The sequence below is a fragment of the Pseudomonas sp. H1h genome, assembly GCF_000633255.1.
Lineage (GTDB): Bacteria > Pseudomonadota > Gammaproteobacteria > Pseudomonadales > Pseudomonadaceae > Aquipseudomonas.
Genome location: NZ_AYMJ01000008.1, coordinates 57,005 through 287,690 on the forward strand (window position 1 = coordinate 57,005; position 230,686 = coordinate 287,690).

The 230,686-nt window shown below is 57.9% G+C and carries 181 protein-coding genes, 1 tRNA gene and 8 pseudogenes (2 of these 190 cut by a window edge); 92 read left to right on the forward strand and 98 right to left on the reverse strand.

The window, feature by feature from the left end; genetic code table 11:
- From U862_RS0106310 to U862_RS0106320, 4 genes are all read right to left on the reverse strand, one after another.
- Positions 1-453: the start of a glycosyltransferase gene (locus tag U862_RS0106310; protein ID WP_025109594.1), read on the reverse strand. It extends 840 nt beyond the left edge of the window; the window shows 453 of its 1,293 coding nt (coding positions 1-453); it begins with the start codon at positions 451-453; its stop codon lies beyond the left edge, outside the window.
- A 100-nt stretch (positions 454-553) separates the two neighbouring features.
- A complete protein-coding gene (locus tag U862_RS0106315; protein ID WP_157836054.1) occupies positions 554-3,994 on the reverse strand; it encodes a hypothetical protein in 3,441 nt (1,146 codons plus the stop codon).
- Positions 3,966-4,313: a hypothetical protein gene (locus tag U862_RS30755; protein ID WP_157836055.1), complete on the reverse strand. Its 348-nt coding sequence runs from the start codon at positions 4,311-4,313 to the stop codon at positions 3,966-3,968. The genes U862_RS0106315 and U862_RS30755 overlap by 29 nt, the downstream gene beginning before the upstream one ends.
- 165 nt (positions 4,314-4,478) lie before the next feature.
- Positions 4,479-4,841 (reverse strand): response regulator, encoded by a 363-nt coding sequence (locus U862_RS0106320; RefSeq protein ID WP_025109596.1) that lies wholly within the window; start codon positions 4,839-4,841, stop codon positions 4,479-4,481.
- Between the two features lie 262 nt (positions 4,842-5,103).
- Here U862_RS0106320 and U862_RS0106325 point away from each other — a divergent pair, with 262 nt between their 5' ends.
- From U862_RS0106325 to U862_RS0106345, 5 genes are read left to right on the forward strand one after another with little or no spacing between them, the layout of a single operon-like run.
- Complete coding sequence (locus U862_RS0106325; RefSeq protein ID WP_025109597.1) at positions 5,104-8,601, forward strand: response regulator; 3,498 nt, start codon at positions 5,104-5,106, stop codon at positions 8,599-8,601.
- Positions 8,602-8,618: 17 nt separating this feature from the next.
- Positions 8,619-9,434, forward strand: coding sequence for a protein-glutamate O-methyltransferase CheR (locus tag U862_RS0106330; protein ID WP_371262559.1), 816 nt, complete (start codon positions 8,619-8,621; stop codon positions 9,432-9,434).
- Positions 9,431-10,024 (forward strand): chemotaxis protein CheB, encoded by a 594-nt coding sequence (locus tag U862_RS0106335; protein WP_025109599.1) that lies wholly within the window; start codon positions 9,431-9,433, stop codon positions 10,022-10,024. Before U862_RS0106330 ends, U862_RS0106335 begins: the two co-directional genes overlap by 4 nt.
- Positions 10,018-11,232, forward strand: coding sequence for a hybrid sensor histidine kinase/response regulator (locus U862_RS0106340; protein WP_025109600.1), 1,215 nt, complete (start codon positions 10,018-10,020; stop codon positions 11,230-11,232). The genes U862_RS0106335 and U862_RS0106340 overlap by 7 nt, the downstream gene beginning before the upstream one ends.
- A gap of 44 nt (positions 11,233-11,276) precedes the next feature.
- A complete protein-coding gene (locus U862_RS0106345; protein WP_003225116.1) occupies positions 11,277-11,654 on the forward strand; it encodes a response regulator in 378 nt (125 codons plus the stop codon).
- Between the two features lie 25 nt (positions 11,655-11,679).
- On the opposite strand, the gene U862_RS0106350 is transcribed toward U862_RS0106345, so the two are convergent.
- From U862_RS0106350 to U862_RS0106395, 10 genes are all read right to left on the reverse strand, one after another.
- Positions 11,680-12,603 carry a hypothetical protein gene (locus tag U862_RS0106350; protein WP_025109601.1) on the reverse strand — a complete coding sequence of 308 codons (924 nt, stop codon included), beginning with the start codon at positions 12,601-12,603 and terminating at the stop codon, positions 11,680-11,682.
- A 166-nt stretch (positions 12,604-12,769) separates the two neighbouring features.
- Positions 12,770-14,440, reverse strand: a complete 1,671-nt coding sequence (locus tag U862_RS0106355; RefSeq protein WP_025109602.1) for an ATP-binding protein — start codon at positions 14,438-14,440, stop codon at positions 12,770-12,772.
- Entirely contained in the window at positions 14,437-15,939 is a 1,503-nt protein-coding gene (locus tag U862_RS0106360) for an ATPase domain-containing protein (protein WP_025109603.1), read from the reverse strand. The genes U862_RS0106355 and U862_RS0106360 overlap by 4 nt, the downstream gene beginning before the upstream one ends.
- A gap of 132 nt (positions 15,940-16,071) precedes the next feature.
- Complete coding sequence (locus U862_RS0106365; protein WP_025109604.1) at positions 16,072-17,127, reverse strand: tetratricopeptide repeat protein; 1,056 nt, start codon at positions 17,125-17,127, stop codon at positions 16,072-16,074.
- A 269-nt stretch (positions 17,128-17,396) separates the two neighbouring features.
- Positions 17,397-18,818 carry an efflux transporter outer membrane subunit gene (locus U862_RS0106370; RefSeq protein WP_025109605.1) on the reverse strand — a complete coding sequence of 474 codons (1,422 nt, stop codon included), beginning with the start codon at positions 18,816-18,818 and terminating at the stop codon, positions 17,397-17,399.
- Positions 18,815-22,006 (reverse strand): efflux RND transporter permease subunit, encoded by a 3,192-nt coding sequence (locus U862_RS0106375; RefSeq protein ID WP_025109606.1) that lies wholly within the window; start codon positions 22,004-22,006, stop codon positions 18,815-18,817. Before U862_RS0106375 ends, U862_RS0106370 begins: the two co-directional genes overlap by 4 nt.
- 15 nt (positions 22,007-22,021) lie before the next feature.
- Positions 22,022-23,275 (reverse strand): multidrug efflux RND transporter periplasmic adaptor subunit MexE, encoded by a 1,254-nt coding sequence (mexE, locus tag U862_RS0106380; protein ID WP_025109607.1) that lies wholly within the window; start codon positions 23,273-23,275, stop codon positions 22,022-22,024.
- 272 nt (positions 23,276-23,547) lie between these two features.
- A complete protein-coding gene (locus U862_RS0106385) occupies positions 23,548-24,000 on the reverse strand; it encodes a DUF805 domain-containing protein (protein ID WP_049827986.1) in 453 nt (150 codons plus the stop codon).
- A 19-nt stretch (positions 24,001-24,019) separates the two neighbouring features.
- Positions 24,020-24,364: a hypothetical protein gene (locus U862_RS0106390; RefSeq protein ID WP_025109609.1), complete on the reverse strand. Its 345-nt coding sequence runs from the start codon at positions 24,362-24,364 to the stop codon at positions 24,020-24,022.
- Between the two features lie 178 nt (positions 24,365-24,542).
- Positions 24,543-25,469, reverse strand: coding sequence for an HTH-type transcriptional regulator ArgP (locus U862_RS0106395; RefSeq protein ID WP_025109610.1), 927 nt, complete (start codon positions 25,467-25,469; stop codon positions 24,543-24,545).
- Between the two features lie 170 nt (positions 25,470-25,639).
- Between U862_RS0106395 and U862_RS0106400 the strand changes: the two genes are divergently transcribed.
- The 3 genes from U862_RS0106400 (at position 25,640) to U862_RS0106410 (ending at position 27,651) form a co-directional block, all read left to right on the forward strand.
- Entirely contained in the window at positions 25,640-25,978 is a 339-nt protein-coding gene (locus U862_RS0106400; RefSeq protein WP_025109611.1) for a hypothetical protein, read from the forward strand.
- Between the two features lie 66 nt (positions 25,979-26,044).
- The gene (locus U862_RS0106405; RefSeq protein ID WP_025109612.1) at positions 26,045-26,329 is read left to right on the forward strand and encodes a hypothetical protein; all 285 of its coding nucleotides are present in this window, start codon (positions 26,045-26,047) and stop codon (positions 26,327-26,329) included.
- 143 nt (positions 26,330-26,472) lie between these two features.
- Positions 26,473-27,651: a sugar transporter gene (locus U862_RS0106410; protein WP_025109613.1), complete on the forward strand. Its 1,179-nt coding sequence runs from the start codon at positions 26,473-26,475 to the stop codon at positions 27,649-27,651.
- 73 nt (positions 27,652-27,724) lie between these two features.
- Here U862_RS0106410 and U862_RS0106415 read toward each other — a convergent pair whose 3' ends face one another.
- Positions 27,725-28,654 carry a LysR family transcriptional regulator gene (locus U862_RS0106415; RefSeq protein WP_025109614.1) on the reverse strand — a complete coding sequence of 310 codons (930 nt, stop codon included), beginning with the start codon at positions 28,652-28,654 and terminating at the stop codon, positions 27,725-27,727.
- Between the two features lie 270 nt (positions 28,655-28,924).
- Here U862_RS0106415 and U862_RS0106425 point away from each other — a divergent pair, with 270 nt between their 5' ends.
- The 4 genes from U862_RS0106425 (at position 28,925) to pgm (ending at position 35,161) form a co-directional block, all read left to right on the forward strand.
- Positions 28,925-29,947 (forward strand): zinc-dependent alcohol dehydrogenase family protein, encoded by a 1,023-nt coding sequence (locus U862_RS0106425; protein ID WP_025109615.1) that lies wholly within the window; start codon positions 28,925-28,927, stop codon positions 29,945-29,947.
- Between the two features lie 546 nt (positions 29,948-30,493).
- Positions 30,494-31,969, forward strand: a complete 1,476-nt coding sequence (locus U862_RS0106430; RefSeq protein ID WP_025109616.1) for a hypothetical protein — start codon at positions 30,494-30,496, stop codon at positions 31,967-31,969.
- Positions 31,970-32,017: 48 nt separating this feature from the next.
- A complete protein-coding gene (locus U862_RS0106435; RefSeq protein WP_025109617.1) occupies positions 32,018-33,418 on the forward strand; it encodes a PLP-dependent aminotransferase family protein in 1,401 nt (466 codons plus the stop codon).
- A 96-nt stretch (positions 33,419-33,514) separates the two neighbouring features.
- Positions 33,515-35,161 carry a phosphoglucomutase (alpha-D-glucose-1,6-bisphosphate-dependent) gene (gene pgm / locus U862_RS0106440; RefSeq protein WP_025109618.1) on the forward strand — a complete coding sequence of 549 codons (1,647 nt, stop codon included), beginning with the start codon at positions 33,515-33,517 and terminating at the stop codon, positions 35,159-35,161.
- An 85-nt stretch (positions 35,162-35,246) separates the two neighbouring features.
- Here pgm and U862_RS0106445 read toward each other — a convergent pair whose 3' ends face one another.
- On the reverse strand, positions 35,247-35,942 hold the full coding sequence (locus U862_RS0106445; RefSeq protein WP_025109619.1) for a pirin family protein: 696 nt from the start codon (positions 35,940-35,942) through the stop codon (positions 35,247-35,249).
- Between the two features lie 278 nt (positions 35,943-36,220).
- Here U862_RS0106445 and U862_RS0106450 point away from each other — a divergent pair, with 278 nt between their 5' ends.
- Entirely contained in the window at positions 36,221-38,695 is a 2,475-nt protein-coding gene (locus U862_RS0106450) for a UvrD-helicase domain-containing protein (protein ID WP_025109620.1), read from the forward strand.
- 58 nt (positions 38,696-38,753) lie between these two features.
- Here the strand turns inward: U862_RS0106450 and U862_RS0106455 are convergent, their stop codons facing one another.
- Entirely contained in the window at positions 38,754-39,026 is a 273-nt protein-coding gene (locus U862_RS0106455; protein ID WP_025109621.1) for a DUF1652 domain-containing protein, read from the reverse strand.
- Positions 39,027-39,289: 263 nt separating this feature from the next.
- On the opposite strand from U862_RS0106455, the gene U862_RS0106460 reads away from it, so the two are divergent.
- From U862_RS0106460 to U862_RS0106525, 14 genes are all read left to right on the forward strand, one after another.
- Positions 39,290-40,105 carry an AraC family transcriptional regulator gene (locus U862_RS0106460; RefSeq protein ID WP_025109622.1) on the forward strand — a complete coding sequence of 272 codons (816 nt, stop codon included), beginning with the start codon at positions 39,290-39,292 and terminating at the stop codon, positions 40,103-40,105.
- Positions 40,106-40,156: 51 nt separating this feature from the next.
- On the forward strand, positions 40,157-41,563 hold the full coding sequence (locus U862_RS0106465; RefSeq protein ID WP_025109623.1) for an FAD-binding oxidoreductase: 1,407 nt from the start codon (positions 40,157-40,159) through the stop codon (positions 41,561-41,563).
- 31 nt (positions 41,564-41,594) lie between these two features.
- Complete coding sequence (locus U862_RS0106470) at positions 41,595-41,939, forward strand: cupin domain-containing protein (RefSeq protein WP_025109624.1); 345 nt, start codon at positions 41,595-41,597, stop codon at positions 41,937-41,939.
- A gap of 66 nt (positions 41,940-42,005) precedes the next feature.
- A complete protein-coding gene (locus tag U862_RS0106475; RefSeq protein WP_025109625.1) occupies positions 42,006-43,091 on the forward strand; it encodes a polyamine ABC transporter substrate-binding protein in 1,086 nt (361 codons plus the stop codon).
- A 477-nt stretch (positions 43,092-43,568) separates the two neighbouring features.
- The gene (locus U862_RS0106480; RefSeq protein WP_025109626.1) at positions 43,569-45,032 is read left to right on the forward strand and encodes a serralysin family metalloprotease; all 1,464 of its coding nucleotides are present in this window, start codon (positions 43,569-43,571) and stop codon (positions 45,030-45,032) included.
- Between the two features lie 92 nt (positions 45,033-45,124).
- Positions 45,125-45,553: an AprI/Inh family metalloprotease inhibitor gene (locus U862_RS0106485; RefSeq protein ID WP_157836061.1), complete on the forward strand. Its 429-nt coding sequence runs from the start codon at positions 45,125-45,127 to the stop codon at positions 45,551-45,553.
- A 205-nt stretch (positions 45,554-45,758) separates the two neighbouring features.
- A complete protein-coding gene (locus U862_RS0106490; RefSeq protein WP_025109628.1) occupies positions 45,759-47,534 on the forward strand; it encodes a type I secretion system permease/ATPase in 1,776 nt (591 codons plus the stop codon).
- The gene (locus U862_RS0106495; protein WP_025109629.1) at positions 47,531-48,880 is read left to right on the forward strand and encodes an HlyD family type I secretion periplasmic adaptor subunit; all 1,350 of its coding nucleotides are present in this window, start codon (positions 47,531-47,533) and stop codon (positions 48,878-48,880) included. Before U862_RS0106490 ends, U862_RS0106495 begins: the two co-directional genes overlap by 4 nt.
- A gap of 2 nt (positions 48,881-48,882) precedes the next feature.
- Positions 48,883-50,253 carry a TolC family outer membrane protein gene (locus U862_RS0106500; protein WP_025109630.1) on the forward strand — a complete coding sequence of 457 codons (1,371 nt, stop codon included), beginning with the start codon at positions 48,883-48,885 and terminating at the stop codon, positions 50,251-50,253.
- A gap of 78 nt (positions 50,254-50,331) precedes the next feature.
- Complete coding sequence (locus U862_RS0106505; protein ID WP_029977492.1) at positions 50,332-53,283, forward strand: autotransporter serine protease; 2,952 nt, start codon at positions 50,332-50,334, stop codon at positions 53,281-53,283.
- A 142-nt stretch (positions 53,284-53,425) separates the two neighbouring features.
- Positions 53,426-56,512, forward strand: coding sequence for an autotransporter serine protease (locus U862_RS0106510; protein ID WP_025109632.1), 3,087 nt, complete (start codon positions 53,426-53,428; stop codon positions 56,510-56,512).
- Between the two features lie 57 nt (positions 56,513-56,569).
- Positions 56,570-58,258 (forward strand): polyurethanase, encoded by a 1,689-nt coding sequence (locus U862_RS0106515; RefSeq protein WP_025109633.1) that lies wholly within the window; start codon positions 56,570-56,572, stop codon positions 58,256-58,258.
- 200 nt (positions 58,259-58,458) lie between these two features.
- Positions 58,459-60,312: a polyurethanase gene (locus U862_RS0106520; protein WP_025109634.1), complete on the forward strand. Its 1,854-nt coding sequence runs from the start codon at positions 58,459-58,461 to the stop codon at positions 60,310-60,312.
- Positions 60,313-60,551: 239 nt separating this feature from the next.
- Positions 60,552-60,926, forward strand: a complete 375-nt coding sequence (locus U862_RS0106525; protein WP_025109635.1) for a hypothetical protein — start codon at positions 60,552-60,554, stop codon at positions 60,924-60,926.
- A gap of 71 nt (positions 60,927-60,997) precedes the next feature.
- Here U862_RS0106525 and U862_RS0106530 read toward each other — a convergent pair whose 3' ends face one another.
- Positions 60,998-61,222: a YgdI/YgdR family lipoprotein gene (locus tag U862_RS0106530; RefSeq protein ID WP_025109636.1), complete on the reverse strand. Its 225-nt coding sequence runs from the start codon at positions 61,220-61,222 to the stop codon at positions 60,998-61,000.
- Positions 61,223-61,427: 205 nt separating this feature from the next.
- On the opposite strand from U862_RS0106530, the gene U862_RS0106535 reads away from it, so the two are divergent.
- The 4 genes from U862_RS0106535 to U862_RS0106550 all read left to right on the forward strand — a co-directional run bounded on the left by U862_RS0106535 (position 61,428) and on the right by U862_RS0106550 (position 67,971).
- Positions 61,428-63,080 carry a VRR-NUC domain-containing protein gene (locus tag U862_RS0106535; protein WP_025109637.1) on the forward strand — a complete coding sequence of 551 codons (1,653 nt, stop codon included), beginning with the start codon at positions 61,428-61,430 and terminating at the stop codon, positions 63,078-63,080.
- Entirely contained in the window at positions 63,077-65,362 is a 2,286-nt protein-coding gene (locus U862_RS0106540; protein WP_025109638.1) for an ATP-dependent DNA helicase, read from the forward strand. Before U862_RS0106535 ends, U862_RS0106540 begins: the two co-directional genes overlap by 4 nt.
- 72 nt (positions 65,363-65,434) lie before the next feature.
- A complete protein-coding gene (locus U862_RS0106545; protein WP_025109639.1) occupies positions 65,435-67,357 on the forward strand; it encodes a PAS domain-containing sensor histidine kinase in 1,923 nt (640 codons plus the stop codon).
- Between the two features lie 77 nt (positions 67,358-67,434).
- Entirely contained in the window at positions 67,435-67,971 is a 537-nt protein-coding gene (locus U862_RS0106550) for a hypothetical protein (protein ID WP_025109640.1), read from the forward strand.
- A 54-nt stretch (positions 67,972-68,025) separates the two neighbouring features.
- Here the strand turns inward: U862_RS0106550 and U862_RS0106555 are convergent, their stop codons facing one another.
- From U862_RS0106555 to U862_RS0106575, 4 genes are all read right to left on the reverse strand, one after another.
- The gene (locus tag U862_RS0106555) at positions 68,026-68,322 is read right to left on the reverse strand and encodes a hypothetical protein (protein ID WP_025109641.1); all 297 of its coding nucleotides are present in this window, start codon (positions 68,320-68,322) and stop codon (positions 68,026-68,028) included.
- Between the two features lie 189 nt (positions 68,323-68,511).
- The gene (locus tag U862_RS0106565) at positions 68,512-69,855 is read right to left on the reverse strand and encodes a sodium:proton antiporter (protein WP_025109642.1); all 1,344 of its coding nucleotides are present in this window, start codon (positions 69,853-69,855) and stop codon (positions 68,512-68,514) included.
- A gap of 6 nt (positions 69,856-69,861) precedes the next feature.
- Positions 69,862-70,719: a glucose 1-dehydrogenase gene (locus tag U862_RS0106570; protein WP_025109643.1), complete on the reverse strand. Its 858-nt coding sequence runs from the start codon at positions 70,717-70,719 to the stop codon at positions 69,862-69,864.
- Positions 70,720-70,918: 199 nt separating this feature from the next.
- Complete coding sequence (locus tag U862_RS0106575) at positions 70,919-72,073, reverse strand: MalY/PatB family protein (RefSeq protein WP_025109644.1); 1,155 nt, start codon at positions 72,071-72,073, stop codon at positions 70,919-70,921.
- 310 nt (positions 72,074-72,383) lie between these two features.
- On the opposite strand from U862_RS0106575, the gene fdnG reads away from it, so the two are divergent.
- The 7 genes from fdnG to U862_RS0106615 all read left to right on the forward strand — a co-directional run bounded on the left by fdnG (position 72,384) and on the right by U862_RS0106615 (position 81,610).
- Entirely contained in the window at positions 72,384-75,449 is a 3,066-nt protein-coding gene (gene fdnG, locus U862_RS0106585; RefSeq protein ID WP_157836056.1) for a formate dehydrogenase-N subunit alpha, read from the forward strand.
- Positions 75,450-75,463: 14 nt separating this feature from the next.
- Complete coding sequence (fdxH, locus tag U862_RS0106590) at positions 75,464-76,399, forward strand: formate dehydrogenase subunit beta (protein WP_025109647.1); 936 nt, start codon at positions 75,464-75,466, stop codon at positions 76,397-76,399.
- Positions 76,396-77,061, forward strand: coding sequence for a formate dehydrogenase subunit gamma (locus tag U862_RS0106595; RefSeq protein WP_025109648.1), 666 nt, complete (start codon positions 76,396-76,398; stop codon positions 77,059-77,061). The genes fdxH and U862_RS0106595 overlap by 4 nt, the downstream gene beginning before the upstream one ends.
- A gap of 3 nt (positions 77,062-77,064) precedes the next feature.
- Entirely contained in the window at positions 77,065-77,991 is a 927-nt protein-coding gene (gene fdhE / locus U862_RS0106600) for a formate dehydrogenase accessory protein FdhE (RefSeq protein ID WP_025109649.1), read from the forward strand.
- Positions 77,992-78,181: 190 nt separating this feature from the next.
- Positions 78,182-79,594, forward strand: coding sequence for an L-seryl-tRNA(Sec) selenium transferase (gene selA, locus U862_RS0106605; protein WP_025109650.1), 1,413 nt, complete (start codon positions 78,182-78,184; stop codon positions 79,592-79,594).
- Positions 79,591-81,507 carry a selenocysteine-specific translation elongation factor gene (gene selB, locus U862_RS0106610; protein WP_025109651.1) on the forward strand — a complete coding sequence of 639 codons (1,917 nt, stop codon included), beginning with the start codon at positions 79,591-79,593 and terminating at the stop codon, positions 81,505-81,507. The genes selA and selB overlap by 4 nt, the downstream gene beginning before the upstream one ends.
- A gap of 7 nt (positions 81,508-81,514) precedes the next feature.
- A tRNA-Sec gene (locus U862_RS0106615) sits at positions 81,515-81,610 on the forward strand.
- A gap of 126 nt (positions 81,611-81,736) precedes the next feature.
- Here the strand turns inward: U862_RS0106615 and U862_RS0106620 are convergent.
- A complete protein-coding gene (locus U862_RS0106620) occupies positions 81,737-83,119 on the reverse strand; it encodes an aspartate aminotransferase family protein (protein ID WP_025109652.1) in 1,383 nt (460 codons plus the stop codon).
- A 156-nt stretch (positions 83,120-83,275) separates the two neighbouring features.
- On the opposite strand from U862_RS0106620, the gene U862_RS0106625 reads away from it, so the two are divergent.
- Complete coding sequence (locus tag U862_RS0106625) at positions 83,276-83,881, forward strand: TetR/AcrR family transcriptional regulator (RefSeq protein WP_025109653.1); 606 nt, start codon at positions 83,276-83,278, stop codon at positions 83,879-83,881.
- A 138-nt stretch (positions 83,882-84,019) separates the two neighbouring features.
- Positions 84,020-84,856 (forward strand): hypothetical protein, encoded by an 837-nt coding sequence (locus U862_RS0106630; RefSeq protein ID WP_025109654.1) that lies wholly within the window; start codon positions 84,020-84,022, stop codon positions 84,854-84,856.
- 57 nt (positions 84,857-84,913) lie between these two features.
- Here U862_RS0106630 and U862_RS0106635 read toward each other — a convergent pair whose 3' ends face one another.
- The gene (locus tag U862_RS0106635) at positions 84,914-85,567 is read right to left on the reverse strand and encodes an NADPH-dependent F420 reductase (RefSeq protein WP_025109655.1); all 654 of its coding nucleotides are present in this window, start codon (positions 85,565-85,567) and stop codon (positions 84,914-84,916) included.
- Positions 85,568-85,666: 99 nt separating this feature from the next.
- Between U862_RS0106635 and U862_RS0106640 the strand changes: the two genes are divergently transcribed.
- On the forward strand, positions 85,667-86,557 hold the full coding sequence (locus tag U862_RS0106640) for a LysR family transcriptional regulator (RefSeq protein WP_025109656.1): 891 nt from the start codon (positions 85,667-85,669) through the stop codon (positions 86,555-86,557).
- A 14-nt stretch (positions 86,558-86,571) separates the two neighbouring features.
- Here U862_RS0106640 and U862_RS0106645 read toward each other — a convergent pair whose 3' ends face one another.
- Positions 86,572-87,240 (reverse strand): DUF3313 domain-containing protein, encoded by a 669-nt coding sequence (locus U862_RS0106645; RefSeq protein ID WP_025109657.1) that lies wholly within the window; start codon positions 87,238-87,240, stop codon positions 86,572-86,574.
- A gap of 38 nt (positions 87,241-87,278) precedes the next feature.
- Positions 87,279-87,602, reverse strand: a complete 324-nt coding sequence (locus tag U862_RS0106650; RefSeq protein WP_025109658.1) for a hypothetical protein — start codon at positions 87,600-87,602, stop codon at positions 87,279-87,281.
- Positions 87,603-87,767: 165 nt separating this feature from the next.
- On the opposite strand from U862_RS0106650, the gene U862_RS0106655 reads away from it, so the two are divergent.
- From U862_RS0106655 to U862_RS0106680, 6 genes are all read left to right on the forward strand, one after another.
- Complete coding sequence (locus U862_RS0106655) at positions 87,768-88,478, forward strand: response regulator (protein WP_025109659.1); 711 nt, start codon at positions 87,768-87,770, stop codon at positions 88,476-88,478.
- Positions 88,475-89,803 carry an ATP-binding protein gene (locus U862_RS0106660; protein WP_025109660.1) on the forward strand — a complete coding sequence of 443 codons (1,329 nt, stop codon included), beginning with the start codon at positions 88,475-88,477 and terminating at the stop codon, positions 89,801-89,803. The genes U862_RS0106655 and U862_RS0106660 overlap by 4 nt, the downstream gene beginning before the upstream one ends.
- 62 nt (positions 89,804-89,865) lie before the next feature.
- Positions 89,866-91,050, forward strand: coding sequence for a DUF2252 family protein (locus U862_RS0106665; protein ID WP_025109661.1), 1,185 nt, complete (start codon positions 89,866-89,868; stop codon positions 91,048-91,050).
- A gap of 93 nt (positions 91,051-91,143) precedes the next feature.
- The gene (locus tag U862_RS0106670; protein WP_025109662.1) at positions 91,144-92,433 is read left to right on the forward strand and encodes an FAD-binding oxidoreductase; all 1,290 of its coding nucleotides are present in this window, start codon (positions 91,144-91,146) and stop codon (positions 92,431-92,433) included.
- 25 nt (positions 92,434-92,458) lie between these two features.
- Positions 92,459-93,016 carry a helix-turn-helix domain-containing protein gene (locus U862_RS0106675; RefSeq protein ID WP_025109663.1) on the forward strand — a complete coding sequence of 186 codons (558 nt, stop codon included), beginning with the start codon at positions 92,459-92,461 and terminating at the stop codon, positions 93,014-93,016.
- A 23-nt stretch (positions 93,017-93,039) separates the two neighbouring features.
- Positions 93,040-94,386 carry a glutamine synthetase family protein gene (locus U862_RS0106680; RefSeq protein WP_025109664.1) on the forward strand — a complete coding sequence of 449 codons (1,347 nt, stop codon included), beginning with the start codon at positions 93,040-93,042 and terminating at the stop codon, positions 94,384-94,386.
- Between the two features lie 2 nt (positions 94,387-94,388).
- Here the strand turns inward: U862_RS0106680 and U862_RS0106685 are convergent, their stop codons facing one another.
- From U862_RS0106685 to U862_RS0106695, 3 genes are all read right to left on the reverse strand, one after another.
- Positions 94,389-97,010: an EAL domain-containing protein gene (locus U862_RS0106685; RefSeq protein WP_025109665.1), complete on the reverse strand. Its 2,622-nt coding sequence runs from the start codon at positions 97,008-97,010 to the stop codon at positions 94,389-94,391.
- 136 nt (positions 97,011-97,146) lie between these two features.
- Positions 97,147-97,887, reverse strand: coding sequence for an anti-sigma factor (locus tag U862_RS0106690; RefSeq protein ID WP_025109666.1), 741 nt, complete (start codon positions 97,885-97,887; stop codon positions 97,147-97,149).
- Positions 97,880-98,392 carry a sigma-70 family RNA polymerase sigma factor gene (locus U862_RS0106695; RefSeq protein ID WP_025109667.1) on the reverse strand — a complete coding sequence of 171 codons (513 nt, stop codon included), beginning with the start codon at positions 98,390-98,392 and terminating at the stop codon, positions 97,880-97,882. Before U862_RS0106695 ends, U862_RS0106690 begins: the two co-directional genes overlap by 8 nt.
- A gap of 153 nt (positions 98,393-98,545) precedes the next feature.
- Between U862_RS0106695 and U862_RS0106700 the strand changes: the two genes are divergently transcribed.
- The 4 genes from U862_RS0106700 to U862_RS29125 all read left to right on the forward strand — a co-directional run bounded on the left by U862_RS0106700 (position 98,546) and on the right by U862_RS29125 (position 103,141).
- The gene (locus tag U862_RS0106700; protein ID WP_025109668.1) at positions 98,546-99,514 is read left to right on the forward strand and encodes a metallophosphoesterase; all 969 of its coding nucleotides are present in this window, start codon (positions 98,546-98,548) and stop codon (positions 99,512-99,514) included.
- Between the two features lie 14 nt (positions 99,515-99,528).
- Positions 99,529-99,837 carry a plastocyanin/azurin family copper-binding protein gene (locus tag U862_RS0106705; protein WP_025109669.1) on the forward strand — a complete coding sequence of 103 codons (309 nt, stop codon included), beginning with the start codon at positions 99,529-99,531 and terminating at the stop codon, positions 99,835-99,837.
- A 140-nt stretch (positions 99,838-99,977) separates the two neighbouring features.
- On the forward strand, positions 99,978-102,179 hold the full coding sequence (locus U862_RS0106710; RefSeq protein ID WP_256214639.1) for an AAA family ATPase: 2,202 nt from the start codon (positions 99,978-99,980) through the stop codon (positions 102,177-102,179).
- Positions 102,176-103,141 carry an HNH endonuclease gene (locus U862_RS29125; RefSeq protein WP_025109671.1) on the forward strand — a complete coding sequence of 322 codons (966 nt, stop codon included), beginning with the start codon at positions 102,176-102,178 and terminating at the stop codon, positions 103,139-103,141. The genes U862_RS0106710 and U862_RS29125 overlap by 4 nt, the downstream gene beginning before the upstream one ends.
- A gap of 69 nt (positions 103,142-103,210) precedes the next feature.
- Here the strand turns inward: U862_RS29125 and U862_RS0106720 are convergent, their stop codons facing one another.
- From U862_RS0106720 to U862_RS0106775, 12 genes are all read right to left on the reverse strand, one after another.
- Entirely contained in the window at positions 103,211-103,966 is a 756-nt protein-coding gene (locus U862_RS0106720; RefSeq protein ID WP_025109672.1) for an ABC transporter ATP-binding protein, read from the reverse strand.
- A complete protein-coding gene (locus U862_RS0106725; RefSeq protein WP_025109673.1) occupies positions 103,960-105,021 on the reverse strand; it encodes an iron ABC transporter permease in 1,062 nt (353 codons plus the stop codon). Before U862_RS0106725 ends, U862_RS0106720 begins: the two co-directional genes overlap by 7 nt.
- The gene (locus tag U862_RS0106730) at positions 105,018-106,199 is read right to left on the reverse strand and encodes an ABC transporter substrate-binding protein (RefSeq protein ID WP_025109674.1); all 1,182 of its coding nucleotides are present in this window, start codon (positions 106,197-106,199) and stop codon (positions 105,018-105,020) included. Before U862_RS0106730 ends, U862_RS0106725 begins: the two co-directional genes overlap by 4 nt.
- 61 nt (positions 106,200-106,260) lie before the next feature.
- Positions 106,261-108,675, reverse strand: a complete 2,415-nt coding sequence (locus U862_RS0106735) for a TonB-dependent receptor (RefSeq protein ID WP_025109675.1) — start codon at positions 108,673-108,675, stop codon at positions 106,261-106,263.
- A 98-nt stretch (positions 108,676-108,773) separates the two neighbouring features.
- Positions 108,774-109,751: a FecR domain-containing protein gene (locus U862_RS0106740; RefSeq protein ID WP_025109676.1), complete on the reverse strand. Its 978-nt coding sequence runs from the start codon at positions 109,749-109,751 to the stop codon at positions 108,774-108,776.
- Complete coding sequence (locus U862_RS0106745) at positions 109,752-110,267, reverse strand: sigma-70 family RNA polymerase sigma factor (RefSeq protein ID WP_025109677.1); 516 nt, start codon at positions 110,265-110,267, stop codon at positions 109,752-109,754. It lies immediately after the preceding gene.
- Between the two features lie 85 nt (positions 110,268-110,352).
- Positions 110,353-111,537 (reverse strand): aminotransferase class V-fold PLP-dependent enzyme, encoded by a 1,185-nt coding sequence (locus tag U862_RS0106750; protein ID WP_025109678.1) that lies wholly within the window; start codon positions 111,535-111,537, stop codon positions 110,353-110,355.
- A gap of 15 nt (positions 111,538-111,552) precedes the next feature.
- Entirely contained in the window at positions 111,553-112,797 is a 1,245-nt protein-coding gene (locus U862_RS0106755; RefSeq protein WP_025109679.1) for an MFS transporter, read from the reverse strand.
- Positions 112,798-112,810: 13 nt separating this feature from the next.
- The gene (locus tag U862_RS0106760; RefSeq protein ID WP_025109680.1) at positions 112,811-114,661 is read right to left on the reverse strand and encodes an IucA/IucC family siderophore biosynthesis protein; all 1,851 of its coding nucleotides are present in this window, start codon (positions 114,659-114,661) and stop codon (positions 112,811-112,813) included.
- Positions 114,662-114,697: 36 nt separating this feature from the next.
- Positions 114,698-115,858: an NAD/NADP octopine/nopaline dehydrogenase family protein gene (locus U862_RS0106765; RefSeq protein ID WP_025109681.1), complete on the reverse strand. Its 1,161-nt coding sequence runs from the start codon at positions 115,856-115,858 to the stop codon at positions 114,698-114,700.
- A gap of 28 nt (positions 115,859-115,886) precedes the next feature.
- Positions 115,887-116,930: a PLP-dependent cysteine synthase family protein gene (locus tag U862_RS0106770; protein ID WP_025109682.1), complete on the reverse strand. Its 1,044-nt coding sequence runs from the start codon at positions 116,928-116,930 to the stop codon at positions 115,887-115,889.
- A 14-nt stretch (positions 116,931-116,944) separates the two neighbouring features.
- On the reverse strand, positions 116,945-118,339 hold the full coding sequence (locus U862_RS0106775; protein ID WP_025109683.1) for a Y4yA family PLP-dependent enzyme: 1,395 nt from the start codon (positions 118,337-118,339) through the stop codon (positions 116,945-116,947).
- Between the two features lie 613 nt (positions 118,340-118,952).
- Between U862_RS0106775 and U862_RS0106780 the strand changes: the two genes are divergently transcribed.
- The 4 genes from U862_RS0106780 (at position 118,953) to U862_RS0106795 (ending at position 123,062) form a co-directional block, all read left to right on the forward strand.
- On the forward strand, positions 118,953-119,843 hold the full coding sequence (locus U862_RS0106780) for a CoA ester lyase (RefSeq protein WP_025109684.1): 891 nt from the start codon (positions 118,953-118,955) through the stop codon (positions 119,841-119,843).
- Positions 119,844-119,868: 25 nt separating this feature from the next.
- Positions 119,869-120,270, forward strand: coding sequence for a ParB N-terminal domain-containing protein (locus tag U862_RS0106785; protein WP_025109685.1), 402 nt, complete (start codon positions 119,869-119,871; stop codon positions 120,268-120,270).
- Between the two features lie 111 nt (positions 120,271-120,381).
- On the forward strand, positions 120,382-122,619 hold the full coding sequence (locus U862_RS0106790) for a TonB-dependent siderophore receptor (RefSeq protein WP_025109686.1): 2,238 nt from the start codon (positions 120,382-120,384) through the stop codon (positions 122,617-122,619).
- Positions 122,620-122,687: 68 nt separating this feature from the next.
- The gene (locus tag U862_RS0106795; protein ID WP_025109687.1) at positions 122,688-123,062 is read left to right on the forward strand and encodes a hypothetical protein; all 375 of its coding nucleotides are present in this window, start codon (positions 122,688-122,690) and stop codon (positions 123,060-123,062) included.
- A gap of 46 nt (positions 123,063-123,108) precedes the next feature.
- Here U862_RS0106795 and U862_RS0106800 read toward each other — a convergent pair whose 3' ends face one another.
- The 3 genes from U862_RS0106800 to U862_RS0106810 all read right to left on the reverse strand — a co-directional run bounded on the left by U862_RS0106800 (position 123,109) and on the right by U862_RS0106810 (position 126,296).
- The gene (locus U862_RS0106800) at positions 123,109-124,173 is read right to left on the reverse strand and encodes a YncE family protein (protein WP_115675155.1); all 1,065 of its coding nucleotides are present in this window, start codon (positions 124,171-124,173) and stop codon (positions 123,109-123,111) included.
- Between the two features lie 76 nt (positions 124,174-124,249).
- A complete protein-coding gene (locus tag U862_RS0106805; RefSeq protein ID WP_025109689.1) occupies positions 124,250-125,626 on the reverse strand; it encodes an ATP-binding protein in 1,377 nt (458 codons plus the stop codon).
- Entirely contained in the window at positions 125,604-126,296 is a 693-nt protein-coding gene (locus tag U862_RS0106810) for a response regulator transcription factor (protein ID WP_025109690.1), read from the reverse strand. Before U862_RS0106810 ends, U862_RS0106805 begins: the two co-directional genes overlap by 23 nt.
- Before the next feature lie 117 nt (positions 126,297-126,413).
- Here U862_RS0106810 and U862_RS0106815 point away from each other — a divergent pair, with 117 nt between their 5' ends.
- The 5 genes from U862_RS0106815 to U862_RS0106835 all read left to right on the forward strand — a co-directional run bounded on the left by U862_RS0106815 (position 126,414) and on the right by U862_RS0106835 (position 134,885).
- A complete protein-coding gene (locus U862_RS0106815) occupies positions 126,414-127,103 on the forward strand; it encodes a response regulator transcription factor (protein WP_025109691.1) in 690 nt (229 codons plus the stop codon).
- A gap of 125 nt (positions 127,104-127,228) precedes the next feature.
- Entirely contained in the window at positions 127,229-128,647 is a 1,419-nt protein-coding gene (locus tag U862_RS0106820) for an efflux transporter outer membrane subunit (protein ID WP_029977496.1), read from the forward strand.
- Positions 128,644-129,810 carry an efflux RND transporter periplasmic adaptor subunit gene (locus U862_RS0106825; RefSeq protein ID WP_025109693.1) on the forward strand — a complete coding sequence of 389 codons (1,167 nt, stop codon included), beginning with the start codon at positions 128,644-128,646 and terminating at the stop codon, positions 129,808-129,810. Before U862_RS0106820 ends, U862_RS0106825 begins: the two co-directional genes overlap by 4 nt.
- Positions 129,807-132,884 (forward strand): efflux RND transporter permease subunit, encoded by a 3,078-nt coding sequence (locus tag U862_RS0106830; RefSeq protein ID WP_025109694.1) that lies wholly within the window; start codon positions 129,807-129,809, stop codon positions 132,882-132,884. The genes U862_RS0106825 and U862_RS0106830 overlap by 4 nt, the downstream gene beginning before the upstream one ends.
- A gap of 141 nt (positions 132,885-133,025) precedes the next feature.
- Positions 133,026-134,885 (forward strand): ABC transporter ATP-binding protein, encoded by a 1,860-nt coding sequence (locus U862_RS0106835; RefSeq protein ID WP_025109695.1) that lies wholly within the window; start codon positions 133,026-133,028, stop codon positions 134,883-134,885.
- A gap of 232 nt (positions 134,886-135,117) precedes the next feature.
- Here the strand turns inward: U862_RS0106835 and U862_RS0106840 are convergent, their stop codons facing one another.
- The 8 genes from U862_RS0106840 to U862_RS0106885 form a co-directional block, all read right to left on the reverse strand.
- Positions 135,118-136,407, reverse strand: a complete 1,290-nt coding sequence (locus U862_RS0106840) for a carbohydrate porin (protein WP_025109696.1) — start codon at positions 136,405-136,407, stop codon at positions 135,118-135,120.
- A gap of 103 nt (positions 136,408-136,510) precedes the next feature.
- Positions 136,511-138,916 carry a glucose/quinate/shikimate family membrane-bound PQQ-dependent dehydrogenase gene (locus tag U862_RS0106845; RefSeq protein WP_025109697.1) on the reverse strand — a complete coding sequence of 802 codons (2,406 nt, stop codon included), beginning with the start codon at positions 138,914-138,916 and terminating at the stop codon, positions 136,511-136,513.
- Between the two features lie 189 nt (positions 138,917-139,105).
- Positions 139,106-139,567, reverse strand: coding sequence for a TspO/MBR family protein (locus U862_RS0106850; RefSeq protein ID WP_025109698.1), 462 nt, complete (start codon positions 139,565-139,567; stop codon positions 139,106-139,108).
- 58 nt (positions 139,568-139,625) lie between these two features.
- Positions 139,626-141,815, reverse strand: coding sequence for an ATP-binding protein (locus U862_RS0106855; protein ID WP_025109699.1), 2,190 nt, complete (start codon positions 141,813-141,815; stop codon positions 139,626-139,628).
- 141 nt (positions 141,816-141,956) lie between these two features.
- Positions 141,957-143,495, reverse strand: coding sequence for a cryptochrome/photolyase family protein (locus U862_RS0106860; protein ID WP_025109700.1), 1,539 nt, complete (start codon positions 143,493-143,495; stop codon positions 141,957-141,959).
- A 135-nt stretch (positions 143,496-143,630) separates the two neighbouring features.
- Complete coding sequence (locus tag U862_RS0106870; protein WP_025109701.1) at positions 143,631-144,173, reverse strand: DUF3833 domain-containing protein; 543 nt, start codon at positions 144,171-144,173, stop codon at positions 143,631-143,633.
- A gap of 525 nt (positions 144,174-144,698) precedes the next feature.
- Positions 144,699-145,823 (reverse strand): alkene reductase, encoded by a 1,125-nt coding sequence (locus U862_RS0106880; protein WP_025109702.1) that lies wholly within the window; start codon positions 145,821-145,823, stop codon positions 144,699-144,701.
- 102 nt (positions 145,824-145,925) lie between these two features.
- Positions 145,926-146,603: a type 1 glutamine amidotransferase domain-containing protein gene (locus tag U862_RS0106885; RefSeq protein WP_025109703.1), complete on the reverse strand. Its 678-nt coding sequence runs from the start codon at positions 146,601-146,603 to the stop codon at positions 145,926-145,928.
- Positions 146,604-146,802: 199 nt separating this feature from the next.
- On the opposite strand from U862_RS0106885, the gene U862_RS0106890 reads away from it, so the two are divergent.
- Positions 146,803-147,387: a TetR/AcrR family transcriptional regulator gene (locus U862_RS0106890; protein ID WP_025109704.1), complete on the forward strand. Its 585-nt coding sequence runs from the start codon at positions 146,803-146,805 to the stop codon at positions 147,385-147,387.
- A 77-nt stretch (positions 147,388-147,464) separates the two neighbouring features.
- On the opposite strand, the gene U862_RS0106895 is transcribed toward U862_RS0106890, so the two are convergent.
- A complete protein-coding gene (locus U862_RS0106895; protein WP_025109705.1) occupies positions 147,465-148,241 on the reverse strand; it encodes a molybdopterin-dependent oxidoreductase in 777 nt (258 codons plus the stop codon).
- Positions 148,238-148,867 carry a cytochrome b/b6 domain-containing protein gene (locus U862_RS0106900; protein WP_025109706.1) on the reverse strand — a complete coding sequence of 210 codons (630 nt, stop codon included), beginning with the start codon at positions 148,865-148,867 and terminating at the stop codon, positions 148,238-148,240. The genes U862_RS0106895 and U862_RS0106900 overlap by 4 nt, the downstream gene beginning before the upstream one ends.
- Before the next feature lie 133 nt (positions 148,868-149,000).
- Between U862_RS0106900 and U862_RS0106905 the strand changes: the two genes are divergently transcribed.
- Positions 149,001-149,873, forward strand: coding sequence for a patatin-like phospholipase family protein (locus tag U862_RS0106905; protein WP_025109707.1), 873 nt, complete (start codon positions 149,001-149,003; stop codon positions 149,871-149,873).
- Between the two features lie 118 nt (positions 149,874-149,991).
- Here U862_RS0106905 and U862_RS0106910 read toward each other — a convergent pair whose 3' ends face one another.
- Positions 149,992-151,125, reverse strand: a complete 1,134-nt coding sequence (locus U862_RS0106910) for an aminotransferase class V-fold PLP-dependent enzyme (protein WP_025109708.1) — start codon at positions 151,123-151,125, stop codon at positions 149,992-149,994.
- Positions 151,126-151,343: 218 nt separating this feature from the next.
- Here U862_RS0106910 and U862_RS0106915 point away from each other — a divergent pair, with 218 nt between their 5' ends.
- From U862_RS0106915 to U862_RS31060, 9 genes are all read left to right on the forward strand, one after another.
- On the forward strand, positions 151,344-151,955 hold the full coding sequence (locus tag U862_RS0106915) for a dTMP kinase (RefSeq protein WP_025109709.1): 612 nt from the start codon (positions 151,344-151,346) through the stop codon (positions 151,953-151,955).
- A 318-nt stretch (positions 151,956-152,273) separates the two neighbouring features.
- Positions 152,274-153,941: a hypothetical protein gene (locus U862_RS0106920; protein WP_025109710.1), complete on the forward strand. Its 1,668-nt coding sequence runs from the start codon at positions 152,274-152,276 to the stop codon at positions 153,939-153,941.
- A 126-nt stretch (positions 153,942-154,067) separates the two neighbouring features.
- Positions 154,068-156,176, forward strand: coding sequence for a hypothetical protein (locus U862_RS0106925; protein ID WP_025109711.1), 2,109 nt, complete (start codon positions 154,068-154,070; stop codon positions 156,174-156,176).
- A 975-nt stretch (positions 156,177-157,151) separates the two neighbouring features.
- Positions 157,152-159,176 (forward strand): phosphotransferase, encoded by a 2,025-nt coding sequence (locus U862_RS0106930; protein ID WP_025109712.1) that lies wholly within the window; start codon positions 157,152-157,154, stop codon positions 159,174-159,176.
- A complete protein-coding gene (locus U862_RS0106935) occupies positions 159,157-159,447 on the forward strand; it encodes a hypothetical protein (protein WP_025109713.1) in 291 nt (96 codons plus the stop codon). Before U862_RS0106930 ends, U862_RS0106935 begins: the two co-directional genes overlap by 20 nt.
- Before the next feature lie 740 nt (positions 159,448-160,187).
- A complete protein-coding gene (locus U862_RS29420; RefSeq protein WP_081794851.1) occupies positions 160,188-160,850 on the forward strand; it encodes a TauD/TfdA family dioxygenase in 663 nt (220 codons plus the stop codon).
- Positions 160,847-161,824, forward strand: a complete 978-nt coding sequence (locus U862_RS0106940; protein ID WP_025109714.1) for a hypothetical protein — start codon at positions 160,847-160,849, stop codon at positions 161,822-161,824. The genes U862_RS29420 and U862_RS0106940 overlap by 4 nt, the downstream gene beginning before the upstream one ends.
- 270 nt (positions 161,825-162,094) lie before the next feature.
- Positions 162,095-162,538 carry a hypothetical protein gene (locus U862_RS31395; RefSeq protein WP_371262560.1) on the forward strand — a complete coding sequence of 148 codons (444 nt, stop codon included), beginning with the start codon at positions 162,095-162,097 and terminating at the stop codon, positions 162,536-162,538.
- A 352-nt stretch (positions 162,539-162,890) separates the two neighbouring features.
- Positions 162,891-163,109, forward strand: a complete 219-nt coding sequence (locus U862_RS31060) for a hypothetical protein (protein ID WP_025109715.1) — start codon at positions 162,891-162,893, stop codon at positions 163,107-163,109.
- Between the two features lie 421 nt (positions 163,110-163,530).
- On the opposite strand, the gene U862_RS0106955 is transcribed toward U862_RS31060, so the two are convergent.
- From U862_RS0106955 to U862_RS0106980, 7 genes are all read right to left on the reverse strand, one after another.
- Positions 163,531-164,949 (reverse strand): hypothetical protein, encoded by a 1,419-nt coding sequence (locus tag U862_RS0106955; protein ID WP_025109717.1) that lies wholly within the window; start codon positions 164,947-164,949, stop codon positions 163,531-163,533.
- Between the two features lie 6 nt (positions 164,950-164,955).
- Positions 164,956-166,143 carry a caspase family protein gene (locus tag U862_RS0106960; protein WP_025109718.1) on the reverse strand — a complete coding sequence of 396 codons (1,188 nt, stop codon included), beginning with the start codon at positions 166,141-166,143 and terminating at the stop codon, positions 164,956-164,958.
- 1 nt (position 166,144) lies between these two features.
- On the reverse strand, positions 166,145-167,350 hold the full coding sequence (locus tag U862_RS0106965) for a hypothetical protein (protein ID WP_025109719.1): 1,206 nt from the start codon (positions 167,348-167,350) through the stop codon (positions 166,145-166,147).
- A 611-nt stretch (positions 167,351-167,961) separates the two neighbouring features.
- Positions 167,962-169,257: a hypothetical protein gene (locus U862_RS30760; protein ID WP_157836058.1), complete on the reverse strand. Its 1,296-nt coding sequence runs from the start codon at positions 169,255-169,257 to the stop codon at positions 167,962-167,964.
- A 34-nt stretch (positions 169,258-169,291) separates the two neighbouring features.
- Positions 169,292-170,263: a TniB family NTP-binding protein gene (locus U862_RS0106970; RefSeq protein ID WP_025109720.1), complete on the reverse strand. Its 972-nt coding sequence runs from the start codon at positions 170,261-170,263 to the stop codon at positions 169,292-169,294.
- Entirely contained in the window at positions 170,260-172,140 is a 1,881-nt protein-coding gene (locus tag U862_RS0106975; RefSeq protein ID WP_025109721.1) for a DDE-type integrase/transposase/recombinase, read from the reverse strand. Before U862_RS0106975 ends, U862_RS0106970 begins: the two co-directional genes overlap by 4 nt.
- Positions 172,133-172,801 carry a hypothetical protein gene (locus tag U862_RS0106980; protein ID WP_152974163.1) on the reverse strand — a complete coding sequence of 223 codons (669 nt, stop codon included), beginning with the start codon at positions 172,799-172,801 and terminating at the stop codon, positions 172,133-172,135. Before U862_RS0106980 ends, U862_RS0106975 begins: the two co-directional genes overlap by 8 nt.
- A gap of 252 nt (positions 172,802-173,053) precedes the next feature.
- Between U862_RS0106980 and U862_RS30765 the strand changes: the two genes are divergently transcribed.
- Together U862_RS30765 and U862_RS0106995 are read left to right on the forward strand one after the other, a co-directional pair.
- Positions 173,054-174,034 carry a hypothetical protein gene (locus U862_RS30765; protein WP_157836059.1) on the forward strand — a complete coding sequence of 327 codons (981 nt, stop codon included), beginning with the start codon at positions 173,054-173,056 and terminating at the stop codon, positions 174,032-174,034.
- Positions 174,018-174,983, forward strand: a complete 966-nt coding sequence (locus U862_RS0106995) for a DNA-binding protein (RefSeq protein ID WP_025109724.1) — start codon at positions 174,018-174,020, stop codon at positions 174,981-174,983. Before U862_RS30765 ends, U862_RS0106995 begins: the two co-directional genes overlap by 17 nt.
- Positions 174,984-175,125: 142 nt before the next feature.
- Here U862_RS0106995 and U862_RS0107000 read toward each other — a convergent pair whose 3' ends face one another.
- A complete protein-coding gene (locus U862_RS0107000; RefSeq protein WP_025109725.1) occupies positions 175,126-176,238 on the reverse strand; it encodes a site-specific integrase in 1,113 nt (370 codons plus the stop codon).
- Positions 176,239-176,307: 69 nt separating this feature from the next.
- Between U862_RS0107000 and U862_RS0107005 the strand changes: the two genes are divergently transcribed.
- On the forward strand, positions 176,308-177,186 hold the full coding sequence (locus U862_RS0107005) for a DNA-binding protein (protein WP_025109726.1): 879 nt from the start codon (positions 176,308-176,310) through the stop codon (positions 177,184-177,186).
- Between the two features lie 82 nt (positions 177,187-177,268).
- Here U862_RS0107005 and U862_RS0107010 read toward each other — a convergent pair whose 3' ends face one another.
- Entirely contained in the window at positions 177,269-177,568 is a 300-nt protein-coding gene (locus tag U862_RS0107010) for a hypothetical protein (RefSeq protein WP_025109727.1), read from the reverse strand.
- A gap of 906 nt (positions 177,569-178,474) precedes the next feature.
- On the opposite strand from U862_RS0107010, the pseudogene U862_RS30120 reads away from it, so the two are divergent.
- Positions 178,475-178,642 (forward strand): annotated as a pseudogene (locus U862_RS30120) (phage holin family protein); the annotation flags it as partial.
- A gap of 135 nt (positions 178,643-178,777) precedes the next feature.
- On the opposite strand, the gene U862_RS0107025 reads toward U862_RS30120, so the two are convergent.
- Positions 178,778-178,978 carry a KTSC domain-containing protein gene (locus U862_RS0107025; RefSeq protein ID WP_025109728.1) on the reverse strand — a complete coding sequence of 67 codons (201 nt, stop codon included), beginning with the start codon at positions 178,976-178,978 and terminating at the stop codon, positions 178,778-178,780.
- A 296-nt stretch (positions 178,979-179,274) separates the two neighbouring features.
- On the opposite strand from U862_RS0107025, the pseudogene U862_RS0107030 reads away from it, so the two are divergent.
- Positions 179,275-179,798 (forward strand): annotated as a pseudogene (locus tag U862_RS0107030) (terminase small subunit).
- A gap of 264 nt (positions 179,799-180,062) precedes the next feature.
- On the opposite strand, the gene U862_RS0107035 reads toward U862_RS0107030, so the two are convergent.
- The 11 genes and pseudogenes from U862_RS0107035 to U862_RS0107085 form a co-directional block, all read right to left on the reverse strand.
- The gene (locus U862_RS0107035) at positions 180,063-182,513 is read right to left on the reverse strand and encodes a fimbria/pilus outer membrane usher protein (protein WP_049827988.1); all 2,451 of its coding nucleotides are present in this window, start codon (positions 182,511-182,513) and stop codon (positions 180,063-180,065) included.
- A 190-nt stretch (positions 182,514-182,703) separates the two neighbouring features.
- A complete protein-coding gene (locus U862_RS0107040; RefSeq protein ID WP_029977501.1) occupies positions 182,704-183,444 on the reverse strand; it encodes a molecular chaperone in 741 nt (246 codons plus the stop codon).
- Positions 183,445-183,513: 69 nt separating this feature from the next.
- Positions 183,514-184,107, reverse strand: a complete 594-nt coding sequence (locus U862_RS0107045; protein WP_025109730.1) for a fimbrial protein — start codon at positions 184,105-184,107, stop codon at positions 183,514-183,516.
- Between the two features lie 136 nt (positions 184,108-184,243).
- Positions 184,244-184,891: a response regulator gene (locus tag U862_RS0107050; RefSeq protein ID WP_025109731.1), complete on the reverse strand. Its 648-nt coding sequence runs from the start codon at positions 184,889-184,891 to the stop codon at positions 184,244-184,246.
- 38 nt (positions 184,892-184,929) lie between these two features.
- Entirely contained in the window at positions 184,930-188,148 is a 3,219-nt protein-coding gene (locus tag U862_RS0107055) for a hybrid sensor histidine kinase/response regulator (protein ID WP_025109732.1), read from the reverse strand.
- A 68-nt stretch (positions 188,149-188,216) separates the two neighbouring features.
- Positions 188,217-189,410, reverse strand: a complete 1,194-nt coding sequence (locus U862_RS0107060) for an EAL domain-containing protein (RefSeq protein WP_025109733.1) — start codon at positions 189,408-189,410, stop codon at positions 188,217-188,219.
- Positions 189,397-192,219 (reverse strand): ATP-binding protein, encoded by a 2,823-nt coding sequence (locus tag U862_RS0107065; RefSeq protein ID WP_025109734.1) that lies wholly within the window; start codon positions 192,217-192,219, stop codon positions 189,397-189,399. Before U862_RS0107065 ends, U862_RS0107060 begins: the two co-directional genes overlap by 14 nt.
- A 57-nt stretch (positions 192,220-192,276) precedes the next feature.
- Positions 192,277-193,308, reverse strand: a complete 1,032-nt coding sequence (locus tag U862_RS0107070) for a fimbrial protein (protein ID WP_157836060.1) — start codon at positions 193,306-193,308, stop codon at positions 192,277-192,279.
- A 513-nt stretch (positions 193,309-193,821) separates the two neighbouring features.
- Positions 193,822-194,054 (reverse strand): annotated as a pseudogene (locus U862_RS29425) (IS3 family transposase); the annotation flags it as partial.
- A gap of 60 nt (positions 194,055-194,114) precedes the next feature.
- On the reverse strand, positions 194,115-194,456 hold the full coding sequence (locus U862_RS29430; protein ID WP_081794852.1) for a hypothetical protein: 342 nt from the start codon (positions 194,454-194,456) through the stop codon (positions 194,115-194,117).
- Between the two features lie 141 nt (positions 194,457-194,597).
- Positions 194,598-194,981 (reverse strand): annotated as a pseudogene (locus U862_RS0107085) (DUF4198 domain-containing protein); the annotation flags it as partial.
- Between U862_RS0107085 and U862_RS0107090 the strand changes: the two are divergent.
- Together U862_RS0107090 and U862_RS0107095 are read left to right on the forward strand one after the other, a co-directional pair.
- Positions 194,978-195,667 (forward strand): annotated as a pseudogene (locus tag U862_RS0107090) (thiamine pyrophosphate-dependent enzyme); the annotation flags it as partial. The pseudogenes U862_RS0107085 and U862_RS0107090 overlap by 4 nt on opposite strands.
- A 144-nt stretch (positions 195,668-195,811) precedes the next feature.
- Positions 195,812-196,668: pseudogene (locus U862_RS0107095) on the forward strand (SDR family oxidoreductase).
- A gap of 246 nt (positions 196,669-196,914) precedes the next feature.
- Here U862_RS0107095 and U862_RS0107100 read toward each other — a convergent pair.
- Positions 196,915-197,538 carry a TonB-dependent receptor domain-containing protein gene (locus tag U862_RS0107100; protein ID WP_256214633.1) on the reverse strand — a complete coding sequence of 208 codons (624 nt, stop codon included), beginning with the start codon at positions 197,536-197,538 and terminating at the stop codon, positions 196,915-196,917.
- 432 nt (positions 197,539-197,970) lie between these two features.
- On the opposite strand from U862_RS0107100, the gene U862_RS0107105 reads away from it, so the two are divergent.
- A complete protein-coding gene (locus U862_RS0107105; RefSeq protein WP_025109741.1) occupies positions 197,971-198,327 on the forward strand; it encodes a hypothetical protein in 357 nt (118 codons plus the stop codon).
- Between the two features lie 51 nt (positions 198,328-198,378).
- A complete protein-coding gene (locus U862_RS0107110; protein ID WP_025109742.1) occupies positions 198,379-198,744 on the forward strand; it encodes a histone-like nucleoid-structuring protein, MvaT/MvaU family in 366 nt (121 codons plus the stop codon).
- Between the two features lie 120 nt (positions 198,745-198,864).
- Here U862_RS0107110 and U862_RS31065 read toward each other — a convergent pair whose 3' ends face one another.
- The gene (locus U862_RS31065) at positions 198,865-199,194 is read right to left on the reverse strand and encodes a hypothetical protein (protein ID WP_081794853.1); all 330 of its coding nucleotides are present in this window, start codon (positions 199,192-199,194) and stop codon (positions 198,865-198,867) included.
- A 174-nt stretch (positions 199,195-199,368) separates the two neighbouring features.
- Between U862_RS31065 and U862_RS0107115 the strand changes: the two genes are divergently transcribed.
- Positions 199,369-199,608 carry a hypothetical protein gene (locus tag U862_RS0107115; protein WP_025109743.1) on the forward strand — a complete coding sequence of 80 codons (240 nt, stop codon included), beginning with the start codon at positions 199,369-199,371 and terminating at the stop codon, positions 199,606-199,608.
- 198 nt (positions 199,609-199,806) lie between these two features.
- Here the strand turns inward: U862_RS0107115 and U862_RS0107120 are convergent, their stop codons facing one another.
- From U862_RS0107120 to U862_RS0107130, 3 genes and pseudogenes are all read right to left on the reverse strand, one after another.
- On the reverse strand, positions 199,807-200,079 hold the full coding sequence (locus tag U862_RS0107120; protein WP_025109744.1) for a hypothetical protein: 273 nt from the start codon (positions 200,077-200,079) through the stop codon (positions 199,807-199,809).
- 154 nt (positions 200,080-200,233) lie between these two features.
- Positions 200,234-201,585, reverse strand: a pseudogene (locus tag U862_RS0107125) (diguanylate cyclase).
- 662 nt (positions 201,586-202,247) lie between these two features.
- Positions 202,248-202,511: a hypothetical protein gene (locus U862_RS0107130; RefSeq protein WP_025109745.1), complete on the reverse strand. Its 264-nt coding sequence runs from the start codon at positions 202,509-202,511 to the stop codon at positions 202,248-202,250.
- Between the two features lie 254 nt (positions 202,512-202,765).
- On the opposite strand from U862_RS0107130, the pseudogene U862_RS0107135 reads away from it, so the two are divergent.
- A pseudogene (locus U862_RS0107135) lies at positions 202,766-203,432 on the forward strand (isochorismatase family protein).
- 274 nt (positions 203,433-203,706) lie between these two features.
- On the opposite strand, the gene U862_RS0107140 reads toward U862_RS0107135, so the two are convergent.
- Positions 203,707-204,156 (reverse strand): low affinity iron permease family protein, encoded by a 450-nt coding sequence (locus U862_RS0107140; protein ID WP_025109746.1) that lies wholly within the window; start codon positions 204,154-204,156, stop codon positions 203,707-203,709.
- A 323-nt stretch (positions 204,157-204,479) separates the two neighbouring features.
- Between U862_RS0107140 and U862_RS0107145 the strand changes: the two genes are divergently transcribed.
- The 4 genes from U862_RS0107145 (at position 204,480) to U862_RS0107160 (ending at position 207,206) form a co-directional block, all read left to right on the forward strand.
- Positions 204,480-205,127: a hypothetical protein gene (locus tag U862_RS0107145; RefSeq protein WP_025109747.1), complete on the forward strand. Its 648-nt coding sequence runs from the start codon at positions 204,480-204,482 to the stop codon at positions 205,125-205,127.
- Positions 205,127-205,555: a phage holin family protein gene (locus U862_RS0107150; protein WP_025109748.1), complete on the forward strand. Its 429-nt coding sequence runs from the start codon at positions 205,127-205,129 to the stop codon at positions 205,553-205,555. The genes U862_RS0107145 and U862_RS0107150 overlap by 1 nt, the downstream gene beginning before the upstream one ends.
- On the forward strand, positions 205,552-206,373 hold the full coding sequence (locus U862_RS0107155; RefSeq protein WP_025109749.1) for a DUF3618 domain-containing protein: 822 nt from the start codon (positions 205,552-205,554) through the stop codon (positions 206,371-206,373). Before U862_RS0107150 ends, U862_RS0107155 begins: the two co-directional genes overlap by 4 nt.
- 296 nt (positions 206,374-206,669) lie before the next feature.
- A complete protein-coding gene (locus U862_RS0107160) occupies positions 206,670-207,206 on the forward strand; it encodes a hypothetical protein (RefSeq protein WP_025109750.1) in 537 nt (178 codons plus the stop codon).
- Positions 207,207-207,222: 16 nt separating this feature from the next.
- On the opposite strand, the gene U862_RS29440 is transcribed toward U862_RS0107160, so the two are convergent.
- Entirely contained in the window at positions 207,223-207,615 is a 393-nt protein-coding gene (locus U862_RS29440; protein ID WP_081794854.1) for a GFA family protein, read from the reverse strand.
- Between the two features lie 58 nt (positions 207,616-207,673).
- Entirely contained in the window at positions 207,674-207,922 is a 249-nt protein-coding gene (locus U862_RS0107165; RefSeq protein WP_025109751.1) for a DUF6555 family protein, read from the reverse strand.
- Between the two features lie 328 nt (positions 207,923-208,250).
- Between U862_RS0107165 and U862_RS0107170 the strand changes: the two genes are divergently transcribed.
- Positions 208,251-208,517 carry a DUF1652 domain-containing protein gene (locus tag U862_RS0107170; RefSeq protein ID WP_025109752.1) on the forward strand — a complete coding sequence of 89 codons (267 nt, stop codon included), beginning with the start codon at positions 208,251-208,253 and terminating at the stop codon, positions 208,515-208,517.
- Positions 208,518-208,562: 45 nt separating this feature from the next.
- Here U862_RS0107170 and U862_RS0107175 read toward each other — a convergent pair whose 3' ends face one another.
- Positions 208,563-208,973: a response regulator gene (locus tag U862_RS0107175; protein WP_025109753.1), complete on the reverse strand. Its 411-nt coding sequence runs from the start codon at positions 208,971-208,973 to the stop codon at positions 208,563-208,565.
- A gap of 256 nt (positions 208,974-209,229) precedes the next feature.
- Complete coding sequence (locus U862_RS0107180; protein ID WP_025109754.1) at positions 209,230-210,453, reverse strand: zinc-dependent alcohol dehydrogenase; 1,224 nt, start codon at positions 210,451-210,453, stop codon at positions 209,230-209,232.
- A 184-nt stretch (positions 210,454-210,637) separates the two neighbouring features.
- On the opposite strand from U862_RS0107180, the gene U862_RS0107185 reads away from it, so the two are divergent.
- Positions 210,638-211,339 carry a glycosyltransferase family 2 protein gene (locus U862_RS0107185; protein ID WP_025109755.1) on the forward strand — a complete coding sequence of 234 codons (702 nt, stop codon included), beginning with the start codon at positions 210,638-210,640 and terminating at the stop codon, positions 211,337-211,339.
- 25 nt (positions 211,340-211,364) lie between these two features.
- Positions 211,365-211,610, forward strand: coding sequence for a hypothetical protein (locus U862_RS0107190; protein WP_025109756.1), 246 nt, complete (start codon positions 211,365-211,367; stop codon positions 211,608-211,610).
- On the opposite strand, the gene U862_RS0107195 is transcribed toward U862_RS0107190, so the two are convergent.
- Together U862_RS0107195 and U862_RS0107200 are read right to left on the reverse strand one after the other, a co-directional pair.
- On the reverse strand, positions 211,601-211,858 hold the full coding sequence (locus U862_RS0107195; protein WP_025109757.1) for a YgjV family protein: 258 nt from the start codon (positions 211,856-211,858) through the stop codon (positions 211,601-211,603). The genes U862_RS0107190 and U862_RS0107195 overlap by 10 nt on opposite strands.
- Positions 211,859-211,986: 128 nt before the next feature.
- Positions 211,987-212,544, reverse strand: coding sequence for an ATP-dependent Clp protease proteolytic subunit (locus U862_RS0107200; protein WP_025109758.1), 558 nt, complete (start codon positions 212,542-212,544; stop codon positions 211,987-211,989).
- Between the two features lie 254 nt (positions 212,545-212,798).
- Here U862_RS0107200 and U862_RS0107205 point away from each other — a divergent pair, with 254 nt between their 5' ends.
- Positions 212,799-213,035 (forward strand): general stress protein, encoded by a 237-nt coding sequence (locus U862_RS0107205; RefSeq protein ID WP_081794855.1) that lies wholly within the window; start codon positions 212,799-212,801, stop codon positions 213,033-213,035.
- A 684-nt stretch (positions 213,036-213,719) separates the two neighbouring features.
- Here the strand turns inward: U862_RS0107205 and U862_RS0107210 are convergent.
- On the reverse strand, positions 213,720-215,525 hold the full coding sequence (locus U862_RS0107210) for a GGDEF and EAL domain-containing protein (protein ID WP_025109760.1): 1,806 nt from the start codon (positions 215,523-215,525) through the stop codon (positions 213,720-213,722).
- A gap of 410 nt (positions 215,526-215,935) precedes the next feature.
- Between U862_RS0107210 and U862_RS29445 the strand changes: the two genes are divergently transcribed.
- The gene (locus U862_RS29445) at positions 215,936-216,085 is read left to right on the forward strand and encodes a hypothetical protein (RefSeq protein ID WP_256214634.1); all 150 of its coding nucleotides are present in this window, start codon (positions 215,936-215,938) and stop codon (positions 216,083-216,085) included.
- A 625-nt stretch (positions 216,086-216,710) separates the two neighbouring features.
- Here the strand turns inward: U862_RS29445 and U862_RS0107215 are convergent.
- Positions 216,711-217,181: a glycine zipper 2TM domain-containing protein gene (locus U862_RS0107215; RefSeq protein ID WP_025109761.1), complete on the reverse strand. Its 471-nt coding sequence runs from the start codon at positions 217,179-217,181 to the stop codon at positions 216,711-216,713.
- Between the two features lie 131 nt (positions 217,182-217,312).
- Positions 217,313-217,522, reverse strand: coding sequence for a hypothetical protein (locus U862_RS31070; RefSeq protein ID WP_025109762.1), 210 nt, complete (start codon positions 217,520-217,522; stop codon positions 217,313-217,315).
- Positions 217,523-218,718: 1,196 nt separating this feature from the next.
- Here U862_RS31070 and U862_RS0107230 point away from each other — a divergent pair.
- Positions 218,719-218,955: a hypothetical protein gene (locus U862_RS0107230; protein WP_256214635.1), complete on the forward strand. Its 237-nt coding sequence runs from the start codon at positions 218,719-218,721 to the stop codon at positions 218,953-218,955.
- Between the two features lie 222 nt (positions 218,956-219,177).
- On the opposite strand, the gene U862_RS29455 is transcribed toward U862_RS0107230, so the two are convergent.
- From U862_RS29455 to U862_RS0107265, 7 genes are all read right to left on the reverse strand, one after another.
- Positions 219,178-222,837 carry an autotransporter domain-containing protein gene (locus tag U862_RS29455; protein ID WP_177327319.1) on the reverse strand — a complete coding sequence of 1,220 codons (3,660 nt, stop codon included), beginning with the start codon at positions 222,835-222,837 and terminating at the stop codon, positions 219,178-219,180.
- Positions 222,838-223,573: 736 nt separating this feature from the next.
- The gene (locus U862_RS0107245; RefSeq protein WP_025109767.1) at positions 223,574-224,872 is read right to left on the reverse strand and encodes an MFS transporter; all 1,299 of its coding nucleotides are present in this window, start codon (positions 224,870-224,872) and stop codon (positions 223,574-223,576) included.
- Between the two features lie 45 nt (positions 224,873-224,917).
- A complete protein-coding gene (gene tcuB / locus U862_RS0107250) occupies positions 224,918-226,075 on the reverse strand; it encodes a tricarballylate utilization 4Fe-4S protein TcuB (protein WP_025109768.1) in 1,158 nt (385 codons plus the stop codon).
- Positions 226,062-227,513 carry an FAD-dependent tricarballylate dehydrogenase TcuA gene (gene tcuA / locus U862_RS0107255; RefSeq protein ID WP_025109769.1) on the reverse strand — a complete coding sequence of 484 codons (1,452 nt, stop codon included), beginning with the start codon at positions 227,511-227,513 and terminating at the stop codon, positions 226,062-226,064. Before tcuA ends, tcuB begins: the two co-directional genes overlap by 14 nt.
- 174 nt (positions 227,514-227,687) lie before the next feature.
- Positions 227,688-228,623, reverse strand: a complete 936-nt coding sequence (locus U862_RS0107260; protein ID WP_025109770.1) for a LysR substrate-binding domain-containing protein — start codon at positions 228,621-228,623, stop codon at positions 227,688-227,690.
- A gap of 201 nt (positions 228,624-228,824) precedes the next feature.
- A complete protein-coding gene (locus U862_RS31075; protein ID WP_256214641.1) occupies positions 228,825-228,983 on the reverse strand; it encodes a histidine phosphatase family protein in 159 nt (52 codons plus the stop codon).
- Positions 228,984-229,248: 265 nt separating this feature from the next.
- Positions 229,249-230,686, reverse strand: partial view of an RND family transporter gene (locus U862_RS0107265; protein ID WP_025109771.1) — the 3' portion only. 947 nt of this gene lie beyond the right edge of the window; the window shows 1,438 of its 2,385 coding nt (coding positions 948-2,385); its start codon lies off the right edge, out of view — the gene reads right to left on this strand; its stop codon occupies positions 229,249-229,251.

Sequence of the window (230,686 nt, forward strand, 5' to 3'; positions counted from 1 at the left end):
TTCACCTAGCGCCGGGGCGAACAGCGCCGTGAAGTCCTGATTGTCCGGATCGTCCTTCAACCGCTCCTTGAGCCGCTGGTGACGGGCGTGTCGCAGGCTTTGCAGGTCGGATGTCTCCAATACCCGCAAAGCGTTCGGGCAATGTTTCTCAACGCGCCAGCCGAACTGTTCTTCCATCATGAACTGATCGAACAAGACGATATCCGGGGCCAGTTCACTGACGAAAGCGTCGAAGCTGCTGCTGTTGAGTTCTATCGGCACTTCGCGGATGCCCAACTCGGCCAGGTCGGCCTTGTGTTCGCCGGGGCCGGCCGGGCTGCTGAAGGTGATGTCCCAGCCTTGCTGCAGGAAGGTTTCGAGGATCTGCATCACATGCCCGCTGGCGGCCGAGGACTTGGGTTCCGGCCACACGTAGCCGATGACCAGAACTTTGGTGGCAGGGAGCTGACTCATGATGTGGATCCTTGATGCGCGGGCGCGGGGCCTGGAAAAAAGCGCAATTAAACCACACCGCTTGCCGGTGCCGCGCAAGGATCGCGGCACCGACAATGGGTCAAACAGGGTTGAGGTGCACCAGCACCTCCCAGCCGATGCGCTGGCTGGTTTTTTGTTCGATTGCCTTTTTCATCGCTGTGATGTTCTGTAAATACATGTCCTTGTCATGGGTCAGTTGGTTGAGCAATGAGGTGGTCAGCATGAATGACTCGGCATTGTCGAAAGGGCTCGCCGGTTGGAGCGTGTCGAGGTCTTTGATATGTCCCGCTGCCAAGTCGAGCAACTCTCTGACATCCAGCCGTTGATAGTTGCCCTGGCGACCGGATGCCGGGGTACGGGCGTAGGCATGGTCAATGGTGTCGGGCGCTCCGTGAAAAAGCTCATGTATCAGATCGTCCGCCAGCACATCGTGACTGTAACCCTCTTCTCGGAACTGGCTGTGGAACTCGTCCGTATAGATATTCATGAATTTTTTCTTGCTCGCTTCACCCGGCGGTAAAGCCACCCACTCTTTGTAGTAAATCTGATTCAGTGAGGCGAGGGACGATCCTTTGGCCTTGGCGATGGAAAAATTATCGGGCGTGACCTTCGAAAAATCACTTTTGACGTTTTGAAGATGACCGAGAAGTCTGGCTCTGGCGTTTGCCGAATTATCGCCCATGAGCAGTTTCACCGCGTGGCCCGAATCTGTTGTAAAGCTCGGATCCGTCAGCGCTCGGATTGCAGTGTCAATTTTGTTTCGGGAAACCGGCAGAGCGTCCTTGAGCAGCTTCCGGGTGTAGCTGGCCGGCATCAACTTATCCAGGTTGAACAGGTGCCATAGCTTGTGCGGCTTGAAGTGGTGGAGCCTCGGCCCCCAAGGTTTACCCTGGCGACTGAGTGCATACCATTGTCCGTTGTGGCGAATGCCCCAGATGCTGAAAAGGTCTGCCGAGGCAGGCGTCTGACGCCATTTGCCAAGCCGAACCAGTTCAGGATCGACCACCGTGCGCAGGCCACCATACGGTGCGCTCCCGGTCAGTTTGCGCAAATCAGAAACAGCGGTTAACAGTGTGGTGTTGTGGTGAAAACGGTGGACGCCCCGATAAAGCAGCTTGGCACCCCCCCGCAGTAAATCAGGCACGCCGTCAGCGGGATTGAACAAGCCGTTGAGCAACAATATGCCCGCTTTCGCCATACGGGCGGCCTTTGCAGCAGTCGTTCCAGCCTTTGCGGCAATCAGCGCGATTCTGGCCACCACCCCGACTACCAGCAGGACGGTCATGGCGGCCTCGATCACACACATTCCCAGGCCTTCGCGTCGACGATCCGGATCGTCCGAGCTGAGGTCTTCAATGCAGGATTTGAAAGGCACGATGATGTTGAGAAACGTGTCGAATTGCTCTTCGCGGTCCTGGCGGCGTTTCTCGAGGCGGGTTTGTCCCCAGCACTCCTTGACCAGTTCATCGTAGGTGGCGATGGGCCGATGTTTCAGCACAAGGTTGGCCAGCCGATCAAACTCACCGGCGTAGAAGCACTCGTAGTAGCCTGTGTTTTTGAGGCCTGCCGAGCCAGTAACGGCGGGAAGCACCGCGAGTTTTTCAATGACCCCCCAACTGGACGAGATCAGGCCTGGGGTTACACCGTGGGTATAGCATTCCAGATTGGTGGGCAGTTGATAAACGGGCTGCGGCGTAAAATTGCGCGTCATGCTGTCGAAAAAATGCTCACGCGCTGGCAGTTTTAAAAGACCTTTGTCCTTGATCAGCTCAGCCAGTTGCGGGTTTTCCCGGCATTCCCCGTGCAACGTGAACAACTCGTAGCAATAAAGCCGGTTTTCGTACTCGCTGCACATCACCACGCCGTAGCGCCCTGTTGCGGTGTCCTTTGCTTTCTGGTTTTCAAGGAAAATCAGGTCACGCAGATCGCCGGGCGGGGCGATGATCGTCCCTATGAGGTCCGGCAGCCCGGGGGAGGCGACTGATGGACGTAAGGTAAAACAACTCACTTTGCCCCGCAGCAGGCGTGTGCGATCAACCAGCGGCAATGACGACAGCGTCAGTTTCAACTGCGTAGCCATTGAGTCGGTGTAAGTGACATAAGCTCGGTTGAACTGCAGATGAAAGACCTCATCCGGTGGTGCGAGGCGTGATTGCAGGTGCGTAAATTGTGCGTAGACACTGTCTGCGCGTTTCAAGTCCCAGTCGCCAGCCGCCAGGTCGTTGGACATATGCAGGTCAACCAGAGACATCGCCAATGGTTCGGCATTGACGTCCTGATAGGCAAAGTTTCTTTTTTGATAGAGCACGTCCTCGTCCAGATAATCACAATCCGGCGCGGCAAACGCCAGGATGCTCCGCGCAACGGCTTTGCGCGTTGGCAGTGGCACGGACAAGGCTTGCGCCGTTTCAGCCGCCTGTTGCGAGTGGCGTTTGTAGGCGGCCAACGCGGTTTCCAGGGCCTGATTGATGGACGCGTTGACTTCCTCCATCGTGACAATGCTGTTGAGTAACGCCCAGTCGATAATCGGGTCCACTGCGGCCAGTGCATTGAGGGTCTGTTGCGGTTCGCTGACCGCATCGTACTTCATCAATTGCTGGAGCCGGGCATACGTCAGGGTGCGCGAAGAGCCTGGGGCGTTGATCTCGACGACGGACACGGCGCGGCAGAAATCCACCCACTGCGGTGTACCCAGTAACAGGTCGGCAGGCAGATCCCGCACCAGAAACTCCGGTGTCGAGCCTGCGAGCAGCAAGTGCCCGGCCAGCGCCACGTTCTGCTCAGAGACGCGATGGTGTCTGACCAGATGCTTTTCCAACCTGGTCTGGACGGAGGCAAAGGATTGTTCGATATGGTCGGCCGAGTAGAGATTGAAGCCCAGAACATGGTTGCGCGGTTCCGGCGCTTCGATGCTCGGGTGCAGATCCAGCAGCACTGCCGTCAACAGCACCTGATGCAGTTGCTCATCGGCTATCGGCTCATTCTCATGGGCGCCGTACCAGTCCAGATCCTTGATGTACCCCCTGGCCCAGATAACGCCGATCGGACTCGAGACGATCTGGTGCAGAACATCATTCGCTTCTGTGCGCTGAAAGGGGAAGTGGCGCCCGCCGACCACGGCGCCCGACAGCATCTCCAACAAGGACTCACCACCCGTGTAGCGTTTGGTCAATGCCCGGATCTGCGAACACTGTTCCGGGTTCAACAGGGCCGTACTGTCGGCGGTTGCCAAGAGCATTTCCCGGTAATTACCGCTCGGCGGACTTGCCGGATATTCAAGTTGCAGGAAGCCAAGAAGCGTTTGGGCATCTGCAGCGGTCTGCGGAATGCTGTAACGATGAAACTTCAACCATTGCACCAGTTCGATGCGATCACTCGAAGTAATCGTACCGCCGGTCAAAGTTGCCATCTCGATCAATACGACAGCGTCCTCAATCAAATCGGCGTTGGGCAGGGCCGTATGGCTGAAACTTTGACGACGCCCTGCAGTTTCAATAATGATTTCGCCTTGCCCGGTCATGTGTAGTACCGAGTGGCCGGTCAGCCTGAGTTTGGCCAGAAATGCCTGGAAGTCGGGGTTTTTTTTCAAACTTTTTCAGGCTGGCGATACCCGGCTGGAGCGCTTGCTCAAGTGACGAGCCGGATTCAAGCGTGAGGCTCGTGCCCTCAAGGTTTAACGAGTCTTGAGGCGCTATGTGGGCCGTGCGTTGCTGTAATTTGTAAATGACTTCCAGGCGTTCGCGATGGTCGCCGGTATGGCTTTTATCTTCGTAAGGAATGGCCGTAAACGGCCGGGACAGCAACCTGTGAAAGTTGTTTTTTAAGTTCGCATCACTCATATCAAATCCATTTGAGGCTAGGTTTAAAGTGATGCGAATCTAGGTGAGGTGTTTTTAAACGACAACGTATAGAGTGTGTGGGGCTGTTGCTCTTGTGGCCAAGTTGTCACTGCGCAGTGAAGCTTGAAGTTGTGGTGGATGGGCGCTGTTGCGTTACAGCGATTATTAGTTGCCCAGAACCTGTTTTACTTTGTCACGTAGTTGATCAATGGAAAACGGCTTGCCAATGACGTGCATGTCGGCAGGCACATCAATATTTTCGGCATAACCGCTGGCAAACAGAATGGGCAGGGTGGGTCGCAGTGCCCGCGCCTGATTCGCCAGTTCACGACCATCAATGTCCGGCAGGCCGAAATCGGTCATCATCAAATCGATCGTGTGGCTTTCGTCTCTGAGCGTCTCAAGCGCCTGCTCGCCGTCGGCCGCCTCCAGCACAGTGAATTCCAGCTCCTCCAGCACATCGACGATGAGCATGCGCACGATGTCGTCGTCTTCTACTACAAGGATGGTGGGGGCTGGGGTGGACATAGTGAAAGCTCTCAAGAAGTGAATTCGGGGACGGCGACCGCTCGAAAATGCCGGGCTCTTGCATGAGTAAGTGGCGCATAGCCACAAGTTCCCGATTCGATAGAAAAAAGATTAGCTGCAATCCGGGCAGCAAGGATAACTGTTGGCTGATCGGGAAGCGCAGCAAAAGTAGGAAATTGCCGGAAAAGCTGTGAGAAAAATGGATCCATGCCGTCGTTTTGGGGCAAACTCCCGGGTTTCGACCGTTCGACAAGGCCGCCCCATGTCCACTCCGTCTACAGTAGATGAAACACGGTTTCGCAAACTCCTGACCCGCAACATCGCGCTGCCATTGGGCGTTGGTGCGATCAGTGCCGTGTTTTTCGTGGCGCTGATCACTTATCTGCTGTCCGTGATTCAGTGGGTGGAGCACACCGACCGGGTGATCAATAACGCCAATGAGGCGGTGAAACTCACCGTGGATCTGGAAACCGGCATGCGCGGCTTTCTGCTCAGCGGTGACGAGCACTTCCTCGACCCGTATGAAACTGCCAAACCTCGGATCAACGTAGCACTCAATACCTTGCTCGAGCTGACCGCCGACAACCCGGTGCAGATCGACCGTTTGCGGCGTTTGCAGGCGTTGCAGACCGAGTGGAGCAACTATGCGCAATCGATGATCGATCTGCAGCGCTCCAGCGGTGACTATAAAGCCGCAGTCAAGGCCGGACGCGGCAAGCGCCTGACTGATGAAATCCGCAAACAGTTCGAAGATGTGATCGACATGGAACAGCAGTTGCGCACCACGCGTAACGAAGATGTGCGCCGCACCACGATCTGGAGCATTTCTCTTTATCTGCTGTTTATTGCCGGCATCAGCGGTTTGCTGGCGTATATAGGCCGACGTGATCTGGTCAGTCTGTCTGACAGCTACAGCGCCAACCTGGCCGCGCAGCAAGCCAGCGCCGAGCGTCTGGAGCGTCAGGCTTGGATGCGCAGCGGTCAGACCGAATTGGCGGAACAGGTGTTGGGGCAACTGACGCTCAATCTGCTGGGGCGCAACATCTTGCAGTTCTGCGCGCAGTACCTGGGCACCGCAGTGGCGGCGCTGTATGTGCGCGAAGAGCACGGTGGCCTGAAGCGGGTGGCGTCTTACGGATTTTCCCGCGAGCAGGAAGAACAGGATCAGTCGATCTACAGCGGCGAAGGCATTGTCGGTCAGGTGGTTCAGCAGGGCCGTCTGATTCGTCTGGATTCGGTGCCGTCGGACTACTTCAAGGTCAGCTCCGGTCTGGGCGAAGGCCTGCCGCACAGTGTGCTGGTGGTGCCGACCAGTGATGACGAGCGGGTCAACGGCGTGATCGAACTGGGCTTCCTGCGCCCGCTGACTCAGCGCGACGTTGAATTGCTTGAGCTGATTGCCGGCAACATTGGCACCTCGATCGAGGCGGCGCGCTATCGCCAGCGTCTGCAGGAAGTGCTGGCCGAAACCCAGCAGCTCAACGAAGAGTTGCAGGTGCAGCAGGAAGAACTCAAGACCGCCAACGAAGAGCTGGAAGAGCAGTCGCGGATTCTCAAGGAGTCCCAGGCACACCTGGAAACCCAGCAGGTCGAGCTGGAACAGACCAACGAGCAACTGGCGGAACAGGCGCAGACCCTGGCCGAGCAACGCGACGCCATGGACCTGAAGAACACCGAGCTCAATCAGGTGCAGGTGCAGCTCGAGGAGCGCGCCGAAGAGCTGCAGCGTTCGAGCAAGTACAAGTCCGAGTTCCTCGCCAACATGTCCCACGAACTGCGCACGCCGTTGAACAGTTCGCTGATCCTGGCCAAGTTGCTGGCGGAGAACCCGCAGGACAATTTGAGTGCCGAGCAGGTCAAGTTCGCTGAATCGATCTATTCCGCCGGCAACGACCTGCTGAACCTGATCAACGACATTCTCGACATTTCCAAGGTCGAGGCCGGCAAGCTCGAAGTGATCCCGGAAAACACCAGCGTCGCGCGCCTGGCGGACGGCCTGCGCAGCGTGTTCGAACCGCTGGCGGCGGACAAACAACTGACGTTCAGCGTCGATCTGCAACCGGGTGCGCCGGCCATGCTGTTCACCGATCGCCAACGTCTGGAACAGGTGATCAAGAACCTGCTGTCCAATGCCGTGAAGTTCACCGAGAAAGGTACGGTCAGCCTGACCATCAGCGGTCAGCCGAACGAGCAGATCGCCTTCATTGTGCGCGACTCGGGCATCGGCATCGCGGCGGACCAGCAGGAAAGCATCTTCGAAGCATTCCGTCAGGCCGATGGCACCACCAACCGCAAATACGGCGGCACCGGGTTGGGCCTGTCGATCTCGCGGGATCTGGCAGCCTTGCTCGGCGGCTCGATCAGTGTCAGCAGCACGCCGGGGCAGGGCAGCGTGTTCACTCTGGTGTTGCCGCAGCAATACAGCGAACAGGGTGATGCGCCGCGCGCACCGCTGACCTTTACGCCGCCGGCATCGTCCCCGGCACCGCTTGCGACGCTTTCGATCGCCGTGTCGCCAATGGCGCCGGTGCATATCCCGCGCTTCGCCGATGACCGTGGCAAGGCACCGTTCGCCACCCGCTGCATTCTGGTGGTGGAAGACGAGCCGAACTTCGCGCACATTCTTTATGACCTGGCCCACGAGTTGGGCTATCAGTGCCTGGTCGCCCATGGCGCGGATGAAGGCTATGACCTGGCCCGTGAGTTCGTTCCGGACGCGATCCTGCTCGACATGCGCCTGCCGGACCATTCCGGTTTGACCGTGTTGCAGCGTCTGAAGGAACACGCCGAAACCCGGCACATTCCGGTGCACGTGATTTCCGTTGAAGATCGCGTCGAAGCGGCCATGCACATGGGCGCCATCGGCTATGCGGTCAAACCGACCACGCGCGAAGAACTGAAGGATGTATTCGCCCGTCTGGAGGCCAAGCTGACCCAGAAGGTCAAGCGCGTGCTGCTGGTCGAGGATGACGATCTGCAGCGCGAAAGCATTGCCCGCCTGATCGGTGACGACGACATCGAGATCACCGCCGTGGGCCTGGCGCAGGAGGCGCTGGAGAAGCTGCGCACGACGATTTATGACTGCATGGTGATCGACCTGAAATTGCCGGACATGCTCGGCAACGATCTGCTCAAGCGCATGTCTACCGAGGATATCTGCTCGTTCCCGCCGGTCATCGTCTACACCGGACGCAACCTGACCCGCGATGAAGAAGCCGAGTTGCGCAAGTATTCGCGCTCGATCATCATCAAGGGCGCGCGCTCACCGGAACGCTTGCTCGATGAGGTGACACTCTTTCTGCACAAAGTCGAATCGCAGTTGTCCCATGAACGGCAGAAGATGCTCAAGACCGCCCGCAGCCGTGACAAAGTCTTCGAAGGCCGCAAGGTGCTGCTGGTGGACGACGATGTGCGCAACATCTTTGCCCTGACCAGTGCGCTGGAGACAAAAGGCGCAGTCGTGGTGATCGGTCGAAATGGCCGTGAGGCGATTGAGAAGTTGAATGAAGTCGAGGACATTGATCTGGTGCTGATGGACGTGATGATGCCGGAGATGGATGGTTTTGAAGCCACCATCGAAATCCGCAAGGATCCGCGCTGGCGCAAACTGCCGATCATTGCGGTGACGGCCAAGGCCATGAAGGACGATCAGGAGCGCTGCCTGCAGGCGGGTGCCAACGATTACCTGGCTAAGCCCATTGACCTGGATCGCCTGTTCTCGTTGATTCGCGTGTGGTTACCGAAGATGGAACGCATTTAGTGGAAAGCAGTCACTCCCTGGAGCGCAACAGCGAAATCGAATTGCGGTTGCTGATCGAGGCTATCTACCTCAAGTACAGCTACGATTTTCGCGATTACTCGGGCGCTTCGATCAAGCGCCGGGTGCAGCACGCCTTGAGCCAGTTCGAATGCGCGACGATTTCGGCGTTGCAGGAGAAAGTCCTGCACGACCCGACCGCGTTCATGCAGTTGCTGCAGTTGCTGACGATTCCGGTCAGCGAGATGTTTCGCGATCCGTCGCACTTCTTGGCGATCCGCAAGGAAGTGGTGCCGCTGCTGCGTACCTATCCGTCGCTGAAGATCTGGATCGCCGGCTGCAGCACCGGTGAGGAGGTCTATTCGATGGCGATTCTGCTACGCGAAGAAGGCCTGCTCGACCGCACGATCATCTACGCCACCGACATCAATCCGCGCTCGCTGGACAAGGCCAAGCAGGGGATCTTCTCGATGGAAAATGTTCGTGCCTACACCGCCAATTACCAGCAGGCCGGCGGCCAGCGCTCGTTTGCCGACTACTACACAGCAGCCTACGGTTATGCGATTTTCGACAAGACCCTGTGCGAGAACGTGACCTTCGCCGACCACAGTCTGGCGACTGACAGTGTGTTCTCCGAAACGCAGCTGATTTCCTGCCGCAACGTACTGATCTACTTCAACAAGAAACTTCAGGACCGTGCCTTCGGTCTGTTTCACGAATCGCTGTGCCATCGTGGTTTTCTGGTGCTGGGCAGCAAGGAGACGCTGGATTTTTCCGGCTACTCGAATCAGTTCGAACCGTTGGTCAAACAAGAACGGATCTACCGCAAATTATGAACCATGCCGTGGATTTGCCTCGCGTCGAGGCCATCGTGGTCGGTGCGTCGGCCGGTGGGGTCGAGGCCCTGCTGACGCTGCTCGCGCCGCTGCGCCAGGGTTACGTGCTGCCGATCATTGTCGTGTTGCACCTGCCGGAGGAGCGCCGCAGCCAGTTGGCCGAGGTGTTTGCCCGGCGCCTGATGCTGCCGGTGGAGGAGGCGACGGACAAACAGGACATCGCCCCCGGCACGGTTTATTTCGCCACACCCGGTTATCACCTGTCGGTGGAGCAGGATCGCAGTCTGTCGCTGAGTCTTGAAGACCGCGTGCACCACTCTCGTCCGTCCATCGACTACCTGTTCGAATCCGCCGCTGACGCCTATGGCGAGTCTCTGGCCGCGGTGTTGCTGACCGGGGCCAATCACGATGGCGCTCGGGGCCTGGCGCAAGTCAAGCGGCGCGGCGGACTGACCATCGTTCAGGACCCACAAGATGCACAGGTCGCTACCATGCCTCAGGCTGCGCTGAAAATTCAGCAGCCCGACCATGTCCTACCCATTCACGGCATCGGCCGTCTGCTTGTCGAGCTGGAACGAATCGCATGCTGAGTAATATCCAGGCCAAATTGCTGATCGTCGACGATCTGCCGGAGAACCTGCTGGCTCTCGAAGCACTGATCAAGCGCGAAGACCGCACCGTCTACAAGGCGCTGTCGGCGGACGAAGCACTGTCGCTGTTGTTGCAACACGAGTTCGCCATGGCCATCCTCGACGTACAGATGCCGGGGATGAACGGCTTCGAACTCGCCGAGTTGATGCGTGGCACCGAAAAAACCAAGAACATCCCGATCATTTTCGTCAGCGCCGCCGGCCGTGAACTGAACTACGCGTTCAAGGGCTACGAGAGCGGGGCGGTGGACTTCCTGCACAAACCGCTGGATATCCACGCGGTGAAGAGCAAGGTCAATGTGTTCGTCGACCTGTACCGCCAGAGCAAGGCCATGAAGCAACAGGTCGAAGCACTGGAGCAGGCCCGCCGCGAGCAGGAAGCGCTGCTGCAACAATTGCAGAGCACGCAGTTGGAGCTGGAGCAGGCCGTGCGGATGCGCGATGACTTCATGTCAATCGTCGCCCACGAAGTGCGCACGCCGCTCAATGGCCTGATACTTGAAACCCAGTTGCGCAAGATGCACCTGGCGCGGGACAACGCCGCCGCGTTCACCCTCGACAAGATGCACGCGATGGTCGATCGTGATGAGCGCCAGATCAAAAGCCTGATCCGTCTGATCGAAGACATGCTCGACGTCTCGCGGATTCGCACCGGCAAGCTGTCGATCCGGCCGAATCGTTTCGATCTGTCGCAACTGGTGGGCAATCTGCTGCAAAACTTTGCCCAGCAAATCGAAGCGGCCGAGACCGAGGTCAGCTTCACCGCGCCGGAGCCGGTGGAGGGGCATTGGGACGAGTTCCGCATCGAGCAGGTGGTGTCCAATCTGCTGACCAACGCCTTGCGTTACGGTGGTCGCAGCCCGATCCAGGTGCGTGTGTACCGTGAGGGCGACGAGGCGCGGGTCGAGGTTCAGGACCGTGGCATAGGCATCAGTGAAGAGAATCAGAAGCGTATTTTTCAGCAGTTCGAACGGGTTTCCGCCAAGACGGTAGTGGCTGGTCTCGGACTGGGTCTGTTCATTTCCGAGCAGATCGTCGCCGCCCATGGCGGTTCCATCGTCGTCGAGAGTCAAATCAACGAAGGCGCCCTGTTTCGCGTTTGTCTGCCAATCCAGGAAAACGGCACATCCGACGCAACCTCTGAGTGACCGCACGGTCGTATCAGCAGCTATTGACCGAACAAAGGCTTCCCATGAGCGTAGATGCACAAGATGTAGTACTCGTCGTCGAGGACGAACCGGTTATCTTGATGGTCCTGACCGATTATTTGTCAGGGCAGGGGTATCGCGTGTTGCAGGCCGAAAACGGCGAGCAGGCGTTCGAGATTCTCGCGAGCAAGCCGCATCTGGACATGTTGATCACCGATTTTCGTCTGCCGGGCGGAATCTCCGGCGTGCAGATCGCCGAACCGGCGGTCAAGCTGCGCCCCGACCTCAAGGTGATTTTCATCAGCGGCTATCCGCAGGAAATCCGCGAGACCGGCAGCCCGATCACGCGCAAGGCGCCGATCCTGGAAAAACCTTTCGATCTGGACGTTTTGCAGGAAAAGATTCAGGAGTTGCTAGCCTGATAACGTTGTCAGGGGATCAACTGATTCAGTGATAAAGCTGATCTGCCGGGTAGAAGGCGAACAGCGCATCCTGAGTGGGTGTGGCCGGCAGCACCATTTGTATGATGGGCACGATCTGGCCACCGCTTTTCTGGTAGAAATCTCTCTGATCATGCTGGGCAGCCGCAACGCCTCCCGGGCTGTAGAGGTAGAAAAATGCCTCGATCGGCAACTCCTTCGGAATACTCTGCGGCCATGTGGCCAGAATCAATTCGTTGTATTGAACAAACCAGGCGTTACCGAGCATGGCCCTCGCGCGGATGGATTGATAGAACGAGTCGGCGGCCAGGTGATTCATGTTGTCCCGCACATCGAAACTGCACTGGCGGGCGGGGGCTGCTCCACCGGCGTACCAGTGCTGCATCCATTGCTCGGCGGTTGTGATGCCGATGGTCTGACAGCGCAGGCTTTGTGTGGGGTAATAGGGATGGGCGCCGCATCCCGGCTTGTCGCGTAATTGGGTCCAGCCATCGATGGGAAAGGCGCACAGAATTTCAATCCTGCGTTTGCCCGGTGGCGTGGCAAGCACCGGGTAGAAGATAAACCCGCTGATCTGGCCGAAGGCCAGTCCCTGGAACTTGGCATCCTTGCGTAAGTAGGAGAATGACACCCCACCACTTTGCTGGGAGTGAGGGCTGGGGTTCCAGGTCGAGTAATCATTCGACGGCACGGTTGCACGCATGACCAGTCCGGAGCACAGGAATGCGGGCATCGAGGCGCTGCCACAATTCAGGCGAACATCGTTGTAGCGCGCCTTTATCGCCGCTAACGTGTTGAGCCCACGTTGATCGGCAGTACTGACGCCTCTGATCACGCTGAGCGGTGCGGACATCGGTGCCGGCGACTGTTCTTGCCTGACCTGGCAACTGGTGAGCAGTACCGTAAGACCTAGCAGGATCACGCATTTCATTGCCTGGTATCCCCGAGTGAGACGCGCCCCGGCTAACGGGACGATGTACCTTCAGGGGGATTTAAGCGCTTACCTGCATGGCTGAATAGCTGTCAGAGTTGACAGGTGACGGGCACTGAATAGCGGCACAAACTGCGCACTTTGCGCCAGGTTTGGCCAATCATTGTCATGCTCGGATCATTTCGCGCACTTTCGCCGTCAGTAGATCGAACGTGAATGGCTTGGTGATCATCTGCATCCCCGGATCGAGAAACCCACCGCGTACCGCTGCGTGCTCGGCATAACCGGTGATGAACAGTACTTTCAGCCCCGGTCGGTATTGCCGGCCGATTTCTGCCAGTTGGCGGCCGTTCATGCCGGGCAGGCCGACGTCACTGATCAGCAGATCAATGCGCTGCGCCGAGTTGAGGATCGGCACCGCGCCGTCGGCATCGCCGGCCTCGACAAACGCATAACCCAACTCGCTGAGCACCGCGCTGACCAGTACGCGCACGGCGGGATCGTCTTCGACAATCAGCACGGTTTCGCCATCCAGCGCGTCCGGGGCCTGCTGGATATCGGATACCGGCTGGTCCAGTTCTTCGCCACGAAAACGTGGCAGGTACAGTTTGACCGTGGTGCCCTGATCAATTTCGCTGTCGATCGAGACATGGCCACGGGACTGTTTGCTGAAGCCATAAATCATCGACAAGCCCAGCCCGGTGCCCTGGCCGATCGGCTTGGTGGTGAAAAACGGATCGAACGCGCGGTTGATCACGCTCTGCGGCATGCCACTGCCGTTATCAGTGACGCTGAGCATCACATAATCGCCGGGTTCGAGGTTGCTGTAGGCATCGGTGAACTCCGGTGCAAGCACATGGTTACTGGTCTCGACCACCAGTTTGCCGCCATCTGGCATCGCGTCGCGGGCGTTGAGCACCAGGTTGAGCAGGGCGCTTTCCAGTTGATTGGGGTCGGCTTCGGCTACCCACAGTTTGTCGTTCAGGCGCATGTCCAACTGGATGCTTTCGTTGAGGCTGCGTTGCAGCAACTCGCCCATCGACAGCACTAGCGTGTTCATCTGCACGGCTTTGGAATCCAGCGATTGCCGGCGGGAAAAGGCCAGCAAACGGTGAGTCAGACCGGCAGCGCGGTTGGCTGAGGTCACGCCCAGATCAATCAGGCTGTCGAGGTCTTCGGTGCGTCCGCGAGCCAGCCGGCGGCGCAGCAGTTCGAGGCTGCCGATGATCCCGGTCAGCATGTTGTTGAAGTCGTGGGCGATGCCGCCGGTGAGCTGGCCGACCGCTTCCATTTTCTGCGACTGGCGCAACGCTTCTTCATTGTGCCGAAGCTGCGCGGTGCGTTCCTCGACCTGTTGTTCAAGGGTTTCCAGGGTCGATTGCAGGCGACGTTCGCTTTCACTCAGATCGATCAGGCGGTCACGCGCCTCGTACTGTCGTCGTCGCCCGCGCAGTGCGGTGGAGACCAGGCTGATCAGGGTCGCGGGGTGAAACGGCCGCTCAAGGAAAGTGACATTGCCCAGCAATTTGCTCAGGCGCGAGGAGGGGCCTTGTTCCGGCCCTCCGTGGTGGGTCAGCAGGACGATCGGCAGATCCGACCAGGCCGGCTGCTGTTCCAGATACAACAACAGCGTTTCCAGCTCCGGTCCGCGCAGGGCTTCCGCAGCAATCAGCAGGAGGCCGGCACCGGGCTCCAGTTCGGTGCACAAGGCACCGAGATCAGCGGCGATCACCCCACCAAAACCCGCTTCATTGAGAATCATCAGGGCCACCTGGCTGTCACGACCCATGGGCGCCAGAATCAGCGCCCGTTCCGACAGCGGTACGGTGACCGTCACAAGGTTTCTTCCCGCAACAGTGGATTGCTCGCACCGAGATAGGTCGGTACGCCACGCAATACGCCCTGGAAGGCTTCTAGCGGTTCCCCGATGGTCATGCCCTGGCTCGAAATGCGGTATTCACGGATCGTCGATTCGTGGCTGCCGGTGCGTTTCTTTATGATGGAAATGGCCCGGCGCACCTTGCCGATGGCTTCGAAATAGCGCAGCAGGATCACCGTGTCGGCCAGGTAAGTGATATCGACCGGCGCTTGCATGTCGCCCACCAGCCCGTGTTGGGCGACGGTCATGAAGGTCGCCGCACCTTTACGGTTGAGGTACAGCAGCAGCTCGTGCATGTGCAGCACCAGCGCGTTCTCTTCCGGCATCGCGGCCTGATAGCCGTTGATACTGTCGATCACTACGGTCTTGATGTTGCCTTCGTCGACGCATCGGCGCACCCGGTGGGAGAACTCGCCCGGGGACAGCTCGGCGGCGTCCACTTGTTCGATCAGCAGGTTGCCGGTGGCTTGCAGGGCCTTGAGGTCAATGCCGATGTTTTTCATGCGTTCGAACAGCAAACCCAGTTCTTCATCGAAGATAAACAGCGCGGCTTTTTCACCTCGAGCCACGGCGGCAGCGGCGAAGATCATCGAGATCAGCGATTTGCCGGTCCCCGCCGGGCCGAGAATCAGCGTGCTGGAGCCGGTCTCGATGCCGCCGCCGAGCAGGGCATCCATTTCAGGAATGCCGCTGGTCAATTGCAGACGTGGATAATCGCCACGGTGTTCAGCCGCGACCAGCCGCGGGAACACATGCACACCGTCACCCATGATGGTGAAGTCGTGGAAGCCACCGCGATACTTCTGGCCGCGATACTTTATCACCCGGATGCGTCTGCGCTCGGCGCCATAGTTAGGCGTCAGTTCTTCGAGACGGATCACCCCGTGGGCCACGCTGTGCACGGTTTTGTCGAGGGACTCGGTGGTCAGGTCGTCGAGCAGCACGACGGTGGCGTCATAACGCACGAAGTAATGTTTGATCGCCAGAATCTGCCGACGATAACGCAGCGAGCTCTGCGCCAGCAGGCGAATCTCCGACAGGCTGTCGAGCACCACACGGGTCGGCTTGAAGCGCTCGACCACTTCGAAAATCTGCTTGGTGGCTTCGCCCAGCTCCAGATCGGAGGAATACAGCAGGCTTTGCTGATGCTCGGCGTTGAGCAGACTTTCCGGCGGGGTCAGCTCGAAGATTTCGATGTTTTCGTTCAGTTCCCAACCGTGGGACCGTGCGCCCTGGCGCAGCTCACGCTCGGTTTCCGACAGCGTGATGTACAGACAGCGTTCACCGGCACGGGCGCCGGCCAACAGAAAATGCAACGCGACGGTGGTCTTGCCTGTGCCGGGTTCACCCTCGAGCAAAAACACATGGCCCCGGGACAGTCCGCCGGCGAGGATGTCATCCAGGCCGGTGATGCCGGTGGCGGCTTTTGCACTGATCAACTCGTTGGACGTAGACAAAGAATGCCCTCTCATGACTAGGGGAATCGAGGCCGCTGACTGAATTGAACGACCTGAATTACTTGACCCCATGCCTTGATGGCGGTTCCGCTTTTTCTTGCTGGCGAGAGGAAAATCCTCTCGCCAGGGGTTTTAGAGTCCTTGTTGCAAAGCCGGGTCATCGGGGTTCATCTGTTCCAGTTGCGCCAGCAAAACCTGCACGTTCTGCAACTGGCCGCTTTCTTTCCAGTAATTGATCAGCAGCACCCGGGCCTTGCGGTCGGCGGGGTGGCGCTGCACGACTTCCTGCAATTGCTTTTGCGCCGCTTCCAGTTCTTCGGCGGCGTGCAGGGTGGTCGCCAGGTCGTAGCGGTAGTCCTTGTTGTCAGGCTCAAGCTCGACCGCTTTGGACAAACCGAGCAGGGCGAACTCGCGCTGGCCGTGGTGCAGCAGCCACAGACCCAGTGCGTGCTGCAGGTAGGCGGAATCCGGCTGGGCCTGCAACTGTTTCGCGAGCAGCTGGCGGGCAGCGTCGCTCTGGCCCTGGCGATCGAGGACATCGATCTGCATCACCAGCGCCGGCAGGTTACCCGGCTCCAGACGCAAGGTGTTGTCGAGCGCTTGCTGGGCCTGTTTGAGTTCAGCGTTGTGCAGATACAGACGCGCCAGTTGCGCGTAGGTGGCGGCGCTTTCCGGTTGGCCAGTGAGCACCTGCTCCCAGCCATCGATCGCCTGCTGCAGGGGGGCGAAATACAGGCCGAGCTCGTCCGGCGTCAGACCCAGCAGGGCGTTGATCGCGGCAAAACGCACGGTTTGATCTTCATCCTCCAGCATCGGCCCGAGCAACAGACTGCGTTGTCCGCCGGGCACCAGTCCCACCACACTCTGAATCGCTGCCAGGCGCACCTCGGGTGCCTCGTTTTGCAGGTGCGCGTCGGCCAGTTTCAGCGCCTGCGGGCTCGGGTAGTTGGGCAACTCGGCCAGCAGCCAGACGCTGCGCTTGACCGACAAGTCCGGGCGCGCCAATTGTTGATAGAGCTGACGCGCCGCCCCCGGTTGACCGGAGCGGGCCGCCGTGAGGGCTTCGCTGTAGCCGCGCTTGATCGCCTCGGGCACCACCGGGGTGGTGGAGCGCAGGGACAACCAGGCCACGACGATGAGCAGTACAAGGCCAAGGCTGATAAGCAGGTAGCGGCGGGACTGAGGCATGCGATTTCCGTGAACGGGTGTTCTTTAGCAGAGGGGCAAGCTTCGGTCAGCTTGGCCGTTGAGTCAAATTCGCCAGTCGATCAATTGTGGGGACGCGTCTGCTCGCGAATACGGTATGCCCGTGCGTCTGGATATCGACTGATCCGGCGCTATCGCGTGCAGGCTCGCTTCTACAAGGGAAGCAGGCACAAAAAAGCCCCGCGACCGAATGATACGCGGGGCAAAAAATTGGTTGGTTGCGGCCAACCAAAGGAGCGCTTGAAAAATGTTTACTTGCTGGCGACCGTCTCTGGCTGCCAGCCACCCCCCAGGGCCTTGTAGATCGCGACGATGCCGCGATACAGATCGACTTCGGCCTGGGCCTGGCTGTCTTCGGCGTTCAGGCGTTCGCGCTGAGCGTCGAGCAGTACCAGGAAGTCAGTAGTGCCTTCGCGGTAGCGGATTTCCGCGAGATCGGCAGCCTTGCGGCTCGATTCACTTTGACGGATCAGCGAAATCAGGCGTTGCTGACGTTTGCCGTAATCGCTGAAGGCGTTTTCCGATTCTTCCAGGGCCAGCAGCACTTGTTGCTCGTAGGTCGCCAGTGCGCCTTCGGCATCGGCATCGGCGCCGCGCAGGCGGGCACGCACGCTGCCAAGGTCGAACGCCGCCCAAGTGATACTCGGGCCGAGCGCCCAGGCGTTGGCCGCCGAGGAGCCGATCTGCGAACCGCGCCCGGCCGTCCAGCCGAGGAACCCGCTGAGGCTGACCCGCGGGAACAGGTCGGCCTTGGCCACACCGATCCGCGCAGTGGCCGAAGCCAGCTTGCGCTCGGCGCTGAGAATATCCGGACGACGTTGCAGCAGTTCGCCCGGGTCGCCGATCGGCAAGGCTTTGGCAATGGCCGGCAAGTCTTTGGGGCTCAGGTCCACGGTCAGTTTGTCCGGACGCTCACCCAGCAGGGTGGCGATACGGTTCTTCTGTCGAACCTGTTCGGCCTGGAGTTGCGGCACGCTGGCTTCGACCGAGGCCAGACGCGCATCGGCGCGTTCGACGTCGAGCTGATCGCCCACCCCGGCATCACGCAGGCTGATGGTGATCTTGCGCGACTCCTGCTGGTTTTCCAGGTTGGCCACCGCGATCTTCTCGCGCAGTTGCGCACCGCGCAGTTGGCCGTAGGCGTCGACCAGTTCGGCAATCATGGTGACTTGCAGTTGGTACAGGTCGGCCTCGACGGCTTGCTGCTCGGCATCGGCCGATTCCAGATTGCGCTGGATGCGCCCGAACAGGTCGATTTCCCACGCCATGTCCAGTCCCAGGTCATAGCGCTCACTGTTGACCCGTTTGGTGGTCTGGCCGGGGATTTGTCCCTTGGCCAGATCGCTGCTGGCGCGGCTGGTGATGGTCGGCATTGCATCGTTGCTGACGTCATCACGGATCGCCCGGGCGGCTTTCCAGCGAGCGAAGGCCACGCGCAGTTGGCGGTTGCCTTGCAGCGATTGGGTCACCAACTGGTTGAGGGTCGGATCGTCGAATTGCTGCCACCAGATGCCTTCGAATTTCGATCGGTCGAAGTTCTTTTGCCCGGCTGCGCCGTCGGTGGCGGTCGTGATATTGGCCGCCTCCGTGGCTGGGGTCTTGTAGTCAGGGCCGACGGCGCAGGCGCTCAGCGCCAGCACCAGCAGACTCGGCAGGAAGACTTTCAGACTCATTGTTGCGCCTCCAGTGGCTTTTGAAGATTGTGCGCCTTGGCCGCTTTGCGGGCTTCGCCGCGCTCGACGAAATTACGAATCAGCACATAGAACACTGGCGTCAGCAGCAGACCGAAGAAGGTCACCCCGAGCATCCCGGAGAACACCGCCACACCCATCGCATGACGCATCTCGGCACCGGCACCGCTGGAGAACACCAGTGGCACCACACCCATGATGAACGCGAAGGAGGTCATCAGGATCGGCCGCAGACGCAGACGGCAGGCTTCCAGTACCGCCGCCAGCGGATCGAGGCCTTCCAGCTGTTTATCCTTGGCGAACTCGACGATCAGAATCGCGTTCTTACAGGCCAGGCCCACCAGTACAATCAGACCGATCTGGGTGAAGATGTTGTTGTCGCCGCCAGAGATGATCACCCCGGTAATGGCCGACAGCAGAGTCATCGGTACGATCAGGATCACCGCCAGTGGCAGGCTCCAGCTTTCGTACTGAGCGGCGAGCACCAGGAACGCCAGCAATACGCAGAGCGGGAACACGAACAGCGCGGTGTTGCCGGACAGAATCTGCTGGTAGGTCAGGTCGGTCCACTCGTAGGTCATGCCGTTCGGCAGTTCATCCTTGAGCAGTTTCTCGATGGCTTTTTCGGCCTGGCCGGAGCTGTAGCCGGGCGCAGCGGCACCGTTGATTTCAGCAGTGATGAAGCCGTTGTAGTGCATCACGCGATCCGGACCCGAGGTGTCGCTGACCTTGATGAAGGTCGCCAGCGGGATCATTTCGCCCTTGTTGTTACGCACTTTCAGCTGACCGATCTGGTCGGATTCGAGGCGGAACTGTTGCTCAGCCTGAACGTTGACCTGATAGGTGCGCCCGAAGCGGTTGAAGTCGTTGGCATACAGCGAACCCAGGTAAATCTGCAGGGTGTCGAAGATGTCGCTGACGGCTACGCCGTGGGTCTTGGCTTTTTCGCGGTCGATGGCGGCATCGACCTGTGGCACGTTCACGGTGTAGCTGGTGAACAGTCCGGCCAATTCCGGCACGCTGCGGCTCTTGGTGATGATGTTCATGGTTTCTTTGTACAGCTCGTCGTAACCCAGGTTGCCCCGGTCTTCGATTTGCAGGCGGAAACCACCAATGGTGCCCAGACCTTGTACCGGTGGTGGCGGGAAGATCGCCATGTACGCTTCCTGAATGTTCGCGTACTGGCCGTTCAGGGCCCCGGCGATTGCACCGGCAGACATGCTCGGATCTTTACGCTCGTCAAACGGTTTCAGGGTCACGAACACGATGCCGGCGTTCGGGCTGTTGGTGAAGCCGTTGATCGACAGGCCCGGGAACGCTACGGCGCTTTCCACGCCTGGCTGTTTCAGCGCCAGGTCGGACATACGCTTGATCACGTCTTCGGTGCGATCCAGGCTTGCGGCGTCCGGCAATTGCGCGAAAGCCACCAGGTATTGCTTGTCCTGGCCCGGTACGAAACCGGTCGGGGTGCTGGAGAAACCGAAGAACGTCAGTACCATCAGGCCTGCGTACAACAGCAGGGCGATACCGCTGCCACGGATGACCCGACGCACAGTACCGACGTAGCCATGGCTGGCCTTGTCAAAGAAGCGGTTGAACGGACGGAACAACCAGCCACCGAAGATCTTGTCGAGGATTTTCGAGAAGCGGTCTTTCGGCGCGTCATGCCCTTTGAGCAACACGGCGGCCAGTGCTGGCGACAGGGTCAGCGAGTTGAACGCGGAGATCACGGTCGAGATCGCAATGGTCAGCGCGAACTGCTTGTAGAACTGCCCGGTAAGGCCGGAGATGAACGCCGCCGGTACAAACACCGCACACAACACCAGCGCTGTCGCAATGATCGGGCCGGTCACTTCACGCATGGCGCGCTTGGTCGCTTCGACCGGCGTCAGTCCCAGCTCGATGTTCCGTTCGACGTTCTCCACCACCACGATGGCATCGTCCACCACGATACCGATCGCCAGTACCAGGCCGAACAGGGACAGGGCGTTGAGCGAGAAGCCGAACAGGTGCATCACCGCAAACGTACCGATCAAAGATACCGGCACCGCCACCAACGGAATGATCGAGGCGCGCCACGTCTGCAGGAACAGAATCACCACCAGCACCACAAGGATCAGTGCTTCGAAGAGGGTGTGAACCACTGCCTCGATCGAACCGCGCACGAAGATCGTCGGGTCATAGACGATGCTGTAGTCCATGCCTTGCGGGAAGCTTTTCTTCAGCTCTTCCATCTTGCCGCGAACTTCGTTCGAGATCTGGATGGCGTTGGAGCCTGGACGCTGGAAGATCGGGATCGCTACCGCCGGCTGATTGTTCAGCAACGAACGCAGGGCGTATTGGCTGGAACCCAGTTCGACGCGAGCGATGTCCTTGAGGCGCGTGATCTCACCGTTATCGCCTGCGCGAATGATGATGTTCTCGAACTCTTCCTCGGAGACCAGACGACCCTGCGTGTTGACCGACAGCTGGAAGCTCTGGGCATTCGGGGCAGGGGGCGCACCCAACTGACCGGCAGCGACCTGACGGTTCTGTTCACGAATCGCCGTCACCACATCGGTGGCGGTCAGGTTGCGCGAAGCGGTCTTGTTCGGATCGAGCCAGACCCGCAGCGAGTAGTCGCCCATACCGAACAGTTGCACGTCACCGACACCGCCCAGACGCGCCAGCTCATCCTTGATATTGAGGATTGCGTAGTTGGACAGGTAGAGCATGTCGTAGCGTTTGTCCGGCGAGGTCAAGTGCACAACCATGGTCAGATCGGGCGACGCCTTGTCGACGGTGATACCGATGCGCGTCACTTCTTCGGGAAGTTTCGGCTCGGTACGGGTCACCCGGTTCTGCACCTGCACCTGCGCGTTGTCCAGGTCGGTGCCCAGAGCGAAGGTGATGGTCAGGGTTATCTTGCCGTCAGCGGTGGACTGCGAGGACATGTACAGCATGTTCTCGACGCCGGTGATGGCTTGCTCCAGCGGAGCGGCCACGGTTTCACCGATGACTTTTGGGTTGGCGCCCGGGAAGTTGGCACGCACCACCACAGTGGGTGGCACGACTTCCGGGTATTCGCTGATCGGCAGCTGGAACAGCGAGATCGCACCGGCGATCAGGATCAACAGCGAAAGCACCGCTGCGAAGATCGGCCGTGAAATGAAGAATTGGGAAAAATTCATCGGAGTTATCGTCCCTTAACCGCGTGGGGTCGCAGCGGCAAGCTTCACAACCGATCCCGGCGCGCCTTTGGCAGGTGCGACTTTGGGCAGGTTGCTGGCTTCCAGCGCTTGTCGTTGTTGGGCCAGGGCGGCAATGGTCTGCTCGCTGGCCATCGGGATCACTTCAGGGGTCACCGGCGAACCCGGACGTACCCGCTGCAGGCCCTTGACGATGATCGTGTCGTCCTTGTTCAGCCCGGTGCGCACGATGCGCAGGCCTTCGATCTTCGGACCGAGTTCAACGGCGCGGTACGCGGTCTTGTTGTCCGCATCCATTACCAGCACGAACTTCTTGCCCAGGTCGGTACCGACCGCTTCGTCGTTGATCAGCATGGCGTTGTAGGTGCCGCTGCCGACCAGTTTCAGTCGTGCATACAGACCCGGGGTGTAGGTGCCGTCGCTGTTGTCGAACACGGCGCGACCACGGATGGTGCCGGTCTTCGGGTTGACCTGGTTGTCGACGAAGTTCATCTGCCCCAGGTGCGGGTTGCCGTCTTCGTTGGACAGCCCCATGTACACCGGAGTGGTGGCGCCGCGTTGGCCGTTGCGGGCGAGTTGAGTGTATTTGAGGAACACCCGCTCATCCGCGTCGAAGTAGGCATAGACCTTGTCGGTGGAAACCACGCTGGTCAGTGGTGTGGTGTCGGCGGTCACCAGGTTGCCGGCGGTGATCTCGGCACGGCTGACGCGGCCGCTGATTGGCGCGGTGACACGGGTGAAACTCAGGTTCAGCTTGGCCAGATCCAGTTGCGCTTGCAGGGCACCGACGGCGGCGCGCGCCTCTTGTGCAGCGCTGGTGCGCGAGTCGGCCAGTTCGGCGGAGATGGCGTTGCTGGCACGCAGGCGTTCACCGCGGCCGGCTTCGTTTTCACTGCGGGTGGCGTTGGCGCGCGATTGTGCGACCAAGGCTTCGAGGCGGCGCACCTCAGCCTGGAATGGACGCGGGTCGATCTGGAACAGCAGGTCGCCTTTCTTCACCAGTGCACCTTCGGTGAAAGCTACCTCGTCGATCTGGCCGGAGACCCGTGGACGAATTTCAACGGTTTCCGGCGCTTCGAGGCGCCCGGTGAATTCGTCCCACTCGTTGACCGGTTGTTCCAGCACCTTGGCCACGCTGACTTTGGCAGCGGGCATAGTGGCGGCAGTCTCCGGAGTCTTGCCGCAAGCGCTCATCACCAGCACGGCCAACAGGGCCAACGGGAAGCGCAAATGTTTGAGTGACTGTTCCATGGAATCATCCGCCAATGTATTGAAGATGGGCGGATGATGCTCGGCGGGCTGTGATGGCACGAATCGAATGAAGCAAAGGTAACTATCATTCGGAATGATATAAGACCGATTCGAGCCCTCTAGCATGCACCTTTCGTTAGGGTGCTATCAATCTGTTTGATGACAAATGTGTGTTGCGTGACGGGTAAAAGTGCAGCGGCCTTTTCAGCGGCGGGTAGCACAAACAAAGAGACGGCCATGAAGGCCGTCTCGATCAACAGTTACAGGCTGACTCAGTTGATACCTTTACGGTTCGGCCCGAAACGGTTTGGACCTGGCTGGCTGTCTTGCACCAGAAATACCAGGTTGACGATTGGCAACAGCAACCACCAGCCACTGCGGTCGGTGTCATGCATGCGGCGAGCGCCGACGGCAATGCTCGGCAGCAACATCGCCAGACTGTAGAGGTTGTAAAGGACGCCCTTGGTATTGAGCATGGCATCGAGTACGCCCATGACAATGCAGATACCCAGGTTGATCAGCACGAACATCCAGTACTCGCGGCGAGTCGCGCGGCCTTTGAATTCTGCGTAGTTCTTCAACGCTTCCATGTATGGGTTACCCGTCGTGATGGCGGGGCCGCTTGCATAAGTCTGTTGAGTCGCCTGAGGCGCGCCGCACTGTGGGCATGCAACGGCCAGACTACTAATTTCCTTGGCGCAACCGCGGCAGAAAACCATGCTCATATTCTTTCCCTAAAATTATTCAAATCGATAGACAGGACAAAACGAACGCGGCAAGGCCTGACAAAATGATGCCGGCGATCGCGAGGTTTCTTCCTGGGTGGTGTTGGTTGATACAGACGATGCCGCAAGTAAGGCCCGCAAGGCTGAGGATGCCCACACCGACAATCGAATCCCTGTCCCATTCGGAATCATCAAACAGGGTGAGTGCGCTGATAATTCCGAGGATCAACGAAACGATGGCCAGCCAGGGTATTTCGGCTTGCGTTTGCGGCACGGTGGCCTGTTGGGCAGCCCCGCATTGGGGGCAGGTGAGCGCCGTTTCATGGAGCTCCTTGGCGCAAGCACGACAATAGACCATTGCCATCGTTTTCCTTAACTGAGTGCGATTGCCCGACCCTCCATCGGTCGGGGCGGCGGTAAGTTAAACTTTATTGCCGGATTTGTCATTATCACTTTGCCATCATGATGGCTGTAGATTTGCCGACACAGTTTTGCGCAGGGCTGTGCGGAATCGCCAGAAACCACTTGAATCCGCCACGCAACTACTTCCTCGGCATGGTCGAGCGTTTTACCGGACCCTTGCTGCTCAAAATACGCCGCGCGGCATGTACCGCGCGCTCGGAGAGCATCTCCATGCGCGGTGATTGCAGTTCCCAGGCGTGCCAATAAAGCTCTACATCCGTGAAATGCCCCGGCGCGACATCCACCAGTTCGCGGCTTTTCAGCAAATCACTGACCTGCATCTGCGGCACCATCCCGTAGCCGAGGCCACGGCGTATGGCTTTCAGGCGTGCCTCTGGAAGTGACAGGTAGTGCGTGGGATAAGCGTCGGCGGTCAGACCGAAGCGCGATTGCATGAAATCCGACTGCAAGGTGTCCTTGCGCGAATAGGCAAATACTGGCGCCTTGCGCGCAGACGTGCGGGTCAGGCCCTTGGCAAACCAGCGCTGCTGAAACGAGGGCGATGCCACCCATTGGTAACGCATCGAGCCCAGCAACTCAGCAAAACAGCCGCGCATGGGCTGGGAACGCGTGCCGATGCAACCGATGACCTGGCCACTTTCCAGCAGGGCATAGGTGTGGTCCTGATCGTCGACCACGACGTCGAGCAGAATATTCTCGCTGACGAATATCTCGGCCAGTGCCGGGAAGAACCAGGTCGCCAGCGTGTCGCCATTGACCGCAATCACCACGCGCAGGTGATCGTGTTCATCGCCGGTCAGATCGTTCAGCAGTTCCTCTTCGAGCACGGTTGCACGGCGCAGATAGAGCATCAGTTTCCTTCCCGCCTGAGTCGGCTCGCACGGGCGCCCGCGCACCACCACCGAGTTGCCCAGACGCACTTCAAGCGCGTGTATGCGTTGCGACACCGCCGACGGCGTTACGTTGAGACGTTCCGCAGCCTTCTCGAAACTGCCGCTGTCGACCACGGCGAGGAACGCCTGCATCTGTTTTGCGTCGAGTTGCATGGTCGCCACTCTCGTTAAGTATTTCTAATGGAGACTGAAAGATACTTCGTTTTTCTTCACCTCGATATGCAACTGCCCAATCATTACCCCAAGGCGACGTGCAGTGGCGTTGATCGGCACGGCACGCCGCCCCAGGCGTCATCGAATCTTCGGATGACAGGATTGAAGCGTTGTTGACCCCGCAGGGTGAGCGTGATGAAGAATGGAATGTCCAGCGTCCGATACTTGCCATGAAGCTCAATATGATTATCGCGCTGAGCGCCATTGCATTGGTCGGCAACTATGTCTGGCAATCCCACGACCTGAAACTCGGCCCTTACGAGTACCAGGTCGCGGCCAAAACACTGCAGTCCCGACACACTCACTCCGAGGCCCGTCGGCTGGCTCTGAACGGCGCCGAGAAAAAGTGCGCATCGCTCGGCAAGCAGGTCGATGTGTTCGATGTGCAATCGCGCGTGCCGCTCGATCCAGTGAATGAAGTGACCCATGTGACGTTCGTCTGCAAGTGATTTCCATCCCGGCAATGCCAGTCATCCAGGCGCATTGCGACTTTTAATTTATCGGCGGTACACACCATGAAGTTATTGGCTATTGCGTTGCTTGCTACGTTGTTGAGTGCCTGTGTGACCTCAGTTCATGACTGGTCCAGGCCGGGCGCAGGCGCGGCTGAAATCCAGCACGATAAAGCGGAGTGCCAGTACCAGGCCAAAGCGGCAACTGCCAGCTATCACTCAACCCCTGCTGCAAACGACAAAACCCACGGCATGGGCAGTGCCGTGGGGGACGGGATCGTTATTGCGGAAAAACAGATCGACCTGACGAATGATTGCATGCGCGTCAAAGGCTATGCAGGCCAATGAAAAAGGCTGTCGAATCTTTCGTCGCTGGTTGTGAAGCACCCCTGCAACCGCTTAACGTTGCGCCAGCGCAGAACGTTACAAGACACCCACTGATGGACACAGATCGAGTGCGCGCGATCATCGAAGAGTAAAACGACGTTTAAATGAGTGATTCTACGGCGACAAACAACGGCAACTGGTACGCGGTGATTGCACTGGCACTGGCTGCATTTGTGTTCAACACCACCGAATTTGTACCTGTGGGTCTGCTGAGTTCGATCGGCAGCAGCTTCGACATGTCGACGGCGCAGGTCGGCCTGATGCTGACCATCTATGCGTGGGTGGTGTCGCTGACGTCATTGCCGATCATGCTGCTGACGCGCAACGTCGAACGACGACGACTGTTGATTGTGCTGTTCGGAATGTTTATCGCCAGCCACATCCTGTCGAGTCTGGCGACCAGCTTCGGTGTGTTGCTGGTGAGCCGGATCGGCGTGGCGTTGTCGCATGCGCTGTTCTGGTCAATCACCGCGTCTCTGGCCGTGCGCCTGGCGCCCCCGGGCAAGCAGGTTCAAGCCCTGGGCTTGCTGGCAACCGGTACTTCGCTGGCGATGGTGCTGGGGATTCCCCTCGGCCGCTTGTTGGGCGAGGCCATGGGCTGGCGCACCACGTTCATCGTGATTGCAGGCTTTGCGGCGGCGCTGGTGTTCTGCCTGGCGAAGGTTCTGCCGTTGCTGCCCAGCCAGAATTCGGGTTCGCTTAAAAGTCTGCCGGTGTTGTTGAAACGACCTGCGCTGGTGGCGATTTATGTTCTCACGGCATTGGTCGTGACTTCACAGTTCACCGCCTACAGCTACATCGAACCGTTCGTACTGACGGTGGCCAACATGAGCGGCGATGTGGTGACGCTACTCCTGCTGTTATTCGGTGGCGCCGGTATTTTCGGCTCGCTGCTGTTCAGCTACCTGCACAGCTATAACCCGCAGCGCTTTCTGATCACCTGCGTATCGGTGCTCGCCCTGTGCCTGGCTTTGCTGTTGCCTTTGAGTGGCAACGTCTCGTACCTCGGCGTGCTGAGTGTGTTCTGGGGCATGGCGATCATGGGCTTCGGGCTGGCATTGCAGTCGAAAGTCCTGGTGCTGGCGCCGGATGCCACCGATGTGGCGATGGTACTGTTTTCAGGCATCTACAACATCGGCATCGGCGGTGGGGCACTGGTGGGAAGCTGGGTGGGCAGCCAGTTGGGCTTTGCTTACATCGGGGTGGTTGGCGGCACGTTGGCGGCAGCGGCGCTGTCGTTTTACTGCCTGTCGATGTATCGCAACAGCCGGCCCGTGGCTTGAGTTTGAGCGGGAAGATTCGCCGCTGGGGGGATTTTTAGTTCGAATGCTTGGCCTGTCTCTCTTTGCAGCCTGCTTAATGCGCAGGCAGCTCAAGACTGTCTGGATCGCCGAAGAACATCTGAATCCGCGACCGCAACCAACGCTCGCCCGGATCGTTATCCTGCGACCCGCGCCACGCCATGTGCAGCTCAAACGTGCGCGTCGGCAACGGCGGATCTTCCGCGCGTACGCCACCCGCAGCCGTCAATGCGTCGGCGGTGTAATCCGGCACGGTCGCGACGATGTCAGTGCCCGCGAGCAAGGTGCTCAAGCCATTGAACTGCGGCACGGCCAGCACTACGTGCCGCTTGCGGCCGAGTTTCTCCAGTTCTTCATCAATAAAGCCACTCAGGTCGCCAGCGAACGACACCAGTGCATGCGGACGCGCGCAATAGTCGTCAAGGCTCAGCGGGCCCGGTACGGTGTCGGCGCGCAACAGTTTCGGCTGGCTGCGGCGCAAGACCTTTCGCTTGGCGTTGGCCGGCAGGTCGGTGGTATAGCTGACGCCGATGGAGATTTCGCCCGAAGCCAGCAGGCCCGGCATCAATATGTAGTTGACGCGGCGCACCACCAGCACGATCCCCGGTGATTCGGCGCGAAGGCGTTTGAGCAGCATCGGCAGCAGGGCGAATTCGACGTCATCGGACAGGCCGATGCGGAACACCGAGGTGCTGGTGGCCGGGTCGAACTCTGCCGCACGGCTGACTGCTGTGGAAATGGAGTCGAGGGCGGGCGAGAGCAGGGCGAAGATTTCCACCGCGCGGGCGGACGGTTCCATGCTGCGTCCGGTGCGCACGAACAGGGGGTCATCGAACAGGCTGCGCAGGCGCGAGAGCGCCGCACTGATCGCTGGCTGACCGAGAAAAAGCTTTTCGGCGGCGCGGGTCACACTGCGTTCGTGCATCAATGTTTCGAACACGATCAGCAGGTTCAGGTCGACACGACGCAGGTCATTACGATTCATCTGGAGTCCTGGCAGAGTCATCAAGCTTGACGAGAGCGGCCATATGAGAACAATGGCCGGCATGAATATTACGGGGAAAGGCTGGTACTCTGCACCGCTAAATTCAGGTTTGCCGGGTCGGTGGCAGCATATTTTTCATCGATTTTGCCCATGCGGTCCATACTGCGGAATCAATGACAGGCATGTCGACTATTAATAGCCACTGATAGTCTTGGGTCAAAAGCCCAGATAGAGTTCAGGGCATTAGAGGTTACTTTGACGAGGTTTGCGATGTCCCGCACGATCCGTTTTCACAAGTTTGGTCCGGCCGAGGTGCTCAAATGCGAAGAGCATGCGGCCGCTCAGCCAGGTCCTGGCGAAGTGCAGGTGCGTGTCGAAGCGATCGGCATCAGCTGGTACGACATTCTCTGGCGTCAGAACCTGGCGTCGTCCCAGGCACGTCTGCCTTCTGGCCTCGGCCATGAAATGGCCGGTGTGGTGACTGCCGTCGGCGAAGGCATCGACGATCTGTCGGTCGGCGACAAAGTCGCCAGTTTTCCGGCCCAGAGCCCGAACGATTATCCGGTGTACGGTGAGCAGATTGTTCTGCCACGTACAGCGGTGACCCGTTATCCGGATGTGCTCAGCCCGATCGAAGCCAGCGTGCATTACACACCGCTGTTGATCGCCTATTTTGCCTACGCCGATCTGGCGCGGGTCAAGCCGGGGCAGTTTGCCCTGGTCACTGATGCCAGCCACTGCGCCGGTCCGTCCTTCGTGCAGTTAGGCAAGGCGCTGGGTGTACGGGTGATTGCGGCGACCAAGACTGCCGACGAGCGTGAGTACCTTTTGTCCCTGGGCGCCGAGAAAGTCATCGTCACCGAGGAAGAAGACCTGTTGATGCGAATCAACAAGATCACTGACAACCGCGGCGTCGACGTGGTGTTCGACGGTCTTGGCGGCCCGCAGATGTCGTTGCTCGGCGATGTGCTCGCACCGCGTGGCAGTCTGGTCCTGTATGGCCTGCAGGGCGGCAACCAGACACCGTTCCCGGCCTGCGCGGCGTTCCAGAAGAACATTCAGTTCTTCGTGCACTGCATCGGCAATTTCACCGGCAAGCCCGAGCTGGGCATTACTCAGGACCATGTCGCGGTGCAACGCGCATTACGAGACATCAACCAGCTGACCGCTGACCGCGTGTTACTGCCACTCAAAACGCGGGTCTTCCCGTTCAGTGAGTTCGTTGAAGCACACCGCTACATGGACGAATGCCCGTGCCGCGAACGGGTCGCCCTCCAGGTCGAACCCGCGTAACTCCTTCCGATCAGAGTCCGTGGCCCCACGGACTCTTGCGTTGTACTCCCTGCAAATGACGATACATGCCAGGCCCGGCGCCTGGCCTTTGTGTATCTGAACCGGTTTTTGCCCGCTATCTGTATCTTCTAATCGTCTCGTAAGCACTGATAATTGAATGATTACTTTCATCTCAAGGAATGAGCCATGTCTGTGCATTCTGTTTTTCTAGCGCTGTTTAAAGAAAGCTTCAATGAGCGGAACACCTATTTCTGTTTAAGGGTTGTAGGGGGTTTCCTATTTACGTTCTGCTTTTCTTGTACTCAATATTCGTGGGACGTTGTAAGAAGTTTCCTCAGATATTTTTATGAAAGAAAAACATCAATAAAAACAGATGGATGCGGAGATAATGGGGGCGGAGCTGTCAGCTTCTTCGTGTCATGTGTTTCAAATAACTTCAAAAACATAAGTGTTAGTATTTGATCGTCTATTACTTATTGATGAATTTATTGCGCCTGCCTCACCGCTGGAGCGCGATATGAATTTTTTACGCCGGGTAAAGTACTGATGAGCACGATCCATGATCAGGCAATGAATTATGTCTACCAGCAAGTACTGCAACGATTGCTGAGTTTTTTTTCCAGAGCCGAGCGCACAGCGCTGCAGTTGCTGATTCAGCGGCTGGTGGTCGCCGCCGGCGGAATGGAACGCATCGGTGACTACAAGGTAATGGTGACACCGTCCGGCACTCGTGACAGTTGCTATACGCTGGCGTTGTTGCGAGCCGCGCAGCTGAGTATTGCCGGCCGGGCTCCCGCGACTTTCCATTTACGTGTCGCCACGCTGCGCTGGAGTGGAATGGGACCGGCGACGCTGGACAATCTGCACCGCAGCTTCGGTGCGCTGTTCCTTTACGACGATCCCAGGGTCGAGTTGCTGATGGTGGATCATCGTCAGGTACTGCCGTTCAATCACCTGGCTCCTCTCGACAAGGAGAACACCGATGCCAACCGCACCGACGTTCTGATGATGGGGCACCGCCGGGCGAGGGACGAGGCCTTTGTGTTGTGGGATGACGCCTGCCTGGCATGGGCCGGTTTTTACGGCCAGATTGCCCGCTGGGGCAATGGTGTCGATGCATGGGTTGCCAGCGAGTCGCTGCATCGCCAAAAGCAATTCATCGACAATCTGGACCGTGCCGTACAGAAAGCCGGAATCGGTGCGCTGGCGGTCAATGCCGGAACTTTCGATGAATTGTTCGCCTTGCTTGACGGACTGGGAGGTGACTTGTATCGCGGTTTCTACAGCGAATCCGAGCGGCTGTGCTGGCGCCCCGAAGACGGATTCGAGTCCTGCCGCCGGACAACATTCGTCGACATCCATGACATGGTGGTGGGCAAACTGGAAGAACGCTGGCCGTTGCTCAGCGAGTTCCTTGGGTTTCAGTCAGAGGAGTGGGCGTTCAGTCAAGGAATGGGGGAGTACGCAGACCCTCTGATCGAGGCTCATTTGTGTGGCCTGACGGCAGAATTCATTGACGGCCGCCTCTATGAAAGCGGCTTTTCGGAACATGTCCAGCGCACACTGGCGCAGATGCAGCACAAACAGTTGCCGGAGCCGGCCTGCGAACAAATGATCACAAGGTTCGGCCATCTGCAGGCGCTTGATGACCTGCGCGAGCAAGCGGCGAGCAGTCTGTACAGAACTTACGGCTTGAATGAAGCGCAATCGGTCTGCCTGTTGTTCACGCCATTCATTGAGCGGGGAGCCGGTCTCGAACGATTCCTGCGCAGCTGTCATCCAGGCATGCTGGTGGCAATGCCCGATTTGCATCGAGCCATGCAAGGGCTGCACGGTCCGGAACAAGTGCTGCAATGGATGGTGGATGTCAGTGGGTTGCCGGTCAGACTGATAAGCCGACTCTATTCCATGGAACCCTTGCCAATGTGTGGGACTGCCGCGCGCGCATTGGAGCCTGCACTCGACACGGCGGGTCTCGATGGCCTGGGTGCCGGCCTGGGTGATCGGTCAGCGGAACGTTGAGGTGAGTGATCGATCCTTCGGTTTATCTCTATCCACGGTAGCCGGTTCATGAAGGCTGCAGGGGAACCGGGTTTTGCTTACCAGGCTGTCTATCGCTACCTGATGCGATTGATGGCGGAGCCGGCCGGCGACGGCAATCTCAGACTGCCTTCGTTGCGTCAGTTGGCAGATCGTCTGAACGTATCGATCTCGACCATTCAATACGCTTATTCGTTGCTGGAGAAGGAAGGGCGGATCTACTCGGTTGCCAAGTCCGGGTACTACGTCCGGGCCGTTGTAGGGTTGACGCCCCCAGCCGTTGGCAATGATCTGCTCGAAACGGTCTACGTCAATGCGCGGCGCCCGGGGATGCGCTTACTGAGCGCCGAAGATCCGGTGTCGGTGCAATCGCTGGACAGCCCCTTGCTGCTGTTGGAGCGCGAATTGTTGCGTCAGTACCCGCGCCAGCCATCGTTGCTCGACCAGCCCTGCGGTGAACTGGAATTGCGCACCGTACTGGCGGCCCGTTACACCACCTCGCCGAGCCAATGCTGGCACGCCGAAGATGTCTACATCGGTGCGGACTTGCGTGGGGTACTGGAAATCCTGGTTGCCGTTCTACAACTCAAGCACGCAACCGTTCTGGTCGAGTCGCCCTGCGACTGGGTGATACTGCGATTGCTGCAGGCTGCAGAGGTGCGCGTGATCGAGCTGCCGTTGCAGGCCTGCGGTGGCCTGGAGCCGCAATGGCTGGAAACACAGCTCAACACCGGGAATGTGCGGCTGGTGTTGCTGTCTTCGGGCTTGTGCATGCCGCGCGGTACGCAGGTTCCGGCGGATAACCGCATCACCATCGCCAGACTGCTGCGCGAGCATGGCACCTGGGTTCTGGAAAACGATTGTTACGGCGAACTTGGCGAAACAATGGATGGCGAGCGCTTGCGTGATCGGCTCGATCCCGACCGGCTGTTGGTCTTCTCCACATTCGAGAAAATCATTGGTATCGAAGCGCCTTACGGCTTCGTCTTGTCGCGACAATGGAAGAGCGAGATGCTGCGGCATTTTCTGATGCGATCATTCCGACTGTCGCCCATCCGCCAGAAGGCTATTGCCCGACTGTACCGAAATGGTCGGATCGACCAGCACCTGCAGGTACTTCGTCGGCTTCTGAAGGAGCGTCGAACGCCAATGATCCACTTGCTGCGCGAACGCTTGGGCGATGCGTTGCAGGTTGTCGAACCGCAAGGCGGGGCGACCGTCTGGGTGCGTTCAGTGCGTCCGGTGGACATGCGCGATGTGTTTCAGCGCATGCTCAGGCAGCAGGTCCTGATTGCGCCGGGTGAACTGTTCAGCCTGCAGGGATTACACGGCCATCATCTGCGTTTGAGCCTGCTGGAGCAGGGTGAACACGGCCTGGTCGGGATCATCGGAATGCTGGGGGATGCGTTGCGCTTGGCGCCTCTGGAATGAACGTTGAAATCTGTCGGATAGATCCCGTCGCGCTGCGGTCAAACTGCCAGTAAACTGCGCTGTATTTCCTGGACCACTCTATCTCAGAGGTTTTGCATGACTATCAGTCCTTTTGCGGGCAAACCGGCACCGGCAGAATTGTTGGTCGATATCCCGCGACTGGTAACGGCTTATTACACCGGCCAACCGGATGCTTCGATTTCCACCCAGCGCGTGGCGTTTGGTACGTCCGGGCACCGCGGCAGCTCCTTCGACTTGAGTTTCAATGAGTGGCACGTTCTGGCGATCAGCCAGGCGATCTGCCTGTACCGCGAAGCACAGGGCATCACTGGCCCGCTGTTCGTCGGCATCGATACCCATGCGCTGTCGACCCCGGCCGGGGCGAGCGCACTGGAAGTGCTGGCAGCCAATGGCGTGACCGTGATGATCGCCGAAGGTGACGAGTACACACCGACGCCGGCGATCTCGCACGCGATCCTCTGCTACAACCGTGGCCGCACCTCGGGGCTGGCCGATGGCATCGTCATCACGCCGTCGCACAACCCGCCGCAAAGCGGTGGCTACAAATACAACCCTACCAATGGCGGCCCGGCCGACACCCACATCACCAAGTGGATCGAAGCCAAGGCCAATGAACTGCTCACCAACAAACTGGCCGGCGTCAAGCGCATCAGCTACGAGCAGGCGCTCAAGGCCAGCACCACCCACCGTCACGACTACCTCAACACTTACGTCGCTGACTTGATCAACGTGATCGACTTCGATGCCATCCGTGATGCCAAACTGCGTCTGGGTGTCGATCCACTGGGTGGAGCAGGGGTGCGCTACTGGTCGGCCATTGCCGAGCACTACCGTCTCGATCTGGAAGTGGTGAATCAACAGGTCGATTCGACCTTCCGCTTCATGACGGTCGATTGGGACGGTCAGATTCGTATGGACCCATCGTCAAGCCATGCCATGCAAGGTTTGATCGGCCTCAAGGAACGTTTCGATGTGGCATTCGCCTGCGATCCGGACCACGACCGCCACGGCATCGTTACCCCTTCGGGCGGTCTGCTGGCACCGAACAACTACCTTGCGGTGTCCATCGACTATCTGTTCCAGAACCGCCCACAGTGGCGCGTCGATGCTGCCGTGGGTAAAACCGTGGTCAGCAGCGGCCTGATCGATCGCGTGGCCAAACGTCTGGGACGTCGCCTGTACGAAGTGCCGGTCGGCTTCAAATGGTTTGCCGATGGCCTGTTCGACGGTTCGCTGGGTTTCGGCGGTGAGGAGAGTGCGGGTGCGTCGTTCCTGCGCAAGGACGGCGGCGTGTGGAGCACCGACAAGGACGGTTTGATTCCAGCTCTGCTGGCGGCCGAAATGACCGCCCGCACCGGCCGTGATCCAAGCCAGGCTTATCGCGCACTGACCGATGAACTGGGCGAACCGTTCTCGGTACGCGTCGATGCCAAGGCCAACCCGGAGCAGAAGGCCCTGCTGAGCAAGCTGTCGCCGGCACAAGTGACATCGACCGAACTGGCAGGCGAGAAGATTCAGAGCATTCTCAGCCATGCCCCGGGCAACGATCAGGCCATTGGCGGCTTGAAAGTGATGACCGAAAACGGCTGGTTCGCTGCGCGTCCTTCGGGCACCGAAGACATCTACAAAATTTACGCCGAAAGCTTCATTGGCGACGACCACCTCAAGCAACTGGTGGCCGAAGCGCAGACCCTGGTGGATGGCGCTATTTCCACGAAATAGTGGCAATTACCTCGCCACAAGGTCGGCAAGGTCAATGTTAAAAAAGGGGTGATCCAATGGATCACCCCTTTTTCATGCCCGCAACTTAAGCCAGATCCACCAATACGATCTCGCTGTCCTCAATCGCGGTCACTGTCAGCACTCGCTCATGCGCCACCGCTACACCGTCTCGAGCTTGCGCGCGCAAGCCGTTGACTTCAATCACTCCGGTGGCCGGTACCAGATACGCCCGTCGCCCCGCATCCAGACGATACTCCGCCGTTTCGCCAGCCTTGATATTCGCCGCCACCAATCGTGCATCGGCGCGAATTCGCAGGCTCTGGTCGTCGCCGTCCTTGCCGCTGGCAAGCGTTACAAAACCTTCGCGCTGACCTTTTGGAAATGGTTTTGCACCCCAGGATGGCGGCGCGCCAGTTTCAGTCGGCAGAATCCAGATCTGAAAAATCCGCGTTTCCTGTGCTTCCAGGTTGTACTCGCTGTGCGCGATACCCGAACCAGCGCTCATGACCTGCACATCACCAGCCTCGGTGCGGCCCTTGTTGCCAAGATTGTCCTGGTGAGTAATTGCACCTTCACGCACGTAAGTGATGATTTCCATGTCACGGTGCGGGTGCTGCGGGAAGCCAGTGCCAGCGGCAATCACGTCATCGTTCCACACCCGCAGATTGCCCCAGTTCATGCGCTGCGGATCGTAGTACTCGGCGAACGAAAAGTGGTGATGGGCGTCCAGCCAGCCGTGATGAGCGCCGCCCAGCGTGTTGAAAGGTCTGAGTTCAAGCATGATCGTCTCCTCAAAAGGCTCGTCATGGGGCGCAGCGCCTGAGCCACGAAGCGAGACCGTCGGTTAATGACGGGCATCATCCATCAGTCAACAATCGAGAAAAAGCGTAAAAAATGCGGCATTCCCATCGAATCCGCTGATGAAAAACCGGTTCGAAACGATCTCATCCGACTTTCAGTTCATCGCCTAAACCAATGACCTGTAAGCATTTCGCTAGAACTCGTTGGCAAATACCGCCACCATAGCCCCAACAGCCTCACACACTGGAGTCCCTCAGCGTGGCGCAACACACTCCCGATCTTCCTCCCGAACTCCGTCCCCTGGCCGACATGCCTTGGTTCAAGCGTCTGGCCGCGCGCTTCTTCGGCCATGGCCTGACTCGTTTACGCGCGCAGCACCGCGCTTCATGGCTGCATGGCCAGGCCGACGGTTTTCGCAGTGGCCATACCGCTGGTGTCGAGTACGGTTTCAAAGAAGGCAAACTCGAAGGTCTGGAGGAAGGCCGGCAGGTCCTGTTGATCCGTGACAGTCGCAGCACCGAGCATCGTCCGCCGAGCGTCGACAACTATCTGTTCGACGACTGGCGTCTGCCACTCAGTGCCGAGTTGAAGAAGCGCATGAAGGCCGATGTTGCACGCCTTTTGCCCGAGCATGCTCAGCCAAGTGCTGCGCAATGGAAAATGATCTTCAGTGATACACCTTCAACGTCGGTGATCGCCGGTGCCGGTGCTGGCAAGTCGACGACGCTGGTGCTGCGCATTCTGTTGCTCACGCACTACCTGGGGTTTGAGCTGGATTCGATGACGGTGGTGACCTTCACTCGCGAGTCGCGCAAGGACTTCATCAACAAGCTGATCGAGTTGTTCGCGCTCTGGGGTCAGACGTTGAGCCTCAAGCAGGCGCGGGAACTGGTGCGCACCTTCCACTCGCGAATTTTGCCGATGGTTCGCAGCCTGCCGGGATTCGAGCGCTTGCAAGCATTCGAGAACCTCAATGATCGGCCACAAGGCGCTGACGAAGAGGTCGACAGCAGCCCGTTCGATCTGCGGATCAACGACGCTCAGCGTCGGCAACTCAATGCCTGCTATCACCGCTTGTTTAATGAAGACGAGCGTTTCCGCCAGTTGATTCAACCGTTGGCCAAGGCTGGTTTGCAGCTCAGGGAACTGGAGCGCGATCACCCGGATGTGCAAAAGCGCATGGCGGTGACCGAATTGGCAGCCAAACGCGATGAAGAACTGTGCGACGCCATCGAAGACTTGTGGTTTCGCGCCGCAGCGTGGCCGATCAAAGGCATTGAGCCGAACCGGCAGACCTTCGAGATCAACGGTTCGACCTTTCATTGCCATGGCTACATTCCCAGCCTTGATGCCTGGGTGGTACTCGGCTTCGATCCCCGGGAAAACCCGCAGATTTGCCGGCCCAATGCCAAGCTCAGCGTGCGCGCCGAGTGGGCGGTAAAGCGCACACTGTTTCAAGCTTTCTGTCGTAAACCATTGATCTGGCTGGATAGTTACGAATCCTCAAAGCGGGTTCTGGCGACGCTGGCGGCTGACGCCAGCGCCGGTCCAGGCTTCGATTACAAGGTCAAGGGCGAGCTGGCGTCGGCGCCATTGCTGGATTGTTTTGTCGCGGCGGCAGGCTTCATCGAAAACCTCGGGCTGGATGTGCCGGAGGCGGTCGGGCGCATGAGTTTTGCCAAGGACGACCCGGACCGGTTCTTCTTTGAGGCGCTGAGTCTGTTCTGGCGTGCGCTGGAGGATCATCTGCTCGATCAGAAACCGCCGGTGATGACTTACAACCGGATGTTTGCCCTGTTCAGCGAGCATTCGCCGGAGAACCTCAAGCTGTTGGGCGACGAATTGCTGCGGCCCATGGCGCATTTGATGATCGACGAGTTTCAAGACGTCTCGCCACAGATCGTCTCGTGGATCCGGGCCAGTCTCGGGGAAATCCGCAGTCGCGGACCGGCCATGCACGTCGGGCGGGGTGCCCAGCGCTCGTCGTTGCTGTGTGTGGGTGACGACTGGCAGTCGATCTACGGCTGGCGTGGCAGTTCGCCGAGTTACTTCATGGAGTTCAACAAGGAATTCCCGTCACCGAGCACCACGCGGGTGATGCTCAGCGATAACTACCGCAGCCATCAGTACATCATCGATGCGGCCGAACACATTGTGCGCGCCGCGCCGGCGATCCCCGGCAAGAAAGCCAAGGCCAGCGGTGCAGCCAGGCCGGTGCAACCAGTAAACGTGCTGGAACGCGATGATCAGGCCATGGGGCAACGCCTCGCCGAGCACTACAATCGCGGCGATTCAATCTTGATGCTTTATCGAAAAAGTAGCGATAAGTCATTGATAGAACAATATATTCAGCCTGTTATTAATGTTGATTCAAGCTTGCCGTACGAAGCGCGACGCCTGAAACAGCTGACTTACCACAGCGCCAAAGGCCTGCAGGCGGATGCCGTGTTCCTGCTCGGCGACTGCCAGCACTTGACCAGTTCGCCTTACAAGAATCAGGTGTACCGCATGGCCGGCCTGGGCAAGGCTGGCGACAACGAGCCGTACGACACCGCGCAAAAGGACGAGATTCTGCGCCTGGCGTACGTTGGGATTACCCGGGCGGTCAGCCATTGTTATTGGTACGTCGAGCCGCAGGACGCCCAGGCGGTGAACATGCCGAGGGCGTCTGACAGGGTTGTCCAAGGCAAGGCGTTCTTTGCCGATCACCGCGTCAAAGTGCCAGTCGAGTAACGGTCACGCACAAAAAAGCCCGCCATCATTGGCGGGCTTTTTCATATAAAACAACAGCTTATGCGTAACTCTTGAGAGACTCTGGAGGAATGAAAGCCTCCAGCTCGTCTTCCACGGCTTCGATAATTCGTTCGACATCGGCCGCGTTCATCACCGTGGCACAAGGAATGCCGGCAATGGCGATCATGGTTTCACCGCTGGCACGATCGAACAGACGGGCAATCATGCTGCCCGGCGCATCCATCGTCGCTTCGAAACCCATGGGGTGAAAGTGCCAGCGCATCAACTGGCACGCGTTGGGGAACGTGACTTTACTGGAACCTTTATTCATGTGTAGCCCGCCTTCATCATCGAGCGCTTCCTTTTGCTCATGCTAGGTGGGAAGAGCCTTCATTGGCTCAACCGGTCAGTGACGTTAAAAGTAGCATCCGGATGTGAATTTTCCGTGAGATTTTTCAGTTCATTTTGCGATTGCTGCGCATTTTTTGATGTAAGTCACGCCCGTGCCCGTCATCGCCAAAAGGCCAGCATGGTTTAGCCGTTGATCGAGATGCCGAACTTGGGCAAGCTCGGTTCTTTTGCGCCGAGCCCTTTATGCACGCCGACGATGACGGCCCCGAACAGACCCCGGCCACGGCGGCCACGGTCATGCGCTATCACCTGAGCTGGAAACACCGCGATCTGGACAGCGTCATGGCGTTGTATCACCCGCACGTCCAGTACAACGACTTCTTTCAGAACCGCGTGCTCGGCCTCGACGAGTTGCGCGAGTACGTGCGCGTCAGCATGCCGCGAGAATCCGACGAAGCGCTGGAGCATTGCGACCGGATCCGTGTAGACGGCAACACGGCGTTCATTCAGTACGAAGTGACCCTGCGCGGTGGCGACGGGCTGGTGTCTTTCCGTTCCAGTGAGGCCATAACGGTCAAGGACGGTTTGATCTGGCGGGTCAACGAGTACGCCTCACTGGTGCGCGCGCAAACCCAGGGTGCCGCCGCTCCCAGTCAGCGCCCGGCAGTCAGTCGCCTGGGGTTATCACCCCGCCAGTTGAGCTTCATGGCTGAAGACCTGCAGCAATACTTCGAGCGGCAACAGCCGTACCTCGATCCGGAGCTGGACCTGCAACGGGTGGCGAAGGAGTGCGGGTACAGCCGCAATCAGATTTCCTACTTGCTCAATCAGGTGTTGGGCCAGAGCTTCTACCGCTACGTCAACCAGGCCCGCCTGCAACATTTGCTCAAGTCGCTGGACCTGGCCACGCCGCCGCTACGCATCGACGAGCTGGCATTCGCGGCGGGATTCAACTCGCTGTCGGCGTTCTACAGCTGTTTCCGTCAGCACACCGGCCAGTCACCCAAGGCCTACGCCAAACAAATTTCTTTGCGGGCACGCGCGCAAGACATCCGCTGAAGCCACGCACTAGGATCGACGCCATCGAAGTTTTCAGTGGCGGAGTCTTGCATGCCGGCGTGGCGCACTATCAGTTTGTGGATGGATCAACTCGACGAGCCGCTCACCGCGCGGCCGGCGCTGGAACAGGATCTGGATGTCGACGTGGCGATCATCGGCGCCGGTTACACGGGGCTGTGGACCGCGTACTACCTGAAAAAACTCGCGCCGGGGCTGGATATCGCCATCGTCGAGGCGCAGACCGCCGGTTTTGGTGCCTCCGGGCGCAATGGCGGCTGGCTGATGGGCAATTTGCTGGGCGAGGATCGCCTGCTCGCCGGGCTCTCGCCGCAGCAGCGTCGCGCTTCGTTTGATCTGCTGCACAGCATTCCCGATGAGGTGGAAGTCGTTCTCGAACGTGAGGGTATCGACTGCGATTACCGCAAAGGTGGGGTGCTGTACTGCGCCGCCCGCTACCCGGAGCAGGAAGCCAGCCTGCGCGAATACCTCGACAAATTGCACGCCCAAGGCCTGACCGAGGACGATTACCGCTGGCTGAGCCCCGAGCAACTGGCGCAGCAGATTCGCGTCGCCAAGCCCTATGGCGGGATCTACGCGCCGCACGTGGCGACCATTCATCCGGCGAAGCTGGTGCGCAGTCTGGCGCGTACCGTGCAGAACATGGGCGTGAAAATCTACGAAAACAGCCCGGTCACGCACTGGCAGTCCGGCAGTTTGCGCACGGCCAAGGCCAGCGTGCGCAGTCGCTGGATCGTGCCCGCTGTCGAAGGCTATTCAGTCACGCTGCCGCCGTTGGGTCGCTATCAGTTACCGGTGCAAAGCCTGATTGTTGCCACCGAGCCATTGTCGGCCGCCACCTGGGATGAAATCGGCCTCAACCATGGCCAGGCTTTCAGCGAGTTCAGCCGTCAGGTCACCTATGGCCAGCGCAGTGCCGACAATCGCCTGATCTTCGGTGCCCGCGGTGGTTATCAGTTTGCCGGCAAGCTGCGCCACAACTTCGATCTGACCCGCGATGAAGTAGAACTGCGTCGCTATCTGTTCGGCGAACTGTTCCCACAACTGAAAAACGTGCAGATCACGCACGCCTGGGGCGGCAACCTCGGCATGTCCCGGCACTTCAAGCCGCACATGCTCTGCGATCGCGCCAACGGTATTGCGTTGTCCGGTGGTTATGGCGGGGAGGGTGTCGGTGCCAGCAACCTGGGCGGTCGCACACTGGCCGATCTGATTCTGGAGCGCGATACCGAGCTGGTTCAGCAGCCGTGGGTGCTGCCGGACGGCGGTATTCATGCGCTGCGCGCCTGGGAGCCGGAGCCGTGTCGCTGGCTTGGCTACAACGCGATCATCAAAAGCTTCGTCCATGAAGACCAGACCCTGGCCAACCCGGCCACCGCACCGTGGCGGCGCAAGCTTGCCAGTCAGGTGGCGGGCTTCATGGAAGGTTTCATGCACTAACCGCCGTTTTCTTCAAAAGACAGGTCCCACCATGAGCATTACGCAGTTCAAGAACACCGCCACCCTGCAACTGGACGAATCCAGCCCGGTGGCCGTGCCACTCGGCGAGCCGGTCGCCATTGCCTCGACCACCAGTGTCGAGCGCGACGACGGCGTCGAAACCGGCGTCTGGGAATGCACCCCGGGGCGCTGGCGCCGGCAGATCACCGCGCAGGAGTTCTGTCACTTCATCTCTGGCTGTTGCACGTTCACCCCGGACAACGGCGGCGAAACCCTGCACATACAAGGTGGCGACGCATTGATGTTGCCGGCCAACACGCTCGGCATCTGGGACATCCAGGAGACCGTGCGCAAGACCTACGTCCTGATTTTCTGACGCTTTGATCCTTTGATCCTTTGATTGCCTGCCAACAAAAAAAACAGCCCACACAGGAATCGACCCATGATCCGAAAGACCCTCGCACTGGCACCCTTGATGTTCGCCGTCTCCCTTGCTCAGGCCGCGGATACGGTGAAGATTTACAACTGGTCCGACTACATCGCGCCGGACACCACGAAAAACTTCGAGAAAGACACCGGCATCGGCGTCACCTATGACGTCTACGACAGCAACGAAACCCTCGACGGCAAGTTGATGACCGGCAAATCCGGTTACGACGTGGTGTTCCCGTCCAACCACTTCATGGCCCGACAGATCCAGGGCGGGGCGTTGAAGAAGCTCGACAAGAGCCAGTTGCCGAACTGGAAGAACCTCAACCCGGTGTTGCTCAAGGCCTTGCAGGTCAACGACCCGAACAACGAGCACGGCTTCCCGTACCTGTGGGGCAGCACCGGGATCGGCTACAACATCGCCAAAGTCAAAGCGGTGCTGGGTGACAACGCCCCGGTGGACTCGTGGGACCTGATCTTCAAGCCCGAATACATGGAGAAACTGCAGAAGTGCGGCGTAGCCATCCTCGACAATGGCCCGGAATTGCTGCCGGCGGCGCTCAATTATCTGGGCTTGCCGCCGCACAGCAAGAACCCCGAGGACTACAAGAAGGCTGAGGCGCTGCTGATGAAAGTGCGGCCGTATGTCAGCTACTTCCACTCCTCGAAGTACACCAGCGATCTGGCCAACGGTGATATCTGCGTCGCTGTCGGTTTTTCCGGCGACATCCTGCAGGCGGAAAACCGCGCCAAGGAAGCGAAGAACGGCATCGACATCGGTTACGCGATTCCCAAGGAGGGCGCGGCGATCTGGTTCGACATGGTCGCCATGCCGGCCGATGCGCCGGACGAGAAGGCCGGTTACGCGTTCATGAACTATCTGTTGCGCCCGGACGTGATGGCCGGCATCAGCAATTACGTGCACTACGCCAACGGCAATCAGCAGGCTGACGGCCTGATCGACCCGGCGATCAAGGGCGACACCAAGGTCTACCCGAGCCCGGAGATGATGGGCAAGCTGTTTGCGCTGGAAGCGATGCCGCTAAACATCGACCGGATTCGTACGCGGGTGTGGAATAAGATCCGGACCGGTAGCTGAAATTTTCAACACACACAAAACCCGTGGGAGCGAGCCTGCTCGCGAAGCGTTCAGTCATTCAACAGGTTGTTGTCTGGGCGGACGACTTCGCGAACAGGCTCGCTCCCACATGAGTCATGCAGTCGTCCGAAATTACTTTAATTGATTGATATCAATACACTGGCATTGCACTAATAGAGTGCAGGAAAGTGAGACGCGTCTAACAAAAAACAACTTACCGATATTTAATATTTAAATAGAAAATCGTCAGACAATTGGACCCGACGTAACCCGCTTAAACATTCTTTCGCCCCCGCAGGCTTTGTTTACGGCAGTTTGCCGGAGCAGTTCAATTTGACCTCAAAAAAACGCTAGACGACAGATTTCAAATTGTGTCAGGTTTCTGATGCCTTCATTGGGCGAGTGATAGGACGATCTCGCCAGGGATTGTCGCTATCTGACAAAAACTGTTCCATTGCTAAACAAGGAAGTGTGTTTATGTCGAAAGTAAAAGCTAACGCTATTGATATCACCGCAGACACATTCGTGCCTGTCGGCGCAGTGCAATCTCTGGCTGCAACCAGCTCCGCCTGGAACCAGATCAATAGCTTCAGCCATCAGTACGACCGTGGCGGCAACCTCACGGTCAATGGCAAACCCTCCTTCTCGGTGGATCAAGCCGCCACACAACTGTTGCGAGACGGTGCTTCCTGGCACGATCTCGACAACAGCGGCAAGATCGAACTGACTTACACCTTTCTGACCGCCAAAACCGCTAACTTCAGCGGCCTGGGTGTCACCGGTTTCAGTCAGTTCAGTGCCCTGCAAAAAGCCCAGTCTGTGCTTGCCATGCAATCCTGGGCTGATGTTGCCAACGTTACGTTCACCGAAGCTGCCCGCGGCGGCGATGGTCACATGACGTTCGGTAACTACAGCGGCGGCCAGGAAGGCGCAGCGGCGTTTGCTTTCCTGCCAGGCACCGAGCCAGGCTATGACGGTCAGTCCTGGTACCTGACCGGCAGTGGATACGACGTCAACAAAACCCCGGGGCTGAACAACTACGGGCGTCAAACCCTGACGCACGAAATCGGTCACACCCTGGGCCTGTCACACCCTGGTGACTACAACGCCGGCGAAGGCAACCCGACCTACAAGGATGCTTCCTACGGGCAAGACACCCGCGGTTACAGCCTTATGAGTTACTGGAGCGAAAGCAATACCAGCCAGAACTTCAGCAAGGGCGGCGTGGAAGCCTATTCCTCTGGCCCGCTGATGGATGACATCGCTGCCATCCAGAAGCTCTACGGCGCCAACATGAACACCCGTACCGGTGACACCACCTACGGCTTCAACTCCAACGCCGGTCGCGATTTCCTCAGCGCCTCGTCGTCGAGCGACAAGCTGGTGTTCTCGGTGTGGGATGCGGGCGGCAAGGACACCTTCGACTTCTCGGGTTTCACCCAGAACCAGAAGATCAACCTCAATGAAGCCTCGTTCTCTGACGTTGGCGGCATGATCGGCAACGTGTCCATCGCCAAGGGCGTCACCATCGAAAACGCCATCGGCGGCTCGGGCAATGACCTGCTGATTGGCAACAGTGCGTCCAACGAGCTGAAAGGCGGTGCCGGCAACGACATCATCTACGGCGCCGGTGGTGCGGACAAACTGTGGGGCGGCTCGGGTTCGGACACGTTTGTGTTCGCGGCCAGTTCCGACTCCAAGCCGGGTGCGATCGATCAGATCCTCGATTTCGTCAGCGGTCTGGACAAAATCGACCTGAGCGCCATCACCAACGGTGCAGGCCTGCACTTCGTCAACAGCTTCACCGGTGCAGCCGGTGACGCGATCCTGACGTCGTCGGGCGGCAACAGCCTGTTGTCGGTGGACTTCTCCGGGCATGGCGTGGCGGACTTCCAGGTCAGCACCGTTGGCCAGGCAGTCACCAGCGACATCGTGGCGTGATGTGAACAGGAAAGCGGCGCTTGATGCGCCGCTTTCTTTACTTGCATCCATTTGGCCGCTGGGCAAGGCTACGTGCCGGAGCGAATTTTCTCATGATCTGCAAAGCTTTTACCTACAAGGCAATGGCGTGGCTTTCGGCGGCGTTCATCACGATTTCTGGAGAAACAACCATGGCAAGCAGCCTCAGACTCGAAGATCCATCGGTTTTTGCCGGGCAGTGGCAGGCCGTTCTGACCGCACCTGACGACGTCCCGCAAGCGCAGTCCTTGCAGGACAAGCCATCGAATACGTGTCTGATCGATCTCGAACCCAACCAGACGCTGGGCAAAGGCGCTGAATGCCTGGGGGCGTGGCTGGAGCAAACGCCGGTCGGCTGGTTTCCAGACCCGGACGGCCTGTCGATTACTGGCAAGGAAGGTTCAAGAATCCAGTTTTTCAGCCGACAACGTGACGGGCTTTATCTGAGTACTTTGAAGTCGGGCCTGGTGATTACGCTCGAGCGCAACGCGCACAAGCCGTGAGTATCAGCAACGACTGACAGTTGAATATAAGGTGCCACGTTGCAGTTATAAGCGTCACGCCAATACAACGAATAACCGGTTGTATAACGGAAGTTGTGATTGAAGTGCCAATGCAAAGTTGCAAGCGATATTCCGGCATGCGCACGGATAATTAATAGAAGCGCCTCGCCAAAGAATGGCGGGGAAATTATTTCAGGAATAATCAATGAAGATGGCGAAGGCCCCAGCCACCGCTCCCTTATTCAAGGCTTTGGGTGACTATAAAAGCATTCTGATCAGCGTCGGGTGCTTTACCGCACTGATTAACGTGCTGATGCTGGTGCCCTCCATTTATATGCTGCAGGTCTACGACCGCGTGCTGTCTTCGCAGAACGAAACCACCTTGGCGATGCTGTCCTTGATGGTGGTCGGGTTCTTTGCGTTCATCGGCATGCTGGAAGTGATCCGCAGCTTCATCGTGATCCGCATCGGCAGCCAGTTGGAGCGCCGCTTCAACCTGCGGGTCTATCAGGCGGCGTTCGAGCGCAACCTGTTCAAGGGTGAGGGCAACGCCGGGCAGTCGCTGGGCGACCTGACCCACATCCGCCAGTTTGTCACCGGGCCAGCGCTGTTCGCGTTTTTCGATGCGCCGTGGTTCCCGGTCTATCTGTTCGTCATCTACCTGTTCAACGTCTGGCTGGGTGTGCTGGCCACGGCCGGTGCGCTGTTGCTGATTGCGCTGGCGTGCCTCAACGAATACATGACCAAGAAGCCGCTGGGCGAAGCCGCCGGTTTCTCGCAGAAATCCAGTCAACTGGCGACCAGCCACCTGCACAACGCCGAAACCATTCAGGCCATGGGCATGCTGGGTGCGCTGCGCAAGCGCTGGTTTGGTGTGCACTCGCGGTTTCTCGGCCTGCAGAACCAGGCCAGCGACACCGGTGCGGTGATCAGTTCGATCAGTAAAACCCTGCGTCTGTGCCTGCAATCTCTGGTGCTGGGCCTGGGTGCCTTGTTGGTGATCAAGGGCGACATGACCGCCGGCATGATGATCGCCGGCTCGATCCTGATGGGCCGCGTGCTGAGCCCGATCGACCAGTTGATCGCAGTGTGGAAACAGTGGAGCGGGGCGAAGCTGGCCTACCGTCGTCTGGACTCCTTGCTGCAGGCGTTCCCGCCGAGTGACGACGCCATGGCGTTGCCGGCGCCGAAAGGCCAGATCACCTTTGAACAGGTCAGTGCCGGCCCTCCGGGTCAGCGCGCGGCAACCTTGCAGATGATCAATTTCAATCTGGGCGCCGGCGAAGTGCTCGGCGTGCTCGGTGCCTCCGGTTCCGGCAAGTCGACCCTGGCCCGCGTGCTGGTCGGCGTGTGGCCGACCTTCGGTGGCACGGTGCGCCTGGACGGCGCCGACATCCATCGCTGGAACCGCGACGAGCTCGGCCCGTATGTTGGCTACCTGCCACAAGACATCGAACTGTTCAGCGGCAGCATCGCTGAGAACATTGCCCGCTTCAGCGAGGCCAATCCGGAAAAAGTCGTGGCCGCCGCGCAACAGGCCGGCGTACACGAAATGATTCTGCGCTTGCCGCAGGGCTACGACACGCAACTGGGCGAGGACGGCAGCGGCCTGTCTGGCGGTCAGAAACAGCGTGTGGCCCTGGCCCGCGCGATGTATGGCGATCCAAGCCTGGTGGTGCTCGATGAGCCGAACTCCAACCTCGACACCGTTGGTGAAGCGGCATTGGCCAGCGCCATCGCCCAACTCAAGGCCAAAGGCACCACGGTGGTGCTGGTGACACATCGCTCTTCGGTATTGGCCCAGGCTGACAAGCTGCTGGTGCTCAACGACGGGCGTTTGCAGGCGTTCGGCGCCAGTCAGGAAGTCCTCAAGGCGCTGTCTGGCGCCCAGGAACAGCAACGGGAAAAATCTGCGCAGGCACCGGGCGGGCTCAGCATGAGCCGGCAGTACCAGCCCACGACAAGGAATTCGGGTGTATGAGCAGCGCCAGCATGAATACTGAAAACGAAGCGAGCATGGAACACGCGTATGTCACCGAGCGCCCGGAGCGCGATGCGAAATTTTTCGCACGCATGGGCTGGATTCTGGCCATCGTCGGCGCCGGCAGCTTTTTCACCTGGGCCGCACTGGCGCCGCTGGATCAGGGCATTCCGGTGCAGGGCACTGTGGTGGTGTCGGGCAAACGCAAAGCCGTGCAATCGATGAGCAGTGGTGTGGTCAGCCGGATCCTGGTGCGCGAAGGCGAGATCGTCAAACAGGGCCAACCGCTGTTCCGTCTCGACCAGACGCAAGTGGCTGCCGATGTGCAATCGCTGCAGGCGCAATACCGCATGGCCTGGGCCAGCCTCGCGCGCTGGCAGGCCGAGCGCGACAACCTCAAAGAGATCACCTTTCCTGCCGAGCTGAGCAACGATCCGGATCCGCGTCTGGCCCTGGTGCTTGAAGGCCAGCGCCAATTGTTCAGCAGCCGCCGCGAAGCGTTCTACCGCGAACAGGCCGGCCTGCGTGCAAGCATCGAAGGCGCCACGTCGCAACTGGCCGGCATGCGTCGCGCGCGCACCGACCTCAATGCCCAGGCCGATTCCCTGCAGCAGCAACTGAGCAACCTGCAGCCGCTGGCGGACAATGGCTACATCCCGCGCAACCGCTTGATGGAGTACCAGCGTCAGCTCTCGCAAGTGCAGCAGCAACTGGCGGAAAACACCGGTGAAAGCGGCCGTGTGGAGCAGGGCATTCTCGAATCGCGCCTGAAGCTGCAACAGCATGGCGAGGAGTACCAGAAGGAAGTGCGCACGCAACTAGCCGACGCGCAGCTCAAAAGCGTGACCCTGTCCGAGCAACTGACCTCGGCCGGTTTCGACCTGCAGCACAGCGAGATCGTCGCTACCGCCGACGGCGTGGCGGTCAACCTCGGCGTGCACACCGAAGGCGCTGTGGTGCGGCAGGGCGAAACCCTGCTGGAGATTGTCCCGCAAGGCACCACGCTGGAAGTGGAAGGGCATTTGCCGATCAACCTGATCGACAAGGTCGGCACGCATTTGCCGGTGGACATCCTCTTTACCGCGTTCAACCAGAGCAAAACCCCGCGCGTGCCGGGTGAGGTCAGCCTGATTTCCGCCGACCAGATGGTCGACGAGAAAACCGGCGTGCCGTACTACGTGCTGCGCAGCAACGTCAGTGATCAGGCGATGGAGAAACTCCACGGTCTGGTGATCAAGCCCGGTATGCCGGCGGAGATGTTCGTGCGCACTGGCGAACGTTCGCTGCTCAACTACCTGTTCAAACCGTTGCTCGATCGGGCCGGCTCCGCGTTGACCGAAGAATAAGGATGTTCGGCTGTATGAATAAGCTTTCGATGTTGGGAGCAGCGTTCGCGCTGCTCGCAGGAAACAGCGCGCTGGCGGCCATGGGGCCATTCGAGATCTACGAGCAGGCATTGCGCAACGACCCGGTGTTCCTTGGCGCAATCAAGGAGCGCGACGCGGGTCTGGAAAACCGCATCATCGGCCGCGCCGGGTTGTTGCCGAAGCTGGGTTACAACTACAACCGCGGTCACAACACCTCGAAGGCCACGCAACTGACCAAACGCGGCAACCTGACCGAAGACCGTAACTACAACAGCTACGGTTCGTCCCTGACCCTGCAGCAACCGCTGCTCGACTACGAAGCCTACGCGGCGTATCGAAAAGGCGTGGCGCAGTCGTTGTTTGCCGACGAGGCGTTTCGCGGCAAGAGTCAGGAGCTGCTGGTGCGGGTGTTGGATAACTACACCAAGGCCTTGTTCGCGCAGGATCAGATCGACATCGCTCAGGCCAAGAAGAAAGCCTACGAGCAGCAGTTCCAGCAGAACGAGCACATGTTCAAGCAGGGTGAGGGCACGCGCACCGACATTCTCGAAGCCGAGTCGCGCTATGAACTGGCGACGGCCGAGGAAATCGAGGCGCGCAACGAACAGGACGCCGCGCTGCGTGAGCTGGGTGCGCTGGTGGGCGTGCCGACGGTGGACATCAGTGAGCTGGCGCCGCTGGATCAGAACTTCCAGACCTTCGCGCTGATGCCGGCCAACTACGATACCTGGCACGAACTGGCGATCAGCAACAACCCGAACCTGGCTTCGCAACGTCAGGCGGTGGAAGTGGCGCGCTACGAAGTGGAGCGCAACCGCGCCGGGCACCTGCCGAAAGTCAGTGCCTACGCCTCGATTCGCCAGACTGAATCGGACAGCGGCAACACCTATAACCAGCGGTACGACACCAACACCATTGGCTTTGAAGTCAACGTGCCGCTGTATGCCGGTGGCGGGGTCTCGGCCTCGACCCGTCAGGCCAGCCGCACCATGGAGCAGGCCGAATACGAACTCGACGGCAAGACCCGCGAGACCTTGATCGAGCTGCGCCGCCAGTTCAGCGCCTGCCTGTCGGGCGTCAACAAACTGCGCGCTTATCAGAAGGCACTGACCTCGGCTGAAGCGCTGGTGGTGTCGACCAAGCAAAGCATTCTTGGCGGTGAGCGGACCAATCTGGATGCACTGAACGCCGAACAACAACTGTTCACCACCCGCCGCGATCTGGCACAGGCACGCTACGACTACTTGATGGCCTGGACCAAGCTGCATTACTACGCGGGGACGTTGAACGAACAGGACCTGGCGCGGGTGGATGAGGCCTTCGGACAAGGCCCGAAAAGCAACACGAACTAAGGTCTTGCACTGACCTGTGTTGATTCCTGGGTGATCGGCTTAACAACTCTAAAAAAACAAAGAAAGTGAGTGGTGAACATGGACGTACGCATCAAGCCGGCAGCGGTCGGCACCCTGTTGCTCGCAGTTTCTATCGCGCAAGCCAATGCGCAGTACCTTGAAACCGGCAAACCCGGCGATCCCGCCAGTTGGCGCAGCGCCGAATTCCAGCGTGACTGGGGCCTTGCGCGGATGCAGGCCGATCAGGCCTACGCCGTCGGGATCACCGGCAAAGGCGTGAAGATCGGCGCCCTCGACTCCGGCTTCGATGCCGCCCACCCTGAGTTCGCCACCGACCGCTATCACCCGGTGCTGGCGTCAGGCAGTTACGTCGACGGTTCGCTGTTCAGCGTCAACGGCACCCTCAACCCCAACAACGACTCCCACGGCACTCACGTGGTCGGCACCATGGGCGCGAGCCGTGACGGCAACGGCATGCACGGTGTGGCGTACAACGCGCAGATCTTCGTCGGCAACACCAACAATAACGACAGCTTCCTGTTCGGCCCCAAACCCGATCCGCGTTATTTCAAAGCGGCGTACGACGCCCTGGCCGATGCCGGCGTGCGCGCAATCAACAACAGTTGGGGCAGTCAGCCGCCGGATGTCAGCTATCGCACCCTGGCCGATCTGCACGCAGCCTACGCTCAGCACTGGAACCAGGGCACCTGGCTCGACGCGGCGGCGGATGTCTCGCGACGCGGCGTGATCAACGTGTTCAGCGCCGGCAACAGCGGTTACCCGAACGCCAGCGTGCGCTCGGCGTTGCCGTACTTTCAGCCGGATCTCGAGGGCCATTGGCTGGCGGTCTCGGGGCTGGATCAAAGCAATCAGCAGAAGTACAACCAGTGCGGCATCGCCAAATACTGGTGCATCACCACGCCGGGCGCGAAGATCGACAGCACCATCCCCGGTGGCGATTACGCGATCAAGTCCGGCACCTCGATGGCCGCGCCGCACGCCACCGGGGCACTGGCGCTGGTGATGGAGCGCTACCCGTACATGAACAATCAGCAGGCCCTCGAAGTGCTGCTGACCACCGCCACGCAACTCGACGGCTCGGTCACCGCAGCGCCAACCGACCGGGTCGGCTGGGGCGTGGCCAACCTGAACCGGGCGATGCACGGGCCGGGACAATTGTTGGGGGCATTCAATGCCAATCTGGCCGCCGGGCAAAGCGATGTGTGGAGCAATGACATCTCCGACAAGGCCTTGCTCCAGCGTCAGGGCGAAGACCTCGCCGAACACCGTGCCTGGCAGCAAACCCTGCAGGACAAAGGCTGGCAGAACGGCGTTGCGGCCGGCGCCAGTCAGCAGGATCAGACTGACTACGCGGTGGGCATGGCCCGTGATGCCGCAGCGACGACGCGGGTCTATCAGGGCAGCCTGATCAAGTCCGGAGCAGGGCGCCTGCTGCTGACCGGCGACAACACCTTCCGTGGGCCGACCACGGTCAATGGCGGCTTGCTCAGCGTCAACGGTTCGCTGGCCTCGGCGGTGACAGTCAATGACAGCGGCACAGTGGGCGGGTCCGGGCGGATCGGCTCGCTGACTGCCAACAGCGGTGGCCGCGTGGCTCCGGGCAATTCGATCGGCACCTTGAACGTGGCCGGTGACGTGACCTTTGCCCCGGGCTCTACGTACGCGGTCGAGTTGTCGCCGACCAGCAGCGACCGCATCGTCGCCGGCGGTGCCGCGAGCATCAGCGGCGCCACCGTCAGCCTGTCGCTGGAAAACAGTCCGACCTTGCTCAGCACCACTGAAACCCGCAGCCTGCTCGGTCACTCGTACGACATTCTGCAAGCGGCCGGCGGCATTCAAGGTCAGTTCGGTGCGGTACTGCCCGACTACCTGTTCATCGGTGGCAACCTCGACTACACGGCCAACGCGATTGAGCTCGACATCCAGCGCAACGCCACCTCGTTCGCCAGCGTCGGACAAACCCCGAATCAGCGCGCGGTGGCGGTGGCCGTCGAGGGGCTGGGCGCCGGCAATTCGGTGTACGAAAGCCTGCTGCTGTCGGCAGATGCCGCCTCCGCGCAACAGGCATTCCAGCAACTGAGCGGGGAAATCTACCCGGCGCTCGGCTCGATGCTGATCAATGACAGCCGCCAGTTGCGCGATACCGTCGGCGAACGTCTGCGCGATGCAAGCACCACGCAAGGCAACGGCTGGGTCAAGGCACTCGGCGCCTGGGGCTCGACGGACTCCGGTTCTGATACCTCGCGCTACAGCACCTCGATCGGCGGCTTGCTGGCCGGCGTCGATGGCGCGCTGGACGAGCAGACCCGCATCGGTCTGGTTACCGGTTACAGCGACAGTTCGCTGAACATGGGCTCGGGCACGCATTCGTCGGCTTCGGTCGACAGCTATCACCTGGGCGCTTACGCCGGTCACGACATTGGCGCTTGGCGCCTGAGCACCGGCGCGGCCTACAGCTGGCATCGCGCCGACGTCAAACGCGATCTGCAATACGGCGACGTCAGTGCGAAACAGAAAGCCAAGGTCGATGCAGCCACCACTCAGGTCTTCGGTGAAGCGGCTTATCGCCTGAATCTGCAACCGGTCGCACTGGAGCCGTTCGCCAACCTCGCTTATGTGCATGTGGATACTGACGGCTTCACCGAAAAGGGCGACGCAGCGGCGCTGAAAAGCTCTGGCGAGCAGCGGGATGCGGTGCTCAGCACCCTCGGCGTGCGCGCGGTGAAGACGTTCAATCTGTCGACGCAACAATCACTGGACGTCAGCGGCCACCTGGGCTGGCAGCACAGCTTGAGCGACATCGACGCCGAACAGCATCTGCGTTTTGCCAGCGGCAGCACACCGTACGCGGTAGAGAGTTCGGCGCTGGTACGCGACGCCGCACTGGTCGGCGTGCAGGCCAGCCTGGCGTTGAGCAAGGACGTGCGGGTCAACCTCGATTACAACGGCCAACTGGCCAATCGCGAGAAGAGCCATGGCGTGGGTCTGAGCCTGAACTGGCAGTTCTGAACAATCCCGGCAGGCCCCGTGAACGCATACACACACATTTGTGGTGAGGGGGTTTATCCCCTCGCCACAAGAGTTGATTCCCAGGCCCAGGTGAGGGGCTGGTAGACGGATTTTTCGCAACAACACTAAGGAAGGTCGCTGGATGAATAAGAATAATACCCCCGCGCAAACGGGTGGTCGCTTCGCCATGAAAACCCTCAACGGCGCCATGCTCTGCGCGCTGGCTACCTGGGGCACTGCATACGCTGCGCCTTACGTGGAGAACGGCCGCACGGGCGATCCCGCCAGTTGGCGCAGCGCCGAGTTCAAGGCGGAATGGGGCCTGGGCGCGATTGGTGCCGATTACGCCTACGCCGCCGGCTACACCGGTAAAGGCGTGAAGCTCGGGATCTTTGACCAGCCGGTGTACGCCGCGCATCCGGAGTTCTCCGGTAGCAACAAGGTCATCACCTTGGTCACCAGCGGGATCCGCGAGTACACCGACCCGTACATTCCGGTCAAAGCCGGCGATGCGTTTCGTTATGACGGTTCACCCTCGGTCGGCTCCGACGGCAAGCTCGGTGCCCACGGCACCCACGTCGGTGGTATCGCTGCCGGCAGCCGTGACGGCGGGCCGATGCACGGTGTGGCGTTCGGTGCGCAGATCATCAGTGCCGACAACGGTGACCCAGGCCCGGAAGACGGCATCGTCCGTGGCAACGACGGCGCGGTGTACAAGGCCGGTTGGGATGCGCTGATTGCCAGCGGTGCGCGGATCATCAACAACAGCTGGGGCATCGGCATCACTGACCGCTTCGACCTCGGTGGCCGCGACCCGGCGCATCCGCACTTCACCGTCAACGACGCGCAATTGCAGTTCAACGAAATCCGCACCTTGCTCGGCACCAAGCCCGGCGGTGCCTACGACGGCGCCATCGCCGCCGCCCGCAGCGGCATCGTGACGATTTTCGCCGCCGGCAACGATTACAACCTGAACAACCCGGACGCCATCGCCGGCCTCGGTTACTTCGTCCCGGACATCGCGCCGAACTGGATCACTGTCGCCGCGTTGCAGAAGAACCCGGACCAGGCCAGCGCCAACCCGTACATCATGAGTACGTTCTCGTCACGTTGCGGCTATACCGCGAGTTTCTGCGTCTCGGCGCCGGGCACGCAGATTTACAGCTCGATCATCAGCGGCACCAACGCCGACAACCTGACCACCGGCTACAAAAACTACAATGGCACCTCGATGGCCGCGCCGCATGTGGCCGGCTCGATGGCGGTGCTGATGGAGCGCTTCCCGTACATGACCGGCGATCAGGTCGCCACGGTACTGCGCACCACGGCCACCGACCTCGGCGCACCGGGCATCGACGCCTTGTACGGCTGGGGCATGATCAACCTGCGCAAGGGCATTGATGGCCCGGCGATGTTCGTCACCGAGAAAGACATCCCGCAAGAGTTCCGCATCCAGGGCGCCTACGGCTCCGGGCAATTTGTCGCCGACTTGCCGGGTATCGGCGCGATCATCGACAAGGGCAAGCCCACCGAACGCGTGTGCAACGACATCACCTGCGGTCTCGACACCTGGCGCAACGACATTTCCGGTCACGGCGGCCTGACCAAACAGGGCATCGGCACACTAGTGATGACCGGCAACAACACCTACAGCGGCCCGACCCTGGTCAATCAGGGACGTCTGGCGATCAACGGTTCGCTGGCCTCGGCGGTCACCGTGAATGAGAGCGGCATCCTCGGCGGTAACGGCCATATTGGCGCACTGACCGCGAAAAGCGGCGGTACTGTCGCGCCGGGCAACTCCATCGGTACGTTGAACGTGGCCGGGGATGTGACCTTCGAGCAGGGTTCGACCTACGCGGTGGAAGTGTCGCCGACCAGCAGCGACAAAATCGTGGCCGGTGGCAAAGCGGTGATTGATGGCGCGACCGTCAGCCTGTCGCTGGAAAACAGCCCGACGTTGCTGACCACCACCGAAGTGAAAAGCCTGCAGGGCGCTCAGTTCAACATTCTGCAAGCGGCCGGTGGCATTCAAGGCCAGTTCGGGCAAGTGTTGCCGAACTATGCGTTCCTCGGTGGCACCCTGGCGTATTCGGCGAACGGTGTGCAACTGGACGTCGGGCGCAACGGTGCGTCGTTCGCCAGTGTCGGCCTGACGCCGAACCAGCGTGCGGTCGGCGCGGCTGCCGAGCGTCTGGGCGCGGGCAATGCGTTGTTCGAAACCCTGCTGCTGTCGCCGAATGCGGCCTCGGCGCAACAAGCCTTCCAGCAACTGTCCGGTGAAATCCACCCGGCCATTGGCACCCTGCTGATCAACGACAGCCGCTACCTGCGTGAAGCGGTGGGCGAGCGTTTGCGCGAGCGTGATCTGTTCAATGCCAACGCGCCGACCGACGATCGCAGCAACGCCTGGGTCAAGGTCCTCGGTTCGTGGGGCAAGAGCGATGGCGGGCATGAAAATGCCGACTCCAACAGCTCTATTGGCGGCTTGCTGGCCGGTGTCGACGGCTTGATTGCTGAAGATACTCGTCTGGGTTTCGTTACTGGTTATAGCGACAGCTCGTTGAACATGGGGGGCGGCACGCATTCGTCGGCCTCGGTCGACAGTTACCACCTGGGTGCATACCTGGGGCATCAGATCGATGCATTGCGCTTGACTGCCGGTGCGGCTTACAGCTGGCATCGCGTGGACGTGAAACGTGATCTGCAGTTCGGTGGCGTCAGTGGCAAGGAGAAAACCAAGCACGATGCCGCAACCACCCAGCTGTTCACTGAAGCGGCTTACGATCTGCGCCTGCAACCGATGAATCTGGAGCCGTTCGCCAATCTGTCGTACGTGCACCTGAACACCGAAAGCTTCACCGAGAAGGGTGATGCGGCGGCGCTCAAGGGCGGTGAAGACAACCGCGATGTGGTGCTGTCGACCCTTGGCGTACGCGCCAAACGCACCTTTGCGCTGTCGGAAAAACATCAGCTGGAACTGGGGGCCACCCTCGGCTGGCAGCACAACCTGAGCAGCGTCGATGCTGACAGCCACCTGGCTTTCGCCAATGGCAACAGCGCGTTCAATGTGCAGAGTGTGTCGATGGATCGTGATGCCGCAGTGGTCGGTGCGCGCGCCGGGCTGGCGCTCAATCGCGATGTCCGGGTAAACCTGGATTACAACGGACTGATCGGTAACAACGAGAAAGACCACGGTGTGGGTCTGACCCTCGACTGGCAGTTCTAAGGGAGTACTGGCAGCCCCGCAGGGGGCTGCCGTTTTTGAAGGAAGAGAGAGCACAACATGGGATTGTTCGATTACAAAAAAGCCGATGGCAAAGCGTTGTACAGCGACGCCATTGCGCTGACGCTGTATGCCTACACCCCGACGGGCCAGCCCTTGCCGGCGACCGCCTGGAAGCCGGTTGCCGCGACGGCGCTGGGCTACCAGGGCAAGGTCGGGGCGCAAGGCACGTTCTTCGGCGAGAAGGACGGTTTCACCAGCGCCGAGGCTGAAGTGCTCGGCAAGTACGACGCGGCCGGCAAGCTGGTCGGTATCGGTGTGGCTTTTCGTGGCACCGGCGGGCTGGGCTACAGCGACACTTTCGGCGACATGAAGAACAACCTGCTGGCCGCCATCGGACCGTCGGATTACGCGAGTCAGTACGCGAAAAACGCCTTCGACAACCTGCTCAAGGCTGTCGCTGCGTTCGCCATTGCCAATGGCATCGCGGCCAAGGACGTGCTGTTCAGCGGTCATAGCCTCGGTGGTCTCGGGGTCAACAGCGTGGCCGAGTTGAGCAGCAGCAATTGGGGAGGCTTCTTCAAGGACGCCAATTACATTGCGTTCGCCTCACCGACCCAGAGCAGCACCGGCAACAACGTGCTGAACATCGGTTACGAAAACGATCCGGTGTTCCGTGCGCTGGACGGCACCACCTTCAGCAGCGGTTCGCTGGGCAAGCACGACGGACCGCACGAGTCGACCACCGACAACATCGTCAACTTCAACGACAACTACGCGTCCACCGCGCAGAATCTGGTGCCGTTCAGTATCGTCAATCCGCTGAACTGGTCGGCCCATGGCTCATTGGGCTATGCCGATGGCCTGAACCGGGTGATCGATTCGACGTTCTACAACCTGACGCACAAGGACTCGACCATCATCGTCTCCAACCTGGAGCAAGCGTCCCGGGGCAAGACCTGGGTCGAGGATCTGGGGCGCAGCGGCGAGCCGCACACCGGCAGCACCTTCATCATTGGCACCAACAGCAACGACTGGCTCAAGGGCGGGGCGGGTAACGACTTCCTCGAAGGGCTGGGCGGCGATGACCGCTTCCGCGATGACGGCGGTTTCAACATCCTGCTCGGTGGCCAGGGCCACAACACGTTCGAACTGCAGAAACCGCTGCAGAACTTCAGTTTTGCCAACGACGGTGACGGCACCCTGTACGTGCGCGACGCCTACGGCGGCATCAGCATGACCCGCGACATCGGCGCGCTGGTGAGCAAGGAGTCGGGTTCGTGGTGGGGCAGCAAGGAAATCACCTGGGGCGTCACTGCCAAGGGCCTGACCAATGGCAGCGAACTGACTCAGTACACCCATTCGCTCAACGGCGATGCGTACGGCAACGCGCTGCACGCCAGCGCTGACGGTGACTGGCTGTTCGGTCTGGGCGGTGATGACAAACTGATCAGCGACAAGGGCCACGTGACCTTCGTCGGTGGCGCCGGCAACGACGTGATGACCGCCGTGGGTGGCAACAACACCTTCCTGTTCAGCGGCGCGTTCGGCTTCGACGCGATCAATGGCTACCAGGGCAGCGACAAACTGGTGTTCATGGGGGTCGAAGGTGCGGGGCAGGGCTATGACTACAAGCAGCATGCTGCGCAGTCCGGCGCTGATACCGTGCTGAAGATTGGCGAGTATGCCGTGACCCTGGTCGGGGTTGGAGTGGCTAACCTGTCGGACGCGTCTTTCGTCTTCGCCTAAGCAACAAATGTGGGAGCGAGTCTGCTCGCAAGTGCGGTGTGTCAGTTGAAGTATTCGTACCTGATACACCGCCTTCGCGAGCAGGCTCGCTCCCACAGGTTTGACGTGTAAGTAGTGAAAATGCTCCGGGGCGCGCCCGTGAGGGGCGCCCTGGCTGTGAGCTATCTCTGACAATTCCAACAAAGAGAGAGGCAATAGCAATGGGTGTGTATGACTACAAGAACTTCGGCACAGCCGATTCCAAGGCATTGTTCAGCGATGCCATGGCGATCACGCTGTATTCCTACCACAACCTCGATAATGGCTTTGCCGCCGGATATCAGCACAACGGTTTCGGTATCGGCCTGCCCGCCACGCTGGTCACGGCGCTGCTCGGCGGCACCGATTCGCAAGGGGTGATTCCCGGTATTCCATGGAACCCCGACTCGGAAAAACTCGCCCTCGATGCGGTGAAAAAGGCGGGCTGGACACCCATCACTGCTTCGCAGCTGGGTTACGACGGCAAGACTGACGCCCGGGGAACCTTCTTCGGCGAGAAGGCCGGTTACACCACCGCGCAGGTCGAAATCCTCGGCAAGTACGACGCCCAGGGGCATCTCACGGAAATCGGCGTGGCCTTTCGCGGCACCAGCGGCCCGCGGGAAAACCTCATCCTCGACTCCATTGGCGACGTGATCAACGACCTGCTGGCAGCCTTCGGCCCCAAGGATTACGCCAAGAACTACGTCGGTGAAGCGTTCGGCAATCTGCTCAACGATGTGGTGGCGTTCGCCAAGGCCAACGGCCTCACCGGCAAGGACGTGCTCGTCAGCGGCCACAGCCTCGGCGGGCTGGCGGTCAACAGCATGGCCGACCTGAGTGGCGGCAAGTGGGGCGGGTTCTTCGCCGATTCCAACTACATCGCCTACGCCTCGCCCACCCAGAGCAGCACCGACAAAGTGCTCAACGTCGGTTACGAAAACGACCCGGTATTCCGCGCCCTCGACGGCTCGACCTTCACCGGCGCCTCGGTCGGCGTGCACGATGCGCCCAAAGAGTCGGCCACCGACAACATCGTCAGCTTCAACGATCACTACGCCTCGACGGCGTGGAATCTGCTGCCGTTCTCGATTATCAACATCCCCACCTGGATCTCGCACCTGCCCACCGCTTACGGCGACGGCATGAACCGGATCATCGAGTCGAAGTTCTATGACCTCACCAGCAAGGACTCGACGATCATTGTCGCCAACCTGTCGGACCCGGCGCGGGCGAACACTTGGGTGCAGGACCTGAACCGTAACGCCGAAACCCACAAGGGCAGCACCTTCATCATCGGCAGCGACAGCAATGACCTGATCCAGGGCGGCAGCGGCAACGACTACCTCGAAGGTCGCGCCGGCAACGACACCTTCCGTGACGGTGGCGGCTACAACGTCATCCTCGGCGGCGCCGGCAACAACACCCTCGACTTGCAGCAAACGGTGAACAAGTTCGACTTCGCCAACGACGGTGCCGGCAATCTGTACATCCGCGACGCCAACGGCGGGATCAGCATCACCCGCGACATCGGCAGCATCGTTACCAAGGAGCCAGGCTTCCTCTGGGGCCTGTTCAAGGACGACGTGACCCACAGCGTGACGGCCAGCGGCCTGAAGGTCGGCAACAACGTCACGCAGTACGAGTCCAGCGTGAAGGGCACCAGCGGCGCCGACACGCTCAAGGCGCATGCCGGGGGTGACTGGCTGTTTGGTCTGGAGGGCAATGACCACTTGATCGGCGGCGCCGGCAACGATGTGTTTGTCGGTGGCGCCGGCAATGACCTGATGGAGTCGGGGGGCGGGGCGGATACGTTCCTGTTCAATGGCGCATTCGGTCAGGACCGGGTGGTCGGTTTTACGTCCAACGACAAACTGGTGTTCCTCGGCGTGCAGGGCGTGTTGCCGAACGACGACTTCCGCGCCCATGCCGCGACGGTTGGACAGGACACGGTACTGACGTTTGGCAATGACTCGGTGACGCTGGTCGGGGTGGCGCTCAACAGTCTGCACGCCGATGGCATTGTGATCGCCTGAGGCTGAGGTGGCGCCGGTAAGGGCCTCTTCGCGAGCAGGCTCGCTCCCACACTGGATCTGTGTCGTTGACATAGACCCTGGGGAAGCGAGCCTGCTCGCGAAGGATTTAACTCAGTATTAGAAGTGACTCGACAGCCACTCCTTGACTCAAAAGCTCTGCAAACAGCAGAAGCGGCCTAAAGCCAGCACGTGCACACACGTTCTATAGCTAGCCGCCATTGAGTACAGGAGATGCACACGTGAGAAGGTTCAAGGGGTATGTCGGGATTGTCGGACTGGCGCTGTTATCGGCCAATGCCTGGGCCGATCTGCCGCCGACCTCGATTCTGAGCCGTTACGGGATCAGCAGCGATCAACTGCCCAAGCCGGCGAAGACCGAAGCGGTCGAGCCGGTCGAAGAGAAAAGCCTGTTTCAGATCCAGCCCGAACAGCCATTCGTGACGTTTCGCCGGGGTGACGACAAACAAGCGCAAGCCACCGGCAACCTGAGCATCGACCGCATGACCCAACAGGATCTGGAGCGCTGCCGACGTCTGCAAACAGAACTGGCGCGCCGGGGCGAACAGTATTTCAGCTGCGATAACAGCATCGTTGGCCTGCCTGCTTTCGATTAACACCCACAATGCTTGTCGGATAACGCTCCCCTGTAGGAACCTTCGGCAACTCCTACAGGGTTATCGGGTGGTCAGTCTTCCTTGCGCACCGTTGCCACTTCATCGGAGCGGACCTTCACTTTAGCCCCGGAAATATCCTCGAACTCATAGAAACCGTCCTTGTTCTTGGTTTTCGGCATGTCCTTGGTCAAATACTGGGTGCCGTTCTGCAAGGTCACGACGGTCGGCGTCGAGCAGCCGGCCAATGCCAGCAGGGCCGCTACCGCTAGGGGAAGACCCAGAGTCTTGATGTTCATACCCACCTCAAATACCTCATTGCATATGAATTGACCGTCTTTGGTCTCTAACGCGGTTGGTGCCATCCAGCCGGGAAAAGTTCGATGGCACCCTGAAAAAATTCCGATTGCCGCTGCCATTGATCTTTTTCCGTTTGCACGCGACGGGGCAGAGCTGGTATCTGTACGCATAACCAGTACTCGCTCGCCATGGCCCTGAATTCCCGTGACTGCCAACCCCCTCGACGATCCGTTCTATTACCTCAACAACTTTCGCCAAGTGCTTGATTGGCTTGAGCTTCGCTATGCCGATGTGATGAGTGAATCCGAGCACGGGTTTATCCGCGACTTCAAGACACTGGCACGTCCCTCACAGGGTTTGCTGGTGCGCATGGTCATGCGCAAGGGCGTGCATTTTCGCCTCGGCAAGCTTAACTACCCGGAAATCGGTGACATCAACGACGCCGCGCAACCGTTGCTGAGTCACGGCTGGCTCGACGATCAGGCGTTGTTAAAGGTGGCCGAGGTGTTCGACGTGCTGCTCAAGGCCGAACTCCTGCAGGCCTTCGGTAGCCTCATCGAGCAACCCAAGGGGCGCAAGGATGACTGGCTGCCGATACTGGCCGAGCAGTTCAACGAACCGCGCAGTCTGTGCGACTGGGCGCCGACGCTCGACGAGCGCTTGTTCAGCCTGTCCATCATGGACCTGTGCGACCGCCTGCGTCTGATGTTCTTCGGCAACCTGTATCAGGACTGGTCGGAGTTCGTGCTCGCCGATCTCGGCATTTTCACCTATGAGAAAGTCGATTTCTGCGCTGACTCCCGCGGCCTGCGCAGTCGCGAAGACGTTGACGCCTGCCTGTTCCTGCATCACTGCCAGTTGCGCTTCGAGGCCGGCGAACCGCTGGAAACCATCGTCGAACAGGTCACTGCGCTGCAGTTTGCCAACCCGTGGCTGCAACGCCGGCGCGGCAAGGTATTGTTCCAGATCGGCCAGTACTGCGAACGCATCAGCGAATTTGCCCTGGCCCTGAGCATTTACCGCGAGTGCGCCTACCCCGGTGCCCGACAGCGAATGATCCGGGTGCTGGAGCGTTGCGGCGAATACGCACTGGCGCTGGAACTCGCCACCCTCGCCGAGCAGGCACCGCAAAGCGCCGCCGAGCAGCAGAGCCTGCAACGGATGCTGCCGCGACTGCGGCGTAAACTCGGCGGGCCGCCGCTCAAACGGGCAGCACCGCGACCGGTTGAGCGCCTCGACCTGCAACTGTCGCGCACCGACCCGGGGCTGTCGGTGGAGTACTACGTGCAGGCGCATCTGCACGAAGACGCCGGCCCGGTGCACTACGTGGAAAACAGCCTGATCAACTCGCTGTTTGGCCTGTTGTGCTGGCCGGCGATCTTCGCGCCGCTGCCGGGGGCGTTCTTTCATCCGTTTCAACGCGGGCCGGTGGACCTGCTCAATGAGGACTTCCAGCAACGCCGCGCCGATCTGTTCCGGGCCTGTCTCGACGAACTCGACGACGGTCGTTATGCCGCGACCATTCGTGAGCGCTTCGTGGCCAAATGGGGCGTGCAGTCGCCATTCGTGTTCTGGGGCGCGTTGAACGAAGAGCTGCTTGAGCAAGCGCTGGCCTGTCTGCCGGCCGAACACCTCAAGCACTGGTTCAATCGCCTGCTGCTCGACATCAAGGCCAACCGCGCCGGCATGCCGGACCTGATCCAGTTCTGGCCGCAACACAAGACCTACCGGATGATCGAGGTCAAAGGTCCCGGTGACCGCTTGCAGGACAATCAGATGCGCTGGCTGGAGTTCTGCCACGAACACCAGATGCCGGTCGCTGTGTGTTACGTGCAATGGGCGGAGCAGAGCGCTTGAGCTACAGCATTGCGGTGCGCGCGCTGTGTGAGTTCACCGCCAAGACCGGCGACCTCGACTTGCGTTTTACCCCCTCGCCGACGGCGCTCGAAGGCATGCTCGGGCACCGCACCGTAGCCTCGCGGCGCAGCGACAAATACCAGAGTGAAGTGGCGCTGGAAGGCGAGTTCCTGCAACTGAAGGTCAAGGGCAGGGCGGACGGCTATGACCCGGCGCAAAACTGCCTGGAAGAAGTCAAAACCTATCGCGGCGACCTGAGCAAACAACCGGCCAACCATCGCCTGCTGCACTGGGCGCAGGCGAAAATCTACGGCTGGTTGATGTGCCGCAAGCTTGCGCTTGAGCAGATCAACCTGGCGCTGGTGTATTTCGACATCGTCAGCGAAAAGGAAACCTGTCTGGTCGAGGCCTTCAGCGCGTCCGCCTTGCAGGGCTTTTTCGAGCAACAGTGCCGGTTGTTCCTCGACTGGGCCGAACAGGAGATGGCCCATCGCGAGGCGCGGAATCTGGCCGCGCAGACATTGGCTTTTCCCCACGCGGACTTTCGCCCGGGTCAGCGGCATCTGGCCGAATCAGTGTTCAAGGCCGTCAGCACCGGCCGCTGCCTGATGGCCCAGGCGCCCACCGGAATCGGCAAGACTCTCGGCACGCTGTTCCCGCTGCTCAAGGCGCTGGCGCCGCAGCAACTGGACAAGGTGTTCTTCCTGACCGCCAAGACCCCGGGACGCAAGCTGGCGCTGGATGCCAGCCAGGTGTTGTTCGATCAGGGTGAAGACTTGCCCTTGCGGGTGCTGGAGATGGTCGCCCGGGACAAGGCCTGCGAGCATCCGGACAAAGCCTGTCACGGCGATTCCTGCCCGTTGGCCCAAGGCTTTTATGATCGACTGCCCGCCGCCCGGGAAGCAGCCAGCCGGGTCCGTCTGCTCGATCAGGCAGCGATGCGCGAAGTTGCCCGTCAGCACAGCGTGTGCCCGTATTACCTGAGCCAGGAAATGGCCCGTTGGGCCGACGTGGTGGTCGCGGACTACAATTATTACTTCGATTTCAGTGCACTGCTGTTCGGTCTCGCCCAGCTCAATCAGTGGAAAGTTGCGGTACTGGCCGACGAAGCGCACAACCTGGTCGAACGTGGGCGGTCGATGTACAGCGCCAGTCTCGATCAGGCCGCGCTGGCCAGCGTGCGCAAATCGGCTCCCGAAGCCCTGAAGAAATCCCTGCAACGGGTCAACCGTGAATGGAACGCACTGCATCAGCCACAACTGGCCCCGTATCAGGCCTACGACAAGGCCCCGGAGAAACTGCTGCAAGCGGTTTCCCTGTGCAGCGCGGCCATTGGCGATTACCTCAACGATCATCCGCAGGGACTCGACAGCGCCCTGCAGGCCTTCTATTTCGACATGCTGCAGTTCGGCCGGGTGGCGGAGCTGTTCGACGAGCATTACCTGTTCGACATCAGCAAACGCGACCTCGACCGTAAACGGCCGTTGTCACACCTGTGCCTGCGCAATGTGGTGCCGGCCGCGTTCATCGGCCCGCGCCTGAAAGCGGCGCGCAGCAGCGTGCTGTTCTCCGCGACGCTGAGCCCGCGGCACTATTACGCCGACTTGCTCGGCACGCCCGTCGACACGGTATGGATTGACGTTGAATCACCGTTCAGTGCCGAACAGTTACAGGTGCAGATCGTCAGCCGGATTTCCACGCGCTTCAACCACCGCCAGGCGTCGCTGGAGCCGATCGTCGAACTGATCGCCCGCCAGTTCAGTGAGCGCCCGGGCAATTACCTGGCGTTCTTCAGCAGCTTCGATTACCTGCAACAGGTGCTGACACTGCTCGCCGAACGCCATCCGCAGATCAACCTGTGGCAACAGTCCAGGGGCATGGCCGAAGGGCAGCGTCAGGCGTTTCTCGACCAATTCACAGCCGAGAGTCAGGGTATCGGGTTCGCTGTGTTGGGGGGGGCATTCGGCGAGGGTATCGACTTGCCCGGGGCACGTCTGATCGGAGCGTTCATTGCCACCTTGGGCCTGGCCCAGCTCAACCCGGTCAACGAGCAGTTGAAGCGGCGCATGGCGGCGATTTTCGGCGCCGGTTACGACTACACCTATCTGTATCCGGGCGTACAGAAAGTGGTGCAGGCTGCCGGCCGGGTGATTCGCACGCGCCAGGATCGCGGTGTGGTGATGTTGATTGACGACCGGTTTGCCGAACCGCGTATCCAGCAATTGTTGCCGCGCTGGTGGTGCCTCGGCGCGGACTCTTCCTTAGATCACGCCGTGAATTGAAGCGCGTTTGCACCTTCCCAACGCGCCGGATTGCCGCATACTTGTACCAGGAAAAAAACAGCGGTGAACCTGATGAGTGAGAACCCGAGCAAAACCGCCGCGATCGAGGAGATGCGTTTTCGTCTGCTGATCGATGCGGTGGTCGATTATGCGATTTACATGATCGACCCGGACGGCATCATCACCAGTTGGAACTCCGGCGCCAAACGCTTCAAGGGCTACGAAAGGGAAGAGATTCTCGGCGAGCACTTCTCACGTTTCTACACCGAGCAGGATCGCGCGGCCGGCTTGCCACAACGGGCGCTGGACACGGCAATCGGCGAAGGGCGATTCGAAGGCGAGGGCTGGCGGGTACGCAAGGACGGCACACACTTCTGGTGCCATGTGGTGATCGATCCGATCATCGATCCGGACGGGACGCTGCTGGGTTTTGCCAAGATCACCCGCGACCTGACCGACCGCAAGATGGCCGAAGAAACCCTCAAGCGAAGCGAGCAGCAGTTCCGTCTGCTGGTGCAGGGGGTGACCGACTACGCCCTGTACATGCTCAGTCCTGACGGTCGGGTGTCGAACTGGAATCAGGGCGCGCAGCGGATCAAGGGGTATCTGCCGGAAGAAATCATCGGCGAGCATTTCTCGATCTTCTACACCGCACAGGACCGTGAGCGCGGCGAACCGCAACGGGCGCTGGAAATCGCAGCCCGCGAAGGTCGCTTCGAAAACAAGAGCTGGCGGGTACGCAAGGATGGCAGCCGGTTTCTAGCGCATGTGGTGATCGATGCCATCCGCGGCGACACCGGGACCCTGCTCGGTTTCGCCAAGATTACCCGCGACGTGACGGAGGCTCATCAGTCGCAACAGGCACTGGAAAAAACCCGCGAAGCATTGTTCCAGGCGCAGAAGATGCAGGCCATCGGCCAACTCAGTGGCGGCATCGCCCATGACTTCAACAACCTGTTGACCGTGATCCTCGGCAATCTTGAAATTGTGAGCAAGCGTGTTGGTGATGACCCGAAACTCAAGCGCCTGCTGGAAAATGCCACCCAAGGTGCCTTGCGTGGCGTGTCGCTGACCCAACGCATGCTGGCCTTTGCCCGGCGTCAGGAGCTGAAGACCGAGCCGGTCGATGTCGCGCAACTGGTGCAAGGCATCACCGGGCTGTTGCGCAGCTCACTGGGGCCGGGGATCAAAATCGAAACCTCCATGCCCGCCGACCTGGAGCCGGTGCTGGCCGATACCAATCAGCTGGAACTGGCAGTGCTCAACCTGGCGACCAATGCCCGGGACGCCATGCCCGAGGGTGGCAGCGTGGTGATCAGCGCACGACCGGAGGTGGTTCTTGAGCAAAGCCATTCGCCGATGGCGGCAGGGCGTTATGTCTGCCTGAGTCTGATCGACACGGGTGAAGGCATGGACGAATTGACCCTGGCATCGGCCCGGGATCCGTTTTTCACCACCAAAGGCCTGGGCAAGGGCACCGGGCTGGGGTTATCGATGGTGCATGGCTTCATCGAGCAACTCGGCGGCCGCTTCATTCTCAAGAGCCAAAAAGGTCATGGCACTGCGGCAGAGCTCTGGCTGCCGGTGGCGGCGGGCGGTGTGAGCACGCCATTGGTGTATACGAATGCTGAACCGGTGGCGGTGCCACGGCTCAGTGTACTGGTGGTGGACGATGACTCGTTGGTGTTGACCAGCACCACGTTGTTGCTTGAAGACCTCGGCCATCGGGTGGTCAGTGCAACCTCCGGAGCCAAGGCTCTGCAATTGTTCGATCAAGGCGAGGTCATCGACCTGTTGATCACGGACATGGCCATGCCGCAGATGAGCGGCGCGCAACTGGCCCACGCGGTGCGTTTGCTCAAACCGGATCTGCCGATCATCCTGGCCACCGGATACGCCGAACGCCTGGAAGGCTTTGCGGCTCAGCTGCCGCGTCTGCCCAAGCCGTTCACCCAACTCAATCTGGTGGAGATCATCGCCCAGTCGATGAAATGAACGGGCCACACATCCGGCTGAACTAGTGCGTGACGGGGTGCTTCTAAACACTTTCCCTGCCCCGGAGCATGCGTCCCTTGCCTCGCATCCTGACCCAGCCCACTGCCGAAGACGTACTGACCGAACACAACGCGAAAATGTTCGGCTCCCCCAAGGAACGGCTGGATTTCTATCGCAAGGAAATCCAGTACGAAACCAGCATTCTGGCCAACCGCACCGATGCCTATCTGGCGGCGCAATCGTTTCTGGTGATTGCCTTTGCGTCGTGCATGGCCAATCTCAATCCGGAATGGGGCAAGCTGTTCACCCTCGTCGTGCCGCCGTTTCTGGCGCTGCTCGGGCTGCTCAGTTCGCTGAATGCCTGGCCGGGGATACGCGCGGCCTACGACATCATCGACCACTGGCACTACAAGCAAAGCGAGCTGTTGCGCAGCGAGCCGATCATGGGCCTGGCCTACGACGAGTCGCCGCTGTTCAGTGAAATGGAGTCGAGCCACAAGGGCTATCGCAAATCGCTGTTGTTTTCGGTGCGCACACCGTGGATTTTTGCCACGTTCTGGATGCTGCTCGGGATTTATGCGGTGTACATTCAGGTGACCAACCCCGGAGGCTGATCGCCGGCCAAAGAAAAAGCCCGGACTTTGCAGCCGGGCTTTTTCGTGTGCGGTTTATTCGACGGTTTCAAGCTGCCGACGCAATTCCTGCGAATGATGCGGCGACATTGGAATCGGCGGGAAGTCCTCGTTGAGAACGCACAAATGGTCGATAGCTTCCTCGAACTTCGCATCGGCTTTGCGGCGCAGCGCTCGATAGCGCTCAAATTGCTCGATATCCAGATTGTCCGCCTCCAACAGCTCGTGAGCCGTTCGGTTGAGGGTGTGGGCGTCTTCGAACAATTGACGATTGCGTTCCAGGGCCAAAGCCCTGCAAGCCTTGATTTGTGCAGGAGTCGAGCATTCTTTCATGACCGTAACCTTGATATTTTCAAAGATTCCTTTGCATGGGCTGCAAGCCGCAGGGGAACCGAACCTGCCGGACCCCGCCGAGTGCATCCAGCGAGGGGTTATGGTTGTGACTGCCGGAATCTGCAGAGGGATCCATTTATTTTTAGAAGAAAGTTTGATGGGTTAACCCAACAACATGCGCTGGAAAAATCAGGTTTTTCGTTTTTGCCGTTGTTCGTAGCGGGCGAGGATTGGCTGAGTACTGATGCCGTGCAGCAAAATGCTCAGCGCCACCACCGACAGCGTGATGTCGGTGCACAGCGTGGTGAGCGGGGCGCTGAGGCCATGGTTCAAGGCATAAAACAGGTAGAACAGACTGCCGATCCCGCGAATGCCGAACCAGCCGATCAACAGCCGCTGACGTGTGTCGAGCAGCGCGCCCCACGGCATCAGCGCAACGCATGCCGGACGCACCACACAAAACAGCACCGCGCCCACCAGCAGCGCCCGCCAGTCCCAATGTGCCACCAGCACCACGCCGAGCAGGGTCACCAGAAACACTTCCATCGCCCGTTCCACCAGACTGCCGAACGACAGCATGTCGCCCATCATGATCCCGGCGGCGACCTGACTGCTTTCCAGTCGTTCGGTATCACCGTGTACAGCGTGCTGCGGTTCGATGTTCTGATGGCCCACTACCGGCTGCACCAGATGTTCGGCAGGCGGCTGGCTGGCGCCCGTTGACTTCACCTCTTCCTGACGCAAGCCCAGGCCAGCGGCAAACACCGCCAGAAACCCATAACCGCCGATGGCGTCCGCGCCGACGTAGGCCAGGGCAATCAGCGACAGTGCCAGGTAATCATTCGGGCTCAGCGTACTGTCGTCGTTACGGATGCGCAGCGAGAGTGTCACCCGACCAATGCCGCGTCCCATCCAGTACCCGGTCAGCAGTCCTGCGGGAACCGCCCATAACACACTGCGCAACACCCAGTCCTGCCACTCGCCGGGGCTGCCTTCGCCATGAATCAGCAACAACCCGAGAATCACGAACGGAAAGGCAATCCCGTCGTTCAATCCGGCTTCACCGGAAAGGCCAAAACGCACGCTGTCGACGTCCCGCGCATCGTTGACCTGCACCAGCGCGGCGAGCACCGGATCGGTCGGTGCCAGGATCGCGCCGATCAGCAGCGACGGCCCCCAAGCCCATTGCAGGCCCCAATGCAGTAACAGGCTGACCCCGGCGATGGTCAACACCATCACCGGCCCCGCCAGCCCGAATGCGATCCGCCAGCGCTTATCGCGCAGCGGCAGACGCAGCTTGAGTCCGCAGACGAACAGCGAAAACAGCACCGCGACTTCCGTCAGGTGCTCCATCCACACAGCAGCGTTTTCCACCGACAGTTTCAGCAGATCGAGGCCGCTGGGGCCAATGCCGATCCCCAGCAACAGGCACACAGCCGAGGTGGTGACCGGCATCCAGCGCAGGTACGAAGAGGTCAGCGCGAGGGTCAGCAATACGGCACCGAGCACCGCGACCCAGATGACAAAGCTCATGGTTGATCACAGCATCGGCTTGCCACCCGTCACGCCGTAGCGCTGACCGGTGATGTAACTGGCTTCATCCGAGGCCAGCAGCACATAGATCGGCGCCACTTCCACCGGTTGCCCGGGGCGGCCGAGCGGGGTGTTGCCGCCAAAATTCTGCACTTCTTCATCCGGCATGGTCGAGACGATCAATGGCGTCCAGATCGGCCCGGGAGCCACGCAGTTCACGCGGATTTCCTGCGGCCCGAGCAATTGCGCCAGTCCGCCGGTGAAGTTGGCAATCGCGCCTTTGGTGGTGGCGTAGGCCAGCAGTGTAGGTTTGGGCAGGTCGGAGTTGATCGAGCTGGTGTTGATGATCGACGCGCCGGGGCGCATGTGTTTGAGCGCCGCCTGGCACAGACGGAAAATTGCGGTGATGTTGACGTCGAAGGTCATCACCCATTCTTCGTCGGGAATTTCTTCGAAGGTTTCGTGGGTCATCTGGAATGCAGCGTTGTTGACCAGCACGTCGATGCGCCCGAAGCGTTCGACGGTCTTGTCGACCAGCGCCTGGCAATGGGCCTTTTGCGCAATGTCGCCGGGCAGCAGCAGGCACTGGCGGCCCGCCTGCTCGACCCAGCGCGCGGTCTCTTTGGCGTCGTCATGTTCGTTGAGGTATGCCACGGCGACGTCTGCACCTTCGCGGGCGAAGGCTATCGCCACGGCGCGACCGATGCCGCTGTCGGCTCCGGTGATCAGCGCGATCTTGCCAGCCAGTCGCCCGGAACCGACGTAGCTTTGTTCGCCGCAATCGGGGGACGGCTGCATTTTGCTTTGCGAACCGGGCACCGCTTGGGCCTGGGCGGGGAAGGGTGGTTTTGGATAGTCGGTCATCGCGGGTCTCCGAGGTCTCAGGGCTGGTATGGGCGGTTGACCCGGACGGTTTGCCGTGAGTTCGATCGGATGTTGGATGACCGCAAAACCAATGTGGGAGCGGGCTTGCTCGCGAAGGCGGTGTGTCGGTAAACGATGATGTCGCCTGACACACTGCTTTCGCGAGCAAGCCCGCTCCCACAAGGGATTATCTGAGGGGTCAGGTATTGCGGTGAGTCAGGGCACGCTCCATGCGGGTAATGCCTTCTTCGAGCAGCGAGCGCGGGCAGCCGAAGTTCAGGCGCACGAATTGCTGGTGTTGATCGCCGAAGTCGAGACCGGCGCTGAGGCCGACCTTGCCCTGTTCGAGGAAGAACTGCTGCGGGTTTTCCAGCTCCAGCGCCGAGCAATCGAGCCAAGCCAGGTACGTGCCCTGCGGCACATTGATGGTCACGCCCGGCAAGCGGCTGCGCACCGCATCCACCAGCCAGTCACGGTTGGCTTGCAGGTAGGTTTTCAGCTCGGCGAGCCACGGTGCGCCTTCACTGTAGGCGACGCGGGTCGCTTCCATGCCCAGCGGGTTGACGCTGTCGACCATGCCGCAACGGGCGTGGTTGACGCGTTCACGCAGGGCAGCGTCCTGGATGATCATGAACGAGGTCTTGAGGCCGGCAATGTTGTAAGCCTTGCTGGCCGACATCAGGGTGATCGTGCGCTTGGCGATTTCCGGGCTCAGGGAGGCGGTCGGAATGTGCACGCGGCCGTCGAAGCACAGCTCGGCGTGGATCTCGTCGGAGATGATCCAGGCGTCCTGTGCCGCGCAGATATCGGCTACGGCTTGCAGCTCTTCACGGCCGAACACCTTGCCGATCGGGTTGTGCGGGTTGCTCAGGAGCAGGGCGCCGCCACCGTTCAGCGCGTCGCGCAGGCTCTCCAGCGGGGTGGCGCAGGTGCCGTCGGCCTGGGCGACGAATTCCAGTTCGACCTTGTTCAGCCCCCAGTGGCCCGGCGCATGCCGCAGCGGCGGGTAGTTCGGCACTTGCACCACGACGTTCTGCTGCGGCTGCACCAGCGCTTTCAAAGCCATGTTGAAACCGGACTCAACGCCTGGCAGGAAGATCAACTCCTGCGGTTTGACCTTCCAGGCGAACTTGTTCCACAAGTCGGCGACGATGGCCTCACGCAGGTTGTCCTGAGCCACGCTGTAACCCACCAGCGGGTGCAGCAAACGCTGCTGCAGAGCCTCGATGATCACCGGCGGCGCAGCGAAATCCATGTCAGCGACCCACATTGGCAACACATCGGCCGGGTAGCGGCTCCACTTGGTGCTGCCAGTGTTGTGGCGGTCGAATACCTGATCAAAATCGAAAGTCATGCGCGGTCTCGTGAAGGCGGGTTGTTCATGGCCGCCATGATAAGCCGCAACCCATGCAGGAGCGAGCCTGCTCGCGATTGCGGTTTTAAATTCAACATTTGAGCAAGCTGACCCACCGCTATCGCAAGCAGGCTCATGCCTGCAACGAGCGGTGTGAATACAGTTCCGACAAACGGCCGACGGTCGGTTTTCACACAGAGTGTGTGGTCTTTGTCTACAGTGAAAAAGTCGGCAGCCTTTCTGCCGTCACCGTGTTTGTCCAGAAAAAACCCGGCACCAGTACCGGGTTCCACCTGATCAGGAGTGCACGATGGATCTCAGCCGTCGTCAATTCTTCAAGGTCGCCGGTATCGGCCTTGCAGGCTCTAGCCTGGGCGCGTTGGGCATGGCCCCGACGCTGGCCTTCGCCGAGCAGGTGCGTCACTTCAAGCTCGCCCACACCCATGAAACCCGCAACACCTGCCCGTATTGCTCGGTCGGTTGCGGATTGATCATGTACAGCCAGGGCGACGCCGCGAAGAACGTCGCGCAAAATATCATCCACATCGAGGGCGACGCCGACCACCCGGTCAACCGCGGCACCCTGTGCCCGAAAGGCGCCGGCCTGCTGGACTTCATTCATAGCCCGGGCCGCCTGCAATACCCGCAGGTGCGCAAGCCCGGCAGCAGCGCATGGACCCGCGTCAGTTGGGACGAAGCGCTGGATCGCATTGCCGACCTGATGAAGGCCGACCGCGACGCCAACTTCATCGAAAAGAACGCTACCGGGCAAACGGTGAACCGCTGGCTCACCACCGGGTTCCTCGCAGCGTCGGCAGCGTCCAACGAAGCGGGTTACATCACCCAGAAGGTGATTCGCAGTCTCGGCATGCTGGGGTTCGATAACCAGGCGCGTGTCTGACACGGCCCGACGGTGGCAAGTCTTGCCCCGACGTACGGCCGTGGTGCCATGACCAATACCTGGACCGATATCGCCAACGCGAATCTGATCCTGGTGATGGGTGGCAACGCAGCAGAAGCGCATCCGTGCGGCTTCAAATGGGTGACCGAGGCCAAGGCGCACAACGCCGCCCGGCTGATCGTGGTCGACCCGCGTTTTACCCGGACCGCTTCGGTGGCCGACTATTACGCGCCGATCCGCACCGGCACCGACATCGCCTTCATGGGCGGGCTGATCAATTACCTGCTGACCGAGGACAAGATCCAGCACGAATACGTGCGCAATTACACCGACGTCTCGTTCATCGTCAAGGCCGGCTATGGCTTTGAAGACGGTATTTTCAGCGGCTACGACGCGGCCAAGCGCATCTATACCGATAAGTCCGGCTGGGGTTACGAGCTGGGTGAGGATGGTTTTGCCAAGGTCGACCCGACCCTGCAGGACCCGCGCTGCGTCTATCAACTGATGAAGCAGCATTACAGCCGTTACAACATTGATCTGGCGAGCCAGATCTGCGGCATGCCGGTCGATGCCATGCAGAAAATCTGGGATGAGATTGCCACGTGCTCCACGCCCGGCAAGACCATGACTATTCTCTATGCCCTGGGCTGGACGCAACACTCGATCGGCGCGCAGATCATTCGCAGCGCGGCGATGGTGCAATTGCTGCTGGGCAACGTCGGCATGCCGGGCGGCGGCGTCAACGCCTTGCGCGGGCACTCGAACATTCAAGGCCTGACCGACCTCGGGTTGTTGTCGAACTCGCTGCCGGGTTACCTGACCCTGGGCAGCGATGCCGAGCAGGACTACAACGGCTTCATCAAAAAACGCACGCAGATGCCGTTGCGTCCGGGGCAATTGTCCTACTGGCAGAACTACAGCAAATTCCACGTCAGCCTGATGAAGTCGTGGTACGGCGCCAACGCCACGTTTGAGAACAACTGGAATTACGACTATCTGCCGAAGCTCGACATCCCCAACTACGACGTCCTGAAGATGTTCGACCTGATGAGCCAGGGCAAGGTCAACGGCTACATGTGCCAAGGGTTTAACCCGATCGCCGCGCTGCCGGACAAGAACCGGGTGATGGGCGCACTGGCCAAACTCAAATGGCTGGTGGTGATGGACCCGCTGGCCACCGAAACCTCGGAGTTCTGGCAAAACGTCGGGCCGTACAACGACGTGAAAAGCGCCGAGATCCAGACTGAAGTCATTCGGCTGCCGACCACCTGCTTTGCCGAGGAGGACGGCTCGCTGGTCAACAGCAGCCGCTGGCTGCAATGGCACTGGAAAGGTGCCGACGGCCCGGGCGAAGCGCAGACCGACATCCGCATCATGAGCGAGCTGTTCCTGCGCCTGCGCAAACGTTATCAGGCCGAGGGCGGCAAATTCGCCGATCCGCTGCTGAAACTGTCGTGGCCGTACAAGATTCCGGATGAGCCATCGCCGGAGGAGCTGGCCAAGGAAATCAACGGCAGCGCCATGGTCGACTTCACCGACGCCAGCGGTGCGGCGGTCAAGGCCGGCTCGCAACTGGCAGCGTTCGCGCAGCTCAAGGACGATGGCAGCACCGCGTCCGGTTGCTGGATCTTCGCCGGCAGCTGGACCGAGGCCGGCAACCAGATGGCCCGACGCGACAACGCCGACCCGTACGGCATGCACCAGCACCTGGGCTGGGCCTGGGCGTGGCCGGCCAATCGGCGGATCCTCTACAACCGTGCATCGGCGGATGTCTCGGGCAAACCGTGGGATCCGAAAAAACGCCTCGTATGGTGGAACGGCAAGGCCTGGGGCGGCACCGACGTGCCGGACTACAAGGCCGATGTGCCACCGGAAGCCGGGATGAACCCGTTCATCATGAACCCCGAAGGCGTGGCGCGGTTCTTCGCCGTCGACAAGATGAACGAAGGGCCATTCCCCGAACATTACGAGCCGTTTGAAACGCCGATCGGCATCAACCCGCTGCACCCGCAAAACAAGAAAGCCACCAGCAACCCGGCGGCGCGGATCTTCGATTCGGTCTGGGAAAGCCTCGGCGAAGCCAAGGACTTCCCGTACGCCGGCACCAGTTACCGGCTGACCGAGCACTTCCACTTCTGGAGCAAGCATTGCAAGTTGAATGCGATTGCCCAGCCCGAGCAGTTCGTCGAGATCGGCGAAGTGTTGGCGAAGGAGAAGGGCATTGCGGCCGGGGATCGGGTGCGGGTCAGCTGCAAGCGCGGGTTCATCGAGGCGGTCGCGGTGGTGACCAAACGCATCCGGCCGCTGCAGGTCAACGGTCAGGTGGTGCATCAGATCGGTATCCCGTTGCACTGGGGGTTCACCGGTCAGACGCGACACGGTTACCTGACCAACACCTTGGTGCCGTTTCTCGGCGATGGCAACACACAGACCCCGGAATCCAAGTCATTCCTGGTCAACGTGGAGAAGCTCTGATGGAGAATCTATAGATGGCCAGCCAAGACATCATTGCCCGCTCGGCCACCACCACGGTGCCGCCCTCGGTGAGGAATCAGCAGGAAGTCGCCAAGCTGATCGATACCACCAAATGCATCGGTTGCAAGGCCTGCCAGGTTGCCTGCTCGGAATGGAACGAGCTGCGCGACGAGGTCCGCCACAACCATGGCACCTACGACAACCCGCAAGACCTGAGCGCAGAAACCTGGACCTTGATGCGCTTCACCGAACACGAAACCGACGCCGGCAATCTGGAGTGGCTGATCCGCAAGGACGGCTGCATGCATTGCGCCGAGCCGGGTTGTCTGGCGGCCTGCCCCAGTCCCGGGGCGATCATCAAGCATGCCAATGGCATCGTCGATTTCGATCAGGACCACTGCATCGGCTGCGGCTATTGCATCACCGGTTGCCCGTTCAACATTCCGCGGATTTCGCAGAAGGATCACAAGGCCTACAAATGCACCTTGTGTTCGGACCGGGTGGCGGTGGGGCTGGAACCGGCTTGCGTGAAAACCTGCCCCACCGGGGCGATTGTCTTCGGCAGCAAGGAAGACATGAAGGAACACGCCGCCGAACGCATCGTCGACCTGAAAAGCCGTGGCTTCGACAACGCCGGTCTGTACGACCCGCCAGGCGTCGGCGGCACCCATGTGATGTACGTGTTGCACCACGCCGACACGCCGAAGATCTACGCCAACCTGCCGCAGGACCCGAGCATCAGTCCGTTGGTGGGCTTGTGGAAAGGCATCAGCAAACCGCTGGGCCTGCTGGCGATGGGCGCGGCGGTGCTGGCCGGATTCTTCCACTACGTGCGGATCGGGCCGAACCGCACCGAAGAAGATGACCATCCCGCGCCGCCGGACACTTCGGTGCACGTTGTTGATCCGGCGGTGCACACCTTCGATCCACGCGGGGAGGACCGGCCATGAGCAACAAGACGATTCTGCGTTACACCGCCAACCAGCGCACCAATCACTGGTTGGTGGCGATTCTGTTCTTCATGGCCGGGCTGTCGGGGCTGGCGTTGTTTCATCCGTCGATGTTCTGGCTGACCAACCTGTTCGGTGGCGGGCCGTGGACGCGGATTCTGCACCCGTTCATGGGCGTGTTGATGTTTGTGCTGTTCCTTGGCCTGGTCTTCCGCTTCTGGCGCTCGAATTTCTTTATCGACAACGACTGGAAGTGGATGCGCCGCATTGATCGGGTGTTGGTCAACGATGAAGAAAGCGTGCCGCCAGTGGGCAAGTACAACGCCGGGCAGAAGATGCTGTTCTGGACTTTACTGCTGTGCATGCTCGGGTTGCTGTTGACCGGGCTGGTGATCTGGCGCGCGTATTTCAGTGCGTATTTCGGCATCACCGTGATCCGTTGGGCGATGCTTCTGCATGCGCTGGCCGGGTTTGTGCTGATCCTCAGCATCATCGTTCACATCTACGCCGGCCTGTGGATCAAGGGCTCGGTGGACGCGATGCTGCATGGCTGGGTCAGCCGTGCCTGGGCGAAGAAACACCACGAACTCTGGTACCGCGAAATCACCCGCGATGAACGTAATCCGGACGTGCCGGTACGACCGATCACCAAAAAGGGCTGACCTTTGGCAACCATTCTTGAACCCGGGGAAATCGAAGCGGCGGCCAGTTCGCCGCCGTTTCTGCACCTGCCACCGCACAACCTGTTCACCTTGCGCGCGCAACGTCTGGAGCAATTGGCCCAAGGGCATGCGCTGGCTGACTACCTGCGTCTGATCGCCGGGTTGTGCCGGGTGCAGCAGCAGGTTTTCGACGATCCACCGCTGACGGCGCCGTTTGATCAGCAAAGGATTGAAGCCTGTCAGCAACATGGCTTGCCGCCGTTCGCCGCCGATACGCTGGTGCGTGAAGAGGGTTGGCAGGCTTATCTCGGCGCTTTGCTAAAACGCTATGAGCCGGTTGAACAGCCCGCCGTTGTTGATGCGCTGAATACGCTGCAGGGCGCAAGTTCGGGCCAGTTGCGCGCATGGGCGGTGGCCTTGGTCAGCGGCCAGTACTCGATGGTGCCGGCGCAACTGGTGCCGTTTCTCGGCGCCGGGCTGCAAGTGGCCTGGAGTCACTGGCTGCTCAGCGCACCCAACCTGCAACTGAAACCCGGTGACAGCCTCAGCCAATGCCCGGGTTGTGGTTCACCGGCGATGGCCGGGGTGATCCGCCATCGCGGCAAACACAACGGCCTGCGTTATCTGGTGTGTTCGCTGTGCGCCTGCGAATGGCACGTGGTGCGGGTCAAGTGCGTGTATTGCGAGTCGAGCAAAGGCCTCGATTACCTGAGCCTTGAAGATGATCGGCATGCAGCCAATCAGGCGCCGATTCGGGCGGAGGTCTGCCCAGGCTGTAACAGTTATCTGAAACTGCTGTATCTGGAAAACGATGCCGACGGCGAAGCACTGTCGGCGGACCTCACCAGCCTGCTGCTCGACATGCGTCTGGCGCAGGATGGATATCAGCGTCTGGCACCGAATCTGTTACTGGCGCCGGGAGACGAATGACCAGAACGTCTACACTCCTGAAAACTTGTGGGAGGGGGCTTGCTCCCGAAGGGGCCGTGTGAGTCAGATCATTTGTAGCTGACTCACCGCATTCGCGAGCACCTCCTCCCACAATGGGGGGCCGGTGTGCTGTGTCTGGACGCGTAGCGTCAGGTCATGCCGGAAAGTCTTTTGTTTTCGGGAGTGGCTGATGTCCGCAAGTGTTGCCCCGCGTTTACCGTCCATTGATGGTTTGTTGCGTCACCCGGCCTGTGTGCCGTTGGCCGAGCGTTATGGGCGTGAGTCGTTGCTGGCCAGTTTGCGCCAGTTGCTCGATGAGTTGCGCTCTAGCGTGTTGAACGGGCAATTATCAGCCGTCGAAATCAGCCCAGACGTGCTCGCCGGGCGAGTTGGCGAGCGCCTGGCGCAACAACAGCGCAGCCACGTGCGGCGGGTGTTCAACCTGACCGGCACGGTGCTGCACACCAATCTTGGCCGGGCGCTGTTGCCGGATGAAGCCATCGAAGCAGTGCAGATGGCCGCGCGATATCCGCTCAATCTCGAATTCGACCTGGCCAGCGGCAAGCGCGGTGATCGCGACGATTTGATCGAAGGCCTGATCCGCGAGTTGACCGGCGCCGAAGCGGTCACCGTAGTCAACAATAATGCCGCTGCGGTGCTGCTGACCCTGAACAGCCTCGGCGCGCGCAAGGAAGGCATCATTTCGCGCGGTGAGCTGATCGAAATCGGCGGTGCGTTCCGCATCCCCGACATCATGGCCCGCGCCGGCGTGCGCCTGCACGAAGTCGGCACCACCAATCGCACGCATGCCAAAGACTACGAAGCGGCGATCAGCCCGCGCAGCGGTTTGATCATGCGCGTGCATGCAAGCAACTACAGCATCGAAGGCTTTACCGCCCGCGTGCCCACCGCCGAACTGGCCGAGCTGGCCCATCGGCATGGTTTGCCATTGCTGGAAGATCTGGGCAGCGGCAGCCTGCTGGACCTGACCCGTTGGGGCTTGCCGGCCGAGCCGACGGTGCGTCAGGCGCTGCTCGATGGCGCGGATATCGTTACGTTCAGCGGCGATAAATTGCTCGGTGGGCCGCAGGCCGGATTGATCGTCGGGCGCAAAGAGCTGATCGCGAAGATCAAGAAGAACCCGCTGAAACGTGCGTTGCGGGTGGACAAATTGACCTTGGCGGCGCTGGAAGCGGTGCTCGGCTTGTATCGCGATCCGGATCGCCTCGCGGAACGTCTGCCGAGTTTGCGGCTGTTGACTCGCTCGCAAGCCGACATTTTCGCCCAGGCTTCGCGTTTACAACCGGCGATGGCTGAGTTCTTGAGCGAATCCTGGCAGGTCAGCGCCGTTCAGGCCTTGGGCATGATCGGCAGCGGCAGCCAACCGGTGGCGCGATTGCCGAGTGCGGCGCTGTGTTGTCGCCCGCAGGTTTCAAAGCGTTTGCGTGGGCGTTGTCTGCTGAATCTGGAAGCGGCGCTGCGCGGTTTGCCGATCCCGGTGCTCGGGCGCATTGACGACGATGCGCTGTGGCTCGATCTACGTCAGCTCGACGATGAAACAGCGTGGCTGGCGCAATTGCCGCAGTTGCAGGTCGAATCGTGATCGTCGGCACTGCCGGGCACATCGACCACGGCAAGACCTCGTTGCTGCAGGCCCTGACCGGGCAAACCGGCGACCGCCGCCCGCAGGAACGCGAACGCGGGATGACCATCGACCTCGGTTATCTCTACGCGCAGCTAAAACCCGGTGCCGGGCTGACCGGGTTCATCGATGTGCCGGGCCACGAGAAGTTCACCCACAACATGCTCGCCGGGGCGCAGGGCATCGATCTGGTGTTGCTGGCGGTGGCTGCGGACGACGGGGTGATGCCGCAGACCCGCGAGCATCTGGCGATCGTCCAGTTGCTGGGCATTCCCCGGGCGCTGGTGGCGATCACCAAGTGTGACCGGGTCGAACCGGGCAGGGTGGAAGAGGTTGAACGCCAGGTTCTCGATTTGCTGGAAACCGGGCCGTTTGCCGATGCGCCGACGCTGGCGGTGTCGAGCGTAACCGGGCAGGGCGTCGATGAGTTGCGTCAGCGTTTGTTGCAAACCCAGGGCGAAGTGCATGAGCGCAGCCGCGAAGGTGGATTCCGTCTGGCCATCGACCGCGCCTTCAGCGTGGCCGGCGCGGGCACCGTGGTCACCGGGACGGCGTTGTCGGGTACGGTTAGCGTCGGGGACAAACTGGCGCTCGGGCCGTCCGGAAAATCGGTCAGGGTGCGTGGCTTGCATGCGCAGAATCAACCCGCCGAACAGGCCTTCGCCGGGCAACGCGTGGCACTGAATATCAGCGGGGAGCGGCTCACGCTGGAGCAGATCCATCGCGGCCAATGGCTGTTGGCCGAATGGCTGCACGCACCGACGCAACGGGTCGATATCGAGTTTCAGCTGCTGCCCGGCGAGCGCACGTTCGAACACTTTCGCCCGGTGCATGTACACCTCGGTACCCAGGACGTGATCGCTCGCGTGGCTTTGCTCGAAGGCCCGCGCTTGAACTCCGGCCAGCGCATGTTCGCGCAACTGCTGATCAACGCCCCGGTGCATGCGGTGAAGGGCGATCGGGTGATCCTGCGTGACCCGAGCGCGCAACGCACCCTCGGCGGTGGCCAGGTGCTCGACCCGTTCGCCCCGGCCCGACAACGCCGCAGCCCGGAACGGATGGCGCAACTGCAAGCCTTGGTGCGCAGCGACAGTCTTGAGCAAGCGCTGCCGGTGTTGCTCAACCACAGCGCCGGTGGCCTGGATCCGCAGCGGCTGGAGCGTCAGTTCAATCGTCAGCGTGCAGACTGGTCACTACCGTCCAACGTGCGCCTGATCGACACCCGCCAAGGCCCGGTGCTGTTCAACGTGCAGCGTTGGGGACAACTGAAGTTCACCGTGCTGGAGCAACTGGCAAAACTCCATGAGCTGGAACCCGACCAGATGGGCCCGGATCGCGACCGTCTGCGGCGCTTCAGCGGTCTGGCGCTGGAGCGTTCGACCTTTGCCAGCCTGCTGGACGAATTGCGTGCCGCCGGATCGATCAACGCCAGTGGGCCGTGGCTGCACCTGCCGGATCATCAGGTACGTTTGAATGCCGAAGACGAAACCCTGTGGCTGCGCCTGCAGCCGCTGTTCGAACAGGCCGGATACGATCCGCCGTGGGTGCGCGATGTCGCAAAAATACTCGGTGAGGACGACGCGGCAGTGCGCCTGTTGCTGCGCAAACTGGCGCGCCTGGGGCTGATGCACCAAGTGGTGCGTGACCTGTTTCTGCCTGACGTGCAACTGCGGCGCATGGCCGGCGTACTGCTGCAGCTGGAACAGGAAAATCCACAGATCCAGGTGACAACGTTCCGGGATGCGCTAGGCTTGGGACGCAAACGCTGTATTCAGTATCTGGAATATTTCGACCGCCTTGGCCTGACCCGACGCATCGGCGAATCCCGCGTGATCCGCCACGACAACGCGCTGGCCAGTGCCGACGCACCCTGAGTTCAATGGAAGGCAATCGCGCCCGGTGGCGCGGCCGGGCTTCAAACCCGGTTGGGGACGGCATCCGTTCCCGGGCAGGTTCGACTCCGGCTGCCTTCCGCCAATTACGCACTATTCAAAAAGCCTCTGTGGGAGCGGGCTTGCTCGCGGATGCGGTGTGTCATTCAACATCTGTGTTGAATCATCGGCCGCCTTCGCGAGCAAGCCCGCTCCCACAATGGGTGTCGGTTTACAGGCGGCCATACTCGCGAGCCGTGCGATCGACGGCGATGCGAGTCTTGTCGACCAGTTCATCCAGTTCTGCGCGGGTGGCAATCAGCGCCGGGGCCATGATCATTCGTCCCAGCGTCGAACGAATGATCAAGCCTTCTTCAAAGCCAATGGTGCGGCAGCGCCAGGCGATGTCGTTCTCGTTGGCGAAACGCTTGCGGGTGGCTTTGTCTTCGGCGAACTGCAACGCGGCAACCAAACCAACGCCCTGAATTTCACCCACCAGCGGATGGTTGCCGAACACCTCGCGCAGGCAGTTCTGCAGATAAGGCCCGGTATCGTTTTTCACTTGGGTGACCACGCCTTCATCGCGCAACGCCTTGAGGTTGGCAATCGCCACCGCTGCGGCCACCGGGTGCCCGGAGTAGGTCAGGCCATGGGCGAACACGCCGCCTTTTTCCACCAGCACTTCAGCCATGCGCCGCGACAGGATCAGGCCGCCCATGGGGATGTAGCCGGAGGTCAGGCCCTTGGCGATCGACAGGGTGTCGGGCTCGAAACCGAAGGCCTGATGCGCAAACCATTCGCCGGTACGGCCGAAACCGCCGATGACTTCGTCGGCGCACAGCAGCACGTCGTACTTTCGGCAGATGCGCTGGATTTCCGGCCAGTAAGTGGCAGGCGGGATGATCATGCCGCCGGCGCCCTGAAACGGTTCAGCGACGAACGCGGCAACCTTGTCGGCGCCCAGTTCGAGAATCTTGTCTTCCAGTTGTCTCGCTGCGCGCAGGCCGAACTCTTCGGGGCTGAGGTCACCTTCGTGGGCAAACCAGTACGGTTCATCAATGTGCGCCACGTCGGGGATGGTGCCGCCCATTTCGTGCATGAACTTCATGCCGCCCAGCGCCGTCGCGGCCAGGGTCGAACCGTGGTAGCCGTTCCAGCGGCCAATCATGATTTTCTTATCGGGTTGGCCCATCACCTGCCAGAACTTGCGCACGGTGCGGATCAGCACTTCGTTGGCTTCGGAGCCGGAGTTGGTGTAGATCGCGTGGCTGTAGTGCTTGGGCAACAGGCTGAACAGCAGTTCCGACAACTCGATCACCTGCGGGTGAGTGGTGTGAAAGAACATGTTGTAGTAGGGCAGTTGTTCCAGCTGTGCCGTCGCGGCGGCGGCCAGGTCCTTGCGCCCGTAACCGAGGTTGGTGCACCACAGGCCAGACATGCCGTCGAGATAACGATTGCCGTCGTTGTCCCACAACGCCAGGCGATCACCGCTGACCATTACCCGCGGGCCTTCCTCGTTGAGTGCTTTCTGGTCGACGAACGCATGAATGTGGTGGGCGGCGTCGGCGGCCTGATAATCGCGGGTACTGCGGGTCGGATCGAATTCGGCGGACATGGCTGATCTCCAGAGAATGGGGCGGGTGAGTGCGTTCATTCCAGCGCTGCACGGCTAATATTTGTCACTTTAAAATATTTTTGTAAAGAAAATATTTGTCGGTGAAAAAAGATATCCGTAGGCTGAGCGCCATTGGCAAGGATCATCAGAGGCAACATGAGCGGACTCAGAGAGCGGCAGAAGGAACAGCGCCGGCAAGTGATTGCCGAAGCGGCACTTGAGCTGTTCAAGACCAACGGCTTTACAGCCACCACACTGGACCAGATTGCGGTGCAGGCCGGGGTGTCCGCGCCGACGGTGGTGAATTACTTCGGCGGCAAGCAGGAGATTCTGCTGGCGTTACTCAAGCAGCCCGACGAGCAGGCCATGCGTGATGCGCGGGCCAATCTGGATGACGACAGCGATCCATTGGAGGCGCTGTGCGAGTTCGAAGGGCTGATGACCGATTACCAGCTGCAGGCAATGCCGGCCTCCCTGTGGCGCGAACTGGCGCCGTTCCTGCTGACCGGTGAACTGGCCCAGGCCTTGAGCCCGTGGAATGTGGCAGTGATTGAAGAGACCAAGGCGCTGCTCGGGCATTTTCAGGCGCAGGGCAAGGTGCGTGCATCGGTCGATCTGGAGGTGGCCGCGACGCTGTTCAACCAGTACGCGAACATGGCGTTCATTCGTCTGGCGACCCAGGAAGTGCCGGATCGACCAGCGCATGCCTTGCACATGCGCGGGGTGCTGACGCTGTTGTGTCACGGCATGCTGGAGAGGTGAACCTGGCGTGCAGAGCTTGCGCGCAGCAGCCGGACGGTAGAGGTACCTGTCAACTCTGACAGTTATGTCGGCGGCCAAAGCGACTTACGCTCCTGCTCTCCCTTGTGTCCGGGAGATAACCCAAAGGGGAGCCGCGCAATGAAACCTGAAAAACTGCACAACACCCGTGGCAATGTCCAGGCAACGATTGAGGACAGAGACGGCAAACTGGCATTCATCGCTAGAACAGAACTGGAAATAAGGGAGACTGCAGAACAGTTCAGGATCAGCGCCACCATGAGGCACGACGTCCAGACTTTCAGGGTGATTGAACTCTGGTTTCCCAATACCCTTTCAAATGACGGCACGGAAAACCGGTTTTCGCTGAAACCCTCGCCCGACAGCAAAACACAAGGGCGCTATTCATACTTTCCAGAAGGCGTTTCCCTGGGCTCATACGAGGGTGTGCTTACAGTGCACTACGACTGGAAAACCGCGCGCATGTGGGGTTCGTTCGATTACAGGGTTCACTCCGGCCCGGACGAGATTATTTCCGTGAGCGCAGGCATCTTCGATCTCACCGGCATTACCGTTGCACACCTGGCAGGTAAAGGGACATTCGAGGGGACGGTCGACAAGGAAAACTTCAAAGCCGTTGAAGTCGGTATTCAACACAAGGAAGTTGACGGTAAACCTTATCTCGAGGTCGTTGGCCGCACTCATCCGCCCATTGGCGCAGAACATATCACCCTGATCATCGATGCTGATTTGCAGGGCCTGACGCACCCACTGGGAAGGTCAGACAGCAAGGTTCAAGCGCTTTACTTTCACTCTCCATTCGGATTCTTTTACGCAAGAAGCGGCGAAGTGACCTTTGCCTCCTTGCCCACGCAAACCCACGCAAAAGGCACGCTAACCGGCGCCTTCCAACAAAACGAAGAACCGCCCCGCAAGGTCAACTGCACGTTCGATATCACCGAAACCCCAACCCGATAATCCCCGCCCCAGAACACCGGCCGCCCCGCAGGCAGCCGGTTTGCGGCTTCCGTGGCGTTACCAGCGGCGGGGCAATTCGACGTTGCGCTCGGCTGCTGCCAAGGCGTGGACCAGGCCGGCCTTGTCGAATGCAATGCAATAGGCCGGTTTGGCCCGCTCGAATCGCCAGCTCTCATCCAGGTTTCCTGCGTCGACCGCATCAAAACCGATTTCATCCAGAAGCTGACTGACGAGTGCCTTGGCCTGCGCATCATCAGCTGCAATTGGCAACGCCCGGCGCTCGTTCGAATGTGCCGGCCGTGCGTCCTTGAGCAGATCACCGGCAAGGATGGCATTGAACACCTTGACCACCGTTGCCCCGGTCAGGTGCTGCGCGAGCAACCGGCTGGTGGTGCTTTGATGATTATCAAGGGCCGCGATATGGCCGTCTCGATCGGGGTAATAGTTGTTGGCGTCCAGCACGGTTTTGCCCACAAACCATGCGCTTGGCAGGCTGGGGTAGTGCTCGAACGGAATCGCCACCAGCACCACATCAGCAAACTGCACCGCTTGTTCGGCGCTGCCGATCTGGCAGCCGGCGATACCGCTGAGCACGCTGCTCATGGTTTGCGGCCCGCGCGAGTTACTCAGCATTGCTTCATGCCCGGCGGCAATCAGCAATTGCGCCACGGCGCGCCCTATGAATCCGGCTCCAACAATTCCAATACGCATCACGTGCTCCTTGATCGGGTTTGAAGGGCCTATGATGATTGCTAACCAGATGCTGATAAATTGCGGTTTGTTACTTGCTTTCGATAACAGGAGTTTCGAATGGATCGTCTTGGCAGCATGGCGGCTTTTGTAATGGCTGCCGAAGCAGGCTCTTACGCCAGTGCCGCTCAACGCTTGGGCATGTCGGCGCAGATGGTCGCCAAGCATGTCGCGGCGCTTGAACACAGGCTGGGTGCGCGGCTGCTTAATCGCACCACGCGCCGGCAGAGTCTGACCGAACTGGGCAGTGCGTATTACGAGCGTTGCAAGCACATTGTGGCTGAAGCCGAGGCCGCCGATTCACTGGCGCAAATCATGAGCGACACACCGCGTGGAAAACTCAAGGTCAGTGCGCCCGTGACCTTTGGTTCCTATAGCCTGATGCCCTTCGTGACCGGGTTTCTGCGGGAGTTTCCCGAAGTGGAAATCGACCTGCATCTGACCGACCGCGCCGTGGATCTGGTGGAAGAGGGCTTTGAGGTGGCTTTCCGGATCGGTCCCCTGGCCACCTCCAGCCTGACGGCCAGACCCTTGGCCCCCTATCGACTGGTGGTCTGCGCGTCGCCCGCGTATCTGGCGGCGCGCGGGACACCGCGTGTGCCGGAGGATTTGCAGGCACACGAGTGCCTCGGTTACGCCTATTGGTCGCGGCCGGCTGATCGTGAGTGGCAGTTTTTCAAGGGGTCGCAGGCGTATAGCGTGCCGGTGACCAGCCGTTTGCACGTCAACGAGAGCAAAGCCTTGCTGTCGGCGGCGGTGGATGGTTTCGGCATCGTGCTGGGGCCGGCGGATTTTCTTCAGCCGGCCTTGCGTGCGGGAGCGTTGGTTCAGTTACTTGAGGGTTTCGAGGCGCCCAGCCGAGCGATGCATCTGCTGTACACGGCGAACCGGCAGAAAACGGCCAAGGTTCGCCGGTTTATCGATGCGGCCGTGAAGCACTTTGCGCAGTGAAGCAGGACATGGGGTTAGCGACGAATCGCCGCGTATGACTTGCCCAGATCACTGGCCCAACCGTCCAGCACGCCTTTGACGTCATCGGCGGTCAGCACCTGCTTGTCGTTTTCCAGTGCCAGGCCAGTGCCCTTGCGTACGACTTCGGCGACCACTTCGCCGGTGGAGCCGTCTTCGAACGAGACTTCGGTGGCGATTTCACTGTCCTGGTCACGAATGCCGGTGGCGGTGCTCACGCCGGCGGCGACCAGGGTCACCGGTAGCCATTCATAGAAACGCAGGCTCTGCGTGCTGGCGGACACGCGGGTGATTGCGGGTCTGACGGTCAGGGTATTCGGGCCGGGTCTGGACACCAGGTGCATGACCTTGCCCAGTTCGAGTCTGAGGGCCGCGTCGTAGTACTCGGTGACGCCCGACAGCGTGCTCAGCGGAATCCGCTGCGTCGGCTCGACGCTGGGGTAGAACTGACTCGGCGCCAGATAGACCTGGGTGTAACGGCCGCGGGCCAGCGCAGGGCTGACCCAACCCAGAACCGGCAGGCCTGATGGCGACTTGTGTTCGCTGAGCACGCTGTAATCATGCAGGAAACCGCTGTATTTCTCCGGTTCGACGGTTTTGCTGCTGCAACCCGACAGGCTCAGAGACGCTGTACACAACAGTGTCATCAAGCAATGGCTTCTCATCATGCGAATCCTTGTTTTGCGCTTTGCACCCGCGTCGTTCAAGCGCGGGCGGTGGTTGGGGAGGAGAGCGGCGGGGTGTTGTCCGAGCACTCGATGCGCAGTTGACCGTGGGTCATGATCCAGTGGATGAGATCGGCGGTCGGGATCGAATGCACGTACTCCACCCATTGCGCCTGGGAAGGCCCGTATTGTTCGAAATAGCGGCGCAAGACGATGCGGCTTTGATCATCTGACAGGCCCAGGCAGAACTCCTGGAACAGCAGCGGCGTATCGTGCTCAGGCGCCGTGGTGCGTTGGCTGAGAATCAACGGATAACGGGCGTCGTGTCCCTCGGCGGTATACCTGCTGTGCAAAGCCTTCATGAAATGCCCCCTGTTTTGGAAGGCGTGCAGGGTGGCAGAGGGTTTTTGCCGCACAATGTCCGCTTGATGTCCGGGACGACGGAATGTTGCACGATTGAAATAAATGACCCGGGCGCCGGAATAGTTTTAGATGCGTTCTTTTTTTGGCCTTGGGATCCTGTGAACGTGAGCAGACTGCTGATCGTCGACGATGACGTGGAAATTCTCGCCTTGCTGAAGAAGTTCTTCGTCCAGCACGCCTACGAAGTCGATGTGGCCGTCGACGGCGCGGCGATGTGGGCGGCGATTGCGCAACAGCGCCCGGACACGATCATTCTCGACCTGATGATGCCCGGCGAGGGTGGCTTGAGCCTGTGCCAGAAAGTGCGGGCGCAGATGGGCATTCCGATCATCATGCTGACCGCCATGGGCGAGTTGAGTGATCGCATCGTCGGCCTCGAACTGGGTGCGGATGACTACGTGACCAAACCGTTTGCCCCGCGTGAACTGCTGGCCCGCTTGCGCGCCGTGCAACGCCGCGCCGGTGAGCAGGTCGGCCCTGCGAGCGAGCCGTCACGGCCGGTAGTCGCTTTCGCCGGTTGGCACCTGGACATCACCTGCCGCGAACTGCGCTCGCCGCAAAACGTGATGATTCCGCTGTCCGGTGGCGAGTTTGACCTGCTGGTGGTGTTTCTCGAGCACCCGCAGCGCATCCTTACCCGCGAACAACTGATCGACCTGTCTCGCGGCCAGGGCCATGACGCCTTTGATCGCAGCATCGACGTGCAGGTCAGCCGCCTGCGGCGCAAGATCGAACCGGACAGCAAACGCCCTGACCTGATCCGCACTGTGCGCAACGGCGGTTATATGTTCACGGCCAAGGTCACTCGTTCATGATTCGCCGCTTCTTGCGCCGTGATCCGCTGAGTCGGCGTATCGCCCTGACCATCGTCGCGGCCATGCTTGCTTCGCTGGCGCTCAACTTCCTGTTCGTGGAGGTGGCGGGAACCTGGGCGCGGCCGCCCATTGAACGCACCGGATTGCTGGAGCAGATTGCCGCTACCGTCAAGGTGATCGAGGCCGCACCGGCACCTTTACGCCGGCAACTGGCGCAAGCGGCAAACGGCCTGACACAGGAGGTGATGTGGAGTGCGCAACGCGACGACCTCGGATTGCCCTCGGGTGGTACGCCACTCACGGCAGGCAAGACATCGGTGTTGCATCAGTTGTTGGGCGATGATCGACAGATTCGGGTGTTCAACCCCGCTGACTGGCCGAGCGGCAGCCCGCTGGGGCGCTATGCGGCGCTGATTCAACTGCCCGATGCCAGCTGGTTGCTGTTCTCTTCGCGCGAGCGCTCCTGGGGACTGGACATCGGCACACGCATCGCGATCATCATCGCCCTCGGCCTGATCGCCACGGTGCTGGTGGCCTGGCTTGCCACACGGCAACTGGCCCAGCCGCTGCAGCGTTTCGCCAGCGCTGCCCGACGTTTTGGCGGCGATCTGCGTGCGCCGCCGATCAAGATCGAAGGCCCGGACGAGATCCGTCAGGCGATCATCGCCTTCAACACCATGCAGGCGCAGATTCAGCATTACATCAGCGAGCGCACGCACATGCTCGCGTCGATCTCCCACGATTTGCGCGCTCCGCTGACCCGGATGCGCCTGCGCAGCGAGTTCATGGAAGATTTTGATCATCAGGACAAACTGATCCGCGACATTGAAGAGATGCAATCGATGATCAACGCCGCACTGGCGTTCTTCCGTGAAGACACCCAACCGGAGCAAACCACCGCGTTCGACCTGTCGGAGTTGCTGCAGACGATCATCGACGACTACCGCGACCAGAATATCGCCATCGGTTTCAGCGGCCCGGCACATCTGGTGTATGAGGGACGCCCGCTGGGGATCAAACGGGTGATCGTCAACCTGCTGGAGAACGCCGAGAAGTATGCGCAGCAGCCATGCATTGCGCTGAGCAGTGACGGTTACAGCATCTGTATCGACGTCAGTGACGACGGGCCGGGAATTCCCGAAGCATCGCTGCAACGGGTATTCGATCCGTTTTTCCGCCTGGAAACCTCGCGTAACCGTGAAACCGGTGGCGTCGGGCTGGGCTTGTCGTCGGCGCGGGCCATTGTCCGGGAGCAGGGCGGGGAGCTGACGTTGAGTAATCGCAACGGGGGTGGCTTGTTGGCGCGGGTCGAGCTGCCTTTGTAATACTTTGAAACATTCAGCCATGGCGAGCGGTCAACAGGACACATTCACTGCAAGAAGCGTCCATGAAAACCCCACGGCCCTCCGCACGCCTTGAACCGCTGTCACAACTTCGCAATCTGAAAATGGCCCGCTCCGCGCACGCTTACGTGCGCGGCAGTACGGTGCAGTTTTACGAGTGGCTGCACAGCCAGCCGGGACGCCGCCTGCCGCAAGGGCCGGCAGTGTGGATCTGTGGCGATTGTCACGCCGGGAACCTGGGGCCGACGGGCGACTTGAAAGGGCGCATCGATATCCACATCCGCGACCTCGACCAAACCGTTATCGGCAATCCTGCGCATGATCTGGTCCGTCTGGCCTTGTCCCTGGCCACCGCCGCCCGTGGCTCGGATCTGCCCGGCGTGGCGACTGCGCGGATGCTCGAAGAAATGATGCGCGGCTACGAGCAGGCGTTTGAAGAAGACGTCGATAAAGAACCGCCACGCCCCGCGCAAGTGAAAGCCGGGATGCGCAGCGCGGTGCAGCGCACCTGGAAGCATTTGGCCCAGGAGCGCATCGAAAACACTAAACCGACTATTCCGCTGGGCAAGCATTTCTGGTCGTTGTCGCGCGAGGAGCGCAGCGCGTTGAAGACGTTGTGCGCCACGCCAGATCTGCACACGTTGGTGACGTCACTGAAGGGCCGCTCGAAGGATGATCGAGTGAAAATGCTCGACTCGGCCTATTGGGTCAAAGGCTGCAGTTCGCTGGGGCTCAAGCGTTATGCGGTTTTACTCGGGGTGGGCGATGGCGATGACGAAGAGTATTGCTTGCTCGACATCAAGGAAGCGGTCGCCGCTGCGGCCCCGCGGGTGGCCCGGGCGGCAATGCCCAGAGACAACGGCAAGCGGGTCGTCGAGGGTGCGCGGTTTCTCTCGCCGGGCCTTGGCAATCGGATGATTGCGGCCCGGGTGCTCGACCATGGCTTCTTCATTCGTGAACTGCTGCCTCAAGACATGAAACTGGAGCTGGATCAGTTGAGCCAGACCGATGCGATGTTGGCCGCCGGGTATCTGGCCCGCGTCGTGGGACTGGCGCATGCCCGGCAGATGGACCTGAGCACACGGGCCTCGTGGATGCGCGAACTGCAAGCGTGTCGCTCAAAGACCCTGGATGCACCGTCGTGGTTGTGGTCGAGTGTCGTGCAGTTGGTGGGCAGGCATGAGAAAGGCTATCTGGAGCACTGCCGGCGTTATGCGCTGGAGCACTGATCCCGCTGGAGGACTCAGTTGTCTGTTGCCGATATGAAATTTGTTCTGTAGATTTTCATGAAAATACAAGAACAGAATTTCACGAGGCCGCCAATGTTTCAGCAATCCCAGCGCCATGTCGACAGCTACTACGCTCACAGTTGCGCCGATATCCTCACCCAACGACCGGTGCTCGAAGGCGCGCAGGACAGCGATGTGGTGATCATCGGCGCGGGATTCAGTGGTTTGCACACGGGGTTGCGCCTGGCACTGGCGGGCAAGCGCGTCACCGTGCTGGAGGCCAGTCGCGTGGCGTGGGCCGCATCCGGGCGCAACGGCGGGCAGGCGATTCTGGGCTGGTCGTGCGACATGCCACCGCTGGAAGCAGCGCTGGGGCATGAGCGGGCAAAGCGCCTGTGGGGCGGCATGCGCTGGGCCGCGCAGGAGTTGCGCGCACTGCCCGGGCGTCACGGCTTCGATTGCGACTATCGCCCGGGGCATTTGTGGACGTCGGTGATGCCGCGTCGGGTCAGCCTGCTGACTGAATGGCAACACGAAGCCAGTCACAAGTGGGGCCACGACGGCCTGCAATTCATTCCCCGTGAAGATCTGCCGCAATGGGTCGCCAGCGAGCGCTATCAGGCCGGGCTCTACGATGCTGAAGGCGCACACCTCAATCCGCTGAAACTGGCCCTCGGGCTGGCCACCGCCCTTGAGCGTGCCGGCGGGTGCATCTACGAGCAAAGCAAAGCATTGAGCTATCAGCCTGAGGGCGATGGTTTCCAGGTCAACACCGCACGTGGTTCGGTGAAGGCCGACGTGCTGGTGCTGGCCTGCAACGCCTATCTCGATGAACTCGACCCGCAACTCGCCAGCTGCATTCTGCCGGTCGGCACCTATCAGGTGGCCACCGCGCCGCTGAAACCGGAGCAAGCCACGGCGCTGCTGCCGAGCAACGTCTGCGTGACCGACAACCAGTTTGTCCTCGATTACTTCCGCCGCACGCCCGACAACCGCTTGTTGTTCGGGGGCGGCTGCACCTATCTGGGCGGCATGCCCAAGGACATCGCGGCGGCGACCCGGCCGTTTCTCGAGCGCGTATTCCCGCAGCTCAAAGGCGTCGGGCTGCAATTTGCCTGGGGCGGGCACATCGACCTGACGATCAAGCGCACCCCGGACATTGGTCGCGACGGCCAGCGCTATTGGCTGCAGGGTTACTCGGGCCACGGTGTGCTGCCGACACTGGCCGCCGCCCGCGCAGTGTCGGACGCCATTCTCGGTAAAGACGATGAGTTGGCGTTGTATCAGGGCCTGAGCAATGGCAGCTTTCCCGGCGGTAAATACCTCGCCGCACCGCTGGAAGCCATCGGCAAGGCCTGGTATCGACTGCGCGACAGCATTTGATGAAAAATTTTCTGGAACCCCGGCCATGAACAAGCAAGAAGAAATCGCTGCGCTGGCGATCCTGATCCACGACCTGCGCAAGCACAAGAAATACACCCTGAAAGAACTGGCCGACAAAATCGGCCGTTCGGTGGGCTTTCTCTCGCAGGTCGAACGCGGTCTGTCGCGGCCGACGGTGGCCGACCTGACCGCGATCAGCGAAACCCTGGGCGTGCCGACCACCTATTTCTACAGCCTGCCCAAACCCAAACAGGTGCCGTGGGTCACCCGCCCCGACGAGCGCCGCACGCTGTATTACGCCAACGGCATTACCGACATTCTGGTGTCGCCGCAGATGCGCGCTTCGTTTTCCATGCTCGAAAGTCATCTGGAACCGGGCGCTAGCAGCGGCGACCGGCACCTGAGCGACAGTTCGGAGCAGGGCGGCTATGTCCTCGAAGGCGAACTGACCTTGTGGCTGGGCGATGACGAGGACCCGGTCGCGCTACGTGCCGGCGACAGCTTTCAATTCGACAGCCACACCCGTTGCCGCTACGGCAACCTCACCCAGCAGCTCACGCGCGTGCTCTGGGTCTACACCTGACAACAACAAAAGGAACACCGACGATGGACGCTGTCTGCTCTGACCTGCTCGCTGAAGTGCGTGCGTTTCGCCAACGCTACCCCGAGGTGCGTTATGTCGACCTGATTTCCCTGGACATTCCCGGGCATTTCTACGGCAAGCGTTATCCGGTGGACATGCTCGAAAAAGTCGCTGCAGGCAGCGCGCTCAAACTGCCGCAAAACTGCGTGTTGCTGGGCGTGCAGGGCGGCCTGTTCAAGATCGGCGATTACTGCTTCAACGACGGCGACCCGGACGCCGCGCGCCGCCTCGTCCCGGGCACACTCAAACCGGTGACCTGGGAAGCACAGCCGCTGGGGCAGATGCTGATCACCTCCGATGGCACCGCCAAGCCGATCGAGTTCGAACCCCGTGAAGTGCTCGCACAGGTGCTCGATCGCCTCGCGCGCAAAGGCATTCATCCGGTGGTGGCGTTCGAGCTGGAGTTCTACCTGTTCGACAAGAAGCTGCGCGACGGCCTGCCGCAATTCCCTCGCGACGAGCTGAGCCACGATGCCGATGATCAGCCGAACATGCACATCGAGCGCCTGTCGCGTTTCGCCCCGGTGCTGGATGAGATGGTCGAAGCCGCGCGGACCCAAGGCATCGACGCCACGGTCATTACCGCGGAGCTGGGGCCGGGGCAGTTCGAGATCAATTTTGGGCATCTGGACGACGGTCTGCGTGCCGCCGACTGGGCGGCGCTGTTCTGTCGCAGCACCCGTGGTGTTGCGCTCAAGCACGGCTACCGCGCCAGTTTCATGGCCAAGCCGTACGTCGAGCATCCGGGCAGCGGCATGCACGTGCACGTCAGCCTGTATGACGCGGCAGGCAATAACCTGCTGGCCGCCAATCACCAACAGCCGCTGCGCCATGCGGTGGCCGGGTGCCTGGACTTGCTGCCGCACAGCATGCCGATTTTCGCGCCGAACCAGAATGCCATGCGTCGCTTGAGCGGCACGGTGAACACCGCGACCAAGGCAAGTTGGGGTTACGAGGACCGTGACGCGTGCCTGCGCATTCCCGAGTCGGACTCAAAAAACCTGCGCATCGAATACCGTCTGGCCGGCGCCGACGCCAACCCGTATCTGGTGCTGGCGGCGATTCTGGTGGGCCTGGAACACGGGCTGGAAACCGGCAAGGAACCGATCCCGCCACTCAACGACGACCGCAACAGCGGCATCGCTTTCCCCAGCGAAATCCTCGATGCCGTGCGCGCCCTGCAGAATCAACCGCAATTGCGCGCGGGACTGGGCGCCGAGTTCATCGACGTGTATTGCGAGAACAAGCGCCAGGATCACCTGGCGTTCATGCAGGAGATCAGTGCGCGGGAGTATCGCTGGTATCTCTAGTGTTATATGACGCGGCCTTTCTTCGGCGGCGAATGATCGGCCGGCTCGGCTCTGGCACTGTTCAGCAACTGCGCGAACGCCGCCTTGTCGATCGGCCGACTCATGAAATACCCCTGAACCTCGTTGCATTGGTCCTTGCCGAGAATGTCCAGTTGTTCTTCGGTTTCCACGCCTTCAGCAGTGACGGTCAGGCCCATGGCCTTGCCGAGACCGATGATTGCCTGCACCACGGCGCGATCGTTGGCGCCGTGGCTGATCGAGGCGATGAAGCGCTTGTCGATCTTGATCCCGTCGAACGGATAGGCGCGCAGGTAACCGAGGGATGAGTAGCCGGTGCCAAAGTCGTCCATGTTCAGGCGCACGCCCAGTTGCTTGAGCGCATTCATGGTGGCCAGCGCGCCGTCGGTGTCGACCAGCATCACGTTCTCGGTGATTTCCAGTTCCAGGCGACTGGCCGGAAAACGCGTCTGCACCAGTGCTTCGCGCACGTCTTCGACGACATCGCTGAGGGCGAACTGCGCCGGCGACAGGTTGACCGACAGCAGGATGTCCGACGGCCAGGTGAGGGCGGTTTCACAGGCTTCGCGTAACACCCAGCGGCCCAGTGGCACGATCAGGTCGGTCTGCTCCGCCAGCCCGATGAACAGGTCCGGCCCGAGCAGCCCCTTGGTCGGATGCTGCCAGCGCACCAGGGCTTCGACCGAGACGATGTGCTTGCCGTCGACCGTGTAGCGCGGCTGGTAGTGCAGGACGAATTCGTCGTTCTTCAGCGCGCCGCGCAAGTCGCTTTCCATCTGCCGGCGCGTCTGGATCTGGTCGCTCATGTGTGCTTCGAAATAGCACCAGGTGTTCTTGCCTTCGGACTTGGCCTGATACAGCGCGATGTCGGCGCAGCGAATCAGCTCACTGGGCACAAAGCCCTGACGCCGGCTCAGGGCAATGCCGATGCTCGCGCCCACGTGCAGCGGATGATGTTCGAAGATCAGCGGTTGGTGCAGGCTTTCGACCAGCCGCGTGCAGAACCGGTCGACCTCCAGACGGCTGTCCATGCCATTGAGGACCACGACGAATTCGTCGCCACCCAGACGCGCGACAATATCGTGCTCGCGGGTGCATTCACGCAGGCGATTGGCAACCTCCTGCAACACCGCATCACCGGCCGGGTGGCCCAGTGAATCGTTGATCGGTTTGAAATTGTCCAGGTCGATCATCAGCAGCGACAGCGGTGGCGCGTGTTCCTTGAGCAGCAGTGCGTCATCCAGATAGCGCGCCAACTGGTTGCGATTGGGCAGGCCGGTGAGGGCATCGTGCATCGACAGGTGCTGGATTTGCGCATGGGCGGCGACTTCGTCGGTGATGTCACTGGCAGTACCGCGATAGCCGCTCACGGCGTGCTTGTCGATGATCGGCCGCGCCGACAATCGGCAGTGACGCTGCTGCCCGGCGTGATCGCGGTAGGTGCAACGCAGGTCGCTGGCATTGCTGTCTTCGCTGAGCTTTTTCAGCCACAGCTCCAGCGGTGTGGTGTCGCACGAGACCAATTGTCCGATGCCTTGCCCCAGCCACTGGGCTTGCGGGTAACCGGTCACCTCGCTGAAGCGCGCCGAAAGATAGGTCAGGCACAAATGGTTATCGACTTCCCAGATCCAGTCCGACGCCGCTTCGGCCACCGCGCGAAAACGTTCTTCACTGGCTTCCAGCGCATGATTGGCCGCTTCCAGTGCCTGATTCGAGGCCTGCAGCGTGCTGAAACTCTGGTCGACATAGGTTGAGGAACGCAACGCGTGGCGCAAGAAGTACGCGGTCAACAGCATCAGCACCACCAGCACGCCGCCGAGCGTCGGCAGCAACGACCACAACAGTTGCTGGCCGGGGCGTTCGAGGTCCGCGCTCAGGCTGTAACCGATGTTGCCCAGCGGCACCCGAGGCTGTTCGTCAGCGAGTGTGTCAGCCTGTGTGAGGGCCAGGTTCTGCAGGCCGTAGGCGGTGCTGATCGCCTGGAGTTTGGCGGGTGTCAGTTTGTCGACAAATACCAGCACCGAGGTCTGCTTCGGATCGCCCAGCGGGCGCTCGTCGTTGGGCAGGATCGCTGCGGCCGTGACCAGTGCCGGCCAGCCGTCGAATAGCGAGTAGGTGTTGATCGGCACAGTCAGGTCGGCCTGACTTTGCACCTGATCAATCAGCGATGCGGCAGACACCTGGAGCAGACCGCTGATGTCCACGTCCTCGAGTTGTCCTTGCACGACGGCGTATCTGGTTCGGTCCCGATCCAGCACAAACACACCGTCATAGCCGTCGCTGGTGAACAGGGTCTTGCCGATGTTCTGCTGTGTGTAGGCCCAGTCGATGTCGACTTTGCTGTGCAAGTGTTCGTAGGCCGTGGTCCAGTCGGCGTAGCTGGTGATGTAGCTTTTGGACGCGGCGATGCGGTTTTCCAGCGCACGGGCCGTGTAGAAGCGGGTTTGCTCGACATCCTCACGGTCCAGGCGAGCGGCAATCCCGATCAAGGTGCCGACGGCGGCCATCACCCCGACGATAAACAGCGCGCCGACTGCAAACGCCAGGCGGCGGGTGATTGCACTTTGCCGAGGCGGAACAGGCGCAGCGGGCGTGAAGATATCCATAGGCTCGTCCTTGATTCGCTATCTGAATCATCTGGAACAGCGGCCAGCGCGAAATGTTCAAGGTTTTTGTGATGATTGCGCCGAGGCGAGTTCTCCAAGCGTAGTGAATGCCTGGGGATTTTGCCTTGAAGCAACGCTATTGCGCCCTGAGCAACTGCCCCAACGCCTCCAGCTCAGCTTTCTCCACATCCGACACCAACACGAAACGCATGTGAGCGGCCTGCCACGACACCACGTTGAACCCGCGAATGCTTTGGCTTTGCACGGCTTTGTCGGCCTCGGTCGTGGGCAGGATGAATACGTTGATGATGTGCTTGGCATGCCCGTAGCTCAGGGCGGCGGTGGTCTGGTGTTGCAGATAATCCAGACGCCCGCCGAGCAAGGGAAAGCCTTGCGCCGTGTAGTCGAACACCGGGGGCGAAAAGTCGAGCTTGCCCGTAAACCACGGTTTGACCGTGTGGCGGTCGGAGGACACCACGTCATTCAAGTGTTCGCCCATCAACGAGCGCACATGGCTGGAGACGGCCTCGTCGATCAAGGGTTGCTCGCTGCCCGGGGTGGCGACATACAACACCATCGCCAGGGCCAGCGCTGTGGCGGAAAACGTCGGGGCCAACCAGTTTCGCCAACGCTGCATCAAGCCGGGCGCGGGTTTGTCGGCGGCGAATACGCTGGCCGCCAGTGAGGCCGGGGCCGGGTAATGCGTTGCATGGCGCTTCACACTGATCTTGAGCAATTTCGCCTCATCATGCAGCCGCGTGCATTCGGCGCAACTGCTCAAGTGTGCTGCCACCCGCGCAGTCGTGGCCGGATCCAGTTCCTGATCCAGATAGCCGTGCAACTGTGTCTGGCAAACCGTGCAGTCGAGTTCATTCATGATCGTGCAACTTCAGTAGTTCGAGCTTGAGCAGGGCACGCGCCCGGGCCAGTCTGGACATGACGGTGCCGATGGGAATATCGACCACCAGGGCGATGTCCTTGTAGGGCAGGTCTTCAAGTTCCTTGAGCACAATCACCTCGCGAAACGCCGGTGGCAGGGCGCACAGCGCTTGCTGCAGCAACGCGGCATTTTCCGTGTGAATGGCCAGCAGTTCCGGGGTCTGGCTGTGGCTCAGGGGACCTTCGCCAGCCGCCATCTCGTCATCGATGGCGACCCAGCGATGCCCGGCCGAGGCCTTGAGCCAGCTGTAGCTTTCGTTGCGCACAATAGTCAGAAACCACGCCTTGGCGTTGCCATCGGCAAAGCGCTGCAAAAACCGGAAGGCGCGCAGGGCACTTTCCTGCACGACATCGCGCGCGGCGCTGTCGTTGCCGGTAAGCCAGCGCGCAAGGTTGTAGGCCGCGTCCAGATGCGGCGCAATCAGTTCCTCAAATCGCTTCATGGTGGGTTCCGCACCGTCACACCCCTATAACCGTGCTGCAGCGGGTTTTATTCGCGCAAAAAGATTTATTTTTTGACGTGGAATAAAGCATCGCGCCGCAAGGTTTAACTCGTGTCAGCTACCTCACTGTAGTTCGCCCGCGAGGACACACCGATGGACATTCAAGCAAAACACCCACTGCGCACCGACGGCCCACTCGATCCGGACCGGCGAACCCTGCTCAAATGCTCGGCGTGGGCCGGGGCCGGGGTGCTCTGGGCCCTGAGCGGCGGCATTCCCAAAGCCTTTGCGCTGGATGAATCGGGCAACGTCAGCGATCCCAAGGCGTTGGCCAGCACCTTTCACTTCGTGCAGATCAGCGACTCGCACATCGGCTTCAACAAGGAGGCCAACCCGGAGCCGGTCAAGACCTTGCAGGTGGCGATCGACAAGGTCATCGCGCTGCCCAAGCGGCCTTCGTTGATCCTGCACACTGGCGACATCACCCACCTGTCCAAAGCCGAGGAGTTCGACACTGCCGCGCAGTTGCTCAAAGGTCTGCCGTCCACCGTGCATTACATACCGGGCGAGCACGACACCCTCGACGAGGGCGGCGGCAAGCTTTATCTGGAACGCTACGGCAAGGGCACCAAAGGCAACGGCTGGTACAGCTTCGATGACCACGGCGTGCACTTCATCGCGCTGATCAATGTCTTCAATTTCCAGGCCGGCCATGAAGCCACCCTCGGCGCTGATCAACTGGCCTGGCTGGCCGATGATTTGCGCGCGGTGAGCACCAGTACCCCCGTCGTGGTGTTCACCCACATCCCGCTTTGGACGATTTATCAGCCGTGGGGCTGGGGCACAGAGGATGGCGATCAGGCGATCGCAATGCTGCGCAAGTACGGCTCGGTAACGGTGCTCAACGGCCACATTCACCAGGTCATCCAGAAAGTCGAAGGCAACATCACCTTCCACACCGCCCGCGGCACGGCGTATCCGCAACCCGCACCGGGTGCGGCGCCGTCACCGGGGCCGATGACCGTGGCGGCAGATCAACTGCGCAATTACCTGGGGATCACCGAGGTGCGCGCGACCCAGGGCGATCACCCGCTGGCGTTGATTGATTCGACACTGGTTTAACGGAGGGCGGACCGATGAAAAGACGACTGTTGGCGCTGATGGGCCTGATGCTGGCAATGCCGGTGTGGGCGGCGGAAGTAAAGATCGACATCAAGGAATTCATGTTCGGCCCCAAAGACCTGACCGTGGCCGTCGGCACCAAGGTGACGTGGGTCAATGACGATCAGATTCCGCACACGGTGGCTGAAACCCACAAGGTGTTTCGCTCGGGGGCACTGGACACCAATGACAGTTTTTCCTGGGTGTTCGATACGCCGGGGGAGTTTGAATATTTTTGTGTGTTGCATCCGCAGATGATCGGGAAGGTGGTGGTGACGCAGTGAGGTTGGCATCTTGTTGAAAAGTTGCCCCTGATATATGAGGTGTGGCAGTATGCCATTTAATTCGACTTCAAGTTTTTACAGAATAAGTCTGTGAAAAGTTGATGCTAAAGATTAAGACAAGGAGTTGGGTTTTGAGGGAAGTGGTCAGGGGCGATTTCGAAATTCCTTCTGCATTGCAAGTAGAGAATCTGGCATCCGAAATGTCGGAGTTGAAAAAACACTACGATCTACCGGAATACTCTCGCTTAACTCGAAGGCCTAAGCTTAATGCTGAGATCTGGAGGTCGAAAAATATAAGAAGTGCTTTGTTTCGAGTGTTTAAAGGGAAGTGTGCTTATTGCGAGTCGTCGATTGTAATGGAAGGGGTTGATGTTCATCATCACCGTCCCTTGATGAACGCGAAAGGTGATGCGGGTAACATGCTTAAGGCCAGTGCCGATCATTATGCCTGGTATGCTTACGAATGGAACAATCTGATCCTTTTGTGCATGCAATGCTCAAGATTCAAAGCTAACCTGTTTCCTACCGTGAAAGATCGAATACCACCGTTCACTCCATGGGAGGACGCTGATCAAGAGGAACCTCAACTGCTTGATCCATGTCGTGACAATGTCTTTGAACATCTGTCTTTCAAACTGGGTGGCCGGTGCCTTGGCAAGAGCCGAAGGGGTAAACACACGATCAATATTCTGAAGTTGAACAGGAGTGATCTGGTTTCCCATCGTGAAGAGTCTTTTTATGAGACTTTAACGTTGTTAGGGACCTTGAGGGGGCTAGACTACGTAGAATGTTTGAGAGTAGTCAAGAAGCACCTGAGCGAAGGAAAAGTCTATATCGGAGCCACAAAAACATGGATTTCTGAAGGACTGATAGAAGTTTCAGGTAGTAAAAGCCCATTGAAGCGCGGACAGTTCGAAACTGAGTTGGCCGGTTTTGTTTCAATCTCGGATGAAAAACGCTGGAAAGATTTTTGCGTTGCGCTTACAGGGAAAGATTTTATTCCAGTAAAAAGCATGCGGAGTGTCGAGGTGGAGCTGGAAGATTATGAGTCCAACAACAAGCTCTCCAGAATCAGCTCACTTTCAATAAGCAACTTCAAAGGCATTGGCAAACTTGAAATGAGTTTTGCATCCGACAGTTCGTCCAGAAAGGGTGTCGCGCCTGCGGCGGTACTTCTGGGTGAGAATTCGACAGGTAAAAGCTCAATACTGCAAGCGATCGCCATTGGGCTGATGAGTCCAAAGTTAAGAGGGCAGTTGAATGTCGATTTCAATTTTTTTCGCAAGCGTAATGGGCCGTTATCGTCCGAAGCGAAATTCTCCGAATTCAATTCAGCTGAGAATGAAACATTCATTGAAGTAACGTTTGATAGTGGTCGCACGAGCAGGGTGAACATACGTCTCGATGGATCGGTTGTAAGTGATGACTCTTTGAATGGACTCGTACTTGCCTATGGTGCACATCGTAATTTTGGCGATGAGTCAAACTCCACCGGTTATTTTAGACGTGCGTCGAGTGTCGAGTCACTGTTTGACAGGAGTAAGTCGATTCCCCATTCGATGAACTGGCTGGAAACCGTAGACGAAGAAAAATTTGTACCCATCGCGAGAGCCATGCGGGAGATTCTGGATCTGAAAGGAAACCAAGAGATCGTTCGTTTGGAATCCAAAGAGATATTCATCAGTTCACCCTCTGGCGATGTTTCCTTGATGGAGTTGAGCGATGGTTATCGAGCGTTGTTTGCAGTGGCGTTAGATATCATGAGAAACATGATACGTGAGTGGGGGAATCTGGAGGACTCGCGCGGGACTGTACTCATCGATGAAATCGAAACCCACCTCCATCCACGATGGAAGATGCAAGTGGTTGGTGCATTGCGTCAAGCCATGCCACAGGTCCAGTTTATATTTACCACCCATGACCCCCTTTGCTTGCGCGGAATGCTCAAGGATGAAGTGCATGTTCTTGTAAAAAATGAATCGGGAGTGGTGAATGAAATGACTGGCTTGCCGGATGTCACCGGCATGAGGGCAGAACAGTTATTGACGTCGGAATTTTTCGGTTTGGCTAGCACCTCTGACCCTGCAGTTACCCGTGAGCTGGATAGAAAGATACTGTCCGGCTCTGGTGATACAAAACATCTTGAGCGATTTTCTGAACAGCTGGCCAGCTTCTCGCTTATTGGTGACACTCCCGAGCAACAGGTAGTCAACGAAGCGTTACGCCTGCATATTATCGAAGAGTTGCATTCGAAAAAACTTGATCGCGCCAACGTTCGAAAGGAGGCTGTTGAACTAATATTGCAAAAGCTCCGGGCACACAGTGCGAAGGGGGTCAAATGATATTCGTTGATCGCAACGGTGTTAAGCCTCCCGCTTCATTGACAGTCGCTGGCAAGGCGGGTGATAACGAACGAAAACACGCAAAAATATATTATGCACTGCCTATTCAAGATCGCCCCAAACGTAAAAAAAAGGCTAAAGGTAAAGTTGATGAGCCAGAGGAGGAAAAAACCATAGCTTTTACTTTTTCAGCCTACAAAGGTGAAGATGTAAAGGAGGCTCTTGAAGTTCTTTTCAATAAGAAGTGTGCGTATTGCGAGTCTAGCTACAAGTCAGTCATTTCCGTCCAGATTGAGCATTTTCGGCCTAAAAAACGAGTGGCAGAGGATCCAACTCATGAGGGATATTGGTGGCTGGCATCTAGCTGGAGCAATCTTCTACCTAGCTGTGTGCATTGCAACGGCACAGAGTACCATCTGACAGAAATGCTGGAAAACGAGCCGCCTTATTCTCAAGAGTTCAAGAATGGAGCGTACAGACTCGGTAAATATGATTATTTTCCGATCGGCGGAGCCAGGGCATGCTCTGAACAGGATGATTTGAAGCTGGAGAAGGCTTTCCTCATAGATCCGACGGAAAGGAACCCAGAGAATCATCTGCAATGGATTGTGCAAAACAGTTTAAGCCTGGTCGCACCTAAAAAGATCGGAGAAGATTGGGATATATACGGGTTCACGACCTATAGGGTTTTCGGCCTTAATCGCAGGAATCTGGTGGAAGAACGTACCGCGCTCATGCGCCAGGTTGAGAATGAGCTAGGCAGAGTTCGGGATCTATTATATATAGCCGCGAAGTTGGAGGCGGATGCCACTAGGGACTCGCTGATAGACGTGGCATTTCGTGCTCTCGCAGATATGAGAGAAAAAGCATCGCCATCACAACCCTATTCGATGATGGTGAAGACGTTGCTGGAGGACGAGGAGGCCAGGTTAATGGAGGAGTTTTCGACGATTTTTGAATAGGCAGGCCAGTAAGCCATCATCCCGCCCAGTGTAAATGCATTACGTGGGCGGGCCAGGCATCTCAGCCTCTCAAACCACGCCATCTATGAGTATATGCGGCATCCCGCGGCTGCACTGCTCGATCCTCGCCTGAACCTTGTACACGTCGCGCAGCATCCCTTGCGTAATGACTTCACCGCTGGGGCCACTGCCTTGTGTGGTGCCGCCAGCGATGACCAGCACCTGATCGGCAAAGCGCAGTGCCTGGTTCAGGTCATGGATGGCGATGAACACGATGACCTCGCGGCGCCGGGCCAGCGTGCGCATGAAGTCCAGGACCTGTACCTGGCGGTGCATGTCCAGAGCGCTGGTCGGTTCGTCCATCAGCAGAACCTCCGGCTCGCGCACCAGCGTCTGCGCAATGGACACCAGTTGTTGTTGCCCGCCGCTGAGTTCGCCGAGGTTGCGAAAGGACAGGTCGCTGATGCCCAGTGCCGCGAGAATCTCGTCGACCAGTTTCAACTCGTCATCGTTCACCGCCCACCCCGGGGTCAGTTGCTTGCGGGCCAGCAACACTGACTCATAGACCGTCAGGCGCGCACTGGCATTGAGCCCCTGCGGCATATAGCTGATGCCTGCCGGACCTTTTTTCGAGTCCTGCAGAATCACTTGCCCGGGGCCGTCGATCAGCCCGGCCATGCGTTTGAACAGCGTCGATTTTCCCGCAGCGTTCGGCCCCACCACGGCCACTACCTGACCGCCGAAAAACATCGCCGTCGACACCTCGCGAATGATTTCGCGCTGGCCGTAACGGGCGCCGATATTGTCCAGTTGCAGCTTCACCATGAGTTTTTCTTCCCGCCCAGAATCAGAGATATGAAGAACGGCACGCCGATCAACGAAGTGACCACGCCAATGGGAAAAATCGCGCCGGGGATCAGGGTTTTGCTGACCACGGAGCTGGCCGACAGAATCAGCGCGCCAGTCAGCAGCGAGGCGGGCAGGAAGAACCGTTGGTCTTCACCGATCAGCATGCGCGCGATGTGTGGCCCGACCAGCCCGATGAAGCCGATGGTGCCGACGAAGGCCACGGGGAACGAGGCGAGCAGGCTGACCATGATCAGCGTCTGAAAACGCAGCCTGCGTACGTTGATGCCGAAACTGGCGGCCTTGTCGTCGCCAAGACGCAGGGCCGTCAAGGCCCACGCGCGTTTGGCGAAGATCGGCAGGGTGATCAGGATCACCACGCAGATCACCCCCAGTTTTGGCCAGGTGGCTTTGGTCAGGCTGCCCATGGTCCAGAACACCACGGCGGCTACCGCCTGTTCGGTGGCGAAAAACTGCACCAGTGCCAACAACGCATTGAAGGTGAACACCAGCGCAATGCCGAGCAACACGATGGTTTCGGCAGTGACGCCACGACGCATGCTCAGGAAGTGGATCAATAACGCCGAAAGCATGGCCATGATGAACGCATTGAGCGGCACCATGAATTGCGCCGCAAGCGGAAACAGCGCGACACCGAACGCCAGGCCCAGTGCCGCGCCGAAACCGGCGGCAGCGGAAATGCCCAAAGTGAACGGGCTGGCCAGCGGGTTATTGAGGATGGTCTGCATCTGCGCACCCGCCAGTGACAACGCCGCACCTACGGCCACCGCCATCAGCGCGACGGGCAGACGAATGTCCCACATCACCACACGCACCTGCGGCGAGGCGCTGTCCGGTGAAATCAGGGCACCGAGGACTTCGCCAAGGCTGTAACTCGCCGGCCCCAATGCCAGGTCGAGCAGCACACTGCACAGCAACAAGAACACCAGTGCTGCGAGGATCAGCCGTTTGCGCAGCACCAGCCGACGATAGGCTTCGCGCTGTACGACCACCGCGTCAGTCAATGAGCTCATGGCTTGACCTCAGGCGCACGCAGGCTGACAAAGTAGCCAGACTCATAAGGCACCGGCAGGAAGCGCTCATGCAGTTCGCGAAATGACGCGTCGGGATCGAGATCGGCAAACAGTTCGGGGTGAAACCATTTCGCCAATTGCTGGATGGCGACGAACTGATACGGGCTGTTGTAGAACTGATGCCAGATGGCGTGAAAGGCTTGCGTGTCTTGCGCCTTGATACCGGCATACGCTGGCCGCTGGGTGTACCAGGCCAGTTTCTTGCGCGCCTCGGCCATGTCCGCACCCGGGCCGACGCCGACCCAATGACCTCCAGGAGCAAACGCTTCCCAGTTGGCGGTGGTGACCACCACGTGGGCCGGATTGGCGACGATCACTTGCTCGGGATTCAACTGGCCGAACGTGGTCGCAATGATGCGCCGGGCGATGTTGTTGCCGCCGGCCATATCGACGAACAGGCCGAAGTTCTCGTTGCCGAAACTCAGGCAGCAATCGTCGGTGTAACCGCCGATGCGCTCGATGAACACGCTGGGCCGGGCCGGGTGTTGTTTTTCGATGACGTCGGTAACGCGGTGGATCTGCTGGTTGCGAAAGTCGACGAACGCTTGCGCGCGTTGTTCTTTGCCAAACAGTTGGCCGAACAGGCGCATGGTCGGTTCGGTGTTCTGCATCGGGTTGTTGCGAAAGTCGACGTACACCACCGGAATCCCCAGTGCGTCGAGTTTTTCGATATAGCGCGCATCCTCGGTGGCGTGCTGCGCCTCGACATTGAGGATGATCACGTCCGGGCGCTGCGAGATCGCCTGCTCGATGTCGAAGGTGCCGTCTTCAAAGCCGCCGAAGGTAGGGATTTTGGCAATGTCGGGAAACTTGCGCAGGTAGGCGTTGTAGGTGTCCGGGTCCGACTGAATCAGGTCCTTGCGCCAGCCGACGATGCGTTCGACGGGATTTTGCGTGTCGAGGGCGGCGACCAGATACAACTGCCGTCCTTCGCCAAGAATGACGCGTCTGACCGGCAGGTGAACCTTGACCTTGCGCCCCAGCAGGTCGGTCACCTCGGTGCGTGCCGCATCTGCTTCGGCGGCGTGCGCCGTGCGCGGCACCAGAGAAAACAGAGCCAGCAGTCCTGCCATCAGCAGCGCCGCCAGCGCGTAGCTGCGTCGATCGAAAATCACCATGCTCAAAGCCTTTGCAAAGTCAGTTAGGCCAACGGTTCACACCGCCACCGGACTGAACGTTTCAGAAATCGACTGTTGCCGACAGTAATAAAGTGCGCGGTGAGCCTTGGGAGAACGCGCCATAGGAGGCGACGCCCGACCAGTACTCGTGATCGAACACGTTCTGCACGGTGGCGCGAAACGTGGTCGGTCGTTCGTCGATTCGCGTGGTGTAGCGCGCGCCGACGTCGAAGCGGGTCCAGTCATCGAGTTTCTGCGTGTTGGCCTGGTTGACGTACTGACTGCCGGTATGGATCGCACCACCGGTGAGCGTCAGCCCCTCGAGCCACGAGGTGTCCCATTCGGCCCACAGGTTGGCTTGCACCTCGGGTACGCCCACGGGTTTGTTGCCACGGTTGCCGGCCACCGAGGTTTTGGTCAGTTGTGCATCGAGCAGGGTCACGCCACCGAGCAGTCGCGTGCCCGGCACGACTTCGCCGAACACATTCAGCTCAAGCCCGCGATTGCGTTGCTCGCCCTGCACCGAAAACACCCCGGAAGCCAGTTCGCCGCTGGGTTTGGTGATCTGGAACAGGGAGAGGGTGGACGTGAAGGTGCCGTAATCGGCCTTGACCCCGAGTTCGTGCTGGCGGGAGATGTAGGGGGCAAAGATTTCGCCGGCGTTCGATGCCGTGGAGGGGGCAATGTCGCCCTTGCTCAGGCCTTCGATGTAGTTGTAGTAAAACGAAACGTGGTCCCAGGGTTTCACCACCGCGCCATAGAGCGGCGTGGCCCGGCCGTCGTCGTAGGACGTGGTGACAACCCCGGCGGCGTTGTAGTTGTCGGACTTGATGTTCTGCTGGCGTACGCCGACGGTCAGTTGCACCCGGTCTTCGAGTACCGACAGGGTGTCGGCCAGTGCCACGCCTGTCAGTTCGCTCTCGGAGACTTTCGGTGTGTCCGGCTTGGGGATGTAGGGTTTCGGGCGCTCTACCGGGTGATAGATATTCGACAGGATCGGTGCGCCGGAAATGATCCCGCGCGACAGCACATCACGATAACGGCTGACCTGCAGCGATGCGCGGTGACTGATCGGCCCGGTGTCGAATCGCAGGCGCGCACCGGCGTCCACGGTGTAGCGCTCGACTTCGAACTTGTAATAGCCGGGAGTCGAGGAGGTATCGCCGGCAGCGTTGATGATGGTCGGGGTCTGGTCGGACATCCGCGCGACATCCGACTTGCCGCCGCCGGCGTGGGCGAACACCGTGAGGGCGTCGCTCAGGTCGTATTCGCCACTGAGCAGGGCGGATTTGTCACGGGTTCGCGACCAGCCCCAGTCCTGGCTGACATTGATGCGGCCATTGGCTGCCGAAGGAATGTCCACGCCGGGGGCGATCAAAAAGGGCCGAGAAGCGGCGTCGAAGCGTTCTTCCTGATTGAGCCAGTCGAAGCTGGTGCGCAGGCGTTCGCCTTGATAATCAAGGGACAGCGCGCCGATATCGACATGCCGCGATTGATCGTCGATGGCCGTGTCGCCCAGTTGCGTGCTGCCATTGAGGCGCACGCCGAACCGCCGCTCCTCGCCAAAACGCCGGCTGACGTCGAGGTGGCCGCCCAGCTGCGAGTTCATGGCGTAGCTGGCGGTGAAACGGGTCAGGTCTTCATCGAGGGAACGCTTGGGCACCACGTTGATCACGCCGCCGACCGCGTTGTTCGGCGACATGCCGTAGAGCAAGGCGCCGGGGCCCTTGACCAGCTCGATACGCTCGGCGTACTCGGTAAACACCCGGTAGTTGGGTGCCACACCGTAAACGCCGTCGAATGCCAGTTCACCGAGGTTGCCCTCACCGACGGGAAAACCACGGATGAAAAACGAGTCGACGATGCCCCCGGTCTGGCCTGTGGAGCGCACCGATGAATCGCGCTCCAGCACATCCCCCACGGTGACCGCCTGTTGGTCCTTGATCAGCGTTGAGGTGTAGGTGCTGACGCTGAATGGCGCGTCCATCACATCGGTATTGCCGAGGATCCCCAGGCGCCCGCCATTGGCCACCTGCCCGCCGGCGTACACCGGAGGCAAGGCATCGGTGGTTTTTTCGCTGCCGATCACCGCGGTTTCGTCCAGCGTCAGTCGGCGCTGTACCAGGGTGTAGCTGCCGTCGCTGCGTAACACCATGCACAGACCGCTGCCCTCGAGCAAGCGATTGACCGCGTCCCGGGTAGAGAACTGGCCGATCAGCGCAGGGCTGTTCAGGCCTTCGGTCAACGATGGCTGAAACGACAGGGCAATACCGGCCTCCACGGCAAAACTCGACAGGGTCGCGCCCAGCGGCCCTGCGGGAATGTTGTAGGCACGCACCGCAACAGTGTCCAGTTGCACTGGCACAGCCGCCACCACCAGCGGGCTGACGGCCGCGATCAGGACAAGGCTGAGCAACGCACTGCGAACAACTGGTTTGAACTGACGATCCGGACGCAGATGGCGTGCAGCGAGCATGAATGGATGGACCTATAAACAGGACGGTAGAGTGCTTCTCCCTACTAGCCAGTCGAGATCAGAAAAAGTATCACCGGATCGGTAAATATTTTTTTGATTCAGGCGGGGGAAAGCATGACCCAGAAGCCATTCAAATGGCCGCTGACAAGGATCGGGTAGGTTTGCGCGAGCATGTTCAAGGTGCGCTGGGTGTCGCTGACGGGGTAGGCACCGGACACACGCAGATCGGCAATCGCCGGGTCGAGGCGCACAAAACCACGGCGATAGCGCGTCAACTCGTCGACGAAGTCCGCCAGGCGCATCTTGTCGGCCATCAACATGCCCTGCGCCCAGGCGCCGACGTAGCGGTCGGCGATGCTGACCTGGCCGAAGGTATGCGCCGAAAACTCGGTACGTTGCCCGGCATTGACGATCAGTGGTGTCCCCTGACGATTTTCCGCCAGCTCGACTTTTACCGCGCCTTCGAGCACCGCAAGGTGAGTGCGCGACTCCAGCTCTCGAACGGTGAAGCGCGTGCCCAGCGCCTGCATGCGGCCTTGCCGGGTGCTGACCAGAAATGGACGGGGCATCGGCGAGTTGTCCGTTGCGGTCTGCACCAGTATTTCGCCTTCGCGCAGATGAACGAGCCGTTGATTGGCATCGAACAGGACGTCGATGGCGGTGGCGGTATTCAGGGTGATTTTCGAGCCGTCGGCCAGGGTCAGTTCGCGTTGCTGGCCGACAGCAGTGCGATAGTCGGCCGACCATTGCTGAGACTCCGCCAGCTTCCAGCTGCCCCAGCCGGCCGGCAGGATCGCCAGGATCATCGCCAGTTTGCCCAGTGCCGCACGGCGCTCGGGACTGCTCGGACGATCTAGCGACGACATCGCCAACGACGGCGGCAACCCACCGAGTTTGCTTTGCAGCAACTGCGCCCGCGCCCAGGCGCGACTGCGTTCGGGGGTGCTGGTTTTCCAGTATTCCCATTCGGCTTGCTCAGTGTCGCTGAGCTCGCCTTCACTCAAGCGGATCAGCCAGTCGGCCGCTTCCTCTAGGGCTTGTTGATCGGGATGAGGCTGACTGCGCAGGGTGAGCATTCACTCCACCAGCAGCAGGCATTGCACGAAGGCTTGCTTCATGTAGCGTTTGATGGTGATCAGCGACACGCCCAACTCTTCGGCGATGTCGTCGTATTTTAGGCCGCTGATCTGCGAGAGCAGGAACGCACGCTTGACCAGTGGCGGCAGCGCGTCGAGCATCGCGTCGATTTCATGCAGGGTCTCCAGCACCATGAAGCGCAATTCCGGCGAAGGTACTTCCTGCGCAGGCACGTGGGCGAGAGCGTCCAGATAGGCGCGTTCCAGCGCCTTGCGCTGATACCAGTTGACCAGAATGCCCTTGGCCACGCAGCTCAGATAGGCCCGCGGTTGCTCGATGACGGTGACTTGCGAGGCCAGGATGCGCGTGAAGGTGTCTTGCGCCAGATCCGCCGCATCCATGGCGTTACCCAGTTTTTTTCTCAGCGTTGCGTACAGCCAGCCGTGATGGCCGCTGTACAAGGCTTCGATCGCGCGCAGGTGATTGTCGTTGTTCGCGGGAAGGGTTTGGCTCATGGCTGCAGGCATTCATGCAATTGAGAAGTATTCCCAATGCTAGTTTACAAACTGGCTGTGACGCAAGCGCCGATTGGTGTCCGGTTCAGACTGATGGCAGTTGGCGCAGAGCCGCGATCATGGTGTCGATTTCCGCCTCGGTGTTGTACGCGTGCAGTGACGCGCGACTGACTTCCAGCAAGTCTCTTTGCTGCATGTCGAGCATTGTCGAACGGCAGGTCGACGTTGTGACGTTGATGCGCTTGCCCTGAGCGGCCAGCCACTGCTGAATCTGCACGGCGCTGCTATCGCGATGAGTGAAGGTGACGATGCCAGACTTGATCGCGCCAAGGTCTCGCGGAGTGACGCCCGGAATCTCCGTCAGTTGCTGGCGCAGGTACTCCGCCAGGTGTTGAATTCGTAACCACATCGGTTCGATACCTTGCGCCAAGGCGTATTCCACCGCTGCACCAAGGCCCAGTTTGGCCGCGACGTTGCATTCCCAATTTTCGAAACGTCGCGCGTCCGGGCGAATGGTGAAACTGTCAGCGGTTTGCAAAGAGGCCGCATGCAAGTCGAGGAAGGCCGGTTCAAGGTTCTGACACAGCCCGCGTTCGACATACAGAAATCCCATGCCACGCGGCCCGCGCAGGTATTTGCGACTGGTGGCGGCGAGCATGTGGCAACCGATCTTCTGCACATCGATCGGCATCTGCCCGACGCCCTGGCAGGCATCAAGCAAATACAGCACGCCGGCCGCACGGGCGAGGGCACCGATCTGTTCGATAGGTTGCACCGGCCCGCCATTGGTGGCGATCACGGGCAGGGAAATCAGTGCAACCCGATCATCGTCGAGCATGTCCTTGAGCGACGATAACGAGACCTGGCCGTGTTCATCGTTGGGCATGATGCGAATCTCGATGCCACGCTGCTGTTGCAATTGCAGGTATGGAATGTAGTTGCCGGCGTACTCGGTGGTCGAGGTCAGCACCACATCGCCCGGTCGCAAGGGCAACGAATAGAACGCCATGTCCCAGGCGCGCGTCGCGTTTTCGATGACTGCGATTTCATCGGCTTGCGCGTTGATCAAGCGGCCAATGGTGCCATAGACACTTTCCACCTCGGCTGAGCACTGCCCGGCGGCCTCGTATCCGCCAAGATTCGCTTCAAGCTGAATGTGCCGGGTCATGGTTTCGATCACCGGCGCGGGCATCAGCGCTGCGCCGGCATTGTTGAAATGGATCAGGTGCGCGACAGCGGGTGTGTCGGCACGCAGTTGTTCAATGTTCAAAAGCAGACTCCTTGATCAGTCCCCCGGTGGGGCTGCACTCGGTTGCATCACCGCGGGCCAGTAGCGCAGGGCGATAATCGGGATCAGCGCCACCACGTAGGCCAGGCAAACGAACAGATAGGTGTATTGCAAGCCGTAGACCTGACTGAGCAAGCCACCGGCAGAAATCCCGGCGATCGAGGCAAACTGCGCAGTGCCCTGAGCGATGCCCAGCACATGACCCTGCTGTGAGCTGTCAGCGGTTTTCGAAATCAAGGCCATCAGCACGGGAGTGGTAGCCCCCAGCAATACGCCCCAGATGAAGTAGGCGACCACAAATACCAGCGGATTACGCGTGACGCCCGCCACAGCAGTGAGCGCGATGCAGCCGATGACGATGTAAGTGATGCGGTGCAGGGTGTCCTGCTGGCTCCGGTGTTCGAAGTAACGCGACCAGGCTGTGGCCGACAGAATAAACCCCAGTGCCAGCAAGCCGTAGCACAGGCCGACCACCGAGTTGCTGACCTCGAACACCGAGCTGACATACAGCGAGAACGAGGTCTGCGGCAGCATCCGCGCCAACAGCAGAATGCCCATTACCCCGAGCAGCGACAGCAATGGCGAACCTTGCCAGAGACTGCCGGAACGACGCGCAGGGGCGGCGTTGTCCGCGACCTGCGTTTTCTTCACCGGCGGTACGTCCGGCAAGGTCACGGCAGCGATCACCGTGCACACGGCGCACAGTACCGAGGCAATGATGTTGATCCAGAAGAACGTCGCGTAATCGAGGATCAACCCGCCGACCACCGCGCCGAGCAACGAGCCGACATTGGTGGAGATTTGCAGGATGGCGAACAATCGCGCTCGCCGCGAAGGGGCCTCGATGCTGACTCCGTAAGCCTGTGCCGGGGCAATGTAGCCGGCGAAGGCGCCCTGCAGAAAACGCAGAATCAGAATGACCCAGATATCACTGAAGAGGGCCAGCCCAAGCTGGGTCAACGACAAGCCGGCGAGGGCGCGGATCATCATCAACTTGTGGCCGTAGCGATCGCCGATACGGCCCCAGAATGCACTGGTCAGAATAATGCCCAGCATCGGCCCGACATACACGGCGATGCTGGCGAAGCTGAAAACCGCCTCCGACGTCGTCAGCCCACGCAGGTGGACAGGCCAGAACGGCCCGCTCATTTCCATCGCGCCCATCGACACTAACTGGATCGCGAATAGAAGATAAATCAGGATTCTTACTCTCGAACCCTGGATGACACCTGCATGGGACATGAGTCTGCCTCGGTTAAACGCTAGCGAGCGGGTTGGTCAGGGTGTGCTGCAAACGATAGTTGCTGTACTGCATCATGTGCATGCGCAACAACGAGCGGGTTGGCCATGGATCTTCGACGAACGCCTTGTGCTCGACTTCCCACAGCGCTGGCGCGACACGATCGCGCACAGCCTCGAAGGCCAGGTCGGTTTCCTCGCGCAATACCTGCCACAACCGGGTGTTGTTCAAGCCGTATTCCTTGGTCAGCCACAGGGCCATTTCGTGCAGATGCGTGAGGAACGCCGCATCCAGGACGAACATGCGCACCGGCTCGATGTCGCCCGAGAATACAGTCGGCAGAATGCCCGGCTGCACATGCGGTTGCAGGCTGTAGCCACGTTCTTCAAGCAGCGGCGCGTAAGTGCGGCCATCGCCGAAATCGCGGATCAGCAGACTACGTGCTTTGCCGTCAGGGGAAAACAGCACCATGGTGTTCTGCTGGTGGGCTTCGAGGGCCACGCCGTACATCAGATAGATCGCCACCACCGGGTGAGTGACCACTTTCGCGTACTCGCGGAACCAGCTCTCGACTTGTGCAACGTTGGCCCGCACGCCATCACGATCGATGAGATCGGTGAACAACGGACGACCACTGCCCGGTAAACGGGTGAACAGCGACGCTACGGTAATTGGCAGGCAATCGTCGCGTCGCTCGAACGCAGGGGCACTGGCGCGATACACCACGGACAAGTGCCGGCCCGGATGATCGTCCTGAGTGACTGCGTTTTTGTAACGCACGCCGATTTCTTCCGGGAAGATTTCCAGGCGCTGATCAAAGCCGTTTTCAACCTCAAGAATCTTGCTGATCACGGTGCTGATGCGCGGCCCCATGTGAATCGATTTGGCTTGCAGGCTGCGCAACTCACTGGTCATCCACACGGCAATCGGCAGCTTGATCAGCGGCGCGCATTCATCCAGCACGGGCATCATCGTGCGGTACGACATGGTCGGTAGCGTTGGAAGGTCGGGGCCGTCGGTAATCAGAATGCCGTCAGCGATTTCTTGCGCGAAATTCTGCAGCACGTAGGCCTGCAAATGCCAACCGTGGATTGGCAATGGCAACCAGTGATTTTCGTCCAGCCCCTTGTTGTTCAGCGAGGCTTTCCATTGCTCCCATTGCGCCGGGAAGTTCTCGGCGAACCAGGCGCGGTAATCGATCACGTGCGGCATGCTTTCGCTTTTCGCGTTGTCGGCGCGCAGCGCGGCGATGCGCAGCGGTACTTGTGCATTGAACTCGGGTGACAGTTGTTCGACTTCTTTATCGGTCAGGCCCGGGCGGGCTTTCCAGGTCGGGTAATACGGGTGACCTTCCAGCGAACCCCACTGATCCAGAAGAATGGCAGCGTCCTTGGTACTGGCGTGCTGGCGCAGGTAGTCGGTGAAGCTGTCTAGCCCGGCATCCTTGGCAGCCTGCTCCAATCGGGCGTTCCAGCGCTGGCGATGCTGACGGGCGTGAGCGTCGTTGGTCAGGCTGTTTTCCATGTCGGCCTTGAGCCCGGCCACGCCTTCGTCAGTCGGTTCGAAGTCGAAGCTGTCGCGCAGCACATCGAGCATGTGCTGATGGCTGGTGATGACCTGGCGTACGCCTTCATCCGTCACCAGCACCACGTCACCGTCGTTGACCACCGTGTCGGCCGGGCCTTTGGCGATATCGGCAAAGGCCAGATGAGCGCGGCCGCCCTTGAGCGGGTAAGTGGCCTGGTTGCCCTCGGCGCAAAAGCTCAGTGCCGAACGCTCGAGGATGTTTTCCGCAAAAAGGCAGCGAATCAAGCGGCGCATGGCGTTTTTACGGGAGTAGGCGATCAGTGTCTTGAAGTCATCCATATCAGCGGTCTGCTCGTCGAAAATTGAATAAAGAGATCACGCGGCGGCGCTTGTCGTGCGAGGCCAGTGGCTGGGGAAATAGTCGAGTGCCGAGTCGCGCAGGCCCTGCATGTAGCCAACGCTCCAGTGCAAGACTTCTTCGATGTAGGGCACCTTGAGGTCGAAACGCTTGGCCATCTCCACCAACAGCACCAGGCCGTAGGCAACGTCTTCGTTGAAGGCACGGCTCTCGCGTTCGATCACGTAACCGGCGCGGTTGTCGGCGGCGGGCACCATGGGTGCAAGAATGTCGTTGTAGGCCTGATTGGTGCGCAGAATCGACAACATGCTGCTCTGGTCACGGATCTGTTCGCCGTAGGCCTCGACGATTTCCTGTTTCAGTGACTTGACCGAGGACAGGTCAACGCCCATGCGCTGGCTGATGACCGCACACAACGCCAGGCTTTCCTGGTCCATGCGCTCGAGGAAGTAGGCTCCCAGTTCCGGGCACTCGGTCCACCAGCACATACGCTGCGGAAAAATCTTGCGATGCCACTGGCCGTAGGGGCCGATCAGTCCGTAGATCACCGAGCTGTGCATGATCGGGTTGCCAGGCGTCAGGGTGATCTCCAGGTAATTGTCCAGCATCGTCACGCAGGGGCCGTACAGCCTGGTGAGTATCTTCTCCAGCTGTCGGCGGGCGGTTTGCGGCTCCCGGGCGTGGGTCGCAACATACAGTTGGCTTTTGCCGCCGCCCATTTTGATCGAACGGCCCGGCGTCAACTCGAACGCGGTGTGCGGAACATCCTTCATGCCCCAGATCACCAGGTTCGGGCGGTCGGGGAGGGTGGCTTCGGCCAACCAGTCGAAACCGCAGAAACCGGGAATCGCACCGATGTACACCGGTTTGCTCGCGTTCAGATGCGGGGCGATGTCCTTCAGGGTTTGCGCGCGGGCATGGGCCGGTACGGTGATGATGACGATGTCGGCATCCTCGACGGCAGCTCTGGCATCGGTGGTCACCCGATCCAGTCGGGCACTCAGGGTCGAACCGTCAGGCAGCAGCGCCTGCATTGGCGTCTGACGGGCGTGTTGTTCGATGATTTCCAGGTTGCTGGTAAGCATCGAAACCTGAACATCGGGCAGCTGTTTGAACAGGATGGCGTTGAGGTGACCGGTCCTGCCACCACCGCAAATGGCGACTTTCAACAGATTCATCGAGAGGCGTTCCTGTGTGAAGGGTGGGTCATGCGACGCTCAGTTGCAGCGGCGCGGAAACGGATTCCAGCCATTGGGTCTTGCCCAGCCAGGCGTCCAGTTGCGGGGCGATGCTTGCGTCGATCAGGTCGCGTTCCTGCAGCCATTTGTCATCGAACACGGTGTGCAGATATTTTTCGCCACCGTCGGCAATCGGCACGACAACGTTGCCGCTCAGCACGCCTTTGTGGATGAGTTCGAGCGCCTTGAAAATCGCACCGCCGGTCGAACCGCCCACCAACAACGCGAAATTGCGCGCGATGTAGCGGGCCGTTTCAAACGCTTGAGAGTCGGTGACCTGCACCCCCAGATCGATGCAGCTGTAATCGAGCACCAGGCCCACGGTGTCGCCAGCTGGCGTGCCGGTGCCCGATTGATAATAGGGATAGCCGGGATGGCCGAAGACGATCGAACCGGCGGGTTCCACCGCGACGGTGACGGTGTCCGGGTTGTGCACTTTCAAACCGCGAGCGATTCCGGTCATCGAGCCGCCGGTGCCGACACAGCCGACATAAGCACCGATAGCGCCTTCAGCCTGAGCGACGGTTTCGCGGACGAAATCGCTGTAGCCGCCGGCGTTGGCTGCGTTGTCGGACTGGTTCATGAACACGGCGCCGGGAATCTCGGTCGCCAGTTGCGCGGCCATCTGTTGGCGCTCGACCACCGCGACTTCGTCCTCGCGATAGGTGCCTTTGACGAAGCGAATGTCGGCACCGAGGGCTTTCATCACGGCAATCTTGTCTTGCGCGGCGTGATGATCGACCACCGCAATGAAATGCAGACCGAACTCGACCGCTGCCATCGCCAGACCGATCCCGGTATTGCCGGACGACGACTCGACAACCACGCCGCCGGGTTTCAAACGACCGGACTTGAGAGCGGCCAGCACCATGTTGCGCGCCATGCGGTCTTTGATGCTGCCGCCGGGGTTGTTCTTTTCAATCTTCAATAACAAGCGGGCGTTGGTGTCCGGAACATCTATACCCAACATCGGTGTATTACCGATAAGGTCCGATACTTTATTCAATATCATTTTAATTGTTCCCTTTAGTAGTCAGGTGAAAATACATAGTTACCTTCCGTACAGCAGGTCGCCGTCAACCGCCGGGGCAGGGGGTGGCGATGAAACTCGTTCTCCAGCAGGTCCATCTGATAGCCGGCAGTATTGACGTAGATCAATAAGTCGCCGGCCTTGGGGGCAGTGGCAAATTCGATCAGGCGATGGGTTATTACGTCATCGTCCAGACAACTATGGCCGGCGATATAGGCTTGGGTGGGGGTGTCGGTTAGTTCTTCGGCACTGAGCAGTATTGGGTCGACCAAGTATTCAGAGGCGAACCATGTTTCACAGGCACTGAAACTGCTGCCCTCGACAAACAGAACGGTTTTGTTATCGGCCAATTGTTTGCTTCGGGTGACGCGAAATATCGAAATGGCCGCTTGATCGACAAGACTACGGCCTGGCTCGAGGGCCAGGGTTATATTATGAAGCTTCAAGTAGTTAGCGATGGACAAACCCTGTGAATGCTCGGTTTCGAGCAATAATGCCAGCCATTGTGGTGCCGTCAATTCACTGCCATAGGGATAATAAGCGGTCGGAACTTTCTGGCTGTGATAGTTGCCGGGGTTATTGTCGTTCTGAAGGAACCGGGCATAGGCCTGCGGCTCGACATAGCGGATCGGCAAGCCTCCGCCAATATCGATCATCTGCGGATTCAGGCCCATTTCTCTGGCGGCTTCGACGAAGCCGGTCACCTCACGAAAGGCTTGTGCACGGGATTCGTATCCATAGCCGCCGAGATGGAAGTGGAAACCTTCGAAATGGAAAAACGTGGGCTGCCCGGTCAGGCGTTGCAGGCATTCAAGCACGTCTTCCGCGCCCATTCCAAATCGGCTCTTCTGACTGTTTTTCGGCCTGTAACGCAGTAAAACACGGGCCTTCGTCGTCGTTGGCTGTAAGGCGAGCACACGGGTCAGGTGATCGAATTCTTCCAGCGAGTCCACGCAAATCAACGAGCCGGCGCTGACCAGCGCCTGGTGAAACGCAACGGTTTTGGCCGGTCCCGTGGCGCAGATTTTGCCTGCCGGTGTACCGGCCCGCAGTGCGGCGTGCAACTCGTGGATACTCGATACATCGACGCCGATGCCCGAATTCGCCGCCGCGCCGAGCAGGCTCTGGGACTTGTTGGCCTTGGCTCCGTAGAAGAGCGCGTGCGCCACGTTGTATTGCTTTAATACCGCCAACAACGCCTGTGCATTCAATTCAAAAGCGTGGGGCCAGACCACATTCAGCGGCGAACCGTGTTGTTTAACCAGGCTCTCAAGCTTGCTCGGAAAGTCATTGATAAATGTGGAAATAAACGGGTCAATCAACGGCTTTAACAGTTCCGGATGATGAACTTTATTTCGCTGTTCAACAGGTGCTGCATTTGTTGTAGGCATAGTTGGCCCCTGGCGTCGAAAATAATCTCGCCATTGATGTTTCGATAACCGATCGTTATCGATGAGTGTCGTATTTGTTACTCGTCAACTGCGAGTATTTAAATGCGATGCTGGCGGCGGCCAGATAAAAAATGAAGATAAATTCGCAGCATCGATCGTAATAAATGGTTCACCAAACAATTGCATGAGAACCCCATTCCCTAAGGCTTGTACGGATGTGCTAATTGACCGCTAGTTGTCGGTCAATTCCGGTTTTTGAACAGTAACTGACATTCAAATGACATCACTGACATGTACTTCCCGTGACGCTGACTACCTGCTTTGGAACGAGGATAGTTCCTCTTGGCGGCGTGAACAATATTGCGAACAGGAACGATTATCAAGTAAGGTTTTCAAATATTTTTGAATAAAGACCTGCGAAAGGCGAATCAATGAACGTGTATTTACACGCTCAAGGACACGTTCGCCCTGAGATAAAAAAGTCCCTCGATTCCTTGATCAACAAGGCGTTGAGGGTTGTTGCGAGAAGCCCTGGCAGCGCCTCGAAAATCGCTGTCGGCAGGGCCTGAAATTTTTCAGAAATCATGACTGGTTCACGCCAAGGAGCAACGCCATGCAATCCGATCGACTCAGCCGCAAAACCCCACCCGCGATCAGCTACCTGTTCGTACCGGGCAACCGCCCCGAGCGGTTTTCCAAAGCCGTCGAGGCTGGCCCGGACGCGATCATTCTCGACCTCGAGGATGCCGTTCACCCCGACAGCAAAGCCGCCGCTCGCGCCGCGATCCGCGCATGGCAGGAGAACACGCCGAAGGTTGCCTGCGAGCGATACATTCGCCTGAACAGCGTCAGCAGCACGCTGTTTCGCCAGGACCTGGCCTGGCTCGGCGACATGCGCCACCCCGAACGATGCGACGGGATATTCCTGCCCAAGGCCGAATGCCCCGAAACCCTGGCGCGGGTGGTTGAACACTTGCTGGAGTGGCAGCCACGACTGCAGATCGTGGCGATCATCGAGACCGCCAAAGGCCTGCAGCAGGTCGAGGCGATTGCCGCGATTGCGGGCCTGGCGCGGCTGGCGTTCGGTTCGCTGGATTTCTCGCTGGATATCGACTGCAGCCAGACTCCCGAAGCATTTCTGTTCGCCCGCAACCGCATAGTGCTGGCTTCGCGGACAGCGGATTTGCCGTCACCGATCGACGGCGTTACTCCCGCCATCAGCGACCTGGCGTTGGTCACTCAAGACTCGCAGTACGCACGCTCGCTGGGGTTCGGCGCCAAGCTGTGCATCCATCCCGCGCAACTGGTGTCGGTACAACGCGCCTTCCTGCCGGATTCGCATCAACTGGCCTGGGCCGGTCGGGTGATGAGCGCGGTCGCCACGGGCAGCCACGCGGTGCAAGTGGATGGCGAGATGGTCGACTTGCCGCTGATCGAGCACGCCCAGCGGCTGCTTGATGTGGCCAGCCAATACGCGCCGGTTCCCCGCGCCGACGCCTGCTGAAACCCGCTCAATCAGGAGATCCACCATGGAACACGGTTATCAGATTGCGTTGCGGCCGCTGTGTGACGTGCAGCAGTCGGAGCAGGTCGATCCGGCCAATGTGACGATGCTGCGCGAGTCGATTGTCCGCGCCGGCCATTGGCTGGAACCGATCATCGTCGAGCGTTCGCAAGGCATCGTCATGGACGGCAATCACCGCTTCAACGCGGCGTTGCAATTGGGCCTGAAGCGCGTGCCGTGCATCCAGCTCGATTACGCCGATCCGCGAGTGTGTGTGCGGCACTGGCAGACCGGACAAGCGTTCGAAGTCGCGCGGATTTTCAGCACCATCGCCCGTGGCGAGATCTTCCCGTACAAGACCACCCGACACGCGTTTGACCCCGCGCTGCCGTTGGTCGCGATCCCTTTGGAACGCCTCTACGACTGACCCGGACCGGATCAAAACCAAAAAAACTTTGACGGCAGGTGATACTTTTTCGCAGGTCGACTGGCAATAGGAGTGATTACCATTTTCTCTCGATGAAAGGATCCTCTCGTCATGCCTGTTGTCAGTCGTCCTAGCGGTGAGCGGGTGTTAACACTCGCCGTGCGTACCGCCATGTTGAATTTCGTTCTGGTCGCAGGAAGCGCCAACGCCTGGGCCGCCAGCGCCGAGCAACAAGACGTTGCCGCCGATAAAACCTCGAACGCGCCAGTCTCTCTGGCCGACGACAGCACGGACGCGCTGACCCTCGACACCACCAACGTCAACGCCCGTTACAACGCCGCCACGGCCTTGCCGGAAACCCTCGCCGGTGGCCAGGTTGCACGGGGTGCGCGGCTGGGCATGATGGGCAACAAAGACGTGATGGACACACCGTTCAGCGTCACCAGTTACACCGCCAAAACCCTCGCTGATCTGCAAACCGTCACGGTCGCGGACGCGCTGGAACGTGATCCCTCGGTGCGCTCCACCGGCCAGACGGGCGGCATCGTCGACTCGTTTTTCATCCGTGGCTTCCCGATTGGCGAAGGCAACCTGGGAGAGCTGGCGTTCGACGGCGTGTATGGCGTCGCGCCCAATTACCGGGTGTTCACCGAGTACGCCGAACGGGTCGAAGTGCTCAAGGGGCCGGGTGCGCTGATGTACGGCATCTCACCGAACAGTGGCGTAGGCGGGGTGATCAACATCGTTCCCAAGCGTCCGCTGGACGAAGACCTGACACGGGTCACTACCACCTACGCGTCGGATTCCCAGGTCGGCGGTCATCTGGATCTCAGCCGTCGTTTCGGCTCGGAAAACCAGTTTGGCGTGCGCTTCAACGGCAACCTGCAAGGCGGCGACACGGCCATCGATGATCAGCGCCGTGATTTGGGTATCGGTGCCATCGCCCTGGATTATCGCGGTGAGCGCTTGCGCCTGAACCTGGACTACATCAGCCAGAAAGAAAGCTGGGAGGGCGCTTCGCGACCTTTCACCATCGCACCGGGCGTCGCTGTACCGTCCGCGCCGAATGGCCGCACCAACCTGCCGCAGGATTGGGGCTGGTCGGACACCAAAGAGCAGTCGGCGTTGCTCGGCGGCGAATATGACCTGAGCGATACGGTCACCGTATTTGCCCATGCCGGTGGCGGCAAGTCGGACGTCAAGCGCATGTCCGACCAGGTGCCACGCATCCTCAACGAGGCGGGGGATACCAGCAACATCCCCGGTTACTACAAATTCAACGTTGATCGTTCCACCGCCGATGTCGGCATTCGTGGCGTGTTCGCCACCGGGCCGATCACCCACACCACCACATTGATGGCGACCCAGTACCAGGACGAGTTGTCCCGCGGCATCAACAACGGCACGGAAATCCGTTCGAACATCTATCACCCGATCGATGTGCCCAAGCAATACATCAGCTCGCCGAAGGTGCTGCGTGTTTCCGAATCGGATCTGTCCGGCGTTGCGTTCACCGACACGCTGTCGATGCTTGACGACCGCTTCCAGTTGACGCTCGGCGTGCGCCGTCAGGACATCGAGTCGCGCAACTACAATGCGTCGGGCTCCGTCAGTTCGAAGTACAACGACAGCGCGACGACGCCACTGGTGGGTGTAGTCGTCAAGCCTTGGGACGACGTTTCCCTCTACTACAACTATGTCGAAGGCTTGAGTAAAGGCGACATTGCCCCCGGCACAGCGGCCAACGCTGGCGAGACATTCGCCCCTTATGAATCCAAGCAGCATGAACTGGGTGTGAAGTACGAGCACGGTACGTTCATGACCTCCCTGGCGTTGTTCCAGATCGAGAAACCAAGCGGTGAAGTCGGCGCCGACAACGTGTTCTCGGTGCAAGCCGAACAACGCAATCGCGGGATCGAATTGAGCATGTTCGGCGAAGTGGCACCGGGCACGCGCTTGATGGGCGGCGTGACGGTGCTGGATGGCAAGTTGACCGATTCAGCGACAGCGGCCAACAAAGGTAACAAGCCAGTGGGTGTGCCAGACGTGCAGGCCAATCTGTGGGCTGAATGGGATACGCCATGGCTGGAGGGTTTCACCCTGACGGGCGGGGCCATTTACACCGACAGTCAATACGTCAACCAGGCCAACACCCAGGAACTGGATTCCTGGACCCGTTTCGATGCCGGCGCACGCTACGCAACGAAAATCGAAGGCCGGCCGACGACCTTCCGCGCTACGGTGCAGAACGTGTTTGATCGTGAGTACTGGTCGGGCGTTGCTTCTTACGGCGCGTTCTCGCCGGGCTATCCGCGCACCTTGCAGCTGTCGGCTACGGTCGATTTCTGATGCGCGAGGGCAGGCACAGCCGGTTGGCTGCTGTCTGCCATTTTCAATGGGCGGGCAGGAGTACTCGCATGCTGGAAAATCCGGGATGTACCTCGACAATCAAGTGTCGCCCGATTCAAGTCACGACTCACCAACTCCCCCTCGAATTTGATTGCAGCGGCAATCGCCACATCCGCGAGATGTTGCGGGTTTACGGGCTGCGCACCAGCCTCTTTCGTTTGAAGGTGATCAACGCCCTGATCCTCGCTGCGCAAGAGGGACGCCTGATCGGCGTCCCCGGCGTGCATGCCTATATAGAAGCGTCTTTTCCCCAACTGCCGATTGTCAGCGTGCGCGAAGTACTCAAACGTCTTGCCGAGGTGAGTGTGATCACCGCTCAATCGGACAGAAGCTACCGCTTTACTCCCCAGGCGCAGGACATGCTCAAACCGTATCTGGGATAACGCGCCTTGAACCGTCGGATCCCGACGACTGCGCCGTACCGCTGCCTCAATTCGCCTGCAATGTCAGCACCGTAAACGTGTCCGGATGGAACACCGGGTCCGGTCTGGGTTGATCCTGACTCGGGGCCGGCTGCGTGAAATCGGCACTGAACAGGTAGGCTTGCCCGCGCTTGGCATCCAGTACCATGTTGTGTGCCCAAGGCCGTGTGCCGATCGAACCAAGCAAACGATAGCTGCCCTGAGCGCTGCGCTGAATCACTGCCAGACTCGCATCGGCGCCGCTGGGAGCCAGCAGTTGGTCGCGTTGATGGTCGTAGGCCAGCGTGTTGACCGCATGCCCGATGGGCAGGGTATCCAGTAACTTGCCGGTCGCGAGATCTGCGATGACCAAGCGAGGCTTGTCACCCCGGCAGGCCACGAACAAACGCTGATGCACCTGATCGGCGGCGATCGCGCCGGGCTTACTGCAGCCTTCGAAGGTCCAGAATTGCTGCTGCGCCAGCGTTGCACCGGACAGCACGGCCACTTGGTCTTCATCCCGCATGGGGACTAAAAAGGTGCCGTTATCCAGCACCAGTGGGCCATCGAGCTTTTGTGCCGGGACATCGACCGAGCCCGTCAGCCGGTCGCTTTTCGGGTCGATCAGGTAGAGCGTCGAATGATCCCCACGGCGACCGCTGGTGACAATCACCCGGTCGCGACTTGCGTCGTAGAGCAGATTGTTCAGGTTGCCTGAGTCCAGTTCCAGCCGCTGCAGCACCTGCAGCCGATCCAGCGCCACAATGCTCAGCGAGCCGTCCATGTTCGCCACATACAGGCGGTTATGCCGAGGCACGAAGGTGACGGCATTGGCGCCGGCGGAATTGTCGAGTGTTTTCAGCAACCGTTGCCGCTCGACGTCGAACACCGACAGCCCGTTTTCCCTGCGCGCAATGAACAAGTAAGGCCGTTGCGGATCAAGTGCGCCAAAGCCCCAACTGTGGCCTTCACCCGCCAAGGCCCGGGTGGCGCTGACGGTGTACAGCAACGGTTCGCTGGCCTGGGTCATCTGGACGCTGAGCAGGCAGGTAGCAAGGCTCGCAAGGGCCAGCAGGTTTTTTCGCAACGGCATCAATGTTCTTCACATTCCAAAGGTGTCTGGAGGTCTGGGCTCGGCCCGGGGGTCAAAACGGGGGGCATCATAGCAATCACGCGAGGGCGTTTGCTCCGGTCTTGCCGAGCAGATCGATCCGGCAGCCCGGAGACGCATCGCTGACGCTGAGTTTCATATCATGCAGGCGTGCAACGGCCGCTACCATGCTCAGCCCCAGGCCGTTGCCCGGTGTATGACGGCTTGATTCGGCCCGGTAAAGTCGGCGCAACACCGCTTCACGTTCCGCCGGCGCAATTCCCGGGCCGTTGTCCGCTACCTGAATGCCTGTCGACTCCTGATCGGCGATAACGCTCAGGCGTACCTGGCTATGGTCCGGGCTGAACTTGATGGCGTTATCCAGCAAGTTGCAGACCGCATCGAACAACAATTGCGCATCGCCGGCGATCATCGCCGGAAGCCGGCTTTCAGTCAGCGTCAGGCTGATACCGCGCTCTTCGGCCAACGGCTCATAGAGCTCGGCGGCGTCGGCGCAGATCAGGTTCAGGTCCAGCGTCGCGAAGTGACTGCGGCGTGCACTGTTTTCGATTTCCGAGATGCGCAGCAGCGCCTTGAACGTCAGCAGCAGCGCCTTGGCTTCAGTCAAAGCGGCGTTGATGCTGGCAGCGTATTGCGCTTCATCCAGTCCGCGCCGCTGGGCACGTTCAAGCCCGGCGATCAGCCGGGTCAGCGGTGTACGCAAATCGTGAGCAATGTCGTCGCACACGCCTTTGACTTCGCTCATCAGGCGTTCCAGCTCATCCAGCATGCCGTTGACCACATCAGCGAGGCGGTCGATATCGTCGTTGGTCCCTTGAATGGGCAGCCGTCCGGTGAGATCGCCTTCGATGATGCCCTTGATCGAGCGACTGACTTTGTCCAGGCGCCGGTGAGCCGAATACCCCAGGGCGACCGCTCCGCACAGACCGACAACCAGTAACAGCACACCGCCGGAAATCAGCGCATTGATCAGCAGTTCATCGAACTCGCGGATGTCATGAACATCTTGCGCCACCATCAGGAGCTTGCCGTCGGCCTGACGGTGCACGATGAACCGCACAGGGCGGTGGTGACCGTTGGCCTTGAGCCAGCGAAACTCCTGCGGTTTGTCAAAAGCGGAGTAGGGCGGCAGTTCCTGTATGGCACCGGCGATGAACTTGCCCTGCGCATCGAACAGGCTATGCGGCAAACGCGCTTCGGCATCCTGCACGGCATGTTTGCGGATTTCCTGGAGCTGCAACTCGGGGGGCTGCGCACTGCGGTTTTCCACCTGGCGATACAACGCCGTATCGGCTTCGGTTTTCAGGTAGAACGCGGTTTGCCAATAGATGTAGCCGAACAACGCCAGGAACGAGGCGCCGAACAGGCCGAGAAACAACAGCCCGGTGCGAAAGCTGATGGTGCGCGGAATTTCACTCAGGTGAACGTAAAACATAACCGGCTCCCCGAATGGTATGGATCATCGGCAGTTCGCCTTCACCGTCGATCTTGCGGCGCAGACGACTCATGTGAACTTCAATCACGTTGGTACGTTCGTCGTAGCTGTAATTCCACACGGCCTCGAACAGCATGGTGCGCGTGACGACCTGACCGGCGTTGCGGATCAAGTGTTCGAGCAGGGCGTACTCGCGCGGGACCAGATCAATGACCCGCTCACCGCGTCGCACGGTCCGGCTCAGCAGGTCGACTTCCAGGCTGGCAACCCGCAGACGGGTTTCGCGGGCCTGCGTCGGCACTTTGTTGCGGCGACGATTCAAGGCATCCAGGCGAGCGGTCAATTCGATGAACTCGAACGGTTTGGTCAGGTAATCGTCACCACCGGCGCGCAGGCCACGGACTCGCTCATCGAGTGCACTGAGGGCGCTGAGAATCAGCACCGGCGTGGTCACACTCGCGGCGCGCAAGGACGTCAGCACGCCCAGGCCGTCGAGGCCACCGGGCAACATCCGGTCAAGCACGATCAGATCGAACGGTTCACTCAATGCCTTGAGCAAGCCATCGCGCCCATTGTTGACGCAACTCACCGTAAATCCGTGATCAGACAGCGCCGCTTCGATTTCACGGCAGGTAGGCAAGTCGTCCTCGACGACCAGAACATGGGTCATGGCAGTTGAACCGCTCACATTGTCAGACTGAGATGGCATAGTGTGGCAAAGCTTGGCGGGGCGCCACGTTCCCACCAGGTAAATAAAAGTTCAGGTTCGATCGATGGAGAGTTTTCCTTGCGCATTCTAGTGGTTGAAGACGACGCTCAGACGGCGGCTTATCTGGAGCGCGGATTGAGTGAAAGTGGCCACGTGGTGGATATCGCCAGCGATGGCAACAGCGGTCTGGACATGGCCCTGGAGCGGATTCATGACGCCTTGATTGTCGATCGGCGCCTACCCGGCCTGGATGGCATTGGCCTGATCAAAGCCATCCGTGCACAACAGTTGCGCGTGCCGATCCTGATGCTCAGCGCGCAGTCGACCACTGCGCAAAAGGTTGAAGGGCTGCAAGCCGGGTGCGATGACTATCTGGGCAAACCCTATGCGTTCGCCGAAGTGCTGGCGCGTCTGGATGCCTTGTTGCGTGGTCGCGATCAAGTCAGCGGTCCGGCGCGGCAACTGGCGGTTGGCGAACTGCAACTGGACTGCGCCACGCGTACCGCCGTGCGCGGCGGGCGGGTCATTGCCCTGCAGCACCGCGAAGCCTTGTTGCTGGAAAAACTGATGCGCCACAGCGGGCAGGTGGTAACGCGCGACATGTTGCTCGACAGTGCCTGGAACTACGATTTCGACCCCAACGACAACGTCATCGATAAACACATCCACCGCTTGCGCCGCAAACTTGATGAGGGCTTCGCGTACTCGCTGATCAGGACGGTACCGGGCGCCGGGTACAGTTTTCAGGTCGCGCCGGTCGAGGAGTGAAGCCCGCGTTCGGGGCAGTTAAATAAAAGTTTATCTGCCGGCGAACGCTCTGGCAGGCGCCCCTCGCTATCTTCCCCGCATTCGTGGCGCAGGCCACAGAGGCTCAAGCGGGGGATAGCTTGCCCATGTCAGTTACAACCTTGCCGACGCGCCGTGTACTCCGGGCGTTGCATTTATTTGTGATGTTAGTGCTTGCCGGCGCGATGACGATCGGCGGATGCTCGATGGTGCCCGAATACCGGCAACCGGATTTACCACTGGCTCGGCAATGGGACGGCGTTGCTGACTCGTCTTCAGCGGGAGGAGGGCAGTGGTGGCTGCAGTTTCACAGCGCTGAACTGGACGCGTTGATCGCACGGGGCCTGACATCCAATTACACCCTCAAAGCGGCGGCCAGCCGCATCGACGAAGCGCGAGCATCGGCGCAGGTGGTCGGGGCCGGGCAGTACCCGGCGCTGAACCTGGGCGGCAACTTCCAACGCCAGAACAATTACGGCACCACACAAAAACGCAGTGTATTTGCCGAGGCCACTTATGAAGTGGACTTCTGGGGCAAGCAGCGCGCTGCCGCCGATTCTGCGGATGCCCTGACCAAAGCGACGGTATTTGATGCCCATACTTTGCGCATGAGCCTGGGCGCGAGTATCGCCGACAGTTACTTTCAGGTGCTGTCCCTGGAAGATCGGCTGCGGTTGGCGCAGTCGATTGCCGACGATGCGCGGCAGGTTCTGCAACTGGTGGAAGTCCAGGCCAGCCAGGGCTCCGTGTCGAACCTCGAAGTCGAGCAGCAGCGCAACGCCATGCAGACGTTCGAAGCCGCCATGCCTGCGTTGCGTCAGCAGCGCGATCTGGCCCTGTATCAATTGGCGGTGCTGGTAGGCGCGCAGCCTCAGGGTTTCCATGTGCAAGGTAACGGTCTGGGCGCTCTGCAAGTGCCGCACCCGGCATCGGGGCTGCCGATCGGTCTGCTGCGCCAGCGTCCGGACATTCAAGCTGCCGAGGCGCGGCTGGTGTCGGCTAATTTCGATGTCGGGGTGGCTCGCGCGGCGTTTCTGCCCAATCTGTCGCTGGACTTGCTGGGCGGTATCGACACGATCGCCGGTGGAAAAATCTGGAGCGCCATCGGCACCCTCAGCCAGCCGGTATTCGCCGGTGGTCAACTCAAGGGGCAACTGCATTTTGATCAGGCGCATGTCGAGGAGCTGACCGCCAGTTACCGCGAGTCGATCATCGAAGCCTTGCAAGACGTCGAAACCCAGCTCAGCGCCGCGCGCGAACTGGATAAAAGCTACGCGCTGAACCAGTCGGCGGTGGCGTCGGCGCGCGAAGCGGCGCGGTTGGCGCAAGTGCGTTATCGACTGGGGGCAACCGATTTCCAGACTCTGCTGATCGTCGAACGCACTCAATATCAGGCCGAAGACACGCTGTTGCAGGTACACCTGCAACACCTGCAAGCCGCCGTCGGACTGTTCCGCGCGCTGGGCGGGGACTTCGCGCCGAACACCCTCGCTTCTCTCTCTCCTGCCCAGGTGGCTTACCCATGAATGTTTCCCGCTTACGTCGTCCGATTGTGTTGGGCAGTCTGCTGTTGGTCGTGCTGGCCACTGTCCTCGGTACTGCGCAATGGGTCCGCCGTGCCCAGGCCACACCGGTAAACACCGAGGCAGGCGCGGTGCCGGTTCAAATGGCCCGGGTCAGCGTCGAGGACTTGCCGATCTGGATCAGTGCCATCGGCAATGTGCAGGCACTCAACAGCGTCAATGTGCGGGTGAGGGTCGACGGCGAGCTGCAGAAAGTGCTGTTCGCCGAAGGGCAGACAGTCAATGCCGGCAGCCTGCTGGCGGTGATCGACCCGCGCGTCTATCAAGCCCAGGTGGCTCAGGCCCAGGCGCTGGTCGCCAAGGATCAGGCCCAGTTGGCCAACCTGCGGGTCAATCTCGAACGAGCCGGGAAACTCGCCGCCGCCAAGGCCGGGCCGACTCAGGACGTCGACACGTATCGCGCGGAGTTGGCGGCCCAGCAGGCCACGGTACAGGCCGATCAGGCGGCGCTGGACACTGCGCGCCTGCAGCTGGAGTTCACTCAGGTCAAGGCTCCGCTGACCGGCCGAACCGGCCAACGCCTGCTGGATGTCGGCGCGATAGCTCATGGTGCGGAAGCTTCCGGGCTGGTAACGATCACGCAGATGAATCCGATCTCCGTGGCGTTTGCCGTGTCGCAGGACGACCTTGCAGAGATCCTCGAAGAAAACGCCAAGGGCGCGTTACAAGTGGTTGCGATGAGCCGCGACGGTCAACAGGAAATCGCCCGTGGTCAACTGAGTTTCATCGACAGCCAGGTGACCGCCGCCAGTGGTCAGATCCAGCTCAAGGCCCAGTTCGACAACAGCAGTGCAGAACTCTGGCCCGGTGAACTGGTGAGTGCGCGCCTGTTGGTACAAACCCGGCGCAATGTAGCGGTCGTGCCAGCTGAAGCCGTGCAGTTGGGACGTCAGGGCCATTTCGTTTACGTGGTCGATGCGCAGCAACGCGTGCAACCGCGACAGGTGGATGCAGCGACCGTGGTCGGTGGCAAACAATGGATACGCCAGGGACTGACGGCTGGCGAAACGGTGGTTGTGCAGGGTCAATCCCGCGTTGCGCCGGGACTGAAAGTCGTGCCGGTCAAAACGGATGCCAATGCTGATCTGGCGCAGGTGAATCCATGAACGCCCTGGCCGGTTTGATTCAACGACGGGTGGGCCTGAGCCTGTTGGCACTGGGCGTGATGCTGCTCGGTGCTTTTGCCTACTCTCAATTGCCGGTGGCGCCCTTGCCGACGGTGGATTTCCCGACCATTCAGGTCACGACCAAGCTCTCCGGCGCCAGTGCAGAAACCATGGCGTCGTCGGTTGCCACGCCGCTGGAGCGCGCGTTTGCCGCTGTGCCGCAAGTCGCCTCGATGACCTCTTCGAGCGCCGCCGGCAAGACCCAGATCGTGCTGCAATTCGATCTGTCCCGAGACATCGATGGCGCTGCGCAGGACGTGCAGACGGCGATCAACACCGCCACTCCCAACCTGCCCAAGACCATGTCCAGCTTGCCGACCTTCAACAAGGTCAACCCGGCCGAAGGCACTGTGTTGTCACTGGCGGTCACTTCGCCAACGCGCACCTTGCCGGAGCTCGATCGCTTCGCCGACAACTACATCGCCCAGCGTCTGTCGCAGATGCCCGGGGTGGGCCTGGTGGATTTCCATGGCGAACAGAAACCGGCGGTGCGCGTACAGATTGATCCTGATGCACTCGCTGCCCGGGGGCTGACCCTTGAAGACGTGCGCAGCGTCATTGGCGTCAGCACTCTGGATCAGCCCAAGGGCAGCCTCGATGGCCCAAGCCGTTCGATCACGCTGGGTGCAACCGATCAGTTGCTGGACCCGCAGCATTATCGCGATCAGGTCATCGCCTACAAGAACGGCATGCCGATCAAACTGGGCGATCTCGGCAGGGTCATCGCCGGGGCCGAGGACACCCAGCAGGCGGCGCAATTGGGGGCCGACCCGACCGTCATCGTCGACATTCACAAGCAACCGGGTTTCAACCTGCTGTCGACCATTGCCACGATCAAGGCCAAATTGCCCGAGTTGACAGCCTCACTGCCGCGCGATGTGCAAGTGCAGGTGGTGGGTGACCGCACCCAGACCATCGAAGCGTCAGTCAATGACATGCAGTTCACGTTGCTGTTGTCCATCGCCCTGGTGGTCGTGGTGATCTTTGTCTTCCTGCGCAAAGCCACGGCGACACTGATTCCGAGCCTGACCATTCCGCTGTCGCTGGTGGCCACGTTCGGCGTCATGTACCTGCTGGGCTACAGCCTCGACAATCTGTCGATCATGGGCCTGGCGATTGCCGTCGGGTTCGTGGTGGACGACGCCATCGTGGTCATGGAGAACATTGTCCGGCATCTGGAAATGGGTAAATCCCGACTGCAATCGGCCGTTGACGGGATGCGGGAAGTGGCCTTCACCATTGTTTCGATGACGGTGTCGCTGATTGCGGTATTCCTGCCGATCCTGCTGATGTCGGGAATTGTCGGGCGCCTGATGCGTGAGTTTGCGGTCACGGTCAGTGTGGCAATCAGCATGTCGTGCATCGTCTCCCTGACCCTTACGCCCATGCTTTGTGCCTGGTTGCTCAAGCCTCATGACGACCAGGTGGAAGGACGTTTTGCCCAGGCCTGCGAACGAGGGTTCGCGCGCATCCACAACGGCTATCGCCGCAGTCTGGACTGGGTACTCGATCATCAGCGAACGACCCTGGCCGTGGCCATCGCGACCGTAGTCGCGACGGCAATCCTGTATGTCGGCATCCCCAAGGGCTTCTTTCCACAACAGGACAACGGCTTGATTCAGGGCGTGGCCGAAGCGGCGGCGGACATTTCTCCGCTCGCCATGCGCGCCCAGGTCAATCGCGCCGCGCAAGTGATCGGTGAAGATCCGGCGGTCGCCCGAGTGTACTTCTGGATCGGCCCGAATCCGACCGTGAGCCAGGGCAAGTTGATGATCAACCTCAAGCCGTTCAGCGAGCGCACCGTCAGCGCCGCTGAAGTCATCCGGCGCCTGCAACCGGCGCTCGACGCGTTGTCCGGGATCAAGGTGTACATGCAGGCCAATCAGGATATCCAGATTGGCGGCCGGGCCAGTAAAACCCAGTATCAATACACCTTGCAGGATCCGGACAGCGCCGAGCTTGATCATTGGAGCGCGGTGCTGCTGGCCAAACTCAAGAGCCTGCCTCAGTTGCAACATGTGACGTCCGACCAGCAGCAGGCCATTGCACAATCGACCCTGGTCATCGACCGACCGACGGCGGCACGCCTGGGGGTGACGGTACAAGCCATCGACGATGTGCTGTATGACGCGTTCGGTCAGCGGCAGATTGCGACGATGTTCACGCAACTGGATCAGAACCACGTGATTCTGGAACTCGATCCAGCCTGGCAGACATCCACTGCAACGCTTGCGCATCTGTTCGTCCGCGCCGGTTCCGGAGCGCTGGTGCCGCTGAATCTGCTGGCCAGCGTCAAGACCGAGCAGGTGCCGATCATCATCAACCATCAGGGCGTATTCCCGGCCATTACCCTGTCGTTCGATCTCGCCCCCGGCCATGCCTTGAGTGACGCAGTCAGCGCAATCAACCAGGCATCCCTGGCGGTCGCGCTGCCCGATACGGTGACGGGCAGTTTCCAGGGCACAGCCCAGGCGTTTCAGGACTCGCTCAAGTCGCAACCCTGGCTGATTCTGGCGGCGATCCTGACGGTCTACATCGTGCTTGGCGTGCTGTATGAAAATGCCATCCACCCGCTGACGATCATCTCCACGCTGCCTTCCGCCGGGTTTGGCGCGCTGCTGGCACTGATGCTCTGTGGCCAGGATCTCTCGGTATTGGGCATGATCGGGATCATTTTGCTGATTGGCATCGTCAAGAAAAACGCGATCATGATCGTCGACTTCACGTTGCAGGCGCAGCAGCAAGGTCTGTCAGCCCGCGACGCCGTCAGGGAAGCCTGCCTGCTGCGCCTGCGGCCGATTCTGATGACGTCACTTGCTGCACTTCTCGGGGCTGTTCCCCTCGCGTTCGGGCATGGCGCCGGGTCGGAACTGAGACAGCCATTGGGTATCGCGATCGTCGGTGGCCTGACGGTTTCGCAGGTGCTGACGTTGTACACGACACCTGTGGTCTATCTCTGGTTCGAACGCCGGCGCCGCGTAACCGGGCTCGACAGCGAAGGTATTGCGGTCTGAGCATGACAGCGGAGCCATACAGGAGGCGGGGGTTCAAACTGTTCGCAGGACTGGACTGATGAACGTCCACCATCGTGCAAAACACCCCTGACATCCATTCAATGGCAGAATCTCCCTGACTTGATTGTTTTGGAGAACACCATGCTTCGTGTGTTTGAACGAAGACTCGACCCTTTCCCGCCTGACGAGGTACCACCGCCGCCCAATGGCCTGGCAAAATTTCTCTGGGCCTGCACCCGGGGTGCCCGCGGTTACATTCTGGCGTTGGTGCTGCTCAGTGCCGGCGTGTCGATTTATGAGGCGTGGCTGTTTTCCTTCCTCGGCCAGGTCGTTGACCTGCTCTCGACGTGGCAGGCCGGCGGTGAAGCGGCGGTGCAGGAAAGTCGCGTGTTGTGGGGCATGGGCATCGTCATGGTGTTCAGCGTCGGGCTGGTGGCGTTGCGCACCATGGTCCAGCATCAGGTGTTGGCGATTAACCTGCCGCTGCGCCTGCGCTGGGATTTCCATCGGTTGATGCTGCGGCAGAGCCTTTCGTTTTTTTCCGATGAGTTTTCCGGCCGGGTCACGACCAAGGTGATGCAGACCGCGCTGGCGGTGCGCGACGTGCTGTTTACCATGATCGAGATCTTGCCGGGGATCGGCGTGTATTTCATTGCGATCATTGCGCTGGCCGGCGGCTTTGCGCTGAAACTGATGCTGCCGTTCCTGGCCTGGGTCGTGCTGTTCGGTCTGGCCATGTGGTACTTCGTGCCGCGCCTGGGGAAGGTCGGGCAGGAGCAGGCCAACGCGCGCTCGATGATGACTGGGCGTATCGCCGACGCCTACACCAACATCACCACGGTGAAGCTATTCTCCCACTCCAATCGGGAAGCGCATTTTGCACGGGCCGCGATGGAGGATTTCAAGCAAACCGGCTTTCGCCAGATGCGTCTGGTCAGTCTGTTCGAAATCGTCAATCAGGCACTGGTGGTGGGGTTGATCATGTCGGCCGGGGGCTATGCCCTGTGGCTGTGGCACCAGGGGGATGTCGGCGCCGGCGCCGTGGCGGCGATCACCGCCATGGCGTTGCGGATCAATGGCATGTCGAACTGGATCATGTGGCAAATGACTTCGCTGTTCGAAAGCATCGGCACCGTCCAGGACGGCATGGCGACGCTAACCCAAGGCACCAAAGTGCAGGACGCGCCTGACGCCGGTGAACTGGTGACCTCCGGTGGCGCGGTCATCTTCGACAAGGTGCGTTTCAACTACGGCGGCGAACGCCAGGTGCTCGATGGCCTGAGCCTGAGTATCCGCCCGGGCGAAAAAATCGGTCTGGTGGGCCGCTCCGGCGCCGGCAAATCCACGCTGATCAACCTGCTGCTGCGCTTTTATGACGTCGACAGCGGGGAGATTCGTATCGACGGGCAAAACATCGCGCACGTGACGCAAGACAGCCTGCGGAGCGCCATCGGCATGGTCACGCAGGACACTTCGTTGCTGCACCGTTCCATTCGCGACAACATCGCCTACGGCCGACCCGATGCAACCGACGCGCAGATCCGCCGCGCGGCGGCCAATGCTCAGGCCGACGAGTTCATCAGCCAACTCAGCGATCGGCAAGGCCATACAGGCTACGACACGCTGGTGGGCGAGCGGGGGATCAAGCTTTCGGGCGGCCAGCGCCAACGTGTCGCGATTGCCCGGGTCATGCTCAAGAATGCGCCGATCCTGCTGCTCGACGAGGCCACCAGCGCGCTGGACTCGGAAGTCGAAGTGGCGATTCAGGAAAGCCTCGACGAGATGATGCAGGGCAAGACCGTGATCGCGATCGCCCACCGCTTGTCGACGATTGCCGCCATGGACCGGCTCATCGTCATGGACGACGGACGCATCATCGAACAGGGCACTCACTCCGAACTGCTTGAGAAGAACGGCGTCTATGCGCGGCTGTGGCAGCATCAGAGCGGCGGGTTCCTGGGGGAGGACAAGGGCGTGGTGGAGGCCTTGGATCAGGCGTAATCATCGCGCACAAAAAAACCGGCCTTGCGCCGAATGCCGATCAGTCAAGCGAAGCCCCTTTGTGGGAGCGGGCTTGCTCGCGAAAGCGTTGGGGCAGTCAACGTCAATGTTTGCTGGGCCGACGTCTTCGCGAGCAAGCCCGCTCCCACAATTGATCTTCGTTGCTTTGAGCATTGAGTTCACTTGACTGATCGGCATTAGGCCTAGCGCCGGTTTTTTTGCATCGCATGCCTCAGAGCGCCGCTTTCACCTGCAATCCCAGCACCAGCGCATTGTCGATGTCTTGCCCGGAAAACGCGCCCGGCTCGATGATGTATTGCACATTCGGGCGCAATGTCAGCCACGGGGTGGCCTGATAGCCGTAGCCGAGTTCGATCAATTGCTCGCCACTGTCCAGGTTCGGGAACGCTGCGCCATTGGCCAGCGCGGCGTCCTGCTGCACGTCGCGGCTGCGCGGGTTGGGCACGGCACGACCGTAGCCCAGGGCAACGGTGTCACGCGGGCGACCCTCGAACGGCTTGTACAGAACCAGACCGGTGCCATACCACTTGCTGAACGGCGAAGCCGCTTCACTGGCCGCCGAATACTGGCCGAAGGCGTGCAGGCTGCGGCCCTCGGACGATTGCGAACGCCACACGGCCTGATCGATCAGCAGGTAATGACCGCCACGGCCGGACACTTCCTTATCGCTGCCGATGCGTTTCACGTCGGAGCTGTCGTAGTAGTAACCGACCTTGTATTCGCCGGGCAATGGGCCCGCGTGCTTGTACACCAGCTCGATCGGCACCACGGTGCCGGTGGTGTGTTTCGGGCCTAGATGCCAGGCACGGCTGGAGTTGCCGTTGCTCTCGGGATCGACATTGAATGCGGCCACACGCAGTTGCCAGGACGGCGACAGGTCGTACTTGACGCGCACACCCAAGTGGGCGTTGGGGTAGTTGGTCCAGCCGCTGCCGCCGGACATGTTCAGCGGATGGCCGCAGAAACCGGCGTTCATGAAGTTGCAGAGAATGCCGCTGTCCAGGCCGCCGAGGTCGTTGCCCATGGCCATATAGCCCAGCTTCACGTTGAGCGCCGGGGTGAAGAGGCTGCGCTCGTAACTCAGTTCGGTCAGGCGGGTGTAGAGCCCACCGTAGTTTTCCTGGATTGGCAGACGGTTGCCAACCAGGTCTTCGGAGGCGCTGTTGCCGCGTCGGTCGTTGATGGTCAACTGAACCTTGCCCGCGTTGTCCACGCCGTACAGTTTGCTCAGGTCGAACTGCACGCCGAGCTTGATGTTCTGCGAGTAGCGCGCCGAACGGTGCAGGCCACCCTCGGCGTTGTAGGCGGTTTCGCCGCTGTAGTCGCCGGTGAACTTGATGCCGTCCTCGTCCATCTGGTGACGCAGGCCGCCCCAGTCGCCAGTCAGGGTATTACGGGTCAACAGGTTTGAATCGGTATCCGCGAAGGCGGGCAGGGCGGCACTGCAGGTCAGGCCCAACAGCACACCGTTGACCCAGGCCGATTGAGTAAAACGAAACATGGAGATCTTCCTGCGCAAATCTATAGCGATATCGGAAAGCGGCGCCGCACCCGCAGGTGCCGCGCACAGAGAGCATGCCCGCCAGCGAGGCGGGCACTGCGGCTTACGGCAAGGCGTAAGCCATCACGTAGTCGCCGCGATCGGTCGACTGGCGCGCACCACCGGCGGTGATGACGATGTACTGCTTGCCGGTTTTCGGCGAAACATAAGTCATCGGGCCGCCCTGACTGCCCACTGGCAGACGTGCTTTCCAGACTTCTTCACCGTTGCCGCTGTTGAAGGCGCGCAGGTAGAAGTCCTGAGTACCGGCGATGAAGATCAAGCCACCTTGCGTCGACAGCGTGCCGCCGAGGGTCGGCAGGCCGATCTTGATTGGCAGGTGCATGCGGATACCCAGAGGACCGGTGTCTTCAACGGTGCCGACCGGAACCTGCCAGGCGATTTTCTGCGTCTTCATGTCGATGGCGGTCAACGTGCCGAACGGCGGAGCCTGGCAAGGAATGCCGGCGACCGACAGGAAGCGGTTCTTGTTCACCGCATACGGCGTGCCTTTGAGCGGCACGGCGCCCATGCCGGTGTTCAGCGCTTCGCCACCGGAAGAGGCCTGAGCCTTGTTCTGCGACGGGATCATCTGAATCCACAGCCCCAGGCGCATGTCATTGACGAAGATGAAACCGTGGACCGGGTCAGTCGAGAGACTGCCCCAATTCATGCCGCCCAGCGAACCCGGGAAACTCAGCGATTTGTCGGTGCCCGGCGCGGTGTACAGGCCGTCATAACGCATCGATTTGAAATCGATCCGGCACAGCAGCTGATCGTACGGCGTTGCGCCCCACATGTCGGATTCGGTCAGGTGCTGAGCACCGATCTGCGGCATGCCCAGCGATTTCGGCTGGGTTGGCGAGTAGGGCTCGCCAGGGATGTTCGCGGCTTTGACCGGCACTTCTTTAACGTCGGTCAGCGGTTTGCCAGTGGCACGATCCAACACATAGATCTGCCCGGCCTTGGTGCCGATGACCACTGCTGGTACGGTTTTGCCGTCCTTGTCGAAGTCGATCAGACTCGGCTGCATCGGCAGGTCGAAGTCCCAGAGGTCGTTGTGCACGGTCTGGAACACCCAGCGTTCATCGCCAGTGGTGGCGTCCAGCGCGAGAATCGAGGCACCGTAGGTGTGATCGAGTTTGCTGCGCTCGACACCGTAGATATCGGTGGACGAGCTGCCCATCGGCAGGAACACGGTGTTGGTCGCCGGGTCGTAGGACATCGGCGCCCAGCTGTTCGGCGTGCTGCGCACATAGGTGCTGCCGTCGGCCGGGGCCTTTTTATCCTGCGGGTTGCCCGGGTCGAAGGCCCAGCGCATGGCACCGGTAATCACGTCGAAACCACGGATCACGCCGCCCGGCATGTCGGTTTGCACGTTGTCGGCCACGCGACCGCCAACCACCACGGTGGTACCGGCCATCAGCGGCGCGGAGGAGAGCTGATAGTAGCTGTCCGGAACATCCCCCAGACCGGCCTTCAGATCAACCTGGCCGTTGGTGCCGAAACCTTGGCAGAACTCACCGGTATCGGCATCGACCGCAATCAGACGCGCATCGATGGTGTTGGTCAGCAAACGGCGCTGGCAGTTGGCGGCCGGCGCGGGTTTGGCTTCGATGATGCTCGAATTGCTGGGTTGGGCGATGGTTTTAGTGGCATCAAAATAAGCCATGCCACGGCAGCGCTGCCAGACTTTCGACTGGGCGTTGATCGGGTTTTTCCAGAGTTCTTTGCCGGTGTCGGCATCCAGCGCAATCAGGTTGTTGTGCGGGGTGCAGATGAACACCTTGTTGCCGATCTGCAGCGGGGTGAGCTGGTCTTCAGCGCCGTTGCCATCGCTCTCGGCGATGTCGCCGGTGTGGTAGGTCCACGCCACTTTCAGTTTATCGACGTTGTTGCGGTTGATCTGGTCCAGCGCAGCAAAGCGGCTGCCGCCTTCGGTATTACCGTAGTGCGCCCAGTCTTTTTGCGCGTTTTCCGGCTCAACCGGAGTCAGGCCCGGGCCTGTGCCTGTGGCGGCGACAGTCGGGTGCGCGACGAACATGTTGCCGGCCGCGACAGCCACACCGATAGCGAGCACAGCGGCCAGCGCATAAGCGCCGCGCCCTGGAACGCCGCCGTTGGCACGCTTGAGCAATGGATACACCAGCGCCACGACCACGCCGATGGCACTGAACATGAATAGGCGCGAGAACACCGGCCAGAACACCAGCCCGGCGTCGCTCACCGCCCAGATCGCCGTTGCGACCAGGAACGCTGCGAACAACCACGCACCGGCCGGTTTGAAGCGCGCAATCAGCAGGCCGGAAACGGCCATCGCCAAGCCACCCAGCAGGAAGTACCACGAGCCTCCCAGGCTGACCAATTTCACGCCACCAGCAGCGAGTGCCAGACCGAGCAGGGCGATGACTACGCCCAGCCCGACCAGAATGAATGTTGATATGCCCGAGAGGCGTTGACTCTGCTTCACGTTGAATGTCCCGTTGAAATGAGACGCGCATTATATAGATAGGTAACTACCTAGTTAAATCACTAATTCAGTAATGAACTGTTGTTCATTGCGAAATCCCCTTCATGAGCGGGGACTTGCGCTTTCAACGGGCTGCAAAGACATTTTTGAAAGCCTGCCAAAGAGAATTTTTGTCAGGAAAAATGTGATTTATGACAGCTGGCGTTCCGTGCCACGGTTATTGCGCAGAATCGAGAAATTCAACGCCGCAGCCACACACAGCCAGGCCAGGTAAGGAAACAGCAACAACCCGGTGATCACGTCCAGGCGCAATGCCAGAACCACCATCACCGCAACAACCAGCCACAGCAGCACAAGAATGATCATCGCCGCGACAATCCGCTGCGCACCGAAGAACACCGGCGTCCACAGCGTGTTCAGGGCGATCTGCGCCGCCCACAACGCCAGCACCTGTTGTCCGCCGGGAATGAGCGTCAAGCGGTAGCCCACCCACGCCAGCAGCAGATAGATCGTCGTCCAGGTCACCGGAAACACCCAGTTGGGCGGGGTGAACGCGGGTTTGTTGAGCCCTGCGTACCATTGCCCGGGTTTGAAGATCATCCCGGTGGTTGCCGCCGCACCGCAGGCGATCAGAAAGATCAGAAAATTCACCATGTGTCGCTCCTTGGCCGCAGCCAGTCTGCTTGGGTTGCACCGCCGCAACGGCTGTTCATTCGGTTTTCGACGACATCAGATCACTGACTCGCGACACCAGCGTGTCGACGGCAAAGGGCTTTGTCAGCACTTGCATGCCCGGGCCGAGCTGCCCGGCGCCGATCACTGCGTTCTCCGCATACCCGGTAATGAACAGGGTCTTGAGGTTCGAACGGACTTCCCGACCAGCGTCGGCCAGTTGCCGACCGTTCATGCCGCCCGGCAAGCCCACATCAGTGATCAGCAAGTCAATGTGCACATCGGATCGCAACAGTTTCAGCCCGACAACACTGTCGGCGGCTTCAATCAGGGTAAAGCCCAGATCACCGAGCACTTCGGTCAGCAGCGCGCGCACCGTCGGTTCGTCATCCACCACCAGGATCGTCTCGCCGGCCTTGGGCAATGCCGCCGGCGCGGTGTTTTTGTCATCTTGATTTTGCAGCGGCTCCCCAAAGTAACGAGGCAGGTAGATGCACATCTCGGTGCCCCGACCGACCTGCGAATGCACGCGCACCTGACCGCCGGACTGTTTGGCGAAGCCGTAGATCATCGACAGCCCCAACCCGGTGCCCTGGCCCAGCGGTTTGGTGGTGAAGAACGGATCAAAGGCCTTGGCGATCACATCGGCGGTCATGCCAGTGCCGGTGTCGGTCACGCACAGGCAAAGATATTCGCCCTCGGGCATGTCCAGCGTGTGGGCAGTCTCGGCATCCAGCGTACGATTGGCCGTCTCGATGGTGATGCGTCCGCCATCGGGCATGGCATCGCGGGCGTTGATGCACAGATTGAGCAAGGCGTTTTCCAACTGGCTGGCATCGACCAGCGTCGGCCAGAGCCCGTGAGCGCCACGGGTTTCCAGGAGAATGCTCGGGCCGACCGTGCGCTGGATCAGTTCAGTCATGCCGATCATCAGCATGTTGACATCGGTGGGCCGTGGATCGAGGGTCTGGCGTCTGGAGAACGCCAGCAGGCGGTGGGTCAGGGCAGCGGCACGTTTGACCGCGCCCTGTGCGGTCACCATGTATTTGTCGACTTCACTCAGCCGGCCCTGGTGGATGCGCGCGTCCATCAACTCCAGTGCGCCGGAAATACCGGCCAACAGATTATTGAAATCATGCGCGAGGCCACCGGTGAGCTGGCCGACGGCTTCCATCTTTTGTGACTGACGCAGTTTTTCCTCGGCTTGCATCAACTCCGCCGTGCGCGATGACACGCGCTGCTCGAGGGTGTCGTTGAGCGCACGCAATGCAGCGATAGCACGGTCACGCTCGGCTTCGACATTGCGCCGCTCCTCGACATCGATTAGCACGCCGGGAAAGCGCAGCGGCGTTCCATCCTCCGCACAGTCAACCCGTCCGTTGGCCTCGATCCACTGGTATTTGCCGTCCGTACGGCGCACGCGGTACTGGTGCGAATAGGCGCCACCGCGGCCAATGGCTTCGTTGATCGCGGCAGTCAGGCCGTCGCGATCATCGGGGTGCACGGTGGTGATCACTTGTTCGAGGCTGAGCCCTTCGCGGCCCAACGCCGGGGCAAGATCAAACACCCGGGCGAAGGCTTCGTCCACGGCAAAGCGATCGGTGGGCAGGTCCCAGTGCCAGGTGCCGATAATGGCGCCGGCCGCGAGGGCCAGTTGCACGCGCTCCACGTTTTCCCGGGCAATCGCCTCGCTGGCCCGCAAGCGCTCTTCGGCGTCGCGGCGCTCGGTGACGTCGTTGAAGAGGATCGCGATCTGCCGGTCGGCCGGATCGCCGACACGCACCGCGCGCACGTCGAACCAGCGCTCGAAGGTATTGGCGTAATTCTCGAAATTTGCCGGTTCGCCGGTCTTGGCCACATGGCCGTAGGTTTCAAACCAGAAGCTTTCCAGGTTGGGTGCGAACTCGGTTACCCACTTGCCACGCAAGTTGACTCCGCACTGGTGTTCGAACGCCGGGTTGGCCTCGACGAAGTAGTAGTCGACGGGCTTGTCGTCGGCGTCGAATTTCACTTTGACGATGGCAAACGCCGATTCGATGGTTTCCAGAATGGTGCTGAAGCGAGCCTCACTGCGGGCGAGCGCATCCCGACTGGCCTGCAGTTGCGCCGCCATATCGCGCTCGATGTCGATCGCCCGTGTGGCGACCTGAGCATTCTCGAGTGCCGCGCGTAATCGCCTGGCCTCTGACTCAAGCGCTGCGCGATCAAGATGTTTGAGGCTGTCCATCACACCTGCTTTTCCAGTTTTTTTGGGAGTTGGTCTCATGGCGCGCACCGAGGGGTTGTTCACGCCGTTCATCCGTTGACCGGGTGGGTCATCGTTAAGTTTCACCGCCAGCGCACAACGCTTGCAGGCGCAGGTTCAAATTCAAATCGACTGCCCGCTATCGAGCCGGGCCAACAGGTCTTGCCCGCGCTGCCACAGCGCCTGCTGTTTGCTCTGCGGCATGCGATCGAGGTTCTTGTACATCATCGCCATGCGCTGATTGCCGCGCAGCAGCTCACCGTGGCGCATCAGGAAATGCCAGTACAGCGCGTTGAACGGGCAGGCGTTGTCCGCCGTGCTTTCGCTGACTTTATAAGCGCAGCCACGGCAGTAATCAGACATGCGATTGATGTATTGGCCACTGGCGCAATAGGGTTTGGAGCCGAGATAACCGCCATCGGCATGCATGACCATGCCCAGCGTATTGGGCAGCTCCACCCAGTCGAAGGCGTCCATGTAGATTGCCAGATACCACTCGCAGATCTGGCTCGGCGCGATGCCGGCGAGCAAGGCGAAATTACCGGTGACCATCAGCCGCTGAATGTGGTGCGCGTAGGCGTGCTGCAGACTCTGCCCGATGGCCTGACGCATACAGTTCATCTGCGTATCGCCGTTCCAGTAGAACTCGGGCAGCACCCGGCTATTGCCGAAGGAATTGCCCTGCGCATAGTCAGGCATTTTCAGCCAGTACACGCCCCGCACATATTCGCGCCAGCCAATCAGTTGCCGAATGAAACCTTCGGCGGCATTCAGTGGCACGCTCCCGGCCCAATACGCCGACTCCACGTCGCTGCACAGTTGCCGCAAATCCAGCAAACCAATGTTGAGCGCAGCGCTGATGCGCGCATGAAACAGGAACGGCTCATCACTGGCCATGGCGTCCTGATAATCGCCAAACCCCGCCAGGCCATAATCCAGAAAATACGCCCACAGCGCTTGCGCATCGGCGTGGGTGACCGGGTAATTGAAATCGTCGAGCGCGCCGTAGTGATGGCTGAAGCGCGCCTTGACCAGCGCCAACACCTCAAGGGTGATGTCGTCATTGTGGAAGCGGGCCGGGTAGGGGGCTTTCACGCCTTTGGGCAACGCCTTGCGATTCTCGACATCGAAATTCCACGCGCCGCCCACCGGCGAGCCGTCGCCATTGAGCAACAAGCGGCTCTTGCGGCGCATCTCGCGGTAGAAGAACTCCATGCGCAGCTGTTTTTTGCCTTCAGCCCACGCGGCGAACTCCGCGCGACTGCACAGAAAACGCGTGTCGACATGCCAGTGGATCGGCAAGCCACAGTCATTGATCGACTGCTCCAGCCGCCAGTCCCCGCATTCGGTGACGTGCACTTCTTCGGCCTGCAACAGCGCTTGCCAGCGCTGCAATTCACCCGGCACCGAGCCGCTGTTGTGCGGATCGTCCAGGGTGACGTATTCGACGTGCACACCACGCTCTTGCAGTGCCTTGGCGAAATGGCGCATGGCGCTGAAGATCAGGGCAATCTTTTGCGGGTGGTGCGGCACATGGCTGGCTTCTTCCATGACCTCGACCAACAGCACCGTGTCGCGCTCGGCATCGAGCGCCTGCAACGAAGGCAGGTCAAAGGACAGCTGATCGCCCAGCACCAGGCACAAACGGGGAATAACGTTCATTCAGTAAAACTCGGCCTCTGGTCAATCAAGGTCAGTAACGGGTCAGCGGCAACGTCTGCCGGACGGGCGCACCATTGGCGCCGATCACCAGCGCGTGATATCCGTCGCCGAGCGAAGTCATGCGCAACGAAGGATTCATTGGCGTGCTCCGGCAGCCTGACGACGGAAGAACAACGTCACCTGGCCAACCTCTACGCCGAGCTTGGACATGCGGGTGCGGTTGATCAGCGTGTCCTCGTCCATCAAGTACATCCAGTCGTCCATGCTCATTTCGTAGGTCGAGTCATCGACCGGCAGGTTCAGGCGATAACGCCAGTGCAGCGTGTTGCCCGCGAGCTGGCCCTGGGCGACTCCCACCACATCATTCGCGCGACCGCTCCAGCGTCCTCCGCCCTCGGGTGTGAGGGTCCAGACGCGGCGTTGGCGAGTGCCGTCGCTGTACAGGAAGCGCTCGTCGAGAATCAGGTTTTTGCCCTCACGACGGCTGACGATGTTGACCTCGAACCGCTTGACCACCTCACCGCTGCGCTTCTGAAACATCCCCCAGGCTTTGACGGGCTGGCTGAAAAAACGCTGTAAATCGAATGCCGGTTGCTGGTCCGCATAACGGGCGACATCCACGCTGCCGCAGCTCGCAACGCTGAGTACCAGCGTCAGTAACAGCAAAAGTCGGGACATTGCCTTACTCCCTGAGTGCAAAGCTGATGAGGGTGAAATGCCGAACTCTGGTCTTGTACAGTGAGCAGGCTCTGTACATGTTTATCGTCGACCAATGCGCGGCAGAAACGCCTGACGCGCCGACGAGCTTTTGCGAAAGGCACTCAGCATCACCGAGGACGTCATGTTCGAATTCCGCTTCTCTACGCCGCGCTTCGACGTGCCCAAAAGCGCCTTCGCGCTCAGGACTCTGGCCAACACCGACGAGAATTTCACGGTAATGGCAGGCAAGTAGCGGGTTCATTCCGGGTTCTCGCGGCGGTGCCGTGCGTGAAGACCAATCCATAGCTCAAAAGTTATACGTACTTTTGTATCTTGTATAGGTTTTACTCAAGATAGGCTGAAAGAAACCACCTGACAATGAATCGGCAATCTTTTTTGTGCAGATGCGAAAACCTCGCAGCGCGGCGCGCGAGGTTGTTGGTGTAGCGGGGAGGAAAGGGTGCGCTCCCGAGGAAGTGGGAGCGCGGGTGTGCGTCGGGGGATTTATTCGCCGTAGATCGGGTAATCCACATAGCCTTCGGCATTGCCGCCGTAGACCGTGGCCGGGTTCAGGGGATTGAGTGGCCAGTCATTGGCGATGCGCGCCGGCAGGTCCGGGTTGGCCATGAACGGCCGGCCGAACGCCACCAGATCCGCCAGACCCGATTCAAGCAATTGCGCGCCGGACTCGGCGTTGTAGCGCCCGGCATAGATGATCGCGCCACTGAACGTATCCCGCACGGCGCGACGGAAAGTGTGTGGCATCGCCGGCGCATCGTCCCAGTCGGCTTCGGCAATCGAAAGGTAAGCAATGCCCACGTCCTCAAGCACTTTGATCGCTTCAATGTAGGTGGTGTGCGGGTCCTCTTCGACCAGGCCCAGATAGGTGCGCGCTTCGTCTGTGGTGGTGAACAGCGGGGCGAAACGTACGCCAACTCTTTCTTTGCCGATGCACTCGGCGACGCCAGACACCACTTCACGCAGAAACCGCAGGCGATTGTGCAGAGAGCCACCGTACTGATCGGTTCGCACATTGCTGTGAGCGGAAATGAACTGGTTCACCAGATACCCGTTGGCACAGTGCAATTCGATGCCGTCGAAGCCGGCGTCCATGGCATTGCGCGCCGCTTGAATGTAGAGCTGAACCAGTTCCTGAACTTCATCGGTGCTCAGCGCTCGCGGGGTTGATGGCGCAACCAGCTCGCCGGCACCCGGAGCGGTTTCGATAAAAACGCTGACTCGATCGGTGGCGATAGCGGAAGCCGACACCGGCGCCGCGCCATTGGGTTGCAGCGCAATGTGGGATACGCGGCCTACGTGCCACAGCTGAGCGAAAATCACCCCGCCCTCGGCATGCACGGCCTCAGTGACCTGGCGCCAACCGGCAATTTGTTCAGCGGTGTGAATGCCTGGAGTCCAGGCGTAGCCCTGGCCGCGTGGCTCAATCTGCGTGCCTTCAGTGACAAGCAGCCCGGCGCCGGCGCGTTGCTGGTAATACTCGGCCATCAATGCATTGGCAATATTGCCCGGTTGCGAACTGCGCTGGCGGGTGAGGGGAGGCAAGACGATGCGGTTCTTCAAGGTGTGCAGGCCCAAGGTGACGGGGGTGAAGAAAGGGCTGTTTTTCATGTGATTCCTGTTCTGGCCTTATTAGACCAGTCGACTATTAATGCGGTAAAAAAAACACCGTGCAGGACGTGCACGGTGCATGGGACGTTGATTCGCTAGCCGTCAGGCGAGCATTTTCAGCAATTGTTCGGCGACGGCCGCCGAACTCGCAGGGTTTTGACCGGTTACCAGTTGCCCATCAGCGACGACATGAACCTGCCAGTCCGCCACTTTCGAGTAGCGACCGCCGAGACGTTGGAATTCATCCTCGATCAAGAACGGCACGACATCCGTCAGGCCGACTGCCGCTTCTTCAGCATTGGTGAAACCGGTCACGTCTCGGCCCTGAATCAGCGGCTTGCCATCGGCGGCAACCACGTGTCGCAGCACGCCCGGCGCGTGGCAGACGAAACCATGAGGCTTGTTGCTGCGGTCGAAGGCTTCGATCAAGGCGATCGAATGCTGGTCTTCGGCCAGATCCCACAACGGGCCATGACCACCCGGGTAGAAGACGGCATCGAAATCGTCAGCGCTGACCTCCGCCAAAAGCCCGGTATTGGCCAGTGCCTGTTGGGCCGCAGGGTCGTTGCGAAACCGATCGGTTTCGGCGGTTTGCGCACCGGGCTCATCACTTTTCGGATCGAGCGGTGGCTGGCCACCAGCGGGGGAAACCAGAGTGATCTGCGCGCCGGCATCCTTGAAGGCGTAGTAGGGGGCTGCAAACTCTTCGAGCCAGAAGCCGGTTTTCTTGCCGGTGTTACCGAGCTGATCGTGGGAAGTCAGAACCATCAAGATTTTCATAGCGCACCCTGGGTTGGTGTGGTGTCGGTGAAGCTGTTCACGTTCGACACCGTCGGAAGGATTGACGGGGCACAGCATAGAATCCAATTAGACCGGTCGTCTAGTAAATTCTTTCGACCGTGTTTCCGAGTGTTCGCTGTGGCAAACTCCTGCCCATCAGAAATATACGACGGGTCTATTGTTTGGTATTTTGCGCCCCATGAAACCGACCTACGACGACACTCGCCAACACCTGCTCGATACTGGCCACCGGATGATGGCCGAGAGGGGCTTCACCAGCGTTGGCCTGAGCGACATCCTGCAAACCGCCGGCGTGCCCAAGGGCTCGTTCTATCACTACTTCAAATCCAAGGAACTCTACGGCCAGGCTCTGCTCGAGGACTATTTTGTCGGCTACCTTGCCGACATGGAGCGCCGCCTGACACTGCCCGGTCTCAGCGCTTATGAGCGGCTGATGGATTACTGGCAGGGCTGGCAGAACCGCTGCACCCTGGAAGGCCATGGCGATGAATGCCTGGTGGTGAAGTTGAGTGCAGAAGTGGCCGACCTGTCCGAATCGATGCGCCTCACCTTGCGCGACGGCGCCGAACGCATCGTTGCGCGGATCACGACGTGCCTGGAAGAAGGGCAGCTGGATAAAAGTGTGCCGAAGACCGATGCGCGCGAACTGGCCGAAACCCTTTATCAGCTTTGGTTGGGGGCCAGTTTGTTGAACAAGTTGCAGCGCACGGGGCAGTCGCTGCAGACGTCGATGGTGATGACGAAGCGGCTTTTGCAAAGCTGAGCGCACCCACTTCATCGACCCGGATGGCTATGAGCAGGCCGTGTGATCAGCGTCTTCGTGATGCCTAGCCGCTTGCATCAGCTACCGCCAAACCAGTTATAGCCCTGATCTTCCCAGTAGCCACCGGGATAGGTATTGGTGACGAAAATCGCCTGAATGTGTTTCGGGTTCTTGTAGCCCAGCTTGGTCGGCATGCGCAGCTTCATCGGGAAGCCATATTGACGCGGCAGTACGGCGCCGTCGTAAGTCAGCGTGAGTAGCGTTTGCGCATGCAGGGCGGTGGGCATGTCGATACTGGTGTAGTAATCGTCGGCGCATTTGAAGCCGACGTACTTGGCATCGGTGTCGGCGCCAACGCGTTTGAGGAAATCACTGAAGCGTACGCCGCCCCAGCGGCCGATGGCGCTCCAGCCCTCGACGCAAATGTGCCGGGTGATCTGCTCGGTCTGCGCCATCGCCCGCAGCTCCTCGAGCCGCCAACTGTGCTTGTCAGCAACCAGGCCGGTAACTTCCAGACGGTAGCTGTCTTCATCGACGACCGGCGCTTCGTCGATGCCGTAAAAGGCATTGAACGGAAATGGCCGCGTAATCATCGACTCAGGGTAAGTGGGGGCCATGGCGTTGGGGTTGAACAGCCAGCCCTGGACCCTGTCATTGAAGCGCGACATGGACGACAGGGCCGTTTCAACCTGATCGTTATCGGAGATGTTGCAGCCGGACAACATGGCCACGCCGCCGAGGGTCAAGCTACGCAACAGGAAGGCGCGCCTTGAACGATCTTCGATTTGCCGCGAAATGATGTTCCGTGCGTCCTGCAGAATGGCCGATTTATCCAACGCTGGGCGCTTGCTCATACACGCTCCTTGTGGCCGACAATCATGGCCCATAACGTCTTTGGCACCAGTGCGACCATCAGCAGATGCACGGCAATAAACGCCACCAACAGAGACATGGCAATGAAGTGCACATGCCGCGCACTGTCGTAGCCGCCGAGCAGTTCGCGCAGCAACGGAAACTGCACTGACTTCCACAAGACCAACCCGGAAATCACCAGCACCGTCACGTCGAGTATCACAAACAGATACGCCACACGCTGCACGTGGTTGTAATGGCTAATATCGTCATGCCCCAGCCGGCCATGCAGCGCAGACCAAAGGTCATGAAAAAAGCCTTTGGGTGATACAGGAAAAAATCGTCGTGACAACCGACCGCTAAAAACATTGAAAAGCAGGTAGATAAGGCTGACGACGACCAGCAGCCACATCGCCGCGAAATGCCATTGCAGCGCGCCGCCCAGCCAGCCGCCCAAGGTGATCGAATTGGGAAAATCGAAGCCATAAAGAGGCGAGGCGTTGTAGATGCGCCATCCACTGGTGACCATGAGCACTATCGCCAAAGCATTCAGCCAATGGGCGAGCCTCAACCAGGCAGGATGGCTGTTCTGCGTATCGGAACGGGTAGTTTCAGGTGCAGATGACATTGGAGGAGACTCCAAATCCGAACAACGGCATAACCTACTGTCCAGTGTAGACGCTAACCCGAACCACCATGCCTCCCTGCAATGCCATCTCCAGCTAGGCTTGTTAGCTGAGGCGCGAGGTGAGGAGGTGGTTATGCCAGTGGCGAAAACAGCGCTTGTCCTGGCCGGTGGTGGCAGCCTGGGCGCGGTTCAGGTCGGGATGTTACAGGCGCTGGTTGAGGCTGACGTCGTATTCGACCTGGTGGTTGGCGCGTCGGTCGGCGCCATTAACGGTGCCTACTTCGCCGCCAGACCGAATGCCAAAGGCGTGAGCGAACTTGCGGACTTCTGGCGCAGCCTGCGCAAGTCGGATGTGTTCCCTTTCTCTGCGCTCGACACCCTCAAGGGCATTCTGAATCGTCGCGGGCACTTGCTGAGTGCATCCGCCTTGCACCGTTTAGTGAGCAGATCCCTGCCGGTCAAACGGATCGAAGACACCGAGTTACCACTTTATATCGTCACCACCAATCTGCTCAGCGGTGCCGAGGAGCTACTATCCAGCGGCAGCGCCGAACAGGCACTGCTCGCCAGCGCGGCGATTCCGCTGGTGTTTCCCAGCGTGCGAGTCGGAGAAAAATTTTTGGTCGACGGCGGCGTCAGCAGCAACACACCGATCGCCAGTGCGGTGGCATTGGGCGCAACACGGGTTCTGGTGCTGCCCACCGGGTTCGGTTGTGCCTGCCCCTGTCCGCCCACTGGACTCGTTGCGCTGGCCTTGCACACGCTCAACTTGATGAGCATGCGTCAACTGGTGCGTGACATCGAGCTGTACCGTGCACGTGCAGCCATCCATGTGGTCCCGCCGCTGTGCCCACTGGACGCTTCAGTGTTCGACTTCAACCAGACAGACCAACTGCTGCAACGGGCTTATCAGTCAACTCAGACCTGGATGGAGGAGGGCGGATTGATCCGCGACGGAATACCCGATTCGCTGCTGGCGCATACTCATCATTTTGCTGATGAGTGATCTCGGAATCACCCAGCGACCGTCGTCGCGAGGTGTTCGCCAATAAAGAGGCGTTGGCTGCTGATGACTGCATTCCCGTCGGGAATGCAGTACATGAAATCGACCGAGGCAAGATGAGTTAGTCAGCCATCACTTCGTCGAGTGCCTGCTCAAGCAGGCTGACCGTACGTTCGATATTCTGCAGCTTCTCGAGTCCGAACAGCCCGATGCGGAAAGTCTGGAAGTCGGCCGGTTCGTCGCATTGCAGCGGTACTCCGGCGGCGATCTGCAGGCCGTGCTCGGCAAATTTCTTGCCGTTCTTGATGTCGCGATCCTCGGTGTAGCTCACCACGACGCCGGGAGCCTGAAAACCGGCAGCAGCCACGCTTTTGAAGCCTTTGCCGGTCAACAGGGCGCGTACATGATCACCCAGCGCCTGTTGTTCGTCGCGGATCTTGTCGAAACCGTAGGCTTGCGTCTCTTTCATCACATCGTTGAACCGCGCGAGGGAATCGCTGGGCATGGTCGCGTGGTAGGCATGGCCGCCCTGTTCGTAGGCCTGCATGATCTGCAGCCACTTTTTCAGGTCGCAGGCGAAGCTGCTGCTTTGCGTCTGTTCGATGCGTTCGAGGGCCCGCGCACTGAACATCACCAGGGCGCAGCAAGGGGAGGCGCTCCAGCCTTTCTGCGGCGCGCTGATCAGCAGGTCGATTGCGCATTTGTGCATATCAACCCAAATCGTGCCCGAGGCGATGCAGTCCAGCACAAACAGACCGCCCACCGCATGCACGGCGTCGCCAACCGCCCGCAAGTACTCGTCGGGCAGGATGATCCCGGATGAAGTTTCAACGTGGGGCGCGAAGACTATCTGAGGCTTATGTGCCGCAATGGCTGCCAGCACTTCGTCCAGAGGAGGCGGGGCATAGGCCGCGTGGCGATCGGTGTCGACCGGTCGGGCCTTGAGCACCGTGGTGGCCGCCGGAATGTTGCCCATCTCAAGGATCTGGCTCCAGCGATAACTGAACCAGCCGTTACGTATCACCAGGCATGGCTGGCCGGTGGCGAACTGCCGCGCCACCGCTTCCATGCCGAAAGTGCCGCTGCCCGGGACCACCGCAACCGCTTCGGCGTTGTAGACCTGTTTCAGGGTCTTGGAAATGTTCTTCATCACGCCTTGGAAGGATTGCGACATGTGGTTGAGCGAGCGGTCGGTGTAGACCACCGAGTACTCGACCAGTCCCTCAGGATCGATACCGGGATAGAGCTTTGACATGGCGGAACTCCTTTGGCAGAGATGTAGTGGTATCGACCCTGCCTCAAGCCGTGGCAAATGACAAGGTTGCCCGGCTGGTCAGCACTTGCGTTCAATCACAGCGGCACAAGACGAGAAGGGAACAGTGATGCACAATCATTCTCCAGCCGGATCAATGTGTTTATCGACTTTCTGATCGAGACGCTCGGTCCGGCGGCCACAACCAAGCGATGTGAACAATGAATCGTCCGCTGTTTGTTTCTCTCGATGGGCCCAAGGGCACCGGTAAAACCACACTGCTGGAGGCGGTTACAAAGACACTGAGGGCAGCCAACAAGAAAGTCATCAGGCTTTGCGAGAGAAAAAGCGATCCTTTTCGGGGTGAAACCATGGCCCTGATAAACACGCTTGCCAGAAATCCTTCGGCGGATCTGGAATGGGCTGTGTGCCAGCGCCTGGCTGATAGCCGTCGCTGGATCTCCCGTCACGTACTGACGAAGCAACCGTTGGACAGCATTGTCCTGATCGATCGCTGGTATCCGTCTGATGCCGCGTTTCGCCAAACCATCCCGTTTGCCGAGATTCTCCAGTTGAACCTGGACCGAGACGTGCGAGTGCCGGACCTGCATGTCGGCGTCGTTACTGATCCGGATATTTCATGGGCAAGGGCTGCGGCGCGATCTCGAGGATTAGGCGGCACTGTGATCCAACAGCATGCAGAACATGTGGCGTGTACGGTGATGTTCGAGCAAGCGGTCAAGGAACATGGTTGGGTTCTATGCCGTAACGAGGGAACGATTGAAGACGCTACGATGCAGGTGGTTTCTGAGATCTACAGGGTGCTGGTGTGATCGTTGGAATGGAGACAAGTGTCGTCGGTGATCTTCTGAATTGAGAATTCACCAACGTTAGAACGGGGGTTATAGGTTATTTAGGTTCACTAGATATGAGAAGCTTTTGCATTAGTTTTGAGAGTTAGCTCCAAACGAGTCTTCAGAATCGAGGCGTAGCGCTGGCAATAGGTCGGATAGCTGATGCGCTACCGCGCTTCAGGTTCATCCAAGCGTGTATAAATCGGCAGAGCAGTGCTGGCTTTTTGCTAGTGAGCGGTGCGGCTGTGCGCTAGAGTGGCGGTGCCGTTGTCACCTTCAAAAGGATGTGTTTGATTCATGCGCGCCGCTTCGTCCATCGCCAAAGACAATTTCAAACTCGTTGAATCGACCCTCAAGGATGCCACTGAAGAGATGGCATTAGCCGTGCGACAAGCACAGGACAGACGTGATCGATTGCCGCTGGTGCAATCCACGACTGAGGTCACCGCACTCGACAATTACCTGCGGCCAGCCACGCAAGCGATGCAGCGGGCCGAACAACACCTTCTGGCCATCGAGGCTGAAAGCCGTTGGGGCAAGCCCATCGCGAAGTTTCAGGCTAAGAGGGTGGTTGCTGCGGCTGCGCAGTTTCTGGCCGAGCAGCAAGGCATCGCCGCGAGTGTCAGCGAAACGGCGCTTCGCGCGCGACAGGTCGCTATGCACAATGACCACGTTGCCGAAGTGGCGCGGCAGCGCCAGCAACTCGGTCAGACGATTGATCATGGTACACAGTGGCTGACGTCGAGCAGAAATCTACAAGCACAGTTGAGCCTGTTGAAACAGACGCTGTGGCGCCATGGCTGGGTTAGCGCTAACACCGCGGCGGTGCTTGAGCAAATGCATCATCAACTGGTGCAACACGACGTCTTTACGGCGTTCGAGGAAGGCAAAAAGCTGATTTTTCAGGTGATGCCTGCCCCGCAGACACTCGCAGAATGGGGGGGAGAAGCCCAAAGCTTTCTGAAGCAAGCGCGCAGCGAAGGCGCGGTAGGGTTCACGGCATTGGCCTCTTTCGGCGCCATCGTGAGCGATGCCACAGCGCTGGTACTGGCAGGTTGCACCTCGTCTGTTCGAAAAGCCGTGCTGCAAGACCAGGAACCGGTGGATCGCTGGTACCACCTAGCGGACCAATTAACCCGCCCTGAACAGGTCGTGCACTGGCTGCAATGGGCGGTGTACTGGGCCTGTTTTCAAACCGCTCAACGGTTTGCCAAGGACATGTCACTGGCCGAGGCGCACGAGGAGCATTCTACAGGCGCCTTTCTGCACAGCTTCCGCTCGGAAGTTGAGCGATGGGCGGGTCCGAAGATCGACGCCATGGGTTTTCCGCAGGTGACGTCTTTCATGGGAACGCTGGCGTTGGGTGGAACTGCGGCCGAAGCCCGCCTGGGGGCGGATTTCGGCATTATCGTGGAAATTAATGTCGGCGGGCTGGTAGTGCGTAAGGTCGCCTTGGTACAGGGCAAGGTCAGCAAAAACGGTATAGCGGACATTGGCAGCCCACCCAGCGGCCCGCTAAAGCTCACCCAGTTACAAAAACTGAATGACCCTCAGCGAGACTTTTATGTGTTTTACCACCGTGGATTGCGCCAAGCGAGTGTCCCCTGGCCGACGCTGAACCGTGTGAGCACATTGGTCTCGCCGGCCACTGATTTCAAAGCTGGGTCCATCAAGGTTCCGACCCGCGAACGCGGTTGGGACTGGCCCGCTTTCATTGCTTTTGGTTTGTGCAGCGATACCAGTGGTGTAGGGCGCCTGCTCAAAGACGATGAAGACGCTCTGGATGTTCTGAGCGGTGGCCATCGCCAGCTTCTCCCCAGTCGACTGATCGTGGTAGCAGCGGGGGGCGGGGACTACAGCCTGGATCTTCAGCAGCGAGTACATCAGCATTACGCCGATCTTGGTACCAACTATCAACGCGCCATGGAGAAGGATGACGGGCCTGAAATGAGAGGGCCAAGCTGACAGTTTGGGCTCACACGGAGCATACCCGACTGATTTCAGACTCATTAAACCGCCGGACTTGGGCGATCAGGGGCGAACCTGAGCATCTCAACCGGCAGACGCCACCGCGGGAACAGGGAGAGCGCCTTGGGCGTGAAGATCAGCTTCGACAATGAATTGGCCGTTGCCAGCATCCCGCTGGCCGGTTGGGCTCCGCCGCTGGTCGAGCACCTGGCACGTTACTTTGATGTGCGCGAGGGCATACTTCGGCTGGATTATGCTCACTTGTCTGCCGAGAACACCCGCGTTGAGTGGGATTGGCTGGTAACGTCGACCACCGAACGCGAGAACTTTACGGTCAAGTTCGATCACGCTGCACGGCAGGGTGCCATAACACTGACCCTTGCCATCCTCGGGCACGGCTCCACCGGGATCCAAGGTTCATCGTCCATCTTGGACAAGGATGCCTACGGGGGGGCAGGAGCGGCCTTCAGGATGGACGCGCTTGAAGTCGAATCTCGGGCCTTGCGCGAAATTATCACGGCGGCGATCGCGCCCCGTGAGATATGGGTGCGTTGGCTGCTTGATGCTCAATCCTCTGATCGGTCTCGGTTTTTGGACGATCGGGAGATCATGGCGGCCCTGGTGGCCAGTGTATCGGCGGATGATTGCTTCGGTGGCCTTCAACTGGTCGCCCCCGGTCAGGGTGAAAATGGCTGGGCTTTCGAGCAACTGGTCGAACAGCATTGGCAGTATATACGCGCCTGTCTGGAGGCCAGTGTCGATTCAGGCTCCAATGTGCCTGATGTCGTCTTCTTGCTGTATGCGCATTCACCGAAGGTGCAGGCGTCACGATGGGCCTGCGAGCTGGTTCTTAATCGAGTCGATCCAAGAGCGTTTCCTCGACTGGTCCAGCATTGCCACACGATCGTGGCGGACGACGTGCGCAGTCTGTTCCTGCGCTGGCATTTCCATCCCCATACAAAAAAGAAAAACGACGTCAGGGAATGCGTCGGCCAAGCCTACTCGACGCTGGCTAGGTTAATGACGGACGCCATGCCTTCGGACCTTGCGCTTGCCGCAGTTTGGCACGAGGTCGGAGACCCGCCGCGCGCCGGACAGCAAAGCGTTGCCGCAAGCCTCAAAGAGTTGCCATCCGGGGGGTGGGACCGCGAGGCGTTGTGGAGCCAACTGGGACCTGCCGCTCGCGAGGCCTGGCGACAGGATCTTTTCGACCAAGTGACGGGGGAGCCGGAGCTGGCTAAAGGTTTGCTCCATTTTGCCTGCCTTTGGCTCGAGCAGACGGCGTTCGGAGAAATCGAGCCGGTGCTTCTGCGATTGATGGATGACGAGGAACACCTGGCTTTTGCGGACTGGCTCGCCAGCGCCGATCCGAGGCAGTTGCAATTGAGGGCGAAGGGGCTGATACGGTCCAAGCAGGGGGCACTGGATCTGGACGGTCCAGTGGATCAAAGCGAGGACGCCACTGCGCTGCCCAGTGTCGGCGCCCGAACCTGGTTAGGCGACCCGTCCGTGGAGCGCGTCATCCATAGGGCGCTCAGCCAGATCGAGGAAAAGTTTTGCCGCGAGTATTCGGCGAGTTGGGGAGAGGACGAGGAAGCTCATACTGCGCGCCTCCTGACCCTGACCCAGGAGGCCGCTAGCAACGCCAGCCGCCAGTTGCGCCAGCTCTCGTCCACGACGCGGGCGACGTACCCGACCCTGTCGGTGACGGTGCGTCAGCCCAGCAAGCGGGAAGAAGGGGCTAGCACGGCTGCCGGTGTCCCTCTGGCGGCGGACGTGCTGTTCCTGACCCGTATTGTCGACGAGGACAAAACGGTGATCCAGCGGGCCACTCTTGTGCAAGTGAAAAAGCGCAGCGGCACTGGGTCGGGGAAGGCTTTCAGTTCGACGATAGGCATCGACCTGCGGCAATGCGAGGACATGCTCACTCAGTCAGAGCACGCCTATTACCTCTTTGCGACACCGGTTTCGCTGCGCCCAACGCTCTGGGTTGCCCCGGCCCGGCTGGTCAGAAACTTGACCCAACTGCACACGAGCAAAGCCTCGATCGTGGCGATGCAGGTGCGAGACGCTAGCTGCTCCTATGCGGATTTCTTCCTGCACGAACTGGTCGGTCTGTGGGCAGGCGACGAACTGGAGGGCATCGTCGCCGTCGCCAATGGTGATCCCCGACTTGGAAGAACGCCTCGCCACATCGTCGACATCGAGGTTCGCCGCCAACCGAATGGATAGGCCCGGCAGTGAGCCGTAGTGCCATTACATTCCGCCCCGACTCCCATAGGCCGAAAAGAACGCGGGTTGGTGATGGAAATATCCATTTGTCACAATATTCATTTTGGAGCCACCGTCGCTAAGCACTGTGTACTGAGCTCTTGATGAAGGAAATAACATACCAAACTGAGCTCACGCGAGCGAGTGTCCGTGCTCGGTTGCACTGCAATCAGACGCCCGCTGCTTGTTGAATATCTTGTGATTGGCGCTGCTGGCGGTGAGGCGGCCTTAAGGATGCTCGAACTGTCGATGAAGAGTCGCCCCAATTAAGCCTTCTCCGGGCATTAAAAAATGCTAAAGCACTTTTCCGTTCTGGGCTCCGTGGACGACTGCTTTCGGCCAATAGCTGCCATTCCGGACAGGCGGCAATCGACCCAAAGCGGACAGTCGCGACTTGCAGTAGTTAACCAAAAGCGGACTTTGCGAATACTTTAAATAAATCTGTGCCCTTATCGCTGTTTCGACATCGACGCTCGAACGGTTAGCAAACTGCCTAGGGCGCACCTGCTCGTCGTGTTTACGCAGCGCCTCGGTATCGAGCTTAGCCGTCCGGGCATTGACACGTTGATTTGCCTCCATCTGCTCAGCTACGTGATATAGCCACCGACGGCATTCCTGCCCCGACGAGCATCGCCCTCTCCAGGTAACGATATTCCCAGCCTTGCAATGAACTCTCGAAGGCCTGTCACTAGATCTGGCTTCATCCCATCACCTTCTCCATGGCAAAAGTGAATTCGCGTCCTTCACGCATTATTCGTTTTTTTGAGAGTTCTACTAGACAACCATCATTCACCCATCTAGCTTCTAGGTAGTGGCTTTTTGCCAAAAAAACAAAATTTGCTACAAAGTCATTTTATCAATCGAATTAAGTGCCTCAATTTCAGATGATAGAGGCATTTCACCAAGCTGGATTTTTTTGTATTTGAGGAGCGAAGATTGAAGAAAATTGACCTCCATATGCATACCATCTCCACAATCAGCGACTCATACTTCGAATTCTCACTAGAGAAACTTAAAGAATATGTTGAGATAGCAGAGTTAGATGCTATCGCCATAACGAATCATGATATTTTTGATCTTGCTCAGTTTAATGAAATTTGTGAAGCACTAAACTGCGCTGTCTTTCCCGGCATTGAGATAAACTTAGACGCCGGGCACCTCCTTCTAATTTCAGAAAACCATGACCTTGAAGGCTTTCAACTTAAGGCGAATGAAGTAGCCAAGAACGTGGTAGCAATCGGCGACTCAATCAATGTCGATGATTTGATACGAATTTTTGGTGACCTTAACAATTATTTGCTGATCCCCCATTATGAAAAGAAGCCAAGTCTTCACGCAGAAACTATTAAAAGACTTAAGGATGTAATCTCTGCAGGTGAAGTCGACAGTCCTAAAAAATTTGTTCGCATGTCAAAAGATGAAACCGAATTTACACCAGTAATCTTCAGCGACATGCGATTTTACGTGGGGATGACTAAATTCCCAACAAGGCAGACTTACATCGATTGCGGGGATATATCATTAAAATCGTTGAAGTTTGCCTTGCGCGACAGGAGCAAGGTGTCTCTTTCAAAGCTTGATGGTAATTCAATTTTCCAAGTATTTGAGGATGGGCAATGTCTTTCAACTGGCCTAAATGTAATTCTTGGCGCTAGATCTTCGGGAAAAACCGAAACCTTAACCCAGATAAACAATAGCTGCGAAAACGTAAAATACATCGCTCAATTCTCTCTTGTACAAAGAGACGATGCCAACTATGAAAAAGAATTCAATGCAGATGTAACGCGCAAGAAAAGTATTTTTTCAGACAAGCACCTAGCTCCCTTCAAAACGGTATTAGACGATGTATTGAGTATCGATACTGAAACCAACAAACGAAGAGTCGCAGATTACTTAGACACTCTAATGAAATCGGCCGAAGAGGCACAGAAATTTGATTCATTTTCCAAAGCCTCGTTATTCAATGAAACCTTGTTCGATTTAGGTGAACACACATCGCTCAACGAACTTGTCGGCTCAGTAAGGCAGCTGATAGAAAATATTGAATTTAGAGATGTCATAGACAGGTATATCGATACAAACGCCCTAAAGGCACTGGCCTGCGAATTAATAGTCATCTTGTGGTCCAGAGCCTACGAGAGAAAAAAGAAAAGCTTGGTGAATGACATTATTCGCGAGATTAAAAGCAAACTCCAACTAAAGACCTCAGCAACTCAAATCAAAGATGTTGACCTTTATCGAGTCATGTTCGAACACAAGAAACTTCTGAAGTTTAGCGAAATCGCCAAGCTGCTTCAGGAAGAGAAAACAATATATCAAGAAAGCTTTCAAGGGTTTAAGATCGTCTGTAAACAACGTGCGTTTCAAGGTCCAGGTGAAATCAAAAATGTTAGCGGCCAAAAGGTTGCTTTTAGTGATGCATTCAGAGATTACGTACATCCGGCAAAATACCTCTCCAGCTTGAAAGCAAACGAAGCATTCACTCCTTCAGAGTTTTATAAATATTTTGCATGCATTGAGTATGAAATTTTGAATAAAGATGGCTTTAAGGTTTCTGGCGGAGAGCGTTCTGAATTTAGACTATTGCAAGAAATAAAGGATGCTCAAAACTTTGACTATTTACTTATCGACGAGCCAGAGTCTTCATTTGACAATCTCTTCCTAAAGAGTGAAGTCAATCAGATGCTCAAGGAAATATCAAAAAGCATGCCGGTAGTTATTGTAACTCACAATAGTGTCGTAGGTGCATCCATCAAAGCCGACTACATAATCTATACTGCCAAAGAACTTGAAGAGGAAAAGATAATATATAGAAGATATTCTGGGCATCCTTCGAGCAGAGAATTAATTTCAACCGACGGTAAAAAAATTAATAACTTTAAAGTCACCATGGACTCTCTGGAAGCAGGCGAATCCGCTTACATGGAAAGAAAGGCAGGATATGAAAATATTAAAAATTGAAAAAAGCCAAGGATACTATCTAGACGCCGAAGGAAGTTACGAAACCATTGATAAAATTGATAAGTCTGTCTTATTGTCACTCGTCAACCTAGCTCTTTCCGACGATTTTGAAATTGATGAGTACAATGAAGAAAATCTAAAAAACCAAGCTCACCAAATAATTTACAAAAGCATCAGCAGCAAACTAATAGATTTGCATCGAAGGCGAAATCAATTTCGTGACGAGTCCGAGCGACTATATCTAGAAGAGTACGAAAAATACAAGGCTTGACCGTGCCAGATTTGTCTCATTGCAAAGTTATTTTTTAAAAAGCGCGGCGCTATGCGCCGCGACTCCAATAGAGGCATTGCAGTAAAATTACAGATTTGTATCTTCTGGCCATAAAGAACAAGCTCCATGTTTAGGACTTATTTTGGTTCTTCGCCTATATCTTGGCCCACCCGCTGCCTCGCCAACTCATGCAATACCTCACCAAGGGGTTTCTGAATCGCACCGAAGATAGCCCTCTTGCGCCTCTTCGGAATGAAGACGACGTGACACTTACTGTCCCACTTCGTGTAAGCAAGGCTCCATTTCGTTTAACCGATCTCTTAGTAGTGACAGAAGGTTTCCGATGACCGCATCACACGATCAAATCTCAAGAAGTACCCCGGCTTAGCCGGGGGATTCTATGAGTTTGCAGTTCGCTTCTGGCCGATTGCTGCTGCAACTGACCATCAGCAAAAGGGCGGCGTCCGACTCTCGTCTCTTCCCTCGCACACGGTATTTTTTCATTGCGTCGCTAGAGAATGCCTTCTTCAGTGTCCGTATCTCAGTGGCGACCAAGTCTCACATTCTGTCAGTTGAATATCACCACGTTTAAGAATTCTGCCTTACAGATTGGCAGTTAATTTGCTCTATGCGGAAAAGTGCACTACAAAGGAAGGGGACGCATTCCGAGAATGATCATACGGCCGCGATGGCGCTGAAATTGATATTTTCGAATATGAAACACTATAAGAGTCATAGGTATGGATCACAGTTACGATGGACTGCATGCAGCAATTCGCAATCATGGCTATGTTTCTTTAAATGCTAGACCTTCCATGTCAGTTTCACAGACTATGCAGGAGCTCGCTTTGTATATGGGAGGTTCGGTTGTAGCCGGGCGAAATAGAAAGGTTTTAGAAACGTTGAAGACGCTGAGAGCCGATGAAGCTCCTCTAAGCTCGTTAAGTCGCTTTTCTGGAGCAGGTGCTCAGCCTTGGCATGTTGATGGATCACATCTGCCGATACCACCACGGTATTTGATTTTAGGCTGTCACTCGATTAACGGAGGTGGAGCACCCCCAACGCAGCTTTTGAAAGTCAAAGATGCAGGGTTTCCACTTCTCGCAAGTCGCCGCGAAACTTTCACAGTAAAGAATGGACGTTCAAGCTTTTATTCCACGATAGCCAATACGGATCGAACGTGGATTCGTTTCGATCCGGCTTGTATGACTGCACATACAGAAGAGGGGAGTACTATATTCGAGGAATTAGAGTCACATTCACTTCAACCGTCTTTGAATCTGGAGTGGACAGCCGGTGTAATTCTTATAGTTGACAATTGGACGGTACTTCACCGCCGGGGTAATGCCTCTGGTATCGGTCATCGCACCCTTTTGCGCATCTCATTGAAGGATTGGATATGAATACAACTAGACGTGGAGCGACACGAACGATTCCGCCTGCACTTTCAGATGATGCGCTTTATGGCAAAGCAGCGCTGTACGCCCGGCGCGCGCTTGAGGCTAAGGAAGTTGACGCGGAGGATGCATACCAACTATGGGCAACTTTGGCTCTTGAGTTGCTTGGTAAGTTCGCACTGGCAAGGATCCACCCGAGCCTGGTCGTGGACCCTAAAAACTCTAATAGCATGTTGGAAGCTTGCGGTATATCGACGGCTACGGCTGTTCGAACCATTGATGCCAATGAAGTGTTCCTGCGCCTTAAACATGTCATTCCAGGATTCAACTCCTTAGCTTATAACTCATGCAAAGATTTGGCCGATCGCCGCAATGCCGAACTTCATTCAGGGCACGCTGCATATATTGGGATTAGCTTGGAAGTGTGGGAGGGGAAGTTGTGGCATGCAGTGCGATTAATTTTGCAGGCAGCGAATAAAGATCTTGAAGATTTTATTGGCGGTGCGGCTGCAGAGAAAGAAGAACTTATAAATCATTTGTCTCATCTCAAGTGTCAATCCGCATTGCAAAAAATTGAGCATGCGCGAGACAATTTTAGCAAAGACGCCGATGGCAAGAGGCGGGCTCCAAAAACATTGGAAGATCAAAGATCTCAATCCGGGGAGCGCTCTTGGTGGCATCTTTATCGCCTAACAAGTGGAAGGTACGCTCGATATTGGACTCGCCAATGTCCAGCTTGCCAATGCACTGCAGTGTTGGGCGGGGACAAAGACTATGAAGAGCTGACGGATGATCAGGAGGAAGTGAGTCCTGGTTATGAAGAGGTTGAGACAACCTATTCTCCAGTTGAATTCATTTGTGATCAATGCAATTTGCACCTTGTGGGCACTGATGAGCTTTCAGCTGCCGGTTTGAGTGAGGAAATTGTTGAAGTTGACGAGCGTGAGATTAGCTACGAACCAGACTATGGAAATGACTGACGCTTGTCTCCTGCGTCTGCTGTTTGCGGGCGGGAGCGGTAACCATGAACGGCTGCTTTTGGCCGAGAGCGGACGTTTTGGGTTACCCCTCGCTCCACTAGATACCTGCATGAGACGCTTCGACCTCAGCAGACCTAATCCTGCAGTGCGGCGTAACTCACTTGTAATGGACACGCTCAGTGCGAATCGAGTAGTGTTTCAGAAGACTTAGCTTAATCGTTATGGACAATTTGATTCCGGAAAAGGAGTGAAGAAATTAGAAATTGGTATATCTATATTTTGAAGCTTGAGCTGAACTCATGGTATGTGGGTACAGCTAAAGGGTTGAGATCAAGGCTGCGAAGCCATGGTAAAAAAAGCCCTCACTCTACATTAAATAAAAATGGCGCCATCAAATATATAGAGAGCGGCCTCACGGGAAAGAGAAAAGCAACTCACTTACATGCGGCCTTTAGATCAGTTGGTGATTGTTTCTGGGTGACAGAGATTGAAAACACAATCACTGTAGCTCTGGGACAAAAGTATGGCTTCGATAAAGTTAGGGGTGGCTCTATAATTCACGCCTGGAATCACAAGCTAAGTGATATTAAAGTGGAGAACCTAATTCGACGATTTAGTTGTAGTGATATTAGACTTAAATACAAGCTAAACGAAATAAATTTAACTCAAGAAAAGCCATTTGTCTTCCCGCTTACTCGGCGAAGGAATACATAGCAAGGCATTCAAGCCCGCTCGCCGGACGCGCTTTCAGCGCGCCAGCCCAGTCCCAGTGAGACTGTCCGCTTTTGGCCGAAAGCGGCCATAGGCAAGATATTGGGTGAACATTGATAATCACAGGAGTTTTGGAGCAAGAATTTCTCCTTCACCCCCACATTCAGGAAAACACAAACCTATGATTTTCCTAGAGAAAATCGGTTATTTTGGCGTCTGAAAAAGGCCATATTGGCCTGAGATGGACTGGGGTTCAATTTTGGTGCACAAATAGAGCTTACTGAATGAGTGATTTGCTTTCGCCGGCGATGTGATGAACTAGGCTTTTCCGAACCCGACTCAAAGGACGAATACCATGTCATATAAATCAGACTCAAACATTGCCACGGCAGATGCTCTGACACTCCTGCTGCACAACCAGCATGCGCTGGGGGCAGCGATAGAGGAGGTCACAAAATGGCTTTCACAGAATGGCGTACAGAGTGTTGCAGAGAGTGCATTCATGGCCATTGAGACATTGGATACAAATGCAAATGCGATTACAGACGCTATTACGCGACTCCGGCGGCTTTAGGGAGCCGTCTTGATAGGCTGCAATCGGCCAAAATCGGACGGTCGTTATCAGCCCTTTATCTCAGATGTCAGCTGGGCGTTATAGTGCTTGGAAATGGGATGTCGTTAATCCGGCTGGTTCCAGATTTCAACGGCTTTGGGAGCTGGACAGCGCGGTCGTGGCAATCCAGCGCTAGCTATGCTTCTTTTCTTGATCTATTCGGTGAGAAATCAGTATGGGCAACGCCGCGCGAGCAGAGCATGATTCAAAGGGAGCTCGGGATTTTCGTCATGCCAGCCTAAGGCCAGCCCACCTGATTACCGAACGACTGGATATCAACAGAAGACCGATTCCAATCACCGACCTTGCTCAATAGCAAATTGCAGCAACATCTACACCGAGCTGGTACAACTCGAGATGTTGGGGTGGAGTCCCCGAGGGGTCAATACTCTCCGGGGATAATGACCGCTGCGTTATTAGCGCGAACCTCGTCCAGTGATTCCGACTCCAGATTCAGCGACACGTCCACTTCAGCAGCGCCGATCTCCGGTATATTCAGCGCGATACGCGCTTCGCGGTTAATAATGTCCAGAGAAAACTGCGCGGCAATGCCTGCCCCCTGAGTGGCGTTCAGCTTTTTGAACGAATCCTGCACGGCCTTTAGTTCATCCACCCAGTCCCGGGGTGTCGATTTGGGCGAATTTTGCGAACCGTAGGTGGGGTGCGACGATGGGGTTCTAGGATTGGTGCCGTAGAAGGCAAAATAGGCACCCTGCGTACAGATCGCCCGAGCATAGGTTTTGGCCTGCAGATAATCAGCCTGGAATTCGGGTGACTCCTCCTCGCCACGATGAATGGCCGCCATGGTCTCCACCAGTAACTTCGCGCCCAGGGTGAATACAGGCAATCCGTTTTCCAGCGCCTGTTTGATACGGGCACGTATCAGCGTTTCATCCGAGACTTCATCCTGGAGCATAAAGGCTGCAGAAACGATGGCGGCGTCCGATAGGTGAGGAAATGAGGTCACTAGGTTTTCCATCCAGTCCCGACGCTGGTCCAAGAGGCGCAATTTAAGCAATACATAAGCGCCTGCCACGGCACCCACAGGGTCCTGATATTTAGCTTGCAACATCTGATCGGCGGTTTGCCATGCGTCGGCGAGGCTGCTGACTTGCTCCATGGCGCCGCGCGCCAGGTAGGACATAATCAGTTCGTTGTCCGCGTTGCGGCGTCCGATGGTGATATCCATCGAATTACCGATTTCCTTGTCACTGGGGGTCAGCGCCACACGAACCTCCCCAGCAGGTGGCAATGAAATGATTCGCCAGGCAACGTCTTCGCCGCCAATTTGCAGCAAGTGTGGCTGGTTGGGCACATCGAACCAGAATTGCTGGATATTGCCTTGTTTTTCCGTTTTCGACGGTTGGAGGTCGGCATCTATCCACTGCCCATTGTCCAGGGTCCAGACCAACATCCAGACCTGTCCGACTCCTCGAAGTGGTGCTGCGGGCGAGAATTCGACCTGCACCGTGGCGTTGAGGTGATCCAGAGAGCGAAACGGCCTGAGCCAATCCAGCCAATCGCTTGGGCTGTTGGTACTTTGCAAAAGAGTCACATGGCCTTGGCCGTTCTGCAGTTCAGCAACCTCCTGTATCTGCTTGCCGTTTGGCAGTTTCGCCAGTACGTAAACCCGCCCGGATTCCGTAACGCGCCCATCGCGCAGTTCTATCCTGGCCGGTTGGGCGGGGGAGGCGGTGCCTTTGCCCAAGCGCTCCCCACGGGTTGAAAACACTTCGAAAGGTAACGTCAGGAGCCGTGAATCACTCTCTTGGCCTGCGACAAAAACGGTCAATATGTTCATGTTGTTTCACACGCTTTTGGCTGTGAGATTGTCACGAAAAATCACCCTGCTCATGTAGCGGTGTTTCGGCGTGACTTGATAACCGTCCTGATTGAATTCAGCGCCATAATGCCATTCACCTCGCGGCACTCTGAACGATGCAGGACCATCGATGAGTGTCTTGAGTTGACGAGGTGTCACCGCGTTCTCAAGGTACGCTTGGGATATCTCGCGCAGCACCGCTGGATCTATGTCCATTTCAACCAGTACGTCTGGAATTCGATCGAGGACATTCAACGCGATCAGGTGCGTTCCCTCGCTTTCAAAGGCGACATGCTGTTGCAGGTTGGGTTGCAGGAGCAGTAGGTGATTCAATAATGCGGCCGTCGCCATTTGTAGTTCCGAAGGTCTGACATCGAATACGCCTAGGGTGCTGTCGCGCTCTTCCCCGCAGTATCCACGCAGAGCCTGGAGCAGCGCTTGGGTGAAATAGGTCACACCTTCGTCGGGCGTGTAAGCCAAGCGGTTGGCGGAAGTGGAACGTAGAATTGCTGAACCGGCGCAAGTGATCTTGCCTTTTTTGGTGCCCTCGGTAAGTCCCCGGGGAATGTCCAGTTGGTCCAGGACATCGTCACTGAATTCCCGGCAAGCATCGATCACATAAACGATCCGCGCGCTCGTCGCGCGGATCGTTGCCTGATGGGTATTGGAGACGTGGAAGGTGTTGGCCCATGTGACACCGTCTTCACCGAAGTCATCAGCGATAAGAAATTGATTAACACCATCACTGACCCCATGCCCGCAGAAATAAAACACGCCGACACTCTCGGGGTTGGCTCCCAGTCGTTCATGCCACTGTCTGTAAGCCCTGCGGATATTGGCTAGCGTGGGTCGCTCGCAAGCAACATTGCCTCCTGCCGGGGTTAGAATGTTGATTGAAGGAGAGACCAGAGCCATGAGTGATCCCAGCGGTGCGTCTGGGTTAGAAAATGCTTCGTGAGGTGGTTTTTCCATACCGGCAGGCATGGCGTGTACTCCGCCCAGATACCAATTCACCATCTCCTGAACAGAGGTATGCGGTGAATCCAGCGGTTGCACACTCGAATAGTCCGTTTGTCCCATGGCCGGATATTCTCCGCAACCGACGAGTAAAACGTGGGTTGCCGTCGACTCGGGTTTGTCTTTTACCGCTTGCGAAAGAAATAGAGGTTCCATGTCATTTGCCCTTCAGGCATACGGCAAGTCGTTTATAGAAACTGGGCCTGGCGAAATAACCACCATGTGCTTCCAGGAGCCCGTAACCGGTATCGAACTTGTAATCCTTCACGCCATTGAAAACTCCTTCTGCCCGGAAGGAAAAGATGTCGTTCGTGTCGAAGATGTTGACCCACTTTTCGACATTTGCTGGCGTGTTCAAAAGGTCCTTAGGAGGGTTGGCAGGCACGCCTTGCTGGCTTGCGCGGTAGAGCGTCATTTCTTCAAACACAGCAATCTGCGAGCCAATCGTGGCAAAGAGATCGACTTTGATGTTCGTATCAAAGTACGTGAGAATGTCGTAAAGAATGACGCCGCCTAGGCTGTGGCCAATAATGATCAGTTTGTCATCGCCCGGCTTGCGATCTTCATCGGCTTTCCGCAAAGCGTCCATGACCACGTTGACAATGGCGCCCGGTGCATTGGCTCCTTGATGTGAGTTGAGGTAGACGAAGATATCGCCCAGAAACCGAGTCGCCTTGGTATGTAACGATTCGCGAGCCCGGGCCAGGGCCAGGGCAGTGACCGCGTCGTTGGGTGCCGAGCCCAGCCGATTGACAGCTTCGCCCAGTGAAGCCCACCAGTCTTTGAACCCCATTGTCTGAACCGCCAACGCACCCTGCGCGCTTAGCAGTGGGGCAATTTCCTGATTGAGCTTGTCGATGAACTGTCGATTGGTCAGTGGCGGCTGCTGGATTGCCCAAGCCGGGATATTTGCTGCATATTTGCGCGACGCCTCATAACGCTTGAGTACTTCCCGATACTCTTCTTTGGTTTGGGCGACGATTGAAGCCGCATCCCACACTAGGTCCACCGCTTTTGCAAAACCCTTGTCTTGCCGGCTGATATCGCCCAGTACCACGGGCTTTCCGCCGTTTTGTGTCTGTACTTCCTGTATCCACAGTTCGTATTCAGCAGCCTGTAAACCGGTGAGTTTGAGGCTCAGCGCCTTGACGATGGTTTTGCTCGACGGAAGCGATGCCTGATTCCAACGGAACTTCACGCCGTCACCACCCCAGTAAGGGAAGGAAACGCTCAGTACCTTCGTATCAATACCCAAGTCAGGTGCCAGGATGCTGCGCAGGGATTGCTCGATTCGAGCACGGGACGGTTCGTAGTCCACGTCCTCCTTTCGATTATTGACCCCGTGGACAAAAACAATCGGCATGTTGTCACTTCCTTGAGTCGAGGGTGTTTAAAGCACAGGCTATGGGTGAAGCTATAGTCGAACCTCAGCGTTTTGGTAGCCAAGGTCGATATTTTTTGAAAAAGGCAGGATGAACGGATCAGAGTGATTCAGGGTTTAAACACTCTTATCGGTTCGGTCACCACAAACACATATACCTATCGTTTTGTAGGCACTTGGCGCAGTCGAGCAGAGATTTCGGGATGATCGTGCGGGCGTTGGTCAGGGTGTAGCTGTAGGTGAGGAAACGCCCGTGCTGTTGTAGGACCAATGCGGTTCCTCGCCGCGGCCGTACCCACTGCTCGTGGTAAAGACTCTGGCCTCTATGAGATCACTGCTGAATCAGGCGTTGGCGGATGTCGAGCGGAAACTGCAATTTCGGCGTCAGGCAAGTCCATCGGCACGTGAAGTTACGATAATTGCAACGTGGCTTTTGCTTAAAAGTTAGGATGAATATTGGCGGAGAAACATCTCTCTTTTCGGACCTGAAATATGATGTTTTGTATTGTTAATTAAACTGCACGTGCGATTCTCACAGCCTGCCAAAGCAGTTCTTGTTTCGCCGTTTTATATCAAGAAGTCATATACTGAATCTAAGGTCGACTGAAAAATTCAGACGCGGAGGCGCGATCATAAAATTCAGGTCCTGCGGGGAAAGTGTTTTTCTGTATACAATGCGCACTCAAAAGACAGGTTATTAAACCAGTGGGCAATTTAAATATTTTGCTTAGCTCATGTAGTAGAACGTATCGATCAGCGAACTTTTCGGTTGAGGACCGATCTATGACGTCAGGAAGCTGTAGTTGAAAGGCACGAGTTGGATCAAGGTTTTTTAACCACCCTTGACTAAGTAAACTATTAACTGAGGACAGTGGACACTTTAGGAAAGCAGCTGCTTCGTCCTTGGTAAGTCCATCCGTGCTAGCGGAGCGTTCAGCGCCGGATGAATTTTCGGCATTCATCTTACGTATGATTTCGCATCGTGGCGGACGAGTAAAGTGAGAAGGGGTCTGCTGCTCCATCCAGCCTCGAACTGCAAAGTTATGAGCTTTAATTACCAGCTTCATGTCGTCAAATATTGCCGTCCTTGCATTATTGCGATCGATTGTTGCGAATCGGCAACAGTCGTCCAAGCATGGCTTGCTGTCGGTGCGCAGACGGTTTAATGCACGATCCGCAAGCCAGGCGACGGTGAAGTCGCCATAATTGTCCCAGGGAGCCCTATGTAATGACTTAATAAATCCCGGATATTTGTTCACCTGCGCGGCGACGGTCCTATCGATGTGATTGATAACCTTCAAAGGCAAATCACAGCAGTTATGATTATCATCATGCTGCCGAGCACCCCAGAGAGACGCGCAGACCTTGGCAATGGTGTACTTGTTCCGTATCTCTTCTACTACTTCCGGTGACTGGAACGGATCGAGCAAGCAGGGCACAAAATTGGATTGGGCTTGGTCGGCTGTTCTCCGCTCGAATCCACATACGCAGTGGAACAGTTTGGCACTGTGCCAGCTCTCTGTACGCATGCATTTAGGGCACCGGATGACAAGCTTCGAGCCGTGAACCGGGCACACTCCTATGTCAGCGACATCGTGAAATACAAGCGACTTTGAAGATTCAATACATACGGGGCAATACAAATAATTATCTGGGCAAGCTTTGCGAAGCAGGTAGACATTGTTCGCCTTGATAAAATTCGCACTGTCTTTCGCTACGCTGTAAAAAGCCTTGCGCAAGTCGTCGGCCAGGGATGGCGCTTGTTTAGAGACGAGTTTCAGCACAGGGGAGTGCTGACCGAGCGTGTCAATCCATCGACTCGGGCTGATAGCAAAATACCCGAACATGTTTCTCACCGTGCCGAACCCATTGTAATGCGCCATACGCATCAACAAACTTTTGGGCCCCTCAAACTCGGTCGGTTTAGGAAGATAACAAAGTTCTCGCATATCTCTTTCTCAGCGCTGCATGCAATTCTCGACTAGAGAGACGGAACGGGTTGTGGGGTCGACAGAAATCGAGATCGTCCGCGGCGCAGGCGAAGTCCTCAAGGGTGAGCGTGTCGCCCTCGCGCGCCAAGGCGTGAGTCAGGCTGTCATTCAGCAGGATGTTTAGATGGCGCAAGCTGCCGTTGGTGGCTAAGCAGAGTCCCGCGAACAGCAGATCTTCGGTAAGGAGAACTCGTTCAGCAAAGCCCGCAGGTTGAATGACTTTGAGCTCGATCAATTCAATGACTTTCCGAAATTGCGCAGTCGCCGCCTTATCGGTGAAGTTGAAATACCTGAGGTGGGCGCGATAGGGATATCGATCGCTCAGTTCTGCGATAGTGTCGATCAGCGTTTCAATTGTTGGCAGTCCTGCGAGCACGATAGGGATGGTTGCTTGGTTGAGGATCTGATTCACCCATCGGCATACCATTTTTTTTGTTGCGGCCGCGCCCTGATCAAGGATTCGATGAAATTCGTCCAGAATAATCAGCCGTGTCTGCATGGTGATCAGACGTTGCAGGATGAGCCGATTCAGAGACGCACTGCCCATTTGTTCAAGGCGGCCACGGTTCTCAAGACCCAGTTTCGTCAGGAGCTCTATCGACAAGGTTTTGATGGTGGCTTGGGGAGGCACTTCGACAAGCAGGCAGTGTTTTATGCAGCTGTGGCTGCAGTCAGTATCGTATTCTGTATCAATATTGAGCTCCCGTTCGATGCCCTCGCATAAGGTGGATTTGCCAACCCCCGTGTCGCCGATCAACATCATTGACGCAGCCGCGTGGCGATCTCTGGTCGTGGTCATGCTTTTTCGGGCAAGTTGATGGGCATGAGCAAAGCTGGGGTGCCATACCACACATTGCTTGAGCGCCTCGAGCACCTTGGCTTGGCGTTGCGAATTGGTGGTCATATGCCATCCACCCGCCACGGGCTTGTAATGTCCTCCGCCCAAGGTTCTTCAGCATTCGCGGCTGCCATGTCGGGGTAGGATACTTCAGTCCTTTCATGAGTTTTGTGGGCATTCTTACGCTTGCTTGCCATGAATCTATCGTGATCCTCGCTCATGCGTTGACGCAAATGCCGCAACGCGAGGTGCGCATCACTGTCATCGAACTGCTTGCCGTCAGCCGAAAGCTTGGCTTGGACTAGACGATGGTCAGAGAGGGTCAGCCCTTCCTGGTAGGCTCTCTTTGTTCCACTGGCGGGCACCATGTCGCGTGGTGTGTCGGGGGCCGCGACCCAAATCACTCCGAGGTCAGTCGGATCGTAGTAACAAATCGCTTTTTGATTCTTGTGAAGTTTGGCCTTCACTGCTCCCAGACCGGGGCCGGTCCACATCAGGTTGAAGAAAGCGGCGCGATTGCCACTGAGTGCGGAATATGCGATTCCGCGATACAGCTGGTCCAGCGCCTCAGAGGAAAATTTTCTCGGTGGCAACTGGTTGTGCATCGCGCGCTCCCAGGCCACCCGAGGCGGCATATTCAGCGTCTCATGCTTGGTATTGTGGTAGATGTCCTCCAGCCATTCGCGAAAATAATCCACCAGATTTTCTATGGTGTAACAGGCGTGGCGCGCCGCATCGTAATCCCGACACGCCTGCGGATTTGAGAAAGTTGTGCCGTACTGCTCATGTACCCACGACGCGAATGTCCTGAACAAACGCTCAATGCGCGGGCGGGTATTGGGGCTTCCGGGCGGTGGCAACGTCCACTTGATGTCCAGGCGATCAAGAACAGTGTGTACCATGCTGTTGGTATTCTCAGGCCCCCCGTCGCTGACCAGGTGTATCATTGCTCCGCGCTGGTATTCCTCTCCGGGAACGGCTTCAAACGCCATGCGAAGCGCTCTTAATGTCTTTTCCGCACAGGGGTACGTCAGCGAAAGTTCCCAGCCAATGACCATTTCCGAGTGCAAGTCGATGATGGCGGTGAGGTAGGCAATCGGGCCCAGGACGTTGTGCTGGTCATCAACGATCATCAGATCCACAGGGTAAGTGTCAATCTCACAGACATCCAGCGGTGCACTGGGCCGACTCTGCTCACAGCTAAACTGGTGCCTTTTGTAGGCGGCTTCGGCCCCAAGGTGCGCACGATCCGAGTGGTAGCCGGTGCGTTTGGCGATGGCGCGTACCACCGTTGAGCGGCAGGGTCGGCGTAATAGCGGCTGCAGGGACACGGCACGTTGTCGATTGAGCAATAACACGTGGCCGTCCAGCAATTGAAAGACACGTTGTACGGTAATGCGCTCGTCGCGCGCCATGTATTCGTCGTCAATGAGTGCCTTGAGCTTGATCTGAATCTCCGCGGCGAGTTTGCGTCCGCGGGGCATCGGGCTCGGCAGTTTGTACAAAGAAAACTCATCGTTGCCGTGAGCTCGGTACCGCGCAACCCAGCGGCAAAGCGTCGAGTAGCCCGGAGCATGACTGTCCTGGGTTTCGCTCGCTATCCGTTGGATGATGGCCTTAGTGGGCTTCTCGGGCAGCTGGTTGTGCAGTTCGCTCAGTGTGGTGCGGATGTAGCGAAACTTGCGTTTCGCCTCGATCACTTTCGGATCATCAGGAAAGGCAAAAGCGATGGCGTTGGAACCATGCCCAGGCTTGTCGGCAAACAAGGTGATGTTGCGACGCTTGAGATCGCTCAGGAACGAACCGAGGGCGATGCCTATAACGCGCAGGTGGGTAAGCGTCGACAGCGTGACCAGTTCGTCATCGATCTCTATGACTTCATAGACGAGGCCGTCGATCAGGTACTGAGCCCCCGTTACCGGCAGCGGTCGTTCATTAGCCACGGTCTTCAACCGTGCATGGGCCCTGGATAAGCATATCCAGGTCTAGGGCCTGGCTCAGGTCAGCCACAAGTTGCCCTGAAAATAGGCAACCGCAGAGCGCGGCGAGGCAGGGCGACGGAAGGGCGTGCAATAGCTCCCTGACAGTCGCCGGCCAAACCAACCCGGTCAAGTGCCTCAGACAAGCCGCGTATTCATCAGGGGTGGTGTCCTGACTGCGCAGGTACAGTTTCTGCAGCGTGGCAAAGCTCGGCGTGTGCACGGTGGTTTCAGCTATACGGGAAAATTGCCAGCCCCGCTCCCGGCACAATGCGTCAAAGGCGGACCGGGTGGCGCCTTGCTGCGCGGTCATGCCTGTAAGGCTTGTTTGTACTGTGCAATAGCACCCACCGCCATCATCATTCTCCACCAGGAAATGCGGGGCATAGCGAAATTTGCTCGTACCTTCCGTCCACTTGAACACGTGGGGCTGCGCCCAATATCGTCGCACGTGCACGTCCTGTTCCAGCCATACGCAAAAGTCAGCCTGCAAACGCGTCCCACAGCGAAGCGACCGTCGGTTTTTTTGAGAAGGAAAGGTCGTGGAGAAGTTTCGGTGGCCGGGGTTTGGCCAAACAATAGCAGGGAGGGGGTCACAGGGCATGGTGCAGATGCTGGCAAACATTTTCAGCCTCCTGAAGAAGCAAATGTCTGGATGGATGGCACTGTTGATATTATTTGACGGTTCGTTCTACGACGCCAGCCGACTTTATTAACCTGAGCACATCCCTTGCCGCTCTATTGCGTACGTTTCAGCCTTACAGAGGTTTGTGCATTCACCACGTAGATAAAGACGACCACCCAACTTTCGGCGAACTTCCTCGGATAGGTCCATCATGAGATACGCAGTGATGGCACATTCAGAGGCGCTTGTGCGATGTCGTATATCAAACCTGTTCGTCGACTGCGGGCCAGTTTCTTTGGCCACGCGTTGACTGTTGCCGCCGGCTGCGCGGCCACCGGGCCCGGACTTTCTCGCTGGGGAGACGCGTGGTGGGCGAAGCGAAGAGGGCGTGCGATGCCTGAGACGTTGAATCACAAGTGGCCCGACTACCTCACGGGCAGTTTTCCAAGGCAAGCGTTGCGCACGGCGCTGATTGAGGATTTTCCCTGCCTGCAGAGCGTGCTGGACGATCCACTCTGGCCATTATTGCAGCGCCTGGTTCATCCGCACGAAGACACTGGTTGTTGGGCTGCACAACTGCGTCTCAACCAATGTCCGTTTCGCTACTTTTCCGCTGCGCGCTTGATGCGCCTTTGCGGGATACCGGATTGGCGAAGGCTGGCAGGACTGCTTGCATTGATGGGCAGCGAGCGTCCATGTGACGCCCGTGCCCAGTCGTGGTTGCGTGCCGTATTCACTCATTACGTACTCTGTGTATGTCTTGATCTGCCTGGGCAGGCCGATCCACTGGGCCTCTACCGGATCCTGGAGGCGGCGAACCGTCTGGATAAGTTTGGCCCCCTGAGTGCCTGGCCAAATTCTCCGGAAGGCTTCCAGCGCAAGCTGTACCATTTGAAAAGGCTCAGGGCGCGTTTACAAGCCAGGGGATGGATGGTTGGATGGGCCTTCAGGGAGCGTTTGCTGTTTTGGCATCTATTGTGGGACCGACCCATGTTGGCCCGATTGCTCAGTAGTGCAGCGGTCGAACTCACCCGACGTGATCTCATCAGCCACACACGTCACAGGTTTCGCCAAGCCCAACGTGATCGTGTCAGCTTCACGGAGGTTTCGCCGGAGGCCTTGAGCTGGTGCGATCCCGCGCGAGGCAATACGCTGCCTTACGGGTGGAACCTATCGTGGGGCGGATTCAGCTCAGTCCGCTCAGGCAGGTTCGGCAATGATCCAGCCAAGTGATGAGGACATCTATGCCGCGGCCGATGCGGTTCTGGCCAGCGGCCGCAGTGCCACTGCCGAGCGCGTGCGCGCACACTTGGGGTGCGGGGACCCACAGCGTATTGGAGCGCTCCTCGATCGATGGTGGATCTGTCTGCTCGATCGCCTCCAGAGGAATACGCTGCCCGCCCCGATCAACCATGCCTTAAGCATGTTGTGGGAGCAAGCGACAGCGCAGGGGCGCCAGGAGGCTGAGCAGGCTTTTTCGGCACAGCGACAAGTCGGGGTCGAGAAGGCCCACAACATGGAGAAATCCTTCGCGAAGCGGCGTCAACAGCTTGAGGGGTTACTGGCCAAGGAACGGCGAGTATTCACCAATCAGCGCCAACGCTTACTGGACCGCAACGAGCGGCTGCGCGAGCAGCTTCGACAGTCACGCACAATCATCAAGGAAGCGAAGGTTGCCGTGCGGTTTGCGGAGCAAGAACTCAACAAGATGCAGCGGCATTTAGGTCTTTACGAAGTAATCGATGCGCAGCGCCGCCGGCATGCCCATAAGCAGGCGCTGGAGTTTGATGCGATGACGCAGGAACTGTGTCGTCTTTTCACCTATGGTGCCGATCCCTCCGCAATATCCGCATCCGCATCCGCATCCGCATCCGCATCCGCATCCGCGACAAAGGACGCCGATTGTAATCTGTGGCGTGACTTTGCGCCGCTGTTGGAAGCGGCCCAGCACAGGCTGACGCCGTGGCTGGATGAGTTGCGCCGCCAGTTAAGCGTGGCGCCTGTCCAGGCGCTCGAGCCAGATGACTATCAGCGAGCCCGAAGCTTTGCTCAGGCGCAGGTGCTCAAGCAACTTCTCGACGAACTCCGCCTGCAGGCCGTTGGCTACAGCGCCGCAGTTGATGAGCTTTTTTTTCAACTCATGCCGCTGTACCTGCAGGCCAGGCAAACACTCAAGGATTGACGCGTCTGATTTCCGTGCCGTAGCCGGCGGACGTGCTAACAACACGGATGCGTGGGGTTGCTGGTGGCTCGGTCTTGCACTGCACGCTTGAAAACGTGGTTTGTCCGGTTGCCGCCTTCGCCTGTAGGCAAAGGATGTCGGGTTACTCGGGGCCGGGGGACACCTCCTGATCGTCGTCCTCCAGCAGTCGGGTGGCTCGGCTGGACAGCAAGGCGCCGGCCTGGAAATAGCCCATGACGGTGTTAACGCTGCGGTGTTCGGTCATTGCCATCACTTCACCTAACGGGACACCTTGGCGACCGGCTTCGGTGACGAAACCAGAGCGCAAGCTGTGCGCCGCCCAATCGCCCTCTAGACCGGCCAGCTTCGCCCGGCGCTTGATCATCCGGGCCACCGCATCCCCCGACAGGGCGGTCTCGGTTATCTGGCCATACTTGCGTATCCGGCGGAAAATCGGCCCGGTAGAGCAGGGCGCAGCCTTGAGCCAGGTATCCAGGGCACGTGCCGCGGCGCCACGCAACGGTTTTTCGCGGACCTGACCGCTGGTCTCGGTTTTGGTCGCGCCGAGCGCATACAGCCAGGTTTCTTCATCCAGGCGGCGCAAGTCTTCTATTCTTAAGGTCACCACTTCAGACCTTCGACGCCCGCCGCCACTCCATGCAAGTAACAGCAGGGCTTTGTCACGAAGGCCGCGTAGCCCATCGCTGCAAGTCGCCAGCAGCGCCTGCAGGGGTTCGCGAGTAAGGGCGGTTTTCTTACGGACGCGAATGCCTTGACGAACCTGAGCCTTGCCTGCCTCCCTGAGCAACGCGGCGACCGCGGGTGCGGCGCAGGGGTTGTCCCATTGCTTGAGTTTGTGCCACTTGCCCAGGACGGCTAAGCGATGGCTGACGGTGCTGAAGGCCAGTGGTCCGGGTTTGCCTTTAACCCCAGCCTTGCACAGGGCCAGGTCGGACTCGATGGGCAGCAGATGGTGCCAGGTCCCGTCAGCGGCGGGGCGCGCCAGATGGTCAACGATGAACTGCACAACGACCGGCACGGGGATGGCGTCATCGCCGAACACCCTGTCGTAGCGAAGCTGCAGCCAGGCTTGCCAATAATTCAAGGCGCTGCGGTAACTGCGCAGCGTGTTCTCGGCGGTACCGGCGGCAATAAAAGCCTCCGCGGCGGCCTGGGTGCTATGCGCCAGCACCGTGGGGTCTAAACGCGTTTTTTTGGCTGAAATCGGCTGAGCCGTTTTATTTAATACGTCCACCGTATTTTCCTATGTGCCTTAGGTCGGATAACATTTAATTATCAGACCTAATATACGCCGAGGTGAGTCATGGCAGTAGGGGTACCGGAACACGAGGTATTTGCCGCCGCAGACGCGGTGCTGGCCCGGGGTGAACGGCCGACGGTGGAACGCGTACGCCTGGAACTGGGACGCGGCAGCCCGGCGCGCGTGGGTGGGCTGCTGGATCAATGGTGGGCACTTTTGGCCGAGCGGTTGAATGGCGAGACCCGCCTGCCGACGCTGCCGGGTGAGGTGTCGCAGGCCTTTGTCGCTGTATGGCAACAAGCGATTCACTTGGCGCAGGGTGTCGTCGAGCAGAGCTTGGCCGAGCAGCGCCAGGTGCTGGATGCCGAGCGTGAACGCGTAGCGGCTGAGGAGAATCGGGCGCGCCAGGATGCGGCGCAGTTCCGCCAGCAGACGACGGACGCCGTGGCGGGGCGCCAGGCGGCGGAGTTGCGTTTGGCGGACCTGGAACTGCTGCTGTCCCAACGTCAGACCCAGATCGATGACCTGCACCAGCAACGGGAGAGCCTGGCGCACGAGCGCCGCGAGGCCCAGCAGCATAACCAGCAATTGCAGCAGGAGCTGCAGGCGTTGCGACTCAAGGCCGAGCAGGTGCGTGTCGCGCAAGAGACCTATGTGCGCGGCGTCGAAGATCGTGCACATCGCGAGGTCGACCACGCGCGGGAGCAGAGCAAGGCCATGACCGTCCAACTCAAGGATGCTGGGCGGCAAGTCGAGCAGCTGCAACGGCGGCTGGAGTCGATTCAGACCGAGCTCAGTCAATCCCAGCAACGCGCCGCTGCGCAGCATGCTCGTGCCGATACGCTGGAGCAGCAACTAACCAAAGCACGCCAGGCTTACGCGACCAAACGTAAACCTGGAGCCCGAAAACCCGCTGCATCAACGTCTGCCCCCGGAGGGTAAATTCGGCTTCCGGGGGCGAATTGCGCAAAAACCTCAACAGGTCGTGCGTTCCCTACCAAGGACTGTAATCGGCCAGAATCGGTCATCCAGGTTGAGCGCTATCCAGAATGACTTTGGCCTCGATTTCAAATCTACGTAACAGAGCGTCGCCATTTGTTACACCAAGAATCTGATCGATCGCGGCTATTTTTCGGGTTGCTTGGTCGAGCTGAAAGTCAGCGTTGCTGTATGCAGCCTCCGCTTCATTGTGGAGTGCGTAGGCCATATGCGCCGCGACACGGACGCTCATTGAAGCATCGACATCGCTGCCCAGATAATCAGCAAGTAATGCCCTGATCTCAAGGAAGGCGAGGGCGATTAGCCTAGTCTGGTCACTATGCATAAATGGATCCTGGATATTGCAATGCGTGTGCAAAACGAATTTCGCGAGGCTACCATCGGGTCAATTTTTTCTGGCCGTCCACACTTTACGTAGGCTCCCGAGACCCTAATCAGAACTCCCCTCCTAAACGCTGGTAGCGTCGCTCAAACGCCTCCGAGCCTCCCTCCATCACCTGGCAAACCTCTTGCCGCATGTCCTGCTCCTGTAGTGAGCCAGTCTGCTTCACATGACACTGGTTGTTAAAATCCAGCACATGAAGGTTCGTCGGAGCGGTTACATCACGCGCCTTGACCTTGCGCTGGCATTCCAGAAATTTCGGTTAGTGGGTAGGCCACAAATTTGATCAGCGTGGCGACAAAACAGGGTGAGTCTCTTTCAGTTGCCAGACGGCAGTCGTCAGTTCCGTGTACTGAATGAATTCAACGCTGATTTTAGGCTCAGTGAACAGCGAAAGGCGGTTAGCACCTTTAGGCCAGAAAAAGAGGCTCCAGTCCCATATCAGTCCCATATGGGCATTTTTCAGACGCCAAAAACCACAAACCCGAGATATTATCTAGTAAAATCAGTGGCTTGCGCATTCATAATTTGACGGTGAAGGAGAGATTCGAACTCCAACAAAAGTTTGCCATTATCAACGATCTTCGGAATTCATCGTTACTGTTCGCTCATAGCCGATAGTAAGCCTCGCGGATGAACGCTTTCGGCCAACAGCTGCCGGTCTGTACCGGCAAAATCGACCCAAATCGGCCATTGAAGAGCAAAGCTTTTCGATCTGAATCTGTCAGTCGGGATCTCGCTGTGACCATCTCGCACCTGAGTGGAGGAGTCGAGTGATGGCCGTCTCGGTTGACGGGCCGATGAGAGTCGGTGATCGAAACCAGATCTAACTGGGCGGCTGGGCGTTACTGCGGCGTGTCAGCGATGATGTTGTTGTTCGGCGCGGGCCTGTAGATCTGGACAGCGGGCGCCCTGGGTTGCCTGACCGCGATGGCCGGCGCCGATGTCGCCATCGGCTTGTATGAGCGCTGGGTGGCCAAGCGGCTGGATCTGAGCGAGGTCGAGCCGAAAGTATGAGCCGGACAGGCGGTAGGGTGCCGATTTCACGGGGCCTCCCTGAGGGCCGCCCCCTACACGGCTTATCGAACTCGCGGATTCTCTCTAGCTGAAACCTGCACAGGGATGTCCGTCTTTCCAAATGGAATAACGAGCTCAGAACTGATAACGGTCACGGATGTGCTTGTTGTAGTACGAGCCTTTGGACACGGCGACCATCAAGCCGCTGTATATGTCCAGAGGGACATTGTAGAAATCGTATGAGTGGCCCTGTTGAAAGCTGATCCTCATTCGTTTCGTGCCAGCATCGTAGCCAACAGCGGTTATCGCTCTTGAATACACGGCAATCATTTCCATGACTTCTCTCCAGCAGACGGATCGCCACCGGATACTAGCCGAGTTGCCGGGCTCTGCGGTCCGGTCTGCCGAACGGCGCCGGGGACCCCTGGGGATTTCCGATGGTCATGGGGTCGGAAACCCGCGGGATCGTGTTGGTGGGAGACCCGCCAGCTTACTGAAATTTCAACCCACTGAAATCTTGAAAGAATTAATTGAAAAACCGCTGAAAAGGAGGGCTTATGAACGCAGTCACATACCTGTCCAAGAGCACCTTCGCCGCGCACATTGGTCGCTCACCAAGTTACATCACCTAGCTGAAAGAGAATGGCCGCCTGGTTCTGTCACCCAATGGCAAGCAGGTCGACGTACTGGCCACCGAAGCGTTGATTCGCGATACCGCCGACCCAAGCAAGGCTGCCGTCGCTGCTCGCCACCAACAGGACCGGCTTCAGCGTGATATGTACACAGCCACGTCGCAGCTCAATCCGAGCCGACGAACATGGCTGTGCCGCCGCCCGCTGATGCTGCGCAAGGGCAGACTCCGGACTTTCAGAAAGCGCGTGCACATCGCGAGCACTACTTGGCGCGGATGGCTGAGATGAAGTTTCGCAAGGCGCAGGGTGAACTGGTGGAGATCAGCTCTGTGCAGAAGGCTGTGTATGAGACGGCACGCTCGCTCAACCAGTCGCTGATGAGCCTATCGCCGCAACTGGCACCCCAGTTAGCTGCGCTGTCGGATCCATGGGAGGTGGAGCGGCAGCTAACCGCTGCGCTTCGCCAGCGACTCAACGAAGCGGCTCAAGTCTCCGGTGACGACTTCGGACTGTGCTTAGGATAACTACATGAGCGGTGCAGCTTGAACGCTATGCAGAGTTTCAGGTGTCTTCATTTTTCGTTCGCTGGATAGAAAAGCGTGCTGACGCTAACCCGATGTCGCCTTAGGAAGAGAGTTTGCACTGACGTTGGATTAGCTTGAAAAGCTCGCGCTTGCAGTAACGGGCGATATTGCGCGAACACGGCAGGGAATCGATCTTGAGCAACAGCAGATGCGGCGGTTGCTGCCGAGAGTCAGGTAGCCATTTGAAAACACTGCATAGAGCCGCTAATTGGTAGGGCAGGTCAGCGAAACACGCTCATAATTGAGCGCCTTGTCGCGCTCAGGCAATGAATAGCTGGCCTGACATTGCTTGCCTGCCCACTTGATCGTCAGCGTGGCACTCTGTTCCTGAACCAGTGCCAACGCCTTGCCGGAAGGATCGGCGATCGCAATCTGCTTGCCGGCCGCATCTTCGAGCATCGCGCCAAACGGCAAGCGGTTGTGCTGCGAATCAAACAACTCGAACTGCACCCGGCGACCGGTCTGCGACGGGTAGCGCACCAATACGGCGGCGCCGCGGCGTGGCACGACTTGCTGGGTGGCGTTTTCAATTTCTACATCGGCACCCAGATCTCGAGTGTCGAGACTGATCCAGTTCACCCGATACGGTTGCGTGTTGGGAATCACCGCAAAGCCATTGTGACCGGTTTGGGTGCCGCTGAAGCTGCTGATCTTGACCCCGCCCGGTACCCCCGGCACTTCGGCCAGGGCAAAGGTTTCACCCAAGGTTTGCCCCAGATTGATACCGCCCGCGTGCGCCACCACCGAACCGGCAAGGCTCAAGTTCTGCGAAGTGTAACCACGCCCCTGGCTGTAACCGGCGTTGACGTCGACAAACGAGGTGCGCGAACTGATGCTCGCCGAGCCTGAATTGCCGCCGGTGCTGCTGTTGCCGGCCTGCACGGAATAGTAGGTGTCGCTGTTTTCCGACAAATAGCCGTTCACGCCCAACTGCGTGCTGTCGCTGGATTTCTGCCGACTGGTCGAGACAAACGCTCGCGGCGCGCGCGGTTTGGAACCCAGTGGAAATGACAGCGAAAGGTTCATCTGCGAGTCGTTGTTCGCCGGGCCGGAATTGCCCACGTCCTGGGTATGCGTTACGCCAAGGTTGTAAGTGACGTCGCCCCAGTTGTTGCTGTAACCGGCAGACAGGCTTTGTGAGCCGCCACGTCCCCAATACCGCTGATCCGTTGCGTTGAGGTACAGGCTGCCGAATTGCTGGTTGCGCCCCAGACTCTGGCTGACGGTCAGGTCAGTGCGGGTCTTGGAGTTGCCACGGCGCTGCTCCCCGGCGCTTTGATCCTCGATGTGCTCATTCAGGGTGCGATAGCCCTCGGTCGAGTAACGATAGGCGGCGAGGGTGAAATTGGTGTCGGTGCCGGTGAAGGTTTTGGCATAGAGCATCCGCAGGCTATTACCTTCGGTGGTCTGCCCGTGCGCCTGACTGGATGAGTGCGTCAGGTCGAATGACACCGCACCAAATACCGTGTTGCGGCCCATGCCCAGGGACATCGCCTTGAAGCGGTCTGTCGCCTGCACACCAAGAATCCCGGTCATGTTGCTGGTCATGCCATAAGCAAGAGTGCCGCTGAAAAACTTCGGTTCGGCCAGACCCTCTGTATTGCTTTTGTATTGCCCCGCCGAGAGGCTGTAGTTGACCTGGCCTTTGCGCACCATGATCGGCAGGCTGGAAAACGCCTGCCGGGTTTCATGCCGCGTGCCGTCGGCCTCGATGACGATCACCTGCAAGTCGCCGTTCGAGCCACTCGGATAAATGTCGCTGATCTCGAACGGGCCGGGTGGCACGTTGGTGCTGTAGAGAACGTAGTCGTTCTGGCGGATTTCCACGGTGGCGTTGCTTTGCGCCACGCCGCGGATGACCGGCGCGTAGCCGCGCTCACTGTCGGCGCGCATGCCTTCGTCGGAACTCAACTTGAGGCCACGGTAACGCACGCTGTCGAAGAGCTGCGAGTCGGAGAAAATATCGCCGGCGCTGAATTGTCCCTTCAGCGCTGTGACATCGTGCTGCACATAGCTGCGGTTGCTGGTGAACGTGTTGCGCTCGCCGGTACGGCTGCTGAAGTTCGATTCGTTACGCAGCCGCCAGGCGCCGAGGTTGATGCCGTTACGCAAACCGAGGTTGTTGGAGATCGTCGTGGCAGAGTCGGTGCTGTTGCGGTTGCTGCTCAACTGGTAATTGATGAACGCCGCCGGGACGCCGGCATCCCACAGCGCAGGGTCGACATAACCGCGCATGCCGCGTTGCATGGCGATTTGCGGCACGCTGATCAACAGTCGCAGGCGGGTAGGGTCGTAGCTGACGCTGGCCTGGTCAATCAAGGTTGGCAAGTCGTAGCACGTGTCGGGCGCCTCAGGCTTGAGCTGGCCTGCCGCTTCCAGCGTGCTCATGTTGATGCCCAACTGCTGCAGCATGTCCAGGGTCAGGCACGCTTCGACTTTGCCGGTTTTCTCGGCGCGACGAAAATCGATATCGCGCCGCCCGACCAACACTTCGTTGCTGTAAACGTCGACTCGATAGTTGCCTGGCAAGACGCTGTTGGCTGAGAGCAGCAGATTCAAATCCACCGACGACCCGACACCCTGCAGAAACGAAGTGTTGAACTCGGCGAGTTGATCTTGCTCCGGTGCAGCGACGGCATCACTGGCATTCGCCATGTAAGGAAGACCCACTAACATGGCCAGATACAGCGCATTGAATCCCGAGAGTTTCGGGCAGGATTGTTCAGTCAGCGAATTGAAGTTGCTGCGCGGGAGTAAAGACATACCCAGCCCTATACGGCTACAGAGAACGAAGAGTTAATTCATTATTAGAATCAAGAGAGGGGGCAAACTTTCGGTGCAGGTGCTATTGCACGGCTTTGGCATTCACTGCGGCGGTACCCGAAAAAGTTGCACTGTAACGATCCTGTGCGCCGTAATCGTTAATGCTTGAAAAGTTGAGACTGGAATAAGCGGAGTTGTTTGTTCCTTTAAGCGCGATGATCTTGCTCTGGCCCGGAGCAATCATCATCGAATCGACTGCTTTTTCCGTTGTGGCACCCGATTGCACCGAGACTTCTGACAACGAAACATGAGAGAGGCTTGGGTTGTTGATTTTCAGTGCGGCATGCCCGCCTTGCTGATCGATCTGCCATAGCAGTTGAGTCGGTGCGAGGTAGGCCTGGCTGGCCAGTCCGGCAGGTCGGAAAAACACTTTGATGCGTTGACGCACTGCCAGTTGCAGAGTGTTTTGCGTCTTGACGACCTGAGGAATTTCCTGAACGTTCAGCCAGACCACGGATTCCTTGTCAGAAGGCATGCCGGTGCCTTCGTAAATCACCCGCAGCAGTTGCTGCTCCTTGCCGAGAATCCTCGCCAGCGGCGGCGTGACGGCAAAAGGCACCGAAGCAATGCCGGGCTCATCGCTGTCGATCCATGACTGGATCAACAGGTCATCGCCATTGTTGCGGACCTTGATGCTGACTTCTTTGTGCTCGCCATCAAACACCAGACGGGTTGCGCTCAGAGAGATGCCGGCGTGTGCCTGCGTCGCCAGCAGCGCGCAGTGCAAACCCATGCACAGGGAGAGAATGTGTCGATTAAACATGGAAAACTGCCTGAAATTGAAAAAAGGCGGGACGATTGCGTCCCGCACAGTGTCAGCCCCGAGTGCGGTTTACTCGTATTGCAGAGTGAACGGCAGGGTCGCGTCACCACGACCGGCGACCGCGGTTTTCGGGTCGGCAGTGGTCACGTAGGCGGCGGAGAATTTCAGGGTGGTGCTGCCGTCTTGCAGGGTGTTTTCAATTTTGGCTGCGGCAGGCGAGCTCAGGTCGATCTGATCGCCATTGGCGTCGAGCAGGGCGATACCGATGTTTTTCGCGGCGCCCACACCGTCGGTCAACTTCAGCACCTTGGTACCGGTGACGATACCCGAACCGGCGCCTTTGGTTGGTTCGAAGATCATCGAAACTTTGGTACCGGCGTTGCAGTTGATCTTCATGTCGAAGTTCTCTGCACTCAGTTTGCCATTGCCCTTGGGCGCTGCAGCGGTACCCATGTCTTTGATTGACACTTCGCCCATCGGTACGGAAATGGTTTTATTCAAGCCGGCATCTTCGATAGAGCAAGCATCGTTGTTGATGATGCCGGTGAAGTTGATAGTGCCGCTACCCGCTTTAGTTGGGGTTGCCGGCTCGCCTGCTGCAAACGATTGGCCCGCCACCGAAAGCATGGAAAGTGTCAGCAGTGTCAGCGAAAGCTTTTTCATGTCGATATCCATTAGATCGTGATTAAGTTGTGTTGGAAAACACGATCCAGAATATAGGTCCGAGTACAGTACTCAGACCATCAGACGATTCTTATAAGGTTGGGGTATTTATTGCACTTCGTCGAATAATTACAGGTTATTGAAAAACGTTGTTCTCCAGACAATACGTCAACAGATCCTGATCGCTGGATACCTCAAGTTTGCGCATCGCCGAAATCTTTTGCGTGCTGATGGTTTTCGCACTTCTGGACTGGCTGCGTGCAATTGTGGTGACACTTTGCCCAGAGACAAACATGCGCAGTATTTCAAATTCCTTGGGCGACAGTCGCGACAGTCTTTCGTCAAGCGCCACGTTAGGCTCCAGGACGCTGACAGGCTCGGGTTTGGCACTCTTGAAGGTGCGTCCGTTGGCGATGGAGGAGAGGGCCAGTTGAATATCGTCGTGCAACTGGTTTTTCTGAATCACCCCCACCACCCCCAGTTCATGCAGGCGGGTCAGGATCAACGGGCTGGAGATCATGGTCAGCACCAGCACTTTCACCTGGGCAAAATGCCGGCCCAGGTATTCCACCAGTTTCAGGCCATCGCCGTAGGGTGAATCCGCCGGCATGTTGAAGTCAGTGATCACCAGATCCACAGGCTGGTTGTGCAGCAACTCGATCAGCGCGTTGGAGCAGACCGCTTCGCCCACCACGCGAAAGCGCTCATCACGCTCTATCAGCTCACGTACGCCCAATAAAACGATGGGGTGATCATCGGCGATCACGACGTTGAGTATTGCCATGTTCGGCTATCCCTAGTGTGTTGTTGAATTCAATCGGGTTACGCCAGAGCATCGAGCATCGCGGTCAGTCGCTCAAGCATAGCGCTGATCTCGCGGGCCAGAACGGGCGTGATGACGCGACCTTGCAGTTGGCTTTCCAGACGCACGCACGCCTCCGCCAGACCAGTGGCCTGCACCGCGCCAAGGGCCCCGGCCATGCTGTGCAGCTGTTGAGCAAGCGCGGGGGCGTCATTGATCTGGAGTAGGGCGCTGACTTTCTCGATGTCCTGTTGCAGGGTACTGAAAAACAGCGCGCGCATTTTCGGTGAAAGCTGTGGCTGATCCAGTGGTTGCGGGTTGTCGTGTGTGGCAACTGCGTCATCGGCCAGCGCCGGCTCAAGGAGTTGGCAATGCTTGAGCAACTGCGTTCGCAACGTGTGCAGATTGAGCGGTTTCACCAGCCAGGCATTCATGCCTACCGCGGCGCAACGCTCACCTTCGTCGCGCAGGGCATTGGCCGTCACGCCAATGATCGGCAGATCCGCATCGTTTTTGCGCAAGGCCTTGGCCAGTTCATAGCCATTCATGACCGGCATGTTGACGTCGGTCAGCACCAGATCGAACACCCCCGGCAGCCATTGATGCAGCGCCTGTTCGCCATCGGCGGCGGCGACCACCGAGCAGCCCAGCGCTTCCAGCTGTTCTTTGATGATCGCCCGATTGATCGGGTTGTCTTCGGCTATCAGGATGTTCAGATCAAGGCGTCGCGCCGGCGCTTTGATCGCCGGGAGAGCTTGCGGGTCGGCGCCTTGTTGCGCGAAATGGACAGCCCAGGCCACCGCGCGAATATCGTGGGCATCGACTGTCCAGCCTTCGCCCGTGTATTCCGGCGGGTTGGCGCCGGCGGCCGTGGCGATGACGCGCAGCCCTGGCCAAAAGGATTCGTCCGTTGGTGGCCGAACGTCCAGCAGCAGCGATGCAGAGGAGGGCAGATGTTTTGTGTCTGCGCTGATGATTTGAGTGTCCTGCCCAAGTCGGTTGAGCCAGCCGCAGAAATGTTGCGCCAACTCCGGGGCCTGCGCCTGCACGTAGAGGGTGGGCGTTTGCGGGGGGAACGCTGGGCAATCGTTCAGCGAGCCTTCCACGCGATCGAGTTCCAGTTGCAACGAAAAGCTGCTCCCGAGCCCTGGCTCGCTGACCACTTTCAGTTGCCCCTCCATCAACTCACACAACCACCAGCAAATCGCCAGCCCCAGACCGGCGCCGGCTTCGCTGGACGCATCACGCACCTGATAAAACGGGTCGAACAGCTGAACTTGCTGGGCCTGGGAAATACCGATCCCCGAGTCGCTGACCTGCCACAGCAGGGTGACATTGTCGGCGGATTCCTGCACAACTCTGGCGCGCAATACCACCCGGCCGTTGTCGGTGAACTTGATCGCATTGCTGAGCAGGTTATTGAGGATCTGCCGGATGCGCAGGGGATCGCCGCGCACCCGGTCGGGAGTCGCCGGGTCGATGCAGGCGTAGAGCTGCAAACCTTTGGCCTGAGCAAATGCACTGTAGGCGCGCAGCGAATCCTCGGTCAGTTCGAGCGGGCAGAAGTCCTGCGCTTCGATGGTCATTTGCCCGGACTCGATTTTCGACACGTCCAGTACGTCGCTGATCAATTGGAACAACGTCGTCGATGAGCGCTGAATCGTCCGCAGATATTCTTGCTGCCGAGGGCCAAGTTCGGTCAGGCCCAGCAACTCCAAAGTGCCAAGAACGCCATACAGCGGCGTGCGGATTTCGTGGCTCATGGTCGCGAGAAAACGGGTTTTCGCTTCGTTGGCCGAATCGGCTTCACGCAGAGCATTTTCCAGTGCCGCGGCGTCATCGATATGCCGGGTCACGTCGTGGAATGCGCAGATCCAGACGTGTTCGCCGTGATAGCGCGCATCGATGAACCCGACGTGGTAATGCCGTCCTTCAACTTCAAGATCGGTCTGGCCCGCTGCCGTCAGCGGGTGTTTGCGGATCAGCGCTGTGATCAGTTGATCACTTTGTTGCCACTCCTGAATGCAGCGGTTTTCGAGGAGGATCCGGTGATCACTGCGGCGTACGACACACAGGCCCGTCGGCGCGGTGTCGATGATCGCGCGGCTGAAGGCTTCGCTTTCAGCGATGCTTTCATGGGCCTGATGTGCAGGAATCACCACGCGGGCTTTATACCAGCGATTGAACGCCCAGCCACCGCCAATGCTGGTCAGCATCAACGTCAACAAGCCGAGCAGCGGCCACCAGGCATAGTCGATGAAACGCTTGAAACCGACGACGTAGACCGCCGTCCACGGCTGCGCACCGGCGCTGGAAATCTTGAACACCAGACCGTCGAGACGAACGTTGAGGCCGTCGCTGAAGTCCTGCCCGGCGGGTTTTGCACCGATCAATACGGTGCCATTGGGTGCGGTCAGGCTGAAGCTGTCGTAGATCGACCACTTCATGATTCGCTCGATGTTGTTGATCTGCGCCAGATTCAACAACGACGCCACGACCATCCAGGAACTGGCGCCCTCGATATTCAGTTGCGCAGCGGGCATGTTGACATTGACGTAGGCCAGCAGCGCAGGCGGGCCTTTGTTATCCGCTTGGGCGTTATAGCGGACCCAGTGAACTTCACTGTCCAGCGGCTTGGGGTTGGCATCATGCAGCTGTTGCACCACCTGCTTGATGACGTCAACGAAGGTGCCGCCCTGAATCTGCCCGGTAGCGCGCAACTGCCCGGCAGCGGGGACGGCGATGTCGAAATTATCGGGCACGTTGAACAGGAACACCTGCGGGGATTGATAATGCGAGGCCGACCAGAAAGCACTGTAGTAACTGGCCAGGTGGGCGCCGAGGGCGAAGACTCGCGCACGTTCACTGGTTTCAATCGCCGCCGGATTGATTTTCACGCTGTACGGCAGGGATGAGGAGAGCTCCTGCGCCTTATAGATCCCGACTCCCTCATCGGGCAATGGCGTCTGCTTGAAGATCTGCACGTGTGTATTCAACGGCAGGCCTTTGTCGGCTTGCTGAACAATGGCGCTGAGGAACACGTCCTGTTCGCCGATGTTCTCCATCAGCCGGGCGAAATGAAACTGCACCGTGTCGCGCTGCTCTTCGACCATGCGATACAGACCCCAGATACTGAGGCCCACCAACAGCGAGGCGAGGCCGCATAGCACCACCAGCCCGGCGTTCATGCGCAATGAACTGTTGGTCAGTTTCTCCATCGGAGCGCTTGGATGAGTCATTGAGCAAGCCTGCTGAAAGTGCCTGGATAAGCGTTGAACAACGCTGCCTCTGAACAATGAACGACTGATCAGTCCGTCAACGCGGGGCCGTCCTGCGTCAGCAACTGCTGAAAATCCTGTGACGATACGGCGTGGGAAATGATGAAACCCTGAACCTGAGTGCAGTTGATTTTACGCAACACCGCCAGTTCTTGCGCCGTCTCGACGCCCTCGGCCACCACGGTCAAACCCAGTTGTCGGCCGAGGGCGACAATACTTGTCAGTGCTTGCGCCAATTCTTCGTTGTCGTTGCAGCCCTGCACCAGCGCCCGGTCAATTTTCAACTCGGTAAAGGGCGTCGAGACCAGGTTCATGTAAGAGCTGTAACCCTGCCCGAAATCATCCTGCGACAGGCCGAAGCCCTTCATGCGCAACCGGCACGCACCGGCGTAGAAGTTGCTGATGTCGTCGGGCATCGAACACTCCATCAACTCGAAACAGATCATTGCCGGCACACCGTGGCGCTCAAGGACAAAGGCGAGAATCCGGTCGGCAAGGTCGAGGCTGTTGAGCAGATGCGTCGGCAGATTGATCGACACCGGAATCGCATAGCCCTGAGCGTGCCATTGCTCCTGGGCCTTGATCGCTTGCTCCAGAATCAGCCAGAGCAAACGCTCTTCCAGATTGAAGGCCTTGAACGCGGGCAGAAACATGCCCGGCAACAAGACTCCCTGTTCAGGGTGAAGCCAGCGCACCAACGCTTCGGCGGCGACGATGCGGCCGTTGGCCAGTGATTTCTTTGGTTGGAACCAGGCCTGTAATTCACCGTTGTCCAGCGCATCGAGAATGGCCAGATGATCAATCTGCGGGCCGGGCAGGGGCAGGGGCAGGGTAGCCTGACGCAAATTGCCCAATTGATCAGTGAGATTGCGCAAGGCTGCGGTCTTGACCGGTTTGGAAATCAGGCCGATGACTTTCACGCCCAGATTGCGCGCGGCGAGGCTGGCACTGGTCAGCATGCGGCGCGAGGCGGCGCTCATGATCGCCAGCGCCGGGCGCGAACCCGAGGCGGCAAGACCCTGGATGAACTGCACGCCGTCCATGCCGGGCATCAACAAATCGGTCAGCACCAGATCGAAGTCGTGACGTTTCAGGCAGTCCAGCGCGGCGCTGCCTTCTTCGGCAAATTGCAGATGAAACTGGCCGATCTGGCTGAATAGATTCTGCAAGTACAGCTGCTGGAACGGATGGTCTTCAACGACCAGGATACTAATCGGTTTCATGGAGTGTTCTTTCGTAGGGCGCCAACTGCTGATGCAGGGCCTGTAGCGTGAAAGGTTTGACCAGACAGTCGTTCATTCCGGCGGCCAGGCACAGCGCTTCTTCGCCGCGCATGGCATTGGCGGTCGCGCCGATGATCGGCACCGTGCAACCGAGGCGGCGCAGTTCGCGGGCCAGTTCATAGCCGTTCTTCTGCGGCATGTTGACGTCGCTCAGGATCACGTCGAAATGCCCCTTGCGCCACAGCGCCAAGGCTTCCTCACCGTTGCTCGCCAGCTCGGCGGTACAACCCAGCTCCTGCAACTGGTCATGCAAGATCAATTGATTGATGGCGTTGTCTTCGGCGACCAGCACATGCAGATGCAGGGTTTTCAGTTGCCGCTGTGGCGCATCGATTGCGGGTTTGCTCGCCGACAACCCCTGAGCACGACTGACCGCTTGATGAATGGCGTGCAGGTGATTGATGTTCACCACCCAGCCGTTGTCGCTCCAATGCGGTTCGTTGTAGCCATCGCCCGTGGCGATCACCCGCGAGCCGGTCCACTCGGCGTCCAGACGCTGCTCGAATGAGCCGGGATGCAGCTCCAGCAGCACATGCTCAGCGTTGCAGGCGCCTCGCGAAGGCCGATCGAGTTGCGGCCGTGCGCCCCAGCGGCGCAACCAGCCATTCATCGCTTCGGCCAGTTCGCGGATGGGCGACACCACGTAGACCGTTGCCGGCAACAGCGGCGTAAAGCTGCTCGGCAACCTTGGCGTTGAAGGCTGTTCCAGCGCCAGGCTCAGGGAAAAACTGCTGCCCAGGCCCGGCTCGCTGACCACGCGAATATGGCCATTCATCAAGTGGGTCAGGCGTTGACAGATCGGCAACCCCAACCCGGTTCCGGCGATCACATTGGTATGGCCCCGCGACTGATAAAACGGCTCGAAAATCCGCGCCTGATCCTCCTGGGTGATGCCTTTGCCCGTGTCCGACACTTGCCAGAACAGGTTCACCCGCTCAGCGTCACGCCCAAGCAGCTTCACCCGCAGCACGATGCGCCCGGTATCGGTGAATTTGACGGCGTTGTTCAACAGGTTGTAGAGGATCTGACGAATTCTCGACACATCGCCAATCACCTGTTCCGGCAGCTTCGGGTCAATCACCGCGTATAAAGCCAGGCCCTTGCCATGGGCCGCCGCCGCGTAGCCTTGAATCACTTCGTGGATCAGCTCATGGACGCAGAATTCACTCAGCTCAAGTGCCAGTTGCCCGGCTTCGATCTTGGACACGTCGAGGACATCGCAGATCAATTGCAGCAGCGTCGCCGACGAGCCTTCGATGGTGCGCAGGTAGTCGGTTTGCTGTGCGTCGAGTTCGGTTCGCCCCAACAACTCCAAGGTGCCCAATACGCCATACAACGGCGTGCGGATCTCGTGGCTCATAGTCGCCAGAAACAGGGTTTTCGCTTCGTTCGCAGCATCGGCCAATTGCCGCGCCTGTTCCAGCGCCTCTTCGATTTGCGTGCGCGTGCTGATATCGCTGAAGGCACAGAGCAACACGTCCTCGCCCTTGTAGCGAGTCGGTGCGCAGCTGAGGTAGAGATGGCGGCCGTCGGCGGTTTCGAAGTAGTCGGTGACTTGCGGGTCCAGCGCATCAAACGCCTGATAGATCCAGCGGTGGCTGAGCCTTTCTCTTTCGCCGCTCTGGCCCAGCCATTGTTGCGACAGGGTATTTTCCAACACCACTTGGCCGTTGGTGCGGCGCAACACGCACAGGGCCACGGGCGCGGTTTGAATCACGTCACTGCTGAACAGTTCACTCTCCACCAGCGCCTGAATTCGACTGATGGTCGGCGCGATAAAGCGATATTCGAGGCGTCGGATCAGTATCCACACGAGGCTGATACTCAACAGGCAGAACAGCAGCGCACCGATCAGTCGAGGCGACAAGGCGACTACGACATCCCGTAGGTTGATCGAATAAACCAGTTGCCAGTCCGAGGACTTCAGTTGTTTGCGCATCACCAGATGATCCGGCAACCATCCCTCGCCGACGAAACCAAAGAAGTTCTGCCGCTGGATCTGCAGCAGGTTCTGGCTGAGTTGCGCAGGCTGGCTGTTGCTGAACATCAGCATTCCGTCGGAGTTGAACATCATGAACTGCCCGGCACTTTGATCATCCAGTGCATGGGAGACTTCGCGGCCGTCCATTTCCAGGCCGAGCCAGCCCGAGTCGACGTCGCGCTCATCCAGGCGAATGAACATGTACAGCCGTGAGTGACTGGGCGACTGATTGGTCAGCCAGAGTTCTTCCGGCGCAGCGGTGTGGTCACGTTTGAGCGCCTGCAAACGATCAAGCATCGCCGGAAGAAAGTCGGCGACTGTGGGTGTCGCCGTGTAGAGCCTTTTGACGCGCCCGTCGTTGCCACTGCTGACGTAGAGCAGATTGACCTGTTTGCTCACCAGATACTGCTTGATGCGCTCCGTTAGCCAGATGCTCCACTGCTTGCCCTGCGTGTTGCCCAGCAATAGGTGAACTTCTTCGGGTGAGACCTGGGGTTTGACCCCTTGAGGCTTGCGGACGGCCGACAGACTGAGGCTTTCCAGTAGCGCCTCGCGGGTAGTGAAAAAGGTGTGCGCCTCGGCGATGGCGCTGCTCATGTGGCTTCGTCGACGCGACACTTCAGCATTGAAAGTCAGCAGCAGAAAGCTGTACACGCCGCTGAGGATACCAATCAGGAGCACGAGGCCAAAAAATCGCAGCAACCGGCGAGCGGCGTTGGGCGTAGAGAGCAGGGGGTTGATCTGGTGAAGGTAGTTCTTCAGTTTCATCCGGCCACCCTAGCGAGGCATGAGCCGGGCTGACATCAGACGATTCTTAAAGGCGCGTTACTCATAGGTAATCGTATAGGTCGCGCTGCTGTTCGCTGTGCCTGATTTCAGGGTTTCAGCGCTTCGGTAGTAGCGCGCCTTAAGTGGAATGGTAAAGGTCCCCGTCGCGCTCTGAGTGCCGATATCCAACGCCTTATCGTAAGTGACTGGAGAATCGTTCGACAGTATTTGGATTTTTACCCCTTGGGCGGTATCGGTTGAGGCCGCGTCGGCGAGATTGAGCAGACCATTGGCGTTGTCGTAAACGCCGGCACTGCCGGCGCTGAGGGTCATTTTAACCTTGGTGCCGATATCGCAAGTCAGCGGGATAGCAAACGTCTGTTCTGCCGCAGTGTTGCCCGGACGCGTCAGTTGTTTCATCCCCACTTCGCCCAGCGGTACTTTGATTTCGACTTTATCGACAAAGCAGCCGAGAGCGCTCACGGTAAATCCGGAGGATCGCACCTTCGCTTCTGGGTATACCCAGTCTGATTGGTTGTTTTTCAGTGCAAAACTACCCACCAGCTGTGGCGCTTGCTTACCGGGCGAGACGGCGCCTATCTTGTAGAACACCAGTTTCATGGCACCTTGCACAGGTTGCGCTGTGAATGTCCCGTTTACAGCACATAGCGTGTAGGCATTAACACCACCGATATCATTTGAACCGGTGATCGGTTTGAAACCCTGGCAGGTTCCAACGGACTCACCGTACAGCGCATAACCAATGCCGGCAGCACCGGTTCCAATTTTATAGATGTTCATGCCATTAATTTTCGATGCGGCCGATCCATATCCCTTGACGACGAATTGCTGGTACGTAAAGCCTGGTGTGCAATTAAAGGTATCTATGGGAGCGCTTACGACTGAATAGCCGATCTCAGCCCCAATGGGCGTATCGTGTCGCACGGTCATATCGGGAATAGTCAGCACTGTCTCGGCTGTGGAGTTGGTGCAGCTAGGGGTGGCGCCAGAAGCTGCCGTTGAAGAGAAGAATGTCAGCGCAAACAATGCGGGGAAAAGTTTTTCTAAAGAATTTCTCTCTAACTTCATGTGCTTTAGATGTCGCAAAAAGGATGAAAGCAAATAGTGATAAGTCCGTTACATGGATGCCATAAGAAAATTCCTAAATTTCCGATGAAGGATTCTGGCGACTAAATTAGAGTGAGTTGCAGTTAAAAAAGTGCACCATTCAGGTCCGCAGTAATCAGTACCGGCTCGAATCGCATCGCTTTTGTTAGCGTCCGAGGCAGGACATTTGCCAATTTCCCTGGCATGGCAACGATTATTTCCTGCTCGCAACGAATCACTGTCCTGGCGAATGTCCAGCGTAAGACGGCGAAATCGAAACGCTGAAAGAGATTCTGGTTCAGGATAGATGGGTCTCTTTATTACTCTGCATCAGAAGCAGATGTCCAGGAGTAGAGCGCGAGAAAATCGACTCTTTTAGTTGACTCATTCGACACTTTCACTAATGTCCGTTCCTGGCCAGTTCGGATATTCGTGAGCGGCAGGTATCGGCCAAAACGGGCGTTCGCACGCACGCTATAGGCCAATAGTAGTCCCTCAGGTGTAACGGTGTAATGAATTAAACCCGTTAAGTTTTTTCTCGGCCTGAGCCGGCGCCAGCACACCGTTGAACTGATGGGGCCGAATCCAGTTGTACCGACACATTAGATAATGATCTGGATGTGTCGGCGCGCTTCTCGAGCCGTCATGTAGCGCACGGTCGATATCCAGTCATTTTTTCAAACTGCGAAACACGTCATCGGCGCATTAACCCAACAGTTTCCACGACGGCCATTCTTTAGCGCATGCGGTAATATCTACAGCCCTTGCCGGCTGGAGGCGGGCAAGGGTCATTTGACCACGGTCACCGGCCTATGGTCGTCGCAGTGATCGCCATGGGGATGGTGCAGGTGGCCGTCGACCAGATAATCGACATGGTCGCCGTGGGGTACCGCCTCATGGCCGCAACCCGGGCCATGAACGTGGTCGGCGGCATCCCCGCCACATTGGTGGCCGGGGGTGCAGCGGTCAGGGTTCTGGCCGTTGGTTTCCAGTGAGTGTTCGACGACATGATCGCCATGCACGTGTCCGTCATGCAAGTAATCGACATGTCCATTGTGTTCGATTGCCGTATGGCCGCAGCCCGGCTTGTGCTGATGGTCATGGTGTGGATGCTGGTTGCAGGTACCCATTTCGTACTCCTTTAACGAATGCCGAGAATTCAGGGTAGCTGCCGAGCGGGGCGGCGTCTAACGATTGGGTCGACTGTCGATCTTCTGGCGGCGGAGTATCTGCCGTGCCTCGGCCAACATGGCCGAGGCACGATGCAAGTGTTACTCGTGGTGCGGCTCCCCTAGGAACGTCAGCGAACTGAACAGACTCTGCTGGGCCACGGGGCCGCCTTCTGTCAGTGGCAGAGTGGCCTGGGCCGCGATGATGTTGAGGCCCTCGTTGCGTACAGTGATGCGTGCCTTGCCTTGCTTGTCAGTGGTGGCGCTGACGTGGTGAGGCGCGCCTCGGTAATCACCTTGCAGTGGTATATCCGCAGCCGGTTTTCCATCGAGCAGCACCTGCACCTCCAACGTCTTACCTGGCCCAACTTGCAGGGGGGCGCTCAGGGGGACGATCGCCAGACGCAGCATGTCCAGTTTCGGCAGGCGGGCATCGCTCTGGTAAATGGCCAGACTGTACTTGAAGCTGTGGGTGGAGGCGATCGCCGCAGCGTGTAGTTTACGAGCTTTCACCCCGTTTGCCTGACCAGGCAATCATCACGAGTGACTCGGGCTCCTGTGCCAATTGGTATGCACGCGACCTGAAGATCCGCCGTGGGATGAAGTGTTCATTGTCCGGAGGGTTGGCTTCGATGGGGGCAGCGGTGCCGTACGCGATTGCGGCAAAGTTTGCATTTCCCGAGCGCCCAGTCATCGCGTTGGTTGGCGATGGCGCAATGCAAATGAACAACATGGCAGAACTCATCACCGTCGCCAAATACTGGCGGCAGTGGGACAGTCCGAAGTGGATCTGCGGTGTGTTTAACAACGAAGACCTCAATCAGGTCACTTGGGAGCAGCGGGTAATGGAAGGCGATCCGAAATTCGAGGCCTCTCAAAGTATTCTAGACGTGCCCTATCATCTGCTCGCCATCTCGATTGGCCTCAAGGGGATATTCGTTGACCGAGAAGAAGATGTTGCTACGGCGTGGGAGCAGGCATTGGCTTCGGAAACACCAGTGCTGATTGAGTTCAAGACCGACCCCAACGTCCCACCTTTGCCACCGCACATCAAGCTTGAACAAGCGAAGAAATTTGCCGGAACTTTACTCCAGGGCGACCCTGATGAGGCGGGAATAATTGTGCAAACAGCCAAGCAGGTATTGGGAGCGATGCTACCGACAAAAAAATGAGAGCGGCCTTTCTGGAGCCGACGCATCAGATGCTGGAGTGTGGGACTGTGGAAGCCAAAAATCGCGACGCTGTCGCGGATAGCGCGCAGCCGGGGGAGTATTAGGCCGAACGCCGGCGCGCTCGAACGAGAAAAGGAGAAACCGATGAAAAGTTATCCTAAACCCCCATTCAAGCCTCAGCAGCAGGCGGTACCTGGGAAGCAGGGTGCGATGGATCCCTATCCTGATTGCGGTGAGAAAAGTTACAAAGGCAGTGGCCGTCTTACGAATAAGATTGCGCTAATCACCGGAGGAGATAGCGGCATCGGACGCGCTGTAGCAATCGCCTTTGCGCGTGAAGGTGCTGACGTTGCAATCACCTATCTGGATGAACATGAAGATGCGAAAGAAACAGCGCGGTGAGTGGAGGCTTCTGGAAGGCAATGTCTTCTGCTGCCGGGTGACCTTAGTGATGTCGCACACTGTGCCGCGATCGTGAATGACACGGTAGCCACATACGGTCGTATTGACGTGCTGGTGAACAACGCTGCTTTCCAGATGACCACGAGACGCTAGAAGAAATTCCTGACGACGATTGGGTCAAAACCTTCGATATCAACATCTCTGCTATTTTTCGTATCTGTAAGGCCGCTCTTCCTCACATGGCCGAGGGGAGCTCGATTATCAATACCAGCTCTGTCAACTCCGACTCTCCCAACCCTACGTTGCTGCCTTACGCAACAACCAAGGGTGCGATCGCGAACTGTACCGCCGGACTTGCCCAGATGTAGGGTAAACGGGGTATTCGAGTCAACAGTGTTGCGCCAGGGCCTATCTGGACATCCCTTATCCCCTCAACGATGCCAGAAGACACCGTGAAAAATTTTGGTGCCAACGCACCTTTGGGTCGACCAGGACAACCTGTAGAGGTCGCCTCAATCTATGTGCTATTGGCGTCTGATGCCGGTAGCTACATTTCTGGGGAGCGTTACGGTGTGACAGGCGGTAAGCCAATTCTTTAAAGGATGGGGCAGCCAAGAAATTAACCATGCCCATAAATCAGGGGAATGAATTGTTCTAAAATCATCACCCCTGATTTTCTCCGATCAACTTTTCTCACCATATGATTGCCGTGAGTTAGAGCTGTCACGCGTACGTCAAAATGCGAGTGAGCGGTCATCAAAAAGCACAACACCGGCGCAGGCCGGTGCTGTTTATGGGTTATACGAATCCGGGAGGCGAGGGGGACTCGCCAATTTATTGGTACCTTAGAAACGGTACTTCGCGGAGGCTGTGATACTGCGTGGTGCACCGTAGGCATCAAAGATGTCTAAGTATTTCTTGTCAGTGACGTTATTAGCGTTCAGCTGTGCCGAAAGATTGTCACTGATCTCATAGCGCGCCATCAAGTTGACCAGAGCGTACGCATCCTGCTGTATTTTTTCGCGATTCGGATTGGTGGCGTAAGTGTAGATAGAGTCCTGCCAGTTAATCCCGCCGCCAATGGTCAGTTTGTTGAAAACCCCTGGAAGGCGGTAGGTCGTGAATGTGCGCAATAGCTTGGTCGGATACAGCGTGTTCACATTGTCACCCTTGGCATCTTCAGCGGTGAACTGTGTGTATCCCAAGGAAGCGTTCCAGTCGGTCGCAAGCTCGCCAGAAACTTCCAGCTCAAAACCTTTGCTGGTTGCGCCTTCGCTCGCTTCATATGCGTACCCGCCGACCGAATTTGAAGGATCGATCAGCACGCCGGTGCTTTGGCCCAGGTTGCGCTGGTTGGTTTCAGATTGCTTTTTCAAATCGCGCTGAAGGATATATGGATTCTGGTCGCCACCTTGTGGACGGTGACTACCAACGGTAAAGGAATGAAATCGATCAAGGTGGGTGCTCAAAGGGGGTGGGATCAGACTGCATGTTTATTAGCCTCGCGGATGTCTGGATTGCATGCCTGATTGTCGTGCGTTGTCCTCTTTGTCTCAGTGAAGAAAATATATTTTTTGCCCCCCCCTTGAAATTTTTTTTGCGCGACGGATCTTTATATCTGAGGACAACACAAAAGCAGCGATCTTGGCGTCTCACCCTTCGACGGTCTTCCTGGCCGACCTATGTTTTTTCTTTGCTGCTGTGCTCTTGCTTCTGGCTTTTCCTAGCGACTTATCTCGGCTGGCGCCGGTGTATGGCTGCCTCATGGGGGACAGCGAAATCGTCCTTTAGCGGCTCAAGGCCGCTGCTAACCTGTTTGATTACAAATTCATTGCGTTTTTTTTAAAAAATACTCGTCCCGGACAACGTCTGTCGGGGACAAAAGTGGAAAGGGAGTTTCGATGCACCGTGAGCTTGAATCAGTCGTGTGGCTCTTAGTCCAAGAAGCGTGTGATGCTGCGGCATTCGAGGCATTGATTCAGCAAGCCGTGGACAGTTTCAAGAGAGAGCCAGGGTTTGACCCTTTGGTGCGGTTACATACGTCCGATATTGGTGCTGTCGGTGTGCGAGTGCTGGCGAAAGCGCTGCTGCAACGGGGATTTAAAATTGAGCCCTTTACGGATGTCTGCGGTTACCTTCAGTTGAGGTCTCGACTGAGTGATCACATATGTTCGTCACTTCAGGAGTACTTGGTGAACGGCGGCTTTGCAACCGAAGAGATCCAAGAGGATCAACTTGCTAGAGATTTAGGGCTCTAAACACTTTATTATGTAAGCCCACTTTACGTAATTTCATTAAGGAAGCTCCCTATGTCCCGTTTGGCTGAATATCGAAAACTCGAACAGCAACTGGCTGCTCAAATGGCTGAGCTAGAGTCGATGAAAAGCGATTCTGGTTTGAAGAAGGAGATTGAGTTCGAAAGCAAGCTTCGTGACCTGCTGGTTGAATATGGTTTCAGTCTGAAAAACGTGATCAATCTCCTGGATCCGCAAGCTGGTCGTCGTCCTGCGGCGCCTTCGCCAAAGCAGGGCACCCGTAAGGCTCGTTCAGTGAAGACTTATAAGAATCCTCATACCGGGGAAGTGATTGAGACCAAGGGCGGCAATCACAAAGGGCTGAAAGAATGGAAAGCTAAACACGGTTCCGACACCGTTGAGTCTTGGCTGACCAACTGATCTTGACGTGACTCTAAGGGCCCTAATCGGGCCCTTTTCAGTTTCAATGGCGGTAAAACAATTCAGCTATCGGTGTTAAATCCTGCGATTGGTAATCGACGCAAGGAGTTAAAAGAATGGTTAGCCCTTACCCGCGTTTTCCGGCAGTGAGCTGAACCATTCGGCATAAGGGGATTTGCTAACCGAATGCCTGTTTAGGTCAGGGCTGCCATCTTCCCACCACACAGGGCCTCGTTCACCGAGCGCTACTTTTGCTTTCTTTACTCTCTCCCGAGCCCGTCTCATACGCAATGTGTCGTGGGAAGCCTTAGCCTCCTTTATCTCGCGCCGAGCAGCCATGAGCTCGCTTACGAGACTTTGTCGAAGCTCTTCGTCCAGAGATGGATCGCTGCAACGCCACAGCTTCCCTTTGACAACGAGGTAATGACCGTCTGGTGTCACTATTTTCATCCCTCACCCCCGATCTGGGTAATAGGTAGAGGAAGAGATAGGCGGGACGTTCCCATGGGATGGCCAAAGGGCATGAGGGATGTCGACAATCGGTACGCCAATAAATCGAACGCCCCTATTCGCAAGCTTCTCCAAGCTACATACCCCCAACATTGCGGGTATTGAGAGGTGTGTATGAGCAATGATCCGAGACTACAAGGCGGTAGGGGTGAGGATGACCCGATGCCCACATCACCAGACCCATTGAGTCCTAGTCGCACGGAAGACGACCCAATGAAAGAAACACGAATTGATGAATTGCCGAATAACGAAGGCGAACGTCCGCTTGATGACGACGACGTCGAGCTCGATCCTGATCGAGTAAAGGAAGAAACCGATAATGCTGTGATGGATCAACAGCAAGATCCCCGCTGAAAGCGAACCTGCTATCTGGGGAAGCCATCAAAATGGCGTGTGTAGGCAACCAGCACAGGTTGCAACGCGCACGGGCGCGGGGGAGAAATGCTTCTCGTGATTGCACCCAGAGGTTTTGCCAATAAAAGGCCCGCAAGGAGTGCGGGCCGGTAAGCGACCAAAAGGAGCTTTCGTAAAGGTACATCGGGAAATGTGAAATTAATGTGACGAGCGAATCAGCTCTTTTTCTAAAGGAAAGTTCACCAGTGTCGGTGAGGCAGGGCTCTGAGAGGAATTCTTGAGCTGGTCTTCCAAGGATGGAAGGGGGCTGACGATGGGTGTCCAATCGGTAGCAAAATCAAAATTTTGTGCGGGAGGAGCGAGCTTTTCATACAGATATTCAATCTGCTCTCCTACAAAACGCGCCGAATAAGCTGCGGCTGAGGCTGCCACCGCAAACGTGAGAATGGCAGTCACCCGAATGGCTGGCATGTCACTTCCTTATGGGTAAATTCCATTCATCATAGTGCACGTTAGGGAAGCGAGTCGCACGTGTTGGAAATTGTCCAAAAATGGTGAGTCAGCGAACCTAAAGGATATGCCTTGGGGGCGAATCAAAAAGATAGCTTTCGGGGGAGGGGCCATGTCATTGGAACTGATTTCGACCTCCTGCCTTAGCCTCATAGAGCGCTGCATCTGCTGCTTCCACCAGCTGCTGTGATTGGGTCGGGCCTCCATACTCGGCAACCGCAATGCCAATACTTACCGTCACTCGCCCGAAGGGGCTGCTGGGATGGTAAATGTTTTCTTTCAGAAGCCGATTCAAAATCATTTTTGCTACAACCGTAGCACCCACCCGATCGGTGTGGGGCATGATAATGCCCATTTCTTCTCCACCATAACGTGCGACCAAGTGCGAGACCTGCGTATTTCCATTGCAAGGGTCTCATCAAAGCAGCGTCTGTTCGCGAGTCCTGTCAACGCGTCTTTCATTGCCAGCAATTCCAGCTGTCGATTCGAAGAGACAAGTTGTTGCTGAGCAATCCGCAATTCCGCTTCCACTTCGATCCGTCTGTGAATATGCCTAATCAACATGCAGCAGATAATCGCGGTGATTACCATCAGGCTTCCCACCACTGCAAAAGACAACATTGCCTCCATACGCCAGGCAGCCAAGGCCTCACGCTTACCCAGAGCGACGGTGGTGATCAATGGTTGTTCATCGCTTTTGCGAAAAGCATAAAGCCGTTCCACACCGTCCAGGCTGGAGGTGAACGAAGCCGTTCCTATGGACTGATCCACCAGGTAGCGTACATATATCGGCGAATGCGAAAAATTACGCCCCATGTCCTCTTCGCGAAATGGATAACGAACCAAGAGTGTGCCGTCAGTGGAGGACAAACCAATGGCTCCATCTCGCCCTAGATCGATTGTTCCAAAAAGCTTTAGAAAATTTTCAACGCCTAAAGTCACTGCCACCACGCCAGCGAAGTGACCGTGAGCGTCGTTGAAACGGCGACTGACGGTAATGACCCATTCTTGATTTGAACGACTGCGAATTGGCGAACCAATAAACGTTTCACGCGATGGATCAGAGCTGTGATGAATGAAAAAAGCTCGATCGCTGCTGTCGGCCCCAGCGGGAATGGCCTTGTTCGAAGATAACAACCAATGGCCTTGCCGATCGTAAATGGTGACGCCGCTTAATTGGGGCATTAGCGGCTGTTGCCGTTCAATGAGAGCCCTCAGTCGCTGGATTTTAGCTGGCTCGCTTCCCTCCGCTTCAAGCCTCTCCACCAGACCAAGCAAAAGCAGTGAGCTCTGTCTAACAACACTTTCTGAGTAGGTGGTCAGGGCCTGCGCGAGATTCAAACCATGAGTATCAGCCTCTCGCAAGGCCCGTTCCCTCGACGCCCCCACTTTCCAGATGGTCAGTGACACAAGAGAGAGGCCGATGATGGTTAACAACAGAATAACGAGGTGGACGTCACGCTTCACATCATTTCCTTATGAAAAAGCTTGTCTGGGTAAAATAGCGTGGTCTCGGCCAATCGTCAGCATGGCAATAGAGATATTGCACGAATAATTTGATGTTTTTAAGCTGTCCGAATTTAAAGTTTTGGTTTGGTTTGAAGAACGGTTAAAGATTTCTGGTATGAAAAACTTCAACTTGATTTGCGAATTTTTAAGTGGCCTCAGTGTTAAGTCGGGAGTTCGAGCCACAATCATCGCGCGTGTATCAAGATTTTAAAACGAGTCGCGCGATATGTGTTTTTTGCGTACGTTCGGCTTTAAATGTGCGCGGTAATGCGTTGGTCAATATCACGAGTTTTCGAGCAGTGACACGCTATAATCATAATAGGAGATATAGGGCATTGAATTGTCGAGTCGAGCTTGTTCTAACCAGCTTCTGGTGCTTGAAGTATTGAAGCCCGATCTTGTAGAAAGCAGGTGCTCAACTAACTTTGTCGAGATGCGATAGCTTCCACACCCATAATTGCAGTGAGTCTCGACCCATTTATTTGACTTTACTTGCATAACTGCATCGGCGTTACAAACTAGACATTTCATATTTGCCCTCCGTGGTTCCTGTGCAGTGTAGTAGACAAACGGGAGGGCGAGCGGTCTAGAGCTCTACAGCGATGCTCGCGTCAAGAGGATTATTCGTCTACCTCCATAAGCTGGAAAATGGCACTGTCGCTTTCACGAATGAGCAGCCCATCCCTGAAACGAGCATTCTTACTGCCGTTGTAGCGAAAAAATTTCCCGTCGAACGTACCAGTTACGGTTGAAAGATCCGGCCCTTCGCCACGCTCCCAAGCATCGTAGGGCCAGTCGTAGTATTGCCCTGCGATTATGCGACCGATAGGAACATGCCCTGACATCACATCGTAGGTTGCGCGTTTTTTGTAGCTAAATGGCATTGAAAACTTCCTGAGATTAGAACAAATGCAGGGATCGAGATAATTTCTCAAGCATGCCATGCGTTTGTACGAGCCGCGACTCATGTTAGGTAGCGCGCTGCTTTCCTTGCCGATCATAGACAACAGTGGCTTTGGGTTGAGCCAGTTCTCCGATGTGCCTTCCAGGCACAATCGTTTTGTCGGTCTAGAGTTGAAGGGCCTCATCTGTTTGGTGAGGTAATTCAGTGTCAAAAACAGACAGACGAGGTAATAACATGACCACCCAAAATGGAATGCTAGACCCAGACGATGCTGTCATTTTGCTCATCGACCACCAAAGCGGTTTATTTAACACTGTACGAGATGTGCCCATCCCCGATCTTCGTAATTACGTGATAGCGATCGCAAAAACGGCGACGCTGTTGAACATTCCAGTGATCATCACAGCGTCGGTACCTGACGGGCCGAACGGCCCGCTGATCCCAGAGATCCATCAGCATGCTCCTCACGCGGTGTATGTACCGCGGACAGGCCAAATCAACACGTGGGACAATCCTCTATTTGTTGAGGCGGTTGAGAAGACTGGTCGAAAGACACTCATCATCGCTGGCACGCTTACAAGCGTTTGCATGGCCTTTCCTGCAGTCAGCGCGGTTCAAGCGGGTTACAAAGCATATTGTGTTTGACGCTTCTGGGAATTGGAGCAAGCTGGCAACCGACACCACGATCGCCCGCGTCGTTCAGGCCGGGGCGATTCCCACTGATACGTTTGCCATCGTGGCTGAATTGATGCAGAAATGGAACCGGGCCGAAGGTTCGCGTTTCGCTGAAATCCTCGCTGATCATGTATGCCCGGAATACAAGTGCCTGATGGAAAGCTTTGGTAAAGCGCAGGCGGTGGTGAAAGAGGTCGCAGATACTCACTTGGACAAATACCAGTAAAAATTGCTTCCGTTGAAATACCGGGACGGCTTATCTAAAGAATGTTCGGATAGCGGGGCGCTTCGGCGCCCTTTTTAGCTTCGTGATGACATTGATGAGACTGGGCAGTAGAGGTGTCCTCCTCGCTGGTCGCTTCAGGGACGAGCTGTTTGGGCTGCGACCAGCGAGGTGAACGATGAAATCTTAGCTCACACCATAGAATTGCGCTTTACACACCTAGCCCCCAATTCATGCCGCTGAAGTGAGCCGCTTCTGAAAAATGTCGAGACATTGCTTACCGCTGCAGATCATTCATATCTGATTCAAGCTTGGGTGACTGAGTGGGATCAGCGACGGCCATTGGCTGTTCTGCTGCGACAGAGTCAAGATTGACCTGCTCATCCTTCCCGAGGGAGCTGTATCGTTCTCGCAGCTTGCGCAAATCTCTTGAGCCCATTTGTTCCAGGCATAGAGCCGCGTTTTGCGCGTCCTTGGTGGCGCGTATCAGTTCGTCAATCTTGAGATGCAAAATGTCGTTGTCGCGGTTTTGGGTGTTCTGAATGAGGAACACCATCAGGAAGGTAATGATGGTTGTAGAGGTATTGATGATGAGTTGCCAGGTGTCGTTGTAATGGAAGTAGGGCCCGGTCAGCCCCCAAACGACTATCAAGGCCATTGCTGCAAGGAATGTTTTTGAGCTGCCAGCCCAGTTCGACAGGGCTTGGCAGAAACGTGCGAATTTCATGGTTGCGAACTCTATTGATTGGTATGAGGTAGACCATCTGCAACGCCTGAAATTCTTTCTTACAATTTAACTCTTCGTCGGATTCCCTTCAGCGCAATCAGTTGCAACGAATTTTGCATAAAACTGTGCTTTTTGAGTCATTACACCACTCGGCGATTCGCCTGACGAATTTCGCCCCAAGGGCTCCCCGGGTGACGCAGTAATTTACGCTCATCAACCATGTTGAACTCTCTCATTACCTGACCCGTCCTCTGCTTTGAGGGGCTCAGGGCATTTTTGCTGCGCAGTCCCGTCGACGTTTTCAACAGAAAGCGAGGGACAACATGAATACTTCAGATAGTACGGCTGGGGCTCCATCAGCTACCCCGGATGATGGGAAGTCTCAGGATTTTCAACATTTGAAGGACGATGTGGCCGAAGCGCTGGGTGGCGCAAGGCAGCATGCAGATGAGCAATTCGGACAGTACCGCGACACTGCCGCCGATCAGATTGAGGCCTTAGCCCAAGGTGCAAAAAGCTTTGTTTCCGAAATCGAGGACAAGGACACCTTTGGCATGTCCGATTATTTAACAGACATGGCGGAATCCATGACCGGCTTGGCGGGAAACCTGCGGGGAAAAAGTGCTGAACAGTTGCTACACGATGCAGCTGACCTGGCGCGAAACAATCCCGGATTATTTATTGCTGGCAGCATCGCCTTAGGCTTCGGCTTGTCGCGGTTTTTAAAGGCGGGCAATTCCGTCGCTGCGACTGTCCCTGCGAGTCAAGATCCTGCAGCGGGCACCTCGACACCGCCCACAACGGGATTTGGTGCTCACCGACCTTTCGAGACGTCCTCTCCATCGTCATCTGATCCGCAGCCTGGATTGGCTACCGGTATTACACCGAGCTCGCCAGGCGAATCGGATCATCCCACGGACTTTGCCGGGTCAACGACATCGGGTTCGCAAAACACGAAAGGAGAGTTGTGATGAACAGAGACGATTCAGAACTGCCGGGCTCAAGGCCGTTGACTCAGCCCGAAGATGCGTCCGTCGTTGGACTGCTGCGTCAATTATCCCGAGAAGTGCCCGCTTTGTTCACCAAGGAACTCGCTCTTGCCAAGGTCGAGCTTCAATCCAGCCTCAACACGTTGAAAGCTGGAATCGCTGCAGTAGCGGGAGGAGCCATTGTGTTCCTGGCGGGCTTCATCATCCTGCTGATGTCGGCAGTTTACGGTTTGAGCTTGTTCATGGCGCCGTGGTTGGCTGCTCTCATTGTCGGTGTTGTCGTGATGATCATCGGCTTTGCGATGCTGCAGTCAGGTAAAAAACAATTCGAGCCGTCACACTTCAAGCCTGACCGGACGCTGGACGCCTTGAATAAAGATCAGGAAGCGCTGCGGAGGAAAGTCTCATGAAAAGCGATCTGGAAATCGAATCCGAAAAAAGCCCTGAACAGATTGAGCGCGAAATTGATGCGCAGCGTGAAAGCATCGGCAATATCGTCGATAAGCTCGAAAGCAAATTCACACTCGGTCAGATGATTGATCAGGCGTGGGGCATGATGCAAAACAACGGCTCGACGTTCATCACGAACCTCGGCACCAGTGTTCGCAATAACCCAGTTCCTGCAGTACTGACTTCAATTGGGTTGCTGTGGATGATGATGAGTCAGAATCGCCCACCAGTTGCTCAACCGGTATATCGCACCGGGCCGGATCAGGACAGGGCTGGTGAATGGGCGGATGGCCTGGCTGAAGGGATCGACAATGTGCGCGATGGCCTTCACCACACTGCCGACTCCTTGAAAGAGGGATATCAGTCATTGAAAAGCAAGGCTAGTCAACTCGGGGACAATGTCGGCGCCGCCGGCGAAAATCTCAGTCATGCCATGCATGACGTAGGCGACCGGTTAAATCGTACTACTCATGTGGTGGGACAGCAGTTCAACCAAGTACTCAGGGAGCAGCCATTAGTAGTCGCAGCGGCAGGTATCGCGTTGGGAGCAATGATTGGCGCGGCATTGCCCACCACCTCAACAGAGCAGCGCTACCTGGGTCGTACCAGTGCCGGCTTGGTGGATAAGGTCAAGAAGCAAGCACAAGAGGGCTACGAAGCCGTGCGCGATAGTGTCACAAAGACGACGGAACAGGACATGGGAAGGGGGATTGAAACGTCAAAAAACTCTACAACCACAGCGAGTGCGGATATTTCGCGCGGATTAGGGACTTCATAAATCTTCGCAAACGGGAGCCCTAAAAGGGGCTTCCCGTTCGTTGCATTGCTCGGATTAGCTTCTTTGGAAACGGTTGAAGCTTTCTCAAAGCAGAGTGCTTATATGGAGATGCTGGTGAAGGCCAGTCCATCGGGAATCGATTGCCACCCGTGCACGATCAAGGATGCAAGGCGGTAATCAAGCAGAAACTCTGGAAAAAGAGTAATAAAGTTTCTCTAGCAGTGGTTTCGTCGCTGGCGGTTTAATAGGTTCTATTTCTTTTTATAGCTTGTATTTAATTTACGGAGGCACCTGTTTTGCCAAGAATTTTAACTTCCAAATTGAGTGATGCCGACTTCAACGCGCGGGATGCGAAGATGTTCGGCTCGCCCAAAGAGCGCCTCGATTTCTATCGTCGAGAGATTCAATATGAGACCGCCATCCTGTCCAATCGAACAAACGCGTATCTGACTGCACAATCGTTTTTGGTGATCGCGTTTGCCTCTAGTATGGCCAACGTCAATCCAGAATGGGGCAAGTTATTTACGCTAGTGGTGCCTCCCTTCTTGGCGCTTCTGGGGCTTCTCAGTTCATTGAATGCTTGGCCCGGCATTCGCGCCGCGTATGACATCATCGATCATTGGTACTACAAGCAGAGCGAACTGCTTAGAAGTGAGCCGGTGATGGGATTAGCCTATGACGAATCGCCTCTGTTTTGTGAGCGTGAATCCAGCCATAAGGGTTACCGTCAGGCATTGCTTTTTTCAGTACGTACCCCATGGATATTTGCGGCATTTTGGGTTTTGCTAGCCGGCTGGGCAGTCTACATTCAGTTCTCTAATCCTGGCGCATGATGGGTCATAGGCCGCATCATGGAATTTGCCACTGTCCGCCGTCCTCGACGGGGACGTTTTCTAAATCGAAGGGATTGACCCCCTCCAGACAGCCTACATTGAATCCAAATTCCGCGCGGTTGGTTCCTCTCCGATGGTGCGTGTGGATACCGCAATTGCGACAGAAAAAGTGTTCAGCGATCTCCTGACCAAATTTGTACATTGTCAGCGATTCTTCGCCCTGAACAATCCGCAGATTGGAGGACGCGATAGTTGCACCCACCGCGCCTTTTCGTTTGCAGAAAGAGCAGCCGCAGTGGTGTGGCGCCGGCATGCCTTGAGGCAGGTGGATTTGCAGGACAACTGCTCCACAATGACAGCTGGCGCGATGATATTTACGGATTAGGGTGTTTCCTATGTGCTTGAGCATCTGGTTTCACCTTCTTGCCATTGAGTCTTGCTGGAAAATTTGCTCCGACCGCGCACGATTATGCGTCCGTCCACTCCAAGGCCGCTGTTTCCCGCCATTTTACGTCTGTCACGCCGAATCGTTCGGCCTGCGGCCTCGACATGACTTTTAAGGGCGGTCTACCAGGCTTAGGAATCGGGGCTAATCCGGCGTCGCAGCTTGCCCAGTGCCATGCGTCCTCATTGCGCATTTTTTTTGCGCGAATGACGAACGACTTCGCTTGACCATGAAGCTTGTAGTCGACGACAAAAAGGTCTGTTTGGCTCATGAGTTCCTCCTTACGCTCATAGGCAAATGAGTAGTTCTAGGAGAAAAAAATTCCAATGATTTTTCGTTTCGTTTCAACGTGCCTTCTGTAGGGAGGCACACGTCACGAATGGGAGAAATTTTGCCTTGCAGGCAGACCATATTTGATTCAATCCGCACGGCCCAAAGGCATGTTATACGCCGCGTAGGGTCGGCTGAGCGCTGCAGCTAAAATGCTTCGTTTCAAGGAGGATAATTCCAAAAAGTTGTCAATAATGCTTCTTTCAATTCTTGACGGACTTCTGTTCTGAACAACAATTAATGAATATTGCCTCCTAGGATGAAACGTGATGATTTCCGTGCTTGAGCTCCGACATATCATTGAATGCGGCTTCCTGCCATTGTCCTGCTCATGCACAATGAATGTGGATGGTTCGCTCATGATCAAGGTTACTGAACCTGCGTCGGGTGAGGTCGAGTTGTTGGTCACGGGTGTTTCGGCGAGGCCACTCACGTCAAGTCGAGCGATCGCCAACCTCATTGGGGAACTGCGCAGCGAAATGGCTGCTAGTAAAACCAGCTTTCAATCGAGCGAGTCCAAAATTCGAGGCTTTTGAAAACCGGAAGCTAGCGCGGTTTATCTGGGTCGTTGATATCGCAGGTCACGCTTTCTTGATCGTATTGCCCGGCTGCAACAATCTGGCAATAGCGTTAACCAATTCATCTAATGCCCATGGCTTATGCAGATAAATACAAGAAGCTGGCACAGCTTCAGGATCTATCAAGTATCCCGAGGTCAGGATGGACGCAACTGTAGGCCATCGATGTCTTACGATTTTGATAAATTCAAGCCCTTTGATCCGGCCAGGGACACCATGGTCTGCGATTATTAAGCGACAGTTTTCGGCACCCTGAAGCAGATAGGTTAGCGCGTCATCCGCATTACCAAATGAAATCGCCGTTCCTCCAATTTCCGATACGATTTCCTCCATCAAGGCTCGCAAAGTCTGATCGTCTTCTATGACGATCACCGATCCATTGATGGGTAGAATCTTTTCCCATGTGACGGTCAATTTAAGGATTTCCCAGCCGGGCGAAGAGGCCGGCGCGTGATCTGTCAGTACCTGATTGTATGCGCGTTTTATCGTCCTGTGGTTTTCAATGCATTCTGAAGGAATCTAGGTGACAGATTTGCGCTCAAAAAAGGATCCAAGGTGGTAGGAGCAAATGGATTGCCGCTCAGGGCGATTTCTAATCCGCTATAAATGAAAAAGGACAATAATTCATGGCTCGGTACCGAGCCTTCTCGTCCTTTTCCTAGCGAAAGATCTATGTAGCAAGCACCGTCGCATTACCGTCATTGACGGGCAAAACTACCTGGCTATCACCGGGTGTAAGGATGACTTTTCGACAGTCCTCTTCCTTCCTATCAAAAATTTTATATCCCTCGGCAGCCTGCTCCAGCGACAGGCGGTGACTGATGATGACTTCTGGAGAAAGACGACCTGTCTCGATGTGGTTGAGTAACTCAGGGAGGAACCGATGTACATGGGTTTGCCCCATTTTGAAGGTAAGCCCCTTGTCGAATGCGTCCCCAAACAGGAAGCCATGGATGAACCCAGAGTAGACACCCGGGACGCTCACAATGCCCCCGCGTCGAACGGCAGCAATGCATTGACGTAACGCTTTACCGCTGCTTCCCTCCAGCTTGAGAGTTGTGAGTAACGTTTCTGTAGTACTGCCTTTAGCTTCGAATCCAACGGCGTCGACCACGCCGTCAACGCCACGCATGCCTTTCGTCTGCCGAATTATCGTATCGGCGGGGTCGTCGTCTTCATCAAAGTTGATCGGAATGACGCCATAGGTTTTCTGCGCATAAGCCAAGCGATAAGGATGATGATCGACCATAAAAATTTGGTCGGCACCTAGCATTCTTGCGCAGGCTGCGCTCAACAAGCCTACCGGGCCTGCGCCATAGATTGCGATGCTGGAACCCATGCCAATGCCGGCGTTCGTTACAGCTTGATAGGCGGTTGGGAGAATGTCTGATAGGAACAGTACTTTCTCATCCGACAGCGTGCCAGGGACTTTGAAGGGCCCAGTATTGGCTTTGGGTACGCGCACGTATTCAGCCTGCCCGCCAGGTACACCACCGTACATATGGCTGAAGCCGAAGAGAGCAGCTCCTGGTGGTATCGCTTTTTTATTGATGATCGCTCCGCGCCCTGTGTTTGTTGTCTCACAGGCAGCGAAAAGATCCATCGCACAGAAAAAGCAGTTACCGCAGGCGATGACAAAAGGAATGACCACTCGATCGCCCGCTTGCACGGCGGTTACCGCTGAACCTGTTTCTTCGACGATCCCCATGAATTCATGGCCGAAGATATCGCCATGCTCGACGGTCGGAATTTTTCCTCTATAGAGATGAAGATCAGAACCGCAAATCGCTGTTGCGGTGACGCGAAGGATGATGTCGTCGCTGGCCTCGATGACCGGATCTGGAACGGTGTCGACTTTAACACTGTGCGCACCGTGATACGTGAGTGCTCTCATAACGTCCTTTCCTTACTTTAGAGGGAGTTAAGGGAAGAGGAGTTATCGGGAGCGTAAGTTCACAAGGAAGAAGGCTCAAATGACTAGCGGTCATCATGTGAGCATTACCGATATTTTAAACCTATTGGAATAAGGAGAGGTCGACTGCTGGAGTCTGTAATTCTGGTAGCCGGAGCCTACGTTTATGATCGGTGTTGTGATACCTGCCCACAATGAAGAAAGCCATATCACTGCCTGTCTATCTTCCGTCCTGTCTGCTGCTTCTCACCCTGCATTGGCGAATCGCTCGGTCGCAGTGGTGGTCGTTCTGGACGATTGCTCTGACAAGACTGGTCAGATCGTCCTGGCTCAGGGCGTCAGTAGGATCAATGTGTCTTTTAAAAATGTCGGCAGGGCGCGAGCTACTGGCGCAGATTACTTGCTGGCCGCCGGCGCGCAGTGGCTGGCTTTTACGGATGCAGACACGGTCGTTCCACAAGATTGGTTGGCTAGGCAAATCGCATTCGGAGCTGAGGCTGTTTGCGGGACAGTTGAGGTAGATAGCTGGCAAGAACATGGTGAAGCGGTTCGCTCAAAGTACATGGAGCATTACCAGTTCGTCGAAAACCATCGGCATATCCATGGCGCCAATCTTGGTCTGAGCGCCGAGGCCTATCGGAGGGCGGGCGGGTTTCAACACTTAGCTGCACACGAGGATGTCCATCTGGTCTCAGACCTTGAGAGGATTGGTGCTCACATTGTTTGGACGGCCACCAATCCAGTGGTCACCAGCGCACGCAGAAACTTCAGATGTCATGGTGGGTTTGGTGAGTACCTGGCCAACCTTGGAGTATCCCTCGGGCTACCCGTGCTTGATACGCAAGTCAGTGCCGGCATCTCTCTTTGATGATCAGAGCAAGAAGGAGAGTCAGATGGAGTACATCGATTATGTGCAATGGCCAGCCATGCTAGCGACAGTGATCTCTGCCTGGTTCATTGGTTCACAGAGAGCCTACCGGCGGATGGTAGCATTCTGGGGGTTCATCCTGAGTAATGCATTATGGGTTATTTGGGGACTTCACGCCGATGCCTACGCGTTGATCATCCTAGAATGCTTACTCTTGGGGATGAATGCCCGAGGCTTTAAAAAGAATTTCGAAGGGCATCGTCAGTCCTGAGACTGCTCCTCAACCTTACCTCTCAGGTTTTTTCTGAGCCCCCTCAGGTTCATCAGAAAAAGACAGATCTGCAGGACGATCAATGCATAGGCTCCCGCGTATATCCCCCATACCACCCAGAGTGCGTTGCTTAGACTGAAGCATACGAATCCACTCATTCGTCGTCCTGGCCGTTGTGATCCAATCAGCCATGCGGCGACCACCGTCACAACCATCGCGGGCCATTGAACCCAATCCAGATAATCCAAAACCTCCTCCCTTTACGCTTGATCAGTTGATCAATACCGCTGTTTTTTTTAGCGGATAAGTCGCTGATTTGACCAGGTATATCCAGGGCCGTGCCATATACATCATGAAAAATGTGGGGAGGGGGGAGTTAAGCGCCACTCACCTTCCAATGCTTTATGTCATCGGCAAACACCATTTGCTTCATTTCGTGTGCAATACCATAGGCGAGGGACTCATGCGCGGCGATGACTTTTTCTTCAGCTGATAAGCAATGAAAAATATCAAGTTTTGTCGCAGCGTCAGCCGTTTCGAGAGCATAGATTTGAACGTAGCGGGCAAGGTCATTATCGAGGCTCGACAGGTATTCGCGCAGCCGTTGGTGGTCGACCGAGCTTTGACTGAAATACCAATTCATCGGATGAATGAGAAACCGGGAGTGAGGAGACGTAATTCGTCTCGCAGCAGCGAGAAACATGATGATGCCCATTGACTCAATATTGCCTGCATTTATGGCACACAGTGGAACTGGAAGTGATTTTAAGAATGTATAAAGTGTGAAGCCGAAATTGGTGCTTCCCCCCGACGTGGAGAGATTGAGCAGCAAAGAGGTGGCCCCTTCATCAATGGCCTCAAGACAACAATCTCTAAAGCGCTCAGAGGTATTTTGGTCAATCTGACAATGAAAGTGAACGATATGCTCGGTCATTTGGCCTCCCGCTGCCGTAAAGCGATTTAGAGTCCTTTAAAGCGTAGTAAAAAAATTAGGAGCTTTGTCAAACGGGTATCGTAAAAAACTGACTAGGAAACGTGTCGGAAATAGCCGAATGATAAGTAGGATCAATGAACTGAATGCTGATGTCCGCTCGTCGCTCAATGTGGAACTTCGTTCAAACTTTTAAATTCACTCAAGCTCCCAATTGAACGAGCCAATGCTCGTATACCAACTGTGAGGTGACAGAAATGGCTAACTCAGGAAAGGACAAGCCCGGTAATTTTGCCAATGATCGGGAAAAAGCCTCAGAAGCAGGCAAAAAAGGAGGTCAAGCTTCCGGCGGTCAACATCCCCATACTGCCGACAAGTCCACCAGTGGTGGCCAAGGCAGCGGACGTAGCGGCAATTTTGCTGATGACCGTGAAAAGGCGTCTGAAGCAGGCAAAAAAGGTGGGGAGCATAGTGGTGGAGGACGGAAGTCTTAATGAGGTGTGATTCCATTCAAGCTCCGGCTAATAACCGGGGCTTGTTTTTCAACAGGTGCTGGTTAACGCATGAGAACGACGCACTAAAGCGATTATATTTAATTGTATTGTGTTAAGTATCTATTTGAAACTCTATATCGCCATTATCTATTCTTCGAGTATGAACAATCACGCCGGACAGCTTTCCTAATGGGGTATCTATAGTCAAGTGGCACGCTTTGTGTAGGTCGCTTGGATACGGAGCAAAAATCTGTATTTGGAAAGCGCCTGGGGTGATTGGAGTGATTACAACACCACATTCAATGCTTTTCGATATGGGGCCTAAAAAAGTGTCCCTTAGATAGCTGATGTTGGTCATGTTTATATTCATGTAATCGCTCGGCTAGGCTTTTTTTATTGTCGCTCATTTTTGCGTGCGGAATAAGCGTTCAAATTCCTTTGTGGTTTTTATAGCAAATGATGACCTAGCAAGCTAAGGATTGAGAACGCTGCCCCCGTCACGATAATTGTTAGAATGAATGCCAATGTAAGCACGAACGGTTTGTTAAGCATGCTTGCTTGCTCAGGCAGGAATTATTGTGATGAAGTATAGTTGCGTTTTTTCAAAGGTGCCATTCAAAAGCGACTGAGGGATGCATACAATGTTTGGGGCTGTCAGTAGATATAGGTATTGCTGATACGCTTTCATCCTAAGCGTGTTAGCAGTGCGCGCTGATCATCACGTAAAACCCGTGAATCAAGCCAGGCGACAAGGCACTCAGCGGACATTGGTTTTGCGAACAAATAGCCTTGGCCTTCCGTACAGCCCCATTCCTTGACTAACCTCAGAACCTCTTCTGTCTCAATACCTTCAGCTACGATGCGATAATCTAATCGATCGGCGAGCTCAATTAGAGTTTTTACGAGACGTTGGTTTTTTTCATCTTCATTCAACCGTGCGGTCAAAGACTGATCTAGTTTAACTGTCGTAGCTGGTATTTGACGTAGATATGTCCAATTGCTGTAGCCTGTACCGAAGTCATCTATGGAAATTTCCATACCTAGATTCCGTAAACGCTGCAACTGGATAGATACTTCGGCTGCATTGGTTATCAGTTCGCTTTCCGTGAATTCTATTTCTATCTTATTGGCTTCCAAACCGAAAGAGTCCAGCAAGCTTTCTGTACAATCCACAAAGGCGGAGCTTTCGAGATCACTAACCGTTATGTTCATGGCTATCCGGAAGGTTCTACCCTCCAATTGCCACGCTTTTGCCTGACGTATGACTTCGTGTAGTATCCACTCTGAAAGTGGCTGCATAAGCGCAGTTTTTTGTACGAGCGGGATGAATTCGGCAGGATTCACCAGTCCGAGAACGGGGTGCGTCCATCTCAATAATGCTTCTACACACGTACATTGCCCTGTTTTTAGATCAATTTGTGGCTGATACATGAGCCACAATTGACCACTGCACTTCAATGCATTGGATAAATAGCTCAGAAGCATAAACGCTCTTTGGTGAGCTTCGTCGAATTTACTTTCGTACCCCGCCCAGCCCGTTTTACGATCCCGAGCGTTATCAGCGGTGCTAACCACCAGCCTTAACCAGTCTTGCGTAAGTTGATTCTTGCTTTCTAACGCTAGTACACCCACTCCCACCTGCATGAGTATAGGGATGCCGTCGCACTCAATTGGCTCCTTGAAGTCCTCAACTATTGGATTGCACAACTGAGGGAGCGGATGTAAGCCAGGGGATATAAAACCAAAGCGCGTGGGGCTTACTTTGTATAAATGACAGCGCTCAGGCAAGAATTTCAACAATCGATCCTTAATGGCAAGCACCAGATCCTGAGCAAAACTGTATCCTAGTGCCTTGACCATGTCATTGAGGAATTTTGGTGTTAGTACGTCAATTGCTACAAGTTGTGAGGTTTCGCCGTTGCGCAGTACTTCTCTAATATCTTCTTCTAGTCGAAGCCTGTTGAATAATCTTGTCGGCTGATCGACAAAGTTGCGTACACGGACGCCCATTATTCGCAGCATTACAAGCTCTGCGAAATAAACAAGCATGGACTTTTCACGTTTATTCAGCGCAGACCTGGGCTTTGTATCTATGATGCACAAGCTTCCAAGACTGAGGCCATCCTCAGTCATCAATGGGGCGCCTGCGTAATACCTGATAAAGGGAGGGCCTGTCACAAGGGGATTGTCCTTGAAGCGATCATCAAGGCGAGCGTCGAGCACCTCCAAAGGCTCCTTTGTGAGGACGGAATACGCGTAAAATGAAGTTTCTCGCGGCGTCTCATTGACGTCGATACCAACACGTGCGCGAAACCACTGGCGGTGTCGTTCAACAATGGTTATCAAAGATATCGGTGCATCGAAGAACTCTGCAGTCATCGATACGACCTTATCGAAGACCTCGTCTGAGTTGCTTTCAAAGGGGCATAAATCAGCGACTTTTGCCAAGCGTATGGCTTCTTCTGCTGGTAACGGGGCGCCTTTATCCATAATTCCCTCGATTTGGCACAATCGTCACACTGTACCGAGTTTCCGTCCCTATCGCTGAATCGCGCTTTCTATGATTCTGATAGAAAATGCCTCGTGTAGTTCGAATGATCGCTCAAGGGGGAGTGAAGGTGCAGGTGCTTCCGAAAATGGCTAAACCCCTCAGCAAACCGACCATTGGTATGCAAAAAAAACGAACGTCGAAAACACTTCCTCTCTCCAACCATCATCCCTCATTAAAGCAAAAGTCAATGGGCGTGTGCGTGGACACGAACTCGTTTGCATGTAGAGGTTGCTCAGTACGAGACATTGCCATTAGATCTAAATGTAAATTCCAATAAGAAATAACGGGGGTTGTTTATATGCGTGCTGATCATAAGCGAGAAATGTTAATAGCGTGGCGGAAGCTATTCATGAGCCCGCAAATCGATCTCAGTCCCGAGGAACATTACGAAAAGCTATTAAAAATGGCTGACAGACTTGAGCATAACGGAGTTATTTCAGCTACAGAATGGCGACAACTCATCCGTGAAGCAGGTAAAGTCATTGCTGAATCAAGATAAAGCTTTAATAGCTCAAAGCTTTATTCAGCAATAAAAAAATCTGAGGCGGAGCGCGTTGCCTTGGATCATTTTTGCGAAAAATGCATGTCTTTTCATATTGCTCGGCAAAAGCGATAATACCTGCTTACTTTTTTGTCAGCATTAAGACCAAAACAACAGTATCTGAACGCCGTTCGTCGCCTCGTTGAAGCGTTCTTATTCTCACCCAGTCAAAAAAATATCAGCTCATGCGGACTGTGAGATTTTGCGGGTCTTAAAATGAACGATATTGATGATTTTAGAATTCACTCCCATGAGTTGCTTTTGGAATTAGACGCAGCTACATGTCGAATGATGATGTTAGTTTCTGCTGGCACGACTTCGGGGCCACAATGGGCAGAGGCCGTCAGGGAACAACATGAATGCTTCGAAAGATGGATCATTTTTGTGAACCAAGATAGTCACCAGATTTCTCCTTAGATATTTTCAGGCTAGGGAAAATTGCGACGGTACCATTCTGCTTTGGCGTTCTCAGCTTCTACTTTGAGACGCGCCAGTTCTTCTTCTGTAATTAATCCGATCTTCCGAAGGGCCTGGCAATAACCGAACGCAGCCGGAGTTGGATGCTAGGAGCAAGAGCTGCCCGTCAGTGAGTCACCCGACTTGTGCCATTCACAGTCAAAATTTTCACCCGCTCTCCTGTTCGAAATACTTCATTCTCTTGTACCTGTTGAACGTAAGCTCGCATGCTACCGTCATCCTCTCGGACGGTAATCTCTACCCCTTGGGTGCGCATCAACCCTTCCTCAGTCGCAGAGCCTATCAATCCGCCAGCCACCGCACCTATGACCGCTGCGACGATACTGCCGCGCCCGCCGCCAATCGCGCTACCTCCAACACCACCGACAACGGCTCCTGCACCTGCCCCAATGGGTGTTTTGGTTCCTTCAATTTTGACCGGTCTTAAGGAGTAGATCGTGCCCATTCGGACTGTTTGTGCTGCACGCGTATCCTCCCTGGAATAAGAGTCGCCACCCAGGTCTTGAGCACAGCCTCCCACGACTAACACGCTGGTTAAAACAATCGCTACGGCGGGAAAAACGGACGTCGATTTCATTTGGAGCCACTCCTATTTGATAGATTGGACACCGCCTCCTGCGGGTTGTCACTCTATCCATTAGGTTGATTAGCACCTTAAATGATGGACGTCATACTGCGCTGGCATTACAGCTTCGCTTTCTAGAGTTTTTACTCCGGCGCTAAGAGTATGGCCAAGCTCATGCTAATGAATTCTTCGTTTCGATCTATCGCTTCCAATGCTCCTCGCACGTTATCGGCTACGTCTGCTGACCCGCGCTGTTCTACCCAATTGGACAGTTCCATGACTGCAGCCTCCAATGCGATTTGATTTTCGTTAATTTTGAAAAGTAGGGACGGGAGTAAATCTGCGTTAACCATAGAGTTTCTCCAAAGAGGGAATCGGCGTGCCGATGATTTTGCGCGGCAAATGACGAGGACATACAAAGAATGGATCAGTCGCATTTCATGGGAGGTACGACTCACAGGGTCATGCCAAAGTTCTCTCTCATGCCTCTCGGCTAACCTCAATTTTGGAAGCCCGAACACGGTTTTCCTGCGGTGGTGCACTAACCTGGAGAAGAGGCCTACGAAAACCTGAGTAGGTGGGTGGAAAGCTCGACCCTTACCGTTTCCGTGGATCGTTGAGGTCTTTCGTAAGGCGAACGGGCAGCGAAAGCGTAAGCAGCTTGCTTAACAGAACGTCTGGCAGTCGGTGGCAAGGATTGACGCCCGTTTGGCTAGTGGGTGAGGCAATAATAATTAAGCAAATCTTGATGAAACGGCAGCAAACTTTCGCGGTGAGAATCAGAATAATGGATTCGCAAACCGAAGGAGTCGAGAGGCAAAACAGTTGTTCATGGATGAGAATCCTGAACGTGATTGCGACTTGTTTGTGCTGAAAACGTCATCTTCCTGAACTTCAGCTCGCTTTTACCAGTCGAGAATAACTTGACCACGTCAACACGAACACGATGTCTGTTGATAATTCATGGCGAACGGCCAGCCTGGGAAAAGGACAAACGTAAAGGGAGGCATCAATGACCTGTCTAATCTGCGTGGGAGTCGCGGAACGTATCCAGTGCGCTGGCCCTTGGGAAGAAAGGAACTGTCCTGACTGTGGGCACTACCGGGTATCGGACGAGCTTCTGTTGGCTTTGATGGAGCAAGGGCAGATCTTCGATATCGGTAGAACAAGGCGTTGGCTTAAGGAAAGGCGAGTTGAAGATTTCGCCCCCTTGATCCAAGCGGACGAAGCTTTACTTGCGCTATGAATGGAAAGCGACATGACGCACCGATTTTTTGTCCTCCCCAATATCATTTTTACCAAATTATGCTTTCTGTCAGTGGTAGGGTTTAAGACCTTTTCTTTGAGCATCTGCAGGGAATGCGCGAATTCCTCCAATCTCCAACGTGCACATTCCGGGAAGTCGGCTAAATACCCCGTCTGATTGGATGAGCAAGATGTTCCGATCAGAAAAATTGAACGGCTCCTTGGTGGGTTCGCCTAATGATCAGCTAGTGGAAAAAACCACAGCCAATGTGCCAAGACCGGCATGCTCCGAGAGGTGGTCAACGTGGCTAAAGATGACAAAAAAAGCAAAGGGGATGACTCGAAAGCCAGCAAGGACTTGAAAGACAAAAAGTCATCATCCGCAAAGAAATCAGCTGCAGCTTCGACTCTTTCGAAATCTTCCGACAAGAAAGACAAGAAAAAAGATGCCGAGCCAAAGAAGTCGGCAAAAAAAGCTGATAGCAAGCCAGAGAAGGCGAAGAAATCAGACAAGTCTGCTAAGACGGCGAAAAAGAAATAGTGATGCTTGCAGACTGCTAGGGCTTTGCGCCCTAGCTCTCTGTATCGTGATGAGTCAACTCTCTGCTTCTGCAATGGCCGTCTATCCCAGGAATCACTAAGGAAATGGCCTGGACTTCAAGCTGTTACGCAAAAGACCGCCTTTAAAGACCACACTCTCTGGGATGAGCACGAAGTGACTTACCCAGCTCGTGTCGTGAACTATGCAAGATGCTTCGTGATTTCAGAATCGCGTTCCGAGTCTGAGCATAAGCGCATGAGATCTGGAGTCGTCCCCCAACCCGTAAGAGCCTTGATAGGTCACGCCTGTCGTCAACCCGCCTGGCAGGGCAACGTCAGCTCCCAGCGCGACGGTCATCAGGTTTTCGCTTTGCCCCTGGGTGGACACGCCATAGGTGGAGTCACTGATGTCGGCGTACCCCATGCGTGCCGTGCTGTCACCACTGAAAGTGTGGCTGTATTCGAGACGACCACGCAGGGTCAGCTCGGTCGGTTTCAGCGAAAAGCCGTATTGTCCGCGCAGGCCACCAGTTCCGGACAACACGTTCATGCGTTGCGCCGCGTATGCCAGATCGAATGCGCCGCTGCCTGACTCACGGAATCCGTCGAGTTTCGTCGATGACACGTCGATACGGCCATAGGGTGCAACACGCCAGGCGTCTTCCATGAATTCATAACCCGAGCTGAGCGAGCCGAAGAACTGATCGCCGTCACGCGAGCCCTTGGCGTATCCGCCGTTATCGGTCACATAGCGGCGACTGTCGAACGACAGGTTGCTGTACCCGAGCAAACCGTCGATGAATACGCGACCCGGGTGGAAACTGCCGTAGATTGCGCCGCTGAAGGAGTTTCCTTTGCTGTGGCTGCCTTGGGAACCGATATCGCTGGAGTCCCGGCCATACCCGAATCCGATGCCGGCGGTGAAGGAATCAAAGAAGCGATAGTCGACGCCGGCGCTCATGCCGACCATGGTGCTGTCGAGCTTCACATCGTCTCGGCGGGTATCACTGACGTTGACGTAGCCACCACTCCAGAACGACAGGTTCTCATCTCCCAGGAGTCCGTTGTTTGAGCCGGGCGCTGCGGACAATTGTGGGGAGGTTGTGCGATCGCTGCCACTGAGTGACGACAGTGCCTGGTACATCTCCGAGGCGCTGGTATTGCCGGTGCGTGACTGGCGTGATTGCGGCAAGCCGAGTTGCAAGTTGAAGCTGCTGCCACGACGGTTCTCTTTGTCGTGCAGTTGTTCGAGGCGGTCGTTGAAGTTGTCAATCTGTGCGCGGGCAAAACGTGCGGCACTTTGCGCTTGGGCGCCGAGCATGCCGATCACTTCCTGGTCTTTGCTCGGGTCGGAACGTCCGGCCACTTGCAGCGTCAGGGTGATGGGTTGCGACGCGCCCCAGCGATTGCTGAGGGTGTAACGGATGATCGCAGCGCCCGAAGCTTGTGCAGCAGCCACAAAGGTCATACTCGTCCCGCTGAGCGTCGTCTGTCCCATGGCTTTGGAAGGCGTGTCCACCAATGCCGCGCCGGTGAATGGCCCGCCGCTGATGCCATCGGCCAGGTTCACGGTGACGGCCTGCCCAGCGTACAAGGATGCGCTGCGGTCGGCGCCGCTTGGCAACGTGCCGCCGATGCTCAGGTTGTAAGCGACATTGAGCGTCGCACCGGTGGCGTCCTTGATTTGCACGGCAATGGTCGCCGAGCCTGCTTCCGAAGGTGTGCCGGAAATTATTCCGGAGGAGGCGTCGATGTTCAAGCCCGACGGCAGTCCGGTGGCGCTGAAACGATAGGGGTTGCTGCCACCGCTTAGGCTCAATGCTTGTGAGTAACGGGCACCGATTGTTGCCGCTGGCAGCTCCCCGGCGGCGGGGGAAACGATCAAGGTAGGGGCCGAAATCGTCAGATTGACCGTCGCTGCCGGTGAGGTGCCTGAGCCATTACTGGCGGTGTAGGTGAAGCTGTCTGTCCCGGAGAACCCGGCGACTGGCGTATAGGTGATCGTCAGGCCTCGGGCCATCGCACTGCCGTGCAATGGTGCCGTGACAACCGCGACCGACGTGGCTATTCCCCCCGCCAGTGACAGCGCAATGCTGCCGCTGCTATTGGCAGCGATGGCGGCGGAAACCGGGTTGGCCACAGGCACTGGCCCACCTGCAATGCTTAGTGTGTAATTGGCATTGCCGACGGCGCCATGTCGATCCGTCACGCTGACAGAGAGGTTGAAGCTGCCAGGACTGGTGGGCATACCACTCAGAACGCCGCTGGCTGTATCAAGGGTCAGCCCGGCGGGAACTCCGGAGCTTGTATAGCTATACGGCGCCGAGCCCCCGGTAGAGCTGAATGATTGACTGTAGGCCGTTCCAGCCTGACCGGCAGGCAATGCACCGGCAGCCGGGGTCAACACCAGTGTCGGCGCCGTCACCGTGAGCGTGACCGTCGCGGGGGAGGAGGTGCCCGACAAGTTGCTGGCGGTGTAGGTGAAGCTATCTGGGCCTGAGTAACCTGTCGCGGGGGTGTAGGTGATCGTGGTACCACTGGCAACCGCAGAACCGTGGAGCGGGGTAGAAGCGACAGCAACCGAACTGGCAACACCGCCAGACAGCGCGAGGTTCACTGGCGTACTGGCATTGGCGGCAACCGTGGCGGAAACAGCACCGGTGACGGGCAGTGCGCCTGCGACGATGTTGACCGAATAACCCGTGCTCCCCGTTGCGCCATGGCTATCGGTGGCCGTAATCGTGAAGTTAAAACTGCCGACACTGGTGGGTGTACCGCTCAACACGCCGCTGGCCGAATCAAGGTTCAAACCGCTCGGAACAGCCCCTGAACTTGAGTAACTGTAAGGCGCGGTTCCGCCCGCAGCGCTGAGCGATTGGCTGTAAGCCGTACCGATCTGGCCTGCAGGCAAGGAACCCGGGGTCACCGCCAAGGTTGGCTGTGTCACGGTGATGGATACGGTGGCTGCTGAAGAGGTGCCCGTCGTATTGCTCGCCGTGTAAATAAAGCTGTCCGTTCCCGAATAACCCGCAGCCGGCGTATAGGTGATGGAGGTGCCGCTAGCGGTGGCAACCCCGTGTAAAGGGGCGGATGCAACGGCAACAGACGTCGCAGTACCGCCTGAGAGGGCCACGGTGATCGGATTGCCGGAACTGTTGGCTGCCACGGTCGCGGACACATTGCTCGCATCTGGCGCAGCGACGGCCCGAGTGACCGTGATGGTGTACAGGTGCGTGGTGCTGCCGTCCTGGGCAGTGCCCATCACGCTGACGGTGTTCGACCCCGTGTTCAGGCTGATCGCTGGCGATGTAGCGCCGGAGCCCACGCTCATTCCGTTGACCGTGATCGTGGCGTTACTGTCGGAGGCCGTCGGCGTGAAGGTGATTGACGATACGTTGCTCGCGACCGCGACGTTGTAGGTACTGGTGCCCGATGAAAATGAAGGCGACAAGCTACCGGCTGAAGGGATCAGGTTCGACAGGGTGGCATCACTGGAAACCGCCGCACCACAGTTGATGGTCACCGTGCTCAGGTAGGTGCCGACCTTGATGCTGATGAACAAGCCATTAGTGAGATCCGCAGCAGATGCGGTACCAGTGTGGCTTCCTGAGCTTCCCGTGTTGCTGCGGTAATCAAAGTAGGGCGAGAAGGTGTTCGGATTGCGCAGGATCACATTATCGGCTGATGACGGATTGCTGTTACCGACGTTGCCGCCGTTGTCGCTGAACGTGACCGAGACACTCTCGCCGGCAGAAAAGGAACCAGCAGGATAGGAGCGAGAAAAGTTACCCGAACCGTTCAAACCGTTGAGCGTTGTGCAGCTCGCCGACAGTGCGTAGGCCGAAGAGGAATCAAACAGCAGACCGCAGATGGCGAGTGCCATGAACACAAAAAATCTGGAAACCCTGGATGAAACGTATCGACCGTTCAGTGGCGTTGTTTCGCAGACAAGCTTTTGTGTTGAGAACATGCAGAGAAACCTGATTCAGAGGCGGAGTGCGGGTTAGCCGAGCGCGCGCAATGCTGCCCATTCTGGCGACTTCTAAGGTATCGACAGAGCAGAATGGGTCTTTAAAGGTGGGGCTTTTTAGTTGGTTTGCGGGTTTTCGCCAGGCGCTGTTAGATCGCAAGTGGGATGATGGCAATATGGCATTCCCCGTAGGGAATCGCAATCTTCGTCCACAAAAGAATTGGGCAGCATAATTGGTGTGCGTTTAACCGACCGGGGATAGTTTGTAACTCAACCATTTGATAGGTTCGGATCCCGTCCACGTCTGCTTGTTGGATGGAGGTCAGCGTTTAGAAGAAATCGGTCTGGATAGGGTTGAGCTGGGTTCGAACTAAACGCTGTAGCTCATCGACAGTCTCAAGCGTTTCTAAATCGATTACCACAAGGCCACCTTCGAACGTTTTCATCCGATCAGGGTGAGTGCGAGTGGCCTTGGCGACTCCGACTCATCAATTTCATCACGGTGAATCGCCGCTAGTTCCGTAGGCGCCTCCAAGCCTAAAGGTGAGGCCAATTAGGAGGTGCCAGTCGTAACCAGCGCCATCCCAAATAATTCAAGCTCTGGGCGGTCTACCAAACAACCGAAAAGTAGCTCCAGCTTCCTGTCTCATCATGCGTTTATTGCTACAGTTTTTTGCCTGCGATAAAGAAGAGTTGTCGCAGTGAATCCGCACACGGCAGCGAACATTAGCCAATAAGCAGGGGATGCCTTGTCACCGGTGGCCTGCACGAGGATTGTCGACACTGCGGGCGTAAAGCCTCCAAACACGGCGGTCGCCAAGCTGAATGCTAGTGAAAACCCAACAACCCGCACGTTTTGTGGCATCACCTCAGTCAATGCCGCCACCATCGCACCGTTGTAAATTCCGAAGAAGAACGAAAAGTACAACAGCACGGCAAGCAGACGCTCGAAACTTGCTGCCGCGGCCAACCAATGCATAGCGGGGTAGGCGGTGAAGATACACAACACGGTAATTGCGAGCAGCAAGGGGCGACGGCCGATGCGATCAGAGAGCGAACCGCCGATGGGCAGCCAGATGAAGTTACTCAGGCCGACGAAGAGCGTCACCACTAGACTGTCGGTGGTGCTCAGGTTCAGCACCGTTCGACCGAACGTCGGTGTATACACGGTAATCAGATAGAACGTGGTGGTGGTCATCGAGGCCAGCAGGCCGCCCGCGAGCACCGTGCGCCAGTTGTCGCGCATCGAGCGAAATACCTCACTGGCACTTGGGTGATGACTGCGCGCTTTAAACGCTTCGGTTTCCTGGAGCGAGCGACGAATTATGAAGATGAACGGGATGATCACGCAGCCAATGAAGAACGGGATACGCCAGCCCCAGGCAGCCACTTCAGTAGCTTCCATAGACGCGTTGATCGCGTAGCCCAGGGCTGCCGCAAGAATGATCGCCACCTGCTGGCTGGCCGATTGCCAACTGGTGTAAAACCCGCGATGCCCTGGCGTGGCGATCTCAGCCAGATACACGGAGACCCCGCCCATTTCCGCACCGGCGGAGAAGCCCTGCAACAGTCGTCCGAGCAACACCAATATCGGTGCTGCGGTACCGATGCTGGCATAGCCAGGTACCAGGGCGATCAAGACGGTGCCCGCAGCCATGATCGACAGAGTCACGATCAGTCCTTTGCGCCGGCCTACCTTGTCGATGTACGCGCCCAGCACGATAGCGCCGAGTGGCCGCATCAGAAATCCCGAGCCGAATACGGCGAAAGTCATCATCAGCGACGCGAAATCGCTGCTGGCAGGAAAGAAGGTCTGCGAGATATAGGTCGCGTAGAACCCGAACAGAAAGAAGTCGAACTGTTCGAGAAAATTGCCGCTGGTGACCCGCAGGATGGCGCCCAGTTTCGATCCCTTGGATCGGCTGTCTTGAGTTGTTGTTTTCATCATGGCTACCGTGGTGATCAATATTATTTTTGGAATGGTTGGCAACGATCAGTCGCTTCCGGCATTGATCGGGTTGGGTTGGCGTTTTTCGATGGAGTACTTGAGCAGCGCGGCGCTGCGGAAGATGCCATGGGCGAATTTGCTGTAGGGCATGGTCAGAAAAAACGCCATGACCAATCCGAGGTGGATCGCCAGCATCAGGCCCAGTGCTGAAGTTTCACGAAATGCCAGGAGTGCCAGGCCGCTGGCGCTGACCAAAAACAGCAGCGCAATGAAACCGCGGTCCATGGGTTTCTGATTTTGGTCGCCGTGCTCAGGATTGCGAAGCAGGTTCAGCCACAACAATCCTGCGGGGCCGACCAGCAGACCGATTCCTCCTGCGATACCAAGCATTACTGGCACACTAAGGACGGGGTAGGGTGCTGACCAGTCCAGCAGGAAATGGTAGAGCGTCGCGACACCGGTGGCGGCGAAACACAGCAGGAAGCCGTAGAAGGTGAAATGGTGGAAACGACGCCGCCATAAGGTGAATTTATCATCGGCGTTATTGCAACCTTCGCCATGACCACCGTCCAGGTATTTGAGTCGGGCGATGTTGCCTGTGGCCTCCAATGCCGCAGCGGTTTTTTCCTGTGCCGGCGCATCGGCGGGTGATACGTTGCGCCAGAAATGCCGCACGCCGATCGTCAACGCCAGTACGGCGAAACAGAAGACCGCGCCGAACATCATCGCCAGGGTGTTATGCGGAAAAATTCCGTAGAAATTCCCACCGGGTATCGCCGTGAAGAGGTTGCCCATCAACAACAACGTGAGGCACAGGAACGACGCCAGCCCCACCCCGGAGGCCAGTGCCAGCGTCAACCCGTTGCGCCGATACAACTTGCCCATTGCCTGTGGCCAGGCGTACTCGGCGTACGTGTCGAGGCGAACTTTGGCCATCGCTTTTGGCACATTGATTTCGAATTCGTGGGGGGCTGCGTACTGACAGGCATGCAGGCACGCGCCGCAGTTGTGGCAGAGATTCGCCAGGTAGTGAATGTCCGCCTGGGAAAACTCCAGCCGCCGCGTCATGGCCGGAAAGACCGCGCAGAAACCCTCGCAATAACGGCAGGCATTGCACACCGTCATTTGCCGCTGCACTTCGCTTTCTTCGAGGTTGAGCACCGGAATCAGATTGCCGGGGGCATTGGGATCAAACAGCTGCATGTTGAAATTCCGTCGCTGAAGAAGTCATGAAACCGGCCGCTGCCGCTGCCTGCACACCGGCGATGCGCCCAAATGCAGTACCGATGGCCATGCCGATGCCGGCGGTGTAGCCCTTGCCGAGAACGTTGCCCGCCATCATTTCTCCTGCGACAAACAGGTTGGGGCTGGCCTCGCCGCTGAAGTGAACGGCGGCGGTTTCGTCGGTCGCCAGGCCCATATAGGTGAAGGTCACCCCAGGTTTGAGCGGGTAGGCATAGAAGGGAGGCTTGCCTAATGGGCGAGCCCAATGGGTTTTGGCGGGTGTGAGACCTTCGGTGTGGCAATCGTCCAACGCGGTGTGGTCGAAAGTACCGACATGGCAAGCCTTGTTGTAGTCCTCGATAGTTTTGACGAATTGCGCCACCGGTAGGTTCAACAGGCGGGCGAGTTCTTGCAGGGAGTTGGCCTTGGTACCCGGAAACACAGGTGGCATGAAACGACCGATCGCCTGCTGGTCGATGATGGAATATGCCTGCTGGCCGGGTTGTCCCGCCACCAGACGGCCCCAGATCGCATAGCGTTTCGGCCAGAAGTCTTCGCCCTCGTCATAGAAGCGTTCGCCGGCGCGATTGACCACCACACCCAACGACACGCAGTCGATACGGGTACAGATGCCTCCGTCGTAAAGTGGAGCGCGAGCGTCGATAGCCACCATGTGAGCCTGGGTTGGATCGCCAATGATATCGGCACCCAAGTCCTGCATGCGTCGCAGCAATACACCGGTATTAAAGCGTGTGCCGCGAATAAGGAAGTTGTCAGAGGGCCACTCGCCGCGCTCATTCTGGCCCCACGCCTCGCGCAGCCATTCACGGTTGGATTCGAAACCTCCGGCGGCCAGAACGCAGGTCTTGGCCAGAACTCGCTCGGCGGGAAAATGTTGCCCATTGACTTCACGCTCACCGATGTGGGCCGCGATAAATTTGCCATCCTTCAACTCGATGTCGGTGACTTGCGCGTTGTAGCGAATATTGACGCCTAAACGCTCGGCACTGCGAAAGTAGGCGTTGACCAGTGCTTTGCCACCGCCCATAAAAAACGCATTAGTGCGTGCAACATGCAGGGCTCCGGACAACGGTGGCTGAAAATGCACACCGTGTGAGCGCATCCAGCCGCGGCAACTAGACGACGCACGAATGACGATACGGGCGAGTTTTTCGTTGGTGATCCCGCCGGTGACCTTCAGCAGATCCTGCCAGTACTCTTCTTCGGGATAGGCGCCCACCAGCACATCCTGCGGTGCGTCATGCATGCAGCGCAGGTTTCGGGTGTGTTGTGAATTGCCGCCACGCCAGATTTTTGGGGAACCCTCCAGCAACATCACACTGGCACCTGACTCGCGGGCCATCAGTGCTGCGCACAGGGCAGCGTTGCCGCCACCAATTACTAAGACATCGATCATCATCGCTCCTCGGTCGCGAGGAGACATGAACGAAGGGCTCCTCGCGAGTGGGGAGACGGTAAGGCAGGTAGCTTGGCGTCGAAAGGTGCTGAACGAATTGGGGTGTTTAGTTTTATTAAAGGCTTTGCGCCGTTATTGCTGATCCGGGGTCAAGAGAGGAGGGCATTGCGACGGTCACGGCGCAATATCTTCGATCCACGAAGCTCCCGGCCATTGATGCTCCATGACCAACTGTCGAGCGACATCGGTGATGACCCGCCGTGCCGCTAGGGCGGCAGGCGATAACTCATCCTCAGCCAGCGTCGCCAACAGGTTTCGTCGCCCCACGTGTGCATCCGAAATTTGCACCACGGACAGACCTGACTCACCGCTGAGTGCCGCGGCGGCACCTGGTTGGATGGTTGCGGCGTGACCTGAGCGAACGGCGTTCATCAGCACGCCAAGACCGTCCACTTCCATGATGATGTTGGGCGCCATACCCAAACGTTCAAACGCAGCCATGAGCGTCGAACGCAAGCCGTGTTGTACGCTGGGCATCACCAACGGAAGCTGGCCCAGATCCACCAGCTGCACGCTGCTGCCCTTTGGCGCGTGGGATAGATGCGGGGAGGTGATGACAAAAAGTTTTTCATCGAGCAACGGTGTCACGCTCCATCGCTTGCCACCTTCGAGTTGAAACAGAATGGCTAAATCAATCTGGCGTGCATTGAGTTGCGCGGCCAAATGCCCGGATAGCATCTCCACTAGATGCAACTGAATATCTGGATAACGCTCGCGCATGGCGTTGATCAAAGGAAGGGCAAGAATGGTCGCAGTCGTAGGCGGTAATCCTACAGTCACGTACCCGCTCATGCGACCTCGATGGGCTGCCAAGATTGCATTGTCGGCTTGCCGTAGACACAACTGGGCGTGGTGTAGAAATGCCATACCGGCGCTGGTCGGTGTAACACCGGTGGTTGTGCGATTCAGGAGGCGGGTAGATAGTTCGTTTTCGAGTTTGGCGATCTGTTGGCTTAAAGCAGAAACGCCGACTTCCAGCTCAAGAGCTGCGCGTCCCAAGCTGCCTTCTTCGATTATTTTTACAAAATAGCGCAGTTGTCTTAGTTCCAAGAGTTGCAGCCCCATCTCAATTTCTATTGGAAGGTCTAGTGTTTGGATGGGCGAGAGCGTAACCGTCCCATCTATGTCGATTGAATTAATCACAGTCCACAACGAGTCGCTGAAAAAGTGGGTCTCTACATAGCCATCACCACTAGGGACGTGATTATCGATCTCGTACCTGCGCCACTCGATCATCGCTTGGTCATCAACCTAAACTGGCTTACGTTCGATGAGCCACGCTACCGCATTGAGAAATTGTCCGTGCGAAAAGACTAGGGTGTCTCGCGCCGGGTGCGTGACGAGGCAATTTAAGAACGATCGTGCGCGGCCAACAAACTCCAGAAACGACTCGGCACCTTCTCCATCAATGTAGGACGGATCTGCGTTCGCCTAATACTGTTCGACCCAAGTCGTTACATTCTGAAATTCACCTGGGATCGGTAAGCGTCCCCTTTTGGCCGTTTTGTGCCTTTCGCGAAGGTCAGTTGCCGACCCATAGCTGCCCTTCGCGAAAGGCAGCGAGCTCCATGAGCCGTCATTCAATGACTACGAATGGAGATGCTTAGCGCCCGTGTTCTTGTAACTTTGCGCATAGCATCACTCAGCGCGTGGACTTTTCAACTTAACCAATGTGCTAGCGAAAACCTTCTGTCTCGCCTGACCTCCTGATACCCAACAACGAAATCAGAGCTGGCATCAGCACTAATGCGCCTACCATGTTCCAGATAAACAGCAGTACCAGCAGCAAACCCATATCCGCCTGGAACTTCAAAGACGAAAACGCCCAGGTGCTCACCCCTAGGGCAAGCGTTATCCCAGTGAATGCGACGGATGTACCTGTGGTTTTCAGCGCTTCGAAATAGGCCTGTCGTAAACCCATGCCTTTGAGCAGGAAATGCTCCATACGGCTGTAAAGGTAAATACCGTAGTCGACACCGATGCCGACACCCAGAGCGATGACCGGCAGTGTGGCGATTTTCACGCCAAGCCCCATTTTTGCCATTACCGCCTCGCACAACACCGTAGAGAGGTAGAGCGGTGCCATAAGGGCAACGGTGACTTTTACCGACCTGAATTCCCACAGTACCACCATGGAAATGATCGCAAACACCAGCCCCAACATCAGCTTTTCGGAGTGCTTGATAACACTGTTGGTGGCGGCTTCTATACCGCCGTTGCCTGCTGCCTGAAGTATCTCAAACGGGACGGAGGCGAATTGCTGGTTGAACTGTTCGACGGCCTCACTGACCCGGCTCAGCGTCTGGGCCTTGTGATCTCGCAGATAGAGATTGATGGGTACCAGGCTGCAATTGCTATCGACCTGTTCGGCGGGGGCACCGGAGCGGGCATTGTTCATCACGTATGGGTCACGGGAAAGTTCTGCCCATTTTGGATTGCCTTCGTTACGCGCCACGATATTGAAGCGCATGGTGTCATACAGCGATTGCACAGATTCCACGCCTTCGACCTGCCGCAGTTGCCGCGCGAACTGATGGGCAAAGTCTGCGGCCGCAAAGCGCGAGCACTGTTCGGCGGGCGTCCTGAACATCACTACGTACAGGTCTGTGCTGGTCGTGTAGTGGGAAAGCAGATAGGCGTTGTCCTGGTTGTATCGGGAGTCGGAACGGAACTCCGGCGCACCTTCGTTGAGGTCACCGATCTTCAAGTCCTGCCGGGCCTGATAACCCACCGCCAGCAGCAACAGGCTGCCGAGAACCAGGGCGATGGCCAGCCGTGGTTCGACGACCGCCGCCAGGCGGCGAAACACCGGCCAGGAAGCCCGGGCTCGGGCATGTTGTCGGGCAATGGCGTAGGGACTGACGCCGACATAGGACATCAATACCGGTAGCAGGAACATCTTGGTGAAGATGGCGACGAATACCCCAATGCTGGCGGTGATTGCCAATTGCTTGATCACCCCGATATCGATCACCAGCAAGGTCATGAAGCCGATGGCATCGGCCAGCAGCGCCGTGGTGCCAGGGATGAACAGGGCACGGAAGGTGCGTCGTGAGGCTTGTGTCGCGTCGTACCCCTGGGCTGCTTCGCTGACCATCAGGTTGATGTTCTGC

Excerpts from the sequence above, each read along its gene's own strand:
- U862_RS0106315 (WP_157836054.1), bottom strand. The coding sequence starts at position 3,994 with ATGACCGGGCAAGGCGAAATCATTATTGAAACTGCAGGGCGTCGTCAA.
- U862_RS30755 (WP_157836055.1), bottom strand. The coding sequence starts at position 4,313 with ATGAGTGATGCGAACTTAAAAAACAACTTTCACAGGTTGCTGTCCCGG.
- U862_RS0106320 (WP_025109596.1), bottom strand. The coding sequence starts at position 4,841 with ATGTCCACCCCAGCCCCCACCATCCTTGTAGTAGAAGACGACGACATC.
- U862_RS0106325 (WP_025109597.1), top strand. The coding sequence starts at position 5,104 with ATGTCCACTCCGTCTACAGTAGATGAAACACGGTTTCGCAAACTCCTG.
- U862_RS0106335 (WP_025109599.1), top strand. The coding sequence starts at position 9,431 with ATGAACCATGCCGTGGATTTGCCTCGCGTCGAGGCCATCGTGGTCGGT.
- U862_RS0106340 (WP_025109600.1), top strand. The coding sequence starts at position 10,018 with ATGCTGAGTAATATCCAGGCCAAATTGCTGATCGTCGACGATCTGCCG.
- U862_RS0106345 (WP_003225116.1), top strand. The coding sequence starts at position 11,277 with ATGAGCGTAGATGCACAAGATGTAGTACTCGTCGTCGAGGACGAACCG.
- U862_RS0106350 (WP_025109601.1), bottom strand. The coding sequence starts at position 12,603 with ATGAAATGCGTGATCCTGCTAGGTCTTACGGTACTGCTCACCAGTTGC.
- U862_RS0106365 (WP_025109604.1), bottom strand. The coding sequence starts at position 17,127 with ATGCCTCAGTCCCGCCGCTACCTGCTTATCAGCCTTGGCCTTGTACTG.
- U862_RS0106370 (WP_025109605.1), bottom strand. The coding sequence starts at position 18,818 with ATGAGTCTGAAAGTCTTCCTGCCGAGTCTGCTGGTGCTGGCGCTGAGC.
- U862_RS0106375 (WP_025109606.1), bottom strand. The coding sequence starts at position 22,006 with ATGAATTTTTCCCAATTCTTCATTTCACGGCCGATCTTCGCAGCGGTG.
- mexE (WP_025109607.1), bottom strand. The coding sequence starts at position 23,275 with ATGGAACAGTCACTCAAACATTTGCGCTTCCCGTTGGCCCTGTTGGCC.
- U862_RS0106385 (WP_049827986.1), bottom strand. The coding sequence starts at position 24,000 with ATGAGCATGGTTTTCTGCCGCGGTTGCGCCAAGGAAATTAGTAGTCTG.
- U862_RS0106390 (WP_025109609.1), bottom strand. The coding sequence starts at position 24,364 with ATGGCAATGGTCTATTGTCGTGCTTGCGCCAAGGAGCTCCATGAAACG.
- U862_RS0106395 (WP_025109610.1), bottom strand. The coding sequence starts at position 25,469 with ATGCAACTCGACGCAAAACAGATGCAGGCGTTCCTCGCCGTGGTCGAC.
- U862_RS0106405 (WP_025109612.1), top strand. The coding sequence starts at position 26,045 with ATGAAGTTATTGGCTATTGCGTTGCTTGCTACGTTGTTGAGTGCCTGT.
- U862_RS0106410 (WP_025109613.1), top strand. The coding sequence starts at position 26,473 with ATGAGTGATTCTACGGCGACAAACAACGGCAACTGGTACGCGGTGATT.
- U862_RS0106415 (WP_025109614.1), bottom strand. The coding sequence starts at position 28,654 with ATGAATCGTAATGACCTGCGTCGTGTCGACCTGAACCTGCTGATCGTG.
- U862_RS0106425 (WP_025109615.1), top strand. The coding sequence starts at position 28,925 with ATGTCCCGCACGATCCGTTTTCACAAGTTTGGTCCGGCCGAGGTGCTC.
- U862_RS0106430 (WP_025109616.1), top strand. The coding sequence starts at position 30,494 with ATGAGCACGATCCATGATCAGGCAATGAATTATGTCTACCAGCAAGTA.
- U862_RS0106435 (WP_025109617.1), top strand. The coding sequence starts at position 32,018 with ATGAAGGCTGCAGGGGAACCGGGTTTTGCTTACCAGGCTGTCTATCGC.
- pgm (WP_025109618.1), top strand. The coding sequence starts at position 33,515 with ATGACTATCAGTCCTTTTGCGGGCAAACCGGCACCGGCAGAATTGTTG.
- U862_RS0106445 (WP_025109619.1), bottom strand. The coding sequence starts at position 35,942 with ATGCTTGAACTCAGACCTTTCAACACGCTGGGCGGCGCTCATCACGGC.
- U862_RS0106455 (WP_025109621.1), bottom strand. The coding sequence starts at position 39,026 with ATGAATAAAGGTTCCAGTAAAGTCACGTTCCCCAACGCGTGCCAGTTG.
- U862_RS0106460 (WP_025109622.1), top strand. The coding sequence starts at position 39,290 with ATGCACGCCGACGATGACGGCCCCGAACAGACCCCGGCCACGGCGGCC.
- U862_RS0106465 (WP_025109623.1), top strand. The coding sequence starts at position 40,157 with ATGCCGGCGTGGCGCACTATCAGTTTGTGGATGGATCAACTCGACGAG.
- U862_RS0106470 (WP_025109624.1), top strand. The coding sequence starts at position 41,595 with ATGAGCATTACGCAGTTCAAGAACACCGCCACCCTGCAACTGGACGAA.
- U862_RS0106475 (WP_025109625.1), top strand. The coding sequence starts at position 42,006 with ATGATCCGAAAGACCCTCGCACTGGCACCCTTGATGTTCGCCGTCTCC.
- U862_RS0106480 (WP_025109626.1), top strand. The coding sequence starts at position 43,569 with ATGTCGAAAGTAAAAGCTAACGCTATTGATATCACCGCAGACACATTC.
- U862_RS0106485 (WP_157836061.1), top strand. The coding sequence starts at position 45,125 with ATGATCTGCAAAGCTTTTACCTACAAGGCAATGGCGTGGCTTTCGGCG.
- U862_RS0106490 (WP_025109628.1), top strand. The coding sequence starts at position 45,759 with ATGAAGATGGCGAAGGCCCCAGCCACCGCTCCCTTATTCAAGGCTTTG.
- U862_RS0106495 (WP_025109629.1), top strand. The coding sequence starts at position 47,531 with ATGAGCAGCGCCAGCATGAATACTGAAAACGAAGCGAGCATGGAACAC.
- U862_RS0106500 (WP_025109630.1), top strand. The coding sequence starts at position 48,883 with ATGTTCGGCTGTATGAATAAGCTTTCGATGTTGGGAGCAGCGTTCGCG.
- U862_RS0106505 (WP_029977492.1), top strand. The coding sequence starts at position 50,332 with ATGGACGTACGCATCAAGCCGGCAGCGGTCGGCACCCTGTTGCTCGCA.
- U862_RS0106510 (WP_025109632.1), top strand. The coding sequence starts at position 53,426 with ATGAATAAGAATAATACCCCCGCGCAAACGGGTGGTCGCTTCGCCATG.
- U862_RS0106515 (WP_025109633.1), top strand. The coding sequence starts at position 56,570 with ATGGGATTGTTCGATTACAAAAAAGCCGATGGCAAAGCGTTGTACAGC.
- U862_RS0106520 (WP_025109634.1), top strand. The coding sequence starts at position 58,459 with ATGGGTGTGTATGACTACAAGAACTTCGGCACAGCCGATTCCAAGGCA.
- U862_RS0106530 (WP_025109636.1), bottom strand. The coding sequence starts at position 61,222 with ATGAACATCAAGACTCTGGGTCTTCCCCTAGCGGTAGCGGCCCTGCTG.
- U862_RS0106545 (WP_025109639.1), top strand. The coding sequence starts at position 65,435 with ATGAGTGAGAACCCGAGCAAAACCGCCGCGATCGAGGAGATGCGTTTT.
- U862_RS0106555 (WP_025109641.1), bottom strand. The coding sequence starts at position 68,322 with ATGAAAGAATGCTCGACTCCTGCACAAATCAAGGCTTGCAGGGCTTTG.
- U862_RS0106565 (WP_025109642.1), bottom strand. The coding sequence starts at position 69,855 with ATGAGCTTTGTCATCTGGGTCGCGGTGCTCGGTGCCGTATTGCTGACC.
- U862_RS0106570 (WP_025109643.1), bottom strand. The coding sequence starts at position 70,719 with ATGACCGACTATCCAAAACCACCCTTCCCCGCCCAGGCCCAAGCGGTG.
- U862_RS0106575 (WP_025109644.1), bottom strand. The coding sequence starts at position 72,073 with ATGACTTTCGATTTTGATCAGGTATTCGACCGCCACAACACTGGCAGC.
- fdxH (WP_025109647.1), top strand. The coding sequence starts at position 75,464 with ATGGCCAGCCAAGACATCATTGCCCGCTCGGCCACCACCACGGTGCCG.
- U862_RS0106595 (WP_025109648.1), top strand. The coding sequence starts at position 76,396 with ATGAGCAACAAGACGATTCTGCGTTACACCGCCAACCAGCGCACCAAT.
- selA (WP_025109650.1), top strand. The coding sequence starts at position 78,182 with ATGTCCGCAAGTGTTGCCCCGCGTTTACCGTCCATTGATGGTTTGTTG.
- U862_RS0106620 (WP_025109652.1), bottom strand. The coding sequence starts at position 83,119 with ATGTCCGCCGAATTCGATCCGACCCGCAGTACCCGCGATTATCAGGCC.
- U862_RS0106625 (WP_025109653.1), top strand. The coding sequence starts at position 83,276 with ATGAGCGGACTCAGAGAGCGGCAGAAGGAACAGCGCCGGCAAGTGATT.
- U862_RS0106630 (WP_025109654.1), top strand. The coding sequence starts at position 84,020 with ATGAAACCTGAAAAACTGCACAACACCCGTGGCAATGTCCAGGCAACG.
- U862_RS0106635 (WP_025109655.1), bottom strand. The coding sequence starts at position 85,567 with ATGCGTATTGGAATTGTTGGAGCCGGATTCATAGGGCGCGCCGTGGCG.
- U862_RS0106640 (WP_025109656.1), top strand. The coding sequence starts at position 85,667 with ATGGATCGTCTTGGCAGCATGGCGGCTTTTGTAATGGCTGCCGAAGCA.
- U862_RS0106645 (WP_025109657.1), bottom strand. The coding sequence starts at position 87,240 with ATGAGAAGCCATTGCTTGATGACACTGTTGTGTACAGCGTCTCTGAGC.
- U862_RS0106650 (WP_025109658.1), bottom strand. The coding sequence starts at position 87,602 with ATGAAGGCTTTGCACAGCAGGTATACCGCCGAGGGACACGACGCCCGT.
- U862_RS0106660 (WP_025109660.1), top strand. The coding sequence starts at position 88,475 with ATGATTCGCCGCTTCTTGCGCCGTGATCCGCTGAGTCGGCGTATCGCC.
- U862_RS0106665 (WP_025109661.1), top strand. The coding sequence starts at position 89,866 with ATGAAAACCCCACGGCCCTCCGCACGCCTTGAACCGCTGTCACAACTT.
- U862_RS0106670 (WP_025109662.1), top strand. The coding sequence starts at position 91,144 with ATGTTTCAGCAATCCCAGCGCCATGTCGACAGCTACTACGCTCACAGT.
- U862_RS0106675 (WP_025109663.1), top strand. The coding sequence starts at position 92,459 with ATGAACAAGCAAGAAGAAATCGCTGCGCTGGCGATCCTGATCCACGAC.
- U862_RS0106680 (WP_025109664.1), top strand. The coding sequence starts at position 93,040 with ATGGACGCTGTCTGCTCTGACCTGCTCGCTGAAGTGCGTGCGTTTCGC.
- U862_RS0106685 (WP_025109665.1), bottom strand. The coding sequence starts at position 97,010 with ATGGATATCTTCACGCCCGCTGCGCCTGTTCCGCCTCGGCAAAGTGCA.
- U862_RS0106690 (WP_025109666.1), bottom strand. The coding sequence starts at position 97,887 with ATGAATGAACTCGACTGCACGGTTTGCCAGACACAGTTGCACGGCTAT.
- U862_RS0106695 (WP_025109667.1), bottom strand. The coding sequence starts at position 98,392 with ATGAAGCGATTTGAGGAACTGATTGCGCCGCATCTGGACGCGGCCTAC.
- U862_RS0106700 (WP_025109668.1), top strand. The coding sequence starts at position 98,546 with ATGGACATTCAAGCAAAACACCCACTGCGCACCGACGGCCCACTCGAT.
- U862_RS0106705 (WP_025109669.1), top strand. The coding sequence starts at position 99,529 with ATGAAAAGACGACTGTTGGCGCTGATGGGCCTGATGCTGGCAATGCCG.
- U862_RS29125 (WP_025109671.1), top strand. The coding sequence starts at position 102,176 with ATGATATTCGTTGATCGCAACGGTGTTAAGCCTCCCGCTTCATTGACA.
- U862_RS0106720 (WP_025109672.1), bottom strand. The coding sequence starts at position 103,966 with ATGGTGAAGCTGCAACTGGACAATATCGGCGCCCGTTACGGCCAGCGC.
- U862_RS0106725 (WP_025109673.1), bottom strand. The coding sequence starts at position 105,021 with ATGAGCTCATTGACTGACGCGGTGGTCGTACAGCGCGAAGCCTATCGT.
- U862_RS0106730 (WP_025109674.1), bottom strand. The coding sequence starts at position 106,199 with ATGGTGATTTTCGATCGACGCAGCTACGCGCTGGCGGCGCTGCTGATG.
- U862_RS0106735 (WP_025109675.1), bottom strand. The coding sequence starts at position 108,675 with ATGCTCGCTGCACGCCATCTGCGTCCGGATCGTCAGTTCAAACCAGTT.
- U862_RS0106740 (WP_025109676.1), bottom strand. The coding sequence starts at position 109,751 with ATGCTCACCCTGCGCAGTCAGCCTCATCCCGATCAACAAGCCCTAGAG.
- U862_RS0106745 (WP_025109677.1), bottom strand. The coding sequence starts at position 110,267 with ATGAGCCAAACCCTTCCCGCGAACAACGACAATCACCTGCGCGCGATC.
- U862_RS0106755 (WP_025109679.1), bottom strand. The coding sequence starts at position 112,797 with ATGTCCCATGCAGGTGTCATCCAGGGTTCGAGAGTAAGAATCCTGATT.
- U862_RS0106760 (WP_025109680.1), bottom strand. The coding sequence starts at position 114,661 with ATGGATGACTTCAAGACACTGATCGCCTACTCCCGTAAAAACGCCATG.
- U862_RS0106765 (WP_025109681.1), bottom strand. The coding sequence starts at position 115,858 with ATGAATCTGTTGAAAGTCGCCATTTGCGGTGGTGGCAGGACCGGTCAC.
- U862_RS0106770 (WP_025109682.1), bottom strand. The coding sequence starts at position 116,930 with ATGATATTGAATAAAGTATCGGACCTTATCGGTAATACACCGATGTTG.
- U862_RS0106775 (WP_025109683.1), bottom strand. The coding sequence starts at position 118,339 with ATGCCTACAACAAATGCAGCACCTGTTGAACAGCGAAATAAAGTTCAT.
- U862_RS0106780 (WP_025109684.1), top strand. The coding sequence starts at position 118,953 with ATGCAATCCGATCGACTCAGCCGCAAAACCCCACCCGCGATCAGCTAC.
- U862_RS0106785 (WP_025109685.1), top strand. The coding sequence starts at position 119,869 with ATGGAACACGGTTATCAGATTGCGTTGCGGCCGCTGTGTGACGTGCAG.
- U862_RS0106790 (WP_025109686.1), top strand. The coding sequence starts at position 120,382 with ATGCCTGTTGTCAGTCGTCCTAGCGGTGAGCGGGTGTTAACACTCGCC.
- U862_RS0106795 (WP_025109687.1), top strand. The coding sequence starts at position 122,688 with ATGCTGGAAAATCCGGGATGTACCTCGACAATCAAGTGTCGCCCGATT.
- U862_RS0106800 (WP_115675155.1), bottom strand. The coding sequence starts at position 124,173 with ATGCCGTTGCGAAAAAACCTGCTGGCCCTTGCGAGCCTTGCTACCTGC.
- U862_RS0106805 (WP_025109689.1), bottom strand. The coding sequence starts at position 125,626 with ATGTTTTACGTTCACCTGAGTGAAATTCCGCGCACCATCAGCTTTCGC.
- U862_RS0106810 (WP_025109690.1), bottom strand. The coding sequence starts at position 126,296 with ATGACCCATGTTCTGGTCGTCGAGGACGACTTGCCTACCTGCCGTGAA.
- U862_RS0106820 (WP_029977496.1), top strand. The coding sequence starts at position 127,229 with ATGTCAGTTACAACCTTGCCGACGCGCCGTGTACTCCGGGCGTTGCAT.
- U862_RS0106825 (WP_025109693.1), top strand. The coding sequence starts at position 128,644 with ATGAATGTTTCCCGCTTACGTCGTCCGATTGTGTTGGGCAGTCTGCTG.
- U862_RS0106830 (WP_025109694.1), top strand. The coding sequence starts at position 129,807 with ATGAACGCCCTGGCCGGTTTGATTCAACGACGGGTGGGCCTGAGCCTG.
- U862_RS0106835 (WP_025109695.1), top strand. The coding sequence starts at position 133,026 with ATGCTTCGTGTGTTTGAACGAAGACTCGACCCTTTCCCGCCTGACGAG.
- U862_RS0106840 (WP_025109696.1), bottom strand. The coding sequence starts at position 136,407 with ATGTTTCGTTTTACTCAATCGGCCTGGGTCAACGGTGTGCTGTTGGGC.
- U862_RS0106855 (WP_025109699.1), bottom strand. The coding sequence starts at position 141,815 with ATGGACAGCCTCAAACATCTTGATCGCGCAGCGCTTGAGTCAGAGGCC.
- U862_RS0106860 (WP_025109700.1), bottom strand. The coding sequence starts at position 143,495 with ATGAACGTTATTCCCCGTTTGTGCCTGGTGCTGGGCGATCAGCTGTCC.
- U862_RS0106870 (WP_025109701.1), bottom strand. The coding sequence starts at position 144,173 with ATGTCCCGACTTTTGCTGTTACTGACGCTGGTACTCAGCGTTGCGAGC.
- U862_RS0106880 (WP_025109702.1), bottom strand. The coding sequence starts at position 145,823 with ATGAAAAACAGCCCTTTCTTCACCCCCGTCACCTTGGGCCTGCACACC.
- U862_RS0106885 (WP_025109703.1), bottom strand. The coding sequence starts at position 146,603 with ATGAAAATCTTGATGGTTCTGACTTCCCACGATCAGCTCGGTAACACC.
- U862_RS0106890 (WP_025109704.1), top strand. The coding sequence starts at position 146,803 with ATGAAACCGACCTACGACGACACTCGCCAACACCTGCTCGATACTGGC.
- U862_RS0106895 (WP_025109705.1), bottom strand. The coding sequence starts at position 148,241 with ATGAGCAAGCGCCCAGCGTTGGATAAATCGGCCATTCTGCAGGACGCA.
- U862_RS0106900 (WP_025109706.1), bottom strand. The coding sequence starts at position 148,867 with ATGTCATCTGCACCTGAAACTACCCGTTCCGATACGCAGAACAGCCAT.
- U862_RS0106905 (WP_025109707.1), top strand. The coding sequence starts at position 149,001 with ATGCCAGTGGCGAAAACAGCGCTTGTCCTGGCCGGTGGTGGCAGCCTG.
- U862_RS0106910 (WP_025109708.1), bottom strand. The coding sequence starts at position 151,125 with ATGTCAAAGCTCTATCCCGGTATCGATCCTGAGGGACTGGTCGAGTAC.
- U862_RS0106915 (WP_025109709.1), top strand. The coding sequence starts at position 151,344 with ATGAATCGTCCGCTGTTTGTTTCTCTCGATGGGCCCAAGGGCACCGGT.
- U862_RS0106920 (WP_025109710.1), top strand. The coding sequence starts at position 152,274 with ATGCGCGCCGCTTCGTCCATCGCCAAAGACAATTTCAAACTCGTTGAA.
- U862_RS0106935 (WP_025109713.1), top strand. The coding sequence starts at position 159,157 with ATGAAAATATTAAAAATTGAAAAAAGCCAAGGATACTATCTAGACGCC.
- U862_RS29420 (WP_081794851.1), top strand. The coding sequence starts at position 160,188 with ATGGATCACAGTTACGATGGACTGCATGCAGCAATTCGCAATCATGGC.
- U862_RS0106940 (WP_025109714.1), top strand. The coding sequence starts at position 160,847 with ATGAATACAACTAGACGTGGAGCGACACGAACGATTCCGCCTGCACTT.
- U862_RS31060 (WP_025109715.1), top strand. The coding sequence starts at position 162,891 with ATGTCATATAAATCAGACTCAAACATTGCCACGGCAGATGCTCTGACA.
- U862_RS0106955 (WP_025109717.1), bottom strand. The coding sequence starts at position 164,949 with ATGAACATATTGACCGTTTTTGTCGCAGGCCAAGAGAGTGATTCACGG.
- U862_RS0106960 (WP_025109718.1), bottom strand. The coding sequence starts at position 166,143 with ATGGAACCTCTATTTCTTTCGCAAGCGGTAAAAGACAAACCCGAGTCG.
- U862_RS0106965 (WP_025109719.1), bottom strand. The coding sequence starts at position 167,350 with ATGCCGATTGTTTTTGTCCACGGGGTCAATAATCGAAAGGAGGACGTG.
- U862_RS30760 (WP_157836058.1), bottom strand. The coding sequence starts at position 169,257 with ATGCGTATGGCGCATTACAATGGGTTCGGCACGGTGAGAAACATGTTC.
- U862_RS0106970 (WP_025109720.1), bottom strand. The coding sequence starts at position 170,263 with ATGACCACCAATTCGCAACGCCAAGCCAAGGTGCTCGAGGCGCTCAAG.
- U862_RS0106980 (WP_152974163.1), bottom strand. The coding sequence starts at position 172,801 with ATGTTTGCCAGCATCTGCACCATGCCCTGTGACCCCCTCCCTGCTATT.
- U862_RS30765 (WP_157836059.1), top strand. The coding sequence starts at position 173,054 with ATGTCGTATATCAAACCTGTTCGTCGACTGCGGGCCAGTTTCTTTGGC.
- U862_RS0106995 (WP_025109724.1), top strand. The coding sequence starts at position 174,018 with ATGATCCAGCCAAGTGATGAGGACATCTATGCCGCGGCCGATGCGGTT.
- U862_RS0107005 (WP_025109726.1), top strand. The coding sequence starts at position 176,308 with ATGGCAGTAGGGGTACCGGAACACGAGGTATTTGCCGCCGCAGACGCG.
- U862_RS0107010 (WP_025109727.1), bottom strand. The coding sequence starts at position 177,568 with ATGCATAGTGACCAGACTAGGCTAATCGCCCTCGCCTTCCTTGAGATC.
- U862_RS0107025 (WP_025109728.1), bottom strand. The coding sequence starts at position 178,978 with ATGGAAATGATTGCCGTGTATTCAAGAGCGATAACCGCTGTTGGCTAC.
- U862_RS0107035 (WP_049827988.1), bottom strand. The coding sequence starts at position 182,513 with ATGGCGAATGCCAGTGATGCCGTCGCTGCACCGGAGCAAGATCAACTC.
- U862_RS0107040 (WP_029977501.1), bottom strand. The coding sequence starts at position 183,444 with ATGTTTAATCGACACATTCTCTCCCTGTGCATGGGTTTGCACTGCGCG.
- U862_RS0107045 (WP_025109730.1), bottom strand. The coding sequence starts at position 184,107 with ATGAAAAAGCTTTCGCTGACACTGCTGACACTTTCCATGCTTTCGGTG.
- U862_RS0107050 (WP_025109731.1), bottom strand. The coding sequence starts at position 184,891 with ATGGCAATACTCAACGTCGTGATCGCCGATGATCACCCCATCGTTTTA.
- U862_RS0107055 (WP_025109732.1), bottom strand. The coding sequence starts at position 188,148 with ATGACTCATCCAAGCGCTCCGATGGAGAAACTGACCAACAGTTCATTG.
- U862_RS0107060 (WP_025109733.1), bottom strand. The coding sequence starts at position 189,410 with ATGAAACCGATTAGTATCCTGGTCGTTGAAGACCATCCGTTCCAGCAG.
- U862_RS0107065 (WP_025109734.1), bottom strand. The coding sequence starts at position 192,219 with ATGAAACTGAAGAACTACCTTCACCAGATCAACCCCCTGCTCTCTACG.
- U862_RS0107070 (WP_157836060.1), bottom strand. The coding sequence starts at position 193,308 with ATGAAGTTAGAGAGAAATTCTTTAGAAAAACTTTTCCCCGCATTGTTT.
- U862_RS29430 (WP_081794852.1), bottom strand. The coding sequence starts at position 194,456 with ATGGGTACCTGCAACCAGCATCCACACCATGACCATCAGCACAAGCCG.
- U862_RS0107105 (WP_025109741.1), top strand. The coding sequence starts at position 197,971 with ATGCACCGTGAGCTTGAATCAGTCGTGTGGCTCTTAGTCCAAGAAGCG.
- U862_RS0107110 (WP_025109742.1), top strand. The coding sequence starts at position 198,379 with ATGTCCCGTTTGGCTGAATATCGAAAACTCGAACAGCAACTGGCTGCT.
- U862_RS31065 (WP_081794853.1), bottom strand. The coding sequence starts at position 199,194 with ATGAAAATAGTGACACCAGACGGTCATTACCTCGTTGTCAAAGGGAAG.
- U862_RS0107115 (WP_025109743.1), top strand. The coding sequence starts at position 199,369 with ATGAGCAATGATCCGAGACTACAAGGCGGTAGGGGTGAGGATGACCCG.
- U862_RS0107120 (WP_025109744.1), bottom strand. The coding sequence starts at position 200,079 with ATGCCAGCCATTCGGGTGACTGCCATTCTCACGTTTGCGGTGGCAGCC.
- U862_RS0107130 (WP_025109745.1), bottom strand. The coding sequence starts at position 202,511 with ATGCCATTTAGCTACAAAAAACGCGCAACCTACGATGTGATGTCAGGG.
- U862_RS0107140 (WP_025109746.1), bottom strand. The coding sequence starts at position 204,156 with ATGAAATTCGCACGTTTCTGCCAAGCCCTGTCGAACTGGGCTGGCAGC.
- U862_RS0107145 (WP_025109747.1), top strand. The coding sequence starts at position 204,480 with ATGAATACTTCAGATAGTACGGCTGGGGCTCCATCAGCTACCCCGGAT.
- U862_RS0107150 (WP_025109748.1), top strand. The coding sequence starts at position 205,127 with ATGAACAGAGACGATTCAGAACTGCCGGGCTCAAGGCCGTTGACTCAG.
- U862_RS0107155 (WP_025109749.1), top strand. The coding sequence starts at position 205,552 with ATGAAAAGCGATCTGGAAATCGAATCCGAAAAAAGCCCTGAACAGATT.
- U862_RS29440 (WP_081794854.1), bottom strand. The coding sequence starts at position 207,615 with ATGCTCAAGCACATAGGAAACACCCTAATCCGTAAATATCATCGCGCC.
- U862_RS0107165 (WP_025109751.1), bottom strand. The coding sequence starts at position 207,922 with ATGAGCCAAACAGACCTTTTTGTCGTCGACTACAAGCTTCATGGTCAA.
- U862_RS0107170 (WP_025109752.1), top strand. The coding sequence starts at position 208,251 with ATGATTTCCGTGCTTGAGCTCCGACATATCATTGAATGCGGCTTCCTG.
- U862_RS0107180 (WP_025109754.1), bottom strand. The coding sequence starts at position 210,453 with ATGAGAGCACTCACGTATCACGGTGCGCACAGTGTTAAAGTCGACACC.
- U862_RS0107185 (WP_025109755.1), top strand. The coding sequence starts at position 210,638 with ATGATCGGTGTTGTGATACCTGCCCACAATGAAGAAAGCCATATCACT.
- U862_RS0107190 (WP_025109756.1), top strand. The coding sequence starts at position 211,365 with ATGGAGTACATCGATTATGTGCAATGGCCAGCCATGCTAGCGACAGTG.
- U862_RS0107200 (WP_025109758.1), bottom strand. The coding sequence starts at position 212,544 with ATGACCGAGCATATCGTTCACTTTCATTGTCAGATTGACCAAAATACC.
- U862_RS0107205 (WP_081794855.1), top strand. The coding sequence starts at position 212,799 with ATGGCTAACTCAGGAAAGGACAAGCCCGGTAATTTTGCCAATGATCGG.
- U862_RS0107210 (WP_025109760.1), bottom strand. The coding sequence starts at position 215,525 with ATGGATAAAGGCGCCCCGTTACCAGCAGAAGAAGCCATACGCTTGGCA.
- U862_RS29445 (WP_256214634.1), top strand. The coding sequence starts at position 215,936 with ATGAGCCCGCAAATCGATCTCAGTCCCGAGGAACATTACGAAAAGCTA.
- U862_RS0107215 (WP_025109761.1), bottom strand. The coding sequence starts at position 217,181 with ATGAAATCGACGTCCGTTTTTCCCGCCGTAGCGATTGTTTTAACCAGC.
- U862_RS31070 (WP_025109762.1), bottom strand. The coding sequence starts at position 217,522 with ATGGTTAACGCAGATTTACTCCCGTCCCTACTTTTCAAAATTAACGAA.
- U862_RS29455 (WP_177327319.1), bottom strand. The coding sequence starts at position 222,837 with ATGGCACTCGCCATCTGCGGTCTGCTGTTTGATTCCTCTTCGGCCTAC.
- U862_RS0107245 (WP_025109767.1), bottom strand. The coding sequence starts at position 224,872 with ATGATGAAAACAACAACTCAAGACAGCCGATCCAAGGGATCGAAACTG.
- tcuB (WP_025109768.1), bottom strand. The coding sequence starts at position 226,075 with ATGCAGCTGTTTGATCCCAATGCCCCCGGCAATCTGATTCCGGTGCTC.
- tcuA (WP_025109769.1), bottom strand. The coding sequence starts at position 227,513 with ATGATCGATGTCTTAGTAATTGGTGGCGGCAACGCTGCCCTGTGCGCA.